A 221,764-nucleotide genomic window follows, 5' to 3' on the forward strand; every position below is an offset into this window, starting at 1 on the left:
CCATCTGCCGGGAGGCTTTCGGGCAGGAAGGCGATCAGCCGGTCCATGGCCTCGATCGTGTCGATCTCGGACGCCTGATACTGTTTGGTCCAGCGGCCGACCTGACGGGCGAAATAGTTGCCGGGCTTGCCATAGTCGGACAGGCCGATGGCGTCCGGGTCGAACCGGTGCAGGGCCGCAAGCGTATCCGTCTGGGCCCCATAGATGGCACGGCGCTCGGAGGGCGACAGACCGGGCAGTTTAAGGTCCCAGAACACCCGACCCTCGACCTTGTCCATGACATAGAACATCGAGCCGATGACGGCATCATCCGTACACAGAGTATAAGGTCGGGCGACGGGGAAGCCCTGTGCATGAAGCGCCGAAATCACCTGAAACTCGCGATCAACCGCATGGGCGCTGGGCAGCAGCACGCCCGGCGGCTTGCGCCGCAGCACATAGGTCTTGCCGGGGGTGGCCAGTTCATAGGTGGGGTTCGACTGCCCGCCCTTGAATTGGCGGATCGTCAGGGGCCCCTCATAGCCCTCGACGTTCTCAGCCAGCCAGGCCTCCAGCGTGGCCGCGTCCAGGGCATGGCGAGGATCGACCTCGCGCGTGCCGGAAAAGGCGGACTGGGGGTCGAGGGAAACGTCGGTCATGTGGGGTCCGTCTGTGAAGAAGTCGGTGCGGCGGCGGCGAGAGTGGCGCGGACGGCGGCCTTCCAGCCGGCCAGCAACCGGGTGCGGGTGGCGGCATCCATCCGGGGCGTCCGGACGGCGGGGGTCTCGGCCGGAGCGATGTCCAGCCGGTCGATCAACCCGACGCCCAGGGCGGCCAGCTTGGCGGCCCCCAGGGCGGTCATCTCCTGAAAGGCCGGGCGCTCGACCTCGACCTCGCAGATGTCGGCCACGAACTGCATGGCCAGCGCATTGGCCGTCACCCCGCCATCGACGCGCAGGCGCTTGAGCCGGGGCGCGCCGTCGGCGGCCAAAGCATCCAGCAGGTCGCGGGTCTGATAGGCCAGACTTTCCAGCGCGGCCCGCACCAGATGGGCCGGGCCACTGTCGCGCGTCAGGCCGGTGATGGTGCCGCGAGCCTCCGGCGACCACCAGGGCGCGCCCAGGCCGGTAAAACCCGGCACCAGATAGACCCCGCCATTGTCCGGCAGGCTCTGGGCCATGGCCTCGGACTGGCGAGACTGGCTGATCACCCCCAGCCCGTCGCGCAGCCACTGGATCGCCGACCCCGCCGAGAAGATCGAGCCCTCCAGGGCATAGGCAGTTTGTCCGTTCACGGAATAAGCCAGTGTCCCGAGTAACCGGTTGGTCGAAATCACGGGCTCCGCGCCCACATTGGCGACCAGAAAGGCCCCGGTGCCATAGGTGATCTTGGCCTCGCCCGGCTGGATCGCGCCATGGCCGACCAGCGCTGCCTGTTGATCGCCCGCCGCGCCATGGATCGGCACCGCCCGCCCGAACAGGGCCGGGTCGCAATCGCCCAGACGGTCGGCACAGCCCCGAATCTCGGGCAGGGCGGCCATCGGCACCCGGAACAGGTCGGCCAGATCCGGCTGCCAGTTCAGGCTCTTGAGGTCCATCAGACTGGTCCGCGCCGCATTGGTGGCGTCGGTGACGTGCACCCGTCCCCCCGTCAGCTTCCAGACAAGCCAGCTTTCGATGGTGCCCAGCTTCACCTCGCCCGCCTCGGCCCGCTCGCGGCTGCCGGGCACCGCATCCAGCAGCCAGGCGTATTTGGAGGCCGAGAAATAGGGATCGAGGATCAGGCCTGTGCGCGCCTGTACCTCCGGCTCATGCCCCTCCTTGACCAGCGCCGTGGTGACGTCGGCCGTGCGCCGGTCCTGCCAGACGATGGCGTGATGCAGTGGCTCGCCCGTTCCCGCATCCCACAGGACCGCTGTCTCGCGCTGATTGGTGATGCCGATGGCCGCAAAGCGGTCGATGCCTCCGGCCTTGCGGATCACCTCGCGACAGGTCTGCAGGGTCGCGGTCCAGATTTCGCCGGCATCATGCTCGACCCAGCCGGGCTTGGGGAAATGCTGCTGCAGTTCGATCTGGCTGACGGCCGCCGCCGAAAAGGCCCCGGCCTCCGACACCTCAAAGGCGATAGCCCGGGTCGAGGTCGTGCCCTGGTCGATGGAAAGGATCATCCGACTCATGGGGGATTAGTGACGACGGACGCCGGGCGAGGCAAGCGCAATGCCCCTCGCCACGCGCCCGCCGGCCGCGCTAAATGCGACCATGACCCACACAGCCTCCTTCTCCGGTGTCCTCGATGCCGCCCGCCAGATTGCCGGTGCCGCGGTCCGTACCCCCCTGATCGAAAGCCCCGCGCTGAACGACCGTCTGGGCGGCCGGGTGCTGATCAAGGCCGAAACCTTGCAGGTCGCGGGCGCCTTCAAATTCCGCGGGGCCTGGAATCGGATCAGTCGCCTGACCGAGGAAGAAAAGGCGCGCGGCGTGGTCGCCTATTCCTCCGGCAATCATGCCCAGGCCGTGGCCGCCGCCGCCCGCCGCATGGGCATCCCGGCCGTCATCGTCATGCCCGCCGACAGCCCCCGGGTGAAGGTCGAGGGCGTCATCGCCTTCGGCGGCGAGGTCCGCTCCTATGACCGCTGGACCGAATCGCGCGAGGCCATCGGCGAGGAGATCGCCCGCACACGCGGCAGCGTGCTGGTGCGCCCGTTCGACGACCCCTTCATCATCGAGGGCCAGGGCACAACCGGGCTGGAAATCCTCGAACAGGCCGATGCGCCCATCGACCAGCTGCTGTGCGGGGCCTCGGGCGGGGGGCTGATCGCCGGCATCAACCTGGCCTTCGCCGAGCGGTCGGCCGCAACCCGGGTCTTCGCGGTCGAGCCTGCTGCCTATGACGACACCCGCCGCTCGCTGGAGGCCGGCGAGCGCGTGACCTTCCCGCCGGGGGCCGCGCCCTCGATCTGCGATGCCCTGATGAGCGACCGGCCCGGCGAACTGACCTTCCCCATCAATCAGCGGCTGGCCGGCGCTCTGACCGTCACCGATGCGGAGGTGGCCGAGGCGGTCCGCTATGCCTTCCGCACCCTGAAACTGGTGGTCGAGCCGGGCGGGGCGGTGTCGCTGGCGGCGCTTCTGGCGGGCAAGGTCGAGGCGGCGGGCCGCACCACGGCGATCGTTCTCTCGGGCGGAAACATTGACCCCGCCCTGTTTGCCGCCATCATCGAGGATCATTTCACCCCCGGAGCCCCCGCATGACCAAGCCCGACGATCTGCAATCCCTGATCGGCACCGAAGTGGGGGTCTCCCGCTGGATCGAGGTCGACCAGGCCCGCATCGACGCCTTTGCGAAGATCACCGAGGACGAACAGTTCATCCACGTCGACCCCGAGGCGGCCAAGGCCACCCCGTTCGGCGGCACGATTGCGCATGGGTTTCTGACCCTCAGCCTCGCCTCGGCCATGAGCTATGACGCGGTCGCCCCGCTGGAGGGCGTGGTGATGGGCGTCAACTACGGCTTCGACAAGCTGCGCTTCCTCGCCCCCGTCCCTGCGGGCTCCAGGATCCGGGGCCGGTTCAAGCTGCTGTCGGCCGAGGACAAGGGCGGTGGCCGCTGGCTTCTGAAGCACGAGCTGACTGTCGAGATCGAGGGCGGCGATAAACCGGCCCTCATCGCCGAATGGCTGGGTATGCAGGTCGTTGGCTGAGATCAGGGCTCGCGGTGTCAAAAGGCTCCGGGTCCTTCTCCGATCCGTAGCGGCGGGCTCTGCCATCCTGTTCTCAAGCTCGCTCAATCCGCTGGGGGTGATCCCCGCGCCAGAGGTCCTCAACACCGCGGGTGTGATCGCCCTGATCGCCATTCCCTCAGCCCTGCTCTTCGATGTCGTGATGCCTCCTGCGGGGCGGCGGCTCGGGCCTGCGATCAGACTCCTGTTGGCAATCCCGGCTATCCTGGTCGCCTTTGTCTGGATCGCCTTGAGTTCCGGACTACCGGCCGTCGTCAATCGCGTTACCGCTCCGGGGGGGCAGCAGTATTTGCTGGGGATCGGACCCGCGCCGACGGACGTGGACTATCAGTTGTGGCGCAGCGTTGGATCCGCCGGACTGCTCTGGAAGCCTGCAGGGACGCTTACCTGGTCGGAAGATGGGCGCTTCACCGAGGCGCCTGCGCTCGTGCTGGTCCATGAGCGATGGCTCATGGTTCGCCGGGGCGGGATATGGACGGACTGCTACGAGATCCTGGCGGATTCGCTGACGTCTTGCGGGGGTGGCTCCAGCGTTCCGGACTGGCAGGACCCGGACGCCTGGCGTCAGGCTTCGGCGGAGATGGCCGCAAAAGTGGGAGCTACCCCTGAAGAGGCCCAGACCCTTGCCGAGTCTTCCTGAGCCCGACTGGCTGGCGCGCGATGCTGCCACGGTCGCCCGTGATCTGATCGGGGCGCGACTACTGGTCGGGGGTGTCGGCGGTCTCATCGTCGAGACCGAGGCCTATGATCCGGCCGATCCCGCGTCGCACAGCTTTGGGGGCCCCCGGCCCCGGAACGCCGCCATGTTCGGCCCCGTAGGCCGGGCCTATGTCTATCGCATCTACGGCGCCCACTGGTGCTTCAACATCGTCTGTGACCAGACAAAGCCGGGCAGCGCCGTGCTGATCCGGGCGCTGGAGCCGACCGACGGGCTGGACGTGATGGCCGTCCGTCGCGGCACGGACGACCCGCGAAACCTCTGCTCGGGTCCCGGCAAGCTGTGTCAGGCGCTGGCGATCGACAAGGCGCTCGATCATGCCCCGCTGGACGCCCCGCCCTTCGTGCTGGAACCGGGCCCGCCCCCCGCCGGTCTCGCCGTCGGCCCGCGCATCGGCATCACCAAGGGAGCAGAGACCCCCTGGCGTTTCGGCCTCAAGGGCTCGCCGTTCCTCAGCCGGCCGTTTCGGGGGTGACTTCGAAGACCGCCAGCCGCTCATCCAGCCGCGCCCGGACGTCCGGCCACTCCCCGGCTAGGATGGAAAAGACCACCGAACTGCGCACGTGCCCGGTCCAGGTGATCATGTCGTGGCGGAGCACGCCTTCACGCGTGGCGCCCAGCTTGACCATGGCGGCCTGGCTGCGCCTATTCCGGTCGTCGACCTTGAAGGCCACGCGATTGGCGCCACAGGCAAAGGCATGCTCCAGCAGCAGCCGCTTGGCCGCCGGATTGACCGAACCGCCCCGGGCCGAGGGCTCGTAGTAGGTGGTGCCGATCTCCACAGCCCGGTTGCCGCGCTGGATGTCGATATAGCTGCTCATGCCGACAAGGGTGCCGCCCGCCATCACCGCGAACGGAATACGGGTGCCGGCCGACTGACCGGCGACCAGATCCTCCCAGCCAGCGTCGAAATGCTGGCCACCATAGGACCGGTAGTAGAGGGCTGGCCACAAATCCGGGTCCGCATCACAGGCGATACGGAGCGGTTCCCGATGATGATCCGCCAGGGGCTCCAGCCGGACAAAGCGGTCTTCCAGAACCGCAGGCCGGAGGTTCATTCCCCCAGGCACCTCAGGGCGACCTCGAGGTTCCTCAGGCCGTCCTCGCCCGTCACCGCCGGGGTCTCGCCGGTGCGGATGGCGTGGACGAAGGCCTCCAGCTCCTTCTTGAGCGGCTCGTTGGGCCAGCTGTGCACGCCGCGCGTGGAATAGGTGCCGTCGGGCTGCTGGCCGAAATATTCGGTCACCTGACGCGTCATCAGGTCGGCGACGACGAATTTGGCCTTGGTCGCGACCTGCAGGGTGCGGGTCTTGTAGGGCGTCACCCAGTTGGTGGTGATGTGGGCGATGGTGCCGTTGGCCAGCCGGAACTGCAGCAGGGCCGTATCCTCGCGCTCGGCCTTGGTGCGGGCCAGCTGCGGCTGGACTTCGACGATTTCCGAATCCGTCAGATGACGGATGATGTCGATGTCGTGCACCGCCAGATCGATGACCACCCCGACTTCGCCCATGCGGGGCGGGAAGGGGCCGACCCGGGTGATCTGGATCGAGATGACGTCCTCGTCCTTGATCGCGCGCTTGACCGCCTCAACCGCCGGGTTGAACCGCTCGACCTGACCGACCATCAGCACCCGGTCATTGGCCTTCGCCGCATCGATCAGGCGCTGGGCGTCCTCGACGGTCGCCGCGATCGGCTTTTCGACCAGCACATGGACGCCGCGTTCCAACAGGGCCACGCCCAGATCGGCATGGGTGCGGTTGGGGGTGGCGATCACGGCCGCATCCAGACCGGCCTCAGCAAAGGCCTCAGCGCTGGTCACGGGAGAGGCGCCATAGGCCTCGGCCACGCCTTGGGCGACCACGGTATCGGGGTCGAACACATGGGTCAGGTTCACGTCACGGATATCGGTCAGAACCCGGGCATGGTTGCGGCCCATGACGCCGGCGCCGGCCACGCCGATCTTCAGAGTCTGCATCGGACTTATCCCTTGTAGCTGGCGACGGCGGCGATGATGCGGTCCTGGGTGGCCTCGTCCAGATCCGCATGCATGGGCAGGCTCAGCACCCGGTCCTTCAGGCGCTCGGTGACCGGCAGCCCCCCGGCCCCTTGCGGGAAGCGCTGATAGGCGGGCTGCATATGCATGGGCACCGGATAATAGACGGCGGTCGGCACGCCCTCGCCCTTCAGATGATCGATCAGGCCCGCGCGGTCGTCGTGCTCGATCGTGTACTGGGCCCAGACCGAAACGCCGCCCTCGATCACATGCGGCACGGCCGCGACGTGCGGGGCGAGGTGCTCGTTGTAGCGGGCGGCGATGCGGTTCCGCCATTCGATCTCCTCGGGGAAGACCTTCAGCTTCTCGATCAGGATGGCCGCCTGGAGGGTGTCGAGCCGCGAGTTCATGCCGATCCGCATGGCCAGATATTTGGGATCGTGATCGAAGGTCCGGCCCTGCATGTCCTTGGCCACGACCTTGCCGTGCACCCGCAGCGAATCCATTTCCTCGGCCAGATCGGCATCGTCGGTCAGCACCGCCCCGCCGTCGCCGTAACACCCCAGCGGCTTGGCCGGGAAGAAGCTGGTGGTGGTGATGTCGGCCCACTTCAGCGGATGGGCATCATTCAGCGTACAGCCGAACCCCTGCGCCGAATCCGAGATCAGCTTCATGTCGTGGCGGTCGCAAATGGCCCGGATCGCCGGATAGTCGGCGGGCTGGCCGAACAGGTCGACGGCGATCACCACGCGCGGTTTCAATTTGCCTTCGGCCTTCACCGCCTCAATGGCGGCCTCCAGCTTCTGCGGGTCCATATTGTAGGTCTTCGGATCGACGTCGACGAAGATCGGCGTGCAGCCCAGCCACGGCACCACCTCGGCCGTGGCGGTAAAGGTAAAGCTGGGCACGAACACCGCGTCGCCGGTGCGCAGGCCCCAGGCCATCAGCGGCAGGATCAGGGCGTCGGTCCCGTTGGCACAGCCCAGCGCATGTTTGGCCTGACCAAAGGCGGCCAGATCGTCCTCGAACTGGCGGACCGGCGGGCCCATGACCCAGGCGCCGCTCTCCACGGCGGCCATGACGGCGGCCTCGATCTTGCCGCCGAGACGACGGCGTTGGGCCTGCAGGTCGATGAAGGCAATGCTCATGGGTCTCAGTCTTCCTGTGCGACGGGTTGGCCCCGCGTCTGGTGGCGCGCCATAGCAAGCACGCGCCCTTCTGACCAAACGGGGGACGGTCACTTCGCGTTGCGACTTCTTACGATGCGCCCTAATCAGGGCGACCTCAATGTCCGTTCGCGGGCTCATGATCCTGACCCTGATCCGGGAGAAGATGTGATTTCAGTACCGGCGTCCGCCGGCCATGCGGCCGTGTTTCTGGATCGCGACGGCGTCCTCATCGACGATGTCGGCTATCCCCACCGCGAGGACCAACTGGCGTTTGTGCCCGGCGCCGCAGAAGCCGTGCGCCGCCTGAACACCCTGGGCTATCTGGTGGTGATCGTGACCAACCAGTCGGGCGTCGCGCGCGGCATGTTCAGCCACGGCCAGATGGAGGCCTTCAACGACCTGATCGTCCGTCGGCTGGCGGCAAAGGGCGCGCGCATCGGCGCGGTCTATGCCTGTCCCTACCATGCCGAGGCGGTCGATCCGGCCTGGCGCCACCCCGACCACCCGGACCGCAAGCCCAATCCCGGCATGATCCACCGCGCCATCGCCGACCATGGCATCGATCCGAAGCGCGCCTTCATGATTGGCGACCGTCCCAGCGACATGGAGGCCGCACAGAGAGCGGGTATCCCCGGCTTCCTGTTCGACGGTGGAAATCTCGACGATTTCGTTCGCGACCTGCTGGCGATCTGAGGCATAAATTCTACATGGGGTGAAATACCCCGCCCCTGATCGTCGGAGCCCTGATCATGACCGAGACCCGGACCTATGCCGAGCGCCGCTTCACCTCCGAGGACGGACTGGACCTCTATGCCCGCGACTATGCCGGGGCCGACGGTCAGGCGCGCCTGCCGGTCATCGCCATCCATGGCCTGACCCGCAACTCTGCCGACTTTCACGGCATCGCCACCCTGCTGGCCCAGAGCGGTCGTCGCGTTCTGGCGGTCGATGTGCGCGGGCGCGGCCGTTCGGACCGGGCCCCCGATCCCATGACCTACCAGCCCGCCACCTATGCGAAGGATGTGCTGGCCCTGCTGGCCCAGACGGGCATCGAGCGCGCCGTCTTTCTGGGCACCTCCATGGGCGGGCTGATCACCATGGCGGTCGCCGCCCTGCGGTCGCGGGTGATCGCGGCGGCCATCCTCAACGACATCGGGCCCGAGGTGGACAAGGCCGGTCTGGCCCGGATCGCCGCCTATACCGGCCAGCCGGTCGACACCCCGACGTGGGAGGCCGCCGCCGCCTATGTCGAGAAGACCAATGGCGTCGCCTTCCCCCACTATGGCCCCGACGACTGGGCGGCGTTTGCCAGGCGCGTGTTCCGCGAGGGCACCGAGGGCACGCCGGTGCTCGACTATGATCCCGACATCTCGGTGCCGATCCGGGCGGGCGGTGACAAGGCGCTGGTGCCCAACCTCTGGCCCATGTTCGGGCGTCTGGCCAAGGCAAGGCCGACCCTGCTGGTGCGCGGCGAGACCTCGGACCTGCTCAGCGCCGACATCGCCGCGAAGATGCGCAAGCGCGCGCCCAAGATGGACTATGTCGAGGTGCCGGGCATCGGCCACGCGCCCATGTTGGACGAACCCGCCGCCCGGGCCGCCATCTTCGAATTCCTGTCGGACGTGCCCTGAGCCAAGGGGGCTCAGGCCTTCTTGACGAACTCGGTGCGCAGCACCAGTCCCTTCACCTTGTCGACATTGGCCTCGATCTCGTCGGGGTCGCCGGTCAGGCGGATTTTCCGCACCATGGTGCCGCGCTTCAGCGTAACCCCGCCCGAACCCTTGACCTTCAGATCCTTGATCAGGGTGACGCTGTCGCCGTCCGCCAGCTCATTGCCGTTGGCGTCGCGGGTCGGGGTATCGCTCATGTCGGGTCTTTCGGTGTGGGCGCCTTGATCGGCACGTTTTCATCCAGTTCGTCCAGCCACACGCGGGCCGACACATCCGACGGCGCGCGCCAGTCGCCCCGCGGGCTCAGCGACCCGCCGGTCACCACCTTGGGCCCGTTCGGCAGGGCCGAGCGCTTGAACTGGCTGGTCTGGAAGAAGCGCACGATGAATTTCCGCAGCCAGAAGACGATGGTCTCGAGGTCGTATTCGACCTTCTCATCGTCGGGCGTACCCGACGGCCAGTGCCCCGTCGCGGCATCCTTCCACGCCTGCCAGGCCAGGAAGGCGACCTTGGACGGCGCCATGCCATAGCGGCTGAAGTGGAACAGGAAGAAGTCGTTCAGCGCATAGGGGCCGACGGTCGCCTCGGTCGACTGGATCTGTCCGTCCTTCGCCGGCACCAGTTCGGGCGAGATTTCGGTGTCGAGAATGGCCTGCAAAACCGGCGTCGCCTCGGCGCCGACCAGTTCGCGGTCGGCCACCCAGCGGATCAGGTGCCGGATCAGCGTCTTGGCCACGCCGGAGTTGACGCCATAGTGGCTCATGTGGTCGCCGACGCCATAGGTGGCCCAGCCCAGCGCCAGCTCGGACAGGTCGCCTGTGCCGATGACGAAGCCGTCGTGCTGATTGGCCAGCCGGAACAGATAATCGGTGCGCAGCCCCGCCTGCACATTCTCATAGGTGATGTCGTGGACCGGTTCGCCGTTCGCCGCCGGATGACCGATGTCGGCCAGCATCCGCTCCGCGGCCGGGCGGATATCCAGCTCGGCGGCCGTCACGCCCAGCGCCTTCATCAGGGCCCAGGCATTGGCCTTCGTGCCCTCCGAGGTCCCGAAGCCCGGCATGGTCCAGGCGCGAATGCCGGTGCGCGGCAGCTCCAGCCGGTCAAAGGCGCGACAGGCCACCAGCAGGGCGTGGGTCGAATCCAGCCCGCCCGAGATGCCGATGACCACGGTCTTCGACCCGGTGGCGGTCATCCGTTTCATCAGGCCCTGGACCTGGATATTGAACGCCTCATAGCAGTCGCGATCCAGTCGCGCGGGGTCATCCGGCACAAACGGGAAGCGGTCGAGGGGGCGGATCAGGTCGACCGCAGCGGACGCCTCGCGGGCCGGGAAAAGGTGGCGACTGAATGCGGAGCCATGGGTTTCCCTGTCAGAGCAATCGGCGAAGGTACCGTTCCTCAACCGGTCCTGGCCGATGCGGTCCACGTCGATGTCGCAGATTGTCAGCGCGCCGCCCATTCCGAACCGTTCGCCCTCGGCCAGCTTCGCGCCCAGTTCGTGGATCGTCGCCTGACCGTCCCAGGCGAGGTCGGTCGTGCTCTCGCCCCAGCCGGACGCCGTAAACACATAGGCGGCCATGGTCCGTGCCGACTGGCTGGCGCACAGCAGGGCGCGCTCCTCGGCCTTGCCGATGACGATGTTGGACGCCGAAAGGTTCAACAGGATCCGCGCCCCAGCCATCGCCTGTCGGGTCGACGGCGGCAGCGGCGCCCAGAAGTCCTCGCAGATTTCGACTCCGAAGACGAACCCGGCGCGGTTCTCCGCTTCGAACAGGACGCACGGATCGACTTCGACAATCTCGTCGCCCCATTGGAGGGGCTCACCAAAGCGTTGGCTGGCATTCGCCGATGAAAACCAGCGCTTCTCACAATATTCCCGATAATTGGGCAGATAGGTTTTCGGCACCACGCCGATCACACGGCCACCCGCCAGGACAATCGCGCCGTTGTAGAGCCGCTCCGCGTGTCTGACCGGGGCGCCGACGACGACCGTGATTGCCGTGCCCCCGGTCACCTCGGCCAGCCGCAGGGCCTGCCGCTCCACCTCGTCCAGCAGGGCGCCCTGCATATGCAGGTCATCCAGCGCATAGCCGCTCAGGCTCAGCTCGGGAAAGACGATCAGGTCGACGCCCTGTTCGGCCGCCTGTTCGATCAGGCGGATATGCTCGTCGGCATTGGCCCTGGGGTCGGCAGGATAGACGACAGGGGTGGCCGCTGCCACGCGCACAAAGCCGTGGGTCGCGGGGCTGAAGAAGGGATGTGTCTGGGCCATCAATCCATCCGGGCGCGCATCGGGGCGCCGACCGCCGCCTTGTCGCACATAGAGGGCGGATTTCCCAAGACAGGGTTTCTTCGTGTCACAGGTGACGCTGGCGACGGCGACCGCTAAAGCGGACTCCATGAATGACGCACCGAAAAAAGGCTGGTTGCAGCGGCTGAGCGACGGACTGTCCCGGTCCTCGCGCCAGATGACCGAACAGGTGGTCTCCACCTTCGTCAAGGAGCCGCTCAGCGAGACCGCGCTGGAACAGCTGGAAGAGCATCTTCTGGAAAGCGATCTGGGCCCGGCCGCGACCGACCGCATTGTCGAGCGCTTCCGCGCCCTGCGCTTCGGGGCCGGGGCGTCCGAGGTCGAGGTGAAAACAGCGCTGGCCGAGGCGGTGGCCGATGAGCTGCGCTCGCACGAGGCGCGCTATGAACCGCTGAACGGCCCGCGCCCCTTCGTCACCCTGTTCGTCGGCGTCAACGGCTCGGGCAAGACCACGACGCTGGGCAAGATCGCGTCCGACCTGACCGGTCAGGGGGCCAAGGTCATGGTCGTGGCCTGTGACACTTTCCGCGCCGCTGCCCGCGAGCAGCTGAAGGTCTGGGCCGAGCGGGCCGGGGCCACCTTCGAGAGCCGCCGCGACGGCGCCGATCCCGCCGGTCTGGCCTTCGACGCCCTGACCCGGGCCCGGGCCGAGGGCTATGACGTCGTGCTGATCGACACCGCCGGCCGGCTGCAGAACAAGTCGGCCCTGATGGACGAACTGCTCAAGATCGTGCGCGTCCTGAAAAAGGTCGATCCCGACGCCCCGCATGAAACCCTGCTGGTGCTCGACGCCACCGTCGGCCGCAATGCGCTGGAGCAGGAAAAGATCTTTGGCCGGACGGCCTATGTTTCGGGTCTGGTGATGACCAAGCTGGACGGCACGGCGCGCGGCGGGGTTCTGGTCCCGGTCGCCCAGGCCTCGGACGCCCCGATCAAGCTGATCGGTGTGGGCGAGGGGGTCGAGGATCTGCAGCCGTTCAACGCCGACGCCTTTGCCCGGTCTCTCGTTGGACTGGAGGTCACCTCATGAGTGAGCGCAAAGCGCCCCCCGCCTGGATCCGTCAGGCCGTCGACTTTGGTGCCCTGGTCGCCTTCGCCGGGGCATTCCTCGTCTATCGGCTGAACGGGCTTGAGGGCGACCAGGCCCTGGTTCAGGCCACATGGTTCCTGGTCGGCGGCGCGGCCATTGCCGTGGTCGTTGGCCTCGTCGTCGAGCGGCGGCTGGCGTTGATGCCACTGATCGTCGGCGGTTTCGCCCTCGTCTTCGGTCTTCTGACCCTCCTGACCCAGGACGATCTGTGGGTGAAGCTGAAGGTCTCCATCCTCAATCTCAGCCTGTCGGTCCTGCTGCTGGGGGGATTGAAGATGGGCAAGCAGCCGCTCAAGGCGCTGCTCGGGACCGTCATTCCGATCAACGACCGCGCGTGGAAGATCCTGACCCTGCGTTACGGCCTGTTCTTTGCCGCCGTGGCGCTGGTCAATGAGGCGGTGCGCAGCGAGGCCCTGGTCGGCTGGGCGACCGACCAGCTGGGCTATGAGGGCGTCGATCCGGCCGACGTCTGGGTCAGCTTCCGGGGGGTGCTGTGGATCGCCTCGTCCGTGTTCGGCCTCAGCAACATGCCGCTGATCTTGCGCAATCTGCAGTCCGAGGCCGGAGACGAGGCGGTCGTCCCGCCGCGCGGCCCCAACGCCGCCCCCTGAACAGCGCGGGTGCAGACGGAAGAAATGTCGCGCAGCCGTCGCGAAAGCGTAAAGCGGCCCTGATAGCCCTGTCGGCATTGAGGCGCGTCAGGGGAGTTGATCGGTCATGGTGAAGTCCGGCAAGAAGGCTCGCGAGGCTGGCTCCCTCGCGGAATCGCCCAGCCATCTGATCCATCGGGCCCTGCAGCTCGCCCTCGACATCTATGCGCGCGAAGTGGGGTCCGACGGCCTGACCCAGCGCCAGTTCGCCGTGCTCGAGGCCGTGTCCCTGCGGGCCGGCCTGACCCAGACCGATCTGGTCAAGGCCACCGGCATCGACCGTTCGACTCTCGCCGATCTGGTGGCGCGCATGGCCCAACGCGGACTGCTGTCGCGCGAACGTTCGACCCTGGACGCGCGCGCCATGGCCGTGCGCCTGACCCCGGAGGGCGAGGCGGCTCTGGCCGATGCCCGTCCGCGCGTCGTCGAGGCCGACCGTCAGATCATGGCCCTGCTGCCCAAGGGTCGTCGCGAGACCTTCCTCGAAATCCTGGCCGAGCTGGCCGGGGCTGCCGATGCGGCGCCCCAGGAAGCGTTGGCCGCGGTGCGCGCCGAGAAGAAGCGGCTGAAAGAGCTGCGCAAGGCGGAAAAGGCCGCCCTCAAGGCCGGCAAGGCCGCCTCGAAGAAGTCCGGCAAGAAGTCCGGCAAGGCCAAGGGCAAGGATACGCCCCCGGCAGAACCGGAAGCCGCCTAGGTCCGTGTGCCGCTGACGGCGCGGAAGCCGGCCGAGGCAAACCGCACCATATACTCGCAGGCACTGTCCAGATCGCCGGATTGGCACAGGCCGCCGGACAGTCGGTCCAGCCGCCCGGTCTCGCCGAGGGTCAGGGTCAGGGCCCCCGACAGATTGTGCCATCCCCAGTACAGATCGGCATCGCTGGCGTCCGGCAGCACGACCCGCAGCAGGTCGATCAACCGCCGGATCGACGGGTCGAAATAGCGGGCCATGGTTTCACCGCCGAACGTGGGGTTGGCATTGGTCTGGGCCACCAGGGCGGAATAGTGCTTCCACCCCGGCCCGCCCTTCAGCGACCACTGGAAGGGCGGTCTCAGAAAGGCCTCCAGCAGGCCCTCCAGGGTCATCGTGCCCTCGTTCTCGCGGGCATAGCGGTTGATCGCCTCGACCCGCTCGTTGTTCCAGACTTCGGCCCGCCGCAGGAAGACCGCATCGAACAGGTCGCGCTTGGCCCCGAAATAATAGTGAACCAGGGCCGTATCGACGCCCGCCTCGCGCGCGACCTCGCGGATCGTCACACCGTAAAAGCCGTGTTTGGAAAACAGGTCCTCGGCGGCGTCCAGGATTGAGTCGCGCGTTTCGCCGTTCCGGCCGCCCTGGCTCTTGGACGGCCGGCCCCGTTTAGCGGTGGTCTCCACCCGGCCCGGACGGACGCTCTCGACGGTCAGGGCCGGGGCCGGCGGCGCGGTGATCTTGCTCATGCCACCAAGGCTAGTCGGGCCATCTCCATCCGGCAATCACGCATCCGGCCTCCCGCCCGAGGTATGTATTCATGCCACAGCCCCGCTTGAATTCCGCGCCGCGACAGGCGTGGCCGTTTGACAGATGGGCAAAAACGGGGTCAGTCTGCGGAAAATCATTGAACGCTGAATAAAAGCGTCTTGGGCTGGAAACAGAGATTGGGGTTTCAAATGAACAGACTCGTAAAGACCGTCCTTCTGGCGGGGGCCGCCTGGAGCGCGCTGTCCGTCACCGCCATCGCCCAGGAGGCGCCGGCACAAGATCCGGCCGTCACCTCGCTGGATGAAATCATCGTCACCGCCCGTCGTCGCGACGAACAGCTGAAGGACGTGCCGGTCGCCGTCACCGCCCTGTCGTCCGAACGGCTGGAAGAGACCGGCGCCACCGACATCACGGCCCTGCAACAGCAGACGCCGAACGCGACCGTTCAGGTGGCCCGGGGCTCCAACTCGACCCTGATCTCCTTCATCCGCGGCGTCGGCCAGCAGGACCCGCTGTGGGGCTTCGAGCCCGGCGTCGGCCTGTACGTCGATGACGTCTATGTCGCCCGCCCGCAGGCGGCCGTTCTCGACATCTTCGATATCGAGCGCATCGAGGTTCTTCGTGGCCCGCAAGGCTCGCTGTACGGCCGCAACACGGTCGGCGGCGCCATCAAATATGTGACCTCGCGCCTGTCGCCGGACGCCGAGGCCACCATCCGCGGCGCCTATGGCAGCTACAACCAGATGGACCTGGTCGCGTCGGGCAGCATGCCGCTTAGCGACACCTTCCGCATCGGCGGCGCCTTCGCCCACCTGACGCGCGACGGCTACGGCTCGAACCTGAACACCGGCGCCGAGCACTACGACAAGGACGTCAACGCCTTCCGCGTGAGCGCCGAATTCACCCCGCGCGACGACGCCTTCTTCCGTCTGGCCTATGACCGGACGCAGGATGACTCCAGCCCCCGTCACGGCCACCGCGAAGTGGCGGGTGTCGGTCCGGGCGCGGGCGTGCCGGACAGCGTCTATGACACCTATGCCGGTGTCGGCGACGAGAACTCGGTCGAGAGCGAAGGCCTGTCCTTCACCGCCCAGGTCGACCTGAACGAGCGCTGGATCTTCAAGTCGATCACCGCCTGGCGCGAAGGCCGCACCGATACGGTCATCGACTTCGACAACACACCGGCCCCGACGTTGGACATCCCGGCCTATTATGCCGACGAGCAGTTCACCCAGGAATTCCAGTTCCAGTTCGACTATGACCGGGTCCAGGGCGTGTTCGGCGTCTTCTATCTGGACGCCTCGGCCGAAGGCGCATTCGACACCATTCTCGGCAACGCCGGAATCGTGATCGGCACCGGCGGTGTGGTCGAAACCGAAAGCATCGCCCTGTTCGCTGATGTGAACTATGACCTGACCGAGCGTCTGCACCTCGGCCTCGGCATTCGCTACACCGAGGACAGCAAGACCGGCACCGTGTTCCGCGCCAACTATCTCGGCGCCACCCGGTCTCCGCTGCTGGGCGGAACGCCGCGTGCGCCGCTGCTCCTGCGGACCGACTACACCAACGACCGCACCTTCGACGACGTCTCGCCGCGGATCGCCCTGTCGTATGACTTCTCGGACGACATCACGGGCTATGCCTCGTGGTCTTCGGGCTTCAAGTCCGGCGGCTTTGACATGCGCGGTGACGCCATCCTCACGCCGGACACGGTCGATGGCTATGAGCCGGAAACGGTCGACAGCTATGAGCTCGGCCTGAAGGGTCGCGCCGGTCCGCTGTCGTTCAGCTCGTCGATCTTCTACAACCAGTACGAAGACCAGCAGGTCACCACCCAGGTGCCGGCCGTCGGCGGGATTGCCAGCTTCGTCGACAACGTCGGCCAGTCGACCCTCTACGGGGCCGAGTTCGAAGGCTCCGTCTTCCTGAGCGAGAACCTGACGGCCAACTTCGCCGTCGGCTATCTGAACAGCGAGTTCGACGAGTTCCTGCGCTACAACCTCACGACCATGGTCTATGAGGACATCTCGGATCTGGTGGTGCTGCAGAATGCTCCGGAATGGACCGGCTATGTCGGCCTGACCTGGCGCAGCGATGTGGCGGGCGGCGAACTGATCGTGACCCCCTCGGTCAGCTATCGCGGCGACTTCAGCCAGTTCGAGTTCCCGAACCCGATCCTGGACCAGGACGCCTATGCCCTGGTTGACCTGTCGCTGATCTGGACCGCGCCCAGCGAGCGCTGGAGCCTCGGCCTGTTCGGCAAGAACCTGACGGACGAGGAATACCGCGTGGGCGGCTACAACTTCCCGGGCGCCCTCTTCAACGACTCGGTCATCGGCTACTACGGTCCGCCGCGGACCGTGACCGGCTCGATCCAGATCAAGTTCTGATCCGGCTTCGGCCATTGAACGTCTGATACCTATCCGGGCGGCGGTTCCAGGCGGACCGCCGCCCTTTTTCTTTTGCATGCAGGACCGGGGGCGCTACCGTTCCCCCGGCATCAAGACCACCAGGGGGAACCGTCATGACCGAAGCCACCACGCCCGGTACCGAGAAGGCTGGCGCTGAAAAGCCCGTCGCTCCGGGCTATCGCTTCTACGTTCTGGCGATCCTGATCTTCGTCTACATGCTGAACTTCCTGGACCGGCAGATCATCGGCATTCTGGCCGCGCCCCTTAAGGAAGAGTTCGGCCTTTCGGACAGCCAGTTCGGCCTGCTGGGCGGCATCGCCTTTGCCTCGGTCTATTCCACACTCGCCATTCCCCTGGCCTGGCTGGCGGATCGCTACAGCCGGGTCTGGATCATGACGGGTGCCCTGACGGTCTGGTCCGGGTTCACCGCACTGTGCGGCGTGGCCGGCTCCTATGGTCAGCTGTTCCTGTTCCGCATGGGCGTCGGCGTCGGTGAGGCCGGCGGCGTCGCCCCGGCCTATTCGCTCGTCGCGGACTATTTCCCGCCGCATCAGCGCGCGCGCGCCCTCGCGGGCTTTGCCTTTGGCATTCCTCTGGGCACGGCCGCAGGCACCCTCGTCGGCGGCCTGCTGGCGGCGGAATACGGGTGGCGGACGGCCTTTATCGTGGTCGGTCTGCTCGGTCTGCTGGTCGCACCGGTCCTGCGCCTGACGGTCAAGGACCCCAAGCGCGGCGCGACGGACGTCCCGCGTCCCGTTGACCCGGCCGCTCCGGCCGATGCCGCCGCCGTCGCCTCGCATCCGCCCGCAGCCTCGTCTGCGGTGGGCCGCACCGCCTCGCTCATCATGCTGGGCCTCGGCGCCGGTCTGATGGCGCTGGCGGCCCTCAATCATTTCGACCTGATCGCCCTCGGCAACGCCATGGTGCTGGGCTTTGCCGGCCTGCTGGCTCTGGTCATCGGCATCTCCCTGATGATTGCCCGGTCGACGGCCTCGGTGGTCATCAAGAAGAAGAGCTTCTGGCTGCTGGCGCTGGGCGCCGCCTCCTCCTCCGTCTGCGGATATGGCGTGGCCGGCTGGCTGCCCCTGTTCTTCATGCGCAGTTTCGACCTGACCCTGCGCGAAGTCAGCTGGTACTATTCGGGCATCGCCCTGATCGGCGGCACGCTCGGCATCTGGCTGGGCGGCATGATCGCCGACAAGCTGGCCCATCGGGGCAAGGGCGCCTATCCGCTGGTGCCCGCCATCGCCTTTCTGATCTCGGCTCCCTGCTTCATCCTGGCCATGAACTCCGACTGGCTGATCGCCCAGATCTTTGCCGACGGCGGCACGCGGGCCCAGTCGCTGATCGTGGCCTTCCTCATCTTCATCATCCCGACCGGCCTCAACCTCGCCTGGTTGGGGCCGATCACGGCATCGGTCCAGAATCTGGTGCCGGCGCCCATGCGCTCGACCGCGTCGGCCCTGTTCCTGCTGATCAACAACCTGCTCGGCATCGCCGTGGGCTTCTACTATTTCGGCTGGATGAGCGATCTGCTGGCGCCGCAGTTCGGCGAGGAAAGCCTCCGCTGGGCCATCTACACCGGCATGGGCTTCTATGTGCTGGCGGCCGTCCTGCTGATCGGCGCCTCGCGCACCCTCAAGAAGGACTGGATCGACTGATCCTTTGGCGTCAGACCCGGCTCCGCCTGTTGCGCCTGCGAACGGGCGGAGCCTATAAGCCTCGCACCCCTCCCCATCAGCGGACGCGACGGTTTCCATGAATATTCACGAGTATCAGGCCAAGCAGGTTCTGAAGGGCTTCGGCGCGCCGGTCGCGGCGGGCGTGGCCATCACCTCGGCGGACGAGGCCGAGGCCGCCGCCCGGTCCCTGCCCGGCCCGCTCTATGTCGTGAAGTCCCAGATCCATGCCGGCGGCCGCGGCAAGGGCAAGTTCAAGGAACTGGGCGCCGACGCCAAGGGCGGCGTGCGTCTGGCCAAATCGGTCGAGGAGGCCGTAGCCCACGCCCGCGAGATGCTGGGCAACACCCTGGTCACCGCCCAGACCGGCGACGCCGGCAAACAGGTCAACCGCCTCTATATCGAGGACGGCGCCGACATCGACCGCGAGCTCTACTGCTCCCTGCTGGTGGACCGCCAGCACGGCCGCGTTGCCTTCGTCGTCTCGACCGAGGGCGGCATGGACATCGAGGCCGTCGCCCACGACACGCCCGAGAAGATCCAGACTATCGTCATCGACCCCGAGGCGGGCGTCACCGATGCCGACGTCGCAAAGCTGAATTCGGCGCTGAGGCTGGACGGCGCGGCCGCCGAGGACGGCAAGACCCTGTTCCCGATTCTCTACAAGGCCTTCCTCGACACCGACATGTCGATGCTCGAAATCAACCCGCTGATCGTCATGGAAAACGGCCGTCTGCGCGTGCTGGACGCCAAGGTCAGCTTCGACGGCAACGCCCTGTTCCGCCACCCGGACATCCTCGCCCTGCGCGACGAGACCGAAGAGGACCCCAAGGAGATCGAGGCCTCGAAATGGGACCTCGCCTATGTGGCCCTGGACGGCAACATCGGCTGTATGGTCAACGGCGCCGGTCTGGCCATGGCGACCATGGACATCATCAAGCTGTACGGGAAGGAGCCCGCCAACTTCTGTGACGTCGGCGGCGGTGCCTCCAAGGAAAAGGTCGCGGCGGCCTTCAAGATCATCACCGCCGATCCGCGCGTCGAGGGTATTCTGGTCAACATCTTCGGCGGCATCATGCGCTGTGACGTGATCGCCGAGGGCGTGGTCGCGGCCGTCAAGGAAGTGGGCCTCAAGGTGCCGCTGGTCGTGCGTCTGGAAGGCACCAATGTTACCGAGGGCAAGAAGATCCTGAACGAATCCGGCCTGGCCATCACCGCCGCCGACGACCTCGACGACGCGGCCCAGAAGATCGTCGCGGCGGTCGGCTGATGCTGGCCGGGCTCGCATTGGCAACTGCCGCTATGGTGGCGGGGCCGGGGTCGGCGGATACCGTCACGCCGGCTGTCGCCGCGTTCAGCATGGCTTGCCTTGACGTCCGGGGTGATCGTGCCGCCTTCGAGGCTGTGGCCGATGCGCAGAGCTGGCGTCCGGTTGAAGCCGCGCCGCGAAATAACGACTGGATAGTCAGCTATCAGTCTGCCGGTCTGGTCATTCGGCTTTTCCAATATCAGGTCGCGATGGTCGGGGGCGAGGCGGTCCCGGGTCGGATCTGCGCGGTAGACCGGATCGAGGCGGGCCCCGATTGGGAGCAACAGGTTTCCGCCCTCAAGGTGGACGGTCGGGTCTTGGGAAAATCGACCCTGCCTGATCCCGATGTCTACCAGATTCCACCCGGCATGGAGGTCAGGGTCTGGGACCTTTCCGACGGCAGCCGCATCCACGCCTCCTACATTCCCGCCCGTTCCTATCTCGAACTTTCGATCAACTATCCAACAGGCATCTGACGCATGACCTTCCTCAAGTCCCTCGCCGCCACCGCCGTGGCATTTGCCCTCGTTCCCGCCGTGGCCCAGGCCCAGGCGGTTGATCCCCAGCTGGCCCTGTTCCAGTCGACCTGTGTCGAGACCGATGGTCAGGCGTCGGCCGCCATGGCCAAGCTGGACGCCGCCGGCTGGGACGTGCTGCCGCCTGAAATGATGGGCGCGGATGCCCCCTTTGATAATATGCAGGCCCGCCTGCTGTTCGCGGACGAAGGCATCCAGATCGCCATGACGGGCGACATGGCCGAAGGGCTGGGCACGCTCACCGACGGCGGCGAGATGTATCTGGCCGTGTGCGCCGTCGGCGTGATGCCCGGCGACTATGCCGCCATCGACGGGGCCGTCGCCGACTGGCTGGACATGACGCCGAACGCCGAGATGAGCGAGGCGGGCCTGAACGGCTACCCCTATACGATCGAGAACGGCCGCAAGGTCGCCGTCGCGGAAGATCTCGGCGAGGAGGCCATGCTCGAACTGGCGGCGGGCGATAAGATGCGCATCGTCATGACCGGCGATACCGATGGGGTCATCATGATCATGTATATGCGGCCGCAACCCCGCTAACGGACCGCGATCCCCCTCCCCGAATCCCTACTTGCCGCGCCGCGGCCACTGAACCCAGGTCAACCATGTCGATTCTCGTCAACAAAGACACCCGCGTCCTCGTCCAGGGCCTTACCGGCAAGACCGGCACCTTCCATACCGAGCAGGCGCTGCGCTATTTCGGCACGAAGATGGTGGGCGGCGTTCACCCGAAAAAGGGTGGCGAGATCTGGCACGGGTCCGAGGGCGAGAGCCTGCCGATCTATGCCTCGGTGGCCGAGGGGCGTGAGGCGACCGGTGCCGACGCCAGCGTCATCTACGTCCCGCCGGCCGGTGCGGCCGACGCCATCATCGAGGCCATTGAGGCCGAGGTGCCCTTCATCGTCTGCATCACCGAGGGCATCCCGGTCGCCGACATGGTGCGGGTCAAGGCGCGCCTCGACCGCTCCACCTCGCGCCTGCTGGGCCCGAACTGCCCCGGCGTTCTGACGCCCGAGGAATGCAAGATCGGCATCATGCCGGGCTCCATCTTCAAGAAGGGCTCGGTCGGCATTGTCTCGCGCTCGGGCACCCTGACCTATGAGGCCGTCTTCCAGACCACCAACGAAGGCCTGGGCCAGACCACGGCGGTTGGCATCGGCGGCGACCCGGTCAAGGGCACGGAGTTCATCGATGTGCTCGAGATGTTCCTGGCCGACGACGCCACCGAATCGATCGTCATGATCGGCGAAATCGGCGGCGCGGCCGAGGAAGACGCCGCCCAATTCCTGATCGACGAGGCGAAGAAGGGCCGCAAGAAGCCCATGGTCGGCTTCATCGCCGGCCGGACTGCGCCCAAGGGCCGCACCATGGGCCACGCGGGCGCCGTCGTCTCGGGCGGCAAGGGCGATGCGGAATCCAAGATCGCCGCCATGGAGGCCGCCGGCATTACGGTTTCGCCGTCTCCGGCCCGCCTCGGCACCACCCTGACCCAGGTCCTGAAGGGCTGAAGCGGGGCGGTATCGGAGAATTTCTGGTCCCCGGACCAATTTTCCGGCGCTTTTGCCCCCTTTCGGTCATGACCCGCCGCCGAACCGTGCGTATATGTCCCGTCACCGACAGAGCGTGCCGCTCTGCGGCCAAGGGATTGCGACGAACACGATGGCGGATGATGCCGGTCGGCTGAACCAGGTCTTTGCCGAGACCAGCTTTCTCTACGGGGCGAATGCCGCCTTTATCGAGGATCTCCACGCCCGCTGGGCCGATGACCCCGGCTCGGTGTCGGCCGAGTGGCGGTCGTTCTTCGATCAGCTGCGCGACAGTGCCGCGACCGTAAAGGCCTCGGCCGAAGCCGGTGCCTGGGGCCGCAAGGGCGCGGGCGACCCTTCGGAGGAGACCGGCGTGTTTGACGGCCGCTGGCCGGAGACCAAACCGGCCGGCAAGCCGGGCAAGGCCGCGTCGGCGGCTCCCGCTCCCGCCGCATCGGCGGCCACCCCCGAGGACGTGCGCGCCGCCGCCCACGATTCGATCCGGGCCCTGATGCTGATCCGCAGCTACCGCGTGCGCGGTCATCTGCAGGCCACGCTCGACCCGCTGGGCATGGAGCCGCCGGTCCAGAACCCCGAGTTGACCCCCGAATTCTACGGCTTCAGCGAGGCCGACCTCGACAAGCCGATCTTCCTCGACGGTGTGCTGGGTCTCGAGACCGGCACCCTGCGCGAGGTGCTGGCCATCCTCAAACGCACCTACTGCGGCCACATCGGCATCCAGTACATGCACATCGCCGAGCCCGAGGAGAAATCCTGGCTGCAGGCGCGCATCGAAGGGCCCGACAAGTACGAGGAAAACGCCTTCACCCGCGAGGGCAAGCTGGCGATCCTCAACAAGCTGATCGAGGCCGAGACCTTCGAGCGTTTCCTGCATAAACGCTTCCCCGGCACCAAGCGCTTCGGCCTGGACGGCGGCGAGGCCATGGTCCCGGCGCTGGAGCAGGTCATCAAGCGCGGCGGCAATCTGGGCGTCGACGAGATCGTGCTCGGCATGGCCCACCGGGGCCGCCTGAACGTCCTGTCGGCCGTGATGGGCAAGCCCTATCGCGCCATCTTCCACGAATTCCAGGGCGGCTCGTCCATGCCGTCGGACATCGAGGGCTCGGGCGACGTCAAATATCACATGGGCGCCAGTTCGGACCGGTCGTTCGACGACAACCGGGTCCACCTGTCGCTGACAGCCAACCCCAGCCACCTGGAAATCGTCAACCCGGTGGTGCTGGGCAAGGCCCGCGCCAAACAGGCGTTCGATATCCGCGAGGCCAATGCCGGCAAGCCCGAGGCCGAATGGGCGCTGGACCGCACCAAGGTCATGCCGTTGCTGATCCACGGCGACGCGGCCTTTGCCGGCCAGGGCGTGGTGGCCGAATGCTTCGCCCTGATGGGGCTGAAGGGCTATCGCACCGGCGGCACGATCCATTTCGTGATCAACAACCAGATCGGTTTCACGACCAGCCCGCGGAACTCGCGCTCCTCGCCCTATCCGTCGGACGTGGCCCTGATGGTCCAGGCGCCGATCTTTCACGTGAACGGCGACGATCCCGAAGCGGTCGTCTTCGCCGCCAAGGTGGCCACCGAATTCCGCCAGAAATTCCACAAGGATGTGGTGGTGGACATGTTCTGCTACCGCCGCTTCGGCCACAATGAAGGCGACGACCCGACCTTCACCCAGCCCCTGATGTACTCCAAGATCCGGGCCCAGAAGTCGGCCCGCGAACTGTATGCCGAACGCCTGGTCGGCGAGGGCGTCATCACCGCGGAAGAGGTCGAGGCCGAGATCACCCGCTTCGAGGATTTCCTCGATGCCGAGTTCGACGCCGGCAAAACCTTCAAGGCGGAAAAGGCCGACTGGCTGGACGGCCAGTGGCACGGCATCGGCAAGCCCGAGGGCGACGAGCTGCGCGGCGAAACCGCCGTCCCCGAGGCGCGCCTGCGCGAGATCGGCGCCCGTCTGACCACCGCCCCCAACAGCATCGATGTGCACAAGACGCTGCGTCGGGTGCTGGACGGTCGTCGCCAAATGATCGAGTCGGGTCAGGATCTGGACTGGGCCACGGCCGAGAGCCTCGCCTTCGGCACCCTGCTGGACGAGGGTTTCCCCGTCCGTCTGTCGGGTCAGGATTCCGTGCGCGGCACCTTCAGCCAGCGTCACTCCGGCATCATTGATCAGACCACGGAAGAACGCTTCGTCCCGCTCAACAATCTGCGTGACGGACAGGCCCATTTCGAGGTCATCGACTCGGCCCTGTCGGAAGAGGCGGTGCTGGGCTTTGAATACGGCTATGCCCTGTCCGACCCCAACACCCTGGTCATGTGGGAGGCCCAGTTCGGCGACTTCGTGAACGGCGCCCAGGTGGTCATCGACCAGTTCATCAGCTCGGGCGAACGCAAATGGCTGCGCATGTGCGGCCTCACGATGCTGCTGCCGCACGGTTATGAGGGTCAGGGGCCCGAGCACTCCTCGGCCCGTCTGGAGCGCTTCCTTCAGGCCTGCGCCGAAGAGAATATGCAGGTCGCCAACTGCACCACCCCGGCCAACTATTTCCACATCCTGCGTCGCCAGATGCACCGGCCGTTCCGCAAGCCGCTGATCCTGATGACGCCCAAGTCGCTGTTGCGTCACAAGAAGGCGGTCTCGACCCTGGCCGATCTGGCCGAGGGTTCCTCCTTCCACCGCGTGCTGCACGACGACGCCCAGACCCGGCCCGATGTGGCGGGCATGACGCTCAAGCCCGACGCCGACATCCGCCGCGTCGTCCTGTGTTCGGGCAAGGTCTATTACGACCTGCTGGAAGCGCGCGAGGCCGCCTTCAAGGACAGCAAGCCGGTCGACGACATCTACATCCTGCGTCTCGAGCAATTCTATCCCTGGCCGATGAAGTCGCTGATGACCGAACTGGCCCGCTTCCCGGGCGCCGAGCTGGTCTGGTGCCAGGAAGAGCCCAAGAATATGGGCGGCTGGACCTTCGTCGATCCGTGGCTTGAACTGACGCTCGATCGTCTCGATGTGAAGGCGAAGCGCGCCCGCTACGTCGGGCGGCCCGCCTCGGCCTCGACGGCGGCCGGCCTGATGAGCCGCCACAAGGCCGAGCTTGACGCCTTCCTCGCCGACGCCCTCGCCACCCCGAACTGACCCTTGCTTATCCGGAACCGGAACTGACATGGCTGATATCCTGACCCCCGCCCTTGGTGAATCCGTCGCCGAAGCCACCATTGCGAAGTGGACGAAAAAGGTCGGCGACGCGGTCAAGCGCGATGAGCTGCTGGTCGAGCTGGAAACCGACAAGGTCTCGCTCGAGGTGGTCTCGCCCGCCGACGGCACGCTCGGCGAAATCGCCTTTGCCGCGGGCGACACCGTCACGCCGGGCGCCATCCTCGGCAAGGTGACCGAGGGCGCCGCCGCCCCCGCCGGCGAGGCCGCCCCCAAGGCCGAGGCCAAGCCCGCCGCCGCTGCGGCCGCCAAGGGCGACAGCGAAGCCTCCGTGCCGGTTCAGGTGCCGACCATGGGCGAAAGCGTCGCCGAGGGCTCGGTCGGGACCTGGCAGAAAAAGGCCGGCGACCGGGTGGCCAAGGATGAGCTGCTGGTCGAGATCGAAACCGACAAGGTGGCCGTGGAAATCAGCGCCCCGGCCGATGGCGTCCTGACCATTTCGGCCGAGGCCGGCTCGACCGTCACCCCCGGTCAGGTGATCGGCCAGATCGCCGCCTCGGGCGAGGCTGCAGCCGCAGCCCCCAAGGCCGAGGCCGCGCCGGCCAAGGCCGCCTCGGGCTCGGACGAGCCGCACCTGTCGCCCGCCGTCCAGCGCGTGGTGGCCGAGAACAACCTTGATCCGAAATCCATTCAGGCCACCGGGCCCAAGGGCAACATCACCAAGGCCGACGCGCTGAAGGCCGCCGCGCAGCCCCAGCCGACCGCCGCGGCCGCCCCGGCCAAGGCCGCGCCGGCGGCTCCGCCCCGCGCCGACCAGCCGCGCGAGGAGCGGGTCAAGATGACCCGCCTGCGCCAGACCATCGCCCGTCGTCTGAAGGAATCGCAGAACACGGCCGCCCAGCTGACCACCTTCAACGAGGTGGACATGTCGGCGATCATGGCCCTGCGCAATCGCTACAAGGACGCCTTCGAAAAGCACCACGGCATCAAGCTGGGCTTCATGAGCTTCTTCGTGAAGGCGACGATCGCGGCGCTCAAGGAACTGCCCGCCGTCAATGCCGAGATCGACGGCACCGACATCATCTACAAGAACCACTATGACATCGGCGTCGCCGTGGGCACCGAAAAGGGCCTGGTCGTGCCGGTCCTGCGTGATGCCGACGTCCTGTCGCTGGCCGGGATCGAAAAGGGCATCGGCGATCTGGGCCGGGCCGCCCGCGACGGCGACCTGACGCTGGACCAGCTCCAGGGTGGCACCTTCACCATCACCAATGGCGGGGTCTATGGCTCGCTGATGTCGACGCCGATCCTGAACATGCCCCAGGCGGGCATCCTCGGCATGCACAACATCGTCCAGCGCCCGGTCGCGATCGACGGCAAGGTCGAAATCCGCCCGATGATGTATCTGGCCCTCAGCTACGATCACCGCATCGTCGACGGCAAGGAAGCCGTGACCTTCCTTGTGCGGATCAAGGAACACCTCGAGGACCCGCAGCGCTTCCTGCTGGACCTCTAGGCCGGGGGGCGGGCGATGGCTCTTCGCGAAATCGCCCGCTTCGTCGATGTCTATGAGGCCGATCTGGCGGCGGCCTTCCTTGAGTCGCACGGCATTCGCGTCACCGTCACCGAGCGGTTCCAGACGACCGTCGATCCGCTGATGCAGCGCGCCCTGGGCATCCGCTTGATGGCCCACGCCTCAGAGATCGAGGCCGCGCGGGACCTTCTGGCACGCGTGAAGGCGGGCGAGTTTGCCGAATCGAATGAGTTTGAACCCACCGCCGAAAGGGATATGCCTTCCGGCATCGGTGGTCGTGTGATCGCGGTGATGACCGCTGCCTCAGGGGGCTTTTCGGGGACCAGCATCCCGCGCCGCCTCAAGCCGGTCCACTGGATCGGCCTGCTGCTGATCCTGTCGATGTTTGTCGTGCCCTATGTCCTACTCCGCATGAGGGCCTTGTAGGGCTCAGGCGTCCGGCGACCCCAGCACCTCATCCGTATGTTCCCCCAGCGCGGGGGGCGGGCGATCATAGGCAACCGGGGTGGCCGACATGCGGATCGGGCTGGCCACGGTGCGGATGGGCTCCGACAGATCGGCGCGGGTCTGCTGGACCTCCAGCCCCCGGTGCTTCGCCTGCGGCTCCTCGAACACCTGATCGACCGTATTGACGGGGCCGCACGGCACGCCCGCCGCCTCCAGCGCCGCCATCAGCCCCTTCATCGATTGCCCGGCCGTCAGGGCCGACAGCTCGGCCGACAGGGTCGCGCGGTTCTCGATCCGCACCGCATTGGTGGCATAGCGGGGGTCGGTGCCCATGCCGGGGGCCCCCAGGGCCGAGCACAGGGCGCGGAACTGGCCATCATTGCCGACCGCGATCACGACCATTCCATCCGTGCACGGAAAGGGCTGATAGGGCGACAGGTTGGGGTGGGCATTGCCCATGCGCGTGGGCGCCTTGCCCGAGACGAACCAGTTGGTCGCCTGATTGGCCAGCATGGCCGCCTGCACATCGAACAGGGCGATGTCGATCTGCTGGCCCTCGCCCGTCGCCCGCGCATGCAGCAGGGCCGCCATGATGGCGTTCGACGCATAGAGGCCGGTGAACAGGTCGGCGACCGCCACCCCGACCTTCATCGGCTCGGCCCCCGGCGCCCCGTCGGGCTGGCCCGTCACGCTCATCAGCCCGCCCATGGCCTGGATCATATAGTCATAGCCCGCCCGGTGGGCGTCGGGCCCGTCCTGCCCGAAGCCGGTGATCGAACAATAGACCAGCCTGGGATTGATCGCCTTCACCGATGGCCAGTCCAGCCCGTACTTTTTCAGACCGCCCGTCTTGAAATTCTCGACCACCACGTCGCAGGTCGCGGCCAGTTTGCGGACCGCCTCGGCCCCCTCGGGCGAGGCGATGTCGACCGCCACCGACTTCTTGCCCCGGTTGGCGCACAGGAAATAGGCGGCGTCGCCCCGCGACCCGTCGGTCCTGGTGGTGAAAGGCGGGCCCCACAGGCGGGTGTCGTCCCCCGCCCCGGGCCGTTCGATCTTGATCACCTCGGCGCCCAGATCGGCCAGCGTCTGCGTTGCCCACGGCCCGGCCAGCACCCGGCTGAGATCAAGGACGCGAACGCCCGCCAGCGGTCCCTGCGTCAAAGGCCGGGATCCCACACGCCCGCCTCGCGCATGCGGCACTCGCGCGCCTCGCGGGCACGGCTGTCCATTTCGTCGGCCATGCAGCAGACCTCGCGCGAGACCGTTGCCTTGCACAGACCGGGCACCAGCGAATGCAGGAAGGCCGCCCCCGCCAGCCTCAGCAGGCGAAACCCGAACCGCGACGAGGCGGCCATATGTTCGAAATAGCCCTCGTCCACCTCCCGCGGGTGGGCGACGAACAGACGGTGAAGCAGGTGGCTCATGCTGCGGATCATAGCCGCAGTCTGCGCGGCCCTCTACCCGTCCGGCGCGTTCTGGCCTAAACCCGCGCGGCAGGGGCAGAAAAAGAGGTCCGATCAGCGACCCGCCCGCAGATTTCAGGAGCGCCTCCATGGCCGACGGCACCCCCCCGACCCGCACCTTCCGCTGGGATGACCCGCTGGATATGGACAGCCGCCTGACCGACGACGAGGGCATGATCCGCGACGCTGCCCGCTCCTATGCCCGCGACCAGCTGCTGCCGCGCGTGGTGGCCGCCTTCCGCGACGAGACCTTTGACCGGTCGATCATGACCGAGATGGGCGAAATGGGCTTTCTCGGCGCCATGCTGCCCGAGGAATACGGCGGCTCGAACGCCTCGCACGTGGCCTATGGCCTGATCGCCCGCGAGATCGAGGCGGTCGACAGCGGCTATCGGTCGGCCATGTCGGTCCAGTCGTCCCTGGCCATGTACCCGATCTATGCCTTTGGCTCCGACGAACAGAAGGCGAAATTCCTGCCGAAGATGGCGGCCGGGGAGTGGATCGGCTGTTTCGGCCTGACCGAGGCCGACGGTGGCTCGGACCCCGCCTCGATGAAGACGAAGGCGGAAAAGGTCGACGGCGGCTATCGCCTGAACGGCGCCAAATACTGGATCACCAACAGCCCGATCAGCGATCTGGCGATCGTCTGGGCCAAGCTGGATGACGTGATCCGCGGCTTCATCGTCGAGCGCGACTTCGATGGCTTCACCACCGACAAGATCGGCGACAAGCTGTCGCTGCGCGCCTCCATCACCGGCGACATCGGCCTGAACGACGTCTTCGTGCCCGAGGCCAATCTGCTGCCGGGCGTGAAGGGGCTGCGCGGCCCCTTCTCCTGCCTGAACAAGGCCCGCTACGGCATTGCCTGGGGCGCCATGGGCGCGGCCGAATTCTGCTTCCACGCCACCCGCGACTATGTGGGCGAGCGCATGCTGTTCGGCCGGCCCCTGTCCTCGCGCCAGCTGGTCCAGAAGAAGCTGGCCGACATGCAGACCGAAATTTTCCTCGGACTGGAGGGCGCCCTGGCCCTCGGCCGCCTGCTCGACACCGGCGCCTGGGTGCCCGAAGCCATCTCGATGATGAAGCGCAACAACTGCGGCAAGGCGCTGGCCATCGCCCGCGAGGCCCGCGACATGCACGGCGGCGCCGGCATCACCGGCGAAATGCACGTCATGCGCCACGCCATGAACCTCGAGACGGTCAACACCTATGAGGGGGCCCACGACGTCCACGCCCTGATCCTCGGCCGCGCCATCACGGGCCAGAGCGCCTTCTAGATCCCCGCACGTCAGGAAGTATCAGGCGCGCGGACCGGTTGATCGGCCGAACATTGTCTTTCCGGGACAGGGGCCTATCCTCTGCGCGCGTGGGGAGACGGGGCTATGGACGAGGTTAACCAGACGGACGGGGCGGCGGGCGAGGACCCCTTCGCCCAGCTGGCCGAGGTGTTCGGCGGCTGTACCGCCCTGTTGCTCGAGGACGAACCGGCCCTGTCCGAACACGTCGCCAGTCGCCTGACGCGCGCCGGCTTTGCGCGCGTCGATCGGGTCGAGTCGGGCGAGGCGGCGCTCGAGGCTGTGGCCGACACCCCCTATGACGTGCTGATCCTCGACCGGCTGACGGCGGGTCTGGACGGTCTCGAAACCCTGAAGCGCGTGCGGGCGGGCAAGAGCCCCTCGGCCGACTCGCCGGCCTTGATGCTGACCGCGCTCGGCGCCGAGCGGCAAAAGGTCGAGGGCCTGCTCGGCGGGGCCGACGACTATCTGGCCAAGCCCGTGGGCGACGAGGAACTGCTGGCGCGGATCGCGGCCCAGCTGCGCCGCTCGGGCCGCCGTGCCAGGGCCAACGGTGGCGACGTCACCAATGGTCCCTTCACCCTGTCGCCCGGCGCCCGCACCCTGCAGATCACCTCCGCCGACGGCAGCGCCCGCCCCATCGACCTGTCGCCGCTCGAATTCGCCATCGTCTGTGAACTGATGACCGCGCGCGGCCAGCCGGTGACCAAGACCATGCTGTGGGACCGCTGCTGGGTGGAGTGGAACTTCCTCCCCGACAATTTCGTCAACATCATCGACGCCCGGATCAGCGCCCTCAGGCGCCGGCTCAAGGACCAGTGCCCCGAGGTGCCGGACGCCATGCACCCGCTGATCGTCTCGGCACGCAGCCAGAGTCTGGTGTTCCGCGATCTCGACGGCGTGGGCTGAGACCGGATGACCGGCCCCCTGTCCGGCCTGCGCGGGTGGCTGTCCGGGCGCACCTCGGCCCAGCTGTCCGTGGCGGTGGCGGTGCTGGCGGCCCTGGCCCTGTCCGGCTCGGTGGTCATCACCGGCCAGGCCGTCCGCGCCGACCAGCGCCAGAAGGCAGCGCTCGTCGCGCTGGCGGACTATGCCGCCATGGTCGACAAACTGGGGGTCCAGGCCTGGCTCGGCGCCGATCAGGTGACCGAGGCCGACGCCGCCTATTTCTCCGCCTGGCTGACGGCGTTCCAGTCCGGCCCGGTCCAGGAAGACCGCACGCTGGAAGAGGTCTGCCGCACCGGGCGGGGCGGGGCAGGGGTGCGCTTCATCCGGGCCCCCAGCGGCAAGCCCGCCGGCCTCGCCGCGCTGGAGGACGCAAAGACCCGCCGCCTGAACGGTCTGGGCGACGACGTCTATGTCGCGGGCCTGCCCGCCGGCACCCTGTGCCCGCGCCGCGATGTCGAGGTCGTGGTCGTCAAGCGACAGGCCGGGGCGCTGGAGATCATCGTCGGCCGCGTCGTCGACCGTTCCGGCGAGGCCTGGGGCCGGGCCGTGCTGATCGTCGGCCTCAGCGGCCTGCTGATCCTGATCTCGGGCCTGATGGCGGCCGTCTTTGCCCGGCACCGTCTGGGACTGGCCCTCGGTGAGGTCAGCGCCTCGCTCGACCGGGCCGCCATGGGCGATTTCTCGCGCCGCCCGCCGGTCGATGACATCGCGCCCGAACTCCGCCCGCTCAGCGTCCGGGTCAACGCCACCCTCGACCGGCTGGAGGAGCTGCTGGGCTGGCTGCGCGATTCCTCGGACCAGCTGGCCCATGATTTCCGCACCCCTCTGGCCCGGGCCACCGCGCGGCTGGAACGGCTCGAGGAGGCCGACAGCGCCGAGGAACGCGCCCGTCTGGTCAAACTGGCCGGCGACGACCTTCGCCATCTGACCCGCGCCATGAACGAGACCCTGGCCCTTCGCGACGGCTCGGCCTGGGTGTTCGAACGGGTACAGATGGATGAGCTGGTGAAGGCGACGGCGGAGCTTTACGAGCCGCTGGCCGATACCCGGGGCGTGCGGCTGGTGGTCGAGGTCGAGCCGGTCTCGGTGCTGGGCGTCCGGACCCTCTTGCAGCGGGCCCTCACCAATCTGGTCGACAATGCCATCAAATTCTCGCCCGACGGGGGCGTGGTGACGCTCCGGGCGCGCCCCGCCGCCGCGGGGGTGGAGGTCTCCATCGCCGATCAGGGTCCGGGTATGGATCCGGCGCGGGCAAGGGGCGCGGTCGAAAGCGCGGCCGACGAAGACCTCGCCCGCAACGGCGTGGAAAGCCATGGCATGGGCCTGCCCTTCGTCCGCGCCGTGGTGCGTCGCCACGGCGGCGTCCTGACGATCGAGGATGCCGGGCCGGGGGCCATCGTCACGGCGCGTTTCTCACGCTAAGACGGAAGACGAATGGATAAGGGGAATGTGATGCGTCGGTCTGTCCTGCTGAAACTGTCGGTCGCGGCCGTGCTGGTCACTGGCATGGCGAGCGTCCCGGTGGACGTGGCCTGGGCCCAGTCCACGCCCTTGCCCTATGATGAGGCGCGCGGGGTCTTCAGCTTCGCCGAAGGACTCGAGCGCACCCTGCCGGCGGTCGTTCAGGTGACCACCCTGGGCCAGTCCAGCGGCCCCCGCTCGGCGGATACCGAGGCCCAGCCTGTCTCCACGGGATCGGGCGTGATCATCGATGCCGGTCAGGGCATCATCGTCACCAACAACCATGTGATCGAGGGCGGCTCGAAATTCACCGTCGATCTGGCCGACGGGAGGCTGTTCGACGCGGTCCTGATCGGCACGGACAAGGCCACCGACATCGCCGTCCTGCGCATCGAGGGCACCGGCCTTGCCCAGGTCGAGGTGGCCGATTCCGACACCCTCCGCACCGGCGATCTGGCCTTTGCCGTCGGCTATCCGCTGGGTCTCGACCAGACCCTGACCATGGGTGTCATCTCGGGCCTCAACCGCTCGGGCCTCGGTGATGCGGTCGAGGACTATATCCAGACCGATGCAGCCGTGAATTCCGGCAACTCGGGCGGGCCGCTGCTGGACAGCCGCGGACGGCTGATCGGCATCAACACCTCCATCCTGTCGGGCGGCGGCGGCGGCAATGACGGCATCGCCTTCGCCGTGCCGACCCGCATCATGCTCTACGTCGTCGGCCAGATCCGCGAAAATGGCGAGGTCCGGCGCGGCGGAACCGGGGCCCTGCTCAGCTCGCTGAACGCCACCTCGGCCCGCGACCTGGGCCTGAACATCGTGCGCGGCGCCGTGGTGCGCGACGTCGCCCCCGGCTCACCGGCCGAGGCGGCGGGCCTGCGTCCCGATGATGTGATCGTCCGGGTCCAGTCGCGCCCCGTGGCCAATGCCGGTTCGGTGCTGGCGACCGTCGGCGTGGCCGCGCCGGGCAGCCGCCTCGACGTCGTCTATCTGCGTGACGGGGTCGAGCAGCAGACGACGGTGGTCGTCGAAATGTCCGAGGCCGGAGGAATCGCCCTGGGGCGAGAGGCTCTGACGGCGTATGGCGCCGGCTTCCGCGAGGCCCGCAGCGGCGAACGCGGCGGACAGGATCACCGCCTTGTGGTCGAGGTGGTCGAGGGCGGCACACCGGCCGCTTCCGCCGGTCTGGTGGCGGGCGATCTGGTCGTCTCGGTCAATGGCCGCGATGTCTCCAGCCTGCAGGCCCTGGCCACGGCGCTCGGCACGGATCGCCGCCCGATCCGGCTGCGGGTGCATCGCGCCGGCGAGACCGTCGATCTGACGCTCAATCCCTGAGTTTCTGAGGGGCCCGGTTTTTGGAGGGGTAAGGCTGGCGGGGACCGGGTTACGGCCCCCGCCAACGCAAACGCCCGCTCCGGCCTGGGGGGGAGGGGGATGGCCGGAACGGGCGATGCTCGCTTGGAGGAAGCGTCGGCCCACTGAAACCCTTGGGGGGAGGAACCCGGGGGGCTGGGGGGGCTGTTCAGGATCCAGGATCGCTCCGGGCTCCAGCGGGCCGATGTGTCTTTCTCTCTCTGCAAGGCGGCGGACGAAGGACCAAATGGGGGCGTTTTCATGGCCCTGTCATTTTTTTCCCATAGCCATGGTTTTTCGGTCGCGCAGGGGTGATCCGGGCCCCTCTGGCCTTTGCCGCAGGGCGCGCTAGGATTCCCCCATGAGCAGCGCGTCACACGACAGTTCAGGGCCCCTCGCCGCAAAGGGGCCGGTCTTTTTCGAACGTCGTGAACTGGATCAGCTGCTGCGGGTCTATGGCCGTCTGGTCGCGGCCGGTGACTGGCGCGACTACAGCCTCGTGGGCGGGGCGGACGTGGCCGAGTTCGCCGTCTATGCCCGTTCGGGGGATGCGCCCCTCTACCGCGTCGAAAAGCGCCCGGCGCTGCAGACCCGACAGGGCCAGTGGGCCGTCATCGGCCAGGGCGGTCAGGTGCTCAAGCGGGGACGCGACCTGGCCCAGGTGCTACGCGTCTTCGACGCCCGCCGGTTTCAGGTGATCGACTGACCCCCAGGAAACAGACCCCATGAAAAAGGCCCCGGCGTTTCCACCGGGGCCTCGATTTTCGCCTGTGTGTAGGCCGTCTTTTATTCGCGGCCGCCCAGCAGGGCCAGCAGGAACTGGAACAGGTTCACGAAGTTAATGAACAGGCTCAGCGCGCCGAAGCCGGTGGCCACGGCCATCGCTGCCTGGTCACCGCCCAGGGCGTAATAGGTCATCTTCAGGCGCTGGGTGTCATAGGCGATCAGGGCCGAGAAGATCAGCACGCCGATCACGCTGATGATCAGCGCCAGCATGCCGTTGCCCAGGAACATATTGACCACCATGGCAATCACCAGGCCGATGACGCCCATGATCAGGAAGGTCCCCAGACCCGACAGATCCTTCTTCGTCGTATAGCCGAACAGGCTCAGCGCACCGAAGGCGGCGGCCGTGATGAAGAAGGTCGAGGCGATCGAGCCGCCCGTATAGATCAGGAACAGCACGCCCATGCCCGCGCCGATGGTCGAGACCACGGCCCAGTACAGCAGGTTCACCCCGCCGGCCGTCGGGTTCTTCATGAAGAACATCGAGCCGAACAGCATCACCAGCGGCGAGAACTGGACGATCATGCCCAGCATGGTCAGGCCGATACGGCCATCGGGTCCCACGGCGAACAGATATTGTCCGACCGCCGGCACATTGCCGGTGACATAGGCCAGCGCACCGGCCACAACGAGGCCGAGGGCCAGCTTGTTATAGACCCCCAGCATGAAGGCGCGCAGACCCGCGTCCATCGCCATGTCGGCGGTTCGCGGCAGGGGGCGCGCAGGGTTCCGGAATTCGTTCATTCGAGCGTGTCTCCCACGGGTCGTGCGGCACGATCGCCGCCTTTGCGTATGAATATCGTCAGCCGTGGCCGGTCACGCAAGGGAAACCGGACTTGGAGCGCGCGCCCGGGGCCGCTACCAAGGGTCGCATGGTCCGCCTGTTCACCGCCCTCGCCGTGCCGCCTGACATCGCCGAGACGCTGGTCCGGCGCCAGACCGGCCTGCCCGGTGCCGCCTGGCGCCCGCCCGAGGCCCTGCACATCACCCTCAGCTTCTACGGCGAAATGACGCTTCGTCAGGCTGATGATCTGGATGGCGAACTGGTCCGGGCCGCCGGGCGCGGCCCGCTCAGCCTGTCGCTGTCGGGCGTCGGCGCCTTCGGTGACGGGCACCGGGCGCGGACCCTGTGGGCGGGCGTTGCCCCGGACGAGCGGCTGACGGCGCTGGCGGCGCGCTGCGAGGCGGCCGGCCGTCGGGCGGGGCTCGATCCTCCGCGCCGGACCTACCACCCGCATGTCACCCTGGCCTATCTCAAGCCGACCGTGCGCGACGACCGGCTGGCGGCCTGGATTCAGGGCCACAACCTGCTGCAATCGCCCGCTTTCCGGCTGGACCATTTCGGTCTCTGGTCCAGCGTGACCGGCCCGCACGGCGGGACCTATGTGCTTGAGAAGGAATATCCGCTGTGACCCCTGCCGATACCGATGACGTCGCCCCCGGCCCGTGGATCGAGACCGCGCGCCTGATCCTGCGCCCGACCGCCCTGTCCGACTTTCCCCGCTGGGCCGAGATGATGGCCGATGAAGAGGCGGCCCGGTACATCGGCGGGGTGCAGCCGCGCGCCGTCGCCTGGCGCGGCATGATCAGCATGGCGGGGGCCTGGGCGTTGACAGGGGTGGCCATGTTCTCGGTGCTCGACCGGGAAACCGGACAGTGGCTGGGCCGGATCGGCCCCTGGCAGCCCGAGGGCTGGCCGGGTCCGGAGGTCGGCTGGTCGCTGCACCCGGATGCCCAGGGCAAGGGCTATGCGCTGGAGGCCGCCACCGCCACGATGGACTATGCCTTCGACATTCTGGGCTGGACCGAGGTCATTCACACGATCGACCCGGACAACCGGGCCTCCTGCATGCTGGCCGAGCGGCTGGGATCGTATAATCAGGGACGGACACGCCTGCCCGAGCCCTATCAGGATGCCATTGTCGACCGCTGGGGCCAGTCACGCGAACAGTGGACGGCCCGCGCTCGGGGGTGAGGAAGCAACCGAACCGCGATCCGGCGCGTAACTGCTCCGACCTTTTCACTGCACAAGGAACACCCGATGTCCCTGTCCCGCCTGATGGCCGCTCCGATCGCCGTCGCCGCCATGGCCCTGTCGACCCCCGTCCTGGCCCAGGCCTCGAACGTCAATCTCGACCGTTTCGACGGCCGCTGGTTCGAGGTCGTGCGCAATCCGAACAATGTGCAAAAGGACTGCAGCCGCGCCCAGATCGACTTCACGCCGCAGTCCCGCGCCGGGCGCTATTCCCTGTCGGTGGCCTGCACCCGCACCGCGGACGGCGAGGTCGAGACGCTCCGGGCCAACGCCCGCGTCACCGACACGGCCACCAACGCCAAATTCCGCTTCACCCTGACCGGCCTGCTCAGCTTCGGCGGTCTGGCGGGGCAGAACTACTGGGTCTGGGACCACGCCCCGGACTACAGCTGGGCCATCATGGGCCTGCCGGACAAGTCGAACTGGTGGATCTGGCACCGCAGCGCCAGCCCCTCGGCCGCCGAGCGCAGCCGCCTCGTCTCCCGCGCCGGTCAGTTGGGCTTTGACACCCGTCGCACGGTGCACACGGGCCGCTAAGGCCCCGCTTGAATGCAGAACATAGGCGGAACATAGTGGCGGCATGTCCGCCACCCCGCTGCTCACGCTCAGCCTGTCGCCCGTCGACGGCCCCCGGCCCGAGACCACGCGCCGCATCACCCGGGGCGTGGCCCGGCTGATGGTCGACCTGGGCCATGCGCCGCTCGTCGAGGTGGCCCTGCCCAACGGCCGGCGCGCCGACGTCATGGCGCTGGGCCCGCGCGGCGAAATCGTCATCTGCGAGGTCAAGTCCAGCCTCGAGGACTACCGCTGCGACCGGAAGTGGGGCGACTATGCCCCCTTCTGCGATCGGTTCTACTTCGCGGTCGCCACCAGTTTCCCGCAGACCGTCCTGCCCGAGGACGTGGGACTGATCGTTGCCGACGACTTCGGCGGGGCGATCCTGCGGGACTCGGGGCCCCAGCCGCTGGCGCCAGCGCGCCGCAAGGCCCTGACCATCGCCTTCGCTCGTCTGGCGGCCTTTCGCCGACCCGTCTAGCGCGGGGCGCGTTTGGCCAGGATGCGCTGCAGGGTCCGCCGGTGCATGCCCAGCCGCCGCGCCGTCTCCGAGACATTGTGGTCGCACAGCTCATAGACGCGCTGGATATGCTCCCAGCGCACCCGGTCGGCGCTCATCGGATTGTCCGGCGGCTCGGGCGCGTCGCCGGTGGCCAGCAGGGCCTTGACCACATCGTCCGCATCGGCGGGCTTTTGCAGATAGTCGACCGCTCCGGCCTTGACCGCCGCCACCGCCGTGGCGATGGCGCCATAGCCGGTCAGCATGATGATCCGGGCATCGTCGCGGCGCTCGCGGATGGCCTCGACGATCTTCAGGCCGTTGCCGTCCTCCAGCCGCATGTCCAGCACGGCAAAGGCCGGCACCCGTTCGCCCAGCGCCGCCTGCGCCTCGGCGATCGAGGCGGCCGTGGTCACCTCAAAGCCCCGCGACTCCAGGGCGCGGCCCAGCCGGGTCCGCAGCGCATTGTCGTCATCCAGCACCAGCAGCGAGCGATCGTCCAGCCGGGTGATACGGGGGTCGGTGTCTGTCATGATGTGTCTCCAGTGCCGATCACGTCGTTATGGGGCCGCTTCCGGTCAAGGTGTCCTGTCGGGCCTGCGACACTTGGACCGGGCTCAAGCACCTCGCGCGGCCAGCGCACGCTGACCCGGGCGCCCCGTGCCCTGCCACGGGTCGCCGGGCCGTTGCCGATCGACACCTTGCCGCCTGTCCGCTCCAGCAAGGTGCGGGCGATGAAGAAGCCCAGCCCCATGCCGCCCTGGCTGGGCGAGACGGTCTCCGGCGGCACGGCCTCCTTGCTGCGCCCGGTCCGGCGTGCAGCCTTCGGCATGGCGGCGGCGGCAATCTGGGCGGCCAGGGCGCGTCGCGCCTTGCCCTGCGGACGGCTGGTTACATAGGGCTCGCCCAGCCGGGGCAGGATGTCGGCGGCAAAGCCCGGCCCGTCATCGACGATCTCGATCTCGATCCAGCCCGCATCGACCGAGGCGGTCAGCTCCACCCCGGCGCTGGCGAAATCGGCCGCATTCTCGACCAGGGTCGACAGGCCGTGGATCACCTCCGGCATCCGGCGGATGCGCGGCGGCGGCGATCCGTCCGCCACCCTGACCGCAATCTCGAACTCCAGGTCAAAGCCCCTGTGCGGCGCCGCCACCTCTTCCAGCAGGGCCTTCAGCGCGATGTCGTCATACAGCGCATCCCCATCCTCGGGCCGCTGCGACAGGCGTTGCAGGATCAGCCGGCATCGCTCGGCCTGCTCCAGGATCAGGGCGGCGTCCTCAGCGGCGGGGGCATCGGCGGGAAAGGCCCGCTTCAGCTCCTTGGCCACGATCTGGATGGTCGCCAGCGGCGTGCCCAGTTCATGGGCGGCGGCAGCGGCCAGCCCGCCCAGCGCCGCCAGCCGCTGCTCGCGCTGCAGCACATCCTGGGTGGTGGTCAGCGCCAGCTCCAGTTTTTCGGCATCGGCCGCCACCCGCCAGGCATAGGCGGCCGTAAAGATCACCCCGGTGACCAGCGCCAGCCCGATCCCGAACCGGTAAAGCGCGGGCAGGGCCAGCTCGGTCCCTGCCTGCCACGGCAGGGGCATGGCCCAGAAGAACAGCCCCACCGTCGCCAGCAAGACCAGCAGGCCCAGCGCCAGCGCCTGACGCCCGGGCAGGGAGGCGGCCGCCACCGTCACCGGCGCCACCAGCAACAGGCAGAAGGGGTTCTGCAGCCCCCCGGTCAGGCCCAGCAACACCGTCAGCTGCAGGATGTCGAACCCCAGATGGGCCGCCGTCAGCCCCCCGTCCGCCAGCGGCGGGTCGGGCCGTTTCAGCCGCCGCGTCGCCTGCAGGTTCATGACCGCACTCGCGGCGATCACCGTCAGGCACGGCCACAGGGGCAGGTCGAAATGGAACCCGGCGGTGGCCACGGCAATGGTCGCGCTCTGTCCGGCGATGGCCATCCAGCGCAGGATGATCAGCGTCCTCAGCGACAGGCCACGGCTCCGCCGGGGCAGGTTGCGCCAGCCTTTCAGCCCCGGGCCCTGCGGCCCTTTATCCGCTTCAAACGTCTCCACATCCCCTCTATAGACCCGGGCCGACACCCGGGGCGAGACGTCCCGACGCCGCAACCCTTCAGGAGCACTCCATGCCCCGCAAGTCCGTCGTCGCGCTTGCCGCCGTCTGCCTCGGCATCGCCGCCGCTCTGGCGCTGGTGACCCTGATAGTCGTGCAGGGCCGGGGCGAGACGCGCGCGGGCACCGCCGGTCAGGCGATCGAGGCCGGCGTCGAGGGTCAGCCGACCGCCGGCGGCCCCTTCACCCTGGTCAACCAGGACGGCGAGACGGTCGACCAGACCCTGCTGGACGGCAAATGGAGCCTGGTCTTCTTCGGCTTCACCTACTGCCCCGACTATTGCCCGACCACCCTGGCCTTCCTTCAGGCGCTGAAGACCGAACTGGGTCCGGACGGCGAGGATCTGCAGATGATCTTCGTCTCGGTCGACCCCGCCCGCGACACGCCGCAGGCGCTCAAGGACTATCTGTCGTCCGACGGCTTTCCCGAGGGCGTCATCGGCCTGACCGGCACGCCGGAACAGGTGGCCGCCGCCGCCGATGCCTATGACGTCTTCTACAGCAAGTCCGGCGAGGGCGAGGCCTATACGATGAACCACTCGCTCGCCATCTGGCTGATGGGCCCGGACGGCAAGGCGCGCCAGACCCTCAACTATGAGCTCGGCCCCGAGACCGCGGCCGACATTTTCCGCCGCGTGAAAGCCCGGGGCTGATCCGGATCAGTCCTGCCGCCGCAGCGCCAACTGCAGCTCCAGACGCCGCAGCGCATGGATGGTCCGGTTGGCGTGGATGGCCGGCCAGATCGCCAGCTTCAGCATCAGCGAGGCCAGGATCAGCACCGCCGACGGCAGGCCCCAGCGCAGGGCCTCCAGCCCGTCGGTCGCCTGAAAGAACCGCCAGGCCGCCCAGACGCCGCCGATAAACAGCACCGTCTGGGTGACCAGCAGCACGACATTGACCCAGCCGGTCGGACCGCCAAAGGCCTCCCCCAGCTGATGAAAATATCCCGGTTCGGCCCCGGCCCGCTCCAGCAGGGCCCGGTCCTCCTCCTTGAGGGTATTGGCGATCAGGGTGTCGATATCGTCGGTCATGGGGTCACTCCTTGAAGGGTCAGGTGGTCGCGCAGCTTGCGCCGCGCATGCATCAGGCGCGTCTTGATCGTGCCTTCGGGGGCATCGAGGGCCAGCGCCGCCTCGGCGACGCTCAGTTCGTGCAGGCAGACAAGCGCCAGCGCCGCCCTCTGGTCCGGCGGCAGGGCATCGATGGCCCGCCGCATATGCTGCCGGACCAGCACATCGGGCCCGAACTCGCGATCAGTGGCCGCCATCTGGTCGTCCAGCCCGGTCTCCCGCGCCCGATCCCGGCCGCGCCGCCCGCCCAGGCGCCGGCACCGCCGGGTCACGATCCGCAGCGCCCAGGCCGGAAAGGCCAGCTCGTCGCGCAAGCCTCCCAGCCCGCGCAGGATCTCGACCCAGCCGTCCTGCACCGCCTCACGGGCCATCTCGCTATCGCCGGTCAGCCGCCAGGCATGGCCGATCAGCCGCGGCTGCCACGCCTCGACCAGCCGCCCCCGCGCCGCCGCATCCCCGGTTCGCGCGGCGGCGACCAGATAGGCTTCAAACAGCCGGGCCTTGTCGGATGGACGCGGCGACATGAAGGAAAACTCCCGCTCTCTGAAAGATAAGGTGCCGCGAGCCGCCCGTCCGGTTCAATCGGCCAGACGACGTCTCCTCCCCATCTTTGATGGGGAGGGGGACCACGGAGTGGTGGAGGGGTTCTTCACCCCGTTCAGAGCCTCAAAAGCCCCTCCGTCACGGCGCTTGCGCACCGTGCCACCTCCCCAACTTCGTCAGGGAGGAGACGGGTAGTGTGACAGCCGCCGCCCAAAACCCCCGCCCTTTCAACACCCCGGTCGTTTCTCGCACCGTTCTCCGCGACCTGCCCCTCGCCTCGCCCATACTGTCCGGTTGCCACGCGGCCCGACCGAAGGAGGTACGAAATCAGACGGTTCAGACGGTTCAGACGGTTTTCTTCTCCCCCTCTCCGTTGGGACCCGAAGGGCAGCGCGGAGCCTGAGAGGGGGCGGGGGGTGAGGGTCTCTCCGTGGCCTTCGGCGCGAGCCGTCGCACCGATCCTGCCACGGCTGTCGCCGAATGAAGCCGCCGACCCTCATCCGGCGCTCACGCGCCACCTTCTCCCATCCGCAGAAGGACTGCTAACCGAATGCCCCCAGCCATCACACCCGCCCCCGAATTCCCCCGCCCTTTCAACACCCCTCCCGTCTCCCGCCCCGACTTGCCCTCCCTACCCCACGCCTGTGCCACTCTTCCCCCGTCCCGTCGCACGGAGGGCTCGTAAGGCCTGCGACCTTGTGAGCGGCGGGAGCGGATGGAGCGGGGTTGGAGGGGCCTCAAGCAGCGAGCGACCGCGTCGCGAGCGTTAGGCCCACCTTCAAGCACCCCCGTCACCGCCTCCGGGTGCGTGATCGGGGCAAGGGTCGAGGGGGATACTCGGCCGTTCCGGGACGGGGTGCAGGCCCCGCCCGCCCGTCGGAGGCGCTGCGGTAAGGCCCGAACACGGCCACCCGACGCAAGCTTCCGGAAAACCACCGCGCGGAGCGTCTGTCTTCGTCGAAACGGTAAAACAGATCTTCTCCGGGCGAAGGCCCGGCGCTCCGCCTGCCCTCCAACCCGCCGCTCCTGCGGACGGGCGCCTCGGCGTGCGCGTTCCCCTCACGGGTGTGTGAACGCCCGGGAACCTCTGCGGCTGATAATCCTTTTGCAGTGCCTGGCGAACTATGCTGCGCTGCACTGTCAGGTCCGTCCTGACGCCCCGGCAGGCCCGGCGGGCCGCCTTTTGAAGAGACGCATGCTCTATTCCCTTCACGAATTCTCCTACTACTCCGCCGCGCCGTATCGACTGGGCGCCCAGCTGGCCCGGTCCTTCTGGTCCTCCCCGTTCAATCCGGCCGCCGAAACCGCCATCGGGCGCACCGCCTATGCCGCGGCCGAGGTGTTCGAGGGGCTGACCCGCCGCTATGGCAAGCCGGCGTGGAACCTGGATGTGGTCACCGTCGACAATCAGCCGGTACGGACCACCCAGCAGACCCTCTGGACCTCGCCCTGGTGCCGGTTGATCCGCTTTGCCCGGGATCTCGGCGACCTCAAGCGGGCGGGCAAGCCGGCCGATGGTCCCGCCGTGCTGATCGTGGCGCCCCTGTCGGGTCACTATGCCACCCTGCTGCGCGGGACGGTCGAGGGCTTCCTGCAGGACCACGACGTCTATGTCACCGACTGGGTCAACGCCCGTCAGGTGCCCATGCTGGAAGGCCGCTTCGACTTCTTCGACTATATCGACCACATCCGCGAGATGCTGACCGCCATCGGCCCGCGCGTGCACGTCGTGGGCGTCTGCCAGCCCGGGCCGCCGGTGCTGGCCGCCTGTGCCCTGATGGCCGAGGACCAGGACCCGCACCGGCCGCTCAGCATGACCTATATGGGCTCGCCCATCGATGCGCGGCTGTCGCCGACCGTGACCAACCGTCTGGCCGAGGCGCGGCCGTTCGCCTGGTTCAAGTCGAACATGATCCACACCGTGCCCCTGCCCTATCCGGGCGCCGGGCGGCGGGTCTATCCGGGCTTTGTCCAGCTCTACAGCTTCATGTCGATGAACGAGGATCGCCACCGCGACGCCCAGCACGACTATTTCCAGAACCTGGTGGCCGGCGACGGCGACGAGGTCCAGAAGCACGAGGAATTCTACGACGAATATCTGTCGGTGCTGGACCTGACCGAGGAATTCTATCTCCAGACCATCGACATCGTTTTCCAGAACCACCTGCTGGCCAGGAACGAACTGGAGCACCGGGGGCGCAAGGTCGATCTGTCCAAGATCACCGACATCGGCCTGATGACGGTCGAGGGCGAAAAGGACGACATCTCCGGCGTCGGCCAGACCCAGGCCGCGCACGGCCTGTGCCCCAATGTGCCCGAGGACCGGCGCGAACTGTATGTCCACCCCGAGGTGGGCCACTACGGCGTCTTCAACGGCCGGCGCTTCCGCGATGACATCTACCCCCGGGTGCGCGACTTCATCGCCCGCAACGAGGCCGCCGGTGGCGTATCGCGACGGGCAGCGGCTTAGCCTCGAGGCGGACGGCGCGCCGCTGCGCCTGTCGGTGAACCGGCGGGCCCGGCGGGTGTCGATCCGCATCGACGTCCGCGCGGGTGAGGCCGTTCTGGTGGCGCCCAGTGAGCGCAGGCTCGTGGATGCCATCGCCTTTGCCCGCACCCGCACGGACTGGATCCGCGAACGGCTGGCCGACCGGCCCGCCCCCGTCGGCCTCGCGCCCGGGCAGCGGCTGTCGGTGGAGGGCGAGGACGTGACCCTGGCGACCCTGCCCGGTGCAGGCGCGGCGCGGATGACCGACACCCCGGACGGCCCGGTTCTGGCGGCGGGGGGCGAGGGCGCGGCCTGGAGCCGGCGCATCCTGACCTTCCTCAAGCGGCGCGCGCGCGAGGTGCTGATGGCCCGGACCGAGGCTCACTGCCTCACGCTGGGCCTGCCCCTGCCGAAGGTGTCGATCAATGACCCCCGCTCGCGCTGGGGCTCCTGCACTCCGGGCCGGGGCACGATCCGCTACTCCTGGCGGGTGATCCTCGCCCCGCCCGCCGTGTTGGACTATCTGGCCGCGCACGAGGTCGCCCACCTTGTCCACGGCGACCACAGCCCCCGCTTCTGGGCGGTGGTGGCCCGGCTGGTCGGGGACCCGGCACCGCACCGCGCCTGGCTGAGACAGCACGGCGCGGGGCTTCACGCCCTCAGCGTCTAGAAGAAGAGGGGCCTAGAAGAAGAGAGGGTCGGCCTTCTTCTCGGGCGGCAGGGCCGGTTCGGGGCGCTGGACCTCTTCGTCCCGGCGTTCCGGCTGGGGCGTCGTGGGGCGGATCACCGGCTGGTCGGGCGAGGGCCGCTCGGGCTGACGCGGTTCCGGCGTCGGCTCGATGCCGCGCTCGATCTCGTCGGCATAGGGGTCGTCCATCGATCCGATCAGCTCACCGACCGGGTCCGGCGGCTGCCAGCCCTCGGGCAGGGGCGGACCGTCCGGGATGCGAGGCGCATCCAGCCGGGGCAGGGCCGCCGCCATGAAGGCGCGCCAGATCGCCGCCGGGGCCTGACCGCCGGTCACGCCGCGCATGGGGGTGTTGTCGTCCTTGCCGACCCAGACCGCCGTGACGAAGCCGCCGGTGTAGCCGACGAACCAGGCGTCCTTGTAGTCCGAGGTCGTCCCCGTCTTGCCCGCCAGATCCCGTCCGGAGATGGCTACCGACCGCGCCGTGCCCGAGCTGACCACCCCGCGCAGCATGTCGTTCATGTACAGCAGGGGCGGGTTGGCGATGGCCTGGATCGGCCGGCTCTCGCGGGCCGACCGCTGATAGATCACCCGGCCCTCGCGGGTGCGGATGCGGCTGATGCCATAGGCCGTGACCCGCTTGCCGCCGTTGGCAAAGGCGTCATAGGCCTGGGCCATCTCGACGGGCGAGACCTCGACCGCCCCCAGCGCCATGGCGGGCTCCAGGCCGATCCGGCTGGTGATGCCCAGCCGTCGCGCCGTGCGGGCGACATTGTCGCGGCCCAGGCTGTCGGCCAGCGACACCGCGACGGTGTTGGTCGACTGGGCCACCGCGTTCGACAGGGTCGTCCGCCCGATGAACCGGCCCGAGTAGTTGCGCGGCTCCCACGAGCCGATCCGGATCGGCTCGTCGATCACCGGGGTCTGCGGCGTATAGCCGGCCTCGACGGCCGTCAGATAGACGAAGGGCTTGAAGGCCGACCCCGCCTGACGCCGCGCATCGACGGCCCGGTTGAACTGGCTGTCGGCATAGGAGGCGCCGCCGATCATGGCGCGCACGCGTCCGTCGCCGTCCAGCGCCACCAGGGCGGCCTGCTCGACCCCGCGCGAGGCATTCTCGCGCAGCACGCCGGTCACGGCCCGCTCGGCGGCGGTCTGCAGCGTCAGGTCGAGCGTCGTCTCGACGATCAGGTCCTCGGTCGGTTCGCCGACCAGGCCACGGATCTCCTTGTCCAGCCAGTCGACGAAATACTGGGCGTGCTGGGTCGCCAGCGTCCGCGACACCCGAACCGGCTCCAGCACGGCGGCGGCCCGCTGTTCGGGCGTGATGACGCCGCTCTCTTCCATCTCGTCGAGCACGACAGTGGCGCGCGCCGCGGCCCGTTCGCTCTCAGACACCGGGGAATAACGCGACGGGGCCTTCAGCAGGCCGGCCAGCAGCGCCGCCTCACCGACTGTCAGATCCTTGGCCGACTTGTCGAAATAGCGCTGCGACGCGGCCTCAATGCCATAGGCCCCGGCGCCGAAGTAGACGCGGTTCAGATAGAGGGCGAGGATCTCATCCTTGGAGAATTTCATCTCCAGCCAGACCGCCAGCATCAGTTCCTGCCCCTTGCGGCGCAGGGTCTGGTCGGGCGTCAGGAACAGGTTCTTGGCCAGCTGCTGTGTGATGGTCGAGCCGCCCTGGACCACCCGGCCGGCGCGCATATTGGCGACCATGGCGCGGACCATGCCGACGGGGTCAAAGCCGGGGTGCCAGCGGAAGCGCTGGTCCTCGATGGCAATGAAGGCCGCCGGCACATAGTCGGGCAGGGCCTCAAGGTCAGCGGGCGGGGCCTGCTGGCTGCCGCGCACGGCGATCAGCGCCCCGTTGCGATCCAGATAGGTCACCGACGGCTGGCGGTCGATGTCATAGAGGGCCGAGGTGTCGGGCAATCCCCGGGCGAACACCGCGAAGAACACGACCAGGAAGATCAGGCCCCATATGCCTGCCACGACGCCCCAGTAGAGGAGGCGCTGCAGAAGGCTGCGTTCGCCGGGGCCGCCGGGGCCGCGCTTCATTCGATCCAGAAAGGCGTTGCCCGCCATCGTCACCCTCTCGGCCGCTCAGTGCCCCTCAACGCTTCTAGCGCCGAAAAGCGATAACGGAAATCACCCCGGACACCTTGTCAGGTCACCATCCGGGGGATTTCCGTCGAAAGCATGACGATACCGACGATCAGTCCAGGAAGTCGTTGATCGCCGCGGCCAGCGCATCCGGCTGGTCCAGCATGATGAAATGGGCGCTGTCGTCGATCCGCCTCAGGACCACCCCCTCCAGATTGGCAAAGGACGCGGCATAGATGCCGTCGGTGATCTCGGCCGTCATACCGGGATTGTTGAAGGCGACATAGATCACCTCGGTGGGCGCGGTGATGGCGGCCAGTTCCGGGCGCAGGTCGGTGACGATCAACTCACGCATGGCCCGCCCGGCCACGCCGGGGTCGCTTGTGACGCTGTGCTCGATCGGCCCGGCGCGCAGGCTCTCGGTCTGGACCATGCCGGTGATGCTGGCCGTCGCCGAGGCCCGCCACTGCTCGGGCGTCGAGGCCGCCATGCCTGCACCGATCTGGTCGGCGATCGGGGTGACGCTTTCCGGCGTGGCGGTGGCGCCGCCGAAGACATTGCCCATGAAGGGGATCATGTCGATGACGACCAGGCGGTCGACGAGGTCGGGGTGGCGGGCGGCGAGCATCATGGCGATGGTGCCGCCCATGGAATGGCCAACGACTACAGCGTCTTCCAGGCCCTGCTCCTCGATGTAGCGGGCGATCTCCTCGGCGACGGGGGCGGAAACGGGGCCGTCGATGTTGTCCATGGCCGGCGCGCCGGCGAAGCCCTGAATGTGGATCATATGGACCCGCCAGTCGCCCTCGAGACGCGCGACCAGCGGTTCCCAGACATCAGGATGCGAGGTCAGGCCGGGGATCAGGATGATGTCGCGCCCCTCACCCTCGACCCGCACATGAAAGCGGCCCGACTCAAAATCGGCGTGGGCGTGACCGTGACCGGCCGGGGCAGACGCCGGGGTCTGGGCACAGGCCGCGAGCGGCATCAGGGCGAGGGCGGCGGCGAGGAGAAGGCGTTTCATGCGGAGATCCTGCGAGCGGGTGATAATCACTTTATAACGCAAAGTGCTTTCGCTGCGCAACCCTTGTCGCGGCTATGGCACAGGCTGGCGTTGCGGCAGCTCTGGTCCTAACACTAGCCGACATGACGGCTGTTGAGACCCCCTCCCCGACAGAGACCCGCGCGAAGGTCGCCCCCCTGCCGTTCGGGCGCGGTTTCCTGAAAGACACCTGGTATTTCGTCGAGACCGCAGAGGCGCTGAAGCCCGGCCGCCAGGCGCGCTATATGCTGCAGGACGAACCGGTCCTGCTGGGCCGGACCCGGTCGGGTCAGGTCTATGCCCTGCGCGACATCTGCCCGCACCGGGCCGCGCCGCTGTCGGCCGGCCGACAGGTCGAGCACGCCGGCGAGGGCGAGACGATCGAATGCCCCTATCACGGCTGGCGGTTCCGCACGGACGGCCAGTGCGCGGCCATCCCGTCGCTGACGGACGATTCGGCGTTCGAGGTCGACCGCATCCGCGTGCGCGCCTATCCGGTCGCGGAAAGTCAGGGGATGGTGTTCGTCTGGATCGCCTCGGACCCGCGCCGCCCGGCCGAGCCCGACCATCCGCCGCCGGTCTTTCCGGGCGCCGACGGCCCCGCGCCGCGCCTGGTCGAGGCCATGGTGTTCGACAGCCATATCGACCATGCGGTGGTCGGCCTGATGGACCCGGCGCACGGCCCCTATGTCCATCAGCAATGGTGGTGGCGCTCGCGCCACTCCATGCACGACAAGAAAAAGGCGTTTGAGCCGCGCGAGCAGGGCTTTGCCATGGTCCGCCACCGGCCCTCGTCGAACAGCCGGGCCTACAGGCTGCTGGGCGGCACGCCCGAGACCGAGATCACCTTCCGCCTGCCCGGCTATCGCTGGGAGCACATCCAGGTCGGCGACAAACAGGTGCTGGGCCTGACGTGCCTGACGCCCGAGACCGCCGACCGCACCCGCATTACCCAGCTGTTCTGGTCCGATCACTGGATCTTTGCCCTGGCCCGGCCGATCCTGCGCCAAGGGGTGCGCGCCTTCCTGAAACAGGACGGCGGCATGGTGAACCTGCAGAACATGGGCCTGGCCTTCGACCCCGCCATGCTGTGGATCGACGACGCCGACCGACAGGCCAAATGGTACCAGCAGCTGAAACGCGAATGGGCGACCAGCCGCGCCGAGGGGCGGCCATTCCAGAACCCGGTCAAACCGGAGACGCTGAGGTGGAAGAGCTGAGGGGCAGGGGCCGATTGGGCTGAGACGGAGTCTTCCGCCGGGGACCGACCCTGCCATGCCATCCTTGGTCGGGAAATGGATCGCCTCGCCTACCTTGACCGCCGCTCCCCCCCACCCCCACGCAGCGAAAAGGCCGCGACGGGGGTCGCGGCCTTTCCGGGGAACGTCGGGGGGACGGTCCGGTTAGCGGGTGAGCTGGCCGGACAGGATGATGTCGATCTGGGTGTCGAGGTGCGATTTGAGCGTCTCGATCGTCCAGCTGTCATAGGCGGCGCGGCGGTAGTTCGAGAGGTAAGCGACCCACACCAGCTCGGTGATCAGGGCGGCGTCGGTGCCGGGCTTGAGCTCGCCGGCCTTGATGGCGTCGGCGACGAGGCTTTCGAGCCCTTCGATGACCGGGGCGATCAGGGCGCGGCCCTTTTGCGCGTCCTGCAGGGGCTGATGCCAGGCGCGGGCGACGACGGCCTGGACGAGGGGCAGTTGCTCCAGCGTCGCCTCATAGCCGGCGACAAAGCCGCCCAGCAGGCGCGACTTGAGATCGGTGCCGGCCTTGATGCCGCGCGTCAAGGCCTCGGCCAGGCGGGCCAGATCCTCGGCCAGCACGGTGTCGAACAGTTCCGACTTGTCCTGGAAATTGGCGAAGACGGCGCCGGTCGACATGCCCGCCTCGCGCGCGATGTCGCGAATGGTGGCGGCGTCATAACCGCGCTGGGCGAACAGGTTGCGGGCGGCCTCGATGACCTTGCCGCGCGTGCGCTGCTTGGCCACCTGGCGGCGGTTCAGCGGACGGGCGCCGGCTTCGGTGGGGTCGGCAGGCGGGTTCAGAACGATATCACGCATGAAAGGGGGGCACTCACAGGGGGCTTTGACGGTCGGGCCGGACCGAAGTGTTCGGGAACGACCGTGGGGGGCATAGGGTTGCTGTTGCCGGGGAGGGCAGAAACGGCGCTTTCAACACCGAACCATGACCAAAATGCGAACGGGCGGCATTAAGCCTTGCCCTGAGGCTCCGGATCGGTGCGGCTGGTGGTCGCAGCGGACAGGCCTCGCCGCAGGGCGCGGTTGGGCCGTTCGGAGGTTCCCGGCTGGGCGGCCTGGAACAGATCGCGGTAGCGGTCGCGGCGCTCGTGGATCGAGGCCAGCACCAGACCCATGGGCACGCCCAGATCGACCAGGGTGTTTTCGGCCAGTTGCAGACTGGCTTCGGTGGTCTCGGGCACAGCGTCGGTGACGCCGTAGCTGTAGAGGCGCACCGCGTGACGGTCGTCGCGGGCGCGGGCGATGATGATCAGATCCTTGCGGAGCGCCCGGGCGGCCTGGACAACCTCGTCCACCTTGCCGGGGGCATCCATGGTCACGACCAGGGCGCGGGCGGTGGCGACATTGCACAGCTCGAGCATCTCCCTGCGGCCGGCGTCGCCATAGTGGACATTCAGGCCTTCGCGTCGGGCGCCGGCGACGATGCCCGGCTCGGTGTCGAGGGCGACGAAGGACTGATTGTGCTCGACGAGCAATTCTCCGACCAGACGGCCGACCCGGCCGAAGCCGACCAGCAGCACCTGCCCGCTGGAGTCGGGGGGCTGAAGCGCGGCGGCCGGAAGATCGACCTGGGTCTCGATACGGCGGGTGGCCAGCTTCTGGCCAAGCAGGGCGAGGAAGGGGATGGTGAACAGGCTGATGGTCGCCGACAGCAGCACCGACTGGGTGATGCCGGGCGGGGCCACACCCTCGACCATGCCGGCGGTCAGGATGACAAAGGCGAACTCGCCCGCCGGACCCAGCACAAGGGCAGTTTCCAGCGCCGCCAGAGGGCCGAGGCCCCAGCGCCGGGCGAGGGTGAAGATCACGCCGATCTTGGCGACGGTTATGGCAATGGCGAGGGCGACCACGCCCCAGGGGTCGGCGGCCACCGCGTCCAGATCCAGTCCGCTGCCGACGCCGATGAAGAAGACGCCCAGCAGCAGGCCCTTGAACGGGTCGATCGAGATTTCGACCTCGCGCCGGAACTCGGTCTCGGCCAGCAGGACGCCGGCGACCAGGGCGCCCAGACTCATGGACAGGCCGACCGCCTGGGCGCCGAGGCCGGCGGCCACCACCACCAGCAGGCTGGCGGCGACGAACATCTCCTGCCCCTGACCGCGGGCGCGGGCCTTGGCGACCGAGCGGAACATGGGGCGCAGGACCACGCGCCCCAGCAGGATCAGGGCGGCGAGGCCGATGGCGGCCGGGGCGAGGGTCAGCAGGGCCGCGCCCAGCACCGCCGGGTTCAGGTCGCCGCCGCTCTGGGCCAGGGTGGCCAGCACGGTGACGGTGATCAGGATCGGCGCCACGGCCATGTCCTGGGCCAGCAGGATGGAAAAGGTCGCGCGCCCGGCCGTGCCGTGAAGGCGCTTGCGCTCGGCCAGCACCGGCATGACCACGGCGGTCGAGGACAGGGCGAGGCCCATGCCCAGCACCATGGCCGAAACGAAGGTCTGCCCGGTCAGCATGAAGCCGGCGGCGATGACGGCCGTGGCCAGGGCGATCTGGCTGAGGCCGAGGCCGAACACCAGCCGGCGCATGGACTTCAGCCGCTCCCACGACAGTTCCAGCCCGATCATGAACAGCAGGAAGGCGACGCCCAGCTCGGACAGCTGGGCGATCTGGTCGCGGTCGTCGAGCGTCAGCCAGCCCAGCCAGGCCAGCCACGGCGCGTCATTGGCAAACCGGCCCAGCCCGTCCGGCCCCAGCAATACGCCCGCGGCCAGAAAGCCCAGCACGGGGCTGATCTTGATGCGGTTGAACAGGGGCACGACCACGCCGGCCGCTGCGAGAAAGACCAGCAGGTCCTTGTATTCCGAGCCGTCGCCGTGGGGTGGAGCCATACGGTGTGCTTACTGCAGTGCAGGAGGGGATCAAAGCCAAAGGCCATGCCGGGGCGGTCCCGATCATGAACTTTTTTTAAGAGAATTGCGCGCCGTGCACGACTAGGGTCCGGAACTGGAGATTTCCGGGCGTGGCCGTGCTGCGCCAATCCACAAGAGGTTCAAGAATGAAACGCCTTCTGATCGGTGCCGCCGTTGGTGCCCTGATGCTGCCCGCCACGGCGACCTTCGCCCAGCAGATGCACACGTTTGACGATGGTCACTCGCACGAGTGCCTGAACGAGTCCTGCACTGTTTTCTCGCTGTTCCCGACCGCAGCCCAGGACCCGGCCGGCTCGGGCTGGAAGGGCACCGGGGCGCCTAGCTATGGGACCTGGGGTTTTGACCTTGCGGGACGCGACCTGAGCGTTGCGCCCGGCGATGACTTCTTCCGCTATGCGAACGGACTGGCCTTCGACCAGATCGAGATTCCGGGCGACCGGACCTCGTACGGTTCGTTCGCCCTGCTGCGCGAGCTGTCCGACAACCGCCTGAAGGTGATGATCGACACCCTGGTGAGCGATACCTCGCTGGCCGCCGGCACCGACGAGCGCAAGATCGCGGACCTCTATCGCTCCTACATGGACACCGACCGGATCGAGGCGCTGGATGCCCAGCCGGTGCAACCGTATCTGGACGCCATCCGCGCCGTCGACAGCCATGACGCCATGGCCGTCTATATGGGCGGCACCCAGGGCCGGTTCGGTGGTTCCTTCTTCGGGATCGGGATCGGTGACGACGCCAAGAACCCCGACCGCTACATCACCTATGCCAGCCAGTCGGGTCTGGGCCTGCCCAGCCGCGACTATTATCTGGACGAGCGCTACGCCGACAAGAAGGTGCTGTACCTGGCCTATGTCGAGCGCATGCTGACCATGATCGGCTGGGACAATCCCGCCGAAACGGCCCAGCAGATCGTCGACCTGGAGTCGCAGATCGCCGAGGCGCACTGGACCCCCGAGCAGAACCGCAACCGCGACGAGACCTACAACCCCTTCACCCCCGCCGAACTGGCCGCGCATGCGCCGGGCTTTGACTGGGCCGGCTATCTGGATGCCGCCGGTCTGGGCGGGATCGAGCGCCTGGTGGTCCGTCAGGACACGGCCCTGCCCAAGATCGCCCAGATCTTCGCCGACGCCCCGATGCCGGTGCTGCAGGCCTGGCAGGCCTTCCACACCGTCGACGACATGGCCCCCTTTCTGTCGCAGCGCTTCTCGGACGCCCAGTGGGAGTTCCGCGGCCGTGACCTGTCGGGCCAGCCGGAACAGCGCGCCCGCGACAAGCGCGCCGTCAGCTTCTCGGAAGGCGTGATGGGCGAGGCCTTCGGTCGCCTCTATGTGGCCGAATACTTCCCCGCAGAGTCCAAGGCGATGATGGAAGAGCTGGTCGCCAACCTGCGCGTGGCCCTGGCCGGGCGCATCCGCCAGCTGGACTGGATGGGTGAGGAAACCAAGGAGCAGGCGCTCTACAAGCTCGACAATTTCACCGTGAAGATCGGCTATCCGAACAAGTGGCGCGACTATTCCGCCATGGAGGTTCGCGCCGATGATCTGGTCGGCAATGTCGAGCGCGCCGGCGCCTTCCGCTGGCAGTACCTGCTGGGCCGCATGGACGGTCCGGTCGATCGCGACGAGTGGGGCATGACTCCGCAGACCGTGAACGCCTATTACAACTCGACCAAGAACGAGATCGTCTTCCCGGCCGCCATCCTGCAGCCGCCCTTCTTCGATCCGAACGCCGACCCGGCCGTCAACTATGGCGCCATCGGCGGGGTGATCGGTCACGAGATCGGCCACGGCTTCGACGATCAGGGCCGCAAGTCGGACGGCGACGGGGTGCTGCGCGACTGGTGGACCGCCGAGGATGCCGCCCGCTTCGACGAGCGGGCAGCCATGCTGGGCAGCCAGTACGGGACCTATGAGCCGCTGCCGGGCTATCCGGTGCGCCCGGCCCTGACCATGGGCGAGAACATCGGCGATCTGGCCGGCATCACCCTGGGGCTGGCGGCCTATGAGCTGTCGCTGGACGGCGAGGAAGCCCCGATCCTCGACGGCACGACGGGCACCCAGCGGGTGTTCCTGGGCTGGGCCCAGGTCTGGAACAGCAAATACCGCGAGGAAGCCCTGAAGAACCAGGTGGCGACCGACCCGCACTCGCCGGCCCAGTTCCGGGTGATCGGGCCTGTGCGTAACCTGGACGCCTGGTACGAGGCCTTCGGCATCCAGCCCGGTGACAAATACTATCTGACGCCGGAAGAACGCGTCCGCCTCTGGTAGGCCGGATCCGGATGAGGTGAGGGAGGGGCCATCCGCCGGGTGGCCCCTTTTTCATGGGTTCTGGATGAGGCGCAGCAAGGACCCGTTGGGGTCGACCAGATAGCCGATACGCAGACCGGAGGCCTCCATTGCGGGGGCCTTCAGGCGCGGCCAGCCGCAGCTCTGCTCGGGAATGCCGGCAGCCAGACACAGGTCATAGAAGGCCTGGAGATCATCCAGCCGCAGGCAGCACCCGAACGAACTTTCGGCGGGATCAAGGTCCGCGAAGGGGAAGAACTCGAGCGTCAGGCCGCCCCGTCGCAGGATCATCGAGCCGCCGTCCCGCCAGCCGGTCTCGAAGCCCAGGGCGGTATAGAACCGGTGGGTCGCCTCGAAATCGATAGATGGCAGATTTGGGGTCGCGTGATCGGCCATGGGGTGCCTCCCGGGTCAGGGCAGGGTTCAGGCGCAAAAAAGCCCGCCGCGGGGGATACATCGCGGCGGGCTTCTTTCGCTCGTCTAGGAGCGGACGTTTCCTCCCCGAAACGCCTACGAAGTTTGCGCGTCGCATCGCGTCGCGCGCTTCGAGAAGCCCATTCATACGATCCGGGACGGACAAGTCAATCAAAGCGAAGGCGAAATCCGGCGTTTTCTTGACTGATCGTCGATAAGTCAGCGCCGCGATCAGCCGGTTGTTGACGATCCTTCGAGAATCGCGCGGATTGCGCCCAGCATCTGGTCGCGAGGCAGGGTCTGCTGTCCCGGACGAGCCTGTTTCCACTCGGCATTATCAGACACCGCCTGCGACAGGCGGCGGCCGGCGTCGAGGTCCTTGAGCGTCACCGTACCGGCGGCGATTTCGTCGCCGCCCAGCATGACGGCGACCGGGGCGCCCCGGCGATCGGCGTATTTCATCTGGGCCTTCATGCCCGCCCGGCCAAGGTAGAGTTCGGCGGCGATGCCGGCGGCCCGCAGCTCGGCGACGGCGCCCAGATAGTGGGCCATGTCGGCGTCGGAAAAGGCGATCACCACCACCGGGCCCCGGACCTCGCCCGCCGGATCGCGACCGCTGGCCCTGAGGGCTGCCGCCAGACGCGATACACCGAAGGAAAAGCCGGTTGCAGGGACGCTCTGGCCGGTAAACCGGGCGACGAGATCGTCATAGCGGCCGCCGCCGCCGATCGAGCCGAACCGGACGGGTCGCCCCTTGTCATCCGTGGTCGGCAGCAGCAGTTCCGCCTCGAACACCACGCCGGTGTAATACTCCAGTCCGCGAACGACCGTCGGATCGAAGCGTACGGCGGCCTGGTCCACGCCCATGATGCCGAGGGCTGTGTCGATGGCCTGCAGCTCTTTCAGCGCCTCTTCGCCGACGGCACCCAGATCCCCGGCACCGGCCACAGCGGCCAACGTATCGGCGCGACTGAGGTCCGCCTGGCCCGCCGAGGCCAGAAAGCGCTCGACGGTCGAGATGACGGCGGTCGGCAATTGAGCGCCCTTCGTATAGTCGCCGGAGTCGTCCAGTCGACCCTCCCCCAGCAGGGCCGAGACCCCCTCCCAGCCCAGCCGGTCGAACTTGTCGATGGCGCGGAGCGCGGTCAGGCGCTGGGCCGGATCGTCGATGCCGCCCGCCCCGAACAGGCCATCGAACAGCTTGCGGTTCGAGACCTTGATCTGCGCCTGATCCCGGTCGAGGCCCGTAGCCGTCAGCCCCTCGACCGCCAGCGCCAGGATCTCGGCATCGGCTTCGGGCCGGTCAGAGCCGACGGTGTCGGCGTCGCACTGGATGAATTCGCGGAATCGGCCGGGCCCCGGCTTTTCATTGCGCCAGACGGGGCCGAAGGCGTAGCGCCGAAAGGGCTTGGGCAGGGTCTCCCAGCTCTGGGCGGCATAGCGGGCCAGCGGCGCCGTCAGGTCATAGCGCAGGGCCATCCACCGGTCGTCATCGTCCTGCAGGGCGAACACACCCTCGTTCGGGCGGTCGGCGTCGGGCAGGAATTTGCCGAGCGCATCGGCATATTCGAAGGCCGAGGTTTCCAGCGGCTCAAAGCCCCAGCGCTCGTAGACCGCCGAGACGCGCTCGACGATGCGGCGCTCGGCGATCAGATCCGCGCCGCGCCGGTCCTGAAAGCCCCGCGGCCCCCGGGCCTCAGGGCGGGGGGCGTCGGTGATCGGGGCGTCGGTGGGGGCTTCAGTGCTCATGGGGGGCGATTACGCCATCACCCCCCGTCCCGCAATGCGACCGGGGTTCAGTCGCCGCCCTTCGAGATGCGGACCATCCGGCCATAGGTCAGGCAGCGCCAGGCCCACTCCAGCGGCCCCATGCGGAACACCGACAGCCACAGCGGCGACCAGATCAGCTGGGCCAGCCAGACAGCACCCACCACCATCCACATCTGCGAGGTGCTGTGCGTCCCGTACCACAAGGGTCCCCAGGCCGCGTAATAGAGGGTGACCATGATCAGGGTCTGGGTCAGGTAGTTGGTGAAGGCCATGCGACCGACCGGCACCAGCACCTGGGTGATCACCCTGAGCCCGAACTTGGTCAGCAGGATCAGGGCAGTGACGTAAAAGAGGGTGACCAGCGGCGCCGCGCCGGTCGAGGCATGGGCCCAGCCGCCGGTGGGGTCGACTCCATCCGGCGCCATGGCGGCCTGCCAGCCCCAGATCGCCGACAGGGCCAGATTGGCGCCTCCGACCACCAGAACGGTCAGATAGACCCACATCGGCGACTGGCCGGTCAGGAAGCCGGATTTGAACAGGCCAAGGCCCACCATCATCAAAGGGACCGAGACCGGAATCATCATCAGCATGAAGACAGCAAAGGTCGCCCAGGTCGTCAGGTTCGCCGTGAACCCGGCGAACCCGCCCGACCGATAGGTATCGACGACGGCCTGGATCATCTCAGGCGTCGGGGCGGCCATGCCCTGTTCAAACTCTGCAGCCATTTCGGGCGGGATATTGCCCATGCCCCAGTAGAAGCCGACAGCCAGCAGGGCCCATACCAAGGTGATGGACCCTCCAACCCAGAGGAGGCGTCGGGCCGACCACGACCGGAACATCAGGAAAGCAAATCCGCTGATGGCGTAGAGCAGAAGGATGTCGCCAAACCAGAGCAGCGCTCCGTGCAGGGCACCGATCAGGGCCAGCCACCCCAGACGTCGCCGCAGCAGGGCGCCCCGATCCAGATCACTGCGTTCACCGCCGACGAGGAAGATCGACACACCGAAGAGCATGGTGAACAGGGTGCGCATCTTGTCGGCGAAAAAGACGTCGATGACCCAGACGCCGATCGTATCCGCCATGGTGCTGTCGACCGGTGGGGGCGTTTCTACGGGCGCAATCAGGATGTGCGGCCAGGCAAAGGCCAGGGCATTGACGGCCAGAATCCCCAGCACGGCCCAGCCGCGCAGCATGTCCAGATTGAAAATCCGGTCCTTGGGCGCCACGGGCGCGAGCCGGGCGGTGGCCGGTCCGGTATGCAGATCTGTGGATGTCATGGTGCGATGTCCCCCCGACGGTCACCCGATATCAGGCGGGGAGGGTCGCAGCGAGCGGCGCCGAAAGAAAGTAAATTTGCTGTAACGTCGTCCAGCGAGGTTAAAAGGTGTCGCGTCCACTGAGGCCGAGCCGGTCGCGCACCGGCGCCGGACGCGGCATGAAGGCAATGAAGGCCGCGCACACTCCGGCCCACAGGGCGTAGCTGATGCCCACCAGGATCGCCAGCGGCACCCCACCCACGCCAAAGATCAGCAGGGCGGTTTCGGCATAGCCCATGGCCTGGCCGATATCCGCCGAACGGGCGGCACCGATGCCGGAGAGGACGAGGGCGTTGAAGCCCTGCAGGGCGGCGGCCAGCAGACCTCCGTAGAACATGAAGCGCCAGACGATGCCGAGCCGGGTCGCAGGTCGCCCGGTGCGATCCCGCTCCTGCCGCAGCAGCCAGAGGCAGAGCGGCACCGCAAATATGCCGACCGCCAGAACCAGCACGCGCCAATCCGTACTCAGCCCGTCCAGCCAGCTCTGTGGCGGCCAGACGAAGAAGGTGATGATCAGGGGCGGCCAGGCAATGCCGAGTGCGGCCGCCAGGGCGATCCAGCCGCCGGACCGACGCCAGGTCACCTGACGCTGGCCGGGCAGATCCTCGAGGGTGTCGAAACGGGCCTTCATCGTGTCGGCACCGGAACGTCGCCGGAATAGTCGTAGAAGCCGCGCCCGGTCTTGCGACCCAGCCAGCCGGCCTCGACATATTTCACCAGCAGGGGACAGGGCCGGTATTTGCTGTCGGCCAGCCCGTCATACAGCACATTCATGATGGCCAGGACGACGTCCAGACCCATGAAGTCGGCCAGTTCCAGCGGGCCCATCGGGTGGTTGGCGCCCAGCTTCAGCGCCTTGTCGATCGAGGCGACATCGCCGACCCCTTCATAGAGGGTGAAGATGGCTTCATTGATCATCGGCACCAGAATACGGTTGACGATGAAGGCCGGAAAATCCTCGGCATTGGTGGTGGTCTTGCCCAGGCTCTGGGCGAACTCGACCGCAGTCTCATAGGTGGCAGGCGAGGTGGCGATGCCGCGGATGATCTCGACCAGCCGCATGGCCGGGGCCGGCTTCATGAAATGCAGGCCGATGAAGCGGTCGGGCCGGTCGGTAGCGGACGCCAGCCGGGTGATCGAGATGGACGAGGTGTTGGACGCCACCAGGGTGTCCGGCCCGAGGTGGGGCGTCAGGCTCTTGAGAATGTCGGTCTTGACGGCCTCGTCCTCGACCGCCGCCTCGATCACCAGATCCGCCGTGCCGACGGCGGCCAGATCGGCGGCATCGGTGATCCGGCCCAGAATGGCCTGGGCCTCGTCCGCCGCGAGGCTCTCGCGCTCGACGCGGCGGGCCAGGCTGTTGGCGATGGTGCCATGGGCCAGCGGCAGCCGCGTGGGGTCGGCGTCATACAGGCGCACCGCATAGCCGCCGGTCGCCACCGCCTGGGCGATACCCGATCCCATCTGTCCCGCGCCGATGATGGCGACCGTCCTGATCGTGGTCATGACCTTCGAAATTCAAGGGCGCCGGAGCGCCGGAGGACCCGCACCTTAGGCGTTCGGGCCGGGCGGCGAAAGCACCCAGACGTGACCCGGCTGCATCAGATTCCGCTCAGCAGCTGATACAGGGCCGCACAGCTGGCGGGCAGAATGTAGGAGCGGATGCCCGAGATGATCAGCAGGGCGATGATCGGCGTGATGTCGATGCCACCCAGCGACGGGATGATGCTGCGCAGGGGCGCGAGGATCGGGGCGGTGATGCTGTCCAGGAAATGGGCCAGCTGGGCCACGAAGCGGTTGCGATAGTTGATCACGTCAAAGGCGAATAACCAGCTCATGACGGCCGAGACGATGATCGCCAGCCACAACAGCAGGAAGATCGAGTCGACCAGAAAGCAGATGAAGCCGGCGATGGCGGGGCCCATGTCGATCCTTGTTGGCAGCGGAAATGCGTCAGATGTCCGCTTCTAGCCTGAGCCGGGGCTTTCGGCCAAGGCCGACGGTGTCGCGCTCCGGAACAGACATCGCGTGATCCCGCAAGACGCCATTGACACCACAAGCCCCGCCCGACTATGTCCCGCGCTCGCCTGTGCCCGAGCATGATCGGGGCCGTAGCTCAGTTGGTAGAGCGCGTCGTTCGCAATGACGAGGTCAGCGGTTCGATTCCGCTCGGCTCCACCAGGCGTCCACCCGGAAAGACCCTGACCGAGGGGCCGACATGACCGTCACCGTCTATCACAACCCCAAATGCGGCACGTCGCGCAATGTGCTGGAGATGGTCCGGGCCTCGGGTGTCGAGCCGGATGTGGTCGAGTATATGAAGACCGGCTGGACGGCCGATCAACTGACCGACCTGGCCACGCGCACGGGTGAGGGGCTGAAAGGCCTGCTGCGGGTGCGGGGCACCTCGGCCGAGGACCGCGGCCTGACCGCCGATGACGTCAGCGATGCGGCCCTGCTGGCGGCGATGGTCGAGGATCCGATCCTCGTCAACCGGCCGATCGTGGTGACCGACAAGGGCGCGGCCCTGTGCCGGCCGTCCGAGCGCGTCGAGGCCCTGCTCTAGTTTTCCTCGTCAAAGCGCCGGGCCACGAGGTCGCGGAGGGCGGCGACCGCGGCCTCTGCGTCTGCGCCCTCGGCCTCGATCGTCAGGCCGCAGCCATTGCCCGCCCCCAGGGTCAGCAGGCCCATGATCGACAGGGCATTCACGGTGACGCCGTCGCGGGTGACGCGGATATCGGCCTCATACTCCGAGGCCAGCTTGACGAATTTGGCCGAGGCCCGGGCATGCAGGCCGCGGGAGTTGCAGATGTCGACGACCGTCGAGGCGGTCGGAAGGCTATCGCCGCCGCTCATTTTTCCCCCGACAGCACCCACGAGGCGACCGAGATATATTTCCGGCCCGCGTCCTGCGCATGGGCGACGCAGGCCTCCATGGGCTCACGACCGCGCACGCTGGCCAGTTTGATCAGCATCGGCAGGTTGAGACCGGCGATCACCTCGGCGCGGGTTTCTTCCATGACGGAAATGGCGAGGTTGGACGGCGTGCCGCCGAACATGTCGGTCAGCAGGATGACGCCATCGCCGTCGTTGACCGCGCCTGCGGCATCGACGATGTCGCGGCGGCGGCGCTCCATGTCGTCGTCCGGGCCGATGCAGATGGCCGCGACGCCGCGCTGGGGGCCGACGACGTGTTCCATGGCCGCGAGGAATTCCGAGGCCAGGCCGCCGTGGGTTACGATCACCAGTCCGATCATGAAGGCTTCACCAAGACAGGACCCATCCCCGGCGTCATTCTGGCCACGGGGTCGTGGCCCGGGCCGTGAGCCGCGCTTGATAGGCCAATCTGACGCCGGTTTAAAGCGTCAAGGTGAGACCGGACGCCGCACGGCCTCGGCCAGCGCCAGCGCCACGATGGACGGAGCCGCCGCTGCGCGGGCCTGAACTGCGATGGTACGGAGCGGCAGGCCCAGCCAGATCTCATGAACCGGGTCGGGCATGCGCTCGGGCTCGTCGAGGCCAAGGCTTACCGCCAGCCCGAGCCGACAGACGTCCCGATGCGGGGTCGAGATCAGGCCGAGGCCACGCGCCTCGATCCGGCCGGCGGTCACGCGGGGTGCCCGGGCCCACAGATGTCCTCCACTGGCCCAGACCAGGGCCCCGTCATCGGCCACCAGCTGCCAGCCCTGCGCCATCAGCCTGAGCGCCAGACTGCTCTTTCCCACCCCTGAGGGGCCGGTCAGGGCGACGCCTGACCAGTCACCGCCCCGCCGCACAGCGACGACCGTGGCCTGAACCTGGGCCGGGCCGGTCATGCCCGGGCGTGAAGCGGAGTGAGCGTCATGACGAACCGGGCCCCCGTGATGCGTTCGGGATCGGCCGGATCGGTGATGTTCTCGGCCCAGACCTGACCGCCGTGGGCCTCGATGATCTGGCGCACGATCGACAGGCCCAGCCCCGAATTCGCGCCGAACTGGGTGCCCTTCGGCCGCGAGGTGTAGAAGCGCTGGAACACCGTTTCGAGATTTTCGACCGGGATGCCCGGGCCGTCGTCCTCGACCCGGATGCGGATGTCCTGCGACCCGTCGGGCGCGCGGTCGAGGATCAGCCGCACCGTCCCGTCCGGCGGGCTGAAGGAGCGGGCGTTGTCGATCAGGTTCCGGATCACCTGCCCCAACGGCCCGTCACGGCCGACGATACGGGTGGGCCCCGGGGTATCGATCGACAGATGCAGGGGCACATCCCCCGGCTTGGGCGAGCTCTGATAGACATCGACGATGTCGCTGAGCAGGGCGGCCAGATCCACGGTGCGGGGGCGATCCCGGGCCAATTCGGCATCCAGTCGCGACGCATTCGAAATGTCCGTGATCAGACGGTCGAGGCGACGGACATCCTGTTGCAACAAGGCGGTCAGCTTTTCGCGCTGGGCCTCGGCCTTGACCAGCGGCAGGGTTTCGAGCGCCGAGCGGATCGAGGTCAGGGGATTCTTGATCTCATGGGAGACGTCGGCCGCGAAGCGCTCGATCGCCTCCATCCGGTCGGACAGGGCGCGCGTCATGGTCTCCAGCGACCGGGCCAGGTCGCCGATCTCGTCACGACGCTCCTCAAGGTCAGGCATGGAGATGGCGCGGGTCTGCTGCAGGCGTACGCTGTCCGCGGCAGCCGACAGACGCATCACCGGTCGCGCCACAAACAGGTGCAGCAGCAACGACGAGAACAGAGACACCACCAGCGCCACGATGGCAAAGGGCATCAGGGCGGCGCGCTGGGCGGCCAGAATTTCATCGACGTCAGCGGCCTCGAGCGTCAGCACCCCCAGTTCCTGCCGGACATGGCGAATGGGCAGGGAGACAGAAATGACCCGATTGCCGGTCTCATCCCGCCGGACACCGGCCTGGGGGCCCTCGGTCAGGGCAGTTTCGATCTCGGTCGCCAATTCCAGACGGGCCTGTTCCAGCCGGCGATCTTCCTCGACCTCGGCCTCCAGATCAGGCTCGGCCACGGGTGTCGAGGCAGGCCGCGCGGGATCCAGCGGCGCGCCGGGAATGGCCTCGGTGACCATATAGCTGTCGGCCACCGGCAGGCCGTCGCGGTCGAACACCCGGGCCCGCTGTCCGACCGGCACGAAATTATCGCGCAGCCATTTAGCGGTTTCATATTCGTCGAGCGCGGGGGTCGGCACGCCCGTCGTGATGCCCAGCTCGCCGAGAACATTGGACATGAGCTCGGCCTGGGCCATCAGGGATTCCTGACGCGCCTCGATCAGGCCCCGTCGCCATTCGTTCAGGGCGAGCGCCCCGACGAACAGGATCAGCAGGCTGAGCAGGTTCAGCGCAAGAATCAGGGCGCCGAGACGCGATCCGACCGGCCGGAACCGCGAGCGCGGACGGGCCTCGCGGGCCTCTTCGGACTCAGCTTTCGCGGTATCTGTAGCCAACGCCGTACAGGGTCTCGATGGCGTCGAACTCCGGATCGACGACCCGGAATTTCTTGCGCATGCGTTTCACGTGGCTGTCGATGGTGCGGTCGTCGACATAGACCTGATCGTCGTAGGCGGCGTCCATCAGATTGTCGCGGCTCTTCACAAAGCCGGGGCGCTGGGCCAGGGCCTGCAGCAGCAGGAATTCGGTAACGGTCAGCTTGACCGGCTTGCCGTCCCAGGTGCTCTCGTGGCGCGCGGGGTCCATCGTCAGCTTGCCGCGACGGATGGCGCGGGCAGCGGCGTCGCCCTGGGCCTCACCCTCGCCCGTGCCGATGCCGACGCGCCGAAGCAGCGCCTTGACCCGCTCCAGCAGCAGCCGCTGGCTGAAGGGCTTGTGGATGTAGTCGTCGGCGCCGAGGTTGAAGCCGAGGATCTCGTCGATCTCCTCGTCCTTCGAAGTCAGCATGATGACCGGGATCTGCGAGGTCTGGCGCAGCTTGCGGAGCACCTCCATGCCGTCCATGCGCGGCATCTTCACGTCCAGAATGACCAGATCGGGCGGCGTCGCCAGCAGCGCTTCAAGACCCGAGGCGCCGTCATGATAGGCCGTGATCTTGTGCCCATGGCTTTCCAGCGCCAGCGACACGGAGGCAACAATGTTCTCGTCGTCGTCGACCAGGGTGATGTTGGCCAAGATTCACTCCTCAGAGGCTTCGACGCATTGCGCCGTCGTCCGGTCTAACGCGTCTGAAGCGTAACCGTTCGGATTCAATCAGGGTGACATTAGGGCGCGCCGGGGCGGGCGGCTAGAGCCTGAACGCTTCCGACGGAGGGTAAGAGCGAAACCCGGCCTTAAGCCCTCCTCCGGCAAGATTGGGGCTTGTAGCGTTTTCAGGTGTTTCATGGCCGGGCCCGTCCACTACGAAGTCTTCATCCGCAAGACCGCACCCGCACCGTGGGCCCTGCTTATGGCGACGGAGAGTCGTACCCACGCTGTCGAGACGGCCGAGGACATCCTGAAAGATAACCGCGCGGCAGCGGTCCGGGTGACCAAGGAGACCCTGGATGCCGAGACCATGGAGTTCTCGAGCTTCACCGTACTGACCAGGGGGGCCCCCGAAGTCCGGCAGAAGCGGGTTGTGCCCGATGACGAGGTCGGGCCGCGCTGTACCGGCATCCAGGACTTTTACGCGCCTCATGCCCGCGAGCTGATCGGTCGGGTGCTGGAGGACTGGCTGCTGCGGCGCGGAGTTACGGCCTTTGAACTTCTGCACCGGCCGGACCTGGCCGAGATTCTGGAGGCCTCGGGCTTTGAGCTGCAGCACGCCGTGCAAAAGGTCGCCGTGCCGGAAAGCCAGGCCGTGGGACAGCCGGTCCATGAGCTGATCCGCCACTATCAAAAGCTGGCCGATGCCGCGATCGAGCGTCTCGTCGCGGCCGGTCGCGCGCAGAAATTTCCGCCGCTTGAGGGCCGGTCCCTGGCGGATCTGGCTCACCGGCTGGCGGGAACATCGGATCGGGCCTTCATCATGGGAGGGGTGATTTCGGGCCAGCTGAAGAGGCTCAAGACCCCCCGGGCCCGGTTGGACCGGCTGATGGATCTGGCCGCGGCTGCGCCGTTGGACGGCCCGCCCCGCGCCCTCATCATGGTCGCCATCGAGCAGATTCTGTGTGAGATGATGGCCCAGAGGACCAGTCTGGCCGACATTCTTGGCCCGTCCCTGGATCAGGGCGCCAGCCTGGCGGCCGTGGTTCGCATGGTCGCCCCCGCCGAAATCGAGGCCCTGATCGCCCTGGATCACCGGCTTCGCCTGCTTGTTCCGACCATCGAGGGACCGGCCCGACGTCTGGGTGAGCGGCTTCAGGCGGGAGAGTATCCGCTGTTGTCTGCGGTTCTGGCTCGCATGGTCCTGCGCGAGCTGCGCTCGCCGCGCCGGTTGCGACCGGCTGACCCCGAAGGCGAGATTGATATCCTGAGGGCGCTGGCCATGACGCTGACGGCGACGGCCGGCCGGCTGCTGACCCTGGAAGAGGTGCAGGACGCCTTTACCGAGCGCTCCAAGAGTCTGATCACGGCCGATTTCGTCGCGACCTTCGTCAAGCCCTGCAGCACGGTGATGTGCGAGGCCGAGCATCTGATGCGGCTGTGCGAGAACGTCACGGGAACGGCCAACAAGCGGTCCGCGGCGCGCTGGCTTCATGCCTGTCTCAGCTCTCTCAGGTTCGAGACGGAAATGCGTCGGTCCGAACTGCCCCCGGGCCAGGTTCTGGCCACGCTGGCCGGTCTGCAACGCGCCGCCGGCAAGGTCGAATTGTCGGAGACGGACGAGGAGCAGATCTGCGAGGCCCTGGGCAAGGTCGGCTCGGCCGTCGAAACCTCGTCCCGGTTGATCGACCAGATGGTCCGTGCCCCGGTGCCGGTCCCGCAAAAGCTGCAGATCCTCCTGCGGCTGGCGGCCGGCGAGACCGGCCCGCGAGGGCCGGTCACGGAGCGGGCCCGGGCCGAGGCGCTGAAACTGCTCCGTCACCCCAAGGTGCGGGCCGAGCTGGGCTCTACACCCGCCGCCCTCGAGCCGATCCGCGCGCTGATGCGGACGGCCGGACTGGCGGCCTGACGCCGTTCAGTCGAACTCGAAGATGTCGAAAATGCTGTCGCGCTTCTTTTTGCGCGGGCGGCCCCGGTCGTCATGGCGCCGGTCGTCGCGGTGCCGCTCATCGCGCCAGGACTCCTCGCGCGGCGGCGCCGACCAGGCCTGGGGCTGCGGTTCCGGACGGCTGGGCGCAGCCGGGGGCGCCGCAGCGCGACCTTCGTCGACGGCAGCGGCCATCAGCTTTTCGAGCTCCCCGCGGTCCAGCCAGACTCCGCGACAGGTCGGGCACATGTCGAATTGAACGCCGGACCGTTCCAGCGTCTGCATGGCGGCATCATCATTGGGGCACATCAGAAGGGGCATCGTCTCTCCGGGCGTAAAGCCGCACGACCGGCGAGGCCTTGCGGTCGAGTGTAAGGTGAAATGCGCCCGGTACCGGCTTTTGTCCGAATTGGGCCCGGACCGACACCGGGCGCACCCGATGCGGTCCGACATCACACGGTCCGGGGCGGAGGACGAGGGGGGCCCCGGAGCGTGCCAGAGGGGCCCGTCCCGCAGCGCTAGTGTTGGCGGATAGCGGCCAGAGAGACAAGATGACAGGAGGTCACAGTTCCGTCAGAGCGCCGTTATCGCAGCTATGCGACCTGTCCGGCGGCCCAGCCCGAGCTCCACGCCCACTGGAAATTATAGCCGCCCAGCCAGCCGGTGATGTCAACCGCCTCGCCGATCACATACAGGCCGGGTACGCGCTTCGCTGCCATCGTCTGCTGGTCCAGCTGGTCGGTGGCCACGCCGCCGAGCGTAACCTCGGCCGTCCGATAGCCTTCGCTGCCGACCGGTTTGACGCTCCAGCCGTTGACCGCCTGATCCAGTCGTCGCAGGGCCTTGTCGGACAGGTCCGCCAGATTGCCGCTGGCCGCCTCCTGCTCGACCAGAACCTCGGCCAGCCGCTTCGGCACGATCTGTCCCAGTGCCGTATGCGCCGCCTGCCGTCCGTTGCCCGCCTTCATCGCCTTCAGCTGCGCGAACACCTCCACGTCCGGCGCCATCGCCACGGCGATCGCCTCACCCTCGCGCCAGTAGGAGCTTATCTGCAGCACGGACGGTCCGCTCAGCCCCCGGTGGGTGAAGAGCAGGCCTTCGGCGAATTTCGTCTTGCCGTGGCTGACGACCGCCTCGACCGACACCCCCGCCAGCGGCTTCAGCCGCTCCAGCAACCCCGGCTCGAAGGTCAGGGGTACGAGGGCCGGGCGCGTGTCGGTGACCCGCAGGCCGAGCGACCGCGCCGTCTCATAGGCCCAGCCGGTCGCGCCCATCTTCGGGATCGACTTGCCGCCGGTCGCCAGAATCAGGGAGGCGCAGCGCAGGCTGCTGCCGTCGGACAGTGCAGCCTCAAAGCCGTCCCCGGCGCGCGAGAGCCGGTCCACGGAAACGCCCAGCGACAGGGCGACACCCGCTTCACGCATCTGGTCCGTCAGCATTCGGATGATCAGCTTGGCGCTGTCGTCACAGAACAGTTGCCCGAGGGTCTTTTCGTGCCAGGCGATGCCGGCCTGATCGACCCGTTTGATGAAGTCGTGCTGGGTAAAGCGCTTCAATGCCGAGGTGGCAAAGCGCGGATTCTCGCCCAGAAAGGCATGCGGCCCGCAGCCCAGATTGGTGAAGTTGCAGCGGCCTCCGCCCGAGATGCGGATCTTTTCGCCCGGGGCCCGCGCATGGTCGATGATCCGCACCCGTCGGCCCCGGCGCCCCGCCTCGATGGCCGCCGTCATTCCCGCTGCCCCCGCGCCGACGATCAGCACATCGATGTCGGTCGAAGCCAAGATTCGCACCTTTTTCCGGCGACCGGCGTTGTCCGGCGGGCCTGTTTGTGAGAGGGCGGTTCTAGCGGGGGGGATCACCGATGACCATGACCTATGGCCTGCTGGCGCTCGGCCTTGTGCTGCTGGTCGCCGGTGGAGATACGCTGGTTCGGGGCGCGACGACGGCGGCGCGCAGCCTGGGTGTCTCGCCCCTGTTGATCGGTCTGACCCTGGTCGGAATGGGGACTTCAGCGCCGGAACTGGTGACCAGTCTGACGGCCGTGCTGGCGGGTTCGCCCGGCATCGCCATGGGCAATGTCGTCGGATCGAACACGGCCAATGTGCTGCTGATCCTCGGTCTCGCGGCCCTCATCTCGCCGATCGGCGTGGATCGGAACGCCTTTCGCCGGGACGGGTGGATGCTGGTCCTCTCGACCGCCGTCTGCGTCGCGGCAGTGGTCGCGGGGACGATCGACTATCGCTGGGGTCTGGCCATGCTGGCGGGGCTCGTTGTGTATCTGCTCTGGGCGTGGATGGGGGAGCGGCGCCATCGGGACCGCGAGGCCCGCAAGTACGAGCACCTGACCGAGGACGTCCCGGCGGCGCGCGGCGGGCTGTGGTCCGGTCTGGGACTGGCGATCATCGGTATTGCGCTGACGGTCGGCGGGGCCCGGTTGCTGGTCGATAACGCCGTGATCGTCGCGGAGCAGATGGGCGTATCGGACACCGTCATCGGTCTGACGGTGGTGGCGGTCGGGACCTCGCTTCCGGAACTGGTGACCTCGGCGGTCGCGGCCTTTCGGCGACATTCCGACGTGGCGCTGGGCAATATCATCGGCTCCAACATCTACAATGTGCTCGGTATTCTCGGGATCACGGCGCTGGTTGCGCCGATCCGTGTGCCGCCCGAGATCATCCGGCTGGACATCTGGGTGATGGTGGCGGCTACCGCCCTTGTGGTCCTGTTTGTGCGCACCGGGATGCGGATCGTGCGTCTGGAAGGTCTGGCCCTGCTGGTGGCCTATGGCTGTTACATCGCCTGGCTGGCGCGCGACCTCTACTGAGACCCTAGTGGGCGTCGTCCCAGTTCGAGGCCGCGCGGGCATCGACCACCAACGGCACACTCAGCGAGACCGCCGGCTCGGCGGCCCCTTCCATGACCCGGCGGATGACGGCAATGGCGCGATCCGCTTCAGCCTCCGGGGCCTCGAACACCAGTTCGTCGTGCACCTGCAGCAGCATCCGGGTCTCCAGGCCTTCAGCCTTCAACGCGTCCGGCATGCGGATCATGGCGCGCCGGATGATGTCGGCGGCCGTGCCCTGGATCGGCGCATTGATCGCCGCCCGCTCGCCGAACTGACGCTCGGCGCCGGATTTGGAGTGGATGGCCGGAATGTGAATCCTGCGCCCGAACAGGGTGGTGACGAAGCCCGCCTGCTTCACCTCGCCCTTGATGCGATCCATATAGGTGCGGATGCCGGGGAAGCGCTCGAAATAGGTCTTGATATAGGCCCCGGCCTCGCTGTTATCGATGCCGAGCTGGGCCGCCAGGCCAAAGGCCGAGATCCCGTAGATGATGCCGAAATTGATGGCCTTGGCGCGCCGCCGGGTCTCGGACGACATGCCTTCGACCGGCACCCCGAACATCTCCGACGCCGTCGCCGCGTGAATGTCGAGGCCGGCCTTGAACGCGGCCTTCAGCTCGGGGATGTCGCCGATGTGGGCCAGGATACGCAGCTCGATCTGGCTGTAGTCGGCGCTGATCAGCACCTGTCCCGGTGAGGCGATGAAGGCCTGGCGGATCTGGCGACCCGTCTCGGTACGGATCGGAATGTTCTGCAGATTGGGGTCGGAGCTGGCCAGTCGACCCGTCGAGGCGGCCGCCAGTTGATAAGACGTATGCACCCGGAAGCTGGTCTTGTCCGCCGCCTCGGTCAGGGCGTCTGTATAGGTGCCCTTCAGCTTGGCCAGCTGGCGCCAGTCCAGAATGACGCGCGGCAGCTCATGGGTCTCGGCCAGGGTCTCCAGCATGGCGGCATCCGTGCCCCACTGTCCGGAGGCGGTCTTCTTGCCGCCGGGCAGGTCCATCTCCCCGAACAGGATCTCGCCGATTTGGCGCGGGCTGGCGATGTTGAAGGGCCGGCCGGCCACCTCATGGGCGCGGGTTTCCAGCTCGGCCATCTTCAGTCCGAACTCGGACGAAAGTCGCTTCAGCCGGTCGGGATCGACGCGGATGCCGGCCAGCTCCATGTCGGCCAGCACGGCGGGCATGCCCCGCTCCAGCGTCTCATAGACGGTGACCAGCCGCTGCTCGGCCAGTTGCGGCTTCAGCAGCCGCCACAGGCGCAGGGTGACGTCGGCATCTTCGGCGGCATAGGCGGTGGCGGGCTCAAGCGCGACGTGGCGGAAGCTCTTCTGTGACTTGCCGCTTCCGCAGACGGATTTGAACGGGATGGGTTCGTGGCCCAGATGCAGGCGCGACAGCTCGTCCATGCCGTGGCCGTGGATGCCGCCCTCCAGCACATAGGAGATCAGCATGGTGTCATCGATCGGCCCGACCGCGATGCCATGCCGGGCCATGACGGCCAGGTCGTATTTGATGTTCTGGCCGACCTTCAACACGGCCGGGTTTTCCAGCAGGGGCTTCAGCAGGGCCAGCGCCTGATCCATCGGGATCTGGTCGATGGCCTCGGGCAGGGTCTCGCCGTCGAAATCCAGACCGCCGGACTGGGCCTTCGGTTCGGCTTCATGGGTGAGCGGCACATAGCAGGCCTCGCCGGGCGCCACCGCCAGTGACAGGCCGCACAGACCGGCGTGGCTGGAGGACAGGGCATCCGTTTCGGTGTCGAAGGCGACCACGCCCGCCGCGGTCGCGCGGGCGATCCAGTCCTGCAGGTCGGCAATCGTCCGCACACAGACATAGGTCGATGTATCGAAGGTTTCGGGGTTGGCCAGCTCGGTCGCCGGCCTGGGCGCATGCCGGGGCGCGGCGACCGGGGCGTTCAGCGCCTTGGGCCGGCCGTTGGGCGCGGGCTCGAGCGGGGTGGCCTTGCCGTCGCCGACCCGGCGGGCCAGCGAGCGGAACTCCATCTTCTCCAGAAAGGCCGACAGGGTTTCCGAATGGGGATCGCGGACGGCGAAGTCGGCAATCGGCTCGGGCGCGGGCGCGTCACAGCTCAGGGTCACGAGCTGGCGACTTAACCGGATCTGGTCGGCATGGGTCAGCAGCGTCTCGCGCCGTTTGGGCTGTTTGATTTCGCCCGCCCGGGCCAGAAGGGTATCGAGGTCGCCGAATTCGGCCAGCAGCTGGGCCGCGGTCTTGGGGCCGATGCCCGGGGCACCCGGAACATTGTCCGAGCTGTCACCGATCAGCGCCTGAACCTCGATCACCTTGTCCGGCATGACGCCGAACTTTTCCATGACGGCGTCCTCGGCCAGCACCCGGTCCTTCATCGGATCCCACATGACGACCCCGCCGCCGATCAGCTGCATCAGGTCCTTGTCGGACGAAACGATCACGGCCTCCCCGCCGGCGTCGCGGACCTTGCAGGCATAGGTGGCGATCAGGTCGTCCGCCTCATAGCCGGGCAGCTCGACACAGTGGACGCCAAACGCCGCCGTTGCCTCCCGCACCAGGGCGAACTGGGGTACCAGATCCTCGGGCGCCGGCGGGCGGTGCGCCTTGTAATCGGGGTAGAGATCATTGCGGAAGGTCTTTTCCGAATGGTCGAAAATGGCCGCCAGATGGGTCGGTCCGCCCTCACCCTTCATCTCGCGCAACAGCTTCCACAGCATATTGCAATAGCCCTGGACCGCGCCGACCGGCAGGCCGTCCGACTTGCGCGTCAGCGGCGGCAGGGCGTGATAGGCGCGAAAGATGTAGGCCGAGGCATCGATCAGCCACAGGCGTACGTCGCCGCTCGGGTCGGGGGTGCCAGATTCGGAGGGGGCGGAGTCGCTCATGGCGCGACCATAGAGGGGTCCGGCGCGTCCGTCAGCCGCCAAGCACCGCGCCGGTCGTCAGAACTGCAACCAGCTGTCGCCCGGCTCCCGATCGCCGGGATCCAGCCGCTGCTGTCCCCAGGCGAAGATCATCAGCATCTGGTGGCTGCGGATGCGGAATTGGCCGGTCATGGGCACGATGGCGCCCAGCGCCTGCCCCGTCTTCGCATCATAGACAAAGCCCGAGAACTCGGCGACGCCGACCCGGTCGCGGCGGCTGTAGACCGACAGCTCGGGCACCGAGACGACATTGAAGGTGTCGTTGATCGGCAGGCGCACGGCGGGAATGCCGAACACGCGTCGCATCTGTTCCAGCGACAGGGCCCCGGCGCGAATTTCGAAGATGGCGTCTGCCTCGTCCCGCGTGCGGGCGATGGGATAGCCGGCCTCCAGAACCGCGCCCCGAATGGCGCTGACGGCATAGGGGGCGCTTTCGGCGCGGAAATAGGTGTCGTCGACGAAGACGCGGGTTCCTGGCGGCACGGGCAGGCGCAGGCCGTCGACGGCGGCATCGGTCGCGCGCGCCACCAGCAGCTGTTCGGTGGCTGTGCGTCCGGGATTGGTCTCGGTGGTCGAGGCACAGGCCGTCAGCGACAGGGCTGCCAGACCGATGGCGAGCGCCGCCCTCACCAGCTGCCCTCGTTCGGCATGGAGATCCAGGGTTCGGCCGGGGTCAGGGCCTGTCCCTCCTGCAGCAGTTCGATGGAAATGCCGTCCGGCGAGCGGACGAAGGCCATGCGCCCGTCTCGCGGCGGCCGGTTGATGGTGATGCCCGCGTCCATCAGCTTCTGGCAGGTCGCATGGATGTCATCCACCTTGTAGGCGAGGTGGCCGAAATTGCGCCCGCCGCTGTAGGTCTCGGGGTCCCAGTTGTACGTCAGCTCCAGCTCGGGCGAGCGGTCGGCGGCGGACCGGTCCAGATCTTTGGGGGCGGCGAGGAACACCAGGGTGAACCGCCCGGCCTCATTGTCCATGCGGCGGACTTCGGTCAGGCCCAGATGATCGCACCAGAAGCGAAGCGAGGCGTCCAGGTCAGAGACCCGGACCATGGTGTGCAGATAGCGCATGCGGTCCAGCCGGTTCGGGGGAGGGAGCGGGATGGGGGTCTTCTAGCGCCTCTGGATCGTCCAGGGGGTCAAGTCGCGTAACGGGCGACGGGTCGCCGGTGCCTAGTGAGCGTCGTGGCGCGGGGCCGGGTCGCGATATTCATTGTCCAGAGCCAGATCGGCCACCAGCACGAAGCGTCGGTCACAATAGCCGCACTCGACCGCGCCGCCGTCGCCGATCTCCATATAGACCAGCGGATGGCCCAGCGCCCCGCCGCCGCCGTCGCAGGCGACCCGGTGCTGCACGACAGGGATCTCCTCGGGGGCCAATTCGGCGGAACCGGGGACGGGAACGGGATGACGCGGCGGCATTTCTGAACCCTGAGCTTGGCGCGGAGGCGAGCGAGGCATACCTATGCGGCGCGCCCATCGGCGTCAAACGCCTGATCCTGTATTCGGAACCTCATGACCGCTGCTTCTTCGCTGCCCGACTCCGCCATCCGCATCCGTGGCCTGACCAAGACCTATGCCGGCTCGAAGAAGGCCCCGCCCAAGGAGGCGCTGAAGGGCATCGATCTGGATATCCCTCGCGGCGCCATGTTCGGCCTGCTGGGGCCGAACGGTGCCGGAAAGTCGACCCTGATCAACATTCTGGCAGGGGTGGTCAAGAAGACCTCGGGCGAGGTGTCGATCTGGGGCCGGGACATCGATACCCAGCCGCGCGACGCCCGCGCAGCCCTTGGTGTCGTGCCGCAGGAGATCGTCGCCGACGTCTTTTTCACGCCGCGCGAGTCGCTGGAGGTCCAGGCGGGCTTCTATGGCGTGCCGGCCAATGAACGACGCTCGGATGCCCTGCTGGCCGCGCTCGGCCTGTCGGACAAGGCCAATGCCTATGTCCGGGCCCTGTCGGGTGGCATGAAGCGGCGGCTGATGGTGGCCAAGGCGCTGGTGCACGCTCCGCCGGTGCTGATCCTCGATGAGCCGACGGCCGGCGTCGACGTCGAGCTGCGTCGCCAGCTTTGGGAATACGTGCGCCGCCTGAACGCCGAGGGCGTCACCATCCTGTTGACCACCCACTATCTGGAAGAGGCGCAGGAGCTCTGTGACACCATCGCCATCGTCAACCGGGGGCAGGTGGTGGCCTGCGAGCCCACGCCGCAACTGCTGCGGCGGCTGGACACCCGCAATGTGGTGGTTTCGCCCGAGACGCCGATGGCGACTCCGCCGGTGCTGGACGGCTTTGAAGTCACCAAACGTCCGGGCGGCGCCTTTTCGGTCACCTATCGCAAGGGCCGCTCTTCGGTGGAGCAGGTGCTGGCTGCGGTTCGCGCAGCGGGCGTCACCATCGCCGACATCTCGACCGAGGATCCCGATCTGGAAGACGTCTTCCTGGCCCTGACCTATGGCGATGATGCCCAGGGCGATCCGACGAAGGACTGATCCGTCCTCAGAAGGCCATCACCGTGCCCAGCAGGAAACGGGCGCCGGGCCGGCCCAGCGTCTGGTCGGTGGCGGCCTGAAGCTCGCGGGCCAGCCGCTCGACATCCGGCGGAGCATCGCCCCGCAGGCTGGCGGCCACCCGAGCGATCACCTGGTTGTAGGCGGCCCTCAGCCGGGGCGCGGACTGGCCTGCCCGGGTATGCAGGGCGGCATCGGCCACATCCAGCCCGGTCTCGACCGTCAGCACACCGCGTCGCCCGCCCGCCCGGCTGAAGTTCGCCGTCGAGGTGCCGATCTGGATATAGGTCTGTCGCGCCGCACCGCCGCCACCGCCACCGCCACCGGTCATGGACCTCTCCCGAAACTGTCTCCCGGGTAGACCTAGCGCAGCGGGCTTAAGGGCCGGTTACGCGGCGCTCTCGACCGCCTGGGGACGGTCCGTAACCATGGGCCTCAGGTCCAGCTTGGCGAACAGGCGGGTGTCGGCATCGGCATCGGGATTGGCGGTGGTCAGCAGGCGGTCGCCGACGAAGATGGAGTTGGCTCCGGCGAGGAAACACAGGGCCTGCATTTCGGGGCTCATGGCCTCGCGGCCCGCGGACAGGCGCACCATCGACCGGGGGCAGACGATGCGGGCGACAGCGACCGTACGGACGAATTCGATGGGGTCGATTTCCCCCTCGCGCTTCACCCGATCACCCAGGGGCGTGCCGGTGACGGGCACCAGGGCATTGACCGGCAGGCTGTCCGGATGGGCGGGCAGGGTGGCCAGGGCGTGCAACAGGCCGGCCCGGTCGCGCCGCGCCTCGCCCATGCCGACGATCCCGCCACAGCAGGTGCTCATCCCCGCATCCCGCACATGCTTTAGCGTCTCCAGCCGGTCCTGATAGGTCCGGGTGGTGACGACATCATCGTAATAGTCGGGGCCGGTGTCGAGGTTGTGGTTGTAATAGTCGAGCCCGGCATCCTTCAGCTGGCGGGCCTGATCGGCGGTCAGCATGCCGAGCGTGGCGCAGGTCTCGAGCCCCAGAGCCTTCACGCCCGAGATCATGGCTGCCAGCTTCGGCGTGTCGCGGTCCTTAAGCTCACGCCAGGCCGCGCCCATGCAGAACCGGTCGGCGCCTCCGGCCTTGGCCGCCATGGCCTCGGCCAGCACGGCCTGGGTGTCCATCAGCTTCTCGGCCTTGAGGCCCGTGTCGAAGCTGGCCGACTGGGAGCAATAGCCGCAGTTCTCGGCGCAGCCGCCGGTCTTGATCGACAGCAGGCGGCTGAGCTGGACCTCGGACGGGTCAAAGGTCTGGCGGTGCACCTCGGCGGCCTGGAACACCAGCTCCATGAAGGGCTGTTCGAACAGGGCCTCCACCTCTTCAAGAGTCCAGTCGTGGCGGGGGGTGGCGAGGTCACGGGTCATGGGGCGCTTGATGCGACGGCGCGTGCGCCGGGGCAAGAGGCCGCTAGATTTCCATCAGCAGTTCGCCGTCGCGCAGGTCGATCACGACGCGACTGAAGACCCCCAGCACATCGACGCCGAGCAGCATGGCCGGGCGATCCGCCAGACCCAGATGCCGGAAGATGTAGAAGTCCCCCATCAGTACGCCCAGCCGATCCAGCACCATGTCGCCCAGCCGCACCGCATCCACCACCATCGGCCGCGCGGCCATGGCCCGTCCCGTGGGGGATTGCACTGCCCGTCCGGTGTCTGAGTTGCGCAGCACCAGATCGCGCGCGCCGGCCTCTGCGGCCAAAACCGGGTTGATCAGGCTGACCTCGGCCCCGGTGTCGATGACGGCGCGAACGGGGCGTCCCCGCACGCGGGCATCGACCACCATCAACTGCTCGGCCACGCCGTCCGGTTCGCGCACGACGGGCGGGGTGAAGCGCACGCGCGGGCGCTCCGCGGCGAGGAAGCCCTGCTCCTCGATGCGGGGGCGTCCGATTGTGGCCCTGTGGCGGCCCCGAAAGCGGAACACCAGTCGATGTCCGGCCAGAAGGTCCAGCCCCAGCAGACCGTCCAGCCCCAGCATGCCGCGCCGGTCGCCGAGGGCCAGCCGGGGATCCGTCCGGTTCAGGGCGCCACTGCGGATCTGTCCGGCCCGGACCCACGGCACCCGTTCGACGCCAACCACGGTGTGCATATCGATCTCGCCGCCGACCGTGAGACCCAGCCGGGGCATCAGGTCCGAGGCCAGAACCGAGGCACTGGCGGCGGTATCCAGCGCAAACCTGAGGCCGGCCTGTCCGTCGATCTCGACCTCGACCACGCCCCGCCCGGAGTGATCGGGGTCGGCCCCGACCGGGTCCTGGGCCCGGGACAATCCGGGCAGGACAAGGCCGGACGCGCCCGCCAGAACGAAGTCCCGTCGCGAAAAAGCGGCTGTTGCCATGCCCGGATCGCTCCTCCCAAAGCGCGTGCGGACCGGCAGGCTCGCACGAAAGCGGCACGGTGGCGAGCCGGGCATATAAGGATGTCCTTATGTGTTTGTTGCTCCCAGCGCCCGCGCGGTCTATAGCGGCGGCCACACCCGTGACCGGCCCCGATGGCCCCTGCCGCGAAAGAGCGCTCCCCCATGACCGACTACATCGTCCGCGACATCTCGCTTGCCCCCTACGGCAACAAGGAAATCGCCATCGCCGAAACCGAAATGCCCGGCCTGATGGCGCTGCGGGACGAGTTCGGCAAGGACAAGCCGCTGAAGGGTGCCCGGATCGCCGGCAGCCTGCACATGACCATCCAGACCGCCGTGCTGATCCAGACGCTGGAAGCGCTGGGGGCCGAAGTCCGCTGGGCCTCGTGCAACATCTATTCGACCCAGGACCACGCCGCGGCCGCCATCGCGGCCAACGGCACGCCGGTATTCGCCACCAAGGGCGAGACGCTGGAAGAGTACTGGGACTATGCCCACAAGATCTTCGAATGGGCCGACGGCGGCTATCCGAACCTGATCCTCGACGACGGCGGCGACGCCACCCTGCTGTGCGTGCTGGGGCCCAAGGCCGAGAAGGACGCCAGCGTTCTCGACAATCCCGAGAACGAGGAGGAAGAGGCCCTCTATGCCGTGATGAAGCGGTATCTGAAGGAAAAGCCGGGCTTCTATTCGGCCATTCGTGATGCCATCGGCGGCGTGTCGGAAGAGACCACCACGGGCGTCCACCGCCTGTACCAGATGGCCGAGCGCGGCGACCTGCCCTTCCCCGCCATCAACGTCAACGACAGCGTCACCAAGTCCAAGTTCGACAATCTGTACGGCTGCCGGGAGTCGCTGGTCGACGCCATCCGTCGCGGCACCGACGTCATGCTGTCGGGCAAGGTTGCGGTGGTCTGCGGCTATGGCGATGTGGGCAAGGGCTCGGCCGCCTCGCTGCGTCAGGGCGGCGCCCGCGTGATCGTGACCGAGATCGACCCGATCTGCGCCCTGCAGGCGGCCATGGAAGGCTATGAGGTCCAGACCCTCGACGACGTCGCCGGCTCGGCCGACATCTTCGTCACCGCCACGGGCAACAAGGACGTCATCACCGTCGATCACATGCGCGCGATGCGTCACAACGCCATCGTCTGCAACATCGGCCACTTCGACAGCGAGATTCAGGTCGCGGGCCTGAAGAACATGAAGTGGGATGAGATCAAGCCGCAGGTCGACCATGTCGAGTTCCCGGACGGCAAGAAGATCATCTTGCTGTCGAAGGGCCGTCTGGTGAACCTGGGCAATGCGACGGGCCACCCCTCGTTCGTCATGTCCGCCTCCTTCACCAACCAGGTGCTGGCCCAGATCGAACTGTGGACCAACAAGTCCAAGTACGAGAACCAGGTCTATGTCCTGCCCAAGCATCTGGACGAAAAGGTCGCCGCCCTGCACCTCGACAAGCTGGGCGCCAAGCTGACGACCCTGACCAAGGAACAGTCGGACTATATCTCGGTCCCGACCGCCGGGCCGTTCAAGCCGGACCACTACCGCTATTGATCGGCTGATTGCCGCACCCCGCCCGACCCTCTGGTCAGGCGGGGGCGCGCGGCCTAGTTTGCCCGCATGGGCAACATCGTCGACATCCTGATCCTGATCGCCATCGCCGCGGTCGCCATCACCCTCGGGTTCGGGCTGAAGGCCCTGTTCACCCCCGGGGACGCGGCGCGCAGCCAGTCCAACCATCTGATGCGCCTGCGCGTCGGCCTGCAGGCCGTGGCTGTGGTGCTGCTGGTCGCCGCCATGTGGTGGAAATCCACCCAGGGAGGCTAGGCCCATGGTCCTGCTCAACAAGATTTATACCCGCACCGGAGATGAGGGGCAGACCCGGCTGGCCAATGGCGCGCCGGTGTCCAAGACCGACCTGCGGGTCGAGGCCTATGGCGCGGTCGACGAGCTGAATGCCGTGATTGGCCTGGCCCGTCTGAACTCGGGCCAGAACGACCGGATCGACGCCATGCTGGCGCGCATCCAGAACGAGTTGTTCGATCTGGGCGCCGATCTGGCCACGCCGCTCGACCCACCCCCCGAGTGGGAGGCCCTGCGCATCATCGACAGCCAGGTCGAACGGCTGGAGCAGGAAATCGACTGGATGAACGAGAGCCAGAAGCCGCTCGACAGCTTCATCCTGCCGGGCGGATCGCCGCTTTCCACCCATCTGCATCTGGCCCGGACGGTCTGCCGTCGGGCGGAACGGTGCGCCGTCCGTCTGGTCGAGGCCGGCGTGGCGGTGACGCCTGCGGCGCTGCGCTATCTGAACCGGCTGTCAGACCATCTGTTCGTTGCCGGTCGCCGCGCCAATCACCACGGCGCTGATGACGTGAAATGGCGGCCCGGCGCCACCCGCTAGCTTTTCCGGATCACCGGCCCTGCTGGGCCCGCAGCCGGGCCCGCTCGGCGTCGACCGCGTCCTGCCGTGCCTTCTTCTGGGCGGCGGCCTGACGTTCCAGAACCAGCAGTTCGGCGTTCTTGGCCTCGGAGGCCTCCAGCCGGCTGACCCCGATCGGCCGCCCGGTGATGTCGGGAATAAAGATCGGCTGGGCACAGGTCCGGGTGGTCACATCGTACCAATTGCCCGCCGCCTCGCAGCGCTCGCCCGGGCTGACCCAGAACTGCTGATAGACCAGCAGGCCGGTGACGATCATGCCGAACAGGCCGAGAAAAAGTATGCCCAATCGCCGGAAGCTCAGAAAGCGATGCATGGTTGGTCCGGGGCTCCTTTGCCGGGGCGCGGTGTGGCTATGCCGCAGTTAGCTTGACCCGGCGTTACATTGACAGGCCGGTTTGGCCGTTCCATGTCCAACGCCACATATTCCAGCGCTTCAACGGATAGGCTCATGAAGGTTCTCGTCCCTGTCAAACGGGTGATCGACTATAACGTCAAGGCCAGGGTCAAGGCCGACCAGAGCGGGGTCGACCTCGCCAATGTCAAGATGAGCATGAACCCCTTCGACGAAATCGCCGTCGAGGAGGCTGTTCGGCTCAAGGAAGGCAAGGGGCACCATGCCGCCAATACGGCCGAGGAAATCGTCGCCGTCTCGGTCGGTGTGACCCAGGCCCAGGAGACCATCCGCAACGCCCTGGCCATCGGTGCCGACCGCGGCATTCTGGTGCAGTCCGACACGGATCTGGAGCCGCTGGCCGTGGCCAAGGTGCTCAAGGCCGTGGTCGATGAGGAAAAGCCCGATCTGGTGCTGATGGGCAAACAGGCCATCGACGGCGACAACAATGCGGTCGGCCAGATGCTGGCCGCCCTGCTGGACTGGCCGCAGGCGACCTTCGCCTCCAAGGTTGAGATCAAGGACGGCAAGGCCCAGGTCACGCGCGAGATCGACGGCGGCCTGCAGACGATCGAGGTCAGCCTGCCGGCGGTCATCACCGTCGACCTGCGCCTCAACACGCCGCGCTATGCCTCCCTGCCCAACATCATGAAGGCCAAGAAGAAAGAGATCGCCACCAAGGCGGTCGCCGACTACGGCACCGATACGGCGCCGCGCCTGAAGGTGGTCAAGGTCACCGAGCCGCCCAAGCGCGAGGCGGGTGAGAAGGTGGCTGACGCCGCCGAACTGGTTGCCAAGCTCAAGTCCAAGGGAGTCATCTGATGGCCGTTCTCGTCATTGCGGACCACGACGGCGCGACCGTCCGTGACACCACGCACAAGACCGTGACCGCTGCCGCGAAGATCGGCGGCGACATCGACATCCTGGTCGTGGGCGAAGGCGCCAAGGGCGCGGCCGACGCGGCCGCCAGGATCAAGGGTGTACGCAAGGTCCTGCTGGCTGAGAGCGCCGGTCTGGGCAAGGTTCTGGCCGAGGCCGTCGAGGCCACCGTCCTGCCGCTGGCCGACGGCTATGACGCCATCGTCGCTCCGGCCACCACGGACGGCAAGAATTTCGCCCCGCGTATTGCGGCCAAGCTCGACGTCGCCCCGATCTCGGACATCATCGAGGTCGTGTCGGCCGATACCTTCGTGCGCCCCATCTATGCGGGCAACGCGCTGGAAACCGTCCAGTCCTCCGATGCCAAGAAGGTCATCACCGTCCGTCCGACCGGCTTTGATGCGGCGGAAGAAGGCGGCTCGGCTCCGGTCGAGCCCGTGACCGGCGGCGATGCCCCGAAGACGACCTTCGTCTCCGAGGAAAAGGTCAAATCGGATCGCCCCGAACTGGGTGCAGCGAAGATCGTCGTGTCCGGCGGCCGGGCCCTCGGCTCGTCCGAGGAATTCCACGCCGTCATGGACCCGCTGGCGGACAAGCTTGGGGCCGCTGTCGGCGCCTCGCGCGCCGCGGTCGACGCCGGCTATGCGCCGAACGACTATCAGGTCGGTCAGACCGGCAAGGTCGTCGCCCCCGAGCTCTACATTGCCATCGGCATTTCGGGCGCCATCCAGCATCTGGCCGGCATGAAGGACTCCAAGATCATCGTTGCGATCAACAAGGATCCGGACGCTCCGATCTTCCAGGTCGCCGACTATGGTCTGGTCGCCGACTACAAGACCGCCGTGCCCGAGCTGATGACGGCACTGGGCTGATCCGGTCTGAAGACTGAAGGCAGGGGGCGCGGCGTCACGGACCCGCGCCCCTTTCTCGTTCAACCACAGGAGCGCCCGTGACCATCGAAAGCGAAGACCAGCTGGAAAAGCTGCGTGCGGTCGGCGGGCTGGTTGCGCGGACCCTGGCCGCCATGGGCAAGGCGCTGGAGCCCGGCATGACCACGCGCGAGCTGGACGCCCTCGCGCGGGCGATGCTGGAGACGGAAGGCGCCCGGTCCGCGCCCGAGCTGACCTATGGCTTTCCCGGCGCGACCTGCATCTCGGTCGGACCCGACTGCGCCCACGGCATCCCGGACGACACGCGGGTGAAGGCCGGCGACCTGATCAACATCGACGTCTCGGCCGAACTGGACGGCTATTTCGGCGATACCGGGGCCAGTTTCGCGGTGCCGCCGACCCGGCCGCGCGTCGAACGTCTTTGCCGTGACGGCCGGCGCGCCATGTGGGCGGGCATCCGGGCGGTAAAGCCCGGCGGGCGCCTCAATGCCATCGGTCGTGCCATCGAAACCTTCGCCGACCAGAACGGCTACAGCCTTGTCCGCAACCTCTCCAGCCATGGCGTCGGGCGGTCCCTGCATGACGATCCGGCCGAGATCGCGACCTGGTACGAGCCCGAGGACCGGCGCGTGATCCCCGAGGGCCTGGTCTTCACCATTGAGCCTTTCCTCTCGCTGGGCGCGGACTGGGTCGATGAACGCGACGACGGCTGGACGTTGTACCCGCCTCTGGAGGAGCCCACGGTCCAGTACGAGCACACCCTGGTGGCGACCCGGCGGGGACCTGTGATCCTGACGCTGGCCTGATGGCCCGTCTGTTCGTCAAGCTCACACCCGGGGCGGCGCAGGATCGGCTGGACGGCTGGGACAGCGATCCCGAGGGGCGGTCCGTGCTCAAGGTGCGCGTCCGCGCCCGCCCGATCGAGGGCAAGGCCAATGACGCCCTCGTCCGTCTGGTCGCCGATGCCCTGGGCGTGCCACGCAGTGCCGTCTCTCTCGTTCAGGGCGACCGGAGCCGGATCAAGCGGCTGGAGGTCGACGGCCTCGGCGACGATGAGGTCCGGCAGCGCCTTACAGCTTTGTAATGAATCCGTCTTTGACGGGACGGGCGGAACCCTCTTGTAATCCCCGCTTCGCGTGCTCTGCCGGAGCGGGCGCAGATCCGGTTGACTGGGGAGCTGACCACCATGTTCACAATACGTCTGCGGGGGTCCGCATCCGGGCCGCTCGCCCTCATCCTTGCCGCCACGCTCGGTCTGTCGGCCTGTGCCACCACGGGTGAAGGCGCCCCCTATGACGGGAATGGCGACGCCGCCCCGGCGCGCGAGGCCAAGGCCCTGCCGACCGGCATGGATGCGGCCGCCAATCCGGACCCCTATCCCTCGACCTATCGCGGTCTGCCGCGCGAGAACCTGGCCATCGTCGGGGCGACGGTCTTCACCGGCGACGGGCGCAAGATCGAGAACGGCGTGGTCATCCTGACGGACGGCAAGGTCGCCGCGGTCGGCGATGCCTCGACCGCCCTCCCGGCCGGTCACCGGGTGATCGATGCCGAGGGCCGCTATGTGACCCCCGGCATCATCGATGTGCACAGCCACCTCGGCGTCTATCCGTCCCCCGGTGTTCAGGGGATGAGCGACGGCAACGAGGCGACCAACCCCAACACCGCCGAGGTCTGGGCCGAGCATTCGGTCTGGCCGCAGGACCCGGGCTTCAACACCGCTCGCGCCGGCGGCGTCACCACCCTCCACATCCTGCCCGGCTCCGCCAATCTGTTCGGCGGGCGGGGTGTGACGCTCCGCAATGTGCCCTCGGTCACCATGCAGGGCATGAAGTTCCCGGACGCCCCCTACACGGTGAAGATGGCCTGCGGGGAGAACCCGAGCCGCGTCTATGGCGGTCGTGGCCGTTCGCCGGCCACCGGCATGGGCAATATGGCCGGCTATCGCGCCGCCTTCATCGCGGCCCAGGACTATCGCCAGAAGTGGGACAAGTGGCGCGAGACGGGCGAGGGCAACCCGCCCACCCGCAACCTGCAGCACGAGACGCTGGTGGGCGTGCTGGACGGCTCGATCCTGATCCAGAACCACTGCTATCGCGGCGACGAGATGGCCCTGATGATCGATATGTCGAAGGAGTTCGGCTATCGCATCACCACCTTCCACCACGCGACCGAGGCCTACAAGGTCGCCCCCATGCTGGCGCGCGAGGGCATCTGCGCGGCCATGTGGACCGGCTGGTGGGGCTTCAAGATGGAGAGCCTCGACGCGATCGAGGAGAACGTCGCCCTGGTCGATGCGCCGGAAGGCTCCTGCGCCGTGGTCCACTCGGATGACGCCGAACTGATCCAGCGCCTCAACCAGGAGGCCGCCGCGGCGCTGGCCGCCGGTCGTCGGGCGGGTCTGGACCTGACCGAAGAGCATGCCATCGGCTGGATCACCCTGAACGCCGCGCGCGCCATCGGCATCGATGCCCAGACGGGCTCTCTGACCCCCGGCAAGCGCGCTGATGTCGTCATCTGGAGCGCCAACCCCTTCTCCATCTATGCGCGGGCCGACCAGGTGTTCGTCGACGGGGGGCTGGCCTTCGACCGGTTCGACCCGACCTATCAGCCCGTGTCCGACTTTGAACTGGGCCAGCCCGGCTATGGCCAGTCGGCCGCCGGTGTCCGCCAGGGAGCCCGCTGATATGACCCATGATCGTCTCTCCTCCCTCAAGACCCTGTTTGTCGGTGCCGTCGCTGCGGTCGGCCTCGTGGCCACCCCGGCGCTCGCCCAGGACCGGCCTCAAGCAGCGCGAAGCGCGGTAGGCCCCGAAACCGTCGCCGTCACCGGCGGTCGCGTTCTGACCGGCACCTCGGTGATCGAGAACGGCACCGTCGTCATGCGCGGCGGCCGGATCGTCTCGGTCGGCACGGGCGCAGCCCCCGCCGGTGCCCGCGTCATCGACGCCACGGGCCAGGTCGTGGCCCCCGGCTTTGTCGCGGTCGACTCGGGCCTTGGCGGGTCCGAGGTCTCCTCGGTCGGCGGCACCAATGACCTCCGGAACGCCTCCAACACGCTCAGCGCCGCCTTTGACGTCTCCTACGGGCTCGACCCCTGGTCGATCACCCTGCCGGTCGCGCGTCTGGGCGGGGTGACCCGCGCCATCGTGGTGCCGAACCACCCCGGCTCATCCGGCGGCCACTATCACGAGGAAGACACCGCCGGCGCGGGCGAGGGCGGCTATCACTCACCCGGCCTGTTCGCGGGTCAGGCGGCGGTGATCCATCTGGCCGAGGGGGCGGACATCCTCGTCCGCCCGCGCGTTGCCATGGTCGCCCCGTTCGGTGAGGCCGGCGCCGGTGTGGCCGGCGGGTCGCGCGGCGGGGCCATGGTCCTGTTCCGCGAGACCCTGGACGAGGTGCGCCTCTATGCCCGCAACAAGGCCGCCTATCAGCGCGACGACCTGCGGCCCCTGTCGCTGTCACGCGCCGACCTCGAGGCCCTGATCCCGGTGGCCGAGGGGCGGATGCCGCTGATCATCACCGTGTCGCGCGCCGCCGACATCCTGCAGGTCCTGCGCCTCGCCGAGGAAGAGGGCCTGAAGGTCATCCTCGACGGGGCCGAGGAAGGCTGGCTGGTCGCCGACCAGATCGCTGCCGCCGGTGTGCCTGTGCTGCTCAACCCGATCACCAACCTGCCCGGCAATTTCGAGCGCCGGGCGGCGCGGATGCAGAATGCGGCAGCCCTCAATGCCGCAGGCGTCGTCATCGCCATCAAGGGCAATGAGGGCTCGATCCACCGGGCGCGCGAGACCCGCTACAACGCCGGCAACGCCGTCTCGCACGGCCTGCCCTATGAGGCGGCGATCGCGGCGATCACGGTCAATCCGGCACGCATCTTCGGCATGGACGGCCAGTTCGGGGAACTGCGCGCGGGCGCGGCCGCCGATGTGGTCATCTGGACCGGCGATCCGCTGGAGCCGCTGAGCCAGCCCGTGGCCATCTACATCGGCGGCGTCGAACAGCCGCTGGAGAGCCGGCCGTTCCTGCTGCGCGACCGCTATCTGGGCGGGGGCGAGGGGGCGCGTCCCCCCGCCTACTCCGCGCAGTAGGCGGCGTCAGGCGCCCGGCAGGAAGGGCGAGAAGGTGATGACGGTGAAGGTGTCGCGGATGTGGGGCCGGGTCTGGACCTCCTTCGTGACGAAGGTGCCGATGTCCATCTCCTTCGGCAGCTGGAACTTGGCCAGGAGGTCGTACTGGCCCGAGGTCGAATAGACCTCGGAGACGCGCTCGACGTTGTCGACGATGTCGGCGGCGACGTCGTTGGCGTGCCCCAGCTCGCATTTGATGAAGACGAAGATGGCGGTCATCATGGGCGGTCCCTCCGGTCGGTCGGAGGTCTGTAGCGGATGCGGACGGACGGAGTAAGGGCCTGGACCTCGAAGCCGAATACAACAACCGCCGGCGGGTGCCCGACCACGGGGCCGTCATGGCCAGGTGGGCCGAACGGGCCGAGGCGGCGCGCGCCGACCATCCGCATGAGCGGATCGCCTATGGCCCCGGCCCGCGCGAGGTGCTGGACCTGTTCACGCCCGAGGGTCAGCCGGAGGCGCCGGTCGCCGTCTTCCTGCACGGCGGCTACTGGCAGGCGCTGGACGGGGCGGCCTTCCGCGGCATTGCCCCGGCGCTGCTGAGCCACGGGGTCGCGGTCGCCCTCCCCACCTATGACCTCGCGCCGGCCGTCAGCCTGGGCCGGATCCTGCGGCAGGTGCGGACGGCCACCGACCTGATCCGCGCGCGCACCGGCACCCGCCCGCTGGTGTTCGGCCATTCGGCGGGCGGCCATATGGCGGCGGCCCTGCTGTCCGAGGGCCGGGCGGGGGCGGCGGTGGCGATCTCGGGCGTGTTCGACCTCGCCCCCCTGCTTGAGACCAGCCTGAACGCGGCGCTCCAGCTCGACCCCCTGATGGCCACCGCCCTGTCGCCGATCCACTGGCCGGCGCCGGACGGGTCCAGCCCCGGCGGCACGACGCTGGACTGCTGGGTCGGGGCCGAGGAGAGCGCCGAGTTCCGCCGTCAGTCGCACGCCATGGCCGGGCGCTGGGGCGCGGGCGGGGCCGACACCTCGGTCCGGGAGCTGGTCGGCCTCAACCACTTCACCGTGCTGGACCCGCTGTTTGACGCCGACAGCCCCGAGGTCGCCCGGCTGGTCGAACTGGCCAGAGAGGCATCAGGCGAAACCCACCGTGAAGCCGCCCCGGCTTGACGCGCGGCCCGGTTGGTCGCACCCCTGAACCCGACCCCTGCCGACCCGGAGCCTGCCTCATGCCCGCCTATCCCGCCGACCGCCTGACCGTCGTGGCCGCGCTGGAGGCGCAGGGCATCTGCCCGGTCTTCTACCACCCCCACCCCGAGGCCTGCCTCGGCATCATCCGCGCCTCGGCCCGCGCCGGGGCCCGGGTGATCGAGTTCACCGACCGGGGCGACCATGCCGCCGACCTGTTCGCCGAGCTGTCGAAGACGCTTTCCCGCACCGACCCGGAGGTCATCCTCGGCATCGGCTCGATCGTCGATCCGGGCACGGCGGCGCTCTATCTGTCGCGCGGCGCCCGGTTTGTGGTCAGCCCCTGCGGCGTCGAGGCCGTGGCCAGGCTCTGTAACCGCAAGCGCGTGGCCTATATGCCCGGCTGTGGCTCGGTCACCGAGATCAGCCAGGCCCAGGAGTGGGGCTGTGACGTCGTCAAACTGTTCCCCGGCGCACAGGTCGGCGGCCCGGCCTTCGTCAAGGCCGTCATGGGCCCCATGCCCTGGACGAAGATCATGCCGACCGGCGGGGTCGAGCCCGAGGAAGCCTCGCTCAAGGCCTGGTTCGACGCCGGCATCATCGCCGCCGGCATGGGCTCCCGCCTGATCCCCGACAAATTGGTCGACGAGGCCGACTGGGACGCCCTGGAAGCCCACATCGGCCGGGCGGTGGGGTTGGCCCGGTCCGTGCGCGGGTAAAAAAGACCGTCTGAATGGTCTGAGTTCCCATTCCTCCCCCCTCGGGGGAGGGGGACCCTCCGAAGGAGGGTGGAGGGGGCTACGGCCCGGGTTTCGGGCCTTCCGACAGACGGCGGCGCTGCTTCTGTCTCCTCCCTATCGAAGATGGGGAGGTGGCGCGGCGCGCCAGCGCCGTGACGGAGGGGCTCTTGAGGGCGAGTGCGCGGTGAAGAGCCCCTCCACCACTTCGTGGTCCCCCTCCCCATCTGCGATGGGGAGGAGACAAAAATACCGTCTGAATAGTCTGAACCGTCTCGATTGCGTCTCCGTGCCGTGAGGGGAGCGGGTAACCGGACAGTCTACGCCGCCCCGCGACCCGGTCGGTCAGAAGGGTTCGGGAACGGGCGGGGATGTTGAAAGGACTACGAAAACGGCGGGCGGCTGTGCGAGGGACGGGCGGGGGTTCATCACAGAGAACACAGAGGACGGCACAGAGGGCACGGCGGGGGCGGTGCGGGTCTGAGGTCACTGTGTGTCTCTGTGTGCTCTCTGTGCTCTCTGTGATGAACCGGCTTCGCGGGCGGGCGCGTGACGGCTGACCTTTTGCGCAGCCCGTCAGCCCCCATCTACAGCCAAAGGAGCCCCCCATGACCGCATCGCCCAAACCCCTGCAGATCGATTTTGTCTCGGACGTCGTCTGTCCCTGGTGTGTGGTGGGGCTGGGCGGGCTGGAGACGGCGCTTCGGCGGCTTACGGCCGAGGGGATCACGGCCGAGATCCGCTTTCAGCCGTTCGAGCTGAACCCCGACATGGCGCCCGAGGGCGAGAACATCACCGAGCACATCGGCCGGAAATACGGTGCCACCCCCGACCAGTCGGCGAACAACCGCACGATGATCCGCGACCGGGCGGCGGAAGCCTGGCCCGACGACGGCAAGGGCTTTGAGATGCGGATGGGGCCGGACAGCCGCATCTGGAACACCTTTGACGCCCACCGGCTGCTGCACTGGGCGGGCACGGTGGGGCTGGCCGAGCAGAGGGCGCTGAAAGAGGCCCTGTTCCGCGCCCACTTTACCGACAATCGCCCCCTGCCCGACGCCGAAGTGCTGGCCGATGCCGCAGAGGCGGCCGGGCTGGACCGGGCGGAGGCCGAGGCCGTGCTGGCCGACGGCCTCTATGCCGCCGAGGTCCGCGACGCCGAGGCCCTGTGGCGCGCGCGCGGCATCACCGGCGTGCCCGCCGTGGTGGTGGAGGGGAAGTGGTTGATCTCGGGCGGGCAGCCGGCGGCGGTGTTCGAAGAGGCGCTGCGGAAGATCGCGGGGGAGGGGGCCTGAAGAGGTTCATCACAGCGACCACAGAGGAAGGCACAGAGGGCACAGCGGGGGCGGTGCGGGGGGCTGACGGCGGGGGTGACGGGGACATGGGGCCGCTGCTAGGCTCGGTTCGGGAGGCCCGCCATGTTCAAGTTTCTGACCCGACTGTTTGGCCGTGGATCGCCGAAGGCGCCGAAGCCCGACGTTGCGGCGCCACCGCCGCCGGGAGCCCGGTACGAGCCGACCGAGGCGGATATTCTCGGGGATCTGCAGCGCTATATCGAGGTCGATGTGGCTGGCGGCTTTGTGCCTGCCGGTGAGATTGCCGAGCGGGCCGTTGAGGTGCTGGAGGGGGAGGCCGATGCCGCCCTTCTGCGGCGAGAGGCGCGGCGTCTGACCGCCGAGGCCCTGGCCGCGCACGAGGCCGCAAAGGCGCAGTGGCCCGAGGTCACCGACTGCGACCGGCTCGACGCGGCCTTTGCGGCTCTCGAGGCATCGGGCGTGATCGCTCGCCAGAACTTCACCTGCTGCGGCACGTGTGGCGCCTACGAGATCGGGGGCGAGCTGGAAGACGCCCGCTCACAGGGTCGGCCCGCGCGCGGCTATGCCTTCTATCACCAGCAGGACACCGAGCGCGGAATCGAGGGCGAAGGCCTCTACCTCAATTACGGCGCGTGCGAAGAGGGCGAGGATGCCGCCGTCGCCATCGGTCACGAAATCGTCGCGGCCCTCAAGGCCAAGGGCCTCAGCCCCGACTGGGACGGGCGCATAGAACAGCGCATCGGCGTGCCCCTGGACTGGAAGCGCCGGGGCCCGGCGCCTGCAGGCATGGCCTGATCGTTCGTGTCATCCCGGCCCGGCTGTGCAGCGGGGCACAGCCCTCTCTTTCGTCATCCTCCGGCGAGCGTAGCGAGACCGGGGGACCCAGCGGCGCCGAAGGCGAAAGGGTGGACTCGGACAGCCCGTGACAGGGTGGATGCCGCGCGCCGACCTCCGGGTCGCGCTCGCGCGCGCCGCTGGGTCCCCCGGTCTGCGCCGCGCAGGCGCGGCTTGCCGGAGGATGACGACAGAGAAGGGGGCCCCTAAGTGAGCTTCACGGGAGGTTCTGGAGGAGTGGATGACGCCTCTGGCTTCGGGCCCGGCTTCGATATTCCGAAATGAAGCAGGATTGCCTCGGTCATCTTCTCTGTACGAATGTTGTCGCGGTCGAGGTTCCCTTGCGCAACAGCCCGAACGGTCTCTGCAGCCTTTAACAAGATGCCATCTGCATCCTTCCAAAGTTCTGTAAGAATTACTTTAGATCGACGCTCGGTATCGTTGGAGTTCAATGGCCTAAGAGTCTTAGGATCAAGCAGAAGTATTGCTGTCATTAGGATATGGTAGCGTGCCGACTTAAATTCACCACCTAAACGTTTGGACCGGAAAAGTCCCTCCAGCTTATACAGAGCATAGGCAGCCATATAGTAGGGCTCTAACTTGTGCCCTTCGACAAAAATATCCTTCCCTACGCGCATTGATAAGGATCGGTAATTTCTGGCTGTCCGATGAGGCTCCCGGAGCACTATAGCGCCCATAGAACGCACAAGATTTTGGTGAGTTACTATCCTGACCTTCTCGATTGGCTGGCTATCGTACTGATGAGAACGGCGTTCGTAGTAGATAGCTTTCTCATCATTGAATGTGCTAAAGAAAGCCTCCACCTTCTTTGCGAAGCCCTTCAGCGCGAAAAATTGATCCTGCTTGACTTCAGTTTGCCTGTTAGTAGCAGTTATGATCGCTTGGAATACAGCTTCATCTTGAGTGGATATTAGGCGAACGGGAATTCTAACGGATTCGTCGATCAATTCTTTATTGTCAAACAGTATGTGACTGGTTTGGCAACCGTTCACGATCTGAAAATCGGTTATAGTGAACCTATGAGCTGTAACGAACATTGTTTTAGCTATAATTGTAACGCCGTTATTCATTATAACGAACTTGTCTTTAAAATCAGATGCGAGTGTGGCCCTTATTTCCGAGTTTATTTGATTGTAACCGTGCCAACCGCGGACATTTTCGTAGAATAAACTTTCAATGATGGAACCTGTCTCGTCACACACTAAATTCAGAAAATCGCTTGCAGACATAAATCCCAGATGGGCTTCTTTGACATCCGATATTCCGGCTATGACGGTTCGATTTTCGAAATCAAACTCCCGAGAGATCGCGTTCTTGCTTTGATTATAAAGGCGCTGGATATCGTCAGCGCCCATTGGCCGAAACTCTACTCTACTAAACAGACCGGTGGCGCGGATATCATCAACTTCTGCGCTGGATCTGCCGTTTAGGTTGCCGTCCTCTGAATTCCATTTTCCAGTAGTTGCGTAGTAGAGAAAGCAGGATGGGTTCCCCTTAGAAAACTTGCCGCTACGACGGTAAATCTCTTCCATAATCTCTACTGCGTTCGAAACGGCATCGTTCCGTGGCAGTCTTCCTGCGCCAAAGAAATCCTTTACGCCAAATGCGAACTGACCAATCTTTGATGTATCAAAGCCAGACGAAGTCTCAGATTGTATAAATATAAACGATACATCTAGATACCCGTTTACATTGACGAGGTCTTCTATAGTGCCAACATCTGTGACTAAATTGTTATTTACAACTATGGCTATGCCATCGATCCCGGTATCGCCGCCCGACCCCGTCGCAATATTAGATGGGTCGAAGGCGGCTTCACTATAGTGTCTTCGAGTGGCTAAATAAGATGAGAAGCGTTCGAACTGATCAGGCTCTTCTAGCTGCTCGATCCCGAAGCTCGCGGCAAATTCATTCAAAAGCGCTGATGTAATTCGGTCCAATGTCGCCCCTCCGAGACTGAATTATCGAGACTGTCGCTGGGACTTCGCTTTGTCCAGCGCATAGCGATCGCCGATCACACCTTCACCTCAATCGCACTCCCGCCCGCCCGGAATTTCGCGCTCATTTCCGCCATGCCGGCTTCCGCTTCGGCTGAGGTCAGGGCGGCGTTGGCGGTGTTGGTCGGGTTGGTGTCCTTGACCGTTTCGGCCCCCGATTCATGGGTCAGTTTGGCATCCCGCCGGATGTCCTGGCTGATCTTCATGCTGCAGAATTTCGGCCCGCACATGGAGCAGAAGTGGGCGGTCTTGTGGGCTTCCTTGGGCAGGGTTTCGTCGTGGTATTTGCGGGCGGTTTCGGGGTCGAGGCCGAGGTTGAACTGGTCTTCCCAGCGGAACTCGAACCTCGCGCGTGACAAGGCATCATCATGCAGTCTCGCAGCGGGGTGGCCCTTGGCCAGGTCGGCGGCGTGGGCGGCGATCTTGTAGGTGATGACGCCGTCCTTGACGTCCTGACGGTCGGGCAGGCCCAGGTGCTCCTTGGGCGTGACGTAGCAGAGCATGGCCGTACCGAACCAGCCGATCATGGCCGCACCGATGGCGCTGGTGATGTGGTCATAGCCGGGGGCGATGTCGGTGGTCAGGGGCCCGAGCGTATAGAAGGGCGCCTCGTGGCAGTGTTTCAGCTGCTCATCCATATTGGCCTTGATCTTGTGCATGGGCACATGGCCGGGGCCCTCGATCATGACCTGACAGCCGTGGTCCCAGGCGATTTTGGTCAGCTCGCCGAGGGTGCGGAGCTCGGCGAACTGGGCCTCGTCATTGGCGTCGGCGATGGAGCCGGGGCGCAGGCCGTCGCCGAGGCTGAAGCTGACGTCATAGGCGCGCATGATCTCGCAGATCTCGGCGAAATTCTCGTACAGGAAGGACTCGCGGTGGTGGCTGAGGCACCATTTGGCCATGATCGAGCCGCCGCGTGAGACGATGCCCGTGACGCGGTTGGCGGTCATGGGCACGAAGGGCAGGCGGACGCCCGCGTGGATGGTGAAATAGTCCACGCCCTGTTCGGCCTGTTCGATCAGGGTGTCGCGATAGACCTCCCACGTCAGGTCTTCGGCGATGCCGTTCACCTTCTCCAGCGCCTGATAGATGGGGACGGTGCCGATGGGGACGCTGGAGTTGCGGATGATCCAGTCGCGGATGTTGTGGATGTTGCGGCCGGTCGACAGGTCCATGACGTTGTCGGCGCCCCAGCGGGTGGCCCACACCAGCTTGTCGACCTCGTCGTCGACGGAGCTGAGGACGGCGGAGTTTCCGATGTTCGCATTGATCTTCACCAGGAAGTTGCGGCCGATGATCATCGGCTCGACCTCGGGGTGGTTGATGTTGTGCGGGATGATGGCCCGGCCGCGGGCGATTTCGTCCCTGACGAATTCGGGAGTCACATAGTCGGGGATGCTCGCCCCGAAGCTCTCGCCATCCCTAAGTGACGAGTGGCGAGTGGCGAGTGGCGAGGAGTCAGGCGACATCGCCGGGATGGTCGTGCCGTCGTGCAGGGTGATGGTGGCGGACCGGGCTTCACTCGCCACTCGCCACTCGTCTCTCGCCACGTCTCTCCGCAGGTTCTCGCGGATGGCGACGTATTCCATCTCGGGCGTGATGATGCCGGCGCGGGCGTATTCCAGCTGGGTGACCGGGCGGCCCTCGACGCCCTTGAAGACGCGGTGGCGGCTGGTGTCGAAGCGGGGGGCGAGGTGGCGGCCCGACGCGTGGCCGTTGTCCTCGGGCTTGACCTCGCGCGGGTTGGCCACGGGGGCGATGTCGCCGCGATCCTGCTGCCACGACGATTTCACCAGCGGCAGGCCGCGCTTGATGTCGATGGTGACCGCCTGGTCGGTATAGGGGCCCGAGGAGTCATAGATGGTCACCGGCGGCTCATTGGCCGAGGGGTGGACGGCCACCTCGCGGAACGGGACGCGGATGTCGGGATAGAGCTCTCCCGCCACATAGACCTTGCGGCTGCCCGCCCGCTCGCCCGTGGGGATGGTGCCGGTCTCCTTCATCACCGCTTCCCGCGCGTCTTTCAGCGCCAGATCGACGTTCGGCCCCTCGGGGGTGGCAGGCGGGGGGACGGAGATGTTCATGGCGGCCTCTGGCTATGAGGGCGCCGACGTCAGGCAGATTGCGGGCGTGAGGTCCGCCCGTTCCCATCCCTTCGCCGGCATGACCCGGATCAGGTTCGACGGGTCAGGGGACTACCCCTATCTCAGCCGCTCAGGCGCGGCCCCCCGGAGAACGGGTCGACCCTAGGCCGAAGGGCGGCGGGGTTCAACTGGTCAGGGTCGAGTCCAGCCCGGGACGCTGAGCGCGACCGTGCCGCGCGGGTCCGTGGGGAAGGCGAGGGTGACCGTGCCCTGCCCATGGGCGGGCACATAGTCGAGGGTGGCCCCGGCGGTGCGGTCGCCGACCCGGCCCTCGACCTCGACGGCGGCGGCGGTCTGGCCGCCCCTGTTGCGGACCTCGACCTCGGCCAGCCAGACGGTGCCGGCGGGACGAACCTCGAGCAGCCGGGGCTCCAGCCGGGCGGGCGCAGTCTCTCCGAAGGCGTCGATGACGATCACGGCAAGGGCTGCCAGGACCAGCAGCAGGCCGAGGCCACCCATGGCCCACTCCAGCAGGGCGGGGGCCGGCAGGGGCGCGGGCTGCTTGCGGGCGGCCATCAGACCAGCAACCGCGCGGCGGCCGCGCCGATGGCGCCGGGGAAGGCCAGCACCACTGCGGCATCGACGATCTCGGCCAGGCCGTGGCCGTCGGTTCGCCCGAACACCCACAGGACGTAGAGGCTGGTCAGCAGCACCAGGCCGTAGCCCGCGAGCGTGTAGTGGACGAAGGCGGCGAGAGGACGGTCGTGCGCCTCCTGCCCCGCAAATCCGACCTTGAAGACGAAGGCGTGCATGATCACCAGCGACAGGACCAGCAGGGCCGCAACGTGAAAGGCGCTCATCCGGTAGGCGATCAGGATCATCTCTTCGGTCGGCGCCATATTGAGCCCGAGGAACAGGGCGCCGGCGACCATCAGGAACAGCTCGCCGGGATAGGAGGCCTGGTCCTCGTCGCCCGTGTCGTCCTTGCCGGCGCTGAGCTGACGGCCGGCGAGCAGGGCGCCCATGGCCCCCGCAATGGCCTGCAGGCTCAGTTGGCCGACGATCTGGCCGGGCGGCGCGCCGGGCTCAAGGACGCCGAACAGGGTCAGCACCACGGCGGCGGTCAGATAGCCGACGGCGAGGGCGGCCAGGGTGTCCAGCAGGGCGTGGCCAAGGCCGCCATGCTGTTTGCTGAAGCCGGCGTAGAGCGCCAGCCCCAGCAGCAGCGGCAGGCCCACCAGCAGGAAGATCGCCAGCCGCAGGGGCGACAGGATGAAGCCGAACCACCACAGCTCCATCGTCATCAGCAGGGGCAGGCTGAACAGCAAGGCCCCGCCGAAGGCACGGGCCAGATCGCGGGCATAGTCGCGTTCGCGGGAGGGGTCAAAGGCGAGGCTCAGGTCCATCATGGCGGCAACGCCCGAACGCGGCCAACGGCTCCCTGTCGTCAGGCGAACTCGGCTTCAAGGTCGGCGAGGCGGGCGGCCTGGTCCTCGGCGATCAGGGCGTCCAGCAGGGGGTCGAGGTCGCCCTCCAGGATCTGCGGCAGGCTATGGAGGGTCAGGTTGATGCGGTGGTCGCTGACCCGGCCCTGCGGGAAGTTGTAAGTGCGGATGCGCTCGGAGCGGTCGCCGGAGCCGACCTGCGACTTGCGGCTGTCGGACCGGGCCAGATCCTTGGCCTGACGCTGCTGGTCATACAGGCGCACGCGCAGGTTCTTCATGGCCTTGTCGCGGTTCACATGCTGCGACTTTTCCGAGCTGGTCACGACGATGCCGGTCGGCAGGTGGGTGATGCGCACGGCCGAGTCGGTCTTGTTGACGTGCTGGCCGCCGGAGCCGGAGGCGCGGAAGGTGTCGATGCGGATGTCCTTGTCGTGGATCTCGATCTCGACGTCCTCGACCTCGGGCAGGACGGCAACGGTCGCGGCCGAGGTGTGGATGCGACCCCCCGCCTCGGTGACCGGCACGCGCTGCACGCGGTGGACGCCGGATTCGAACTTCAGCCGGCCGAACACGCCCTCGCCCGAGACGGTTGCGATAATTTCCTTATAGCCGCCGGCCTCGCCCTCGGTCGCCGAATCCAGCTCGACCTTCCAGCCACGGTTGGCGGCATAGCGGGAGTACATGCGAAACAGGTCACCGGCGAACAGGGCGGCCTCGTCGCCGCCGGTGCCGGCGCGCACTTCGAGCACGGCCGAGGCCTGTTCATCGGCGTCGCGCGGGGCCAGCAGCAGGGCGACGCCCCGCTCCATCTCGGGCAGGGATTCCTTGAGGGTCTGCAGTTCGTCGGCGGCCATTTCGGCCATCTCTGGATCCGAGGCCATCGCCTCCAGATCCGCCATCTCCGCCCGGGTCTTCGCCAGCGCCATGACGGCATCGGCGATCGGCTTCATCTCCGCATGCTCTTTCGACAGACGCACGATCTCCTGACCGTCGGTGGCCGCGCCCATGCGCGCCTCGACCTGCTGAAAGCGGTCAATCACCTGATCAAGACGGGCCTGGGGAAGTCGCAAGGGAAGCTCCTGTTGGACGAAGCCGGTGGTTTAGCGCGACGGGGCCGCGGATACCAAGGGCGAGGCGGCTCGCGGCAAAAATGAGAGCGGCCCGGGTTCTGACAAGGGACGGCCGACGGGGCCGCAGCTATAATCGACATTGACCGTTGTGCGGATGGTGGTCACGCGGCCGGTTGGGAGCTCTCTTGGAAACCTTCCTGATGTTCCTGCTGGTCGGGCTGCTGGCCCAATCCGTGGATGGTGCGCTGGGCATGGCCTATGGCGTGGTGTCGAATACGGTGCTGCTGGCCGTAGGGGTTCCGCCCGCCGCCGCTTCCGCCAGTGTTCATGCGGCCGAGGTATTTACCACCGGCGCCTCGGCCACCTCGCATGTGATGCACCGCAATGTGGCCTGGCGGCTGTGGATTCCGCTGACGATCGCGGGCGTGATCGGCGGGGTGCTGGGGGCCTATGTGCTGTCGGGGCTGGAGGGCAATGTGATCAAGCCCTTCATCCTGGTCTATCTGGCCGTGATCGGGGTGTGGATCATCCTGAGGGGACTGAAGGACCGCCAACCTCGCCATGTGCACAGCTATTGGGGCTTCCCGCTGGGACTGGCCGGTGGGTTCATGGACGCCATCGGTGGCGGCGGCTGGGGACCGACGGGCACCACAGCGCTGGTCGGCGCCGGAAAGGAACCGCGCATGGCGATCGGCACGGTCAATACGGCGGAGTTTTTTGTCACCATGGCAATCTCGGCGACCTTTGTCTGGGCGCTCGTGACCGGCCACTGGGAAGACGCCGGAGCCATCCGGGATCATGCGACCGCGATCGCGGGCCTCATCGTCGGGGGGCTGATTGCCGCCCCCTTCGCCGGCTGGATCGCCAAGACGGTACCGACCCGCATCCTGACCCTGATCGTGGGCGGGCTGATCCTGGTGCTGGCCTTCTATCAGGGCCTGCAGCTGGCGGGCTGGGTGCCCTAGGCGGGCCGGGTGTCGGAGAAGCTCGGTCGCGCTTCCAGCCGGTCGGTAAGCGCGACCAGACGCGGATGGCCGGAACGCCAGTCGATGTCCGGGTGACGAAAGCCGGTCCAGGTAGCGGCGACGCCGGTGGCGATAACGCCGAGATCGAGCGTGTCGTCGTCGGGCAGCGCCTGTTCAAGAGCATCGAACGAGCGGTGCATGTTGCGGGTCCAGCGGTCGATCCATGACGGGGACTGCTCGCCCTCCGGGCGGCGGCGTTCCAGCACGCGCTTGACGCCCATTTCCAGCGCCCCGTGGGCCAGGGTCTGGAGGCGGCGCACCCGCCAGCGCTCCGGTCCCTCGGGCGGCAGCAGGCGCGGGCCTGTGGTTCCGTGCGCATCCAGCCATTCGCAGATGATCGGGCTGTCGGTCAGCGGCAGGCCGTCGTCGGCGATCAGGGCCGGGACCTGGACCAGCGGATTGGACGCCATCAGGCCCGGGTCGTCCGCATAGGGATCGGCCACAACCTCCTCGATCCGGTCCGCCAGGCCGCGCTCGCGCGCCACGATCCGGCACAGGCGGGCATAGGGGGAGGGGGTGGAGATATAGAGTTTCATGCTCACTCGGCCGGCTCAAGCACAGTTCCGGCCTCGGCGGTGCGTCGCGCCGCATCCAGCTCGGCAGCCTTGGCTTCGACGCGGGCAACGATTTCGTCGATCATGCCGTCATTGGCCTGTTTGTGGGCGATCTTGCCGTTCAGATAGACCATGCCCGCGCCCTTGCCGCCGCCGGTGAAGCCGACGTCGGTATAGAGGGCCTCGCCCGGGCCGTTGACCACACAGCCTATGATCGACAGCGACATGGGGGTGGTGATGTGGGCCAGCTTTTCCTCGAGGATGCCGACGGTCTCGATGACGTTGAACCCCTGACGGGCGCAGGACGGGCAGGCGATGATGTTGACGCCCCGGTGGCGCAGGCCCAGCGACTTCAGAATGTCGAACCCGACCTTGATCTCCTCGACCGGATCGGCGGCAAGGCTGACGCGGATGGTGTCGCCGATGCCGGACCACAGCATGTTGCCCAGACCGATCGACGACTTGATCGTGCCCGAGCGCAGCGGCCCGGCCTCGGTCACGCCCAGGTGCAGCGGGCAGTCGATGGCGTCGGCCAGCTGCTGGTAGGCGGCCACCGTCAGGAAGGGGTCGGAGGCCTTCACCGAGATCTTGAACTCGTGGAAGTCGTGGTCCTGCAGGATGCGGGCATGGTTGAGGGCGGACTCGACCATCGCCTCGGGGCAGGGCTCGCCATATTTTTCCAGCAGGTCGCGCTCCAGCGATCCGGCGTTGACGCCGATGCGCATCGAGCATCCGTGGTCGCGGGCGGCCTGGACGACCTCGCGCACGCGGTCGGGCGAGCCGATATTGCCGGGGTTGATGCGCAGGCAGGCGGCACCCGCCTGGGCCGCCTCGATGCCCCGTTTGTAGTGAAAATGGATATCGGCCACGAGCGGGACGCGGGCCTCGCGCGCGATCGTTTTGAAGGCGGCGGTCGACTCTTCATCGGGGCAGGAGACGCGGACGATGTCGGCCCCGGCGGCCTCCAGCTGACGAATCTGGTCGATGGTGGCGGCCGCGTCCAAGGTCGGCGTATTGGTCATCGACTGGACAGTGATCGGGGCGCCGCCGCCGACGGGGACGTTGCCGACCATGATCTGGCGGCTGGGACGGCGCTCGATATGGCGCCAGGGGCGGACGTGGGAGAGCTCGGACATGGCGAGGTTCAGATAGTCCTTATCGACGCCGATTGCCACGGCGCACGATGTCGCCGACGCGCCGGGGCGATCAGCCGTCCGTGGTCATCGCCTGGGCTGCGCGGACGGCAGCTTCGGTGCGACGGGTCAGCGCCTCGCTGGCCTGCCGGGCGAGGGTCTCGGCGCGACGATTGAGCTGCGACAGGGGGGTGAGGGCCTGCTCCAGACGGCCGCCATGCTCGCCGTTCAGATAGACGTCAAAGGCCGACGGGTCGGCGACGTCGATGACGGCCTGGACCCCGACCGGCGCGCGCCAGGCCTCACCGGCGGCGAGCTGACGGGCGAACAGAACGCGGCCGTCGGACATGCGGACGACCAGAATGGTGGCCTTGCGGGCCTGAATGACCACCTGGGAGGCGGTGGCGGCGGCGCCATAGACGGCGCCGCGCGGGTTGAAGGCCTTTTGCACCGGGGCGGTCTCGGCATCGGCGGCAGCGGCCGCTTCGGTGTCGGCAGCGGTCAGGCCGGTCAGCTCGGTCTCGAGCCCGCGGGTGACGTAAAGGGGCGGCACGGTCTGATCGGGGGGCGCGGGCCGGGGCGTGTCGAGGGTGACGGCGCCGGGGGTTGAGCCGACCGACCAGCTTTCGGGCACGGCGACCAGATCCGACGGCTGGGTCGGCGACATGAGGCTGACGCGCTGGAAGATGTTCCAGCCGAGGACGGCCAGGCCGATGATGGCCAGCACACCGATGATGCGCGGCGAATAGCGGCGGACTTCTTCAAAGGCGATGCCGACCGGGGCCTGCAACGGCACGGAGGGATCGGGCACGTCGCGCTTGAAGCGCTCGACCGCCAGCTGCTCGTCGACGCCCAGTGCACCGGCATAGGCGCGGACATAGCCGATCGAGAAGACCCGCGAGGGCAGGATGGAGGTGTCGTTCTGCTCCAGCGCCCGCAGATAGCGGACATGGACGCGGGTGATGGCCGACATGTCCTCGAGCGAACGGTTGGACGCCTTGCGCGCGGCGCGGAGCCCGTCACCCAGAGTCGCGGCATCCGTGATGGGGGGCACAGGGTCCCTCCAGTCGGGATGTGCCCGAAACTCGTCGGGGATGTTCCCCGTATCCAGTGCCATGAGGCCCGACCCAACTATCGGCATCGATGATGCCGCACTCAACCACGACGCAGTGCCTAACAAACCCGGGTGACGGTTCTCGCCTCCCCCCGGAGGACTTTTGCGATCCTCTTGTGGATAACCCATCGTAGCCCCGCGATCAACGTCCCGTTAAGCATCCGGGCCGTTTCAGGACGGGACGCTCAGAGTACGACGTTCAACTTCCGGGCCAGAGACTCGATCTCGTTGCGGATCGAGCCGGCGGACAGGCCGAGAAGACTGGTCATGGCGCGCTGGGCCTGACCCAGGTCGGTCGACAGGCACATGCGCTTGACCGGGCCGACGCCGGCGGCGGGGGCCGACAGGCGGGTGTAGCCCAGCGTCAGCAGGGCAAAGGCCTCCAGCGGGCGACCGGCCAGTTCTCCGCATACGGACACGGGTGTTCCGGTCTCGGCGCATTTCTTCTGGATCTCGGCCAGGGCGCGGAGGGCGGGGGGCGACAGGGGGTCGTAGCGGTCCGAGACCAGCGGATTGGTCCGGTCGGCGGCAAACATATATTGCAGCAGGTCATTGGTGCCGACCGAGACGAAATCGGTCAGGGGCAGCAGGGCATCGAGGTGCCACAGCAGGGACGGGCATTCGATCATGGCCCCGACCCGCAGCAGGCTGGGCAGGCTACGGCCCCGACGGCGGGCCCAGGCGCATTCGACATCGACCAGCTCGCGGGCGGCGCGGAATTCGTCGACCGTGGCGATCATCGGGAACATGACGCGCAGCTCGCGACCCTCGGCGGCGGACAGAAGTGCCCGCAGCTGCAGCCGCAACAGGCCGGGCCGGTCGAGGCCCAGACGGATGGCGCGACGGCCCAGGGCGGGGTTCTCCTCGCGCTCGGCCTCGAGATAGGGCAGCACCTTGTCGCCGCCGATGTCGAGGGTGCGGAAGACCACGGGCCGGTCCCCGGCGGTGTCCAGCACCTTGCGATAGAGGTTGGTCTGGGCGTCCAGCCGGGGCAGTTCCTCGGACACCATGAATTGGAACTCGGTGCGGAACAGGCCGATGCCCTCGGCGCCGGTCTGGTCCAGATTGTCGAGATCGACGGCGAGCCCGGCATTGGTCAGCAGCTGGATGCGTTTGCCGTCGAGGGTGATGGCCGGGGTGTCGCGCAGCCGCGCGAACTCGGCCTGGCGCTTGCTGCGCAGGTCGAGGCGGGCCTGGACGGCCTCCAGCACATCGGGGCGGGGGCGAAGGTAAGCCTCACCCGTCTCGCCGTCGGCGATGACCAGATCGCCCTCGCTGAGGCGGTCGCGGATGCCGGCCATGCGTCCCACACAGGGAATCTGCAGGGCGCGGGCGACGATGGCGGCGTGGCTGGCGGCCGAGCCTTCTTCCAGCAGCAGGCCCTTCAGCCGCTCGCGCGGATATTCCAGCAGGTCGGCGGGCCCGAGGTTGCGGGCGACGAGGATGGTGTCCTCGGGCAGGTCGCGTTCGCCCGGGCGGTCGCCGGCCAGCACGCGCAGCAGGCGGTTGGCGAGGTCTTCGAGGTCGTGCAGCCGCTCGCGGATATAGGGGTCGCGGGCCTTGGCGAAGCGGGCGCGGTGTTCGTTGCGGACCCGGTCGACGGCGGCCTCGGCGGTCAGGCCCGAGCGGACGGCCTCTTCCAGCGAGCGGTTCCAGCCCCGGTCGACGGCGAACATGCGATAGGTTTCCAGCACCTCGAACGAGGGGCCGGACAGGCCCTGGCTGCCGTCCAGCATGGCGTCGATATTGGCCTTGAGCGCTTCCAGCCCGGCCTTCAGCCGCTCTTCCTCGAGCGGGGTGTCGTCGGCCAGCAGCTTTTCGGGCGGCAGGGGCGGCTCGTGCAGGACGACGTGGCCATAGGCGAGGCCGTCCGAGAATTTCTGCCCCTTGAAGCGCTCGGGGCGATGGGGCGCCACCTCGACGTCGCGCAGTTCGTCGAGGCCCATCAGCTCGCCGGACGCGACCGTTTCGGCCAGCACCATGGCGATGGTCTGGATGTCCTCGATCTCGTCCTCGTCGTAGCGACGCGCGGACTGGTTCTGGACGACAAGGACGCCGATCGCGCGGCCGCCCCGCAGCAGGGGCGCACCGAGGAAAGCGTGATAGGGATCTTCGCCCGTTTCCGGCCGGTAGGAGAAGTTGGGGTGCGAGGGCGCGTGCGACAGGCTGATCGGCTCGGCCACGCGGGCGACCTCGCCGACCAGACCCTCGCCGGGGCTGAGGCGGGTGTTGTGCACGGCCTCGCGGTTCAGGCCCTGGGTGGCGAACAGCTCCAGCTCGCCCGAAGCGCGCCGGAGATAGATGGAACAGACCTCGGCCACCATGGTCTGGGCGATGATCCGGACGACCAGATCCAGCCGCTCCTGGGCCGGGCCGCCCCCGGCCATAGCCTCACGGATCTGGCGCAGGAGGTTCCTGGGTCCTCGTGTCGTCAATCCGCTTGCAGTCGGCATGGCCCCTCCGTCAGACCCGATAGATAGGGGGCCCGGGCGATATTCCCATGTCTATACGGTTTCGAGGCCGTAGGCGGAATGGAGCGCCCGCACAGCCAGTTCCGCATAGGCGGCGTCGATCAGGACGCTGATCTTGATTTCCGAGGTCGAGATGGCCTGGAATTTGATGCCCTTGTCGGCCAGGGCCCGGAACATGGTCTGGGCGACGCCGGCGTGGCTGCGCATGCCGACCCCGACGACCGAGACCTTGGCCACATCCTCGTCGAGGCGGATTTCCTGGAAGCCGATGTCGGCCTGGGCCGCGCGCATCAGCTCGGCAGCGCGGGTGGCATCCCGGCGTCCGGTGGTGAAGGTGAGGTTGACCGCGCCCTCGGTGCGCGACTGGCTCTGGACGATCATGTCGACATTGACCCCGGCCTCGGCCAGGCGGGTGAAGACGTCGGCCGGGGCGTCGGTGCGGTCATCCAGCCCCAGAAGGGTGATGCGGGCCTCGTCGCGGCTCATGGTGACGCCGGACACGATACGTTTTTCCACGATCTCTTCCTCGTCGCAGATCAGGGTGCCGCCCTTGTCGGGAAGCACGCCATGATCGTCGGGTTCAATGAAGCTGGACAGCACCCGGAGGGGCACTTTTTTCGCCATGGCCAGTTCGACCGAGCGGGTCTGGAGCACCTTGGCCCCCAGCGAGGCCATTTCCAGCATTTCCTCGTAGGAAATCCGCTCCAGCCGCCGGGCCCGGCTCTCGATGCGGGGGTCGGTCGTATAGACGCCGTCCACATCGGTGTAGATGTCGCACGGACAGTTGAGCGCTGCGGCTACCGCCACCGCCGAGGTGTCGGAGCCCCCGCGGCCGAGGGTGGTGATCCGTCCGGCAGGACTGATGCCCTGAAAGCCCGGCACCACGGCGATCTCGCCGCCGTCGACGGCCAGACCCAAGGCCTCGCCCGGAATGTCGATGATGCGGGCCTTGCCATGCTGGTCGTCGGTCAGGATGGGAATCTGCCAGCCCATCCAGCTGCGGGCGCGCAGGCCCATATTGCGAAGGGTCAGGGCCAGCAGGCCGGCCGTCACCTGTTCGCCCGAGGCGACCACGGCATCATATTCGTCGTCCGTGGGGTCGATGCCCTGGGCCGGGCGGCCCGCGCCGTCGGTCCAGGCGACCAGCTCATTGGTCTTGCCCGCCATGGCCGAGACAACCACGGCCACGCGCCGTCCGGCATTGTATTCGGCGGCCACGATCCGCGCTGCACGCCGGATCCGGTCAAGGTCGCCCATGGAGGTCCCGCCGAACTTCAGCACAAGGCGCGTCATTCTGACCGGGATCCTCTCTTGAAACTGATGTCGGGGGCGTTCATGCCATGCCCATGGGCGCTTCTAACGACACGGCCGGGCCGCGCAAACCGAAAACCGATCCGGGCCAGGCCTCGGGTCCGGCGTACAGCGTCGACCCGGCGGATGTGGCGCGCTTTTCGGCGCTGGCCGAGACCTGGTGGGATCCGAAGGGGCCGTTTGCGCCGCTGCACCGGTTCAATCCCGTCCGGCTGGGCTTCATCCGGCGCGAGGCGCTGGCGCGGTTCGGGCGCGACGGCACGGCCCGGCGCCCGTTCGAGGGGCTAAGGCTGCTGGACATCGGTTGTGGCGGCGGGCTGTTGTCCGAGCCGATGGCGCGGCTGGGCTTTGACGTGACGGCGGTCGATGCCTCGGAGCAGAACATCGGTACGGCCCGGATGCACGCCGAGGCCCAGGGGCTGACGATCGATTTTCGCCACGGCACGGCCGAGGGGCTGATGGCCGCCGGCGAGCCGCCGTTCGATTTGATCCTGAACATGGAGGTGGTCGAGCACGTCGCCGACCCCGCAGCCTATCTGGGCGACACCGCCGCCATGATCGCCCCCGGCGGAATGATGATTGTCGCGACCCTGAACAAGACGCTGAAGTCGCTGGCGCTGGGCAAGGTGGCCGCTGAATATATCCTGCGCTGGGTGCGTGCGGGCACCCATGACTGGAACCAGTTCATCAAGCCCGACACGCTGAAGGATTGGCTGGAGGCTGCGCCCGGGGTCGAGGTGCGCGGACCGTTCGGCGTGACCTATGACCCGCTGTCCGGCCGGTTCTCCGAAAGCGATGATGTCGGCATCAACTATATGATGATCGCCGAGCGGCCCTGAAGCTTACCGCGAATTCATCCAGATTTCAGACTTGTAACGGGAATGCGCCGGGCGCGGGGAGTAGAGGTGAAGTCCAAGCTTCACCGGAGATACACCCATGAAACGCCTGATCCTGACCGCTACCCTGATCGCTGCGGGCCTCGCCACCTCGGCCTGTGTGACCATCATCGACGCGACTCATGAAGACGGCTGGCGCGCCAAGGCCGCCACCCCGTTCGATGAGGCGCGCGACCAGTGCCGCCAGACCGCCGATGTGAACAGCCGGGCCTTCGAGACCTGCATGGCGGAGCAGGGCTGGACCCGCGACTAAGTCGCCGGGCAGCGCGTATTGAGCGCGGCCGCCGCAAAGCGCCATTCGACGCTGCGGGGCGTGCCCGAAATCTCGCCGTCGATCCGGGCCCTGAGCCCGTCGCCGTCGCGCTCGTAGCGAATATGGGTGGGGAAGTCGTTGTCCGGATTCGAGAAGACGACGAAGTCCTCACCCTGTTCGGTCAGGGTGAACCGCACCTCGTCCTGACCCGAGGGCTTGACCACATAGACGGCGGCGCCATCCGGCAGGGCGGCGATAAAAGCTAGTTCAAAGCCGACGCGCCCCTGCGCCGAAACGGTGACGGCATGACCGGCCATCAGGCCCTCGCGCGGATCGCTCCAGGTCTCGGACGCCTCGCGCCCTTCCGAACAGTCGAGCCAGTAGCCACTCATCCAGCCGAGGCCGGCGACGGGATCCTGGGCCGGGGGGGTGGTCGTGAGAAGGGCGGCGGCGAATACAGGCAGCAGGGACATCGAGGTGCTCCGGTTGACGTGTCCGACCTCTAGGACGGCTCGGGCCCGCCCGGCTTGTAGGTTTGCGACGCGATAGCCCGCGCCAGCTCGACCTGTTCCCGTGCCCATTCGGTCGCCGTGCAGCCGAGGAAGCGGCGGAATTCGCGTGCCAGCTGGGGCTGGTCGAAATAGCCGGCGTCCAGCCCGGCCGAGAGCCAGCCTTCGGCCTCGTCGGACATGGCGTGGTCGAAGACACGCCGGAAGCGGATCACCGAACGCAGGGTGCGCGGTGCGATGCCGACCCGGTCGAGAAAGCGACGCTGCAGGGCGCGGCGGGCCGAGCCGTCGCGGGGCAGAGAGGGCTGATCCCCGTGAATGGCCTCGACCTCGGCCCGGACCAGCACGTCAACGGACCAGTCGTCCCGGCGCTGGCCGGCCATCCAGTCGATCATCTGACGGGCCTGCGCTTCGGGACCCCCGGCGGGCGGCGAGAGGTCTCGCAGACGGTCGGTCATGTCCAGCCGTTGGTCGGTAGCCGTGCGCAGGGACCGCCCCAGCCAGTCGCGGGCGCCATCGGGCTGGAAGCGCAGACCGACCATCTCGACCGGTCCGGTCGGCCGAATGGCGATGGGCCGGGTCATCTGGCCCGCCAACAGGGCGGGCGGCTGAAGGTGGAAGACGCCGTCGGCATCGGCCTCCTCATAGGGGTCGCCGAGATCGAGGATCAGTTCGGGACAGCCGTCGGGCGCGATCCGCTGGACGGTGCGGCTGGGGTTCGGACAGGCATAGGTCCAGACCTTGCGCACCCATGGCCTGAGCGCCTCGGGCGGGTCGAACTCGTGATAGCGCTCCCCCCCGTCCATGGCCTAGTGCGCCTTTGACGGATCGGGGGGCGAGGCCGGAAGGGGCGCGCAGGGGATGCCGTCCTCCTTGAGCGCCCGGACCTCCTGCGGTGTGGCCTCGCCATAGATTTCGCGCTGCTCGGACGTGCCCTCGTGGATGGCGCGGGCCTCGCGTGCAAAGGTATCGCCGACATAGTCGAAATTGGCCTCGACATGGGCGCGGACCTTGCGGGCCATGTCGGACATCAGGGTCTGGAGGGGGGCGCCGGTCGTGTCGCGCTTCTTGGTGCCGGCGACGGCGGGCGCCATGATCTGCTTTGCCACCTCACGCGACCCGCAGAAGGGGCATTCCACGAGGCCACGGGCGGCCTGATCGTCATAGTCCGAGGAACTCGAGAACCAGGCCTCGAACGGATGGTCGGCCGCACAGGTCAGGGCGTAGCGGATCATGTGTCGGAGGCGGAACGGAAGGGGCGATCGTGGGTCAGGGACGGGATGGCGCGCCTTGCCCGATCCACGGCGTCGAGGTCAAGCCGGGCATGCAGCACCCCGGGCTGGTCATGATCAAGGGTGGCGACGATCTTGCCCCAGGGGTCGACGACGGTGGACCGGCCCCAGGTGGCGCGACCGTCCTCATGGGTGCCGCCCTGGGCTGCGGCCAGGACGAAGGCGCCGGTCTCGATGGCGCGGGCGCGCAGCAGGACCTGCCAGTGGGCCTCGCCGGTCGGCACGGTGAAGGCGGCGGGAATGGCGATCAGGCCGACGACGGGCCGCGCTTTCGCGAGGTCGCGATAGAGCTGGGGAAAGCGCACATCGTAGCAGATGGAGAGGCCCAGCCCGCCCCAGGGGGTGTCGGCGACCACGGCGCGCTCTCCCGGGCGCACGACCTTGCTTTCGCGCCAGCTCTCGCCGGTGTCGAGATCGACGTCAAAGACGTGCAGCTTGTCGTAGCGGGCGGTGATGCGGCCGTCGGGGTCGATCAGCAGGGCGCGGTTGGCGGCGCGACCGGCCGGATCGTCCTCGCCCTTCACCATGACCGAGCCGACCTGCAGCCAGATGCCGAGGTCACGGGCGAGGGCCGCGAGGCCCTGCACGGCAGGATCGTCCGCCTCGGGCAGAAGGGTGGCGCGGCCTTCGCTGCGCCGCTCGAGGCGGTTGGTCGCCTCGGGCGTCAGGACCAGTCTGGCGCCTTCGCCTGCCGCCTGACGGATCAGGGGCGCGACGTGATCCAGACCGGTCGCACTGGTGGCCGGCGTGCGGGTCTGGATCAGGGCGATGTCGAGCGGCTCGGCCATGGCGGGGTGTCAGGCCTCCAGCAGGGGGTCCAGTCCGCCGCGGGCGTCGAGGGCGTGCAGGTCGTCGGAGCCACCGATATGGCGGTCACCGATGAAGATTTGCGGGAAGGTGGCCCGGCCGCCCGACTTTGCGGTCATTTCGGCCTTGAGTTGGGGGTCGTTGGAGGCGACGATCTCCTGATAGTCCACGCCCTTCTTCTTGAGCAGCATCATGGCCGAGATGCAGTAGGGGCAGCCCGGTTTGGTATAGAGGACGACGTCGGACACTGGCGGTTACTCCGTTGGTTGCAGATGGGGGATGAGCCCCCGGACGGGCGGATTGTTCCCCTATCTAGGCATTGTGCGGGCGGTCTGCACCCGGGCAACGACGGCGAGGTCCACGGCGCGGGCCCCGGCGTCCAGCAGGGCGCGGGCGCAGGCCTCGGCCGTGGCGCCGGTGGTCAGCACATCATCGACCAGCAGGAGGCGTCGCCCGCGCAGGCGACCGCGGCGCGCTTCGGGGACGAAGAAGACGCCCTTCACATTCAGCTTTCTGCCCCGGGCGCCCAGCCCGCCCTGGGATGCCGTAGCGGCCCTTCGGATCAGGCTGTCGGGGAGATAGTCGAGACGTTCGGCGCGGGCGAGGGGTCGGGCGATCTCGGCGGCCTGGTTGAAGCGGCGGGACAGCAGGCGCGAGGGGTGGAGCGGCACCGGCACCACGGCGTCGGCCTGCTCCAGCAGGGGGCGGGCCGAGCGCGACAGCCAGCGCGCGAACAGCGGGGCCAGAGGCTGATCGTCGGCGTGCTTGAACCGCAGGATCAGCGGGCGTGATCCGTCGTCATAGAGACAGGCCGCGCGGGCGCGCCCGAAGGCCAGCGGATGGGCGAGGCAGGGCGCGCAGCGGCCTTCGGCAAAATCGCCGGAGTCGACGGTGAAGGGCGCGCCGCAGCCGTCGCAGACCGGATCCTCCAGAAAGGTGATGCGCGACCATTCCGCCGAGGTCAGGGCCGCCCCGATGCGGCCGGCGGGGCCCGGAGCTTCGGGCGGCGGCAGGATCAGATCGGCCAGTCCACGCCCGAAGGCGCGTGCGAAAGACTGGACACGCGCGCCCGGACCGGCTTTCCAGAAGTCGCCCTCAGCCCCCATATCGATCCGCATGACCTCATCCGCACCGCCCCGACTGTTCGACCCTGCCCGCAGGATGGCGCGCGTGCAACGGGCGGAGGGCGCGGGGACGCCGGTCGACTTCCTGCACCGCCGCGCCGCCGAGGGACTGGCCGACAGTCTGGATGCCATCCCTCGCGACTTCTCCGTCGTGGTCGATCTGTCGCCCCGTGCCGGGATTTTCGGGGCTGTGGTGGCCGACCATGATGCGGCAGCGCGGCTGGGGCCGGTAACCACGCCTGTGTCCCTCACCGACCGGGCGGTGCCGGGCGAGGGTGCGCTGGGGATCGAGGACGGATCGGTTGATCTGATTGTCTCGGTGCTGGGCCTGCACTGGGCCAATGACCTGCCGGGGGCACTGGCCCAGATCCGGCGGGCGCTGAAGCCGGACGGCCTGTTTCTGGGGGCGATGTTCGGGGCGGGCACGCTGATCGAGTTGCGCGATGTTCTGACCCGGGCGGAGCTGGAGGTGACCGGCGGCGCCGCGCCGCGCGTGTCGCCGTTCGCCGATGCCTATGATGCGGCGGGCCTGATGCAGCGGGCCGGCTTCGCCCTGCCGGTCGTGGACGGGGATACGGTGGCGGTGCGTTATGCCGGGATGATGGCGCTGGTGAACGACCTGCGCGGCATGGGCGAGGCGGGTGCGCCCGAGGGGCCAAAGCCGCCCCTGTCGCGCCGGACGTTGGCCCGGGCAGCGGCGCTTTATGATGAGCGGCATTCGGTGACGGGCGACGATGCGCGTCCGCGGGTGCAGGCGACCTTCGAGACCCTGTTCCTGACCGGCTGGGCCCCCTCTCCGGATCAGCCGAAGCCGCTGAAGCCGGGCTCGGTCGCCCCAGGGTTCCGGGTGGCGCCCCGCAACACCTAGCCGCCCATGGCGGTCTTCAGCGTGTTCATCGCGCTGTTGAAGATGCCCGAACCGGTCCCGCCGAAAGCCGTCAGGGCCGACAGGATCACCAGAAAGATCAGGGAGATGATCAGGCCGTACTCCAGGGAGGTGGCTCCGGACTCATCGAAGAGGAAGCGGCGGAGTGTCGTCACGGCCGCCTCCCTCGGTGGCTAGAGCAGGTCGCGCAGCCAGGCGACCAGAGGTTCATCTGCCGGCGGCATGGGCCAGTCCGACAGCTGGTTCGGGAGGACCCATTTGAGCGCGGTATGTTCATGCGCCACGACCGTGCCCGACCAGCGTCGGCACAGATACAGTGGCATCAACAGGTGAAAGCTTTCGTAAGCGTGACTGGCGAAGACGAACGGGGCCAGGCAGCTCTGGCTGACCTCAATGCCCAGTTCCTCACGCAGTTCGCGGATCAGGGCCGCCTCGGGCCGCTCGCCCGGCTCGACCTTGCCGCCGGGGAATTCCCACAGGCCGGCCATCTGCTTGCCCTCGGGCCGCTGCGCGATCAGCACCCGCCCGTCCGTATCGATCAGGGCCACGGCAACAACGAGGACGGTAGGCACGGTCACGAGCGGTAGTCGCCGTTGATCTCGATGTAGCGTTTGGTCAGGTCGCAGGTCCAGACGGTGGCAGAGGCGCGGCCGGCGCCGACGTCGACGGTGATGTCGATCTCGGCGTTCTTCATATAGGCGCTCATCTTCGCCTCGTCGTAGCTGGACGAGGGGGCGCCGTCGACGGCGGCGACGTTGGGCCCGAAGCGGATCGCCAGCCGGTCGCGGTCGACGGGCTCCTCGGTCTTGCCGACGGCCATGACCACCCGGCCCCAGTTGGCGTCCTCACCGGCAAGGGCGGTCTTGACCAGCGGACTGTCGGCGATCGACTTGGCCAGTTTGCGGGCCGAGGCGGGGCTGGCGGCGCCGTCCACGGTGACCTTGACGAATTTGGTCGCCCCCTCACCGTCGCGGACCAGCTGGTGGGCGAGGTCGAGCATCACGCCATCAAGGGCGCGCGAGAAGTCCTTGAGCCGGCGATCACCCACCCGGCCGATGCGCGGCGCGCCCGAGGCCCCGGTCGCGAACAACAGGCAGGTGTCATTGGTCGAGGTGTCCCCGTCGACCGTCACCGAGTTGAAGGTGGTGCGCACATGCAGGCCCAGCATGGCGCGCAGCACGTTCGGGTGGATGTCAGCGTCCGTGACGATGAAGGCCAGCATGGTCGCCATGTCGGGCGCGATCATGCCCGAGCCCTTGGCGATCCCGGCGATGCGGACGGTGTGGCCCTCGATCTTGCATTCCGCGTACGACCCCTTGGGGAAGGTGTCGGTGGTCATGATGCCCGCAGCCGCAGCCGTCCACTGGTCGGCGGCGGGGGTGTCGGCGTCGAGGCGGGTCTCGATCTCGCCCAGGCGGGTGGCGATCTTGCGGTCGTCGAGGGTGACACCGATCACCCCGGTCGAGGCCAGCATGACGTCGCGCTGGCGACAGCCGAAGCGTTTGGCGACCTCCGAGGCGGTGCGGCGGGCCGCATCCGCGCCGGGCTTCCCGGTAAAGGCATTGGCGCAGCCGGCATTGACGACCAGGGCGCGGACGTCCTTGCCGCCCTCGTCACCATCCAGATGGCGGCGGCACCAGTCGACCGGGGCCGAGCCGATCTTGTGCCGCGTGAAGACCCCCGCGCAGCTGGTGCCACGGGCAAAGCGGAACACCACCAGATCGTCGCGCTGGTGCTTGTAGAAGCCGGCCCGGGCGGTGGCGATCTCGACCCCGCCGACGGTGCCGATGGTCGGGAAGGGAACGGCCAGCGGCGAGATGTCCAGCCCCGGCTTGCCCGGCGCGGCGGGCGCAGGGGTCGGCGTGGCGGGCTTGCCGCCGCGCTTCAGAGCGGCGGTGAAGGGATCAAAGGCCTTTTCCAGAGAGGTACGGCCGGTGGACTTTGGCTTGGGCGGCTTCATTCACCGGTTCCTGCGGACGGAGGGGCCGAGGCGGGCTCCTCGAGGGTGGACTCGGGCTCGGCCGCCAGCAGGAATTCGACATCGGCCCGGCCGCGCAGTCCTTCCAGAAGCTGGCGCACGCCCTCATAGGTCAAATAGCGGACGATCTGGGGACGGGCCTGTTCGAGCGTGGGCGGGGTCTCGCGGCGGCGATCCTCGACCCGCACCACGGCCCAGCCGCCCTCGGTCTGGAAGGGGCCGACGGTCGAGCCTGCGGGCTTGTCGCGCAGGGCGTTTCGGAAGGCCTCCGGAAGCACATCGAGCGTGCGATACCCGAGGTCCCCTCCCGAGAAGCGCGTCGCCTCGTCGATCGAGCTTTCGGCGGCCACGGCCTCGAAGGCGGCGCCGGTGCCGAGCACGCCCATGACGGTCTCGGCCTCTTCGCGGGTACGCGACAGGATCAGGCGAATGCGGAGCTCGTCGGTGTCCCGGGCCAGCGTGACCTGCTCCTGATAGAGCGCCTCGACGGCCTGATCGGTAATGGTGCCGTTTACGACCGCTTCGACCAGCACATCGCCGAGGATACGGTCGCGGGTGACCTCAAGCCTGCGCTGGACCAGCGGCGACTTGTCCAGCCCCCGGCGTTCGGCCTCGCGGGCCAGCAGTTTCTGGTCGATGACCTCGTCCAGAACGCGGCGGAACAGGCTGGAGGTGACGTCCAGCGGCTCACCCTCGCCGATCAGGCCCTGGGCCACCGCCTCGCGCTTGACGTCCGAGGCCCAGATGGTCTCGCCCGCGACCCGGGCCACGGCCTGATCGCCTGGTTCCGGCGGCCGGTCGCTGCCCCGATCCCCGGTACAGGCCGACAGGGTCAGCGCCAGCATCAGGGCGGTCAAAAGAAAGACAAGCGGGTTGGACGACAGTCGCATGCGGCGCTCCTCGGCCCGGGCGAAGGGAATACGGCCTTTGGGGCGTGTCCGGGAGGGCCCGGCTGAATGCCCCTCGCGTTGACAGGGATAAGGCCGGTGCTTAAGTCCCGCCTGCGCCCAAGTCGAGGGGTTTCCACCGTTCGCGTGGCCGGGTTTCAGGGTTTTTGCCCTTCCGGCGCCGGATGATGCGAAGGCCTCCGCCGGGATGGCGTGTATCGCTGCTCGCCCAAGCCCCCCTAGACAGGGCCCCACAGACTGAGCCTGTCCGCTCACCGTAGTTTTCCGGATCCTCCATGCTCGGCTTCGCCAAGAAATTTATCGGTTCCTCGAACGACCGCAAGGTCAAGGGCTTCATGGCCCAGGTCCAGAAGATCAACGCCCTGGAGGACAAGTTCGCCGCCCTGTCCGACGGCGAGCTCCGGATGATGACCGACGCCTTCCGGGACCGGCTGGCCAAGGGCGAGTCGCTGGACAAGCTGCTTAACGAAGCCTTTGCCGTCGTGCGCGAGGCCTCCAAGCGGGTGCTGGGCCAGCGCCAGTATGATGTGCAGCTGGCCGGCGGCATGATCCTGCACGAAGGCGGCATCGCCGAGATGCGGACCGGCGAGGGCAAGACGCTGGTGGCCGTGGCGCCCGTCTATCTGAATGCGCTGGCGGGCAAGGGCGTGCACGTCATCACCGTCAACGACTATCTGGCCAAACGCGACGCCGAATGGATGGGCCGGGTCTATCGCTTCCTCGGCATGGAAGTGGGCGTGATCGTCAACGGCCTGTCGGGCGGACAGCGCCAGGCCGCCTATGCCGCCGACATCACCTACGGCACCAACAATGAGTTCGGCTTCGACTATCTGCGCGACAACCTGGTCTATGACCGGCGCGAGATGGTGCAGCGCGGCCACCACTTCGTCATCGTCGATGAGGTCGACTCCATCCTGATCGATGAGGCGCGCACGCCGCTGATCATCTCGGGCCCGACGGAGGACCGCTCTGACCTGTATGTGACGCTGGACGGCATCATCAAGGAGCTGATCCAGGACCCTGCCAATTTCGAGGTCGACGAGAAACAGCGCCAGGTGCTGCTGACCGAAGAGGGCTCTGAGGCCATCGAGGCCGTTCTGGAAGAGCGCGGCCTGTTCGCCGAGGACACGACCGGCCTTTACGACGCGGCCAACATCAGCCTGGTGCACCACGCCAATCAGGCCCTGCGCGCCAACACGCTTTACCAGCGCGACAAGGACTACATCATCCGCGCCGACGAGGTGATGCTGATCGACGAATTCACCGGCCGGATGATGCAGGGACGTCGTCTGTCCGAGGGCCTGCACCAGGCGCTGGAGGCCAAGGAAGGCGTCAAGATCCAGCCCGAGAACCAGACCCTGGCCTCGGTGACCATCCAGAACTATTTCCGCCTGTATTCCAAGCTGTCCGGCATGACCGGTACGGCCGCGACCGAGGCCCAGGAGTTCCTCGACATCTACAAGATGGATGTCATGGAGATCCCGACCAACCGGCCGATCAAGCGCATCGACTATGACGACGAGGTCTATCGCACCTCGCGCGAGAAGAATGAGGCGATCGCCAGGCTGATCGCCGAGCGCCATCTGGCGGGGCAGCCGATCCTCGTCGGCACGGTCTCGATCGAGAAGTCAGAGACCCTGTCGAAGCTGCTGCAGACCTATGAGTACAAGGTCGAGGTGGATCGCACCCTGAAGTCCGAGTTCAAGGGCCGTGAGAAGGAGGCCCAGAAGGCCGGCGATGCGGCGTATGACATCCGCTATGAGACCCGTCTGCGGGGCATTCCCCACAGTGTTCTGAACGCGCGCCAGCACGAGCAGGAAGCCTTCATCGTCGCCGAAGCGGGCCTGCCCGGCGCGGTGACCATCGCCACCAACATGGCCGGCCGCGGCACCGACATCCAGCTGGGCGGCAACCTGGAGATGCGCCTGCAGCGCTGGCGCCAGGACCAGCGCAACATGGGCATCGAAGTCACGCCCGAGGCCGAGGCGGCCCAGGAAGCGCAGTTCAAGACCGAGATCGCCGAACAGCGCGCCATTGCGCTGGAGGCCGGGGGTCTGTTCGTGCTGGGCACCGAGCGCCACGAAAGCCGCCGGATCGACAACCAGCTGCGCGGCCGGACCGGCCGTCAGGGCGACCCGGGCACGTCGAAATTCTATCTGTCGTGCGAAGACGATCTGCTGCGCATCTTTGCCGGTGACCGGCTGGATTCGATCATGAAGACCTTCGGCGTGGCCGAGGGCGAGGCCATCACCCACCCGTGGCTGAACAAGGCCATCGAGCAGGCCCAGAAGAAGGTCGAACAGCGCAACTACGACATCCGCAAGAACCTTCTGAAGTACGACGACGTCGTCAATGACCAGCGGAAGGCCGTGTTCGAACAGCGTCAGGAGTTCATGGACGCGACCGACATGTCCGAGCTGGTCGGTGAATTCCGCCACGATGTGATCAACGATCTGGTCGAACGCTATATGCCGCCCAAGGCCTATGCCGAGCAGTGGGACATCGACGGTCTGGACGAGAAGGTCCGCTCGACCCTGGGTCTGGAGCTGCCGCTCAAGGACTGGGCCGCCGAGGAAGGCGTGTCGAACGAGGAGTTCGAGGAGCGCCTGCTGGCCGCGTCGGACGCGCGCGCCGAGGAGCGGCTGAAGCTGATCGGCGATGACCGGATGCGGGGGCTGGAGAAGCAGTTCCTGATGCAGATGATCGACATGCAGTGGCGCGAGCACCTGGTGCATCTGGACCATCTGCGCGGTGTCATCGGCCTGCGTGGCTATGGCCAGCGCGACCCGCTGAACGAGTACAAGACCGAGGCCTTCGCCCTGTTCGAAAGCCTGCTGTACGACCTGCGGCACAATGTGACCCGCTGGCTGATGACGGTCGAGTTCCGCTTTGAGCCGCCGCCCCAGATGCCCGAGTTCGAGGAAATCCACCTCAATCCCGGCACCGGCGAAAACGAGATGGCCAACCCCAATGCCCAGCTGCCGGAAGGCCGTCTGGACGGGGACGACCGGTCGCGCATGCCGGTCGAGATGCTGCCGGAAGGCTGGCAGCGCACGGGCCGCAACTCGCTGTGCCCCTGTGGCTCGGGCCGCAAGTTCAAGCACTGCCACGGCGCGCTCGTTTAAGGCGCTGACGCTCGCGACGCGGTCGCTCGCTGCTTGAGCGCATATCAAGAGCGCTACGCCTGGCTCGCGGAGCCTCGCGGCTTGAGCGCGAAGGAGACGGACGATGACCACGGCGCGCAAGGATCTGTTCAAACGGGCGCTGGCGGCGGCGCCGGGTCGGCTGCATTTCGCGGCGCACAGCCACCATCTGTGGCCGGATGCCAGCTTCGATGGCCAGGTCGAGGCCTGGAATGACGGCGTGCGGCTGGCTGACAAGAAGTGGGACCGCGTGTTCGGCGAGGTCGTGCCCGAGGCGCAGGGCCATGTGGCGAGCGAGCTGTCGCTGCCCGATCCGGAGACGGTGGTCTTTGCCCTGAACACCCACGACTTCCTGATCCGTATCGTCTCGGGCATGCAGCAGCGACCCGTGCGCATCCTGACCACGGGCGGCGAATTCCATGCCTTCCGGCGACAGGCCGAGCGCTGGGAGGAGTCCGGCCAGGCGGTGGTGACCCGGGTGTCGCCCGATCCGGTCGAGACGCTGGGCGAGCGCTATCTGGAGGCAGCGCGGTCGGGGGATTTCGACCTGTTCGTCATCAGCCAGGTCTTCTTCCGGACCGGCCAGGTGTTTGACGGGCTGGAGGCGCTGGCCGACCTGTGCCGTCCCGAAGGGCCGTGGGGTATCGTTGACGGCTATCACGGCTTCATGGCCACCCCGACCGATCTGTCGGCGGTGGCGGACCGGCTGTTCTATGTCACCGGCGGCTATAAATACGTCATGGCGGGTGAGGGGGCGGGGATCCTGCACGCGCCGCACGGCTATTGCGAACGGCCCGAGATCACCGGCTGGTTCGCGGAATTCGGCAATCTGATGGGGCCGCCCGAAGGCGTGCGCTATCGCGGGGATGCGGGCCGTTTCTGGGGCGCGACCTTCGACCCGACGCCGCTCTACCGGTTCAATGCGGTGCGCCGGATGCTGGCGGCCGAGGGGCTGGCCACGCCGGTGATCACCCACCATGCGCTCAGCCGGCTGGCGCAATTCCAGGCCGCGGTGCAGGACGGTCGATGCGGTCTGCTGGGCACGGCAGAGCTCGTCAATCCGATCGCGGGGGCACCCGGCAATGACCTGCCGACCCGGGCCCGGTTCCTGGCCATCCGCCACCCGGAGGCCCAGGCCTGGCGCGCGCGCCTGCTGGAGGCCGACATCGTCACCGATGTGCGCGACGACATCATCCGCTTCGGCTTCGGCCTGTACCAGGACGAGGACGACGTCGAGCAGCTGATCGCCGGCTGCGCCCGGGTGCTGGCCGCCTGATCTAGTAGAAGGTGGTGTCGTCCTGACGCTGGGCCTTCGGCGCCGGGGGCGGCGTCGTGGGCCGTTTGGGCGCCGGGGGATTGGCGGACGGAGGTGAGGCGTCGTCGCCCGCCTCCGGGGCGGTCTCGCCCTCGGGAATGGGTGGCAGGTCGGGATAGTCGAGCGGCGGGGCGCCGTCGGGCTGCGGCTCGGGCTCCAGACCCAGTTCGACCGGCACATCGGCATCGATCCGGTCCGGTGCGCCCAGATCGTCGCGGATAAACACCCAGGAGCGCGGATCGGAACAGGCGCAGGCCTTGAGATAGCCCTGCTGGTCGCGCCACAGGATCAGCGGATAGCGCGGCTGCAGGCCGGAGTTCCGCAGATAACCGGTCAGGTCGATGACGAATTTCTGCCCGGCATCGACCACGGCGCTGCGGGCGAGATTGTCGTCGGCGGCGGGTATGCCGGCGGCAGTCCAGCTGGCAGTCGGGGTGGCGGTCCAGCGCTCATAGAGAGACCAGTCGCGCGTCAGCCACAGCTCGGCGACCGTGGCGCGCTCGGCGGCGGTCGATTGCTGCGCGCCCTCGCGGTCGGGGCGGGCGAACAGAATGATGCGCACTTCCGCCCCGGCGGCCTTGAGCTTGGGCACTTCCTCGCGCTCATAGCGCTGCATGGCGGCGCTGTCGCGATAGCCGACGATATAGACGGGCGAGCCGCCGCCACCGGCCGAGATCCAGCCCGCCTCGTCCAGCAGGGTCTGGATGGACTCCTGGTCGCGCGAGACGGTGACCGGCTGGAACCGGGCGTAATAGGTCCAGTAGGCCCAGTAGCCGCCACCGGCGATCAACAGGCCCACAAGGGCGGCCAAGGCTGACCAGACAAAGAAACGACGCATGCGGGGGAGCGCTCCGTGGACGTTGAGGATCGTACCCTAGCACCGTTCTGTCGGCATTTCGAAGACGGTCAAGCCGTTTCCCCCGTCAGCGGCCCTGGGTCTGGTTCACCTCGAGTATCCGCCGCTGAAGCGGCTGAAGGCCAAGTTGGAACTCGAGAACGCGGGGGTTGTAGACCTCGAACAGTCTTTCCTGGCTCCAACCCGCCATAATCGAGATGCGGGCGTCCGCCATGAGGTCTGCGGCGCTGACCAAGTGGTCGAGGAATGCTCCCATCACCTGAGTGATCTGGCTGTGCATCGGCCGGAGCGTCGGGTGGGGCGGCGGGGTTGCCGCCTCGATCGCAAGATTCCGTCGCCCGGTCTCGATCTGATCTTCGATACATTGCTGCGCCGCCGAACGCTGTGTCGCGGCCTCCGCAGGACTGACCATGCCGTAGGCGCCGCGCTGGAATGCGGCGGCACCCTCATAAAAGCAGGCCATCCCGGAGAGGATTGCGTACTGGGAGGAGTCGGATCCCGTGAGAGGCAACTGGCCCCTCATCGACACGGCCTGGGACTCCATGATGACGATGGAGGCCTTTACGAGCGACTGGACCAGAACCTCGACCCGTTCGTAGTCCCGCTTGCGCAGGGCGTCGGCCAACTCTGCGTGGTCTGCGAGGACCCCGTCGGCCAGGCTGGCCACGCGAATCATGTTCGCCACGGCATTGTCGACCATCGCGATCTCGGGATGGACACCCGGCCCCGCGAGTGTGGGAAGGGCCGACAACTCCTGCCCTATGGCCCGGAGTTCCTGCCTGCCTGCAGCGAGTTGGGGGAGCATGCGGGTGAGGACGTCAAGAAGCTGCTCCGGCGTTCGGGCCGCAGCCATTTCAGGGTTTTCCATCAGCGGCATGAGGATGGCGGTGATCCGCTGACCTGCCGCCACTGCCGCTCCGGCGTGGGCTATCGCAGCGCGTTGCTGGTCCGGTGGCACGACTGTGATCTGCGCGGAGGCTGGCGCGGCGAGGCTCAAGGCCAGCGCGAAAAAGGCCAATGCAGCAATTCGGATCATGATGTCTCCCCCAACGCCCATGCCACCGAAGCGGCATGGGGCGGGGTCGTCAAGTCCGTTCGTCTATCCCATCGTCGGGATGACGAAGGAGCTGTCGGCGTGTTCCAGGTCGCTGTCGGGCCAGCGGGCGGTGACGGTCTTGACCTTGGTCCAGAACTTCACGCCTTCCATGCCGTGCTGGTTGGTGTCACCGAAGGCCGAGCGCTTCCAGCCGCCGAAGGTGTGATAGGCGACCGGCACCGGGATGGGCACATTGATGCCGACCATGCCGACATTGACCCGGGCGGCAAAGTCACGCGCCGCGCGACCGTTCTGGGTGAAGATGGCGACGCCGTTGCCGTACTGGTGCTTCGACGGCAGGGCCAGGGCCTCTTCGAAGTTCGCGGCGCGGACGATCTGCAGCACGGGGCCGAAGATCTCTTCCTTGTAGGACTTCATGTCCGGCTTGACGTGGTCAAACAGCGACGGGCCGACGAAATAGCCGTCCTCGTGACCCTGCAGGGAGAAGCCACGACCGTCGACGACCAGTTCGGCGCCGTCCTTGACGCCCTGGTCGATCCAGCCCTCGACGCGGGCCTTGTGGGCGCCCGTGACGACCGGGCCATAGTGGGCGCCGGCGTCGGTCGAGATGCCGACCCGCAGGCTTTCGATCTCGGCGACCATGCGTTCGCGCAGGATGTCAGCGGTCTTCTCGCCGACCGGGACGACGACCGGCAGGGCCATGCAGCGTTCCCCGGCCGAGCCGAAGGCGGCCCCGGACAGGTCCTTGACCACCTGGTCCATGTCGGCGTCGGGCAGGACGATGCCGTGGTTCTTGGCGCCGCCCATGGCCTGGACGCGCTTGCCGTGGCGCGCGCCGGTTTCATAGACATAGTTGGCGATGTCGGAGCTGCCGACAAAGCTGATGGCGTGCACCTGGGGATGGGTCAGGATGGCGTCCACCGCCGTCTTGTCGCCGTGCACCACGTTCAGGACCCCTGCCGGGGCGCCCGCCTCCATCATCAGCTCGGCCAGACGGACCGGGACGGACGGATCGCGTTCGGACGGCTTGAGGATGAAGGTGTTGCCGACGGCGATGGCCACGCCGAACATCCACATCGGGATCATGGCCGGGAAGTTGAACGGGGTGATGCCCGCGACCACGCCCAGCGGCTGGCGCATCGAATAGACGTCGATGCCGGGTCCGGCGCCCCAGGTGTATTCACCCTTGACCGCATGGGGGATGCCGCAGGCGAATTCGATGACCTCAAGCCCGCGCTGAACGTCGCCCTTCGAGTCGGCGATCACCTTGCCGTGCTCGGCGCTGAGCATCTCGGCCAGCTGGTCCATATTGGCCTCGACCAGCCGTTTGAACTCGAACATCACCCGCGCGCGGCGCTGGGGATTGACCGTCGACCAGCTCTCGAAGGCGGTCTGGGCGGCCTGGACGGCGCGGTCCAGTTCGGCCTCGGTGGCCAGCTGGACGCGGGCCTGTACCTCACCGGTGTTCGGATTGAAGACGTCACCGTAGCGGCCCGAGGCGCCGGTGAAGCTCTGGCCGTCGATGAAGTGGTGGATGTCGCGCATGGGCGTCTCTCTCCTGGAAGGGGCAGTCTTTTGTGATTGGGGGCGGTTTACCGTGCGGAACCGGGCGAGGCCACCCCATCGGTGTCGAGCGCAGCGACCAGCGCCTCGCGGACGGCGTCAGGGCTGAGCATCGGCAGGAAATGGGTCGCGCCCGGCACCCTGCGGCTGCGGATGTGGGCCAGGCCCGGCGGACGGTCGGGGACGTGGCAGGTGGAACTGGCCTCGGCCCTGAGAATCCGGACCGGGCCGCGGAAGCGGGTCATGGCGCCCCATGGATTGTGCGCCTGGGCGGCATAGCCGGACGCCTCCCAATCCGGGCGGCAGGCGAGGGTCAGGCCGTCGCCGGACGGCTTCAGCCCGGTTTCAAGAAAGGCGTCGAGCACCTCATCGGGCCAGCCGGCAAAGGCGCCGCGTCCGCGATAGGCCTTTCGCGCGGCCTCGATATCGGGAAAGTCGGCGCGGCGCTTTCGGGCATTGCGGACCAGGGGGATCCGCTCGGCCATCCGCGACATGCCCGGCAGGTCGAAGGCGAGGGTGGTGAGGGGCAGCCAGAGAACCGGATCCAGCAGCACCAGACTGCCCACCCGGTCCGGCCGTCTGGCGGCGGCCAGTAGGCTGACCGTGCCCCCCATGGAATGACCGGCCAGCACGGGGCGGCCCTCCAGCGTGTCGATGACGGCCAGCAGGTCGCGACGCAGATCCTGCCAGCCGCGCCGGCCCTCGGGATCGGCCGGCAGGTCGGTCAGGCCGTGGCCGCGCTGGTCGATGGCCCAGATGCGCCGGCCCTCGGCCAGGGGAGCCAGCAGCGGGCGGTAGGTGGTGGCGTTGAAACCGTTGGCGTGCAGGAAGACGAGGTCGACCGGGCCATCCGCCCGACCCAGTTCAAGCACGGACAGGGAGCCGTCCGGCCCGACCGGCACGGAAAGGCGGCGTTCGGGGGGTGTCACGCGGGGCAGGCGGGGCAGCGGCCGTGGGCCTCGATGGTGGTGTGGCTGATGACATAGCCGGCGGCGGTCGCGGCGCGCGTCAGGCTGATCGCCTGTTCACCCGTCACCTCCTGCGTCGCCCCACAGCAGTCGCAGATCAGAAAGGCAGCGGCGTGCAGGGGATTACCGTCAGCCTCGGGCTCGGCACAGGCAACATAGGCGCTGATCGAGGCGATGCGGTGGGCCAGGCCCCGGCGTTCAAGGAACTCGAGGGCGCGGTAGACGGTCGGTGGCTTGGCGGCCTGTCCGTCCTCGCCGAAGCGGGCGATCAGATCATAGGCCTTCATCGGCTCGCCGGCCCCGATCAGCAGCTCCAGCACGCGGCGACGCGGGGCGGTCAGCCGCTCACCATCGGCCTGGCAGCGCGCCTCGGCCTCGGTGACGCGCTGGTGCACAGAGGCGGCGTCGAGCGCGGCCGTATCGTGATCGTGATCGCAACTGTGTCCCATGGTCCTCAACAGCTAGCGATGCGGGCCGCCCGCCGCAACTGCACTTGACGTCTTGTGATGTTATCTCATAACACTTCGACCAGTTCCGCGTCAGTCCTGCTCCCCGAGGTGCCCATGTCCGTTCGTTCGTCCCGTCTTCGCAGCACCGCCCGCGCGGCCTTGCTGAGCGCCCTGATCCTGCCGGTGGCGACGCCGGTGCTGGCGCAGTCGGCGGGCCAGGACCCGGAGCCCGAGGCCCGCACGACGCAACTGGACGACATCATCGTCACGGGCGCGCCGTTCGGCATCAGTGCCGAGGCCAGTCTGATCGCCGTCGATGTGCTGGACCAGGAAGCCCTGTCGACCGCGCCCTCGGGCACGCTGGGCGATGTGCTGAGCGGTCTGCCGGGCGTACGCTCGACCGCCTTCTCGCCGGGGGCCAGCCGGCCCGTGATCCGCGGTCTGGCCGGGCCGCGGGTGCAGGTGCTGACCAATGGCATGGGGCTGATCGATGCCAGTTCGCTGTCGCCCGACCACCAGGTCGCGGCCGATCCGGGCGAGGCCGTGCGCATCGAGGTGCTGCGCGGGCCCCAGACCCTGGCCTATGGCGGCTCGGCCATCGGCGGGGTGGTCAATGTGATCGACGGCCGCATCCCGGAAGAGGCGCCGTATGACGGCTTTGACGGCCGGGTGACGGCCCAGGCCTCCAGCGTCGACAACGGCCGTTCGATCGGCGCCGGCGTGACCCTCGGTCAGGGGCCGTGGGTTCTGACGCTGGACGGGCTGGATCGCCGCAGCGACGACTATGACATTCCGGTGCCCGCCGAATCGCGCCGCCAGGTCGAGGATGAGGGCGAGGTCTACGAGGACACGGGGAGCACGACGGTCGAGAACAGCGCCTCGCGCGTCCGGGCCTTCGGAAGCGGGCTCAGCTATATCGGCGAGCAAGGCTTTATCGGTGTGTCGGTGAAGCGGACCGAGAGCGACTATGGCGTGCCCGGCCACGCGCACGAGGACCATGGCGGCGGCGCCACCCCTCCGGATGAGGAGGAAGACGTCACCATCGGACTGGAGCAGACCCGCTATGACCTGCGCGGCGAATGGCGGTTTGTCGATGCGCCGATCGACCGGATTCGCCTGTCGGCGGGTTATGCCGACTACACCCATACCGAGTTCGAGGGGGACGAGATCGGAACCGTCTTCACCTCTGAAGGCCTGGAAGGGCGGCTGGAGCTCGTCATGCCCCGCCGGGGTGGCTGGAACGCGGCCTATGGCCTGCAGGGGCTGAGCCGCGACTTCGACGCCGCCGGCGACGAGGCCTATGTGCCGCCCGTCGAGATCACCGAACTGGGGGTCTATACGCTCCACCGCTACGACATGGACAGCTGGGGTCTGGAAGGCGGCCTGCGCTTCGACACCCGTGATCTGGACAGCCCCATCGGTGGGCAGCGCGATTTCTCGAACGTCTCGGCGTCTGCGGGCGTCTATTTCAAGCCGGTCGAGGCCCTGTTCCTGGGGCTGTCGCTGTCGCGCAACGGGCGCGCCCCGACCGAAGCGGAACTGTTCGCCGAGGGGCCGCACATCGCCACGCGCGCCTTCGAGGTCGGCAATGCCGATCTCGACTCCGAAAAGGTGACCTCGATCGAGGCGACCGTGCACTGGGAGCAGGGCCCCTGGACCGCCGATATGCACCTGTTCCGGGCCGACTATGACGGCTTCATCGACCTGCGCCCGACCGGCGCCGAGGCGGACGAACTGCCGGTGTTCGCCTATGTGCAGACGGACGCAGAGTTCCACGGCATGGAAGCCCGCCTGGACTATCAGGCCTGGCAGTCCGGCGAGGACGGCCTGACCCTCGGTCTGGGCTATGACTATGTGCGCGGCGAGACGGATCTGGGTGCGCCCGCCCGCATCCCGCCGTGGTCGCTGAACGGCAAGGCCGAACTGGACCTCGGCCCCTGGACGACCCGCCTGACCGTGCGACGGGTGGGTGAACAGGACCGGGTCACCGACTTTGAACTGCCGACCGACGCCTATACGACGGCCGACCTCTATCTGGGGTGGAGCCCCGACCGCGAGCAGGGGCTGACCCTCTATGTCGAAGGCCGCAATCTGGGCGATGCCGAGGTGCGCGAGCACACGTCGTTCCTCAAGGATCTGACGCCGCTGCCCGGCCGAAACCTGCGCGCGGGCATGGCCTGGCGGTTCTGAATTCCCGTGCGGGGCGGGCCGGTTTGCCGCCCGCCCCGGCATGGGCTAGAAGGCGCGACCTTCCTTCACTCCATGAGTCCCGAGCCTTCATGACCGACACCACCTCCATGCAAACCGGCGACATGTCCGGCCAACTCGCCGGTAACGTGCTGTTCTACGGCAAGCCCGAACCCCTTTCGGTCGAGAACCACGGCAAGCTGGGCATCAACCCGTCGGACAAGCCCTATGCGTTTGTCGCCCAGTCGAACATCGTGCCGCTGACGGTCACCGAGTTCGCGCCGGCGGCCCTGTCGTTCCCGGTCATCTTCATCGGTGACACTCGCCAGCCCGTCGCGGTGCTGGGCCTGCGTCAGGGTGAAAACCTGTACATCGATGACGGCGCGTTCCGCTCGGACGCCTATATCCCGGCCTATGTGCGCCGCTATCCGTTCGTGTTCGCCAATGACGAGGCGCAAAAGCGTCTGATCCTGTGCGTGGACCGTCAGGCGCCCTTCCTGGCCGAAGGCGGCCAGCAGCCGCTGTTCAAGGACGGCCAGCCCAGCGAGTTCACCCAGCAGGCCATGGAGTTCTGCAATAATTTCGAGCAGGAGCGCCTGCGCACGGAATCGTTCGTCAAGCTGATCCAGGACCTGGACCTGCTGGACGTGCGCGAGGCCGTCTTCACCCCGCGCGGCCCGAACGGTGAAGCCGGCGAGCCGCAAAAGATCGCCGAATACTATGCCGTGTCGGAAGACAAGCTGAAGGCCCTGCCGGCCGACAAGCTGGTCGAGCTGCGCGACAACGGCGCTCTGGGCCAGATCTACAGCCACCTGACGTCGCTGCTGGGCTGGGATCGTCTGATCGCCCTGACCTTCCAGCGTGCTGCCGCCCAGCCGGCCGCCGCCAACGCCTGATCCTTTCAGGACGAACCGGATCGACGCCCGTCCCGCGAAAAGCGGGGCGGGCGTTTGTCTGTCTGCGACGAAAATCCCGCGGGGGATGACGCAGCGTCATGCCTTGAAGCCTGCTAGGATTCGGCCAGACAAAGCGAAACGGGGAGCCCATGCGCGATCTGGAAGATTTTCGGGCCGAGGTCCGGGCCTGGCTTGAGACCCATTGTCCGCCCGAGGTCCGGGGACCGGCGGCCAGCGAGGACGCCTCCATCTGGGGCGGTCGCAAGGCGGTCTTTGCCACACCGGCACACAAGGCGTGGATGGAGGCCATGGGGGCCAAGGGCTGGACCGCGCCCGAATGGCCGAGCGAATACGGCGGCGGGGGGCTGACGCGCGAGGAGGCCAAGGTGCTGGCCTCCGAACTGCGCCGCATCAAGGCCCAGCCCGCGCTGCTGAGCTTCGGCATCTGGATGCTGGGCCCGGCGCTGCTGAAATTCGGCACCGAGGAACAGAAGAAGCGCTTCCTGCCCGAGATCGTCCGCGGCGAGATCCGCTGGTGCCAGGGCTATTCCGAGCCGGGCGCGGGGTCTGACCTCGCCGGCCTGCAGACCCGGGCGGTCGATCAGGGCGACCACTGGATCGTCAATGGCCAGAAGGTCTGGACCTCCTATGCCGACAAGGCCGACTGGATATTCTGTCTGGTGCGGACAGATGCCGAGGCGCCCAAGCATCTGGGCATTTCCTTCGTGCTGTTCGATATGGAGACGCCCGGTGTCTCGACCCGGCCGATCACCCTGATCTCGGGCAAGAGCCCGTTCTGCGAGACCTTCTTCGACGATGTGCGGGTCGAGAAGGCCAATCTGGTCGGGACACTCAATCGCGGCTGGGACGTCGCCAAATATCTGTTGGCCCACGAACGGACGATGATCGGTGCGATGGGCGAGATTGGCGGGGGACGTCCTCTGGGCCAGGTCGCGACGGGATCGATCGGCAGCGACGACGAGGGCCGACTGGACGACACCATGCTGCGCGCCCGCATCGCCGAGCTGGAGGTCGATGCGGCGGCGTTCCGCCTCGCGCTGGAGCGGACGGGTGATCAGATGAAGGCCGGACAGGCCCATCCCGCCATCGCTTCCATGCTGAAATACTATGGGTCCGAGCTGAACAAGCGCCGTCACGAACTGCTGATGGCGGCGGGCGGTATCGATGCGCTGGAGTGGGAAGGCGAGCGGTCGCACGAGGGGGCTGCTGCCCGCGACTGGCTGCGCACCAAGGCCAATTCCATCGAGGGCGGGACCAGCGAAATCCAGCTGAACATCATCGCCAAACACCTGCTCCAGCTGCCGGGAGCCTGAGCCATGCCCCTGATCCTGACCGAAGAACAAACCATGTTGAAGGAGGCCGCCGACGGCTTCCTGAATGAGAACGCTCCGCTGGCGCACCTGCGCAAGCTGCGCGACAGCCGCGACGCCGACGGTGTCTCGCGCGACCTGTGGCGGGCGTTCGGGGAAATGGGGCTGGCCGGGGTGATCATCCCGGAGGCGCACGGCGGCGCGGGCCTCGGCGCCGTCGAGGCCGGCGTCGTGGCCGAAAGCCTGGGCCGTACCCTGACGCCTTCGCCCTTCATGGGTTCGGCCGTGCTGTCGGCGCGGGTGCTGGTCGACGGCGGCTCGGAAGCGCAGCAGGCGGCCTGGCTGCCGAAGATCGCGGCGGGCGAGGCCATAGTGTCTCTGGCCGTGGATGAAGGCGCCAAACATGCGCCCGGCAAGATCACCACCACGGCCGAGCGTTCTGGCAATGGCTTCCGGCTGAACGGATCCAAGGCCATGGTGCTGGACGGCCATGTGGCCGATGCGGTGATCGTCGCCGCCCTGACCGAGGGCGGGCTCACCCTGTTCCTGGTCGATCCGAAGACGGCCGGGATGGAGGTCGAGCGGACCATCATGGTCGACGCCCACAATGCCGCGCGCATCACCCTGAACGATGTCCAGGTCGATGCGGATGCGGTGATCGGCACGGTCGACGGCGGCGAGACCCTGCTGGAGGGCGCGCTGAACCTGGGCCGGGCCTGCGCGGCGGCCAGCCTGACCGGGGCAGGGGATCAGGCGTTCCAGCTGACGATGGAGTATCTGAAGACCCGCAAACAGTTCGGCCGGGCCATCGGCGAATTCCAGGCCCTCCAGCACCGCGCGGCCCATCTGTTCAGCGAGATCGAGATCGCCCGGGCGGCCACGCTGGGCGCCCTGCAGAAACTGGATGCAGGCGACGACGACGCCGCGCCGCTGGCGGTCGCCGTCGCCAAGGCCAAGGCCGGGCGGGTCGCCGAACTGGCGGTTCAGGAAGCGGTGCAGATGCACGGCGGCGTCGGCATGACCGATGAGTACGACGTCGGCCTGTTCATGAAACGGGTGCGGGTGCTGAACGAACTGCTGGGCGACGTCGGCTTCCATCAGGATGCGGTGGCGAAAAGCCAGGGCTTCTGAACCGATCGCCGTGGGGGTGGTTTGCACTGGCGGGGGGCGCTAAATCTCCCGGCACAGGGAGACACGCACCATGACGCGATCCAACGCGCCCGCCTATATGCCCGGCTTTGGCAACCACTTCTCGACCGAGGCGGTGCCGGGCGCCCTGCCGGTCGGGCAGAACTCGCCGCAGAAGACGCCGCTGGGCCTGTATGCCGAACAGCTGTCGGGCACGGCCTTTACCGCCCCGCGCACCGAGAACCGCCGCAGCTGGCTGTACCGCCTGCGGCCGTCGGCCCAGCACCCCGCCTATCAGACGATCGACCGGGGCCTGATCCGGTCCGGTCCGTTCGATGAGGTGCCGCCCAATCCCAACCGCATGCGCTGGAACCGGCTTCCGGTCCCGGAAACGCCGACCGACTGGGTCGAGGGGCTGGTAACCTACGCCGGCAATGGGGATCCCGACGCCGACGCCGGCATCGGCATCCATCTGTATGCCGCCAACCGGTCGATGACCGATCGGGTCTTCTATTCCGCCGATGGCGAGCTTCTGATCGTGCCCCAGCAGGGGGCGCACCGGTTCGTGACCGAGTTCGGCATTGTCGAGGCCGAGCCGGGCCATGTCGTGCTGATCCCGCGCGGAGTGCGGTTCCGGGTCGAGCTGTTCGGCCCGTCGCGCGGCTATATCTGCGAGAACTACGGCGCAGCCTTCCGCATTCCGGACCTGGGCCCGATCGGCGCCAACGGCCTGGCCAATCCGCGCGATTTCGAAGTGCCGGTGGCCGCCTTTGAGGATGTGGATCGCCCGACCGAGTGTATCCAGAAATATGGCGGCGAGCTGTGGACCACGACCTTTGACCACAGCCCGCTGGATGTGGTGGCCTGGCACGGCAACTATGCCCCCTGCCGCTATGACACGGCGCGGTTCAACACCATCAATACGGTCAGCTATGACCACCCGGACCCGTCGATCTTTACGGTGCTGACCAGTCCCTCGGACACGCCGGGTGTGGCCAACTGTGACTTTGTCATCTTCCCGCCGCGCTGGATGGTGGCCGAGGACACCTTCCGCCCGCCGTGGTTCCACCGGAATGTGATGAGCGAGTTTATGGGTCTGGTCACGGGTGCCTATGACGCCAAGGCCGATGGCTTTGCACCGGGCGGGGCGTCGTTGCACAACCGGATGAGTGGCCATGGCCCGGATCAGGCCACCTATGACGCGGCGATCAAGGCCGAACTGAAACCCCACAAGATCGAGGGCACCCTGGCCTTCATGTTCGAGACCCGCGCGCCCATTCGGGTCACGAAATGGGCTCAAACCACGCCTTTGATGCAGCTGGACTATGATGATTGCTGGTCCGGCTTCGACAAGGGCCGGTCTGCCGCCGAAGGAGAATGACCATGATCCGTGTGGCTTCGATGATGGGGGCGCTGGTGCTGGGGTTGGGGCTTTCGTCCTGCTTCGGGGGCGGGGTCACTCCCGAACAGCGGGCGGAGGCGGACTGCGCCGCCCAGGGCGGCAAGATGCAGCGCGTCGGGCGGATGCAGAGCCTGCAGTGCGTCTTGCAGTATTCCGACGCCGGCAAGACCTGCACCGATGCCGCCCAGTGTCAGGGCGAGTGCCGGGTGCCCGGCAGTGTGATCGTCGAGGACGGCCGCGCCGTCGAAGGACAGTGCACCGCTGATTCAAACCAGTTCGGCTGCTACACCCGGGTTGAGAACGGTCGGGCGACAGCGGCGATCTGCATCGACTGATTGGTCCGACATGCACGCATAAGAAAACCGGCCGGAGATCGCTCTCCGGCCGGTTCTTTATTGGAGCCCGCGAAGGACCGTCGGGGGCCTCCGAAGAGGCCCCGTCAGATCAATAGCGGACGCGCAGGGTCAGACCGTAGGTGCGCGGGGCACCGAGGTAGGCGTCGATCGACTGGGTGTCCAGGGCGGGATTGTAGAAGGTCCCGTTGGGCTGGACGGTCGACTGGAACGCCGAGCCTTGCAGCGGGGCGTTGTAGGCGACCTGGACGTACTCCTCGTCGGTGAGGTTCTGGGCCCAGATGTCCAGCATCCAGCGCTCGTCTTCCGTGCCGATCGAAATCCGGCCGTTCACCATGGTGAAGGCGTCCTGCTGCTTGGAGGGCAGCAGGTCAGAACCGGTGTTGTAGTCGCTCATGTACTTGGCCGACAGCGAGAAGCCGCCGCGCAGACCATTGCCGATGCTGCGATCATAGTTCAGCGAGGCCGAACCCGACCATTCCGGAGCGAATGAGGCCGTGGCGCCCGGCAGCAGGGACAGCTGCGGGAAGTTCGCGGGGTTGGCGAGGTCAGCGGCGACGAAGTTACCATACTGGGCGTCGGTGTAGGTCACGCCGCCCGACAGGCTGAGGCCCTCGACCGGGGTGAACCACAGGAAGTCGGCATCGACACCACGCGACGTCAGCTCGGGGATGGATTCCACCACGAAGGCGGTACCAAGGAAGGTGTTGAGCTGGAAGTCCTCGAACGTCTGGTCGAAGTAGGTCGCATTCAGCAGCAGCGAGCGGTTCAGCAGGGTCATTTTGACACCCGCTTCATAGCTGTCGACCACTTCCGAGGGGAACAGCAGGCTGGCGGTCGGGGTGATGCCCGACTGCACGCGGTCGAGGTTGTAGCCGAAGCTCTTGTAGCCGCGGGCATACGACACATAGGTCATGACCGAGTCGTTCAGGCGGTACGAGGCCTTGATCGTGCCGCTCAGCTCGCTGTCGTCGAAGGATTCCGACACCGACCGGTTGTTGAAGGCGGAGTTCGACCAGGGCAGGCAGAAGTTGCCAAGGATGGTCGGCGCACTGGCGCCGAGCAAGCCGCCGATGGCCCCGGCGTTCGCCAGCGCAGCGTTACAGGTGTTGCCATTGCCGTTGACGTTCATCTGCTGACCGTCGACGGACTTTTCGTCCATCGTGTAGCGCAGGCCCAGGGTGATATCGAACTGTTCGGTCACCTTGAAGGTGTTGTTGGTGAACAGGGCGATCGAGGTCGATTCCTGGTCATAGGTATCGGCATAGCCGGGGCCGGCCGCAAAGCCGATACCGCCGCCGTTGGCTGCGCCGCCCGTGGTCAGGCAGTTGTTCAGGCCGGGGACTGTCTGCCCCACAGCGGTGAAGCAGCCGATGCTTCCGGGGCTGATAGCCCAGGCGGGGTTGGCGCCGTTCAAACGGGCGGTGAGCAGGAACGACAGGAACGGCGTATAGTCAGCGCCATAGTTCCAGGCGTCGGTGCGGCCGATATCTTCCTTCGTGATGAAGGCACCGACCAGCCAGTCGAGGCGGTCGGTCGCGCCGGCCAGGCGAACTTCCTGGGTCAGGTTCTCAACCGTGTAGCCATATTCACCGTCGTCAAAGCGATAGGCGATGTCGGCGCCGGTATAGTCGATGTCCTGGCCCTGATCGCCGGACCAGCTCCGCCACGACGTCAGCGACGTCAGGGTGGCGTTCATCGAGGGCATGTCGAAGTTGGCTTCCAGCGAGACGCCGCGATCTTCGATTTTCTGGCCCGTGCCGCGGTTGGCATAGGCGAGGCGCGAGAATGGCACCGGGCCAAAGCCTGCGGACGGCGGGGTCTGGCCCGTGCCGGTCGAGAGGCCGTCGACGAAGGGATAGGTCGGACCAACGCGAGTCTGGACGCCGACGCAGCAGTATTCGTCGCGCTTGGAATAGTCGGCGATGAAGCGGAACGAGGCGGTGTCGCTGGGCAGCCACAACAGCTGGCCGCGGACGGTCCAGAAGTCCTTGTTGGCGTCGTCGGTCTCGGTGCGCGGGCCATCGCCTGTGTCGACGTCGTAGAAGCCGTCTCGTTGGCTGATGCCGGCATACAGGCGCATCGCCATGGTGTCGCTCAGCGGGCCGGTGACCGAGCCGTTCAGCGAGCGGGCGCCGTAGTTGCCCACGGTCAATTCGGCATTATAGCCGGGGGTGAACGACGGTTGCTCGGTGATGATGTTGATGACGCCGGCCGAGGTGTTCTTGCCGAACAGGGTGCCCTGCGGGCCCTTCAGCACTTCGATGCGCTGCAGTTCACCCAGGTCGCCGAAGCCGACCGAGTTACGCGAGCGATAGACGCCGTCGATCACGACGCCGACCGAGCTTTCGAGGCCGGGGTTGTCACCCACGGTACCAACGCCGCGGATGCGCGCAGTGGTCGAGGCCTCGGACTGGGTCGAGGTGACCGTCATGCCGGGGGTCAGGATCTGCAGATCCTTGATGTCACGAACGCCCGCGTCCTGCAGGGTTTCCTGGGACAGGGACGTGACCACGATCGGCACGTCCTGCAGGTTCTGCTCGCGCTTCTGGGCGGTGACGATGATGTCGTCGACCGTCGTTTCCTGGGCCGAGGCGATTCCGGCAAAGCCGAAAGTCACGGCACCGACGACAGCGGCGGACGCGGTGGTACGAAGAAGGGTAGTGAGGCGCATGATGGCTCCCGGCTTGATGCTCGACAGCACTGATTGGCCGCCGAGCCGTTTCCTGATCCCTGGATCTGCCCTTCTGTCGGGGCGAGGATCCTCCAGTCCTTGGGGTAATCCAAGCGCGGGCCAGTCACAAGCAGTGGGCTCCCCCGTGGCTTGAATTCAGCCCTGTCGTGGACTGAACTGTGACGCAAAAGCGACAGAAAGAGATGACCTTACGTCAATATTCATCCAATCCGCGACAGTATCCATGGCGGAACGCGGCAAAATCCTGCGCCGACGACCGCCCCCGGCCCGGAGGGGCTCTGCCGGAAGTGCGGCGCCGGTGCGGCCCGACTGCGACATTTTTTTGCAGCGGGGGAGAAATTCGGGTCATCAACCTCTACAAGGGCGGCCCGCGCCCCGCCTGACTCCTGCTTCCGAGGCCGTTTCTTGCTGTTTCTGCTTGCTCTCCTACCCCTGCTGGGGGCCCTGGCTCCTGCGCTGGCCATCCGGTTCGGCCGGAATGCCTCCGCTCTTGCCGCCGGGGCGGTGACCCTGTCGGCCCTGGTCGTGCTGGCCAGTATGGTGCCCGGGGTCATGAGGGGCGAGGTCTTCACGGCAAGCGTGCCCTGGATTCCCGCCCTCGGCCTGAACGCCAGCCTGTTCCTTGATCCGCTGGGATTGATGTTCGCGGGGATGATCCTCGGCATCGGTCTGCTGATCATCATCTATGCGCGCTTCTATCTGGCGGCGGCCGACCCGATGGGGCGGTTCTTCACCTATCTGCTGCTGTTCCAGGGGGCGATGCTGGGCATTGTTCTGTCGGACAATGTGCTGCTGCTGCTGATCTTCTGGGAACTGACCAGCCTCTCGTCTTTCCTGCTGATCGGCTTCTGGCGGCATTCACCCGAAGCGCGTCAGGGGGCGCGGATGGCGCTGTTCGTCACGGGGGGCGGCGGTCTGGCCCTGATCGGGGGCCTTTTGATCCTCGGGAACATCGCCGGTTCCTACGACCTGACCGTGATCCTGCAGCAAAAGGAGGTGATCCAGGCCTCGCCGCTGTATCTGCCGGCCCTGCTGCTGATCCTCGGCGGCTGTTTCACCAAGTCGGCGCAGTTCCCGTTCCACTTCTGGCTGCCGCACGCCATGGCTGCGCCGACGCCGGTCAGCGCCTATCTGCACTCGGCCACCATGGTGAAGGCCGGGGTCTTCATGCTGGCGCGGCTGTGGCCGGTGCTGGCCGGGACCGATGCCTGGTTCCTGATCGTGGCGACCACCGGTCTGGTGACCATGGTGTTCGCCGCCTGCGTGGCCCTGTTCAAGGACGACCTGAAGGGGCTGCTGGCCTATTCCACCATCAGCCATCTGGGCTTTCTGACCATGCTGTTCGGGATCGGCACCCCGATGGCGGCGCTGGTCGGGGTGTTCCACATCATCAATCACGCGACGTTCAAGGCTGCCCTGTTCATGAACGCGGGCATCGTCGACCATGAGGCCGGGACGCGCGACATCAAGCGGCTGGGCGGGCTGTTCGGCCTGATGCCGATCGCCGGGACGCTCGCAGTGGTTGCCGGGCTGTCGATGGCGGGTGTGCCGCCGCTCAACGGCTTCATCTCCAAGGAAATGATGCTGTACGAGGCCGCAGATACCGTCTGGCTGGGCCAGGCCTGGGTCTTCCCGGTGCTGGCGACGCTGGGGGCGACGCTCTCGGTCGCCTATTCGCTGCGCTACATCGTCCATGTCTATTTCGGCAAGCGGCGCGAAAGCTATCCGAAGACGCCGCACGATCCGGGCATAGGCCTGTGGGGACCGCCCGCCGTACTGGTGGCGCTGGTGGTGGCCATCGGTCTGGCCCCGGCCCTGGTCGCCGGGCCGCTGGTCAATCTGGTCGCCGGGGCAGTGACGAACGGTGCCGCCGAGCCCGAGCATCTGGCCCTGTGGCACGGGGTGACCCCCGCGCTGTTCATGAGCGCGATCGCGCTGGCGCTCGGGGCCGCCCTGCTCGCGGGGCATCGGCGGCTGGACCGACTGTGGCAGGGCGCGCGGCTGCCGGAGGCCAAGCCCCTGTTCGATGCCGGAGTGCTCGGTGCAGTCAGGATGGCCCGCACGGGCATGGACCTGCTGCAGAACGGCTCGCTGCAGCGGGGCATGGTGGCCCTGATCGGCACCGCCGTGGTAGTGGGCTTTGCCGGGTTTTTCTCGGCCGGCTACGTCGCGGGCGACCGGCCCGGGGTCGAGGCTTCGCCGGCTGCAGTCGTCGGATGGATCGCCCTGATTGCGGCCACCGCCATGGTCATTCTGACCCACAAGGCGCGCTACATCTCGCTGATCTACATCGGCATCGTCGGGCTGATCATCTCGCTGGCCTTCGTCCACCTGTCAGCCCCCGACCTGGCCCTGACCCAGATCTCGGTCGAGGTGGTGACCATCCTGTTGATGCTGCTGGCCCTGAACCTGCTGCCCAAACAGACGCCGGTCGAAAGCCGGCCGTGGCGCAAGGCCCGGGATGGCGCAGTGGCGGTGGCCGCCGGTCTGGGCGTCGGCGGGGCGGCCTGGGCCATCATGACCCGGCCCCTCGACAGTATCTCCGGCTATTTCTGGGAGAATGCCAAATCAGAAGGCGGCGGCACCAATGTCGTCAACGTCATTCTGGTCGACTTCCGCGGCTTCGACACCTTCGGCGAGATCATCGTGCTGGGCATCGCGGCCCTGGGCATCTTCGCCCTGCTGGAGCGGGTCGAGACCGGGGCCAGTGGCAAGCGTCTGGCGGCCTGGAGGCCCGACACGGTGCGCTCGCCCGAACACCACCCGATGATGCTGGTCGTCGCCACGCGGCTGGTCCTGCCGCTGGCGGTGATGGTGGCGCTCTACATCTTCCTGCGCGGGCACAACCAGCCGGGCGGAGGCTTCATCGCCGGCCTGGTGGTCGCCGTCGCCATACTGATGCAGTACATGGCCTCAGGCTTTGCCTTTGCCGATCAGCGCCTGCACGCAGACCACCACTCCCTGATCGGCGCCGGGGTGCTGGTCGCGGCCCTGACCGGGCTGGGGGCGTTGCTGTTCGGCGCGCCCTTCCTGACCAGCGCCTTTGACTATTTCAGCCTGCCCCTGATCGGTGAGTTCGAGTTGGCCACCGCCATACTTTTCGACATCGGCGTGGCGCTGACGGTGATCGGGGCGGTCATGCTGGCGCTGGCCCAGCTGTCGCAGGTCGCCGAGCGGGCGGAAAAAGAGCCGCAGCCCGAGACCGAGACCGCCATGGACATCAACCCCGGCCGCGACGAAGCGGCCGCTGCGGCGGAGGTCGACCAATGACAATGGAGCTGCTCATCGCCTCGGCCATCGCCGTGCTGACCGCTGCCGGAGTCTATCTGGTGCTGCGGGGGCGGACCTTCCCGGTCGTTCTGGGCCTGGCCTTCCTGTCCTATGCGATCAACCTGTTCCTGTTCGCCATGGGCCGGCTGGTGATCGACCAGCCGCCCATCTACGACAAGGCGACCGAGAGCTATACCGACCCCCTGCCCCAGGCGCTGGTGCTGACGGCCATCGTCATCGCCTTTGGCATGACCGCCTTTGTCGTCATCCTGGCGCTGCGGACCTTCCTCGAGACCGGCACCGATCAGGTCGATGGTCGTGAAGACGGGGAGGCGCAGCCGTGAGCGCCCACGTCCCCAATCTGATCGTCGCCGCCCTGATCCTGCCTGCGGTGCTCGGGGCGCTGACCCTGCTGTTGCTCCGGCACCGGCTGGGGGCCTCGCGGCTGGTGTCGCTGATGTCGTGTCTGGCTCTGGTCGGCATCGCGGCCAGTCTGACGGTGCACGCTTCGAGCGGCGCGGTGGAAAGCTATGCGCTGGGCAATTGGCGGGCGCCGTTCGGGATTGTCCTGGTGCTGGACCGGCTGTCGGCCATGATGCTGCTGCTGACGTCGGTGCTGGCGCTGGCGGTGATGGGCTATGCCGTGGTGACCGGCGCGGACCGCAAGGGCTGGCATTTCCACCCGCTGTTCCAGTTCCAGCTGCTGGGTCTGAACGGGGCCTTTCTGACGGGCGACCTGTTCAACCTGTTCGTCTTCTTCGAGGTGCTGTTGATCGCCTCCTATGGCCTGTTGCTGCACGGGCAGGGCGCGGCGCGCCTCAGGGCCGGTGTACAGTATGTGGTCATCAATCTGGTCGGCTCGACCCTGTTCCTGGTCGGCGTCGGCCTGCTGTACGGGGTCACGGGCACGCTCAACATGGCCGATATGGCGGTCCGCGTGGCGGAGGCGTCGCCGGGTGATCAGGGGCTGATCGCGGCCGCAGCGCTGGTGCTGACCGTGGTGTTCGCCCTCAAGGCAGCACTGGTTCCCCTGCATTTCTGGCTGCCCGGGGCCTATGCGGCGACGACCGCCACGGTGGCCGCCCTGTTCGCCATCATGACCAAGGTCGGGGCCTATGCCCTGATCCGCACCGGCACGCTCATCTTTGGAGAGGACGCCGGCACCCTGGCCTGGCTGACCGCAGACTGGATGCTGCCGGCGGCCATCATCACCACCGTCATCGGCTTCGTCGGCCTGTTTGCGGCCCGTACGCTTCGTGAGATGGCCGCCTGGTCGGTGGTCGGCTCGATGGGGGTGCTCTTGAGCGCCGTTTCGGTCTTCCGGGTCGAGGCCATGGGCGCAGCCCTCTATTATGCGGTGCATTCGACGCTTGCCGGGGCGGCCCTGTTCCTCGTGGTCGACATGATTGCCAAGCGACGCGGCGCGCACGGCGATGCCCTGACGCTCGCCCCACGGTTCTGTCAGTCGGAGTTGCTGTCGGGGCTGTTCTTCCTGTCGGCCATCGGCATTGTCGGCCTGCCGCCGCTGTCGGGCTTCATCGGCAAGCTGTTGGTCCTCGACGGGGTGCGGGCCGCGCCGGAAGCCGGTTGGATCTGGGCCACCATCCTGATCACCACCCTGATCGGTGTGCTGGCCTTTGCTCGCGCCGGCAGCCGCCTCTTCTGGAAGAGCGCCTCGGTTGAGGGGGCTATCCCCCTGCGCGCCCTCAGGGGCCGGTGGGGCGGCGTCGGCGTGGCCGCTGGTTTGCTGGCCCTGCTGGGGGTGCTGACGGTGCTCGGCGGGCCGGTAACGGCCTATACGGGGGCGACCGCCGCCCAGCTGTTCGATCCGCAACAGTATATTGACGCCGTGCTCGGCCCCACGGCGGGAGGTCGCCGATGATCCGTCGTCTGTTGCCTCACCCGGCGCTGAGCGTGCTGCTGGTGGTCGTCTGGATGCTGCTGGTGAATGAGTTCACCTTCGGCGCCCTGTTCCTCGCCCTGGTGTTCGGCGTCGTGGTGCCGCTGGTGACCAGCCGCTTCTGGCCGGACCGGCCCAGGATGCGTTTCGGCCGCGACGCCCTGGCCTATCTTCTGATCGTGATCTTCGATGTCATCGTCGCCAATTTCGAGATCGCCTGGATCATCCTGACGCGCCGCAACCGCGATCTTCGCTCGTGCTGGCTGGTGATCCCGACCGAGCTGCGCTCGGCCGAGGCCATCACCGTTCTGGCGGGCACCATCAGCCTGACGCCGGGGACGGTCAGCAGTGATATCTCGTCGGATGGCCGGGCCCTGCTGGTGCATGCGCTCGACGTGGCCGATCCGGTCGCCGAGGTCGCCCGCATCAAGCAACGCTATGAGACCCGTCTGATGAAGGTGTTCCGATGACCGGTTCGATCCTGCCCTGGGCCCTGGGGTTCGCCCTCGCCTGCGTCAGCCTGGCGATGCTGCTCAGCCTGTTCCGGCTGCTGCGCGGCCCGACGCTGGGCGATCGCATCCTGTCGGTTGACACCCTGACCATCAATGTCATCGCCCTGATCGTCGTGTTCGGCGTGGCCGAGGCTACCCAGACCTATTTCGAGGCCGCCCTGCTGCTGGCCATGGTCGCCTTCGTCGGCACGGTCGCCTACTGCAAATTCCTGCTGCGGGGAGACATCGTCGAATGAACCCGATTGCGGAAGTCGCTATCTCCGTCCTGCTGGTCATGGGCGGGATCTTCATTCTGGTGGGGTCGTGGGGACTGGCGCGCCTGCCGTCGCTGATGACCCGCCTGCACGGGCCGACCAAGGCCAGTACGCTGGGCGTCGGGGCCTGCCTGATCGCCTCGATGATCTATTTCCCGGCGTCGGGCCAACCGTGGTCGGCGCATGAGATGCTGATCACCATCTTCCTGCTGCTGACCGCCCCGATCTCGGCCAATATGATCGCCAAGGCCCATCTGCATCGTCAGGGGCATTCCATCGATCCCAATCCCGCGGACGGCATTCCCGAGAGCCTGCCGCCCCCGCCGACCGGTGACGACTGGGCGACCTTCCGCGGCGCCGAGTCCGCGCGGGACGATTAGACCTTCGCCATTGCGGGCACGGCCCGCAGTGCGCATCTGTCGCCGATGCCGACCTCTCCCGCCTACCGCCCCGAACCGCGCTTCTTCGATCTCGGGGAGGACTATGGTGACGCCGTCCGCCCGGCCGATTTTCCCGAGACCCGGCTGAGGTTCCGCAATGACCGGGCGGCCGCAACCGTGGGCCTCGAGTCTCTGACCGACGCCGAATGGCTCGCTCATTTCGGCCGGTTCGAGCCCCTGCCGGGGCAGCCCGGGCCGGTGGCCATGCGCTATCACGGGCACCAGTTCCGAACCTACAACCCCGATCTCGGCGACGGGCGGGGGTTTCTGGCGGCGCAATTGCGCGACGAACAGGGTCGCCTTCTCGACCTGGGCACCAAGGGCTCGGGCACCACGCCCTGGTCGCGGGGGGCGGACGGGCGGCTGACCCTGAAAGGCGGCGTGCGCGAGGTGCTGGCCGCCGAAATGCTGGAGGCCCAGGGTGCGCCGACCAGCCGCGCCCTGTCGCTGGTCGAGACCGGCGAGGCGCTGCAGCGGGGCGACGAGCCGTCGCCGACGCGTTCGGCGGTGCTGGTGCGCCTGTCGCACAGCCACATCCGGTTCGGTACCTTCCAGCGGACGGCTTATCTGGAGCGCCCGGACCTGACGGCGGTGCTGGCCGAGCACGCGCGGGCCCTCTATCACCCCTCGGTCGCGGAAGGCGATGTGCCGGGGCTGATGGCGACGATCGTTGCAGCCTCGGCGCGGTTGACGGCCCGCTGGGTGGCGGCGGGCTTTGTCCACGGGGTGCTGAACACCGACAATCTGAACGTCACGGGCGAGAGCTTCGACTATGGCCCCTGGCGGTTCCTGCCCCACTATGAGCCGGGATTCACGGCCGCCTATTTCGACCAGTTCGGCCTCTATGCCTTTGCCCGCCAGCCTGAGGCGGTGTTCTGGGCCCTGACGCAACTGGGCGGGGCGTTGAAGCCGATTGCCGACGTCGGCGCCCTGACCGAGGCCCTCAACGGGTTCGGCCCCCGCTATATCTCCGAGCTACGGGCGGCCTTTCTGGAGCGGCTGGGGGTGAAGTCCCTAGGCGAAGCGGCCGATCAGCGGCTGGTCGATACCACCCTGGCCCTTCTGCGGGAGGGTGGCGAGGCCCTGCGGTGGGAGCCACTGTTCCACGACTGGTTCGGCGGGTTCTCTTCGTCCGAGCGGGCGCTCCGGGGGCCGCGGGCGCGGCTCTATCAGGGCGAGGCCTTCGACGCCTTCCGCTTTGCCCTGTTCGAGCACGAGCCGGACCGGCCCGAACGGCTGGAGCATCCGGCCTTTGCCGCTCCGGAACCCGAGGAAATGTTGATCGATGAGGTCGAGGCCATCTGGGCCGCGATCGATCGCGAGGACGACTGGGGCCCCTTCCACGCCAAGCTGGAACGACTGGCCGCCGTCCGGGCGGCGCGCCAACAGGTTTAACGGACATAAAGCCTGTCGGGGTTACACATCCGTATGGATACGGCCACGCTTTGGCCGTGGACCTGGCGCAGAAGGCGATCACGGATGGTTACGCTCACGCTTCGCACCCTTGCGGGACAGGCTCGCCGTTCCGACATCGCCACTGTTACCAATAGAACGAAGCCCCTCCCCGGGTCCACGACCATGCACAGCCAAACCTATCCTTCCGTCCGCGCGCGCCTGAATGCCAGCTATCTGAACCTGACCCTGTGGACGCTGCAGGGCTGGGTGGCGATGTTCTACATCGCCGCCGGCTATGCCAAGCTGACCGAGCCCCTTTCGACCCTGACGGCCCTGATGAACTGGCCCCAGCATGTGCCGGCCGATCTGGTGCGGGGAGTGGGCCTGGCCGAGATCGTGCTGGCCATCATGCTGCTGACCCCGCTGATCAGCTGGAAGATCGGTCGTCCGCTGCTGATCGTGGCGGCGGCCGGCCTGCTGGTGCTGCAGACCGTCATGCTGGGCGTTCATGCGGTGAGCGGCGACATCGGCCATTCGATCGTCAATCTGGCGCTGCTGGCGGCCACCGCCCCGGTGCTGTGGTTCCGCCTGCGCGAGGCCTGCCCGCTCCGCTAGACGCCTTTGGCCCGGCATTTATCCGAGCAGTATTTCACCTGATCCCAGTCGCGCGCCCATTTGCGCCGCCAGCTGAAGGGACGCGCACAGGCGGGGCAGACCTTCTGTGGAAGGTCGCCCTTCGCCGTGCCCCGGTCGTTGACGTGACGTCGCGTCATCAAAAAGCTTCCCTTTACGTGCGCGTCAAGTTATGACGGATGCATGGCCAGTGCTGACGATCATCGCACCTATTCCATCCGCCAGCTGTGCCGCGAATTCGGGGCGACGGCGCGGGCCCTGCGCTTCTATGAAGACAAGGGCCTGCTGACCCCCGCGCGCAAGGGCCAGACCCGCGTCTATTCGGCGCGCGACCGGGCGCGGCTGAAGCTGATCCTGCGGGGGCGCCGCATCGGCTTCTCGCTGCAGGAGATCCAGGAGATGCTGGATCTGTACGACCACAATGATCACAACGTTCACCAGATGGCCGTGGCCCTGCGCCGCCATCGGGCCCAGATCGAGGCGCTGAAGCTGCAGCGACAGGATCTGGACGACGCCATCGCCACGGCGGAAGAAGCCTGTCGTGTCATGGAGCAGCGGCTGGGCCAGCACCGGCCGGACCTGCTGCCCGGTGCCGACGAATATGCCGACCTGCTTAAGGCGCGGCTCAATCCGGAACATGGACATGCGCCGCTGGCTCATGCCCTGCATTCCCCCCTGTCCCATTCCCAGAAGTCGAGAGTCTGACCCATGGCCTACAAGGCACCTGTCCGCGACCTGACCTTTGTTCTGAACGAAGTGCTGGAGATCGACCGCTATTCGAACCAGCCCGGCTTTGCCGAGGTCAGCTCCGACCTGGTGCAGCAGATTCTGGAAGAAGGCGCAAAATTCGCCGAGGAAGTCATCGCACCCCTGAACAAGGTCGGCGATCAGGAAGGCTGCAAGTGGGACAACGGCAAGGTCACCGGCCCGACCGGCTGGAAGGAAGCCTATCAGCAGATGGTCGAGGCCGGCTGGCCGGGGCTCAGCTCTGACCCCGCGCACGGCGGTCAGGGCATGCCTGCCATCGTCGGCATGGCATTCGGCCAGTTCACGGCGGCGGCCTCGGCGGCCTTCTCCATGTATCCGGGTCTGACCCACGGCTGCTACGAGGCGCTGCACGCCAATGCCTCGGATGAGCTGAAGGACATCTATTGTCCCAAGCTGGCGACCGGCGAATGGGGCGGCACCATGAACCTGACCGAGCCGCAGTGCGGCACGGATCTGGGCCTGATCCGCACCAAGGCGGTGCCGAACGGCGACGGCAGCTACAACATCACCGGCCAGAAGATCTGGATCTCGTCGGGCGAGCATGACTTCACCGACAACATCATCCATCTGGTGCTGGCCCGCATCGAGGGCGCCCCGGCGGGCATCAAGGGCATCAGCCTGTTCGTCGTGCCCAAGGTGTTCGTCAACGAAGACGGGTCGCTGGGGGACCGCAACGAGGGCGCCCAGTGCGCGGGCCTCGAGCACAAGATGGGCATCCACGGCAATGCCACCTGCGTCATGTCCTATGAGAACGCCAAGGGCTGGCTGGTCGGCACCGAGAACAAGGGCATGGCGGCCATGTTCGTCATGATGAACGAGGCGCGTCTGGGCACCGGCCTGCAGGGCCATTCGATCGGCACTGCCGCCTATCAGGCCGCCGTCGAGTTCGCCAAGGACCGCCTTCAGGGCCGCTCGCTGACCGGGCCGAAGAATGCCGACGGTCCGGCCGATCCGATCATCGTTCACCCCGATGTGCGGCGTATGCTGCTGGAGTCCAAGGCCTATGTCGAAGGCGGCCAGGCCTTCATCCTGTGGACCGCGCTGCAGGCCGATCTCCAGAAGTCGGACGATGAGGCGACGGCGCAAAAGGCCCGCGACTACATGGGTCTGATCACCCCGGTGGTGAAGGCCTTCCTGACCGACCGCGGCTTCCACGTGGCCTCGCTGGCCATGCAGGTGCACGGCGGCTCGGGCTATACCGAACACTTCCCCGCCAGCCAGTATCTGCGCGATGCGCGCATCACCCTGATCTATGAGGGCACCAACGGCGTCCAGGCGCTCGACCTCGTGGGCCGCAAGCTGCCGGCCAACGGCGGCCGGGCCATCATGAGCTGGTTCGCCGACATCGACGCCTTCGTCTCGGAGAACGGCGACGCCGGCGAGACGGTGAAGCCCTTCATCGACGGCCTGTCGGATTCCAAGAAGAAGCTGCAGGAGGCCACCATGTGGCTGATGCAGAACGGCATGCAGAACCCGGACAATGCCGGTGCGGCCTCGACCGACTATCTTCACATCTTCGGCTTGACGGCCATGGCCTATGTCTGGGCCCAGATGGCAATCGCTGCGCAAAAGGCCATCGACGGGGGATCGGACGATCCCTTCTATGCCACCAAGCTGCAGACCGGCCGCTATTTCGTCGAGCGCATCCTGCCCGACGCCGGCGCGCACCTGGCCAAGCTGAAGACGGGCGCCGATGTGCTCATGGCCATGCCGGCGGAGGCGTTCTGATCCATAATCTCCCTCCCCTTCATGGGGAGGGATGTCCGGCATTCATGCCGGGCAGGGTGGGGTCTAGCGCCACACCCCCGTTCCCCACCCGGTCGCTTCGCGACCACCCTCCCCATGAGGGGGAGGGAGACAGGTAAGTGGCCATGAACATCCTCAACAGCCCCGACCCCGATTTCATGCAGGAAGAAGAGATCACCCTCTTCTCCGACTCCGTCGGCAAGTGGATCGACGAACATGCGCCGCCCGAAAAGGTCCAGGAGTGGATCGCCAACTCCTCGGTCCCGCGTGAGCTGTGGACCCAGGCGGGTGAGGCGGGCCTACTGGGCCTGTCGATGCCGGAAGAAGACGGCGGCATGGGCGGCGACTATCGCCACGAGGTCGTGCTGATGCGCCAGCTGGGCTGGAAGGGTGCAGACCATTTCGGCATCTCGCTGCACAACGCCATCGTCGCCCCCTACATCTGGCACTATGGCACCGAGGAACAGAAGGCCCGCTGGCTGCCCAAGCTGCAGTCCGGTGAACTGGTCGGCGCCATCGCCATGACCGAGCCGGGGGCAGGCTCGGACCTGCAGGGGATCAAGACCACCGCCATAAAGCAGGGCAACCAGTATGTGGTGAACGGCTCCAAGACCTTCATCACCAACGGCCAGCTGGCGAACTTCATCATCGTGGTGGCCAAGACGGACCCGTCCGAAGGGGCCAAGGGCACCAGCCTGATCATTGTCGAGACCGACGGGGCCGAGGGCTTTGAGCGCGGCCGGAACCTCCACAAGATCGGCATGGAGGGCAATGACACCTCCGAGCTGTTCTTCAACGATGTGAAGGTGCCCGGCGAGAACATCATCGGCGGCGTCGAGGGCCAGGGCTTTGTCCAGCTGATGCAGCAACTGCCGCAGGAGCGCCTGAACATCGCCGTCCAGGGCGTGGCCGCCGCCGAGCGGGGCCTGTCCGAGACCATCGACTACGTCAAGGAACGCAAGGCCTTCGGCAAGCGGGTCATCGAGTTCCAGAACACCCAGTTCAAACTGGCCGAGGTCAAGACCAAGCTGACGGTCGCCAAGGTGTTCGTCGACCACTGTATGGGCCTGCACCTCAAGGGGAAACTGGATGCGGCGACCGCCTCCATGGCCAAATACTGGGTCACCGACATCCAGGGCGAGACCATCGACGAGATGCTCCAGCTGCACGGCGGCTACGGCTATATGAACGAATATCCGATCGCCCAGCTGTACAAGGACGCCCGCGTCCAGCGCATCTATGGCGGGACGAACGAAATCATGAAGCTGCTGATCGCCCGGACGCTTTAGGCGTCAGCCCTACCGCGCCATGCGGCCGTCGATCAGGGCCTCGGGCTCGAACATGAAGGCGATGGCCGGATCGACTGACTTGGGATTGACGCTGAGGCCGTGCACGCCGAGGCGCTCGACCAGATGACGCATGACGTTCAGGCGAGCCTGCTTCTTGTCGTCGGTGGCGACGATCAGCCAGGGCGCGTGCGTGCTGTGGCTGCGCAGCAGCATGGTGTCGCGGGCCTCGGAATAGGCATGCCAGCGCTTCTGGGCCTGGGCGTCCAGCGGTGAGGTCTTGAAGTGTTTGAGCGGGTCCTCGACCCGGGCCTCAAGCCGGCGGGCCTGTTCGGCCTTGGTGATGTCCAGCCAGATCTTGATCGGGACGATATTGGCCTCGGTCAGCATGGCCTCGAAGGCCGGGACGTCGCGGATGAAGTCGGACTGTTCCTCGGCCGTCGAGAACCCCATCACCACCTCGACCCCGGCGCGGTTGTACCAGGACCGGTTGAAGATCACGATCTCACCGGCGGCCGGCAGGTGGGCGACATAGCGCTGGAAATACCACTGGGTCCGCTCGCGATCGCTGGGCTTGGGCAGGGAGATAACCCGCGTCTGGCGCGGGGCCATGAACTCGGTCACGCGCTTGATGGCGCCGTCCTTGCCGGCGGTGTCGCGACCCTCGAACAGGATCAGCACCTTGCGGCCCTCGGCGATCAGCCGGGCCTGACTTTCGACCAGGGCAATCTGGAGGGTGTGAAGCTCTGCCTTGTAGGCTTTTTTGGATATTCCCATGCATCCAGTGGACCCAGGTGGCAGGGGGATGCAAGTCAAAGCCGCTTCTGTCATCGTTCGTCCCCATGATCCGCCTCCATATCCCCCAGCCCCTGTCGACCGGTGCCGCCCTGGCGCCGACGCTGGACCAGTCGCGCTATCTGACCCAGGTCATGCGGCTGAAGGCGGGCGACGACCTTGTGGTGTTCAACGGCCGGGACGGGGAGTGGCGCTGCACGGTCGCCGAGGTGCTGAAGCGGGGCTGTCTGTTGAAGGCGGAGGAGCGGATTCGCGATCAGATCCTGCCGCCCGATGTCGAACTGATCCTGGCGGTGGTGAAGAAGAGCCCGCTCGAGTTCGCGGTCGAAAAGGCCACCGAACTGGGGGTGCGGCGCATCCGGTTGGTCCGCACGGCGCGCACCCAGCCCCAGACGATCCGGCTGGACCGGCTGGACACGATCGCGGTCGAATCGGCCGAGCAGACCGGGCGGATGGATGTGCCGGAGATCGTCGCGTCCGAGCCGCTCGAGGCCATGCTGGACGCCTGGGATCCGGTTCGCCGCCTGATGTTCTGCGACGAGACGGGCGGCCCGCCGGCGCTGACGGCCTTGCCCGAAGCGGGCGGAGGGGGCTGGGGCATTCTGATCGGGCCGGAAGGCGGGTTTTCGCCGGACGAGCGCGAGCGCCTGCGGGCCCTGCCCTGTGCGACCGCAGTGTCGCTGGGCCCCCGGGTGCTGCGGGCCGACACCGCGGCGGTGACGGCGCTGACCCTGTGGCAGGCAACGCTGGGGGACTGGGAGCGGTGAGGCCACTTGTGCCCGTGCTCCGGACTGCCCAATTGGCCAGACGAACGAGGGACCCCTTTCATGCCTGACGCCGAACCGCTGACCCGCGAGGCCCTGATCGGGACCTTGTCGAAAGGGATCAAGCCGAAGGACCAATGGCGGATCGGGGCCGAGCACGAGAAATTCGGCTTCGACAAGGAGACGCTGCGTCGCCCGGCCTATGACGGGCCCGCCGGCATTCGCGCCATGCTGGAGGGCCTGCAGCGCTTCGGCTGGAGCCCGGTCGAGGAGGCCGGCCACGTCATTGCGCTCGAGCGCAAGAATGCAGAGGGCTTTACCGCCTCCATCAGCCTGGAGCCGGGCGGACAGTTCGAACTGTCGGGTGCGCCGCTGAAGGACATTCACGACATCTGTTCCGAGACCGGCCAGCATCTGGTCGAGGTCAAGATGGTGGCCGATGAGCTGGGACTGGGCTTCCTCGGCTCAGGTTTCGATCCGCTGTGGTCACGCGAGGATGTGCCGGTCATGCCCAAGGGGCGCTATGACATCATGCGCGCCTATATGCCGAAGAAGGGGGCGCTGGGCCTCGACATGATGCTGCGCACCTGCACCATCCAGGCCAATCTGGACTTCGACTCCGAAGCCGACATGGTGATGAAGTTCCGCACCTCGCTGGCGTTGCAGCCGGTGGCCACGGCCCTGTTCGCCAATTCTCCGTTTACGGAAGGTCGCCCCAACGGCTTTCTGACGGCGCGGGCCAATGTCTGGACAGCCACCGATCCCGATCGCACCGGCATGCTGGATTTCGTCTTCGCCGACGGCTTCGGCTTCGAGACCTATGTCGATTATGCGCTGGACGTGCCCATGTACTTCGCCAAGCGGGGCGAGCGCTATGTCGACCTGTCAGGCCGGTCGTTCCGGACCTTTGTCGACGGCAAGCTGGATGCCCTGCCGGGAGATCGCGCGACGGGCAAGGACTGGGCCGATCACCTGACCACCCTGTTCCCCGAGGTTCGGCTGAAACAGTATCTGGAGATGCGCGGCGCCGACGGCGGTCCCTGGAGTCGAATCTGCGCCCTGCCGGCGCTATGGGCGGGCATCTTCTATGACGCGCCGTCGCTGGCCGCGGCCTGGGACCTCTGCAAGGACTGGCAGATCGAGGATCACGAGCGGCTGCGGCGCGAGGTCACCCGACTGGGCCTGCGCGCCGAGATCGGCGGGCGGTCGCTGCGCGACGTCGCCGTCGACCTGGTGGCCATCGCGCGTCAGGGGCTGAAGAACCGGGCGCGCTTCTCCGGCGGCTTGGTCGATGAGCGCGGCTATCTGTCGGAACTGGAAGACACGGCCGACAGCGGCATCACCCCGGCCGAGCGCCTGCTGGACCTGTACCACGGGCCCTGGGCAGGCGATGTGCGGCGGCTCTATTCGGACTACGCCTACTGAGGCTGCGGCGCGCGGTCGCGTGGCGGAACAACGGTGGCGCTTGCGGGTTCCTCTGGCATGAACACCGAAAACCGCCCCCCCGAAGAGCCCACTGATGTCCGCCCCGGCGAAGAGCCCTCTGACGCCGACGCCCGCGAATCCGACGGCCCGGTCGTCGACGCGCAGCGGACCAAACAGGGCCGGAGCGGGCTGAGGATCGTCGTCGTGCTGGTGGTGTCGATCGCCCTGATCCTGATCATCTACGCGATCATGGTCATGGCCAGCCAGCCGGGCCTGGACGCCGTCTCCGATAACTCCGAAGCCCCGATGCCCGCTGAGCTTCAGCCCGTCCCCGAAGCGTCCCCCGCCGGGTCGCCGGCGGCGGTCCCTGAGACGACGCAACCCCCTGCCGAATAGGACATCCGGGTTTCGACTTGCTCCCGGGCCGCTGCGGATGTCTGATCGCCATCAGACAGAACGGAGCAGGGCGTGAGCGGCAAAATCCACATCGGCATCGGCGGCTGGACCTATGAGCCGTGGCGCGGGGTCTTCTATCCCGAGGGCCTCGTGCAGAAGCGCGAGCTGGAATATGCGGCCGGCAAGCTGACCTCGATCGAGATCAACGGCACCTATTATTCGACCTTCAAGCCCGACAGCTGGATGAAGTGGCGCGACGAGACGCCGGACGGTTTCGTCTTTGCCGTCAAGGCCAGCCGCTATTGCACCAACCGCAAGGTGCTGTCCGAGGGCAAGGAGAGCTTTGACCGGTTCCTGGATCAGGGGCTGACGGCTCTGGGCGACAAGCTGGGGCCGATTAACTGGCAGTTCATGGCCACCAAAAAGTTCGATCCCGTCGATTTCGAGGGCTTCCTGAAGCTGTTGCTGAAGGAGAAGGATGGTGTGCGCCTGCGCCATGCGCTGGAGGTCCGGCACCCCAGTTTCGACACCCAGGAATTCTACGATCTGGCGGCGAAATACGGCTGTGCCATCGTCTATGCCGAGGACGATGAGGCGCCGGAATGGCCGCGCATCGACCAGCCGACCGCCGACTTTTCCTATGCCCGCCTCATGTCCAGTCGAGAGGACGAGCCGACCGGCATGTCATCCGATGAACTGGACGCAGCCGCCGACCGCCTGCGCGGCTGGGCGAAGAAGGGCGACGTGTTCGCCTATATGATCGCGGGTGCCAAGGTGCGGAATCCGGCGGCCGCCATGGCCCTGATCGAGCGGGTCGGATGACGGCCAAGGCCTTGCAGGGCCGCTGCCATTGCGGAGCGCACCGGTTCACGGCGACGGCCCCGGAAATCGTCACCGACTGCACATGCACGACCTGCACCAAGCGGGGGACGCTGGCGGCCTATTATGCACCCGGCACAGTCCAGCTGGACCTCACGTCCAATGCCCTGACGCCCTACGAATGGGGCGACCGGATGATGACCTTCTTCCACTGCGCGACCTGTGGCTGCGCCCTGTATGCCGAGGCCCCGGCCTGGACGACCGAGACGGGCGAGGCCCGGCCCGCCCGGATCGCCCTGAACGCCCGCCTGTTCGAGGGGCTGGATCTGACCGCTGTACCGGTCCGTCATGTCGACGGGCGAAACGACTGGTAGGCTTGCGCTTGCGGCGGGTCGTCCGCACCTGCATCCGATACTCTTTGAAGGATACGCCCCATGCCCATCGCCACCCGCGCCTTTGCCGCCGTCGCTGCTGACAAACCGCTGGAGCCGTATGGCTTTGACCGGCGCGATCCGGGTCCGGACGATGTAGCCATCGAGATCAAATTCTGCGGCGTCTGCCACTCCGACCTGCATGTGGCGAAGAATGATCTGGGCAATACCCGCTATCCGATCGTGCCGGGACATGAGATCGCCGGGGTGGTGACCGCGGTCGGGTCGAATGTGTCGCGCTTCAAGGAAGGCGACCGGGTCGGCGTCGGCTGCATGGTCGACAGCTGCCGCCAGTGCCAACCCTGCCTTGACGGCGAGGAACAGTATTGCGTCCCCGGCATGACCCAGACCTATGGCTCGCCCGATCCGAAGGGCGCCGAGGTGGGGCAAAAGGTCACCCAGGGCGGCTATTCCGACCGGATCACGGTCGACCAGAACTATGTCGTGACCATCCCGGACAGCATCCCCCTGGACGCGGCGGCTCCGCTGCTGTGCGCCGGCATCACGACCTACAGCCCGCTGAAACACTGGAAGGTCGGGCCGGGCTCGAAGGTGGCGGTGATCGGCCTTGGCGGCCTTGGCCATATGGCGGTCAAACAGGCGGCGGCCATGGGGGCGGACGTTACCGTCCTGTCGACCTCGGACCGCAAGAAGGCCGATGCCGAGCGCATGGGGGCCAAACATTTCCTGATCAATTCCGACAAGGCGGCGATGACAGCCGCGGCGGAAAAGTTCGACCTGATCATCAACACCGTCTCGGCCACGCATGAGATCGCCAGCCACGTCCAGTTGCTGGCCAAGGACGGCACCATGGTCATGCTGGGCCTGACCACCGAGGGCCTGCCGGTCTATGCCATGGGGCTGCTGTGGCGCCGTCGCTCCGTTGCCGGATCGTTGATCGGCGGCATCCGCGAGACGCAGGAGATGCTGGACTTCTGCGCCGAGCACGGCCTCGCCTGCGACATCGAAGTGATCGCCCCGGACCAGATCAACGAAGCCTACGCCCGGATGGAGAAGTCGGATGTTCGGTACCGCTTCGTCATCGATGTGAGCCGGTTCGCCGACGCGGCTTGAGCCTTGTCAGCCGAAGCCGGCGCGACTAGAGCCGGATGGTGCAGGAGCCGGGGGGGGGGTGATTTGCGTGGATGGAAACTGGGTCGCGCGATCGCGATCATCATCGCGGTGTTGGTCGCTCCATCGACGGCCGACGCGCAGCAGGGGCCCGGCCTGCTGCCTCTCACGCCCCCGATTTCCGCTGAAGCATCCGCCTTTGGATCCGCGCCGGCATTTCACAACATCGCGGTGTCTCCGGACGGTGAACGCATCGCACGCATCACCCAGCGGGAGGACCGCTATCGCATCGAAGTCTGGGACGTCGACGACCTTTCCGCTCCGACGGCCGGTTATACGCTCAGCCGGTACAACATCGCCAACTGGCTGGTCTGGAAATCCGACGACCGCCTGATCGTCAGCACGAGCGAGCCGGGAGACCGTTTCGGCTTCCTGATGTTCGAGACCCGACTGTCGGCCTTCGACGCGGACCTGAAAAACCGCGTCAAACTCGCGGACCCCGGGCGTAGACGGACGACAGCCTATCCGGCCTTTCAGGATCAGTTGATCGACCTCCTGCCCGGAGATCCCGACGGCATCCTGATCGCCTTCAACTGGACTACCCCCCACGAGCCCGCCGTGCAGCGGGCTGACCTCACCACCGGCCGTCTCTCGGTGGTCCGGAACGGGGGCCGCGACATCAAGCGTTGGCTGTTCGACCCTGCCACTGGTGTGTTCGTCGGGATTGGCAACGTTGCGGCCGTGCCTTCTGTCAGTCGGTCCACAGGGGGCTCGGACCTGGAATCCGTTCCCCTGCCCGGAGTGGGTTCCACCTTCCAGCCGCTCGCGCTGGACGGTTCGCCGGATCGTCTTGTCGTGGCCTCGAACCACGAGCCCGGTCCGGTGGGGATCTACGTCTATGACCTCGCCCAGGGCGCCTTTGTCGATACTCTGTTCAAATCCCCGCACTTTGACGCTGATGGGATCGTTCCGTCCGCAGACGGGCGCCGCGTCGACGGCGTGGTGTGGGTCGATCACAGGAGGCGGGTGTTCTGGCTGAATGACGCCGCCCGGGCCGAGCATGCGCGTCTGCAGGCCTTGACCGGAGAGGACGAACTGGTCGTTGTCTCGCGCAGCCCGGACGGTCGGCACGCCCTGGTCGTCACGGGAGACGGCGGCAGGCAGGTCGGCAGCTTCCTCGTCGATCTGGTCTCGGACACGGTCAAGCCGCTCTGGCGGATGTCTCCCGCGCTGGACGCCTACGCAGCGGCAAGCACGTCGCCGGTGACCTACGGCGCGCCCGACGGCGTCGAAATTCCCGCCTACCTCACCCTGCCGGCGGACGTCGAGCGAGAGGCGGCGCGGGGCCTGCCCTTCATCGTCATGCCTCACGGAGGGCCGAGCGCTCGAGACAGCGAGGAGTTCGACTTTCTGGCGCAGTTCCTGGCCTCGCTGGGATATGGCGTTCTCCAGCCGAACTACCGGGGCTCAAGCGGATACGGCGAAGCCTTCCGTCGCGCGGGCGATCGGCAGTGGAGCGAGGCTGTCCTTCAGGACGTGTCGGCCGGAGCGCAGTGGCTGGTCTCCGAAGGCCTCGCCGACCCCGAACGCGTTTGCGTGGTCGGTTGGTCTTTCGGGGGGTATCTGGCTCTGATGTCGGCGGTGGAGGAGGGCGAGCTCTACAACTGCGCCGCGGCCATCGCGCCGGTCACCGACATTCCACAGATCATCGACTACAGCCGGTTGTTCCGGGGCGGCCGCGACGCGATGGCCCGCATGTTCGGCGTCGGCTGGGGCGATCACGGACGCAACGTCCGCGCCTCGCCCATCAATCGCGTTCGGGAGATGAGGATTCCGGTCTTTATGGCTTATGGGACGGGCGATGACGTCGTGCCGGTCGCTCAGGGCTTCGAAATGTACCGAGCGATGCGGGGGGCCGGGGTCAACATGTGGGTTCTGGAGGTTCCCGGTGCCGACCACTCAATGACCCGTCAGCCGGACCGAACCCTGCTTCTGGCCTCGCTTGAGGGCTTTCTGGCCACCCATCTGGGATCGCGCTCGCAACCGCCCCGCTGACGGAGACCGGTTCCCACGCTCCCCGGGGCGCGCTATGCCTGTATCGGAAGGCCCCGCAACAGACGCGGCCGAAGGGACAGGGAAGCGCATATGGCACGTGTGGCACTGGTCACCGGGGGAACCCGGGGCATTGGCAAGGCGATCGTTCAGCGCCTGAAGGAAGACGGCATGGCCGTCGCCGCCGGCTATTCCGGCAATGCCGAGGCGGCCGAAGCCACGGCGAAAGAGCTGGGCGTCATGGTGGTCAAGGGCAATGTCGGCTCGTTCGACGACTGCGCCCGCGCCGTTCAGGAAGTCGAGGCCGAACTGGGGCCGATCGAGGTGCTGATCAACAATGCCGGCATCACCCGGGACGGCTTCTTTCACAAGATGACCGCCGACCAGTGGTCCGATGTGATCCGCGTCAACATGGATTCGGTGTTCAACATGACCCGCCAGGTCATCACCGGCATGCGCGACCGGGGTTTTGGCCGGATCGTCAACATCAGCTCGATCAACGGCCAGAAGGGTCAGATCGGCCAGACCAACTATTCCGCCGCCAAGGCGGGTATGATCGGCTTCACCAAGGCGCTGGCACTCGAAAACGCCCGGAAGGGCGTGACCGTCAACTGTATCGCGCCCGGCTATATCGACACCGAAATGGTCGGGGCGATGGACCAGAAGGTGCTGGACGCCATCATCGCCCAGATCCCGGTCGGACGACTGGGCAAGGGCGAGGAGATCGCCGACATGGTGTCCTGGCTGGCCGGTGAACGTGCCGGATATGTCACAGGGTGCACCCTATCCCTGAACGGCGGTCAGTATCTGGTCGGCTGAGCAGGGCCTTGCCTAAAATCTGCCGGGGTGGGGAGTCATCCCTCAATCCATGAAGAGCGGGAGACAGGTCGGAGCGATACGGCGACCGGCACCCCTTGCCGTGCTGGCGGGGGTGATCGCGTTCGGCTGGCTATGCCTTGCCCTGCCCGGTCACGCCCAGGTCACCGCAAATTTCCAGAGCGAGGCCTCGCGAGCCCAGCGGGACAGGGGCCCCGCCACCAGCCTGCCCGACAGCGGCCGCTATGTGTCCGAGACCGGACAGGGATTCATCCTCGACCGCTCCAACACCGGCACCCTGATGCGGTTCGACCGCTCAACCGAAGTCTGGGTGCTGCGCCCATCGCCCGCACCGCGCGGCGATGTGATCTTTCGCAATGACGCCGGGGACCAGGTTCTGAGGGTCACCCCCAACGGCGGCATGACCCTTTACACGACCGCGGCCCCGCAGGGGGCGCCTGTGTCGATGGCTGGACCGGCGCCGGAACTTCTGGCCCCGACGCTGACGGCGTTTCAATTGATGGACTTCATCCTGCGCCAGAGCGACCGGGCCACCCGCGCCGTCGGTGAACTGGTCGTGGTTGACATGGATATCCAGCCGGGGTCGGAGTCCGTCGCGACCGATGCCCTGTCGACGGCGGTCGACGCCATTGTGCGCATGGCCCGCTCGCCCAGCCTGCGGGGGGACGTCGCCCGGGTGCGGCGGATCATCATCACCGACGTCGGGTCTCGTCAGGTCAGTTTCTCGCGGGGCACGCTGCGTATCGTGATCGATCCCGATGCCGGGTTTGCCGGGCGTCCGTCCTCGGCGCGGATCGTGCGGGTCATCTCGGAAACCCAATAGGTCAGCCGCGAAAGCTGTCCTTGGCCGCGCGCCGTTCGGCAAAGGTCGTGGCATTGCCTGCCGTCAGGAAGGGATTGAACCGCCGCTCGGCCCCCAGCGTCGTGGGAACCGTGGGGCGCCCCGCCTCAATCTCACGCATCAGTTGCTCAACGTGGGCGCGCAGTTCGGGCCGGTCATCGACGCTCAGGGCAAACCGGGCATTCGACGCGGTGTATTCATGGGCACACCAGATGACGGTCTCGTCCGGCCAGTCCATCAGGGCGGACAGACTGGCCCACATCTGATCGGGCGTGCCCTCGAACAGACGCCCGCAGCCGAGGGTGAACAGCACATCGCCGACAAAGGCCGTCCGCCCTTCCCCGTCGTGCAGGACCACATGGCCGAGAGTGTGACCCGGGGCGGCCATCACCCGCAGCCGGGTCTGGCCTACGGACACGGTATCGCCGTCGGCGATCACATGGTCGAGGGGCGCGGCGCGGCGCACTTCCTCCGGTCCGTGGATAATGCAGCCGGTGGCCGCTTTCAGCGCGGCATTGCCGCCCGTGTGGTCCGGATGCCAGTGAGTGTTCAGGATCAGATCCAGCCGGCCCCAGCCCAGACCCTCCAGTTCCTCAAGGATGCGGTCGGCGTCGGGCGTATCGACGGCGGCGACGGTGCCGGTGGCCGGGTCGCGGATCAGCAGGCCGTAGTTGTCCGACAGGCAGGGGAACAGGTGCACGTCCAGGGTCATGTCGCGGACTCTAGCAGGCGGGCCCCGTCCGGGGCTATCCTGTGGTCATGCGGATGGCGATCGAGGACCTCAGGCTGTTCTATGGCGAGCCGTCGGGGCGGCTGGTCCGGCGGCTGCTGGCCGAGCGGCTGGAGACCGCCTGGGGCGAAGCCGACGGTTGTGACGTGCTTGGCCTGGGCTATGCCACGCCGTGGCTGGGGGCGTTCGTCGGCGCCCGCCGTCTGATCGCTGCCATGCCGTCAGGGCAGGGGGTTGAGGCCTGGCCACGCGGCGCCCGCAACCGTTCCGTGCTGGTCGATGACCGGGCGCTGCCCTTTGCCGCAGGCAGCTTTGACCGGGTTCTGGTGGTGCACGCCCTGGAGGAAGCCGACGATGTGGCGGCGCTGATGGCCGAGGCGATCCGGGTGCTGACCCCCGCCGGTCGGATCATCCTTGTCGCCGCGGCGCGCGGCGGCCTTTGGGCCCGGGCCGAGAGCACCCCGTTTGGTCATGGTCGGCCCTTCACGCGGCGCCAGCTGGAGAAGCTGGTGCGCGAGGTGGGGCTTGAGCCTGCCGCCTGGTCACAGACGCTCTATGTACCGCCCTGGCCAGCGCTCTACGGCATGGCGGACGGGTTCGAACAGGTCGGCCGCCGTGTGGTGCCCGGGGCGGCGGGGCTGATCCTGCTTGAGGCGACCCGGCATGCCTATGCGCGGGTCCAGCCCGTCGGTGCGGCCGAGCGCGTGCCCTTGCGTGGCGCGGCGCTCCAGCCCTCCCCGGCAGGACGAGGCGCAAGCCGGGCTCTGGCCCAGCCGGACGAACACGCTTAGATCGTGGCCATGCACCGACTGATCCTGATGCGCCACGCCAAGGCCGAACGCGGCTCTCCCTCCGGCCGGGACAAGGACCGGCCCCTCGCGGCCCGGGGGCGCGAAGATGCGGCCCGCGTCGGCAAGGCCCTTGCCAGCCGCGGATTGAAGCCGGACCGGGCGCTGGTGTCGGGCGCTGTGCGCACGCGCCAGACCTGGGATATCGTCCATGACAGTCTCGGGGATGTCGAGGTTGCGATCGTCGACGACCTCTACGAAGCGGACGCCGAGATTCTGCGTGCCTCTATCGAGGCAGAGATGGACACAGCGGGCTGTCTGATCCTGATCGGGCATAATCCCGGCATCCATCAGCTGGCCGTCGAATTGCTGATGGAGGGCGCGGCCGCCCCGTCGGTACTCGACCGGCTGAGCAGTGGCTTCCCGACCGGCATGGCGGCGATCTTTTCGATCGATGCGGCCGAGCGCCATACGCTGGAGGGGCTGATCCGTCCCGACGACGCCGAGGCGGCGGCGTGACCGGGCCAGAGGTGATCTACAAGCTGGTGGATGCGGAAGACTGGCAGGTCGCGACCGTGGACGGGGCCTATCCGGGTTCGGCCGTCGATCTGCGCGACGGCTATATCCACATGTCGGCCGCCGATCAGTTGGGCGAGACGGCGCGGCGGCATTTCAGCGGCCTGCCCGACCTTCTGAAGGTGACGATCGACACCGCCGCTCTTGCCGCTCTGCCGGACGAGGCGCTGCGGTGGGAGCCGTCGCGGGGCGGCGCCTTGTTCCCGCATCTGTATGTGCCGCTGCCCCTGTCCGCCGTGCGGTCGGTTGAGGCCTGTCATGTGGATGGAGAGGGCCGGCTGGTCATGGAGGCCGGCGCGTGAGCCTGCTGGACGCCGGCACCGCCGTTCTGCGGCGACTGGATGCGGAGCGGGCGCATGAGCTGGCCATCGCGGGCCTGAAATATCTTCCCCTGCCACCGGGCCAGGACGACCCGCTACTGAAGACCGAGCTGGCCGGCCTGAGCCTTCCGAACCCTGTCGGTCTTGCGGCCGGTCTGGACAAGAATGCGGTGGCGATCCGGGGTCTGGCCGGGCTGGGGTTCGGCTTTGTCGAATGCGGCTCGGTGACGCCCCGCCCGCAGGCCGGTAACCCCCGTCCGCGCCTGTTCCGGCTGGAGGAAGACCGGGCCATCATCAACCGGATGGGCTTCAACAACGACGGGCTGGACGCCTTTGCTGCGCGGCTGGACCGGCGTCCGCCCGGCGTGGTGGTCGGGGCCAATCTGGGCGCCAACAAGGAGGCCGAAGACCGCATCGCGGACTATGAGACAGGGCTGCGGCGTCTGGGCGGGCTGGCCGACTATCTCACGGTCAATGTGTCCTCGCCGAATACGCCCGGCCTGCGGGGCCTGCAGACGGTCGAGGCGCTGGAGCCTTTGCTGGCGCGCATCAAGGCGGCGCGGCCGGTGGACCGACCGGTGTTCCTGAAGATCGCGCCGGACCTGTCGGGCGAGGACATCGGCCGGATCGTCGAGGCCAGCCTGGCGTACGGGCTGAACGGACTGATCGTGTCGAATACGACGCTCGACCGGCCCGCCTCCCTGACGTCCGCCCATGCCGGTGAGGCCGGCGGCCTGTCGGGTGCACCGCTTCAGGCCCGCGCCGCCATGGCGCTGGCGGCGGCGGTCGAGGCATCGGCCGGACGGTTGCCCCTGATCGCGGTCGGCGGAATTTCGGACGGCGCCGAGGCCTATGCCCGCATTCGGGCGGGGGCCAGTGCGATACAGCTGTATTCCGCCCTGATCTTTGAGGGCCCCGGTCTGGTCCGCCGGATCAAGCGGGATCTGGCCGCCCGCCTGCGCGCCGATGGTTTTTCCACAGTCGCCGAGGCCGTAGGCACGGGGCGTTGACGGAGCGTTAGGGCTGCCGAGTCACTATGGTGCAAAGGGCGATATGCCTGCACTCGGGGATGCGAATGTCCATGACAGCGGCCGACTTGTCGTCAGGCTGGGTCGAAGCGATCCGGCAGCGTCGAAAAGCGTTGCTGCAGCGTCTGGGCATGGGCGCGGCCAGCGCGCTTGTCTTCAGCCCGATTCTGGGCTGGGATTTTTCGGCCCTGTGGGTGGCGGGCTATTTCCTCGTCCAGGTGCTGGACCTGTGGGTGTTCGGGCCGGTCAACGGCGGGCGCGCGAACTCTTTCGGCCCTATGCGGTTCGCGGCAGCGTCGGTGATGCTGGTGCTGAACGCGGCCTATTTCGGCAGCCTGTCCGTGCCGCTATGGCTGGTCGGCGGGCCCATGGGCGGGGTGTGCGCCGCCATCCTCCTTTCGTCGGGGGCCATCTATGCCGTGGTCAATGCCCCGCGGTCCCGGACGGTGCTGGCGCTGAGCATCGCCCCGCAATTCCTCTATCTGGCCGCGACCCCGATTTTCATGGTGATCTTCGGAGCGTCCGCCGCATTCGCCACGGCGGTCGCCATCGCCATCGCCGTCTTCATGACCTACTGCCTCAGCACCTGGCAGCGGATGGATAGCTCGCGCCGGTCCGAAGAGGCCGCGCGCCTGGACGCCGAACGCCGCCGGGTCGAGGCGGAACGCGTCATGGAAAGCCGGCAGGCGTTTCTGGCCGCCGTCGGACACGATCTTCGCACGCCCATCAGCGCCATTCTGGCCGGTGCGGGGGTTCTCCAGGACGGTGCCGTTGACCGGACCGCGCGCAATCAGGCCCAGTTGATCACCGACGCCGGGCTGATGATGAAGTCCCTGCTGGACGACCTGCTGGATCACGCCAAGATCGAGGGCGGGGGCATGACGATCGAGGTCAATGACTTCAACCTGCGCTCCCTGATCGCCCAGACGGCACGTCTGTGGCAGCGGCCGATTGCCTCCAAGGGGCTGAGACTGCGGATCGAGGGTGCCGCCCAGGTCCCGGCGCATGTGCGCGGCGATGCCATGCGGCTGCGGCAGATTCTGAACAATCTGATCTCGAATGCCGTAAAGTTCACGGAGAGCGGCAGCATCACCGTGAAGCTGACGGTGTGGGACGAGGAACCGTCCGGCCACGCCATACTGATCGAGGTGCGCGACACGGGGCCCGGCATGACCGCGGCGCAGATCGCGCGTCTGTTCCAGCCCTTTGACCAGACGACCGAGGGCGTCAGCGCCCGCCACGGCGGCACGGGGCTGGGGCTGGCGATCAGTCGCCACCTGACGGAACTGATGGGCGGCCGCCTGACCGCGCGCAGTCGCCCGGGCGAGGGCTCCAGCTTTACCGTGGCGGTCAGCTTCCCGCGCGCCCTGTCGAACAGCGCGGACCTGCCGACCCTGGATCGCGCCGGTCGCGAGGTTGTGGCCCGCGCGCTCGGAGGCTTGCCCATGCCGGCTCCGGTGGCGCCGAGGCCGCAAGAGGACACACGGGTCGAGCCGTCAACCGTTCAAGCTGAGGCGGCCGAGCCCCCTCCTGTGTCCGACATTGATCCGGTCGAACCCGTTGACGAGACCGCGGACGATGACGCCCCCATGCGGGTGCTGGTCGTCGACGACCACGACATCAACCGGCGCGCCATCCAGTTGATCCTGCAGCCGCTGGGCTGCGAGGTGACTACGGCGGCGGACGGCATGTTGGCGCTCAAGGCCTGCGACGCCCAGACGTTCGACCTGATCTTCATGGACGTGCGCATGCCCGAACTGGACGGCCGCGAAACGACCCGCCGCCTGCGCGCGTCGGACAACGTCAATGCAGAGGTCCCGGTCATCGCGGTCACCGCCGACACCAGCCCCGACGACATCACGGCCTGTGCCGACGCCGGCATGACCTATTTCGTGCCCAAGCCGATTACGCCGGCCACCCTTCTGGGCGCGGTCAACCATGTCATGAATGGCGAAACGATCCAGGGCTCGGGTCAGGCGTCCGGCCCGGATCGCGCACAGGCAGTGGCTTAAAGCTGGCCCAGCAGGTGTTCGGCCGACGACACCTTGAACTCACCGCCCTGCTCGATGTTGAGCTGCTCGACCACGCCGTCCTTGACCAGCATGGAATAGCGCTGTGAGCGCTCGCCCATGCCAAAGCCCTTGGCGTCCATGGTCAGGCCCACCGCGCGGGTGAACTCGCCATTGCCGTCGGCCAGCATGAGGATCTTGTCGGCCCCTTCCTGCGACTGGGCCCAGGCGCCCATGACGAAGGCGTCATTGACCGAGACGCAGGCGACGGTGTCGACGCCCTTGGCCTTCAGCGTTTCCAGATTCTCGGCAAAGCCCGGCAGGTGGCGGGCGGAACAGGTCGGGGTGAAGGCCCCCGGCACGGCGAACAGGGCCACGGTCTTGCCGTTGAAGATTTCCGAGACATTGACCGGCTTCGGGCCCTCGGAGGTGGCCTTCATCAGGGTGGCTTCGGGCAGGCGGTCACCGGTGTTGATCGTCATGGGAAAGTCTCCGCTGGAGGTTGGGGCCGGTCGGGCCGTTCCTGACCAGATAGACACGCGACCGGCCCGGGCCAAGGGTCGATCGGGGAAGATGCGCGAAACTGTGCCCTTGCGCCGGGCGGGGGCAGGCCCGATGATCGGTAAATGGACGGCTTTTCCTCCCTCGCCGGTCGCCTGCTGATCGCCATGCCCGGCATTGATGACGACCGCTTTCGACAGGCGGTGATCCTTGTCTGCGCCCACGGCCCCGACCATGCGATGGGCGTGCGGATCGACCAGCCGCTGGTCGGCGTCGACCTGTCGACCGTCCTGGAAAAGCTGGACCTGCCGCCCCCGACCGAAGGCTATGAAGCGCCGGTGCTGTCCGGCGGGCCGGTTGAGCGGGAACGCGGCTTTGTCCTGCATACGGATGACTGGATCTCCGACGGGACCAGTCTGGCTTTCGGCGACGGTCTGGCGCTGACGGGTACGCGCGACGTGCTGATCGCCATGTCCGACCCGGTGACCGGGCCGCGCCACTCGCGCCTGATGCTGGGTTACGCGGGCTGGGACGAAGGACAGCTCGAGGCCGAGCTGACCGAGAACATCTGGCTGACGGCCGAGGCCGATACCGAGATGGTGTTCGACGACGACCACGAGACCAAATGGACCCGCGCCCTCGCCGGTATCGGGGTCGACGCCGCCCGCTTGTCCGGCACCGGCGGCCGCGCCTGAATCCTGTTTCCTTCGGAGTGATCCCCTATGCATCTGGCCCGCTTTCCCCGTGTGCGGCTGGCGCACCTGCCGACCCCGCTCGAGCCCCTGCCGCGCCTGTCCGAGGAACTGGGCATCGAGCTGTGGATCAAGCGCGACGACTGCACGGGGCTGGCCGGCGGCGGCAACAAGACCCGCAAGCTGGAGTTCCTGCTGGGCGATGCCATGGCCCAGGGCGCCGAAACCCTGGTGACCCAGGGTGCGGTGCAGTCAAACCATGTGCGCCAGACGGCGGCCGCAGCCGCAGCCCACGGCATGGGATGCCGCATCATTCTTGAGGAGCGGACCGGCTCGAAGGCCCACGACTATATGGCCAACGGCAATGTGTTGCTGGACCGGTTGCTGGGCGCCGACGTGCGCTTCGTGCCGGGCGGCGCGCCCATGCCGGCCGAACTCGAGATCGAGGCCGAGCGGGTCAAGGCGGCGGGCGGGCGCCCCTATGTCATCCCGGGCGGCGGCTCCAATCCCATCGGCGCGCTCGGCTATGTCGATTGCGCCCGCGAGATCGTGGTTCAGGCCGATGAGCTGGACCTGAAGGTCGATGCCATCGTCACCGCCACCGGCAGTGCTGGCACCCAGGCCGGTCTGGCGGCGGGTCTGGCGCTGATGAACCTGCACTGGGAGGTTCGCCTGTTCGGGATCGGCGTGCGCGCGCCAAAGGAGCGCCAGGAAGAGATGGTCTTCAAACTGGCCTGCGACACGGCCCGCCAGTTCGACCGCGACGGCATCGTCTACCGCGAATGCATCCACGCCAACTGCGACTATGTCGGCGAGGGCTATGGCCTGGTCGATCAGGGGGTCATCGATGCCCTGAAACTGGCGGCGCGGACCGAAGGCCTGCTGCTGGACCCGGTCTATTCGGGCAAGGCGATGAAGGGGCTGATCGACCTGTGCCGCAAGGGCTTCTTCGAGGCCGGCGACACCGTCGTCTTCCTGCATACCGGCGGCGCCCAGGGCCTGGCCGGATACGAGAGCGTGGGCGCAGGACTCTAGGCGCGGCTACGCCGACCCTCGCAGGATCTTTTCCATCGCCTTGCCGCGGGCCAGCTCATCGATGAGTTTGTCGAGATAGCGGATCTCGCGCATCAGGGGCTGGGCGACCTCTTCAACGCGGATACCGCAGATGACACCGGTGATCGTCTGGCGCGCCGGGTTCATGGCGGGGGCATCGGCGAAGAAGGTCTCGAAGTCGGTCTTCGCCGCGATCTGCGCCTCGATTCCCGCCTGATCGTAGCCGGTCAGCCAGCCGATGATCCGGTCGACCTCAGCCTTGGTGCGCCCCTTCTTCTTCGCCTTCGCGACATAGTGGGGGTACACGCTGGCGAAGCTGGTTCGATAGATGCGGTGGCCGGTCATGGCGATCAGCCCACGCCTGCGGCGACCTGCATCATGACAAGGCCGGTGAACCAGGCGGCGGCGGTGCCGATGATGTAGCCGACCACAGCCAGCAGCACCCCGACCGGGGCCAGTGACGGGTGGAAGGCGGCGGCCGCGACCGGGGCCGAGGCGGCGCCGCCGATATTGGCCATGGAGCCGACGCCCAGGAAGAAGCTGGGCGAGCGGATCAGGAACGCCATGGTGAACATCAGGGCCACATGGATCAGCATCCAGACGCCGCCGATCAGGAAATAGACCGGGCTGTCGAGGATGGCGCCGATGTTCATGTTCAGCCCGACGGTGGCCACCAGCACATAGACGAACACGGAGCCGACCTTGGCCGCGCCCGGCCCCTGCAGCTTGCGCGCCGGGGTAAAGGACAGCAGCACGCCGATCACGGTGGCGGTCAGCACCAGCCAGAAGAAGCTGGAATCCAGCGACAGTCGCTGTGCCAGCGGCCAGGTCTCGCCGAACCAGGTAGACAGCGGATCGGCGATGGCGTGCGACAGGCCGACGGCGCCAAAGCCGACCGCCAGGATGAAGATCAGATCCTTGAGCAGGGGGATGCGGGCGTGCTCGGCCTCATAGGCCTCGGCCTTGTTGCGGACGCGATCGACGGCGGTGGTGTCGGCCCGGAACAGCCGGTCCATCCGGACCTGATTGGCGGCCATCCACAGTACCACGGCCATCCAGATGTTGGCGACGATCACATCGACCGCGATCCAGATGGAGAAGGTGTCGGGACCCGCGCCGTAGATCTCATAGAGGGCCGTCTGGTTGGCGGAGCCGCCGATCCAGCTGCCCGCGACGGTGGCCATGCCGCGCCAGATGGCCTCGGGTCCGGCGCCCATCAGCTCGGGTGCGACCCAGCTGGTCAGCAGCAGGGCGACCGGTCCGCCGATCATCACGCCCACTGTGCCCGTCAGGAACATGATCAGCGCCTTGGGCCCCAGACCGAACACGGCGGGCAGGTCGGCCGAGACCGTCAGCAGCACCAGCGCCGCCGGCAGAAGGTAGCGCGAGGCGATGTAGTAGAGGCGCGACTCTTCGGGATCGACGACGCCAAAGGTCGTCAGCAGCGACGGCAGGAAATAGCAGAGCAGCAGGGCCGGGATGACGGTGAAGAAGCGCTGGACCCAGACATTCTGGCGGCTGGAGGCCCAGAAGACCGCACCGAGGATGACGGCCAGCAGGCCGAGCACGACGGCGTCATCGGTGATCAGCGCAGTGCTGGCGGCCTCTTCGATCGGCATGGTCATCTCCCTCGTCGCCGGGGCATAAGGGCGAGGTCGGAGCGATTTGGCAAGCGGCGAGCGGGAGCAACGGATGAAGGTGTTGGGGGTTCTGGGCGGGATGGGGCCGGCGGCGACGGTCGCCTTTCTGGCGCGACTGCAGGCCCTGACGCCCGCCACCTGTGACGAGGATCACATCCGTGTGCTGATGGACATGAACCCGCAGGTGCCCAATCGTCACCGCGACGAGCCGGGCGCAAAACGGGTCCTGGGCGAAATGGCCGCGCGGCTTCGCGATGCGGGGGCTGACCTGCTGGCCATGCCCTGCAACACCGCCCACGGGCACGCCGATGCCATCCGGGCCAGCGGCCTGCCCTTCATCGATATGGTCGCCGAGACCGCAGCCGAGGCAGCGCGCGGCGGGGCGACACGGATCGGCGTGCTGGCCACGCCGGGCGGGGATGCTCTCTATGGGACGGCGCTGGCGGCGCTCGGGGTTGAGACCGTGCGGCTGGACACCGCCGGGCGGCGGACGTTTCTGGAGGCGGTGTTTCAGGTCAAGGCGGGTGACGTCGGCGCGGGCCCGCAGGGTCTGATGCGGGGTCTGGCCGCCCATCTTGTCGAGGCGGGGGCGGAGGTGGTGATCGGCGGCTGCACGGAGGTGCCCTTGCTGATCGGGGCCGGCGATGTCGCCGTGCCGCTGGTCGACTCGGCCGAGGTTCTGGCGCAGGCCTGTGTCCGGATATGCCTCGCGGACATTGCCACGGATGCCGATGCGCGGCAGGGGTAGGCGGATGAGCTCGACTCCCCTGATTATTGATTGCGACCCCGGCGTCGACGATGCCGTGGCCCTGTTGACCGCCTTTGGAACACCCGCGCTGGCGGTGCTGGCCATCACCACGGTCGGCGGCAATGTGTCGGTCGACAAGACCGCGCGGAACGCCCGCATCCTGCGCCAGATTGCCGGGCGGGAAGACGTTCCGGTGTTCAGGGGGGCCGAGCGTCCCCTGCGGCGTGAGCCCATGGGCGCGGGCGAGTTTCACGGGGCCGAGGGGCTGGGCGACATGCCTCCCTTCGAGCCGGAGGCCGGCTGTGCGCCGGGCGGGGCGGTCGAGGCGATCGTTGAGATCGTCATGGCACGGCCGGCGAAGACCGTGTCGCTGGCGGTCCTCGGCCCGCTGACCAATCTGGCGCTGGCGCTTCGGGCGGAGCCACGGCTGGCGGAGCGCCTGGGGCCGGTGGCGGTCATGGGGGGGGCGCGCGCCGAGGGCGGCAACATCACCGCCTCGGCCGAGTTCAACATCTGGGCCGATCCGGAGGCAGCGGCCGAGGTGCTGGCCAGCGCCTGTGACGTCATCCTGTTCGGGCTGGATGCAACCCATCAGGTGCGGGCGACCGAGGCGCGGATCGTGGCGCTTGAGGCGCTGGGCACGGAGCCGGCGCGGGCAGCCGCCTCCATGATGCGGTTCTCGCAGCGGATCGAGCGCGAGATCGTCGGCTGGGAGGCCCCGCCGGTCCACGACCTGTGTCCGGTCGCCTGGTCGATCCGGCCGGAGCTGTTCAGCTTGCGGCCCTGCCATATTGCGGTCGAGACCGGCAGCGACCTGACACGAGGGCACACTGCGGTCGAATTTCGCGAGGGCGTCGCCGGACCGCTGCGCCATCGCTGGGCGGCCACGGTGGATGCGGACGGAGTGTTCGCCCTGCTTACGGAGGCGGTGCGATGAGAATCACGGTGGTCGGGTCGATCAACGTCGACATGGTGGCGACGGCGCCGTCGCTGCCGCGTGCGGGCGAGACGGTGACGGGGGCTGTGCTGGCGCGGCATCCGGGGGGCAAGGGCGCCAACCAGGCGCTGGCCGCACGGCGGCTGGGGGCAGAGGTCGCCCTGATCGGCGCGGTTGGCGAAGGCCCGCTCTCGGACGAGGCGCTGGTCCTGCTGGAAGAGGCCGGCGTGGACCTGAAGGGCGTCGGGAGCGCCGAAGGCACGCCGACGGGGGTCGCCCTGATCGCCGTCGACCCGTCGGGCGAAAACCAGATCGTGGTGGCCTCGGGTGCCAATGGCCAGGTCCGCCCTGAGCATCTTCCGGCGCGGATCGAGGACCCGCTGATCGTGCAACTGGAACTGCCGGTCGACACCGTCGAGGCCGCCGTCGGTCGCGCGACGGGCTTCGTCTGCGCCAATCTGGCGCCCGCCGCGCCGGTGTCCGAGGCCCTGTTGCGGCGCTGCGACCTGATAGTGGTCAATGAGACCGAGGCCGCCTTCTACGGCGACGTTCTGCATTCCGGGGGCGGACAGGTGGTGATCACCCGGGGCGCAGCGGGAGCCAGCCTTTATCGGCTCGGCGCCCTGGTGGCCGAGGTCGCCGCGCCGAGCGTCGAGGCGGTGGACGCAACCGGGGCGGGGGACGCCTTTGTCGGCGCCATTACCGTGGCCTTGCTGGAAGGTCAGCCTGTGGATGACGCCCTGCGTTTTGCCTGTGCTGCGGGGGGGCTTGCGGCCACGGGCGCGGGCGCCCAGCCCTCGCTGCCGACCCGCGAGGCGGTCAAGGCCCTGCTGAAGTTGCAGACGGTCTGGTGAACGCCCGCGTCTTTGGGGGGTTGTACTCCTGACAGGGGTGGCATGGCGCCGTCCCGCTCACCCAGGAGGTCCCCATGACCGATGCCGCCCAGAAGGCCGAGGCCGAAAAGGCCATGAAACTCAAATCCGAGGCGACCCCGCCTGAACACCCCGATCCCGGCCAGACCGCAGACAAGGGCATGCAGCCCACCAAGGAGCGTGAGGTCGCCCCGTCCGGCGCACTGAATGCGGAAGGCCACCGACCGGTGCTGGAGCGCTCGCACAAGGTGCGATGATCGCCTTCGCCGGCCACCCCTCCACAATTCAGGAAGAGATATGCAAATTCAGATCAATACGACCAACGATATTGACGGCAGCGCGGCCTTGATCAGCCACGCCGAGAGCCAGGTGCGTGATCGTCTGTCGCGCTATGAATCCCGGCTGTCGCGTATCGAAATGCATCTCGGGGACGAGAATGGGTCCCGTGACTCGGCCCAGGACAAGCGCTGCGTCATCGAGGCGCGCCCTACCGGACTGGCGCCCGTCACCGTCACCGATCACGGCAACACGCTGGAATCGGCCATGGGCGGCGCCCTGAAGAAGATGGGCTCGCACCTGGACAGCGTGTTCGGCAAGCTGGACGCCCGCTGAGCCCAGGCGGTCATAGGGTCACGACCAGTCGGGCGACAGAGCCTTCGACCAGCCGGTCGAAGCCTTCGTTGATCCGGTCCAGCGGCAGGCTGCCGCTCATCAGACGGTCGACCGGCAGGCGACCCTCGCGGAACAGCGCCACATAGCGGGGCACGTCGCGAGAGGGCACGCAGGTGCCGATGTAGCTGCCCTTCAGTGTCCGTTCCTCGGCGACCAGCCCCACGATATTGACCGGCAGGACCGCGTCGGGCGGGGGGAGACCTGCGGTGACCGTGGTGCCGCCGCGCCGCGTCATCTTCCACGCGGCCTCGAGCGCGCGGGCAGAGCCGGCCATCTCGACCACGACCTCGGCCCCGCCACCGGTCAGGGCGCGCACCTGCTCAATGGCATCCGGATCGCCGGCATTGACGGTGTGGACCGGGCCGAGGGTCCGGGCCAGGGCGAGCTTGTCCTCACTGAGATCGACGGCGACGACCGGCGAGGCGCCGCACGCCAGGGCGCCGAGCACCGAGGCCAGACCCACGCCGCCCAGGCCGACGACCGCGACCGACTGGCCGGGCCGGACACCTGCGGTATTCACCACCGCCCCGACGCCGGTCAGCACGGCACAGCCGAACAGCGCCGCCTGATCGAACGGCAGGGCCGGGTCGATACGGATCAGTGACCGTCGTGAGACCACGGCCCGCTCGGCAAAGGCGGAACAGCCCAGATGGTGGTGCAGGATCTCGTCGCCGGCATGCAGCCTTTGCCCGCCGGTCAGCAGTTCGCCCCGGCCATTGGCGGCGGCGCCCGGCTCGCACAGGGCGGGGCGGCCTTCGGCGCAGGGAGAGCAATGGCCGCACGAAGGCATGAAGACCATGACCACATGGTCGCCGACCGCCAGATCCTGGACGCCTTCGCCCAGCACCTCGACCTCGCCCGCCGCCTCATGGCCCAGGGCCATGGGCAGGGGCCGGGGCCGGTCGCCGTTGATGACGCTGAGATCGGAGTGGCAGAGGCCCGCAGCGCGGATGCGGACCTGAACCTCGCCGGGGCCGGGCGGGTCGAGCGTCACGGTCTCGATCGAGAGCGGGCGGCTGTCGGCATAGGGGCGGGAGGCCCCCATGCTGCGGAGAATGGCGGCGCGGGTTTTCATGTCCGCATGCGAGACGCCTTGACGCGGCGTCCGTCAAGCCCGAGCGTTCTCCCAACAAGAAACGGGAGGCTATGCGTGACAGGTACGATCGAACGGACTCGGCGCGAGGACTACAAGCGGTTCCAGGCCATCTCCACGCGGTGGATGGACAATGACGTCTACGGCCATGTGAACAATGTCGTCTATTATTCGTGGTTCGACACGGCGGTGAACCGGCTGCTGGTGGTCAATGGCCTGCTGGACATCCACGAGGGGGAGGTCATCGGTCTGGTGGCCGAGACGGGCTGTCGCTATTTTTCGCCGACGGCCTTCCCGGACGAGATCCAGGCGGGGGTGCGCGTGGCCCATGTCGGGACCAGTTCGGTGCGCTATGAAATCGGCCTGTTCCGCAACAAGGAAGACGAGGCGGCGGCCGTCGGCCATTTCGTCCACGTCTATGTCGACCGCGAAACCAAGCGTCCGGTCCCGGTGGATGACAAGATGCGCGGGTTCCTGGAAAGCCTGCGTGGCTAGCCCATCACGCTCTGACGGGTGACAAGCCGGTCGCGCCGGGCTATGCGGCGCGCCTCACATTTTCCCTTGAGACTGCCGAGACGACGACCATGGCCGGCCATTCCAAATTCAAGAACATCATGCACCGCAAAGGCCGCGCCGATGCGCAGCGGTCCAAGCTGTTCTCCAAGCTGTCGCGCGACATCACCGTGGCGGCCAAGTCGGGCCTGCCGGATCCGGCCATGAACCCGCGCCTGCGCCTGGCGGTCAACAACGCCAAGGCCGAGAGCCTGCCCAAGGACGTGATCCAGCGCGCCATCAACAAGGCGGCCTCGGGCGACGTCGATACGATGGAGGAGGTCCGTTACGAGGGCCGCGGCCCCGGCGGTGTCGGCATCATCGTCGAGGCCCTGACGGATAACCGCAACCGCGCGGCCTCGAACATCGGCACGGCCTTCAAGAAGAACGGCGGAGCGCTGGGCGAAATGAACTCGGTCGCCTTCATGTGGGACCGGGTCGGCAAGATCACCTATCCGGCCGAGGCAGGCAGCGAGGACGCCATCATGGAAGCCGCCATCGAGGCCGGCGCCCAGGACGTCGAGAGCGATCTGGAAAAGCCCGACATCTATGAGGACGCGCCCGGCCACACCATCTGGACCGCCTTTGAGGACTTGAACGAAGTGGCCGAGGCCCTGTCGAAAATCCTGGGTGATCCCAAGTCGACCGCCATCGTCTGGAAGCCGCAGTCCGAGGTGCCGGTCACCGGCGACGCAGTCGGCACGCTGATGAAGCTGCTGGACGCGCTGGACGCCGAGGATGACGTCTCGAGCGTCTATTCCAACGAGGACATCTCGGACGAGGACGCGGCGAAGTACGCGGGCTGACCGGAACATCCGGGCGACCTCAAGGGTTGGTCAGGGCGAACCGCAACGCTTTGACCCGAGGGCCCCATGGATATCTGCCAGCTGATTCTGGATGACCACGCCGAACAACGCCGCCTGTTCGGCCTGATCGAACAGATCGACCCGAACAATACTGATGCGCTGTCGGCAGTCTGGACGCGGCTGGCCGCATTTCTGGACGCCCATGCCGAGGCCGAGGAGCGCCACTTCTATCCCGACCTGCTGAAGAAGGGCGAGGGCGCCAACGACGCCGACGACGGCACGGTCGAGGGCGAGACCGAGGACGCCATCGAGGACCACAACAAGCTGCGCGATGCGGTCAAGGCCGTCGAGCAGCACAAGGTCGGCAGCCGCGAATGGATCGATGCCGTGGGCGAGGCCAATGTCGTCAACTCGAAGCATATGGGCGAGGAGGAACGTCAGGGCCTGACCGACTTCCGCCGGAATGTGTCGCTGAAGGACCGCCACGATCTGGGCGTGAAATATGCCGCCTTCCAGGCCCGGCACATCACCGGGGTCAAGCCGGTCAACAAGGACGTCGACGACTATATCGACCAGCACAGCTAGGGCCGGCCTCGCCCGATGACGACCTTGCTGTTCACCTATGGCCTGCCGCTCCTCAGCGCCCTTGTCGCGGGCGCCCTGATCGGTCTTGAGCGGGAATGGCGCGGGCGGGCCGCCGGCTTTCGCACCCACATTCTGGTCTGCCTCTCCTCGACCCTGCTGATGCTGGCGTCGACATCGCAGGGGGCCTGGATGTTCTCGGTGCTGCCCGACCAGCAGGTGATTGCCGACCCGACGCGCATGGCCCACGGCGTGCTGACCGGCATCGGCTTCCTCTGCGCCGGGGTCATCTTCCGGGCCGGATTTTCCATCCATGGACTGACGACGGCGGCCTCGCTCTGGACGGTGTCGGCGCTGGGTATCCTGTTCGGGGCGGGCCTGTTCTGGCTGGGCTGGGCCGGTGCGCTTGCGACGCTGGCGGTGCTGGCCGCGCTGAAGCTGATCAGCCGCAGGGTGCCCGAGCGCACCGTGGTGGATGTGGAGGTCCGCTGGCCCGGTACGGCTGCGGACACGGCGCAGGCGGTCGAGGCGGCCCTCACGGCCGGGGATGCCGGACTGAAGCGGGTCCGGCTGGAGCTGATCGAGAATGGACAGCTGTGCCGCCAGAGCTGGCGTCTGACGGTCCGTTCGCGCGATCTCGCGGCGCTGGCGGGACGCATCCAGTCGGTGCCGGGGGTGACCGGCTACGATCTGGCGCCCCGGGACGACTGAGCGCTCCTTCAGCGGGAACGAGAATAACCTCTTGCGGACCATGTCCGGCGAGGGGGAAGGTGGCGCCATCCTTTGGGAGGGCCTCCGGTGAACAGACCGGCTGCATTCATCTTCGCCCTCTTTCTGGCGGGCTGTACGGCAAGCGTGGACCGGGCGTTTCCCCCTGAGGCTCGAGGCGCCGTCGCGGCCATGATCGGACCTCTGCAGGTGCGCGGGGTGTCAGCCACACCGGACCTGCAAACGCTTTACGTTTCGCTGTGTCGGGAGGACCGTTGCAGCCTTTACGAGGCGGGGGAGGGGAATTCCCTCCGCCCCATCCTCGATGACCCGGAGTGGGATTATCGGTGGGTCGCCGCTGAAGGCGACACGCTGCTCGCCGTTCGAAGCCGCCCCGGGGCCGAGTATCGGGCAGCGGAGCGCTACGACATCGTTCGATACCGGCCGGGCGACAGGAGCGTGCGCGTTCTTCGGTCCGAAGATCAGCGCATCACCAGCTTGCAGGCACTGGGCAGGGGCGCGTTCGCCTATTTCGCGTCGACGGCCCTGAAACCTGTCGCCGGGTGCGCGACGGACTGCCGCCACGTGCCGGTCGCCCAGCGCCTCGTCGTCGTGGATGCCGAGGGGCGCACGGTGGGGACGATGGACGGCGTTGTCGATGGCCTGTCCGGAGAGGCCTTCCACCCTTGGGCGGAGGATCTGTGGCTCGTGATGCCTTTTGACGCTGCCCGCACACAGCAACTTCCGGCCACCGTCACGCGAGGTCCCCACCCGGAGCTTCGACTGTTTGCCGACATGACGGAACTGTCGGCGGCGCTGCCCGCCGGCGGGTGGCCGGACAGCTTCAACGGCTTCAACATGATCGCCCAGCCCTTTCGACCGCTGGACCGGGTGGTGACGGCCGAAACCGTGGACCTCACGGGGCCGGGGATTGCGATTGTCGCCCAGCCGGTATGGGGACCTGACCCGGACGCCATGACGATAGACGTCATGGCTCGATCCGGCGCCGAATGGACCCGCCAGAGCCACAGGACCTTCACCCTGCCCTGACCGCTCAATGCATCGGTTCATTGCCCGCTAACCCTCTTTCGGGCACATAGAACGGATGGCGAACGAACCGACTCGCATTCTGGGGCTGGACCCGGGCCTGCGGCGCACCGGATGGGGCGTCGTGGTGGCCGAGGGGTCGCGCCTGCGCTGGATCGCGCACGGGGTGGTCACGCCGCCCGAGCGGGCCCCGTTCAGCGAGCGCCTGCTGCATCTGTTGGAGGCCGTGGGCGAAATCTGCGCCGCCCACGCCTGTGACGAGGCGGCCATCGAGGAGGTGTTCGTCAATATGAACCCGGCCTCGACGCTGAAGCTGGGCCATGCGCGGGCGGCGGTCATGCTGGCGCCTGCCCGGTGCGGGCTGAGCGTCGCCGAATATGCGCCGAACCTGATAAAGAAGGCGGTGGTTGGCGCTGGTCATGCCGACAAGAGCCAGATCGCCTTCATGGTCAAACGGCTCTTGCCGGCGGCGGGCGATGTGACGGCCGATGCCGCCGACGCCCTGGCGGTCGCCATCACCCACGCCCAGCTGCGCAAGCGGGCCCTGCTGGCGGGGGCGGCATGATCGGCAGACTGCGTGGCGTGCTGGCCGAGGTCGAGCTCGACCATTGCCTGATCGACTGTATGGGCGTGGGCTATGTCGTGGCGTGCGGATCGCGGACGCTGGGCCGGATGCCGGCGCCGGGCGACGAGGTGACCCTGCATATCGAGAGCAGCTGGTCCGCCGAGAACGGGCCGCGCCTGTACGGATTTCTGAGCCGGGATGACCGAGGGGCCTTTACCACCCTGACCGGAATCCAGGGCGTAGGGCCCAAGGCAGCCCTGTCGGTGCTGGATGTGTTGCCGCCCGGCGACCTGGCGGCCGCCGTGGCCCGCGAGGACAAGGCCGCTGTGGCGCGTGCCAATGGGGTGGGGCCGAAACTGGCCCTGCGGATCGTCACCGAGCTGAAGGGCAAGCCGCTGGGCGCCGGGGGCCTGACAGTCGGCGCTGGCGCCGGACCCGTTCCAGCGACGCCGGCAGTGCCCTCCCTGACCGGTGAGGCCGTGGCGGCCCTGCTGGGTCTGGGCGTGGTCGAGGTCAATGCCCGCCGGGCCGTGGATCAGGCCCTGATCCGACTGGGTGAGGGAGCGGACCTGTCCGCCGTCATCCGCGCGGCGCTGCAGGAGCTGGGCCGATGACCGACGAGCGCATCCTGTCGGGCGATGCCGCGCCGGGTGAGGTCTACGACCGCGCGCTGCGACCGCAGACGCTGGACGAATTCGTCGGCCAGCCGCAGGCCAAGGGCAATCTGAAGGTCTTCATCGACGCCGCCCGGGGGCGGGGCGAGTCGCTGGACCATGTGCTGCTGTTCGGACCGCCGGGCCTGGGCAAGACGACGCTGGCGCAGATCGTGGCGCGCGAACTGGGCGTGGGCTTCCGGGCGACCTCGGGGCCGATCCTGGCCAAGGCGGGGGATCTGGCGGCCATATTGACCAATCTGGAACCGCGCGACGTCCTGTTCATCGACGAGATCCACCGGCTGGCGCCCACGGTCGAGGAGATCCTGTACCCGGCCATGGAGGACCATGTGCTGGACCTGATCATCGGCGAGGGGCCGTCGGCGCGCTCGGTGCGGATCGATCTGGCGCCCTTCACCCTGGTGGGGGCGACGACGCGGGCGGGCCTGCTGGCCACGCCGCTGCGCGACCGGTTCGGCATTCCGCTCAGGCTCGAGTTCTACAGCCCCGAGGAGCTGGTCAAGGTGATCCTGGGGGCGGCGCGCAAGATGGGCGCGGCCGTGGCCGAGGATGGCGCGCGCGAGATCGCCACCCGGTCGCGGGGCACACCGCGTGTAGCCGGACGGCTGCTGCGCCGGGTGCGCGACTTTGCCGATGCCGAGGGAGCCAAATCCATCGACCGGCTGGTGGCGGCGCGGGCGCTGGCGCGGCTGGAAGTCGACGAGGCGGGTCTGGACAGTCTGGACCGGCGGTTCCTGAAGGCCCTGATCGAGAACTATGGCGGCGGGCCGGTCGGCATGGACACCCTGGCGGCCGCCATCGCCGAGGCCCGCGATGCGGTCGAGGATGTGATCGAGCCCTATCTGCTGCAGCAGGGCTTCATCCAGCGCACCCCGCGCGGACGCATGGCCTGTGCCCGGGCCTATGCCCACCTAGGTCTGGCGGAACCGCCCAGGGCGCCGGAGCAGGGTGGGCTGTTCGGCGGGAAATAGGCCGACGCCCTTCACCCCGGGGACGAACGCCTTCATGCTGGTCGCAAGGAGGCGGCATGGCACGGCGCATCAGTGTGAACAGGGTTCTTGCGGTGCTCGGCGGTGCGGTGCTGCTGCTGGCGGCGGTGGTTCTGTGGCGCGTGGTCGACACGGGGGGCCTTGCGCGAGAGCCGGTGGTCGAGCGGGTCCGGGGACAACTGGCGGACTATGACGCGTCGCTTGAGTTGTTCGACATGACTGACGGGCGCACCCCCGGTGTGGTGTGCGGCTATGCCGGCACACCCGGCGACCGCGCCAGCGCGGTGCGGTTTGTGGCCCGGCCCAACCGGTTGCTGACCAGTGCCGACCCGCTGCCGGGTGAGTTCCGCGACCAGATCGAGTCGGAATGCCCCGGCTATTTCGCGACTGTCCCTCGTGCGGGAGGCGCAGGATGAGCGACCATCCCACCGCAGGCCGTTTTGACGGACGCGAGCACATCCTGCCGGTGCGCATCTATTACGAGGACACGGACTTCACCGGTCTGGTCTATCACGGCGCCTATGTGCGGTTCTTCGAGCGAGGGCGGTCGGACTTTCTGAGGGCGGCGGGCATCGGCCATGCGGACCTGCTGGACGGGGCGCGGCCGCTGGCCTTTGCCGTGTCGAAGATGTCGCTGGAGTTCGTGCGGCCCGCCCGGATCGACGACGCCCTTCAGGTCATCACCACCTATGACACGATGCGGGGGCCGCGCATGCAGATCGCCCAGCGGATCGAGCGGGCCGGAGAGGTGCTGTGCCGGGCGGAGGTCGAGGCCGTCTGTATCCGTCCGGATGGCCGCCCCACGCGCCCGACGCCCGCCCTGATTGCCGCCGTCCAGCCCTGGCTTTCGCCCTTGCCGGTTGCAGGGGGATGACGCCGGGCGCCCGGCCCGCTAATCCGCCATCAAATGGTCACGCCTTGACGCTGCAAAGGGCGTGACGCTGTTCCCAGGATCGATCCATGACCGTGCCCGCCGAAGCCTCCCTGCTGAACCCCGTGGAATTGTTCATGGCCGCCGACTGGGTGGTCAAGGCCGTGATGATCGGCCTGGCCGTGGCCTCGATCTGGTCGTGGGCGATCATCATCGACAAGCTGTTCCGCTTTGCCGCGCTGAAGCGTCAGGCGGACCAGTTTGAGAAGGCCATTTCGTCCGGGCGGTCGCTTGAGGAGATCGCGCATCAGGCCGGGCCCAACCCCGATCCCATCCTGCCGCGTATGCTGGTGGCTGCGGTCACCGACTGGCGCGAGGCCCGCGCCCGCCAGACGATGAGCGAGGCCCAGAGCCACCTGTTGATCTCGCGGATCGACCGCGCGCTGGACAGCCTGATCGCGCGCGAGAGCCAGCGGATCGAGACGGGCCTGGGCGTGCTGTCGGTGGTGGCGACTTCCAGCCCCTTCATCGGCCTGTTCGGCACGGTCTGGGGGATCATGAACGCCTTTGACGCCATCGCCTCGGCCGGCAACACCAATCTGACGACGGTGGCGCCGGCCATTGCCGAAGCCCTGTTCGCCACGGCCATCGGTCTGGCGGCGGCCATTCCCGCCTATATCGCCTACAACGCCTTTTCGATCGAGGCGGGCAAGTTCGCCGGTCGACTGGAGAGCTTTGCCGACGACCTGCAGGCCGCCATCGCCCGGCGGCTGGGCACCGGTCCGGCTACGCCGCCCTCGTCCTCCACGCCGCGGGAGCTCTGAACCATGGCCATGGGAGGACCCGGCGGAGGCGGCCATGTGCGGGGTCGCAGACGCCCTCGCAAACGCCCGCTGAGCGAGATCAACGTCACACCGCTGGTCGATGTGATGCTGGTGCTGCTGATCATCTTCATGATCTCGGCGCCGCTGCTGACCGTGGCGGTTCCGGTCGACCTGCCCGAAACCGAGGCCAGTGCCGTCGAGTCGACGCAGGAGCCGGTGACGGTCTCCATCAACTCCGCCGGAACGATCTTCGTGGGTGAGCGCGAGGTGGCGTTCGACAGCCTGATCGGCGCGGTGCTGGATGACGGTGGGGCCGATGCCCGCGACCGTCCCCTGTTCCTGCGGGCTGATGCCCAAGTGCCCTATCAGGCCGTCGCCCGGGTAATGGCGCGCCTGTCGACCAATGGCTTCGTCAAGCTGAACCTGATCACCGATACGGCCGGGAACACAGCCAGCGCCGAGCCCGTCGAGGGCGACCTCTGAGCCATGGCGAACGGCGCTCCTTCCTTTCTCGGATCGCTCCTGCTGCATGCAGGGGTGATCGGCCTGGCCCTGATCGCCTGGCCGAAGGAGGCGGATGCGCCGCGCGAGATGATGGGCTCGGTGCCGGTCTCGATCGTATCCGAAACCACTGTGCTGGCGGCCGCGCCCGATAATCCCGCCGATGAGCTGATCACCGAGGACGGATCGAGCTCGCCGGAACTGCCGGCCGAAGTGCTGCCCGAGGCCGAGCCGACACCGACGCCGCCCCTGCAGCGGCCGGAACCGGTGCCCAAGACAACGCCCAGGTCCCAGCCGGAGCAACCCCGCACGCCCCCCCGTCAACCGCCGCCGCAAAGGCCCACGCAGCCGCGCGAGGAGCCGGGACTGAACCTCGGAGAACTGTCCGAGCGGCCGCAACGAGGCACGACATCGGGCCGTCCCTCGACGGGCGACAGCGGGACGGGACAGGCTCCCCGCGCCATGGGACGGGCGGATCTGAACTCAATTGGCACCCAGGTGACGCCCAACTGGAACCCGCCGTGCCATCTGCCCGGGATTGAAGAAGTGACGCTGCGCGTTCAGGTCCGCATGTCGGAAGACGGGCGCCTCATTGGCTCGCCGCGCGTCCTGAATCCTCGCAGTGACGCGACGGGACGGGCGGCGTCCGACAGCATTCTTCGCGCCATCCGCATCCCTCCTCGCTACCGCATGCCGGTCGGCTATGAGGAACAGGACTTCGTCCTGAACTTCCCCTTGGCCCAGGCCTGCAACCGCTGACCCTGTGGTCCGTTGGCCTAGGGACGTTCAACCTTCGTCAGGACGTCATGATCAAAGATGACAATCGCGTGCGCGGCGCGAGGGCGGCCTGAAAGTCGCCTCAATCGCGCACATGGTGGCGATAAGACATATGGTGGCGCTAGGGTCGCGCCGCCCCGGTATTGAGTTCGGAGGAACGCATGGGTTTCAAGCGGCGGATGCAATCGGCAACAGGGGTCGGGGCTACGCTTGGCCTTGGACTGGCGCTGGCTATGGGCGCGCCCCAGGCTGCGCTGGCGCAGGAACCGGCTCCGCTTCAGGAAGTGATCGTCAGCGAGGGTGTGCTGCGTCCCCTGCCGATCGCCGTTGTCGGTTTCAGCGGCCAGTACGGCACCGAGATTTCCAGCGTCATCAGCGGCAATCTGCGTCGCTCGGGCTTCTTTGACCCGCTCAACCCGGCCAGCTTCATCGAGACCGACCTGTCGCTGGCCAACCAGCCGACCTTTCCGCAATGGACCTCGATCGGCGCCGAAGTGGTGCTGTACGGCTCGGTGACGCCGCGCCCGGATGGCCGAAATGACGTGGGCTTTCGCCTTTACGACACCTACCGGGAGTGCCAGCTGGTCAGCTACCAGTTCACGGCCACGCCCGAGCAGTGGCGCCGCATCGCCCACAAGATTTCCGACGTCGTCTATCAACGCATGACGGGCGAGAGCGGCTTCTTTGACACCCGCGTGATCTATGTGGCCGAAAGCGGCACCCAGCTGAACCGGCTCAGCCGCCTCGCGATTGTGGATCAGGACGGCTACAACCCGGTCTTCCTGACCCAGGGCGACGAAGTGATCATGTCGCCGCGCTTTTCGACCTCGGACCCCAATGAGGTCACCTATGTCGCGCTCGGCCAGGACTACAGCCGCATCTATCTGAAGAATCTGTCGACCGGCCGGCAGGAGTCGCTGGGTGAATTCGACGGTCAGGTTCTGGCGCCGCGCTATTCGAACGACGGCTCCAAGATCGCCTTCTCAATCATCCGGGCGGGCAACACCGACGTCTATACGATGGACCTGCGCTCGCGCGAGCTGCGCCGCCTGACCAGCGATCCGGGCATCGATACCTCGCCCAGCTTCTCTCCGGACAACCGCCGGCTGGTGTTCACCTCGGACCGGTCGGGGTCGGCGCGCCTGTATGTGATGAATGCGGACGGATCGGGCCAGCGGCCGATCTCGCGCGGCGGCGGGTCCTACACCGCGCCGTCCTGGAGCCCGCGCGGCGACCTGATCGCCTTTACCAAGCAGCAGGGCGGACAGTTCCACATCGGCGTCATGGACACCGACGGCACCGGTGAACGCATCCTGTCATCCAGCTATTTCGAGGAAGGCCCGTCGTGGGCGCCGAACGGCCGCTACATCATGTTCGCCCGTCAGACGCGCGGCGGGGATACACGCCTGTGGACCGTTGATCTGTCGGGCCGGGTCATCGCCCAGGCCGGCTATGACGGACGCGGATCCAGCCCCGCCTGGTCGCCCCTGCTGGACGCGCCTCCGGCCAACCTCGGCTATGGCCAGGCGCCCGACAGCTGCCCCAGCTGACCGGCGAAATAGCCTCACAGGAGAATCCGCGAACCCAATGGATCAACAGTGCGTTACCGTTGCTATGACGCGGTTATCTGTTCGGCTAGCGCTTTGAAATCGTCACGCTTGCCCGCCATTGTGGCGGACCCCCCTAGGAGAGCCTCATGATCAAGTCCCGTATCCTCCGCCTGGCCCTGGTGGGCGTGGCTGTGTCGGCCATGGCCGCCTGCGCCCGTCCGGCCGCGGACCCCGGCCCCATGGCCGATAACGGCGGCACCCAGCAGCCCGGCACCAACACCACCTATCCGGACCGTCCGGTCACGGGTGGCGACATGGGCGCCGCGCGCCCCGGTTCGGCCGAGGAATTCGCCAACACCATCGGCGACCGCGTCTATTTCGACCTCGACAGCTATACGATCCGTCCCGAGGCCTATCCGCGTCTGAACCAGCAAGCCGCCTGGCTGCGCCAGTATCCGGCCGTCACGGTCCGCATCGAAGGCAATGCCGATGAGCGCGGCACGGCCGAATACAACCTGGCCCTGGGCGCCCGCCGCGCCGAGGCCGTCCGCACCTATCTGGTCCAGCAGGGCGTGCCGGCCTCGCGTATCGACACCATTAGCTTCGGCAAGGAGCGTCCGATCGCGCAGGGCTCGAACGAGGAATCGTGGGCTCGCAACCGCAACGCCCACACCGCCATCGTCTCGGGCGCCCGCTGATCCGGGCTGCCTGACGATCGGGCAAGCGAGGGGGCGTGTCCGCCGGGCATGCCCCCTTTCGCTGAGAGTTTAGGCCTGACCGGGTCAGGCTGTGTCAGGGTGGCGTGCCTTGTCGAGGCCGCAAATCCGTGGAACGAGACGCGTCATGTTCAAGTTTTTCTCTCGTCTGAAGATCGTCCGGTCGGCCCCGGGCAAATCGGCTGCAGGCCTTGCCGTGCTGGCCTTTGTCGGCGCGACCATGCTGGCCAGCCCGACCGTCGCCCAGTCCAATGAGGGTGAGCCGATTGTCTGGGATGCGCGCCGCCTGAGCACGCTGGAGCGCAATGTCCGCCGGATCGAGCGGGCCCTGTTCCAGCGCAACTCTTCGGGCCAGCCCTTCATCATGGAGCCCGACCCCGAGGTCGTGGCCCTGCAGGGGCAGATGGTCAGCGTTGACACCCGACTGGCCGATGTCGAGCGGACCCTGCAGCGCATGAACGGCGATATCGAGCGCCTGACCTTTGCGCTGGACGAGACCGAGCGCGAGAACACCCTGCTGCGGCAGCAGTTGACCGATGCCGAGGCGCGCATCGAGGAACTGGAGTCCGCCGCCCGCCTGGAGGCGGAGCTGACTGCTCCGATCGAGCCCAACTCCCCCAGCGGGACGGCCGGGGGCGATCTGCGTGCTGCGGATCGACTGATGGCTGAGGACAGCCGCCGAGGGGCGCGGGCCTATGAGGTCCTGCTGGTCACCTGGCCGGACGAGCCCGAGGCGCGTCTGGCGGCCGTGCGTCTGGCTGACCTCTATCTCGCCAATGATGCCGCCGCGGCGGTGCCCCTCTATGCCCAGGCTCTGAGCGGCTGGCCTGCCGAGCCGTGGGCGGCCAAGGCCACGGTCGATCTGGCCCAGGCGCTGGTTGCGACGGATCGCAACACCCAGGCCTGTGCGGCCCTGACGGACTTCAACCGACGCTATGCCGAGACCGCCCCGGCGGCGCTGAAGACCCGTGCCACCTCGGTCCGGACCGAGGCCGGCTGCCGCTGAGCGAGGCCCTGACCGGGCTGGTGGGGCGCGCACGGGCGGCGCTCGATGCACGCCTTCTGTCTGGTGATCCTGCACCGGTTGCGGTGGCCGTGTCTGGCGGTGGCGACTCGATCGCCCTGTTGCATCTGGCGCATGAGTGGGCCGCCGCGCATGGCCGGTCGCTGGCCGTCCTTCATGTCGATCATTGTCTGAACCCCCACAGTCGCGTCTGGCATGACCGGGTTCGGGATATGGCCAGGCGGCTTGGGGCGACTTTTCACAGCGCGCGCTGGGAGGGGCCCTGGCCTGACACAGGCCTGCCCGCCGCCGCCCGGGCAGCCCGTCATGCGCGGCTGGCGGAGATGGCGCGAGCGGTCGGGGCGCGCGTCATCCTTACCGGCCACACCGCCGATGATGTGGCCGAGGGCCGGTGGATGCAGGCCCAAGGCTCGACGCTTGGGCAGTTGCGGGACTGGAGCCCGTCGCCGGCCTGGCCCGAGGGGCGCGGCCTGATGCTGCTGCGGCCCTTGCTGGGCGAGCGGCGGACTGACTTGCGAGACTGGTTGAAGGCGCGGGGGATCGACTGGATCGAGGACTCTACCAATGTCGACCTTCGCTATGGCCGTAGCCGGGCCCGGCTAGCTCTGGCGGAGGGTGAGCAGGCCCCTGTTCCGCAACAGGACAGGCCGGCCCCGTCCACGGGCATGACCGCGGACGAATGGGGTGTTGTCCGCGCCCGCCGCGAGACGGACCCGAGGACGCTGGCCTTCGGACTGGTCGTGGCCGGCGGCGGCGTGCGCCCCCCGCGCGGCGACCGGCTGGCGAGGTTGGCAGCGCGGATCGCGGCGGGCGGGAACTTTACGGCGGGCCTTGCCGGGGCACGGCTGATCGCGGCGACGGACGGTCTGATGCTGGTTCGCGAGGCGGGCGACTACCGCCGGCGGGGTGAGCCGGTCAGGGATCTGATTCCCGGCGCCGAGGTGGTATGGGACGGTCGCTTTGCACTGACGGTAGATGAGCCCGGATGGCGCGTGACACCGCTTTCGGGCCGCGCGGCAAGACTGGGGCGGGCGGATCGGGCGATTGTGGCCGGTCTGCCGGCGGCGGCGCGGCCGAGCCTGCCTGTGCTCATTCGGGACGATGAAGCCGGGCCGGTTCTTGCACAGTCGAGGGCCCGGGTTGAGGCTCTGGCCGCGTGTCGGCTGGCGCTCGGCCTGGGGCAGGTTAAGCACGAGGCCGATTTGAAGTGTCGCAGGGAATGGCGCACGGATGGACGAGCCCCTATTTTGTGACGATACACAGTTCCGGGCGACCGGACCGGGCGGCTCCTGACGGGGGTCGCGCCACACACTGAGGAACACATGAACCTTCGCAGATTCGCCGTCGTCGGCATGATCATCCTGGGGATGCTGGCCATCTATGCCGCCATGAGTCAGGGTGGGGGCGCCCTGTCCGGCAAGGACGGCGAGGCTGGCAGCAATGCCCCGCCGGAGGAGATCACCTATTCGCAGCTTCTGAGCGCGATTGAGGAAAACCGCATCAAGGCCGTGGAGGTCCAGGGCGAAAGCCTGACCGGCGTGTTCAGCGACGACACCCGGTTTGAGTCGGTCACCCCCATGCCGAATGCCGATCTGATTGCCCAGATCCAGGCGACGGGCGCCGAGGTGCAGGTCAAGTCCATGCGCCAGCCGCTGTGGATGAGCATCCTGCTGGGCCTGCTGCCGATCTTTGTGCTGGTCGGCCTGTTCCTGCTGATCACCCGCCAGATGCAGGGCGGGGCGCGCGGGGCCATGGGCTTTGGCAAGTCCAAGGCCAAGCTGCTGACCGAGCACAAGGGTCGCAAGACCTTTGCCGATGTCGCCGGCGTCGATGAAGCCAAGGATGAGCTGCAGGAGGTGGTCGACTTCCTGAAGGACCCGGCCAAGTTCCAGCGTCTGGGCGGCAAGATTCCCAAGGGGGCGCTGCTCGTTGGCCCTCCGGGTACCGGCAAGACGCTGCTGGCGCGTGCGGTGGCGGGTGAGGCGGGCGTGCCCTTCTTCTCCATCTCGGGCTCGGACTTCGTCGAGATGTTCGTCGGCGTCGGCGCCAGCCGCGTGCGCGACATGTTCGAACAGGCCAAGAAGAACGCCCCCTGCATCATCTTCATCGATGAAATCGACGCCGTGGGCCGTCACCGGGGCGCGGGTCTCGGCGGCGGCAATGACGAGCGCGAGCAGACGCTGAACCAGCTGCTGGTCGAGATGGACGGTTTTGAATCGAACGAAGGCATCATCCTGATCGCGGCGACCAACCGGCCCGACGTGCTGGATCCCGCCCTGCTGCGTCCCGGCCGTTTCGACCGCCAGGTGGTGGTGCCCAACCCCGATGTCTCGGGTCGCGAAAAGATCCTGCGTGTCCACATGAAGGATGTGCCGCTGGCCGCTGACGTCAATGTCAAGACTCTGGCGCGCGGCACGCCCGGTTTCTCGGGTGCCGACCTGGCCAATCTGGTCAATGAGGCGGCCCTGCTGGCGGCGCGCAAGGACCGCAAGATGGTCACCCATCGCGACTTCGAGGACGCCAAGGACAAGGTCATGATGGGCGCCGAGCGCAAATCCATGGCCATGAACGAGGAAGAGAAGCGCCTGACCGCCTATCACGAAGCGGGACACGCCATCGTCGCCATCAACGTCAAGATGGCCGATCCGGTGCACAAGGCCACCATCGTGCCGCGCGGGCGTGCGTTGGGCATGGTGATGCAGCTGCCGGAAGGCGATCGCTATTCGATGAAGCATCAGCAGATGATCGACCGCATCGCCATCATGGCCGGCGGCCGGGTCGCCGAGGAGCTGATCTTCGGCAAGGAGAACATCACCTCGGGTGCGTCATCCGATATCGAGCAGGCGACCAAACTGGCCCGCGCCATGGTCACCCGTTGGGGCTTTTCGGACAAGCTGGGCACGGTGGCCTATGGCGAGAACCAGGAAGAGGTCTTCCTCGGTCATTCGGTGGCGCGCAGCCAGAATGTCTCGGAAGAGACGGCCCGCATCATCGATGAAGAGGTCAAGCGGATCGTCACCGAGGGCTGGAATGCCGCCCGCAAGATTCTGAAGGCCAAGGCCAAGGACCATGAAATCCTGTCGCAGGCCCTGCTGGAGTTCGAGACCCTGTCGGGCGACGAGATCCTGGCCCTGCTGAAGGAAGGCAAGCGCCCGGATCGCGACGGCGAGAATGATCCGACGCCGGGGCCTTCGGTCTCGGTGCCGGTGACGCCGGTCACCGAGGTGCCGGTACCCGAGGCCAAGCCCGAACAGCCGACAACGGTCCACTAGGGCGGTGCAGACCCGCCGGATCGCCACCGACGGCCTGACGCAGTCCGTGCTGGAAGCGGGCGAGGGGCCGCTGGTGCTGCTGATCCACGGCTTTCCCGAGCTGGGGATCAGCTGGCGGGCGCAAGTGCAGGCGCTGGCGGCGGCCGGCTGGCATGCCGTCGCGCCCGACATGCGGGGCTATGGCGGCACGGACAAGCCTGAGGGCGTGGACCGGCACACCATCCTGCATCTGGTCGGCGACATGGTCGATCTGGTGCGCGCGCTGGGTCATCAGACCTGTGTCGTGATCGGGCATGACTGGGGCGCGCCGGTCGCCTGGCACTGCGCCCTGATGCGGCCCGATATTTTCCGGGCGGTGGCGGGGCTGAGCGTGCCGTTCCAGCCGAGGCGGCCGAGCGGCCCGCCGATCCCGGCGATGAAGGCGATCACGAAGCGGGCGGGGCTGGGCGATCTCTATATCGTCCGCTTTCAAGATGCGGACGCCCATACGCCACTGGACGCCGATCCGGAGACCGCGCTTCGCAAGATGTTCTGGGCCTATGACGGGGCGACTGCGGTCGGGGACCGCCACACCGGATTTCTGCAGCCCGGCGTGAGCATGACCGACAGCATCGCAGACCACGCTGTTCTGCCCCCGTGGATGTCGGACGCCCACTTTGCGGAATATGTCGCCGCCTTCTCTGCCGGCGGGTTTGCCGGGCCGCTGAACTGGTACCGGGCCATGGACCTGAACTGGTCGCTGACCGCCTGGCTGCAGGACCGCCGCATCACCGTGCCGTCGCTGTTCGTCGTCGGCCAGAGTGATCCGGTCAGGCATTATGCCGGACCGGCAGAAGCCGCACTCAAGGACTGGCTGACCGACCTGCGCGGCCAGCACGAGATCGAGGGGGCCGGCCACTGGATCCAGCAGGAACGGCCCGAGGTCGTGAACCAGCTGTTGCTAGACTTCCTCAGCGAGCTTTAGGCGGCGGCCTCGGCGGTGATTTCCAGGCTGCGGAGCCGGGCGTCCAGATCGTGGATCATGCCGGTGACCATGATTTCATCGACATTTGTCAGGGCCCGGAAGTCCGCGAGCGACTTGCGCACAGCCTCACCGTCGCCGATGGCGGCATAGGTCAGGCGGCTGTCGACCGCGGCGCGTTCCTGATCCGTCAGGACGGTGGTGATGTCGTCGACCGGGGGCTTGAGCCGCCCGGGCGTGCCGCGCACCACATTGGCAAAGGCCATCTGCATCGAGGTCGCCAGCCGCTGCGCCTCGGCCGTCGTGTCGGCGGCAAAGACATTGATGACGGCCATCGCGTGAGGGCCGTCCAGCGCCTTGGACGGGCGGAACCCCTCGCGATAGATCTTGAGCGCGGGCAGCAACAGTTCCGGCGCGAAATGGCTGGCAAAGGCGAACGGCAGGCCCAGCTGCGCGGCCAGTTCGGCGCTGAACAGGCTGGAGCCCAGCAGCCACAGCGGCACATTCGAGCCCTGACCGGGCCAGGCCGAGACCCGCTGGTCCTCGACTGCCGGGGCCAGATAGGATTGCAGCTCCAGAACATCCTGCGGGAAGCGGTCGGCCCCGTCGAAATAGCGGCGCAGCGCCCGCGCGGTCGGCCCATCCGTGCCCGGAGCGCGTCCGAGGCCCAGATCGATCCGGCCGGGATAAAGGGCGTCCAGCGTGCCGAACGCCTCAGCCACCATCAACGGCGCATGGTTGGGCAGCATGATGCCCCCGGCCCCCACGCGGATCGTCGTCGTCTGGCCTGCGACATGGCCGATGGCCACGGCGGTCGCGGCCGAAGCGATGCCCGGCATATTGTGATGCTCGGCCAGCCAGAAGCGGGTGTAGCCCAGCCGCTCGGCCGTGCGGGCCAGCTGGGCGGACTCGGCGAGGGCGCGACCGGCGTCGCCGCCTTCGACGACAGGTGACAGATCAAGAACAGACAGGGATGACATGCCCTTCAGATCGTCATCCCGGCGCGGCGTTCAAGACGGCGCGCCGGATTCAGCGGCAAGCGCTGCTGCAACGTCCCGCTAACCCTGAAAATTCAGGGTGATCGTAAAGCAGTGGGCAAGGCGGGGCTGTCAGGATGGGCGCCCATTCTTGGAGGTATGCAGAGCCGCCGTGCCCAGTACCGTTCCCCTGACCCACCTCGCGTCCTCGCGTCGGGACCAGCTGGACCGCGTGATCGAGGCGGGACTGGCGGCGCAGGGTCGCGTGTTCGCCCTGTCGCTGGAGCCGGTCAGGCAGTCCCTGGGGGACCGATGGGAGGTCAAGCGCGACCATATCTGGGACGTGGCCGAGCGCACGCTGGAGAGACGCCTGCCCCCGCCCGATGTCTTAATGCGGGTGGACGACACCACCTTTGTCGCCGCCGTGGCGTCGCAGGATGCTTATGACGGTCAGGTTCTGTGCGCCGATATTCTGAGGGGCCTGCTGTCCTTCTTCCTGGGACGGAATGCTGACGACGATGTGGTGCTGAAGCGCGTGGCGTCGCTGGACGGCGGCGGCCTGCAATGCGTGCAGATCGACCCGTTTGCGCCCCGACCCTTGAAGCCCTCGCAGGACTCGCCGCCCGCGCCCGCGCGCGGGCCCGAAGACTGGACACCGCCGTTGGCCGGGCGGCGACACACGGCATCCATCCAGACCGCGAGCCATGCGCCGGTCGAAGTGGCGTTCGAGATCGTCCCCGTCTGGCGCCTCGACACGGACTCTATCGGGGCGTTTCGCATCGCGCGCCACGTGGCCGATGCCGAGGCCCTGACCTCGGCCCAGGTGGAGGCGGTCGACCGGGCGACCATCGAATTTCTGCTTCCCCTGCTGGACGAGTATCGGCAGGAAGGCGGGGTCTTCGCCCTGATCGCCCCCCTGTCCTTTTCGACCCTGGCGCTGGTGCGACCGCGTTTGGCGCTGATCCATCAATGGGCATCCGTCGCGGATCTGATGCGTCAGGCGGTCATCCTTGAGATGCAGGATGTCGATGCCGGGGTACCGACCGGTCGCACGGGCGAGACCGCGGCGATGATGGCGCCCTTCTTCCGGGGGCTGATGGTCGGCATCGACGATATCGGCGCGGTGGCCAAGGCCCTGTCCGAACATCCGTTCAGCGGAGTCGTGATCGACGGGGATCGGCTGTCAGTGACCGCGCTTCTGGGGCGGCTGATCCGCGCCGCGCGAAAGGCGACCCGGAACATCCTGCTGGTCAACGGGCCGTCAGGCCTGGACGAGGACTCCCTCAGGGGTGCGGGCGTCACCCATGTCGCCGCCCGCGAGGCGTCCTGCACACCTGTGCCGGAAGCGGATCCGGTCAGACCGGATGCGTTGGCCCCGGCTTGACGCCGGCGTCTGTCTCGGAGATCGACGGCGTGTCGGGCAGGGGGATGAACTCGCGATCGTCGTCCTTGGGCAGGTTCATGCGCCCGGCCTTCCAGTCGGCCTTGGCCTGATCCAGACGGGCTTGGCTGGAGGCCACGAAATTCCACCAGATCAGGCGCTGGCCGACGGGCTCGCCGCCCATGACCATGACGGTCGACGGGCGGATGGCCTTGATGGTCGGCTCGGCGCCGGGCTCCAGAACCACCAGCTGGCCTTCACCAAAGGTGCGGTCGCCGACCTCGATCTCGCCATGCACGACATAGAGGGCCCGTTCGCTCATGCCGCCGGCACCCTTGCCGGGGGGCGGGGCGGTGCGCACGCCCTCGGCCAGCTCCCAGTGAACATAAAAGAGCGGCGACGACACCGGCACGGCAGCCTTGGCCCCATAGGCCTCGCCCGCGACCAATCGGGCATAGAGACCGGCATTGTCATAGGTGGGCTGGTCGTCCTCCCCATGGTGATGGAAGGCGGGGTCGGTCTCTTCCAGGTCGTCGGGCAGGGCGATCCAGGCCTGCATGCCGTGCATGGGGCCGCCGGTCGAGCGTTTCAGCGGGTCGGTGCGCTCGGAGTGGACGATGCCCTTGCCGGCCGTCATCCAGTTGACCTCACCCGGGCGGATCGGCTGGCTGTAGCCCAGATTGTCCCGGTGATGGATCTCGCCCTCGAACAGATAGGTCAGGGTCGACAGGCCGATATGGGGGTGGGGCCGCACATTGACGCCCTCGGCACCGGGCGCGAACTCGGCCGGGCCCATATGGTCCAGAAAGATGAAGGGGCCGACCATGCGCCGCGCGTGGAAAGGCAGGATGCGACCGACCTCGAACCCACCGAGGTCCTTCTTGCGGGCCTCAATCACCATTTCGATCATCGTCAGGGCTCCGGGGTCAGGGGCAGTCGGGAAATCTGGGCGGGCGGAAGATCTGGCTGGCGCGGGGCGCCGTCAGCGTCAAAGCCATTCCACTGCGAACGCGAGACGAAGACAAGCTGTCCGTCGACGACGATCGCGGTCGTCGGCTCTTCCATCTCCGGCAGGTTGGCGGCCAGCACGGTGAAGAGGGCCACCCACTCGTGGTTCGGATAGAGCACCAATCGCACCACGCGCTGCGGGTTCACGCCATTCTGTATGGCGAACAGCCGCGTGCCGTCGGTAGCCAGTCCGTCGATACCGACGAGGGTGTCATCGGGGGGCAGGGCGACCGGCACGGGCGCGCCGCCGTCGAGGGGCATGCGCCACAGGCCCGAGCTGTAATCGGCCACGAACAGGGTATTTCGCACCACGGCCAGTCCCTGGGGAGAGCCGAAGACGCCGGTGACAAAGGGGCTCAGCGCCTGATCGGGAGCGGCCAGTCGGTAGAGGTCGCCGGACTGGCCATCCGCGACGACCACGGAGCCGTCCGGCAGGAGGACGAGATCGCCCAGACCATGGTCGCGGCCATCGGCGGGCGCGGGCCAGGCGCGCACCACCCGGCCGGTGTCCAGATCGATCTGCAGCAGGGCGGTGGCGGGCGCCGGACCCGACCGTCCGTGCACGGCCGGGGGCAGGGGCGCGGTCGTGGCCCACAGGATGCCGCGCACCTCATCGAGCGCCAGGCCGACCACGCCGGAAACCGCCGGATGGGGCTGGAGCCAGGGGCTGACGGTGCCGTCGTCCGCCACGGCGACAATGGTGCGTCCGGCGATCTGGGAGACCAGCCAGCGACCGTGGCGGATATCGCGCACCACGCTTTCGGCCAGAACGGTGCCGTCCAGCTGGAACAGGGGCTCAAGCGCCCCCGCCCCGACCGGCGCCCGGTTGTCCGTGATCAGGTCGGCGATGATCTGTGCTGCCGCAGCGTGGTCCGGCTGTGTCCGCAGTTCCGTGATGGCCTCTTCGGCGTCCACGTCGAACACCAGACCGGCCCCGCCGTAGCGCCCGTAATGGATCAGGGCTTCCAGCGGATCGCCCATGGCCATGGCCACACGCGCCCGCAGGATCATCAGACCGGGATGGTTGGAAATACGTTCGTCGGCCTCGGCCAGCCGGGCGGAGGCCGTGACCAGATCATCCGCCCGGGCTGCGGCCAGACCCTCGGCGCGCAGGCGCCGGAAAGCTGCGACATCGCCCTCGGGCTCCTGGGCCACCGCCATGGACGACCCGAACACCATCAGGGCCGACACCAAGCCCGCAATCATCCCCCGCATCGTGTCGCCCCCCAAGGCTGAGCCTAGTTCACATGCGCGCTGACGATGCCGAGCGGCAGGGCGGTGACGTTCTTGACCCCGCGCGTGACGATGTGGCTTTCGCAGTCCGAGACGATGCCCAGGGCCAGCAGTTTCTCGCGCAGGAATTTGTCAAACGCATGCATGTCGGAGGTGACGATCCGCAGCACATAGTCCTCGCGACCGGTGATGGTGGCGCACTGCACCACTTCCGGCCACTCGCCGACCGCCGCTTCGAAAATCTCGAGATTCTGGGTCGACGGCAAGTTCAGTTTGACGATGGCATAGACCTCGAAGTCCAGGCCCAGCTTCTCCGCATCCAGCAGGGTGACCCGCTTGCGGATATAGCCGGTATCCTCCAGTCTCTTGATGCGCCGCCAGCAGGGCGAGGCCGACAGGCCCACCTTTTCGGCCACGTCGGCAACCGAAAGCCCGGCATCGTGTTGCAGGATGTCGAGGATGCGGGCGTCGATCGCGTCCAGTTCGTCGGCCAATGCGTTTCTCCTGATCTCGTTTCGACGCAATAAAATACCTTGATTAGGCGGAATGCAAGGTCGGATTTGAGCGAGCAATGAAAGATCGCCCGTGCTAGATCGCTGGGTGAGGAAACGCTGACGGATCAACTGACGGCAATCGCAATGAAAAAGAACACCAAAGCCCTGTCCCTGCGGGTTCCCGAGCCTTCGGGCCGCCCCGGTGACACCCCGGATTTCAGCCATCTGAAGCTGGACGCCCCCGGCTCGGTCGCCCGCCCCGATGCGCTTGGCGACCATCATGACATGCGCGACCTGGCCTTCCGGCTGGTCCGCGTGCTGGACGACGAGGGCAAGGCCGTCGGGCCGTGGGATCCGAAGCTGGACCCCGAGACGCTGCGCAATGGCCTCAAGGCCATGATCCTGACGCGCGCCTTCGACGACCGGATGCACCGCGCCCACCGTCAGGGCAAGACCAGCTTCTACATGAAGTGCACGGGCGAGGAGGCCATCGCCGTCGCCCAGGGCATGATCCTGCCGCGCGAGGATATGGGCTTTCCAACCTACCGCCAGCAGGGCCTGTTGATCGCGCGGGGCTATCCGCTGGTCGACATGATGAACCAGATCTATTCGAACGCCTCGGACCCCATCAAGGGCCGCCAGCTGCCGATCATGTACTCCAGCCGGGACTATGGCTTCTTCACCATCAGCGGCAATCTGGGCACCCAGGTACCGCAGGCCGTCGGCTGGGCCATGGCCTCGGCCTACAAGGGTGACGACAGGCTGGCGATCAGCTGGATCGGCGACGGCGCCACGGCCGAGGGCGACTTCCACAACGCCCTGACGTTTGCCGCTGTTTACCGGGCGCCGGTGATCCTCAACATCGTCAACAATCAGTGGGCCATCAGCTCCTTCCAGGGCATTGCCGGGGGGCTCGAAACCACCTTTGCCTCAAAGGCGATCGGCTATGGGCTGCCGGCGCTGCGCGTGGACGGCAATGACTTCCTCGCCGTCTGGGCCGCGACCCAGTGGGCCGAGGAGCGCGCCCGCGCCAACAAGGGCGCCACCGTCATCGAGCTGTTCACCTATCGCGGCGCGCCGCACTCGACCTCGGATGACCCCAGCCGCTATCGCCCCGGCGACGAGCGCGAGAAATGGCCGCTCGGTGACCCGATCGCCCGCCTGAAGCAGCACCTGATCGCGCTCGGCGAATGGTCGGACGCGCAACAGGAAGCCGCCGAGAAGGACGCCGTCGAACAGGTCCGTGCGGCGGGCAAGGAGTCCGAGGCCATCGGCACGCTCGGCCAGTCGCGGCCCAGCGTGAAGACGATGTTCGAGGATGTGTTCGCCACCGAAGACTGGCGTCTGGTCGAACAGCGCCGCGAAGTGGGGGTCTGAGAATGAGCGAGCAAACCTTCACCGACGCCGACCGCAACGACGGCATCGAGCCCGACATGGTCGATCAGGACAGCGCGCCGAAATCGACCGCCGCCGGCAGCGGCACCGTGCCGATGAACATGATCCAGGCGCTGAACTCGGCGCTCGACGCCAAGATGGCCGAGGACCCGAATGTGCTCTCGTTCGGCGAGGATGCGGGCTATTTCGGCGGTGTCTTCCGCGTCACCGACAAGCTGCAGGAAAAGCACGGCCTGACCCGCAGTTTCGATGCCCCGATCAGCGAGTGCGGCATCGTCGCCGCCGCCATCGGCATGGGCGCCTACGGCCTGCGCCCGGTCGTCGAGATCCAGTTCGCCGACTACATCTATCCGGCCTATGACCAGATCGTCTCGGAGGCGGCCAAGCTGCGCTACCGCTCGGCCGGCATGTTCACCAGCCCGATCACGGTGCGCTCGCCCTACGGCGGCGGCATCTTCGGCGGCCAGACGCACAGCCAGAGCCCCGAGAGCCTGTTCACCCACATCGCCGGCCTGAAGGTCGTCGTGCCCAGCAACCCCTATGACGCCAAGGGCCTGCTGACCGCCTGTATCGAGGACGACGATCCGACCATCTTCTTCGAGCCCAAGCGCCTCTACAACGGCCCCTTCGACGGCTGGCACGAAAAGCCCGTCAGCCCGTGGAAGGCCCAGGAGCTGGCCCAGGTGCCGGCCGAGAAATACACGGTGCCGCTGGGCAAGGCGCGCATCATGAAGGAAGGCGCCGACGTCACCATCCTGGCCTGGGGCACCATGGTCTGGGTGTCGCTGGCCGGGGCCGAGCATGCCGGTGTGGATGCCGAGGTGATCGACCTGCGCTCGCTGGTGCCGCTCGACATCGAGGCCATCGAGGCCTCGGTCAAGAAGACCGGCCGCTGCGTCATTGTGCACGAGGCGCCGAAAACCTCCGGGTACGGAGCAGAACTGTCGGCGCTGGTGCAGGAGCGCTGCTTCTACCACCTCGAGGCGCCGATCGCGCGGGTCTGCGGCTGGGACACCCCCTATCCGCACGCCTTTGAGTGGGAATATTTCCCCGGCCCCGAACGGGTGGCCGAGGCCCTGAAATCGACCATGAACGGAGGGCGCTGAGCATGGGACGCTATGTGTTCAAACTGCCCGACGTGGGCGAAGGCACCGCCGAGGCGGAACTGGTCGGCTGGCACGTCAAGGTCGGCGACCGGGTCGAGGAGGACCAGATCCTCGCCGACATCATGACCGACAAGGCGACCGTCGAGCTGACCTCGCCGGTGGCCGGCACGGTGACCGCAGCCCACGGCGAGCCCGGCCAGCAACTGGCGGTGGGCTCGCCCCTCGTGGAGTTCGAGGTCGAGGGTGCGGGGAATGCTGCGGCTGAGGCAGAGGCCGCTCCCGCACCCGCCAAGGCCCCGCCGGCCCCTGAGCCCAAGGCCGAAGCGCCGCAGGTGGAGGCGGCGCCCGTCGCAACTTCGGCGAGCGGCGCCAACTATGTCTTCAAACTGCCGGACGTCGGCGAGGGCACGGCCGAGGCTGAGCTGGCCGGCTGGCACATCAAGGTCGGCGACGCGGTCGAGGAAGACCAGATCATCGCCGACATCATGACCGACAAGGCGACCGTCGAGCTGACCAGCCCGGTCGCCGGCACGGTTGTGGCCCTGCACGGCGAGCCCGGCCAGCAGCTGGCCGTCGGCGGGCCGCTGGTGTCCTTCAAGGTCGAGGGCAAGGGCAATGTGTCGGCGGCGGTGCCTGCGTCTGCTCCGGCCCCCTCCACCGCGCAGGCGCGGTCCCCCTCCCCCGACGGGGGAGGAATGAAAGCGCCGTCGCCGTCTCCCAAATCTCCCCCCGCCGGGGGGAGTACCGGCGCAGCCGGGGAGGGGGGCAAGACCCGCACCCTGTCCGCCCGGGGTGAACGCCCGCTGGCCTCGCCTGCGGTGCGCCAGCGTGCCCGCGACCTCGGCGTCGAACTGCAGTTCGTGCCCGGCTCCGGGCCGGCCGGCCGCATCGAGCACGGCGATCTCGACGCCTACGTCGCCTCGGGCAGCCACGGATCGTCCGCCTCCGGATCATCGGCCTCGACCTATGCCCGGGCCGAGGGCACGACCGAGACCCGCATCATCGGCCTGCGCCGCAAGATCGCGGAGAAGATGGCCGAGAGCGTGCGCCGCATCCCGCACATCACCTATGTCGAGGAAATCGACATGACGGCGGTCGAGGAGCTGCGCGCCCATCTGAACGCGACGCGGGCCAAGGACCAGCCCAAGCTGAACGTCCTGCCCTTCATCGCCCGCGCCATCGTGGTGGCTCTGCGCGACCAGCCGACCATCAACAGCCACTATGACGACGAGGGCGGGGTGCTGACGACGCACAACGCCGTCCACCTGGGCATCGCCGCCCAGACGCCGAATGGCCTGATGGTGCCGGTGGTCCGCCACGCCGAGGCGCGCGATCCGTATGATACGGCGCTGGAGATCGCCCGCGTCTCGGGCGCGGCCAAGGACGGCACGGCCAAGCGCGACGAACTGTCGGGCTCGACCATCACCATCACCTCTCTGGGCACCCTGGGCGGGGTGGTCCACACGCCGATCATCAACCACCCCGAGGTCGCCATCGTCGGCCCCAACAAGATCGCCGAGCGCGTGGTGGTCAAGGACGGCCAGATGGTCGTCCGCAAGATGATGAACCTGTCCTCCAGCTTCGACCATCGCATCGTCGACGGCCATGACGCGGCGGTGTTCGTGCAGCGCATCAAGGGCCTGCTGGAGCACCCCGCGACGCTGTGGATGACCTGAGACAATGACCCAGACCCTCTCCACCAAAGTCCTCATCATCGGTGCCGGTACCGGCGGCTATGTGGCCGGAATCCGCTGTGGCCAGCTGGGCCTCGATACCATTCTCGTCGACGGCGGTGACGGGCTGGGCGGGACCTGCCTGAATGTCGGCTGCATTCCGTCCAAGGCGATCATCCATGCGGCCTCGAAATTCGAGACGGTGGCCAAGGCGGCGGACGGTGGCACTCTGGGCATTACGGCCTCGAAGCCGGCCATCGATCTGAAGGCGACCGTCGCCTGGAAGGACGGCATTGTCCGTAAGCTGAACGGTGGGGTCGCGGCCCTGCTCAAGAAGGCCAAGGTCAAGGTCATCAACGGCTGGGCCGAGTTCTCGGACGCCAAGACCTGCACCGTCAAAACCGATGACGGCGACATCATCATTTCCGCCGAACATGTGATCCTGGCCACGGGCTCCGAGCCGGTCGAATTGCCGTTCCTGCCCTTCGGCGGGGATGTGATTTCCTCGACCGAGGCGCTGGCGCTGGATGCGGTGCCCGGCAAGCTGGTCGTGGTCGGCGGCGGCTATATCGGGCTGGAGCTGGGCATCGCCTATCGCAAGCTGGGGGCCGAGGTCGCCATCGTCGAAATGGCCGACCGGCTGCTGCCGCTCTATGACAAGGCGCTGACCGATCCGGTCGCCAAATGGCTGGAGAAGCATGGCGTCGAACTGCATCTGGGCGCGAAGGCCCGGTCGTTCGAGAAGGGCCAGCTGAATGTCACTGCGAAGGACGGCGCCGCCCTGAAGCTCAAGGCCGACAAGGTGCTGGTCACCGTTGGTCGCCGCCCCCGCACCAGGGGCTGGGGCCTCGAGAATATGGGCGTGGCCATGGCCGGTGCGTTCGTGAAGATCGACGACCGCTGCGCCACCTCGATGCGCAATGTCTGGGCCGTCGGCGATCTGACCGGTGAACCCATGCTGGCCCACAAGGGCTCGGCCCAGGGCGAGGTCGTGGCGGAAATCATCGCCGGCCATGACAAGCGCTTCGACCCCGTCACCATCGCGGCGGTGTGCTTCACCGAGCCGGAAATCGTCTCGGCCGGGCTGGGCCCGCAGGACGTCGAGGGCCGCGACGATGTGATCACCGCCATGTTCCCCTTCATGGCCATCGGCCGCGCGTTGGCGCTGGAAGCCGGTGACGACGGCGGGTTCGTGCGGGTGCTGGCGTCAAAGACGGATCACCGGATTCTGGGAATCCAGGCCGTAGGCCAGCATGTGTCAGAGCTGTCGAACAGCTTTGCCCAGATGATGGAGATGGGCGCGGTGCTGGAGGATGTGGCCGGGACCATTCACGTCCATCCGACCATGGGCGAGGCCTTCCACGAGGCGTCCTTGCGCGCGCTGGGACACGCGATCCACATCTAGGTCAGGCGGCGGCTCGACTTTCGAGTCGCACCGGTGCCTGGTCAAAGACGGCTTCGAAGGTAAAGACCGAGCCCTCGCCCGGGATGGAGCGAACGGTGATGTCGCCGTCCATCAACCGGGCCAGTCGCTGGCAGATGCTAAGTCCGAGGCCCGTCCCGCTGAAGCTGCGGGTCGAGGATTCATCGACTTGGGCAAAGGGCTGGAACAGGCGGTCCACATCCTGGGCGTCGATGCCTATGCCCGTATCGCTGATGGCCACATCCAGTCGCGTGCGGCCCTGGCCAAGATCGGTGCCGGTGACGGCCAGGTCGACCGTGCCCCGCTCGGTGAACTTCACGGCATTGCCGAGCAGATTATGGGTGATCTGGCACAGACGGAGCGGATCCAGCGCCAGGGCGGCGGGCAGGTCGCCCCGCGTCTTGACCGTGAACGTCAGGCCCCGAGCTTCGGCGTGCGCCTGAAACGGGCCGATCATCTGCTGGACCAGGGCGTCGGTCGACACGGTCTGCGGACGCAACTCCATCTTGCCCGCCTCGATCTTGGTCATATCGAGGATGTCGTTCAGCAGTCCCATCAGCGAGTCGCCCGACGAGCGGATGATGTTGACCATTTCCGACTGCTTGTCGCTCAGCCCGGACATCTGCAGGATCTGGGCGGCGCCGAGCACACCGTTCATGGGGGTGCGCAGTTCGTGAGACACCACCCCGAGGAAGTTTGATTTGGCGGTGCTGGCGGCGTTCGCCCTGTCCCGTGCCTCCGCCAGCTCATCGATCAGTCTGGCCTGGGCCGCGTTGATCGCCGCCAGTTCACGATCCTTGATCTGGGTGATGACCACCTTGATGACCAGGGCCAGGCTGACCACCGGAATGAGGGTTGCGGCCACCCAGAAGGCCGAGGTGCCCCACAGGCCAGCCACGAGCCCGGCCACCACAGCGGTGTAGGGCAGGGACACGATCAGGGCCTCGCGCGGCTCTGCGCGCATCTGGGTAAAGACGAGTGTGTAGCCGCAGATCAGCAGGGCCGTGGCCACTGTGAAGCCCAGAGCCCCCCCTGTGGTCGCCGCCAGAAGCGGCGCCGCTGCCCAGGCGATGCAGGATGCGGTCGCCGTGAGCAGCTTCAGGCGGGCATGCTGGCCCGCGTTCGAGAGACGGATGCGGGTCTCGACAATGGTACGGGCGACGCCGGAAAGCGTGGCCACCAGAAACCAGGCCAGAGCCAGTTGCCAGGACGTCACCGCTGCAAGCACCAGGGCCCAGCTGGAGATGAGCCAATATCTCAGATGACCGGCCGCAATCAGCCGATGAAGCAAAGGCGGGGGCGAACCGGGCTCTGTCATAGGGACGGTCATGAGATAACTCCGTACCCCTAGTTTGTGCGGGCTTCTTCCTAAGCGAGAATGAACAAGCTTGGCAGCTATCGCGTGTGCATTACCGCGCTTTCACTTGAGTGGCTCGCCAGCCTGCCCCATCGTGGGGGTCACCCCAGATGGAGGATACCCCATGCGACTTTCCCTGATGATAGCGACCGTGGTTGCCGGTGTGGCCCTTGCCGGTGCCGCGAACGCCCAGGACCCCCATGCCGGCCATGAGGCCGCGCCGGCCCCAGAAGGCCAGTACAGCGCCTCTCTTACGCGGATGATCACCTCGACCGCCAACGGCGAATGCCCCGCCGATCTGATGGCGGCGGAACTGCTGACCGCCTGCAACGAACAGGTCGCCCAGATCGGACCGGCCCTGCAGTCCCTCGGGCCGATCAGCGACATGGCCTTTGTCAGCGCCGAGGGCGAGGGCGAGGCTCGCGTCGAGACCTATGAAGTCTTCTTCGAAGGCGGCCAGATGCTGACCTGGGGCATCGGCGGCTATACCGACGGCAAATTCATCGTCGCCTTCGTCACCGGCTGACAGCAGACATGGAAACGGGGCCGGTCCTGACGACCGGCCCCGTCTCTTTCTTCAAGCCGGACGTTACGCCGCGTCTTTCAGCGCCGCGTCATTGATGCGGGCGTCCGCAAGCTTCGTCAGATCCTCGTCGGTCTGCGACTCTTCCTGCAGGGTCTCGTCCAGCAGCTTGACCGCCTCGTCGAGACCGAGCACCTGGGCCCAGCGCTTCAGCGTGCCATAGCGCGTGATCTCATAGTGTTCGACGGCCTGGGCGGCGGCCAGCAGGCCGGCGTCGAGAGCGGGGTTGTCCTTGTACTCCTCGGCGATTTCGTCGCCCTCGGCGAGGATGCCGTTGATGGCATCGCAGGTCTTGCCGCGCGGGGTCTTGTCGATGATCTCGAACACGCGCTCCAGACGCTCGATCTGGCCCTCGGTCTGGGTCTCGTGCTTTTCGAAGGCCGCCTTCAGCTCTTCCGACTGTGCTGCACGCTTCATCTTGGGCAGGGATTTCAGGATCTTGCGTTCGGCATAATAGATGTCGCGCAGGGTGTCGTGGAACAGGGTGTTCAGGGTCTTCTCGGCCATGGTGTCCTCCTTGGGTGAGGCTTGGAAAAGCCACCATGCCCTCGGGGAGTTCCTATGTCGGTTGGCCGACTCAGGACGCGCCGTTTCGGCGTCCCAGATTGGCCAGGCGCGGGCGCAGCATGCGGTAGCAATCGCAGGCGGTGGCCTCGAGCCCCTCACGGTCGAGGATGCGGATTGTTCCACGTCCATAACTGATCAGCTTGCGCCGCCTGAGTTGGGTGGCGGCTTCGCTGATGGTCGAGCGACGGACGGCGATCAGCCGTGCCAGTTCCTCCTGCCGGAAGTGCAGCGTGTCGTGCGGTGACAGGTCGCGCGCCGTCAGGATCCAGCGCGCGATCCGGTCGGGCACACGGTGCAGCGAACTGCAGGCTGCCGTCTGGGCCGCCTGGGCCTGATAGAGATCGGTCAGCACCAAGAGACGCGTCATCAGTTTCGGACGATCTGCCGCCAGTTTGCGCAGGGCGGCGGCGCTCGCGGCCCAGGCCTCGCCCGAGGCTCGGCAGACGATTTCCCAGGCGCTGGAGCGATCGGCCATAAAGGGCGCGAGGCCCGTCAGACCCTCGCTGCCCACAACAGCGGTTTCCACCGTGCTGCCGTCGGGAAAGCGGATCACGTTGGCGAACTGGGCGTCGATCGGAAAATGCACATGCTCGACCAGTGTGCCCTGATCCACGACAATCTGGTCCAGGGTGACCGACACACGGCGCAGCAACGGGCGAAGCGCGGCCGCATCATCGGCGTCCAGCGAGGTGATGAACCAGTTCTCGATGGGGTCTCGGGGGTCGGACATGAAACAGCAACGCTCAAGGCCCCGCCCGGGTGCCCGTGCCGATGAATTCACTGTGTCGCCCGGCGAACATTGTCGACCCGGGCCGCGTGATAGGACATCCCCTGATTGGGGACATCCGTGAAAACCTATTTCTGTTTCATCGAAAGCGATGTGCTCAGCACGCCGCATGTCGAGCCGCTGATGGCCCTGACAGACGCCGAGGCCCTCAAGGAGGCCTCCGCCCTGCTGCGGACCCACGCCAGCGGCATCGCCGCCCACGTCTTGTGCGGCGATGAGCGAATCGGCACCGTTCGCCCGGCATCGAGCCGGGCCGGTACGGATCCGGACGAAACTATCCCCGCTTGAGGTCCGGCGGGGTTGCCTCTTCCGTCAGTATACGGATGGCCTCCTCAACGGAGACGATATCCTGACCCTGTGACCCGAGGCGGCGGATGGCGACCTTGCCTTCCTCTGCCTCGTTCTTGCCCACCACGGCGATCACCGGAACCTTGGCGACCGAGTGCTCGCGCACCTTGTAGCCGACCTTCTCGTTGCGCAGGTCGGTCTCGACGCGCAGGCCCGCCGCCTTGAACTTCGCCGCGACCTCCCTCGCATAGTCATCGGCGTCCGAGACGATGGTGGCGACCACGGCCTGGACCGGCGCCAACCACAGCGGGAAGGCCCCGGCATAGTTCTCGATCATGATGCCGATGAAGCGCTCGAACGAGCCCAGGATGGCCCTGTGCAGCATGACCGGGCGGTGCTTGGCGCCGTCTTCGCCCACATATTCCGCACCCAGACGTTCCGGCAGGACATAGTCCAGCTGGATGGTGCCGCAGGTCCATTCGCGACCGATGGCGTCCTTGACGACAAAGTCCAGCTTGGGCGCGTAGAAGGCGCCGTCGCCTTCGGTCACGACCGGCTCGGTGCCCGCCGCACGGGCGGCCTCGGCCATCTGGGCCTCGGCCTTGTCCCAGAATTCGTCCGTGCCCGCACGGACCTCAGGGCGGGTGCCCAGGCTGATATAGGCGGTCTCCATGCCGAGATCCGCGTGGACGCTGCGCGCCAGGTCGATGAAGCGCGAGGTCTCCTCGACGATCTGGTCCTCCCGGCAGAAGATGTGGGCGTCGTCCTGGACGAAGCCGCGCACCCGCATCAGGCCGTGCAGGGCGCCCGACGGCTCATAGCGGTGGCAGGCGCCGAATTCGGCCATACGCAGCGGCAGTTCGCGATAGGACCGAAGTCCCTGATCGAAGATCTGCACGTGGCCGGGGCAGTTCATGGGCTTGAGGCTGAGCTCTTCGCCCTCGACCGTCTCGCAGACGAACATGTTCGGCCGGTACTTGTCCCAGTGGCCCGAGGCCTCCCAGAATTTGCGGTCCAGCACCTGGGGCGTCTTGACCTCGACATAGCCGGCGGCGTTCAGGCGGCGGCGCATATAGGCCTCGATCACCTGCCACAGCACCCAGCCCTTGGGGTGCCAGAAGACCATGCCGCGGCCCTCTTCCTGCATGTGGAAGAGCTCCATGGCGCGGCCCAGCTTGCGGTGGTCACGCTTCTCGGCCTCCTCCAGACGCTTGAGGTGGGCGTCCAGGTCCTCTTTCGAGGCCCAGGCCGTCGCGTAGATGCGCTGCAGCTGCGGATTGCGATGATCGCCGCGCCAGTAGGCCCCCGCCAGCTTGGTCAGCTTGAAGGCCTTGCCGACGAATTTGGTCGAGGGGAAGTGCGGCCCCCGGCACAGGTCCAGCCACTTGCCCGTGCGATAGACGGTGATGACCTCATTCTCGGGCAGGTCGCGGATCAGTTCGGCCTTGAAGCGCTCGCCGATGCTGTCGAAATAGATGATGGCCTCGTCGCGATCCCAGACTTCGCGGACCAGCTTTTCATCCCGGTCGACGATCTCGCCCATGCGCTTTTCGATGGCCGCGAAGTCGTCGGTCGAGAACGGCTCTTCCCGGTGGAAATCATAATAGAAGCCGTCGTCGATGGCCGGGCCGATGGTCACCTGGGTGCCGGGGAACAGCTCCTGCACTGCCTGGGCCAGCACATGGGCGGCGTCGTGGCGGATGGTTTCCAGAGCCGCCGGATCGTCACGCATGATCAGGCGGAAATCGCCGCCGGAGTCGATCGGTCGGTCGAGGTCGCGCTGCTCGCCATTGATCTCGACCAGGGCGGCCTTCTTGGCCAGCGAGGGCGAGATGGAGGCCGCCACCTGCCGCCCTGTCGTCGAGGACGGGAACTGGCGGACGGCACCATCGGGAAATTTCAGGTCGATCATCTGTCTGTCTTCGTTGTCTGGATCGCGGGAGGGGAGGGCTCCCGCGCCGGAACCGGGTCATAGCCCGAACTTCCGAAAGGGTGGCATTTGCACAGGCGCCGGACGGTCAGCCAGCCGCCCCGCACCGGCCCGTGAGTGATCAGGGCGTCGCGGGCATAGTCCGAACAGGTCGGGAGGAACCGGCACGACTGCCCGATCAGGGGCGACAGGGTCAGCTTGTAGCCACGATGGGCCGCGCGGACGCCGCGTTCATAGAGGGTTTCGCCGGATGCCATGTCGCCGCGCTTATCCCCCGCATCGCCCGCCCGGGCAAGCACCGCAGGCAAGGTCAGGGAAAGCCGGGCGGATCAGGCCGCTCCGGCGCGGCGAGTTCGCTCGGCCTCGGGGGTGTCGCGCTTTGCCAAGGCCATGTCGACGGCATCGAGCAAGGCGCCCATGGCCACCTGGGTCGAGGCATGGCGCTGGGGATAGTCGGCGACCGGCTTGAGCACCCGCAGGCCCTCGAACCGGCCCTCCGGACCCTCGCCGCCTGCCTTCAGCATGGCGGTCAGGGCAGAGGCGGCGGCGGTAATCTCGTGGGTTGAGGCGCCGATCACCGCTTCGCCGATCACACCGGCGGCGGCTTGACCGAGGGCGCAGGCCTTGATGTCCTGGGCGAAGTCGGCGACCCGACCCTCGTCATCCAGAACGACATCGACGATGGCGCGCGAGCCGCACAGTCGGGCGACGCGCTCACCGGTGCCGTCGGCACGGGCCAGCCGGCCGGCATGGGGCAGATTGGCCGCCAGACCCAGAATACGGGCGCTATAGAGGTCGTCGATCATGGCCGAAACATAGGCGCGCCAGTCGAGAGGCGAAAGACGCTATTGCAGGGACTGCCAGGTGCGGCCGCTGTCGGCGGTGACCGGCCCGGCCGCGCGCTCGCGGATCCAGGCCAGGTTCTGGTCGGCGACCTGGGGCGGCAGCTCGCGGCGAAGGATGGTTTCGGCCTCACCCAGATTGCCGGACAGGCCCAGCACCAACGCCAGATTCTGCTTCACCTGAAGGCCGGCCTGGGGCTGGGCGGCGGCGCGTCGCAGCAGGGCTTCGGCCCCGGGCAGGTCGCCGGAGGTCAGGCGTACCATGGCCATGTTCGACAGGATGGACGGATTGTCGGGCGACAGGCGCAGCCCCTCGGCCCAGGCGAGCTGGGCGTCGGCCTCGCGCCGCACCTGCTGATAGGCGACCCCCAGCAACGACCACGGGCGCCAGTCGCCGGGCAACAGGTCGCGGGCCCGTTCCAGAGCGGCGATGCCGTAGAAGGCCTGACCCCGGGCGATGTGGGCGCGGCCCAGCTCGATCATGGCCTCGGCATTGTCAGGCTGGACGACCAGCACCTTGTCTGCGGCCTGAACCGCCTGATCGAACTGGCCCAGTTCGCGCAGGGCCTGGGCCAGCCGCACGCCGGCCACCGGATCGGTGGGGTTGATCTCGGACTCCTGCTGCCAGAACAGCGAGCGGCTGAGCGGGTCCATGCGGTCATAGGTGGCCCGCGTCTCGGCCGAGGCCGGCTGGCGGTCCTGCGACAGGGCTGCGGACGGCAGGGCAAGGGCCGCGAGCGTGGCGATCAACAGAAGTGGGCGCGACATGGGGCGATCCCGGGGATAGAGTTTCGGTCACCGTCAGGGTGGGCCGCTTCGGTCAATCCTTCGTTAACCCCAGAGATGCCGTGGAGAGCCCATGTCCCGCCGCCTGCCCGTTCTGGTCGCCGCCGATACCGAAGATGCAAAGTCGGCCCGGCCCGTCCGCCTGATTGCCGCGGACGAAGCTCTGGAGGGGCGGGTCGGAGCCTGGGCCGCCGCCAACGGCTTCAAGGGGCAGCAGGGACGTCTGCTGCTCTGTCCGGACGAGGAGGGCCAGATCGCCGGGGCGCTGTTCGGCATGGGCAAGGACTTTTCGCCCATGGGGCTCCGTGCCCTGGCGGACCGCCTGCCGGGTGGGGTCTGGCGGCTGGACGGGGTTCTGGGCGATCAGGCCGAGCTGGCGGCGCTGGCCTTCTGCCTCGGCAGCTATGCGTTTGACCGGTACACCAAGCCCGAGGTCGAGCCGGCCGCGCGGCTGGTCGTGCCCGATGGCGTGGACCGCGCGCGGGTGCTGGATCTGGCGCGCAGCTGTGATCTGGTCCGCGAGATGGTGGATACCCCCGCCGCCGACATGGGTCCGCTGCAGATCGAGACGATGGGGCGCGAGATCGCCGAGGAGTCCGGCGCGACGATCAGCGTCATCACCGGCGACGCCCTGCTTGAGGCCAACTATCCGGCGGTCCATGCCGTGGGCCGGGCGGCCGTCCCGGCGCGGGCCCCGCGCATGGTCGAGATTCACTGGAATGCGACCCGGACCGACCTGCCGCTGCTGGCGCTGGTGGGCAAGGGGGTGGTGTTCGACACCGGCGGACTGAACCTCAAGGCCGGCGCCGGCATGCGCAACATGAAGAAGGACATGGGCGGGGCCGCCCACGCGCTGGGGCTGGCGCGACAGGTGATGCGCGCAGGGCTGGCGGTACGGCTCGTGGTGCTGGTGCCGGCGGTCGAGAACGCCGTCTCGGGCGATGCCTTCCGCCCGGGCGACATCCTGTCCAGCCGCAAGGGGCTGACGATCGAGATCGGCAATACCGATGCCGAGGGGCGGCTGATCCTCGCCGATGCGCTGGCCCGGGCGGGCGAGCTCAAGCCGGATCTCACGCTCGACTTCGCCACCCTGACCGGCGCGGCACGGGTGGCGCTGGGGCCGGACCTGCCGCCGCTCTATACAGATGACGACGCGCTGGCGGCTGATCTGCTGGCGGCCTCGGCCCGGGTGCAGGACCCCGTGTGGCGGATGCCCCTGTGGGCGCCCTACGCCGATGCGCTGGACAGCGACATAGCGGACCTGCGGAATGACTCCGCCGCCTGGGCCCAGGCGGGATCGGTGACAGCGGCCCTGTTCCTCAAGAATTTTGCACCGGAGACCGGGGCCTGGGCGCATATGGACATCTTCGCCTGGAACCCGCGCGGGCGTGCCGGCTGGCCACAGGGCGGCGAGGTGCAGGCCATCCGCGCCTGCTTTGACATGCTTAGAACGCGGTATCCCGGCTAAATCACGCCGGCGTTAACGCGACCTTCGGCCTTGTGCGTGCAGGGTGGCGGAATCCGGACCCACCGCCGCCGCATGTGATGATCGACGCTGATACCCGCGCCCTGCTGATGCGACCCGACCTTGCCGAAGCGGCACTGGAAGGGCTTGTGTCTGCGCGCGCCTATCGTCCGACAGAAGCCATGCAGGCAGCCGTCCCCCTCGCCGATGTGCGGGATGATGACGGCAACCGCATCTCCCAGCTGCTGTTCGGCGAGGCGTTTGATGTCCTGACCCGCGAGGGCGACCGTCAGTGGGGCCGCTGTCGTCGGGACGGCGTCGTGGGCTGGGTGGCGGTCGCCGCCCTCCAGTCCGGCGTATGCGTGCCGACCCTCCGCGTGTCTGCCCCCGGCGGGGTTTTGCCGTTTAACGCCCTTGTCGACCCCTCGCGGGATGCCGTGGGCGATGTAGCCTTGATGCCTGTGGGGCAGTTTGCGCCCGATCTGGCGACGGTCGCCGAGACCTTGATTGGATTGCCCCATGCCCTGGGCGGTCGAACGGAAACGGGCATGGACTGCGCCGCCATGGTTCAGGCCTGCTTGATGGCCTGTGGTCGGCCGGCGCCCCGCTACGCCGACGGTCAGGCCGAGTTGGGCCAGGCTGTCGCCGCCGAAGACCTGCAGCGCGGCGATCTGGTCCTGTGGCCGCATCCCGCCGGAGGGCCCGGCTGGACCGGTCATTCCGCGATCGCGATGGATGCTGACATGGTGATCCACGCCTCGGGCCGGGCCGGCGAAGTATGTCGCCAGCCGTTGGCCGAGGCCGATGCGAATCAGCGCGCCGAGGGCTTCGGCGCGCCGATCTTCAGACGACTCTAGAGAACCGGTATCAGCCGCCGACGGGCGCGCTGTCCGAGGCGGGCGGCGCGGCGGGCGTCTCAATGTTGGGCTGGCCAGCAGCACCGTCGATGGGAGCGGCAGTGACGCCTTCGCCGGCTTCGCCCGCTTCCCCGGCGGCAGCGCCGGGCTGGCGCGCGGGATCCGGCGCGGGAACCGCATAACCGCCCGAGCCCTGGCTCATCAGCCAGGCGATCAGGTTCACACGGGTTTCGGTGTCGCGCAGACCGGCGAACGACATCTTGGTGCCCGAGACGTAGCGCGCGGGAGCGGTGATGAAGTGATCCAGGGCGTCCAGCGTCCAGGTCGGATCCTCGGCCTTGTGGGCGATCATGGCGTCGGAGTAGGCAAAGCCCGCATGGCCCGCGACGGCGCGTCCGACCACGCCATACAGGTTCGGGCCGATGCCGTTGGCCCCCCCGGCATTGATGGTGTGACAGGCCTGGCAGCGGGCAAAGGCGGCTTCACCGGCGGCCAGATCGGCCACGGGGATCAGGGTGCCCCAATCCGGCGGCAGTGCCGCCTCGGCCCCACCCTCGGCCCCGCCTTCGGGGATTTCGACCGCATAGCCCATCTTCTCGGGGGCCTTCGTCTCATAGACGAAGCCCGAGGCCTGCTGGACAACCAGGATCGTGAAGACCGTCGCCAGTCCCGCACCGAAAATCTTGTTCCACTCGAGGTTGCCGCTCATCCGGTCGTCAGTCCCGTATCTGAAGGGCCCGCGTCGTCAGCCGGTGGCAGGGTCGCAGGCATTGTTTCGCGGACGCGTCTCTGACACGGTAATGCGGCCTTCGCAACTGTCCGGTTGGGTTTGACACCCGGCTGCGACCAAAGACCCCGCTGATCGAGCCCCGATGAACCCCCTGATCCTGATTCCGGCCCGCATGGCCGCGACCCGCCTGCCCGGAAAGCCGCTGGCCGACATCGGCGGCCTGCCCATGATCGTCCGGGCCAGTCGTCAGGCCCGGGCCTCGGGTCTGGCGGTTGCCGTGGCGGCGGGCGACCCCGAAATCGTTGAGGCCGTCGAGGCCGACGGCGGCCGGGCCGTGCTGACGGATCCGGACCTCCCCTCCGGCTCGGATCGCATCCGCGCCGCGCTCCGGGCGCTGGATCCCGAGGCGCAGCACGATGTGATCGTCAATCTGCAGGGCGACATGCCGTTCGCTGAACCGGGCCTCTCGGCGCTTTGTATCGATCTCCTGGCGCGGCATCCCGACTGCGACATCGCCACCCTGATGGCACCCGAGGCGGGGCCTGACGACCGGACCAGTCCCGATGTCGTCAAGGCGGTTCTGGCCATGGCCCCGGAAGGGACCGAGGGCCGCGCCCTCTATTTCACCCGGTCGACCCTGTATGGCGACGGCCCGGTCTGGCGGCACGTAGGCCTGTACGGCTATCGGCGGGCCGCGCTGGAGGCCTTCTGCGCCGCCCCGCCCTCGCCGCTGGAGCGCCGCGAGAAGCTGGAACAGCTGCGGGCGCTCGAAATGGGCCTGCAGATCCACGCCGCGGTAATCGCCGATGCGCCCCTGTCGGTGGACAATCCGGATGACCTGGCCGCGGCCCGGGCCCAAGCCGCGATCGCGGGCTGACCCGGAAGGGTTTCGTCATTTGTCGGCGGAGCGGGACAGTGGCACAAAGACGGATCATTTATGGAGAACCCCATGCTGAAGTCCCTTGCCGCCGCGGCGGCCCTCTCTTTTGCCGTTATGGCGCCGGGCGCCTCGGCCCAGGCCCAGGACCCCTCCGGCGCGGCCCTGGTCGATCTCCTGCTCGACATGGTCTCCAGCGAGGCCGACCTGACGATGCAGAGCAAGGTGTCAGGCCGCCTCGCCCAGGGGGCTTCGAACACCGCGACCATCCAGGTCCCGTCCGGCCCGGTCGCCTTCATCGGCGTCTGCGATGAAAACTGCAGCGACGTCGACATGATCGTGCGCGATCCGTCGGGTCGCGAGATGGGCCGCGACTTTGAGGACGACGATGTGCCGATGGTCGTATTCGAGGCGGCGACCGCGGGTCGCTACACCGTCGAGGTCCAGATGCCGGCCTGCAACGGCACCTGCAACTGGGGCGTCGGCGTCTTTAACTGACGCCGGGCGACTTCAGCTATCGTCCACCCACGCCTTGAGCAGGCTGTGGGCGATCGCAAAGGGATAGGGCGCCACAACATCGGGGTGGCGCCCTTCCAGTACCTGCCGGGCCTCCTCGCGGGTCAGCCAGCGCACCGCTTCCAGTTCGGTCAGGTCGGGCTGGGCCTTGTCGTCCGTGACCTCGGCAATCAGCCCCAGCATCAGCTGGTGCGGGAACGGCCAGGGTTGGCTGGCCAGATAGCGGACGCTTGTGACCGTCAGGCCCGCTTCTTCCTTCACCTCGCGGGCACAGGCTTCCTCAAGGCTTTCGCCCGGCTCCATGAAGCCGGCCAGGGCGGACATACGCCCGGCGGGCCAGGCGGCCTGTCGGCCCAGCAGGCAGATGGGCTCGGCACCCCCCTTATAGACCGGCAGCATGATGCAGACCGGGTCGACGCGCGGATAATGCTCGACCGCGCAGGGGGCGCAGGTCCGCCGCCATCCGCCCGAAGCGACCTGAGTCTCCTGTCCGCAGCCGGGACAGAAGCCATTGCGGCCATGCCAGTCGAACAGGCCCTTGGCGGCGCCGGCCATGGCCAGATCGCCCATTGGCAGACGGGCAGCAGCCGCCCGCATATCCGGTTGGTCGCCGGGCCCCATCAGCGTCTCAAGCTCGGCGGTCCGGGCTTCGGGCACCGAACAGGCAAAGACTGGCGCCTCTTTCCAGAATCCCAGAAACGCCGGCTGGGCGTCCGACAGCGGCAGCAGGCGTGACAGGGGCGCCCAGGCCAGCCGTTCCCGACCGTCAACGGTCTCCAGCCGGGGTCGTCCCTCGATCATCGCCAGCGACAGGGCGGCGGGATCGGCCGTGCGCGCGGCCATCCAGTCGGGGTCATTGCGGCTGTCGCCGCCCCGGTCGAGGGGCGAGGCGGAAAAGGCAGTGACGACGGGCGCGGTCATGGCGCTCTCCATAGCGCTCGGCGCCGCGATCCGTAAGGCATCTTGATCTCGCGAAGCTGAACGCGCATATCGGGGGTGGAGATCGCGGGCGAAGGCTTCGCCAACCTGGTCAGGGCCGGAAGGCAGCAGCCACAACGAATTCCCCTTCGGGTCGCGGTCTCCACCTTCTCCCCTCAGCAAAACCGTCATCCGGCCTCGCCCGGGATCGCGTCACGGGCTATGACAGGCCCATGAGCGATATGGACCCGATTCCGCCGTGGGACGACGATGACACGCCCGACGTGGAGTCGGTCGAGCGCGACCCCGACACCGATGACATGTTCGGTGCGCCGGCCGCGCCTGAGCCTGAGCCCGCCCTCGCGCCTCTCCCCGAGCCTGCGCCGCTGAAGGAGGCCCCCTCGGCCGCCTATCAGGTGCTGGCCCGCAAATACCGGCCGACGACCTTCGAGGATCTGATCGGCCAGGAGGCCATGGTCCGCACCCTGACCCATGCCTTCGAGACCGGCCGGATCGCCCACGCCTTCATGCTGACCGGTGTGCGGGGGGTCGGAAAGACGACCACTGCCCGGCTGCTGGCGCGCGCGCTGAACAATGACGCCCCCGGGATTGACCGGCCGTCCCTGGCCCTGACACCCACCGGGCGGCACGATGCGGCGATCATGGCGGGCCAGCACATGGACGTCATGGAGATGGACGCCGCCAGCCACACCGGCGTGGGCGACATCCGCGAGATCCTGGACAGTGTCCGCTATGCCCCGGTCGAGGCGCGCTACAAGGTCTATGTGCTCGACGAAGTGCACATGCTCTCCAACCAGGCCTTCAACGCCCTGTTGAAGACGCTGGAAGAGCCGCCGCCCCACGCCAAATTCATCTTTGCCACCACCGAGATCCGCAAGGTTCCGGTGACGATCCTGAGCCGCTGCCAGCGGTTCGATCTCAGGCGCGTAGAGCCTGAAATCCTGATCGAACACCTGGGCCGCGTCGCCCAGCAGGAGGGCATGGCGATCGAGCGCGACGCCCTGGCGCTGATCTCGCGCGCGGCCGAGGGCTCGGTGCGCGACGGCCTGTCGCTGCTTGACCAGGCGCTGGTCCAAGGTGGGGAGGGTGAGGCGGTCAAGGCCGAGGTTGTGCGGGACATGCTGGGCCTCGCGGACCGCACCCGGACCATCGCCCTGTTCGAGACCCTCATGGGCGGTCGCACGCCCGAGGCGCTGGAGATGTTCCGCGACCTCTATGGCTATGGCGCCGATCCGGTGCAGATCATGGGCGACCTGCTGGAACATTGCCACGCAGCCTCGGTCGCCAAGATGCTGGGGCCCGAGGCGACCCGCCTGCCCGGTGATCAGGCGCGGGTGCTGGCGGCGCTGGGTGCGGGCATTTCGGCCGGAACGCTGGCCCGGGTGTGGCAGATGCTGCTGCGCGCGCTGGAGGAAACCCGCCGGGCGCCCAACCCCGCCGACGCTGTCGAAATGGCGCTGATCCGTCTGGCCTATGCCGCCGACCTGCCGGGCCCCGAAGAGGCACTGAAGGCCCTGAAGTCGGGCGAGGGCATGGGTGGCGGTGGCCCGGCCCCGCGCGGCGGCGGGTCGTCAGGGGGCGGCGGCGCCCAGGCGACGATGGCCCAGCCGCGCCCTGCGGCCCCGGCCGCCCTGCCGGATCCCCAGACCTTTGAGGCCATGGTGGCGCTGATCGACGAGAAGCGCGAGATCGCGCTCAAGCTGGACGTCGAACGCTATGTCCGTCCGGTCGCCTTCCGGCCCGGGGCCCTGACGTTTGAGCCCGCCCAGGGCACGCCGCCCGATCTGGCGCGCAAGCTGGCCAGCCGGCTGAAGGACTGGACCGGCCGCACCTGGCTGGTCGCCGCCAACGGTCAGGGCGGGGGCGAGACCCTGATCGAGCAGGAACGCAAGGCCCGCGAACAGACCCGGGCCGAGGTCGAGGCGGATCCGTTTATCCGCTCGGTGCTGGAGGCCTTCCCCGGTGCGAAGCTGGGAGAAATCCGTGACATGGCCCCGGCAGTCTCCCTGCCCGCCATCCCGGACGATCCAGACGATGACGGCGAGGCCGACGCCGATACCTGACGGAACCTGTCAGGAGGGGCCCCGGCCATGGGCGAACCCTGATCGCTGATCTAGTTTCACCGGACATTCAATCCGGGAGGCGGATATGCGGGACTGGCTGTTGGGAGGGCTTTCGGCCCTGATGCTGATGGGCGCGGCGGGGGCTGTGTCCGCCCAGGAGGCCCGCGACCCTTCGGCGTCGGTGATCACCGACGAGGATCGGGCGGGCATCGCCAATATGGCCCAACAGCTGGACGACGGCATGAAGGCGCTGGGTGTCGAGATGGGCGTCGATGTGCCCTCGTTCAAACCGATGTTCGAGGCCCTTCTGGGCGATGTTTTCAAGGACCTGCCGTCCGAAGGGGTTTTCGACTACACCGTCGACTTCGACATGTACGGCGTGACCGACGAAGCGGGTCTGAATGCCGGGCCGCCTGCTGAAGGCGAGCGACGTCGCCGTCCCGTCTATGCCGATGCCCAGGCCTGCGCCGAAGCCTATCAGAACCTTCCGGTGATCCATTTCGAACGGGTCGAGATCAAGGGTCTTGAGGGGCACCGTTGCACCGTCTCAGGCCAGTCTGCGACGGACCAGGACATCTGGATCTATCTGTCCTGGCTCGTGATCGAGGGGCCGAACGCCTATCTCGAAGTCAGTGTCGGGGCCGCAGCGGCCAGTGAAGAAGAAGGCTATGCCTTCACCAGCCAGATCGGCCTCGGACGGCTGGATGCGTTGGACGCGCTGGCAGGCCGTATCCAGACACTTGCCATTGAAACCTACCTCGCTTCAGTGGAGTAGGAGGAGACGGAATAGGACCCTCTACCCCCTGTCGGAACGGCCCGCTTCGTCCTAGATAGGGGTCATGAAAGATCTGACCCAATTGATGCAACAGGCCCAGGCGATGCAGCAAAAACTGCAGGACGCCCAGGCGAAGATGGCCGAAACCACCGCTGAGGGCACCTCGGGCGGCGGACTGGTGACCGTCAGCCTGAAGGGCCCCGGCGAAGTCACCCGCGTGCAGATCGACGAGAGCCTGATGGTGGCCGGTGAACAGGACATCCTGGCCGACCTGATCGTCGCCGCCCATGCGGATGCCAAGCGCAAGCTGGACGAGGCCAATTCCGTGCTGATGCGCGAGGCCGCGGGCCCCATGGCCGGGATGAACATCCCCGGCATGCCCAAACTGTTCTGATCCGCCGGTGGCCGCGTCTGCCGGACCCGAGATCGAGCGGCTGATCGGTCTGCTGTCGAAACTGCCCGGGCTGGGGCCGCGCTCGGCCCGGCGCGCGGCGCTGGCCCTGTTGAAGCGGCGCGAGCAGCTGTTGCTGCCGCTGGCGGCCTCGCTGGCCGAGACGGCGGACAAGGTGAAGTCCTGTTCGATCTGCGGCGCCCCCGATACCCGCGACCCCTGCACCCTGTGTTCCGATCCCGCGCGAGACGCCGGCCTGATCTGCGTGGTCGAAGAGGCCGGCGCCCTGTGGGCCATGGAACGGTCCGGCGCCTTTCGCGGTCGCTATCATGTGCTGGGCGGCCTGTTGTCGGCGCTGGACGGGGTGGGCCCCGAGTCGCTGCGGCTGGGGGAACTGGTGGCCCGTGTCGGCGAGGGCGGTGTGCGTGAAGTGGTGCTGGCCCTGCCGGCCACGGTCGATGGCCAGACGACTGCCCATTATATCGCCGAGCGACTGGCCGATGCCGGGGTCAGCGTGACCTCTCTGGCGCGCGGCGTACCGGTCGGTGGCGACCTCGACTGGCTGGACGACGGCACCATCATCCAGGCCATGCGCGCAAGGCGGCCGACGTAGGGGTGGTGCTCTGACTGGAGGCGGCCTCTTTAGGTGTCCGCTAGAGGGTGGGTAGCGGACGTTTCAATGGACGGTGGGAAGCGGTGTGACCCGCTTTTCTGCCAAGGCCGCGTCAGGTTCCCGGAAAACCTCTGCCATCAACCGGAATAGATGCGCGAGTCCCTCTAAGCGGCCCCTGACTCCTCCGTAGCCATGAATAAGCGCCTTGGCTAAGGCGATCTTGGCTCGCTGATGCCCCTGAGAAGCGCCCGTTCTCCAAAGAGCCAGCGCTTTTTGTCGATCAAGCGCGACGCCTTCGCCGCGCGCGTACAGGTACGCGAGCGCGTCGTAGGCCGGGCTATAATCTCTGGACGCCGCCTTTTGAAACTCAACCGACGCTTCCGAGAAGCGGCCCATGTGGTGATAGGTGACTCCCAGCCCGAAGTGGCCTGCGGAATAGCCCGCTTCAGCTGCAACCCGGTACCAGGCTTCGGCCCCTGCAAGATCTTGGTGGTCGTACCAGCCCTTCCACATACAGCTGGCGACGCAAATAGTGCTGAGCATTGAACCTGCGTATGCGAGCGTCTCGAGCTCTTCGAGACCACGCTCCCACTCTGGCCCGTCGAGCAGCGCGCGAGCACGCTCGAAATCCTCACGAAAAGGATCGTCCAGTGCTTCCAACCCATAGAGCTCGACGGCGTCGATCATCACGCTGTCAGATCACAGTCGGTTGGGATTTCCAAGGGACGGGCATCCCGTGGGGCCGACCCTTGCCCCCCTCCCTCCGTTTCCCCGGCGCAGGCCGGGGCCCAGAGCAGCAGGCGGGCGGCTTGCATGCCCTTCTGGACCCCGACCTGCGTAGGGGAAACGGATGTCCGCAGAGTCGCCCCCTCCGTCACGCCGCTTTGCGGCGCGCCACCTCCCCCATGAGGGGGAGGAGATGAAAGAGGCGCCCCCGCCGATACCCGCACCCCCTCGCCGTGCCCTCCGTGGTTTTTCTTCGCTGTGTTCGCTGTGATGAACCTTGGACCGTCGGCTCCATCACGCCCCACGTGCCTTTCCCCCCTTCCTGACTCAGGCTAGGAACGGAGCATGAACGCTTACCTCATTGCCTTCGTCGCCGCTTCGGTGGTCGCCGTCATCGCCCTGGCCTGGGCCCTGATGGAGCGTCGGCGAGCCTCTGCCGCCGAAACCCGGAACTGGGAGCTGCGCGAACGGCATGCCGAGACCGAGGCGCGCATGCGGCTGTTCGAGGATCAGGCGGCGGCCAATGCCGAATATCTGCGCGCCCAGGCCGCCCAATCGGCCGGGGCCGTGGCCGAGGAGCTGCTGAAGCGCACCGACGAGACCTTCCGCAACCGCGAGCTGCTGGCCCGCGAGCGGATGGAGGCCCAGCTGAAGCCGGTGGCCGACACCCTGGCCAAATTCCAGGAGCATGTGACGGCGCTGGAGAAGACGCGGTCGGAGGAGACCGGCGGGCTGAAGGAACAGCTGGCGGCGCTGATGACGGCGTCGTCGGCCACGCGGGATGAGGCGCGCAAGCTGACCGAGGCCCTGCGCGGCAACACCGGACGGCGCGGGCGCTGGGGCGAGCAGACCTGTCGCAATGTGCTGGAGGCCGCCGGCATGGCCGGCCGGTTCGATTTCGAGGAGCAGACCTCGAATGCCGACGAGGCGGGCCGCCAGCAGCGGCCGGATTTTGTCGTGCGCCTGCCCGGCGGCGGGATGTTCGTGATCGACGCCAAGGTGCCGCTGGCCTTTGCCGATCAGGGCGAGGGCGATGAGGAACAGCGCCAGCAGGCCGCCTCGCTGCGGACCGCCGCCAGTATGAAGACCCATATGCGCCAGCTGGCCTCCAAGGCCTATCAGGACCAGTTCCAGCCCAGCCCCGACTTCGTCGCCATGTTCGTGCCGGGCGATGCCTTTCTGGCCGCGGCGCTGGATCATGAGCCCGAGCTGATGACCCAGGCCATGGCCTCGCGCGTGGTCATCGTCACGCCCACCACTCTGTTCGCCCTGTGCAAGGCGGTCGCCTATGGCTGGCGCGCCGAGGAGCAGACCAAGAACGCCGAGGACGTCGCCCGGCTGGGCAAGGAGCTGTACAAGCGACTGTCGGTCATGGGCGGGCACGCGGCCTCGGTCGGCAAGGCGCTGGACGCCGCGGTCGGGCGCTACAACCAGTTCGTCGGCTCGCTGGAAAGCCAGGTCATGGTGTCGGCCCGGCGGTTCGAGGATCTGCACGTCGACCATGAGGGCAAGGAGCTGCCGGACCTTGCGCCGGTCGAGGCCTCGCCCCGCGCCCTGAGCCGTCCGGAACTGCTGAAAGCCCCGGACTCCGGCGTTTCACAGGGCTAAGACAAGGCTTGCAGACTTTTTGACAAGGTCGCTTGACATGACAGCGCACTGATGTAAAACACCCTTGTCAGATCGATGAGGGGTTTCCGCATGAACGACCAACCAATCCGAAAACGCCGCCGCCTGGGCTACCTCGGCATGCTGGGGGTCTGCGCCCTTCTGGGGCTGGTTGTCGGATTCGCCTCCGCGCTGATCGACGCCTTCGGCGGAGCGGCCACGGAGCTTCTGCAGACCGGCATGTTGATCGCGAGTATGGCGGTCGTCTTCTGGATTTGCGTGGTCTGGTGGCGCGGGGCGGACGAGGCGGTGCGCGAGGCCCACAAATGGGCGTGGTACTGGGGCGGATCGGCCGGCATTGTGGTGATCATCGTTGTCCTCGGTCTCGGCACATGGGACGTGATCGACCTCGTGCCTGCGGACTATTCGGGGGACCCCTCGGATCTGGTTCTGACCGGCGCAGGCCTGACGCTGGGCGTCCAGATGACCGGCTATCTGATCGCCTGGGCCGCCTGGTGGCTCCGGCACCGGTGATCGCATCATGAACAATCGTCTCAAGGTACTGCGCGCCGAGCGCAACTGGAGCCAGGCCGAGCTGGCCGACCGGCTGGGGGTCTCCCGCCAGACCGTCAATGCGCTGGAAACCGGCCGTTACGACCCCTCGCTGCCGCTGGCCTTCAAGATCGCCCGCGTCTTTGAACAACCCATTGAATCCATCTTTCTGGAGGACTGAGCCATGATCTCCGAAGAGCGCACTCTCCATCCCGCCCTGAAGATCGGCGGACTGGTGTTGCTGGCCCTGATCGGGGCCGCCGTGGGCGCGACGACCGCCCGCTTCATCGACGCCTCGGCCCTGCCCGCCGACGACGCCCTGAACCTGTTCGTCGGGGTGGTGCTGATCGGCATGGGCGTCGTGATGGGGGGCATTATGGCCCTGCGTCCCGCCAATGTGCCCAAGGGCTGCGGCATGCTGCAGATTCTGGTGATGGCGCTGGCCGGCGTCATGCTGGTGATCCCGATCTACGGTCCCAACTGGGTCTCCGCCGAGGTGGCCATGGCCATCGTGCTGGGCCTGCTGGCCATCCAGACCGTCGCCAATGTGATGATGTTCCGCCAGGCCGACGAAATGCTGCGCCGGGTGATGGTCGAGACGGGCTCGCTGGCCTTCTGGACCCTGCAACTGGCCCTGTTCGTCTACGCCGCCTCCGAGCGACTGGGTCTTGTCGAGGGCATCACCGCCTGGGGCATGATCGGCATCATGATGGCCGTCTACATGGTCGCCTCGGCCGTCGCCGGCGCCCGGCGTGGACTGAAATAGCCCTTCTCTTCAACCCGCTTTTTTGACTTCCCCTCCGATCATGAAAGGATCGACCTATGACCATGCTTGATACCCTGAAGACCTCGACCCTCGCCTTTGGCCGCCGCCTGATGGGCACGGCCGCCGCTGCCGCCCTCGGCCTTGGCCTCGGCCTCGCCGTCATCGCCGGTGCACCCGCTCCGGTCATGGCCCAGGACGCCGCGGCCGAGACGAGCAAGCCCGCCCTGTGGGTGCTGCGCGACGCGGACTCGACCATCTATCTGTTCGGCACTGTCCACATCCTGCGGCCCGAAACCGCCTGGCATTCCGATACGGTGGACGAGGCCTTTGCCAGCGCGGACCGTGTCGTTTTCGAGATCACCAATCCGGACGACCAGGCCGCCGCCATACCGCTGATCCAGCGCTACGGCATCGATGTGGAGACCCCCTTGTCCAGCCGCCTGACGGCCCAGGAGCAGGCCAAACTGAACACCGCTGCGGGCGATATGGGCATGACCGGCGCCATGCTGGAGCCGATGCGCCCCTGGCTGGCGGGCCTGACGCTGTCGATGGCCCCGCTGGCCAAGGCCGGCTACGACCCGCAATCCGGTGTGGAACTGGTGCTGCGTGCCCGCGCCCTCGAAGCCGGCAAGCCGGTCGATGGCCTTGAGACCATGGAAGAGCAGATCCAGATGCTGGCGGGCATGTCCGAGGAGGGCCAGATGGGCTTCCTGCGCTCGGTCCTGGAAGACTATGAAAACGCGACGGTTGAGCTGGACCGCCTCGTCGCGGCCTGGGCCGCCGGCGATGTGGAGGCCCTCGAGGAAATCGGCGTGACCCCCCTGCGCGAGGAGAGCGAGCCGTTCTACCAGACCCTGCTGGTCAAGCGGAACGCCAACTGGGCGGGCCAGATCGACACCATGATGGACGGTGAAGGCGTGATCTTCATCGCCGTCGGCTCGGCCCACCTGGCCGGTGACGACAGCGTCCAGGTCCTGCTGGAGCAGCGCGGCTTTACGGTCGAACGCGTCCAGTAGTCCTGATGCGGCTGCGATAAACGAGCGCCCGATCCGGTCTTCCGGGTCGGGCGTTTTCGTATCAGGCGCGGCGTGTGAACAGGGCGCGGGTCAGGCAGGAAAAGACCAGCCGCCCGCCTTCGTCCAGCAGGTCATGCTGGGCGATGACAATGCCCTTGTCGTCGCCGACCGGGTCCTTGCCCATGACGGTCATTCGCCCACGCAGCAACTCACCCGCCGGCGGGTCACGCATATAGCGCAGCCCGTCGACGGCCAGCACCTTGGTCTGGGCCCAGTGGCTGGACTTCTCGGTGAACAGCCGCGTCCACAGGGCATAGACCATGGCCGGCGGCGCCCCCGCCTCGACCGGCCAGCGGGGCGCGAAGGTGGTGGCGAAACCGGTCAGGGCCTCTGCGTCCACCGTGCAGGCGCCCAGCGGTATGACCTGCCCGACCGACAGGTCCTCGAAACAGACCCGGAAGGGATCGGACGCCTCGGCTTCGTTCATCAGGGACCCTGCCTTTTCTGACGCCGGGAGCTACGGCTCTTCGGAGACGCGCACCAGCAGTTTGCCGTCATGGTCGCCGGTGAACAAGCGGTTGAGCGACTGGACCGCGCCTTCCAGTCCGTGATCGACATGGACCTTCCACTTCACCCGGCCGTCGGCCAGCCACGGTCCGACCTCGGCCACCATCTCACGCGCGCGCGGGGCATAGTCGAGCACGAGGAAGCCCCGCACCTCCAGCCGGTGGGTGATGATCCGCGAGAAGTTGGGCGAGGGCGGCATCCGGGTGGCGTTATAGGCCGAGATCAGACCACACACGGCCATGCGGGCGTGGGTGTTCAGCCGGTTCCAGACGGCAATCATGATGTCGCCGCCCACGTTCTCGAAATTCAGGTCGATGCCGTCGGGGGCGAGGCGGTCCAGAGCCTCGCCGACGTCCTCGTTCTTGTAGTCGATGGCCGCATCAAACCCGAGCTCCTCGGTCAGCCAGCGGCCCTTGTCGGCGCCCCCGGCGATGCCGATCACGCGGGCGCCCTTCTGTTTGGCGATCTGGCCGGCGATCGAGCCCACGGCCCCGGCGGCGGCCGAAATCACCATGGTCTGGCCCGGCTCGGGCCGCAGGACATCCGTCACGCCGGCCCAGGCGGTCAGCCCGGTCATGCCCAGCACCGACAGATTGGCCGTCAGCGGAAGGCCCGGGAAGCGGTGGACGGGCCGAAGCTGGCTGTCCGGCACAATGGCATAGTCGGCCCAGCCGCCCGACATGGGCATGACCAGATCGCCTTCCTTGAAGCGGTCCGAGCGGGTCGCCTCAACCACGCCCAGAGTCAGGCCGCGCATGATATCGCCCAGGCCGACGGGCGGCAGATAACCCTCGGAGTCGTTCATCCAGGTGCGATTGGTCGGATCCAGCGACAGATAGATGGTGCGGACCAGAACCTCGCCCTCACCCGGCTCGGCGACCGGGCTTTCGACCAGTTCAAGGTCACCGTCCTGGATCAGACCCTGGGGCCGGCGGCGAAGTACCCATTGGCGATTGGTGCGCGTCATGATCGACCTCCTGATGTCTCTCTATGCGTTTTCTTTATGAACCGACATCATGGCCGAGGGGCCCGGCTTGTCGAGGGGCAAGGCCGCAATCAGGCACAAAAAATGAAGGCGGACCGGTGAGGGTCCGCCTTCAAGGGTATCATCGAGATGAGGCGCGGAGGCAGCAGACCGGAGTGAACCGGTCATTGTCGGGGGGGCGTCGCTGCCTCCGCATATCCAGAATGCGGAGCGAAGACCCCGGTTCCCGTGCCGGGTGAAAAATTCGTCAGGCGATCTCGCGGCGCCCCGGATGGAAGAACAGCGCCTGGCTGATGGCGGCCTTCACGGTTTCGGGCTGGAACGGCTTGGTGATCAGGAAGGTCGGCTCGGGCCGCTCGCCGGTCAGCAGGCGCTCGGGGAAGGCCGTGATGAAGATCACCGGCACGTCGATGGCCTTGAGGATATCCTTGACCGCATCAATGCCGGACGATCCGTCCGCCAGCTGGATATCGGCCAGCACCAGACCCGGCTTGTGCCGCGAGACGGCATCGACAGCTTCGTCGTGGGTGGTGGCCGTGGCCGTGACGCGATGGCCGAGGTCCTTGACCAGATTTTCGATGTCGGCCGAAATGATGGCCTCGTCCTCAATGATCAGCACATCCGTGGCCAGCTCGGCATCGATGTCGGACTGGGCTTCACTGATCAGGGATTCGACCGAGGGCACATCCGAGCCGAGAATTTGCGCAGTCTCCGAAGGCGTGAAGCCCTCCAGCGCGGTCAGCAGGAAGGCCTGGCGTGAGCGGGGCGAGATGCGCATCAGCCGGCGGGAGGCCTCGTCGCCGTTGTCGGAGCCGGGGCGACCCTCGAGCTGCGCGCCTGTCGAGGCCCAGATGGTGTGGAATACGTGATAGAGCGCCACCCGCGGCGTCATCTCCTGCGACAGCTGTTGCTCGCCCGCGGCGAGGGCCTCCAGCGCAACGCGTACATAGTTGTCCCCGGTTGTCTGGTCGCCGGTCAGGGCGCGGGCGTAACGGCGAACATACGGAAGGTGGGGGGCCAACCTGGCGAGCAGACTCATGGAGCTATCATTCCCGACTAATGATTCTGCGGCCGGGAAAGACCGGTCCGCAGGGTGGTGACAAGCAGGCAGAACGTCGCTTAACAGCCAAGGTTCCACCGCGCGCCGCAGTCCATCAGGAAAATCCTGAAAAGGAAGGGAACCCTACGGCAAAGGTGACGTTAATGACGACCGGCATTCAAGGGGCACACAGCCGTTCATGACTGAAAAATCCAAACCCGGCCAGCCAATCGAGGACCTCGGGTCCGAAGATCTGGAAGAGGCACGGCTTCGCCAGCAGGCCATCGGGGTCAAGCTGAGGCACATTTTCGACGAGGTGGTCAACGAACCGGTCCCCGACGAATTCCTCGACATCCTGCGCCGCGCGGACAGCCGCGCGTCAGGCCAAGGTGGCGAATGAGTAGTGCTGCCCCCAAGCCCCCCTCGACCGATGACAAGGCGTTCAAGACCGAGCTGGTCGCGCTGATTCCGCATCTGCGCGCCTTTGCCCGGACGCTGACCGGCGATGCCACGGCGGCCGACGACCTGGCCCAGGACGCCATGGTCAAGGCGTGGGATGCGCGCGCCAGCTTCCAGATGGGTACCAATATGAAGGCCTGGACCTTCATGATCCTGCGCAACCAGTTCTATTCCGACAAACGCCGGTCCTGGCGCCAGTCGCAACTGGATCAGGAAGCGGCCGAGCGCACCCTGGTCGCCGTCGACAATCCCGAGGCCCCGGTCGCGCTGGATGAACTCCGACTGGCGCTGGCCTCCCTGCCCGAGGAGCAGCGCGAGGCGCTGATCCTCGTCGGCGCGGGGGGCTTTGCCTATGAAGAAGCGGCCGCTATCTGCGACTGCGCCGTCGGTACGGTCAAAAGCCGCGTCAGCCGCGCCCGCAAGGCCCTGCTCGCTGTTCTGGAGAGCGGCGGTTACGACCGCGATGGCAAGTCCGCAGGCGACGCCATGGCCTCGATCCTCGGGGCTGCGGATCGTCTGAGCGGCGGCTACAGCACCTAGGATGGGACGGCTGGGCCGCGCGCTTGGCCGTCACCTGGGCCGTTCCTTCGGGCGCCCGGGCGGGCGTGGCCTGAAACGTGCCAAGTTCCAGGGAATCCGGTTCCGTCTGGGCATGGCCATGGCCCTGGCCCTGGCGCCCTTTCTGGTGCTTATCGCCCTGCAGGTCGATGCGGACTTCCGCGAACAGGCCGAGGAGCGCCGCGTCGATCTTCAGCTCGCCGCCGAGCGCAGTTCGATGGCCGCCCGCACCCGCCTTGAGGGGGCCTCCACCCTTTTGCAGGCCCTCCGCTTTGAGGGCAGCTCGCCCTTCTGTGAGGAACGGCTTGGTGCGCTTCTGGAGCGGCTGGACGGCTATTCAACCATCGTGCGCTACACAGCGACCGGTCAGGTGGTCTGCAGCGCGGGGGAATTGCGGGGCGTGGACGTCACGGAACGCGCCTGGTTCATGCGCCTGCGCGCCGGCAGCGACTGGGTTGTGTCGCGGGCCCAGCGTGACTTTCCCGCCTTGGTGACGGGCCTGCGGATCGAACGCCCGATGGGACGCTTCGACGGGGCCATGGCGGCTGTCATTCCGCTCGAATCCCTCCAGCCCGATACGCGCGACCCTGCCCTGCCGGAAGGGTCAGAGGCGGCGCTGGTAGACGGGGAAGGCCAGATTCTGGTGGCCACCGATCCGGCGGCCTTCGACATGGAGCCGGGGGGCACGCTGGCCGCGTGGTTTCAGGAGATGCGGGCCGGCGACGACCGCGTGCTTGAGGCCCGCGACAGTGAGGGCGAGCGCCGGGCCTATGCGGGCTCAGCCATGTCAGGTCAGGATGTCTATGTACTGCTGGCCGCGCCCTCGCCCGGTCTGCTGTCCTGGGCGCGCCTGAATCCGATCGGGTCGATCCTGCTGCCGCTCGCCGCCTGGATGACGGCCTTTGTCGCCGTGATCCTTGTCACCGAGCGCGTGGTGGTCCGCTGGCTGGACTATCTGGAGCGTATCGCCGCCCTCTATGCCCGGGGCCGTTTCACGGTTCGCCCCGTTCAGGCCGTCAATGCCCCGACCGAAATCCGGGTGCTGGCCGAGACGCTGGACGGACTGGCCGAGGCGGTCTCGATTCGCGACCAGTCCCTCCTGGACAGTCTGGCGGAAAAAGACGTGCTGATGCGCGAGATCCACCACCGGGTGAAGAACAACCTTCAGATCATTTCCTCCCTGCTCAGCCTGCAGCAGCGGGCGCTGAGCGACGATGCGGCCAAGATGGCGCTGGGCGATACGCGCCAGCGGATTTCGGCGCTCGCCCTGATCTATCGCACCCTCTACCAGAGCGACGACATCCGCCACGCCGATGCAGCGGTCTTCCTGCACGACCTGGTCGGTCAGCTGGTCGCCAGCGAGGCCGGACGCGGGCCCGCCGTCAGCAGTCGCGTCGAGGCCGACAGTCTGGTCATGGACCCTGACAAGCTGGCGCCCATGGCGCTGTGGCTGGTCGAGGCCATCTCGAACGCGCTCAAGCATGCGCTGGCGGACAAGGGCGGCACCCTGATCGTCCGGTTTACGGTCGAAGGCGAGACGAGCGTGCTGGAGGTCGAGGACGACGGCCCCGGTCTGTCGGAAACCGATCCGGTCGGGGTCGGGCGTACCCTGATGACCGCCTTTGCCAAACAGCTGCGCGGCACGACCGAGGTGCTGGCCGCGTCTCCCCGGGGTAGCCGCGTCCGGATGACCTTCCTCACGCCGCGCGCCTGACGCTCCCACGTCGGGAACCCGCGCGACCGTGCGGAGTTATTGAGGTCGTAACCGCCCGCGCCCTGCGGCGCCCCGAACAAAGGACCAATTCCATGCGCAAGATTTTCATTCTGGTCGCCGCCGCTGCCGCCCTGACCACCGCCGCCTGCAACACCATCGCCGGTGCCGGTCGTGACACCCAGGCCGTCGGCGGTGCCGTCGAAGAAGCGGCTGAAGACGCCGCCAACTAAACCACTCAGAACAGCCACGCCGCGTAGAGCCCTCACGGGCTTGGCGTGAAGGTCGGACCCCACCGGTATCCCCCCCACCGGTGGGGTCTGGCACATCCGGACCCTGAATGCCCGGCGCAGGACTGTGTCGGGCATTCTTGCGTCTGGCCACAACCCCATTAAGCATGACCGCAGGGGAGGGCCTCGCCAGAAGGCCCCGGACATCAGGGGAGGACGGCATGGGGGCCGACCAGACAAGGATCGACGCACAGGCGGACAGCGGCCCGGGCCTCCGGACCGTGGTAACGGCGTCCGCCGCAGGCACCGCTTTCGAGTGGTACGACTTCTTCATCTTCGCCTCGCTGACGGCGGTGATCGCCAGTAAATTCTATGCGAATGTGGGCGAGGCGACGGCCTATATCCTGACCCTGCTGCTGTTCGGGGTCGGCTTTGTCGTCCGGCCGCTGGGCGCACTGGTGTTCGGCTGGTTTGGTGACCGGACCGGCCGCAAGACCACCTTCCTCGTCACCATCACCCTGATGGGGGTGGCGACCGTCTCCATCGGCCTGCTGCCCACCTATGACCAGATCGGCATCGCCGCGCCGCTTCTGCTCCTGGTGCTGCGTATCGCCCAGGGGTTTGCGCTGGGGGGTGAGTATGGCGGGGCCGCCATCTTCGTTGCCGAACATGCCCCGAACGAGAAGCGCGGCTATCTGACCGGCTGGATCCAGACGACGGCGGCCTTCGGCCTGATCGGCGCCCTGGGCGTCATCATCCTGACCCGCATGATTGTCGGGGTTGAGGCCTTCAACGACTGGGGCTGGCGGATCCCGTTCCTGTTGTCCTTCTTCCTGCTGGTGATCTCGCTGTGGATCCGGCTGAAGCTGAACGAAAGCCCGGCCTTCAAGCGGATGGAGGCCGAGGGCGGCGCGCGGCGTGCCCCCTATCGTGAGGCGTTCGGCACCTGGAAGAACGGCAAATTCGTCCTGCTGGCCCTGTTCGGCATCATGATCGCCCAGGGCGCGGTCTGGTACTGCGGCTATTTCTACAGCCGCTTCTTCATGGAGCGGGTGCTGAAGGTCGAGGTCGGCACGGTCGATCAGATCCTGCTGATCATCACCCTGGCCTCGGCCTTCCTCTATGTCTTCTTCGGCTGGCTGTCGGACCGCATCGGCAGGAAGCCCGTCATGCTGTTCGGCATGATCCTGGCGCTGATCGCCTTCTTTCCCGGCTTCCATGCCCTGACGCGGGCTGCCAATCCGGCGCTGGCCGAGGCCCAGGCCTCTGCCCCGGTGACGGTTGTGGCGGATCGCAGCGAGTGCGCCATCCAGTTCGACCCCGTCGGCAAGGC

228 protein-coding genes, 1 tRNA gene, 1 other RNA gene and 1 riboswitch (2 of these 231 only partly in view) are annotated in these 221,764 nt (G+C 67.4%); of the genes, 139 read left to right on the forward strand and 91 right to left on the reverse strand.

What is annotated here, in order from left to right:
* Positions 1-638, reverse strand: the 5' portion of a protein-coding gene (locus V7672_RS08065) for a phosphotransferase (protein WP_335624082.1). The gene continues 439 nt to the left of window position 1, outside the view; 638 of the gene's 1,077 nt are visible here — the first part of the coding sequence; it begins with the start codon at positions 636-638; its stop codon lies beyond the left edge, outside the window.
* On the reverse strand, positions 635-2,146 hold the full coding sequence (gene glpK, locus V7672_RS08070; RefSeq protein ID WP_335624083.1) for a glycerol kinase GlpK: 1,512 nt from the start codon (positions 2,144-2,146) through the stop codon (positions 635-637). The genes V7672_RS08065 and glpK overlap by 4 nt, the downstream gene beginning before the upstream one ends.
* Before the next feature lie 91 nt (positions 2,147-2,237).
* On the opposite strand from glpK, the gene V7672_RS08075 reads away from it, so the two are divergent.
* The 4 genes from V7672_RS08075 to V7672_RS08090 all read left to right on the forward strand — a co-directional run bounded on the left by V7672_RS08075 (position 2,238) and on the right by V7672_RS08090 (position 4,911).
* Positions 2,238-3,230 carry a threonine ammonia-lyase gene (locus tag V7672_RS08075; protein ID WP_335624084.1) on the forward strand — a complete coding sequence of 331 codons (993 nt, stop codon included), beginning with the start codon at positions 2,238-2,240 and terminating at the stop codon, positions 3,228-3,230.
* Positions 3,227-3,679: a MaoC family dehydratase gene (locus V7672_RS08080; protein ID WP_335624085.1), complete on the forward strand. Its 453-nt coding sequence runs from the start codon at positions 3,227-3,229 to the stop codon at positions 3,677-3,679. Before V7672_RS08075 ends, V7672_RS08080 begins: the two co-directional genes overlap by 4 nt.
* A 133-nt stretch (positions 3,680-3,812) precedes the next feature.
* Entirely contained in the window at positions 3,813-4,358 is a 546-nt protein-coding gene (locus V7672_RS08085; RefSeq protein ID WP_335624086.1) for a hypothetical protein, read from the forward strand.
* On the forward strand, positions 4,342-4,911 hold the full coding sequence (locus tag V7672_RS08090; protein ID WP_335624087.1) for a DNA-3-methyladenine glycosylase: 570 nt from the start codon (positions 4,342-4,344) through the stop codon (positions 4,909-4,911). Before V7672_RS08085 ends, V7672_RS08090 begins: the two co-directional genes overlap by 17 nt.
* On the opposite strand, the gene V7672_RS08095 is transcribed toward V7672_RS08090, so the two are convergent.
* The 3 genes from V7672_RS08095 to V7672_RS08105 are packed head-to-tail and all read right to left on the reverse strand — an operon-like array spanning position 4,889 to position 7,577.
* Positions 4,889-5,494 carry a GNAT family N-acetyltransferase gene (locus V7672_RS08095; protein ID WP_335624088.1) on the reverse strand — a complete coding sequence of 202 codons (606 nt, stop codon included), beginning with the start codon at positions 5,492-5,494 and terminating at the stop codon, positions 4,889-4,891. The genes V7672_RS08090 and V7672_RS08095 overlap by 23 nt on opposite strands.
* Complete coding sequence (locus V7672_RS08100) at positions 5,491-6,411, reverse strand: Gfo/Idh/MocA family protein (RefSeq protein ID WP_335624089.1); 921 nt, start codon at positions 6,409-6,411, stop codon at positions 5,491-5,493. Before V7672_RS08100 ends, V7672_RS08095 begins: the two co-directional genes overlap by 4 nt.
* A gap of 5 nt (positions 6,412-6,416) precedes the next feature.
* A complete protein-coding gene (locus V7672_RS08105) occupies positions 6,417-7,577 on the reverse strand; it encodes a DegT/DnrJ/EryC1/StrS family aminotransferase (RefSeq protein ID WP_335624090.1) in 1,161 nt (386 codons plus the stop codon).
* A gap of 186 nt (positions 7,578-7,763) precedes the next feature.
* Between V7672_RS08105 and V7672_RS08110 the strand changes: the two genes are divergently transcribed.
* Both V7672_RS08110 and V7672_RS08115 read left to right on the forward strand, forming a co-directional pair.
* Positions 7,764-8,291, forward strand: coding sequence for a D-glycero-alpha-D-manno-heptose-1,7-bisphosphate 7-phosphatase (locus tag V7672_RS08110; RefSeq protein ID WP_335624091.1), 528 nt, complete (start codon positions 7,764-7,766; stop codon positions 8,289-8,291).
* Positions 8,292-8,347: 56 nt separating this feature from the next.
* Positions 8,348-9,229: an alpha/beta fold hydrolase gene (locus V7672_RS08115; protein ID WP_335624092.1), complete on the forward strand. Its 882-nt coding sequence runs from the start codon at positions 8,348-8,350 to the stop codon at positions 9,227-9,229.
* Positions 9,230-9,240: 11 nt separating this feature from the next.
* Here V7672_RS08115 and V7672_RS08120 read toward each other — a convergent pair whose 3' ends face one another.
* Both V7672_RS08120 and V7672_RS08125 read right to left on the reverse strand, forming a co-directional pair.
* Entirely contained in the window at positions 9,241-9,465 is a 225-nt protein-coding gene (locus tag V7672_RS08120; RefSeq protein WP_123288190.1) for an alkylphosphonate utilization protein, read from the reverse strand.
* Positions 9,462-11,543: an NAD(+) synthase gene (locus V7672_RS08125; protein ID WP_335624093.1), complete on the reverse strand. Its 2,082-nt coding sequence runs from the start codon at positions 11,541-11,543 to the stop codon at positions 9,462-9,464. The genes V7672_RS08120 and V7672_RS08125 overlap by 4 nt, the downstream gene beginning before the upstream one ends.
* Before the next feature lie 127 nt (positions 11,544-11,670).
* On the opposite strand from V7672_RS08125, the gene ftsY reads away from it, so the two are divergent.
* The 3 genes from ftsY (at position 11,671) to V7672_RS08140 (ending at position 14,016) form a co-directional block, all read left to right on the forward strand.
* On the forward strand, positions 11,671-12,612 hold the full coding sequence (gene ftsY, locus V7672_RS08130) for a signal recognition particle-docking protein FtsY (RefSeq protein WP_335624094.1): 942 nt from the start codon (positions 11,671-11,673) through the stop codon (positions 12,610-12,612).
* Positions 12,609-13,283: an inner membrane-spanning protein YciB gene (locus tag V7672_RS08135; protein WP_335624095.1), complete on the forward strand. Its 675-nt coding sequence runs from the start codon at positions 12,609-12,611 to the stop codon at positions 13,281-13,283. The genes ftsY and V7672_RS08135 overlap by 4 nt, the downstream gene beginning before the upstream one ends.
* 106 nt (positions 13,284-13,389) lie before the next feature.
* Entirely contained in the window at positions 13,390-14,016 is a 627-nt protein-coding gene (locus tag V7672_RS08140; RefSeq protein WP_335624096.1) for a MarR family winged helix-turn-helix transcriptional regulator, read from the forward strand.
* On the opposite strand, the gene V7672_RS08145 is transcribed toward V7672_RS08140, so the two are convergent.
* Positions 14,013-14,759, reverse strand: a complete 747-nt coding sequence (locus V7672_RS08145; RefSeq protein ID WP_335624097.1) for a TetR/AcrR family transcriptional regulator — start codon at positions 14,757-14,759, stop codon at positions 14,013-14,015. The two genes, V7672_RS08140 and V7672_RS08145, sit on opposite strands and share 4 nt — an antisense overlap.
* A 210-nt stretch (positions 14,760-14,969) precedes the next feature.
* Between V7672_RS08145 and V7672_RS08150 the strand changes: the two genes are divergently transcribed.
* The 9 genes from V7672_RS08150 (at position 14,970) to V7672_RS08190 (ending at position 27,374) form a co-directional block, all read left to right on the forward strand.
* Complete coding sequence (locus V7672_RS08150; protein ID WP_335624098.1) at positions 14,970-17,171, forward strand: TonB-dependent receptor; 2,202 nt, start codon at positions 14,970-14,972, stop codon at positions 17,169-17,171.
* A gap of 134 nt (positions 17,172-17,305) precedes the next feature.
* On the forward strand, positions 17,306-18,853 hold the full coding sequence (locus V7672_RS08155; protein ID WP_335624099.1) for a spinster family MFS transporter: 1,548 nt from the start codon (positions 17,306-17,308) through the stop codon (positions 18,851-18,853).
* 97 nt (positions 18,854-18,950) lie between these two features.
* Complete coding sequence (gene sucC, locus V7672_RS08160; RefSeq protein WP_335624100.1) at positions 18,951-20,141, forward strand: ADP-forming succinate--CoA ligase subunit beta; 1,191 nt, start codon at positions 18,951-18,953, stop codon at positions 20,139-20,141.
* Positions 20,141-20,656 (forward strand): hypothetical protein, encoded by a 516-nt coding sequence (locus V7672_RS08165; RefSeq protein WP_335624101.1) that lies wholly within the window; start codon positions 20,141-20,143, stop codon positions 20,654-20,656. The genes sucC and V7672_RS08165 overlap by 1 nt, the downstream gene beginning before the upstream one ends.
* A gap of 3 nt (positions 20,657-20,659) precedes the next feature.
* Positions 20,660-21,256, forward strand: a complete 597-nt coding sequence (locus V7672_RS08170; RefSeq protein WP_335624102.1) for a hypothetical protein — start codon at positions 20,660-20,662, stop codon at positions 21,254-21,256.
* Between the two features lie 65 nt (positions 21,257-21,321).
* A complete protein-coding gene (gene sucD / locus V7672_RS08175; protein WP_335624103.1) occupies positions 21,322-22,224 on the forward strand; it encodes a succinate--CoA ligase subunit alpha in 903 nt (300 codons plus the stop codon).
* Positions 22,225-22,375: 151 nt separating this feature from the next.
* On the forward strand, positions 22,376-25,396 hold the full coding sequence (locus V7672_RS08180; RefSeq protein ID WP_335624104.1) for a 2-oxoglutarate dehydrogenase E1 component: 3,021 nt from the start codon (positions 22,376-22,378) through the stop codon (positions 25,394-25,396).
* A 28-nt stretch (positions 25,397-25,424) separates the two neighbouring features.
* Complete coding sequence (gene odhB / locus V7672_RS08185) at positions 25,425-26,930, forward strand: 2-oxoglutarate dehydrogenase complex dihydrolipoyllysine-residue succinyltransferase (RefSeq protein WP_335624105.1); 1,506 nt, start codon at positions 25,425-25,427, stop codon at positions 26,928-26,930.
* A 15-nt stretch (positions 26,931-26,945) separates the two neighbouring features.
* Positions 26,946-27,374 carry a putative signal transducing protein gene (locus tag V7672_RS08190; protein WP_335624106.1) on the forward strand — a complete coding sequence of 143 codons (429 nt, stop codon included), beginning with the start codon at positions 26,946-26,948 and terminating at the stop codon, positions 27,372-27,374.
* 3 nt (positions 27,375-27,377) lie between these two features.
* Here the strand turns inward: V7672_RS08190 and V7672_RS08195 are convergent, their stop codons facing one another.
* Positions 27,378-28,559: a CaiB/BaiF CoA transferase family protein gene (locus V7672_RS08195; RefSeq protein WP_335624107.1), complete on the reverse strand. Its 1,182-nt coding sequence runs from the start codon at positions 28,557-28,559 to the stop codon at positions 27,378-27,380.
* The gene (locus tag V7672_RS08200; RefSeq protein ID WP_335624108.1) at positions 28,556-28,822 is read right to left on the reverse strand and encodes a DUF6356 family protein; all 267 of its coding nucleotides are present in this window, start codon (positions 28,820-28,822) and stop codon (positions 28,556-28,558) included. The genes V7672_RS08195 and V7672_RS08200 overlap by 4 nt, the downstream gene beginning before the upstream one ends.
* A 128-nt stretch (positions 28,823-28,950) precedes the next feature.
* Between V7672_RS08200 and V7672_RS08205 the strand changes: the two genes are divergently transcribed.
* The 5 genes from V7672_RS08205 (at position 28,951) to V7672_RS08225 (ending at position 34,624) form a co-directional block, all read left to right on the forward strand.
* A complete protein-coding gene (locus V7672_RS08205) occupies positions 28,951-30,138 on the forward strand; it encodes an acyl-CoA dehydrogenase (protein WP_335624109.1) in 1,188 nt (395 codons plus the stop codon).
* A 105-nt stretch (positions 30,139-30,243) separates the two neighbouring features.
* Positions 30,244-31,065 carry a response regulator transcription factor gene (locus tag V7672_RS08210; protein WP_335624110.1) on the forward strand — a complete coding sequence of 274 codons (822 nt, stop codon included), beginning with the start codon at positions 30,244-30,246 and terminating at the stop codon, positions 31,063-31,065.
* A gap of 6 nt (positions 31,066-31,071) precedes the next feature.
* Positions 31,072-32,526, forward strand: coding sequence for a HAMP domain-containing sensor histidine kinase (locus V7672_RS08215; protein WP_335624111.1), 1,455 nt, complete (start codon positions 31,072-31,074; stop codon positions 32,524-32,526).
* A 30-nt stretch (positions 32,527-32,556) separates the two neighbouring features.
* Positions 32,557-33,900, forward strand: coding sequence for a trypsin-like peptidase domain-containing protein (locus V7672_RS08220; protein WP_335624112.1), 1,344 nt, complete (start codon positions 32,557-32,559; stop codon positions 33,898-33,900).
* A 379-nt stretch (positions 33,901-34,279) separates the two neighbouring features.
* Positions 34,280-34,624: a DUF2794 domain-containing protein gene (locus V7672_RS08225; protein ID WP_335624113.1), complete on the forward strand. Its 345-nt coding sequence runs from the start codon at positions 34,280-34,282 to the stop codon at positions 34,622-34,624.
* Between the two features lie 80 nt (positions 34,625-34,704).
* Here the strand turns inward: V7672_RS08225 and V7672_RS08230 are convergent, their stop codons facing one another.
* Positions 34,705-35,448 carry a Bax inhibitor-1/YccA family protein gene (locus V7672_RS08230; RefSeq protein WP_335624114.1) on the reverse strand — a complete coding sequence of 248 codons (744 nt, stop codon included), beginning with the start codon at positions 35,446-35,448 and terminating at the stop codon, positions 34,705-34,707.
* A gap of 128 nt (positions 35,449-35,576) precedes the next feature.
* Here V7672_RS08230 and thpR point away from each other — a divergent pair, with 128 nt between their 5' ends.
* From thpR to mmcB, 4 genes are all read left to right on the forward strand, one after another.
* On the forward strand, positions 35,577-36,116 hold the full coding sequence (thpR, locus tag V7672_RS08235; RefSeq protein WP_335624412.1) for an RNA 2',3'-cyclic phosphodiesterase: 540 nt from the start codon (positions 35,577-35,579) through the stop codon (positions 36,114-36,116).
* A complete protein-coding gene (locus V7672_RS08240) occupies positions 36,113-36,679 on the forward strand; it encodes a GNAT family N-acetyltransferase (protein WP_335624115.1) in 567 nt (188 codons plus the stop codon). The genes thpR and V7672_RS08240 overlap by 4 nt, the downstream gene beginning before the upstream one ends.
* A gap of 66 nt (positions 36,680-36,745) precedes the next feature.
* Positions 36,746-37,276 carry a lipocalin family protein gene (locus tag V7672_RS08245; RefSeq protein ID WP_335624116.1) on the forward strand — a complete coding sequence of 177 codons (531 nt, stop codon included), beginning with the start codon at positions 36,746-36,748 and terminating at the stop codon, positions 37,274-37,276.
* A 43-nt stretch (positions 37,277-37,319) separates the two neighbouring features.
* Positions 37,320-37,775 (forward strand): DNA repair putative endonuclease MmcB, encoded by a 456-nt coding sequence (mmcB, locus tag V7672_RS08250; RefSeq protein ID WP_335624117.1) that lies wholly within the window; start codon positions 37,320-37,322, stop codon positions 37,773-37,775.
* Here mmcB and V7672_RS08255 read toward each other — a convergent pair.
* Together V7672_RS08255 and V7672_RS08260 are read right to left on the reverse strand one after the other, a co-directional pair.
* The gene (locus V7672_RS08255) at positions 37,772-38,326 is read right to left on the reverse strand and encodes an ActR/PrrA/RegA family redox response regulator transcription factor (protein WP_305484563.1); all 555 of its coding nucleotides are present in this window, start codon (positions 38,324-38,326) and stop codon (positions 37,772-37,774) included. The genes mmcB and V7672_RS08255 overlap by 4 nt on opposite strands.
* A complete protein-coding gene (locus V7672_RS08260) occupies positions 38,323-39,852 on the reverse strand; it encodes an ActS/PrrB/RegB family redox-sensitive histidine kinase (protein ID WP_335624118.1) in 1,530 nt (509 codons plus the stop codon). The genes V7672_RS08255 and V7672_RS08260 overlap by 4 nt, the downstream gene beginning before the upstream one ends.
* Positions 39,853-39,923: 71 nt before the next feature.
* Between V7672_RS08260 and V7672_RS08265 the strand changes: the two genes are divergently transcribed.
* Positions 39,924-40,562: an SCO family protein gene (locus V7672_RS08265; protein ID WP_335624119.1), complete on the forward strand. Its 639-nt coding sequence runs from the start codon at positions 39,924-39,926 to the stop codon at positions 40,560-40,562.
* A gap of 6 nt (positions 40,563-40,568) precedes the next feature.
* Here the strand turns inward: V7672_RS08265 and V7672_RS08270 are convergent, their stop codons facing one another.
* Complete coding sequence (locus V7672_RS08270; RefSeq protein WP_335624120.1) at positions 40,569-40,940, reverse strand: DUF6768 family protein; 372 nt, start codon at positions 40,938-40,940, stop codon at positions 40,569-40,571.
* A complete protein-coding gene (locus V7672_RS08275; RefSeq protein ID WP_335624121.1) occupies positions 40,937-41,503 on the reverse strand; it encodes an RNA polymerase sigma factor in 567 nt (188 codons plus the stop codon). The genes V7672_RS08270 and V7672_RS08275 overlap by 4 nt, the downstream gene beginning before the upstream one ends.
* Before the next feature lie 1,214 nt (positions 41,504-42,717).
* On the opposite strand from V7672_RS08275, the gene V7672_RS08280 reads away from it, so the two are divergent.
* Both V7672_RS08280 and V7672_RS08285 read left to right on the forward strand, forming a co-directional pair.
* Positions 42,718-43,992: a polyhydroxyalkanoate depolymerase gene (locus V7672_RS08280; RefSeq protein ID WP_335624122.1), complete on the forward strand. Its 1,275-nt coding sequence runs from the start codon at positions 42,718-42,720 to the stop codon at positions 43,990-43,992.
* Complete coding sequence (locus tag V7672_RS08285) at positions 43,964-44,680, forward strand: M48 family metallopeptidase (protein ID WP_335624123.1); 717 nt, start codon at positions 43,964-43,966, stop codon at positions 44,678-44,680. Before V7672_RS08280 ends, V7672_RS08285 begins: the two co-directional genes overlap by 29 nt.
* Before the next feature lie 12 nt (positions 44,681-44,692).
* On the opposite strand, the gene V7672_RS08290 is transcribed toward V7672_RS08285, so the two are convergent.
* Together V7672_RS08290 and V7672_RS08295 are read right to left on the reverse strand one after the other, a co-directional pair.
* Positions 44,693-46,786 (reverse strand): transglycosylase domain-containing protein, encoded by a 2,094-nt coding sequence (locus V7672_RS08290; RefSeq protein WP_335624124.1) that lies wholly within the window; start codon positions 46,784-46,786, stop codon positions 44,693-44,695.
* A gap of 130 nt (positions 46,787-46,916) precedes the next feature.
* On the reverse strand, positions 46,917-47,828 hold the full coding sequence (locus V7672_RS08295) for an alpha/beta fold hydrolase (RefSeq protein ID WP_335624125.1): 912 nt from the start codon (positions 47,826-47,828) through the stop codon (positions 46,917-46,919).
* 122 nt (positions 47,829-47,950) lie between these two features.
* Between V7672_RS08295 and V7672_RS08300 the strand changes: the two genes are divergently transcribed.
* On the forward strand, positions 47,951-49,066 hold the full coding sequence (locus V7672_RS08300; protein WP_335624126.1) for an aromatic ring-hydroxylating dioxygenase subunit alpha: 1,116 nt from the start codon (positions 47,951-47,953) through the stop codon (positions 49,064-49,066).
* Positions 49,067-49,249: 183 nt separating this feature from the next.
* Here V7672_RS08300 and V7672_RS08305 read toward each other — a convergent pair whose 3' ends face one another.
* Entirely contained in the window at positions 49,250-49,906 is a 657-nt protein-coding gene (locus tag V7672_RS08305) for a TetR/AcrR family transcriptional regulator (protein WP_335624127.1), read from the reverse strand.
* 149 nt (positions 49,907-50,055) lie between these two features.
* Positions 50,056-51,930, reverse strand: a complete 1,875-nt coding sequence (locus V7672_RS08310) for a cation:proton antiporter domain-containing protein (RefSeq protein WP_335624128.1) — start codon at positions 51,928-51,930, stop codon at positions 50,056-50,058.
* A 167-nt stretch (positions 51,931-52,097) separates the two neighbouring features.
* On the opposite strand from V7672_RS08310, the gene V7672_RS08315 reads away from it, so the two are divergent.
* The gene (locus V7672_RS08315; protein WP_335624129.1) at positions 52,098-54,245 is read left to right on the forward strand and encodes a M13 family metallopeptidase; all 2,148 of its coding nucleotides are present in this window, start codon (positions 52,098-52,100) and stop codon (positions 54,243-54,245) included.
* 51 nt (positions 54,246-54,296) lie between these two features.
* On the opposite strand, the gene V7672_RS08320 is transcribed toward V7672_RS08315, so the two are convergent.
* The 6 genes from V7672_RS08320 to V7672_RS08345 all read right to left on the reverse strand — a co-directional run bounded on the left by V7672_RS08320 (position 54,297) and on the right by V7672_RS08345 (position 59,688).
* Positions 54,297-54,659 (reverse strand): bleomycin resistance protein, encoded by a 363-nt coding sequence (locus V7672_RS08320; RefSeq protein WP_335624130.1) that lies wholly within the window; start codon positions 54,657-54,659, stop codon positions 54,297-54,299.
* Between the two features lie 249 nt (positions 54,660-54,908).
* A complete protein-coding gene (hisS, locus tag V7672_RS08325; RefSeq protein ID WP_335624131.1) occupies positions 54,909-56,426 on the reverse strand; it encodes a histidine--tRNA ligase in 1,518 nt (505 codons plus the stop codon).
* A gap of 47 nt (positions 56,427-56,473) precedes the next feature.
* Positions 56,474-57,724 carry a DUF418 domain-containing protein gene (locus V7672_RS08330; protein WP_335624132.1) on the reverse strand — a complete coding sequence of 417 codons (1,251 nt, stop codon included), beginning with the start codon at positions 57,722-57,724 and terminating at the stop codon, positions 56,474-56,476.
* Positions 57,725-57,824: 100 nt separating this feature from the next.
* Complete coding sequence (locus tag V7672_RS08335) at positions 57,825-58,394, reverse strand: phthalate transporter (RefSeq protein ID WP_335624133.1); 570 nt, start codon at positions 58,392-58,394, stop codon at positions 57,825-57,827.
* Positions 58,391-59,269, reverse strand: coding sequence for a 3-hydroxybutyryl-CoA dehydrogenase (locus V7672_RS08340; RefSeq protein WP_335624134.1), 879 nt, complete (start codon positions 59,267-59,269; stop codon positions 58,391-58,393). Before V7672_RS08340 ends, V7672_RS08335 begins: the two co-directional genes overlap by 4 nt.
* A 95-nt stretch (positions 59,270-59,364) precedes the next feature.
* A complete protein-coding gene (locus V7672_RS08345; protein WP_335624135.1) occupies positions 59,365-59,688 on the reverse strand; it encodes a YggT family protein in 324 nt (107 codons plus the stop codon).
* A 180-nt stretch (positions 59,689-59,868) separates the two neighbouring features.
* On the opposite strand from V7672_RS08345, the gene V7672_RS08350 reads away from it, so the two are divergent.
* Both V7672_RS08350 and arsC read left to right on the forward strand, forming a co-directional pair.
* Positions 59,869-59,944, forward strand: a tRNA-Ala gene (locus tag V7672_RS08350).
* 37 nt (positions 59,945-59,981) lie between these two features.
* The gene (gene arsC, locus V7672_RS08355; RefSeq protein WP_335624136.1) at positions 59,982-60,329 is read left to right on the forward strand and encodes an arsenate reductase (glutaredoxin); all 348 of its coding nucleotides are present in this window, start codon (positions 59,982-59,984) and stop codon (positions 60,327-60,329) included.
* Here the strand turns inward: arsC and V7672_RS08360 are convergent.
* The 5 genes from V7672_RS08360 to V7672_RS08380 form a co-directional block, all read right to left on the reverse strand.
* Complete coding sequence (locus V7672_RS08360) at positions 60,326-60,619, reverse strand: HPr family phosphocarrier protein (protein WP_335624137.1); 294 nt, start codon at positions 60,617-60,619, stop codon at positions 60,326-60,328. The genes arsC and V7672_RS08360 overlap by 4 nt on opposite strands.
* Complete coding sequence (locus V7672_RS08365; protein WP_335624138.1) at positions 60,616-61,020, reverse strand: PTS sugar transporter subunit IIA; 405 nt, start codon at positions 61,018-61,020, stop codon at positions 60,616-60,618. The genes V7672_RS08360 and V7672_RS08365 overlap by 4 nt, the downstream gene beginning before the upstream one ends.
* A 108-nt stretch (positions 61,021-61,128) precedes the next feature.
* The gene (locus V7672_RS08370; RefSeq protein WP_335624139.1) at positions 61,129-61,578 is read right to left on the reverse strand and encodes an HPr kinase/phosphorylase; all 450 of its coding nucleotides are present in this window, start codon (positions 61,576-61,578) and stop codon (positions 61,129-61,131) included.
* A complete protein-coding gene (locus V7672_RS08375) occupies positions 61,575-63,200 on the reverse strand; it encodes a sensor histidine kinase (protein ID WP_335624140.1) in 1,626 nt (541 codons plus the stop codon). The genes V7672_RS08370 and V7672_RS08375 overlap by 4 nt, the downstream gene beginning before the upstream one ends.
* On the reverse strand, positions 63,175-63,879 hold the full coding sequence (locus tag V7672_RS08380) for a response regulator transcription factor (protein ID WP_123285986.1): 705 nt from the start codon (positions 63,877-63,879) through the stop codon (positions 63,175-63,177). The genes V7672_RS08375 and V7672_RS08380 overlap by 26 nt, the downstream gene beginning before the upstream one ends.
* A gap of 208 nt (positions 63,880-64,087) precedes the next feature.
* Between V7672_RS08380 and V7672_RS08385 the strand changes: the two genes are divergently transcribed.
* Positions 64,088-65,800, forward strand: a complete 1,713-nt coding sequence (locus V7672_RS08385) for a hypothetical protein (protein WP_335624141.1) — start codon at positions 64,088-64,090, stop codon at positions 65,798-65,800.
* 6 nt (positions 65,801-65,806) lie between these two features.
* Here V7672_RS08385 and V7672_RS08390 read toward each other — a convergent pair whose 3' ends face one another.
* Together V7672_RS08390 and V7672_RS08395 are read right to left on the reverse strand one after the other, a co-directional pair.
* Positions 65,807-66,139 (reverse strand): TFIIB-type zinc ribbon-containing protein, encoded by a 333-nt coding sequence (locus tag V7672_RS08390; RefSeq protein ID WP_335624142.1) that lies wholly within the window; start codon positions 66,137-66,139, stop codon positions 65,807-65,809.
* A gap of 272 nt (positions 66,140-66,411) precedes the next feature.
* Positions 66,412-67,599, reverse strand: a complete 1,188-nt coding sequence (locus V7672_RS08395) for an NAD(P)/FAD-dependent oxidoreductase (protein ID WP_335624143.1) — start codon at positions 67,597-67,599, stop codon at positions 66,412-66,414.
* 80 nt (positions 67,600-67,679) lie between these two features.
* On the opposite strand from V7672_RS08395, the gene V7672_RS08400 reads away from it, so the two are divergent.
* Complete coding sequence (locus tag V7672_RS08400; RefSeq protein ID WP_335624144.1) at positions 67,680-68,642, forward strand: calcium/sodium antiporter; 963 nt, start codon at positions 67,680-67,682, stop codon at positions 68,640-68,642.
* A gap of 4 nt (positions 68,643-68,646) precedes the next feature.
* Here the strand turns inward: V7672_RS08400 and polA are convergent, their stop codons facing one another.
* The 4 genes from polA to V7672_RS08420 form a co-directional block, all read right to left on the reverse strand.
* On the reverse strand, positions 68,647-71,541 hold the full coding sequence (polA, locus tag V7672_RS08405; protein WP_335624145.1) for a DNA polymerase I: 2,895 nt from the start codon (positions 71,539-71,541) through the stop codon (positions 68,647-68,649).
* 57 nt (positions 71,542-71,598) lie between these two features.
* A complete protein-coding gene (locus tag V7672_RS08410; RefSeq protein WP_335624146.1) occupies positions 71,599-72,210 on the reverse strand; it encodes a DUF6655 family protein in 612 nt (203 codons plus the stop codon).
* The gene (locus tag V7672_RS08415; RefSeq protein WP_335624147.1) at positions 72,207-72,647 is read right to left on the reverse strand and encodes a VOC family protein; all 441 of its coding nucleotides are present in this window, start codon (positions 72,645-72,647) and stop codon (positions 72,207-72,209) included. The genes V7672_RS08410 and V7672_RS08415 overlap by 4 nt, the downstream gene beginning before the upstream one ends.
* A gap of 102 nt (positions 72,648-72,749) precedes the next feature.
* Positions 72,750-72,998 (reverse strand): zinc-finger domain-containing protein, encoded by a 249-nt coding sequence (locus tag V7672_RS08420; protein WP_335624148.1) that lies wholly within the window; start codon positions 72,996-72,998, stop codon positions 72,750-72,752.
* Positions 72,999-73,091: 93 nt separating this feature from the next.
* Between V7672_RS08420 and V7672_RS08425 the strand changes: the two genes are divergently transcribed.
* A complete protein-coding gene (locus V7672_RS08425; protein WP_335624149.1) occupies positions 73,092-74,066 on the forward strand; it encodes an ABC transporter ATP-binding protein in 975 nt (324 codons plus the stop codon).
* Between the two features lie 7 nt (positions 74,067-74,073).
* On the opposite strand, the gene V7672_RS08430 is transcribed toward V7672_RS08425, so the two are convergent.
* The 3 genes from V7672_RS08430 to V7672_RS08440 are packed head-to-tail and all read right to left on the reverse strand — an operon-like array spanning position 74,074 to position 76,450.
* Positions 74,074-74,415 (reverse strand): Tat pathway signal protein, encoded by a 342-nt coding sequence (locus tag V7672_RS08430; RefSeq protein WP_335624150.1) that lies wholly within the window; start codon positions 74,413-74,415, stop codon positions 74,074-74,076.
* A 57-nt stretch (positions 74,416-74,472) separates the two neighbouring features.
* Positions 74,473-75,477, reverse strand: a complete 1,005-nt coding sequence (gene bioB / locus V7672_RS08435; RefSeq protein WP_335624151.1) for a biotin synthase BioB — start codon at positions 75,475-75,477, stop codon at positions 74,473-74,475.
* Positions 75,478-75,520: 43 nt separating this feature from the next.
* Complete coding sequence (locus V7672_RS08440; protein ID WP_335624152.1) at positions 75,521-76,450, reverse strand: aspartyl protease family protein; 930 nt, start codon at positions 76,448-76,450, stop codon at positions 75,521-75,523.
* A gap of 183 nt (positions 76,451-76,633) precedes the next feature.
* Between V7672_RS08440 and ahcY the strand changes: the two genes are divergently transcribed.
* From ahcY to V7672_RS08455, 3 genes are all read left to right on the forward strand, one after another.
* Positions 76,634-78,025 carry an adenosylhomocysteinase gene (ahcY, locus tag V7672_RS08445; RefSeq protein WP_335624153.1) on the forward strand — a complete coding sequence of 464 codons (1,392 nt, stop codon included), beginning with the start codon at positions 76,634-76,636 and terminating at the stop codon, positions 78,023-78,025.
* 66 nt (positions 78,026-78,091) lie between these two features.
* Positions 78,092-78,298 carry a twin transmembrane helix small protein gene (locus tag V7672_RS08450; RefSeq protein ID WP_322257466.1) on the forward strand — a complete coding sequence of 69 codons (207 nt, stop codon included), beginning with the start codon at positions 78,092-78,094 and terminating at the stop codon, positions 78,296-78,298.
* Positions 78,299-78,302: 4 nt separating this feature from the next.
* On the forward strand, positions 78,303-78,875 hold the full coding sequence (locus tag V7672_RS08455; RefSeq protein ID WP_335624154.1) for a cob(I)yrinic acid a,c-diamide adenosyltransferase: 573 nt from the start codon (positions 78,303-78,305) through the stop codon (positions 78,873-78,875).
* Between the two features lie 10 nt (positions 78,876-78,885).
* Here V7672_RS08455 and V7672_RS08460 read toward each other — a convergent pair whose 3' ends face one another.
* Complete coding sequence (locus V7672_RS08460) at positions 78,886-79,227, reverse strand: hypothetical protein (protein WP_335624155.1); 342 nt, start codon at positions 79,225-79,227, stop codon at positions 78,886-78,888.
* 135 nt (positions 79,228-79,362) lie between these two features.
* Between V7672_RS08460 and V7672_RS08465 the strand changes: the two genes are divergently transcribed.
* From V7672_RS08465 to V7672_RS08490, 6 genes are all read left to right on the forward strand, one after another.
* Entirely contained in the window at positions 79,363-80,127 is a 765-nt protein-coding gene (locus V7672_RS08465; protein ID WP_335624156.1) for an electron transfer flavoprotein subunit beta/FixA family protein, read from the forward strand.
* On the forward strand, positions 80,127-81,056 hold the full coding sequence (locus V7672_RS08470; RefSeq protein ID WP_335624157.1) for an electron transfer flavoprotein subunit alpha/FixB family protein: 930 nt from the start codon (positions 80,127-80,129) through the stop codon (positions 81,054-81,056). The genes V7672_RS08465 and V7672_RS08470 overlap by 1 nt, the downstream gene beginning before the upstream one ends.
* A gap of 77 nt (positions 81,057-81,133) precedes the next feature.
* Complete coding sequence (map, locus tag V7672_RS08475; protein ID WP_335624158.1) at positions 81,134-81,880, forward strand: type I methionyl aminopeptidase; 747 nt, start codon at positions 81,134-81,136, stop codon at positions 81,878-81,880.
* A complete protein-coding gene (locus tag V7672_RS08480; RefSeq protein ID WP_335624159.1) occupies positions 81,880-82,158 on the forward strand; it encodes a DUF167 domain-containing protein in 279 nt (92 codons plus the stop codon). Before map ends, V7672_RS08480 begins: the two co-directional genes overlap by 1 nt.
* 102 nt (positions 82,159-82,260) lie before the next feature.
* Positions 82,261-83,760, forward strand: a complete 1,500-nt coding sequence (locus V7672_RS08485; RefSeq protein WP_335624160.1) for an amidohydrolase — start codon at positions 82,261-82,263, stop codon at positions 83,758-83,760.
* 1 nt (position 83,761) lies between these two features.
* A complete protein-coding gene (locus V7672_RS08490) occupies positions 83,762-85,168 on the forward strand; it encodes an amidohydrolase family protein (protein ID WP_335624161.1) in 1,407 nt (468 codons plus the stop codon).
* Between the two features lie 6 nt (positions 85,169-85,174).
* Here V7672_RS08490 and V7672_RS08495 read toward each other — a convergent pair whose 3' ends face one another.
* On the reverse strand, positions 85,175-85,429 hold the full coding sequence (locus tag V7672_RS08495; protein WP_209119734.1) for an Lrp/AsnC family transcriptional regulator: 255 nt from the start codon (positions 85,427-85,429) through the stop codon (positions 85,175-85,177).
* A gap of 116 nt (positions 85,430-85,545) precedes the next feature.
* On the opposite strand from V7672_RS08495, the gene V7672_RS08500 reads away from it, so the two are divergent.
* The 4 genes from V7672_RS08500 (at position 85,546) to V7672_RS08515 (ending at position 89,188) form a co-directional block, all read left to right on the forward strand.
* A complete protein-coding gene (locus V7672_RS08500) occupies positions 85,546-86,322 on the forward strand; it encodes an alpha/beta hydrolase (RefSeq protein WP_335624162.1) in 777 nt (258 codons plus the stop codon).
* Between the two features lie 59 nt (positions 86,323-86,381).
* Positions 86,382-87,059, forward strand: a complete 678-nt coding sequence (locus tag V7672_RS08505; RefSeq protein WP_335624163.1) for a bifunctional 4-hydroxy-2-oxoglutarate aldolase/2-dehydro-3-deoxy-phosphogluconate aldolase — start codon at positions 86,382-86,384, stop codon at positions 87,057-87,059.
* Between the two features lie 626 nt (positions 87,060-87,685).
* Positions 87,686-88,372, forward strand: coding sequence for a DsbA family oxidoreductase (locus V7672_RS08510; protein WP_335624164.1), 687 nt, complete (start codon positions 87,686-87,688; stop codon positions 88,370-88,372).
* A 123-nt stretch (positions 88,373-88,495) separates the two neighbouring features.
* Positions 88,496-89,188, forward strand: a complete 693-nt coding sequence (locus V7672_RS08515; RefSeq protein WP_335624165.1) for a DUF6891 domain-containing protein — start codon at positions 88,496-88,498, stop codon at positions 89,186-89,188.
* A 245-nt stretch (positions 89,189-89,433) separates the two neighbouring features.
* Here the strand turns inward: V7672_RS08515 and V7672_RS08520 are convergent, their stop codons facing one another.
* The 5 genes from V7672_RS08520 to prfA all read right to left on the reverse strand — a co-directional run bounded on the left by V7672_RS08520 (position 89,434) and on the right by prfA (position 95,844).
* Positions 89,434-91,188, reverse strand: coding sequence for an AIPR family protein (locus V7672_RS08520; RefSeq protein WP_335624166.1), 1,755 nt, complete (start codon positions 91,186-91,188; stop codon positions 89,434-89,436).
* A 74-nt stretch (positions 91,189-91,262) separates the two neighbouring features.
* Positions 91,263-93,329 carry a phosphomethylpyrimidine synthase ThiC gene (gene thiC, locus V7672_RS08525; protein WP_442889130.1) on the reverse strand — a complete coding sequence of 689 codons (2,067 nt, stop codon included), beginning with the start codon at positions 93,327-93,329 and terminating at the stop codon, positions 91,263-91,265.
* 48 nt (positions 93,330-93,377) lie between these two features.
* Positions 93,378-93,486, reverse strand: a riboswitch (TPP riboswitch).
* A 35-nt stretch (positions 93,487-93,521) separates the two neighbouring features.
* On the reverse strand, positions 93,522-93,905 hold the full coding sequence (locus tag V7672_RS08530; RefSeq protein ID WP_335624167.1) for a hypothetical protein: 384 nt from the start codon (positions 93,903-93,905) through the stop codon (positions 93,522-93,524).
* Positions 93,905-94,738: a TIGR02587 family membrane protein gene (locus V7672_RS08535; protein WP_335624168.1), complete on the reverse strand. Its 834-nt coding sequence runs from the start codon at positions 94,736-94,738 to the stop codon at positions 93,905-93,907. Before V7672_RS08535 ends, V7672_RS08530 begins: the two co-directional genes overlap by 1 nt.
* A 38-nt stretch (positions 94,739-94,776) precedes the next feature.
* A complete protein-coding gene (prfA, locus tag V7672_RS08540; RefSeq protein WP_335624169.1) occupies positions 94,777-95,844 on the reverse strand; it encodes a peptide chain release factor 1 in 1,068 nt (355 codons plus the stop codon).
* A gap of 185 nt (positions 95,845-96,029) precedes the next feature.
* Here prfA and V7672_RS08545 point away from each other — a divergent pair, with 185 nt between their 5' ends.
* Entirely contained in the window at positions 96,030-96,809 is a 780-nt protein-coding gene (locus tag V7672_RS08545; protein ID WP_335624170.1) for a sulfite exporter TauE/SafE family protein, read from the forward strand.
* Here the strand turns inward: V7672_RS08545 and V7672_RS08550 are convergent.
* The 5 genes from V7672_RS08550 to V7672_RS08570 all read right to left on the reverse strand — a co-directional run bounded on the left by V7672_RS08550 (position 96,806) and on the right by V7672_RS08570 (position 103,434).
* Positions 96,806-97,405 carry a glutathione S-transferase N-terminal domain-containing protein gene (locus tag V7672_RS08550; protein WP_335624171.1) on the reverse strand — a complete coding sequence of 200 codons (600 nt, stop codon included), beginning with the start codon at positions 97,403-97,405 and terminating at the stop codon, positions 96,806-96,808. The two genes, V7672_RS08545 and V7672_RS08550, sit on opposite strands and share 4 nt — an antisense overlap.
* A 2-nt stretch (positions 97,406-97,407) precedes the next feature.
* The gene (ispG, locus tag V7672_RS08555; protein ID WP_335624172.1) at positions 97,408-98,559 is read right to left on the reverse strand and encodes a flavodoxin-dependent (E)-4-hydroxy-3-methylbut-2-enyl-diphosphate synthase; all 1,152 of its coding nucleotides are present in this window, start codon (positions 98,557-98,559) and stop codon (positions 97,408-97,410) included.
* 70 nt (positions 98,560-98,629) lie between these two features.
* Entirely contained in the window at positions 98,630-99,610 is a 981-nt protein-coding gene (locus V7672_RS08560) for a helix-turn-helix domain-containing protein (RefSeq protein ID WP_335624173.1), read from the reverse strand.
* 245 nt (positions 99,611-99,855) lie between these two features.
* Positions 99,856-102,123, reverse strand: coding sequence for a phosphoenolpyruvate--protein phosphotransferase (ptsP, locus tag V7672_RS08565; protein WP_335624174.1), 2,268 nt, complete (start codon positions 102,121-102,123; stop codon positions 99,856-99,858).
* Between the two features lie 51 nt (positions 102,124-102,174).
* Positions 102,175-103,434 (reverse strand): aspartate kinase, encoded by a 1,260-nt coding sequence (locus tag V7672_RS08570; protein ID WP_335624175.1) that lies wholly within the window; start codon positions 103,432-103,434, stop codon positions 102,175-102,177.
* Positions 103,435-103,487: 53 nt separating this feature from the next.
* On the opposite strand from V7672_RS08570, the gene ubiG reads away from it, so the two are divergent.
* Both ubiG and V7672_RS08580 read left to right on the forward strand, forming a co-directional pair.
* Positions 103,488-104,291 carry a bifunctional 2-polyprenyl-6-hydroxyphenol methylase/3-demethylubiquinol 3-O-methyltransferase UbiG gene (ubiG, locus tag V7672_RS08575; RefSeq protein WP_335624176.1) on the forward strand — a complete coding sequence of 268 codons (804 nt, stop codon included), beginning with the start codon at positions 103,488-103,490 and terminating at the stop codon, positions 104,289-104,291.
* 97 nt (positions 104,292-104,388) lie between these two features.
* On the forward strand, positions 104,389-104,601 hold the full coding sequence (locus V7672_RS08580; protein WP_335624177.1) for a hypothetical protein: 213 nt from the start codon (positions 104,389-104,391) through the stop codon (positions 104,599-104,601).
* On the opposite strand, the gene V7672_RS08585 is transcribed toward V7672_RS08580, so the two are convergent.
* Genes V7672_RS08585 through V7672_RS08610 form a run of 6 tightly spaced genes read right to left on the reverse strand, consistent with a single transcriptional unit; the run spans position 104,598 to position 108,327 of the window.
* A complete protein-coding gene (locus V7672_RS08585) occupies positions 104,598-105,074 on the reverse strand; it encodes a DUF6265 family protein (RefSeq protein ID WP_335624178.1) in 477 nt (158 codons plus the stop codon). The genes V7672_RS08580 and V7672_RS08585 overlap by 4 nt on opposite strands.
* Positions 105,075-105,103: 29 nt before the next feature.
* Entirely contained in the window at positions 105,104-105,916 is an 813-nt protein-coding gene (locus V7672_RS08590) for an AraC family transcriptional regulator (protein WP_335624179.1), read from the reverse strand.
* 3 nt (positions 105,917-105,919) lie between these two features.
* Positions 105,920-106,345, reverse strand: coding sequence for a DUF1178 family protein (locus tag V7672_RS08595; protein WP_335624180.1), 426 nt, complete (start codon positions 106,343-106,345; stop codon positions 105,920-105,922).
* Positions 106,342-107,190, reverse strand: a complete 849-nt coding sequence (locus V7672_RS08600; protein ID WP_335624181.1) for a carbon-nitrogen hydrolase family protein — start codon at positions 107,188-107,190, stop codon at positions 106,342-106,344. The genes V7672_RS08595 and V7672_RS08600 overlap by 4 nt, the downstream gene beginning before the upstream one ends.
* A gap of 9 nt (positions 107,191-107,199) precedes the next feature.
* Complete coding sequence (grxC, locus tag V7672_RS08605; RefSeq protein WP_335624182.1) at positions 107,200-107,457, reverse strand: glutaredoxin 3; 258 nt, start codon at positions 107,455-107,457, stop codon at positions 107,200-107,202.
* Between the two features lie 60 nt (positions 107,458-107,517).
* A complete protein-coding gene (locus tag V7672_RS08610; protein ID WP_335624183.1) occupies positions 107,518-108,327 on the reverse strand; it encodes a ComF family protein in 810 nt (269 codons plus the stop codon).
* Between V7672_RS08610 and V7672_RS08615 the strand changes: the two genes are divergently transcribed.
* The gene (locus V7672_RS08615; RefSeq protein WP_335624184.1) at positions 108,326-109,201 is read left to right on the forward strand and encodes a methyltransferase domain-containing protein; all 876 of its coding nucleotides are present in this window, start codon (positions 108,326-108,328) and stop codon (positions 109,199-109,201) included. The genes V7672_RS08610 and V7672_RS08615 overlap by 2 nt on opposite strands.
* Here the strand turns inward: V7672_RS08615 and V7672_RS08620 are convergent.
* From V7672_RS08620 to V7672_RS08635, 4 genes are read right to left on the reverse strand one after another with little or no spacing between them, the layout of a single operon-like run.
* Positions 109,198-109,374, reverse strand: coding sequence for a Flp family type IVb pilin (locus V7672_RS08620; RefSeq protein ID WP_335624185.1), 177 nt, complete (start codon positions 109,372-109,374; stop codon positions 109,198-109,200). The two genes, V7672_RS08615 and V7672_RS08620, sit on opposite strands and share 4 nt — an antisense overlap.
* An 18-nt stretch (positions 109,375-109,392) precedes the next feature.
* Entirely contained in the window at positions 109,393-109,797 is a 405-nt protein-coding gene (locus tag V7672_RS08625) for a (deoxy)nucleoside triphosphate pyrophosphohydrolase (protein WP_335624186.1), read from the reverse strand.
* On the reverse strand, positions 109,794-111,179 hold the full coding sequence (gene argJ, locus V7672_RS08630; RefSeq protein ID WP_335624187.1) for a bifunctional glutamate N-acetyltransferase/amino-acid acetyltransferase ArgJ: 1,386 nt from the start codon (positions 111,177-111,179) through the stop codon (positions 109,794-109,796). The genes V7672_RS08625 and argJ overlap by 4 nt, the downstream gene beginning before the upstream one ends.
* On the reverse strand, positions 111,176-112,087 hold the full coding sequence (locus V7672_RS08635) for a peptidylprolyl isomerase (protein WP_335624188.1): 912 nt from the start codon (positions 112,085-112,087) through the stop codon (positions 111,176-111,178). The genes argJ and V7672_RS08635 overlap by 4 nt, the downstream gene beginning before the upstream one ends.
* 293 nt (positions 112,088-112,380) lie before the next feature.
* On the opposite strand from V7672_RS08635, the gene secA reads away from it, so the two are divergent.
* The gene (secA, locus tag V7672_RS08640) at positions 112,381-115,230 is read left to right on the forward strand and encodes a preprotein translocase subunit SecA (protein ID WP_335624189.1); all 2,850 of its coding nucleotides are present in this window, start codon (positions 112,381-112,383) and stop codon (positions 115,228-115,230) included.
* 103 nt (positions 115,231-115,333) lie between these two features.
* Positions 115,334-116,524 carry an aminotransferase class V-fold PLP-dependent enzyme gene (locus V7672_RS08645; RefSeq protein WP_335624190.1) on the forward strand — a complete coding sequence of 397 codons (1,191 nt, stop codon included), beginning with the start codon at positions 115,334-115,336 and terminating at the stop codon, positions 116,522-116,524.
* Position 116,525: 1 nt separating this feature from the next.
* Here the strand turns inward: V7672_RS08645 and V7672_RS08650 are convergent, their stop codons facing one another.
* The 5 genes from V7672_RS08650 to V7672_RS08670 all read right to left on the reverse strand — a co-directional run bounded on the left by V7672_RS08650 (position 116,526) and on the right by V7672_RS08670 (position 121,456).
* On the reverse strand, positions 116,526-117,401 hold the full coding sequence (locus V7672_RS08650; protein WP_335624191.1) for a hypothetical protein: 876 nt from the start codon (positions 117,399-117,401) through the stop codon (positions 116,526-116,528).
* Positions 117,402-117,486: 85 nt separating this feature from the next.
* Positions 117,487-118,455, reverse strand: coding sequence for a hypothetical protein (locus V7672_RS08655; protein WP_335624192.1), 969 nt, complete (start codon positions 118,453-118,455; stop codon positions 117,487-117,489).
* 63 nt (positions 118,456-118,518) lie between these two features.
* Positions 118,519-120,021 carry a CoA-acylating methylmalonate-semialdehyde dehydrogenase gene (locus tag V7672_RS08660; RefSeq protein WP_335624193.1) on the reverse strand — a complete coding sequence of 501 codons (1,503 nt, stop codon included), beginning with the start codon at positions 120,019-120,021 and terminating at the stop codon, positions 118,519-118,521.
* Between the two features lie 47 nt (positions 120,022-120,068).
* A complete protein-coding gene (locus V7672_RS08665) occupies positions 120,069-120,911 on the reverse strand; it encodes an alpha/beta fold hydrolase (protein WP_335624194.1) in 843 nt (280 codons plus the stop codon).
* Between the two features lie 53 nt (positions 120,912-120,964).
* A complete protein-coding gene (locus V7672_RS08670) occupies positions 120,965-121,456 on the reverse strand; it encodes a Fur family transcriptional regulator (protein ID WP_335624195.1) in 492 nt (163 codons plus the stop codon).
* 114 nt (positions 121,457-121,570) lie between these two features.
* On the opposite strand from V7672_RS08670, the gene V7672_RS08675 reads away from it, so the two are divergent.
* From V7672_RS08675 to V7672_RS08700, 6 genes are all read left to right on the forward strand, one after another.
* Entirely contained in the window at positions 121,571-123,646 is a 2,076-nt protein-coding gene (locus tag V7672_RS08675) for a TonB-dependent receptor (RefSeq protein WP_335624196.1), read from the forward strand.
* Between the two features lie 89 nt (positions 123,647-123,735).
* On the forward strand, positions 123,736-124,539 hold the full coding sequence (locus V7672_RS08680; protein WP_335624197.1) for a SapC family protein: 804 nt from the start codon (positions 123,736-123,738) through the stop codon (positions 124,537-124,539).
* Between the two features lie 149 nt (positions 124,540-124,688).
* A complete protein-coding gene (locus V7672_RS08685; protein WP_335624198.1) occupies positions 124,689-125,873 on the forward strand; it encodes an acyl-CoA dehydrogenase family protein in 1,185 nt (394 codons plus the stop codon).
* 3 nt (positions 125,874-125,876) lie between these two features.
* On the forward strand, positions 125,877-127,001 hold the full coding sequence (locus V7672_RS08690; RefSeq protein WP_335624199.1) for an acyl-CoA dehydrogenase family protein: 1,125 nt from the start codon (positions 125,877-125,879) through the stop codon (positions 126,999-127,001).
* Between the two features lie 70 nt (positions 127,002-127,071).
* Positions 127,072-128,379, forward strand: a complete 1,308-nt coding sequence (gene hmgA / locus V7672_RS08695; protein WP_335624200.1) for a homogentisate 1,2-dioxygenase — start codon at positions 127,072-127,074, stop codon at positions 128,377-128,379.
* A 2-nt stretch (positions 128,380-128,381) separates the two neighbouring features.
* Positions 128,382-128,735, forward strand: coding sequence for a hypothetical protein (locus V7672_RS08700; RefSeq protein ID WP_335624201.1), 354 nt, complete (start codon positions 128,382-128,384; stop codon positions 128,733-128,735).
* A 109-nt stretch (positions 128,736-128,844) separates the two neighbouring features.
* On the opposite strand, the gene V7672_RS08705 is transcribed toward V7672_RS08700, so the two are convergent.
* Entirely contained in the window at positions 128,845-131,427 is a 2,583-nt protein-coding gene (locus V7672_RS08705; RefSeq protein ID WP_335624202.1) for a TonB-dependent receptor, read from the reverse strand.
* Positions 131,428-131,853: 426 nt separating this feature from the next.
* On the opposite strand from V7672_RS08705, the gene V7672_RS08710 reads away from it, so the two are divergent.
* The 8 genes from V7672_RS08710 (at position 131,854) to V7672_RS08745 (ending at position 139,834) form a co-directional block, all read left to right on the forward strand.
* Positions 131,854-134,718, forward strand: coding sequence for a monovalent cation/H+ antiporter subunit A (locus V7672_RS08710; protein WP_335624203.1), 2,865 nt, complete (start codon positions 131,854-131,856; stop codon positions 134,716-134,718).
* On the forward strand, positions 134,715-135,062 hold the full coding sequence (locus V7672_RS08715; RefSeq protein ID WP_335624204.1) for a Na+/H+ antiporter subunit C: 348 nt from the start codon (positions 134,715-134,717) through the stop codon (positions 135,060-135,062). Before V7672_RS08710 ends, V7672_RS08715 begins: the two co-directional genes overlap by 4 nt.
* Positions 135,059-136,600 (forward strand): monovalent cation/H+ antiporter subunit D, encoded by a 1,542-nt coding sequence (locus tag V7672_RS08720; RefSeq protein ID WP_335624205.1) that lies wholly within the window; start codon positions 135,059-135,061, stop codon positions 136,598-136,600. Before V7672_RS08715 ends, V7672_RS08720 begins: the two co-directional genes overlap by 4 nt.
* On the forward strand, positions 136,597-137,088 hold the full coding sequence (locus V7672_RS08725) for a Na+/H+ antiporter subunit E (protein WP_335624206.1): 492 nt from the start codon (positions 136,597-136,599) through the stop codon (positions 137,086-137,088). The genes V7672_RS08720 and V7672_RS08725 overlap by 4 nt, the downstream gene beginning before the upstream one ends.
* Positions 137,085-137,366 carry a K+/H+ antiporter subunit F gene (locus V7672_RS08730; RefSeq protein ID WP_123286251.1) on the forward strand — a complete coding sequence of 94 codons (282 nt, stop codon included), beginning with the start codon at positions 137,085-137,087 and terminating at the stop codon, positions 137,364-137,366. Before V7672_RS08725 ends, V7672_RS08730 begins: the two co-directional genes overlap by 4 nt.
* Complete coding sequence (locus V7672_RS08735) at positions 137,363-137,764, forward strand: Na+/H+ antiporter subunit G (RefSeq protein WP_335624207.1); 402 nt, start codon at positions 137,363-137,365, stop codon at positions 137,762-137,764. The genes V7672_RS08730 and V7672_RS08735 overlap by 4 nt, the downstream gene beginning before the upstream one ends.
* Positions 137,765-137,809: 45 nt before the next feature.
* On the forward strand, positions 137,810-139,219 hold the full coding sequence (locus V7672_RS08740) for a protein adenylyltransferase SelO (RefSeq protein WP_335624208.1): 1,410 nt from the start codon (positions 137,810-137,812) through the stop codon (positions 139,217-139,219).
* Positions 139,220-139,402: 183 nt separating this feature from the next.
* Positions 139,403-139,834: a DoxX family protein gene (locus tag V7672_RS08745; RefSeq protein WP_335624209.1), complete on the forward strand. Its 432-nt coding sequence runs from the start codon at positions 139,403-139,405 to the stop codon at positions 139,832-139,834.
* Here the strand turns inward: V7672_RS08745 and V7672_RS08750 are convergent.
* Positions 139,831-139,992, reverse strand: coding sequence for a DUF2256 domain-containing protein (locus V7672_RS08750; protein ID WP_335624210.1), 162 nt, complete (start codon positions 139,990-139,992; stop codon positions 139,831-139,833). The genes V7672_RS08745 and V7672_RS08750 overlap by 4 nt on opposite strands.
* 43 nt (positions 139,993-140,035) lie before the next feature.
* Between V7672_RS08750 and V7672_RS08755 the strand changes: the two genes are divergently transcribed.
* The 3 genes from V7672_RS08755 to V7672_RS08765 all read left to right on the forward strand — a co-directional run bounded on the left by V7672_RS08755 (position 140,036) and on the right by V7672_RS08765 (position 143,655).
* A complete protein-coding gene (locus V7672_RS08755; RefSeq protein ID WP_335624211.1) occupies positions 140,036-140,557 on the forward strand; it encodes a MerR family transcriptional regulator in 522 nt (173 codons plus the stop codon).
* A gap of 3 nt (positions 140,558-140,560) precedes the next feature.
* Positions 140,561-142,348 carry an acyl-CoA dehydrogenase C-terminal domain-containing protein gene (locus V7672_RS08760; protein ID WP_335624212.1) on the forward strand — a complete coding sequence of 596 codons (1,788 nt, stop codon included), beginning with the start codon at positions 140,561-140,563 and terminating at the stop codon, positions 142,346-142,348.
* A gap of 143 nt (positions 142,349-142,491) precedes the next feature.
* The gene (locus V7672_RS08765; protein ID WP_335624414.1) at positions 142,492-143,655 is read left to right on the forward strand and encodes an acyl-CoA dehydrogenase family protein; all 1,164 of its coding nucleotides are present in this window, start codon (positions 142,492-142,494) and stop codon (positions 143,653-143,655) included.
* Positions 143,656-143,664: 9 nt separating this feature from the next.
* On the opposite strand, the gene ppk2 is transcribed toward V7672_RS08765, so the two are convergent.
* Positions 143,665-144,429 (reverse strand): polyphosphate kinase 2, encoded by a 765-nt coding sequence (gene ppk2 / locus V7672_RS08770; protein ID WP_335624213.1) that lies wholly within the window; start codon positions 144,427-144,429, stop codon positions 143,665-143,667.
* A 65-nt stretch (positions 144,430-144,494) separates the two neighbouring features.
* Here ppk2 and V7672_RS08775 point away from each other — a divergent pair, with 65 nt between their 5' ends.
* The 9 genes from V7672_RS08775 to V7672_RS08815 all read left to right on the forward strand — a co-directional run bounded on the left by V7672_RS08775 (position 144,495) and on the right by V7672_RS08815 (position 153,065).
* The gene (locus V7672_RS08775) at positions 144,495-145,214 is read left to right on the forward strand and encodes a 16S rRNA (uracil(1498)-N(3))-methyltransferase (RefSeq protein WP_335624214.1); all 720 of its coding nucleotides are present in this window, start codon (positions 144,495-144,497) and stop codon (positions 145,212-145,214) included.
* Between the two features lie 60 nt (positions 145,215-145,274).
* The gene (locus V7672_RS08780; protein WP_335624215.1) at positions 145,275-146,636 is read left to right on the forward strand and encodes a glutamate--cysteine ligase; all 1,362 of its coding nucleotides are present in this window, start codon (positions 145,275-145,277) and stop codon (positions 146,634-146,636) included.
* 57 nt (positions 146,637-146,693) lie between these two features.
* Positions 146,694-147,032 (forward strand): hypothetical protein, encoded by a 339-nt coding sequence (locus tag V7672_RS08785; RefSeq protein WP_335624216.1) that lies wholly within the window; start codon positions 146,694-146,696, stop codon positions 147,030-147,032.
* 72 nt (positions 147,033-147,104) lie between these two features.
* Complete coding sequence (locus V7672_RS08790) at positions 147,105-147,854, forward strand: DUF72 domain-containing protein (RefSeq protein ID WP_335624217.1); 750 nt, start codon at positions 147,105-147,107, stop codon at positions 147,852-147,854.
* Positions 147,851-148,225: a GFA family protein gene (locus V7672_RS08795; RefSeq protein ID WP_335624218.1), complete on the forward strand. Its 375-nt coding sequence runs from the start codon at positions 147,851-147,853 to the stop codon at positions 148,223-148,225. Before V7672_RS08790 ends, V7672_RS08795 begins: the two co-directional genes overlap by 4 nt.
* Positions 148,226-148,285: 60 nt before the next feature.
* A complete protein-coding gene (locus tag V7672_RS08800; protein WP_335624219.1) occupies positions 148,286-149,356 on the forward strand; it encodes an NAD(P)-dependent alcohol dehydrogenase in 1,071 nt (356 codons plus the stop codon).
* 63 nt (positions 149,357-149,419) lie between these two features.
* Entirely contained in the window at positions 149,420-151,408 is a 1,989-nt protein-coding gene (locus V7672_RS08805) for an alpha/beta hydrolase family protein (RefSeq protein WP_335624220.1), read from the forward strand.
* Between the two features lie 90 nt (positions 151,409-151,498).
* Complete coding sequence (gene phbB / locus V7672_RS08810; RefSeq protein WP_123288561.1) at positions 151,499-152,224, forward strand: acetoacetyl-CoA reductase; 726 nt, start codon at positions 151,499-151,501, stop codon at positions 152,222-152,224.
* Positions 152,225-152,273: 49 nt separating this feature from the next.
* On the forward strand, positions 152,274-153,065 hold the full coding sequence (locus V7672_RS08815; RefSeq protein ID WP_335624221.1) for a DUF4908 domain-containing protein: 792 nt from the start codon (positions 152,274-152,276) through the stop codon (positions 153,063-153,065).
* A 1-nt stretch (position 153,066) separates the two neighbouring features.
* On the opposite strand, the gene gloB is transcribed toward V7672_RS08815, so the two are convergent.
* Positions 153,067-153,795: a hydroxyacylglutathione hydrolase gene (gene gloB / locus V7672_RS08820; protein ID WP_335624222.1), complete on the reverse strand. Its 729-nt coding sequence runs from the start codon at positions 153,793-153,795 to the stop codon at positions 153,067-153,069.
* A 53-nt stretch (positions 153,796-153,848) separates the two neighbouring features.
* On the opposite strand from gloB, the gene V7672_RS08825 reads away from it, so the two are divergent.
* From V7672_RS08825 to V7672_RS08845, 5 genes are all read left to right on the forward strand, one after another.
* Entirely contained in the window at positions 153,849-154,604 is a 756-nt protein-coding gene (locus tag V7672_RS08825) for a methyltransferase domain-containing protein (protein ID WP_335624223.1), read from the forward strand.
* 9 nt (positions 154,605-154,613) lie between these two features.
* A complete protein-coding gene (locus tag V7672_RS08830) occupies positions 154,614-155,120 on the forward strand; it encodes a SixA phosphatase family protein (protein WP_335624224.1) in 507 nt (168 codons plus the stop codon).
* Positions 155,117-155,479, forward strand: coding sequence for a DUF952 domain-containing protein (locus V7672_RS08835; protein ID WP_335624225.1), 363 nt, complete (start codon positions 155,117-155,119; stop codon positions 155,477-155,479). The genes V7672_RS08830 and V7672_RS08835 overlap by 4 nt, the downstream gene beginning before the upstream one ends.
* Positions 155,476-156,507, forward strand: a complete 1,032-nt coding sequence (locus V7672_RS08840) for a quinone-dependent dihydroorotate dehydrogenase (protein ID WP_335624226.1) — start codon at positions 155,476-155,478, stop codon at positions 156,505-156,507. Before V7672_RS08835 ends, V7672_RS08840 begins: the two co-directional genes overlap by 4 nt.
* 71 nt (positions 156,508-156,578) lie before the next feature.
* Complete coding sequence (locus V7672_RS08845; RefSeq protein WP_335624227.1) at positions 156,579-158,537, forward strand: ATP-binding protein; 1,959 nt, start codon at positions 156,579-156,581, stop codon at positions 158,535-158,537.
* On the opposite strand, the gene V7672_RS08850 is transcribed toward V7672_RS08845, so the two are convergent.
* Positions 158,534-159,016: a peroxiredoxin gene (locus tag V7672_RS08850; protein ID WP_335624228.1), complete on the reverse strand. Its 483-nt coding sequence runs from the start codon at positions 159,014-159,016 to the stop codon at positions 158,534-158,536. The two genes, V7672_RS08845 and V7672_RS08850, sit on opposite strands and share 4 nt — an antisense overlap.
* Positions 159,017-159,160: 144 nt before the next feature.
* Here V7672_RS08850 and V7672_RS08855 point away from each other — a divergent pair, with 144 nt between their 5' ends.
* Together V7672_RS08855 and V7672_RS08860 are read left to right on the forward strand one after the other, a co-directional pair.
* Positions 159,161-159,730, forward strand: coding sequence for a YqgE/AlgH family protein (locus V7672_RS08855; RefSeq protein ID WP_335624229.1), 570 nt, complete (start codon positions 159,161-159,163; stop codon positions 159,728-159,730).
* A 27-nt stretch (positions 159,731-159,757) separates the two neighbouring features.
* A complete protein-coding gene (locus V7672_RS08860) occupies positions 159,758-160,762 on the forward strand; it encodes a D-cysteine desulfhydrase (RefSeq protein WP_335624230.1) in 1,005 nt (334 codons plus the stop codon).
* Positions 160,763-160,768: 6 nt separating this feature from the next.
* Here V7672_RS08860 and V7672_RS08865 read toward each other — a convergent pair whose 3' ends face one another.
* Both V7672_RS08865 and V7672_RS08870 read right to left on the reverse strand, forming a co-directional pair.
* A complete protein-coding gene (locus V7672_RS08865; protein WP_335624231.1) occupies positions 160,769-161,125 on the reverse strand; it encodes a DUF2200 domain-containing protein in 357 nt (118 codons plus the stop codon).
* 5 nt (positions 161,126-161,130) lie between these two features.
* A complete protein-coding gene (locus V7672_RS08870; RefSeq protein WP_335624232.1) occupies positions 161,131-162,399 on the reverse strand; it encodes a DUF819 family protein in 1,269 nt (422 codons plus the stop codon).
* 73 nt (positions 162,400-162,472) lie between these two features.
* On the opposite strand from V7672_RS08870, the gene V7672_RS08875 reads away from it, so the two are divergent.
* The 5 genes from V7672_RS08875 to V7672_RS08895 all read left to right on the forward strand — a co-directional run bounded on the left by V7672_RS08875 (position 162,473) and on the right by V7672_RS08895 (position 165,589).
* The gene (locus tag V7672_RS08875; RefSeq protein ID WP_335624233.1) at positions 162,473-163,168 is read left to right on the forward strand and encodes an aspartate/glutamate racemase family protein; all 696 of its coding nucleotides are present in this window, start codon (positions 162,473-162,475) and stop codon (positions 163,166-163,168) included.
* A gap of 4 nt (positions 163,169-163,172) precedes the next feature.
* The gene (locus tag V7672_RS08880) at positions 163,173-164,105 is read left to right on the forward strand and encodes a nucleoside hydrolase (protein ID WP_335624234.1); all 933 of its coding nucleotides are present in this window, start codon (positions 163,173-163,175) and stop codon (positions 164,103-164,105) included.
* Entirely contained in the window at positions 164,102-164,959 is an 858-nt protein-coding gene (locus tag V7672_RS08885) for a ribokinase (RefSeq protein ID WP_335624235.1), read from the forward strand. The genes V7672_RS08880 and V7672_RS08885 overlap by 4 nt, the downstream gene beginning before the upstream one ends.
* A 74-nt stretch (positions 164,960-165,033) precedes the next feature.
* Positions 165,034-165,234: a hypothetical protein gene (locus tag V7672_RS08890; protein ID WP_335624236.1), complete on the forward strand. Its 201-nt coding sequence runs from the start codon at positions 165,034-165,036 to the stop codon at positions 165,232-165,234.
* 40 nt (positions 165,235-165,274) lie between these two features.
* Entirely contained in the window at positions 165,275-165,589 is a 315-nt protein-coding gene (locus tag V7672_RS08895; protein ID WP_335624237.1) for an HPF/RaiA family ribosome-associated protein, read from the forward strand.
* A 10-nt stretch (positions 165,590-165,599) separates the two neighbouring features.
* On the opposite strand, the gene V7672_RS08900 is transcribed toward V7672_RS08895, so the two are convergent.
* Positions 165,600-166,724, reverse strand: coding sequence for a zinc-dependent alcohol dehydrogenase family protein (locus V7672_RS08900; protein WP_335624238.1), 1,125 nt, complete (start codon positions 166,722-166,724; stop codon positions 165,600-165,602).
* Positions 166,725-166,799: 75 nt separating this feature from the next.
* Here V7672_RS08900 and V7672_RS08905 point away from each other — a divergent pair, with 75 nt between their 5' ends.
* From V7672_RS08905 to V7672_RS08995, 19 genes are all read left to right on the forward strand, one after another.
* Positions 166,800-167,237, forward strand: a complete 438-nt coding sequence (locus V7672_RS08905) for an acyl-CoA thioesterase (protein WP_241153286.1) — start codon at positions 166,800-166,802, stop codon at positions 167,235-167,237.
* Positions 167,238-167,326: 89 nt separating this feature from the next.
* Positions 167,327-168,100 (forward strand): YebC/PmpR family DNA-binding transcriptional regulator, encoded by a 774-nt coding sequence (locus tag V7672_RS08910; RefSeq protein WP_123288542.1) that lies wholly within the window; start codon positions 167,327-167,329, stop codon positions 168,098-168,100.
* A 66-nt stretch (positions 168,101-168,166) separates the two neighbouring features.
* The gene (locus tag V7672_RS08915) at positions 168,167-168,685 is read left to right on the forward strand and encodes a hemerythrin domain-containing protein (protein WP_335624239.1); all 519 of its coding nucleotides are present in this window, start codon (positions 168,167-168,169) and stop codon (positions 168,683-168,685) included.
* Positions 168,686-168,700: 15 nt separating this feature from the next.
* Positions 168,701-169,393 carry an MgtC/SapB family protein gene (locus tag V7672_RS08920; RefSeq protein WP_335624240.1) on the forward strand — a complete coding sequence of 231 codons (693 nt, stop codon included), beginning with the start codon at positions 168,701-168,703 and terminating at the stop codon, positions 169,391-169,393.
* Positions 169,394-169,582: 189 nt separating this feature from the next.
* Complete coding sequence (locus V7672_RS08925; RefSeq protein WP_335624241.1) at positions 169,583-170,440, forward strand: hypothetical protein; 858 nt, start codon at positions 169,583-169,585, stop codon at positions 170,438-170,440.
* Positions 170,441-170,495: 55 nt separating this feature from the next.
* Positions 170,496-171,002, forward strand: a complete 507-nt coding sequence (ruvC, locus tag V7672_RS08930) for a crossover junction endodeoxyribonuclease RuvC (protein WP_335624242.1) — start codon at positions 170,496-170,498, stop codon at positions 171,000-171,002.
* A complete protein-coding gene (gene ruvA, locus V7672_RS08935; protein WP_335624243.1) occupies positions 170,999-171,616 on the forward strand; it encodes a Holliday junction branch migration protein RuvA in 618 nt (205 codons plus the stop codon). Before ruvC ends, ruvA begins: the two co-directional genes overlap by 4 nt.
* The gene (gene ruvB / locus V7672_RS08940) at positions 171,613-172,647 is read left to right on the forward strand and encodes a Holliday junction branch migration DNA helicase RuvB (protein ID WP_335624244.1); all 1,035 of its coding nucleotides are present in this window, start codon (positions 171,613-171,615) and stop codon (positions 172,645-172,647) included. The genes ruvA and ruvB overlap by 4 nt, the downstream gene beginning before the upstream one ends.
* A 56-nt stretch (positions 172,648-172,703) precedes the next feature.
* The gene (locus tag V7672_RS08945) at positions 172,704-173,081 is read left to right on the forward strand and encodes a hypothetical protein (RefSeq protein WP_335624245.1); all 378 of its coding nucleotides are present in this window, start codon (positions 172,704-172,706) and stop codon (positions 173,079-173,081) included.
* Positions 173,078-173,539: a YbgC/FadM family acyl-CoA thioesterase gene (locus V7672_RS08950; RefSeq protein WP_335624246.1), complete on the forward strand. Its 462-nt coding sequence runs from the start codon at positions 173,078-173,080 to the stop codon at positions 173,537-173,539. Before V7672_RS08945 ends, V7672_RS08950 begins: the two co-directional genes overlap by 4 nt.
* Positions 173,540-173,625: 86 nt before the next feature.
* On the forward strand, positions 173,626-174,360 hold the full coding sequence (gene tolQ, locus V7672_RS08955) for a protein TolQ (protein ID WP_335624247.1): 735 nt from the start codon (positions 173,626-173,628) through the stop codon (positions 174,358-174,360).
* A gap of 3 nt (positions 174,361-174,363) precedes the next feature.
* Positions 174,364-174,843, forward strand: coding sequence for an ExbD/TolR family protein (locus tag V7672_RS08960; protein WP_335624248.1), 480 nt, complete (start codon positions 174,364-174,366; stop codon positions 174,841-174,843).
* Positions 174,844-174,846: 3 nt separating this feature from the next.
* Positions 174,847-175,620: a hypothetical protein gene (locus tag V7672_RS08965; RefSeq protein WP_335624249.1), complete on the forward strand. Its 774-nt coding sequence runs from the start codon at positions 174,847-174,849 to the stop codon at positions 175,618-175,620.
* Between the two features lie 251 nt (positions 175,621-175,871).
* A complete protein-coding gene (tolB, locus tag V7672_RS08970) occupies positions 175,872-177,188 on the forward strand; it encodes a Tol-Pal system beta propeller repeat protein TolB (RefSeq protein WP_442889216.1) in 1,317 nt (438 codons plus the stop codon).
* 146 nt (positions 177,189-177,334) lie between these two features.
* A complete protein-coding gene (gene pal / locus V7672_RS08975) occupies positions 177,335-177,886 on the forward strand; it encodes a peptidoglycan-associated lipoprotein Pal (protein WP_335624251.1) in 552 nt (183 codons plus the stop codon).
* A gap of 145 nt (positions 177,887-178,031) precedes the next feature.
* Positions 178,032-178,910, forward strand: coding sequence for a tol-pal system protein (locus tag V7672_RS08980; RefSeq protein WP_335624252.1), 879 nt, complete (start codon positions 178,032-178,034; stop codon positions 178,908-178,910).
* Between the two features lie 83 nt (positions 178,911-178,993).
* The gene (gene tilS / locus V7672_RS08985; protein ID WP_335624253.1) at positions 178,994-180,181 is read left to right on the forward strand and encodes a tRNA lysidine(34) synthetase TilS; all 1,188 of its coding nucleotides are present in this window, start codon (positions 178,994-178,996) and stop codon (positions 180,179-180,181) included.
* A 69-nt stretch (positions 180,182-180,250) separates the two neighbouring features.
* Complete coding sequence (ftsH, locus tag V7672_RS08990; RefSeq protein WP_335624254.1) at positions 180,251-182,200, forward strand: ATP-dependent zinc metalloprotease FtsH; 1,950 nt, start codon at positions 180,251-180,253, stop codon at positions 182,198-182,200.
* A 4-nt stretch (positions 182,201-182,204) separates the two neighbouring features.
* On the forward strand, positions 182,205-183,164 hold the full coding sequence (locus V7672_RS08995; RefSeq protein ID WP_335624255.1) for an alpha/beta fold hydrolase: 960 nt from the start codon (positions 182,205-182,207) through the stop codon (positions 183,162-183,164).
* Here V7672_RS08995 and V7672_RS09000 read toward each other — a convergent pair.
* Positions 183,161-184,141, reverse strand: a complete 981-nt coding sequence (locus V7672_RS09000; RefSeq protein ID WP_335624256.1) for an LLM class flavin-dependent oxidoreductase — start codon at positions 184,139-184,141, stop codon at positions 183,161-183,163. The genes V7672_RS08995 and V7672_RS09000 overlap by 4 nt on opposite strands.
* A gap of 169 nt (positions 184,142-184,310) precedes the next feature.
* Between V7672_RS09000 and V7672_RS09005 the strand changes: the two genes are divergently transcribed.
* Positions 184,311-185,522 carry a hypothetical protein gene (locus V7672_RS09005; protein WP_335624257.1) on the forward strand — a complete coding sequence of 404 codons (1,212 nt, stop codon included), beginning with the start codon at positions 184,311-184,313 and terminating at the stop codon, positions 185,520-185,522.
* Here V7672_RS09005 and V7672_RS09010 read toward each other — a convergent pair.
* The 3 genes from V7672_RS09010 to V7672_RS09020 are packed head-to-tail and all read right to left on the reverse strand — an operon-like array spanning position 185,494 to position 188,254.
* Entirely contained in the window at positions 185,494-186,429 is a 936-nt protein-coding gene (locus V7672_RS09010) for a pirin family protein (protein ID WP_335624258.1), read from the reverse strand. The two genes, V7672_RS09005 and V7672_RS09010, sit on opposite strands and share 29 nt — an antisense overlap.
* Before the next feature lie 2 nt (positions 186,430-186,431).
* Positions 186,432-187,733 carry an SMP-30/gluconolactonase/LRE family protein gene (locus V7672_RS09015; protein WP_335624259.1) on the reverse strand — a complete coding sequence of 434 codons (1,302 nt, stop codon included), beginning with the start codon at positions 187,731-187,733 and terminating at the stop codon, positions 186,432-186,434.
* Between the two features lie 32 nt (positions 187,734-187,765).
* The gene (locus tag V7672_RS09020; protein WP_335624260.1) at positions 187,766-188,254 is read right to left on the reverse strand and encodes an Lrp/AsnC family transcriptional regulator; all 489 of its coding nucleotides are present in this window, start codon (positions 188,252-188,254) and stop codon (positions 187,766-187,768) included.
* Between the two features lie 144 nt (positions 188,255-188,398).
* On the opposite strand from V7672_RS09020, the gene V7672_RS09025 reads away from it, so the two are divergent.
* From V7672_RS09025 to lpdA, 4 genes are read left to right on the forward strand one after another with little or no spacing between them, the layout of a single operon-like run.
* A complete protein-coding gene (locus tag V7672_RS09025; protein ID WP_335624261.1) occupies positions 188,399-189,631 on the forward strand; it encodes a thiamine pyrophosphate-dependent enzyme in 1,233 nt (410 codons plus the stop codon).
* A gap of 2 nt (positions 189,632-189,633) precedes the next feature.
* Positions 189,634-190,755, forward strand: a complete 1,122-nt coding sequence (locus V7672_RS09030; RefSeq protein ID WP_335624262.1) for an alpha-ketoacid dehydrogenase subunit beta — start codon at positions 189,634-189,636, stop codon at positions 190,753-190,755.
* 2 nt (positions 190,756-190,757) lie between these two features.
* Positions 190,758-192,431: a 2-oxo acid dehydrogenase subunit E2 gene (locus V7672_RS09035; RefSeq protein ID WP_335624263.1), complete on the forward strand. Its 1,674-nt coding sequence runs from the start codon at positions 190,758-190,760 to the stop codon at positions 192,429-192,431.
* Positions 192,432-192,435: 4 nt separating this feature from the next.
* Entirely contained in the window at positions 192,436-193,833 is a 1,398-nt protein-coding gene (gene lpdA / locus V7672_RS09040; protein ID WP_335624264.1) for a dihydrolipoyl dehydrogenase, read from the forward strand.
* A 1-nt stretch (position 193,834) separates the two neighbouring features.
* On the opposite strand, the gene V7672_RS09045 is transcribed toward lpdA, so the two are convergent.
* Entirely contained in the window at positions 193,835-195,181 is a 1,347-nt protein-coding gene (locus V7672_RS09045) for a sensor histidine kinase (protein WP_335624265.1), read from the reverse strand.
* Positions 195,182-195,332: 151 nt separating this feature from the next.
* Between V7672_RS09045 and V7672_RS09050 the strand changes: the two genes are divergently transcribed.
* Positions 195,333-195,734: a hypothetical protein gene (locus V7672_RS09050; RefSeq protein ID WP_335624266.1), complete on the forward strand. Its 402-nt coding sequence runs from the start codon at positions 195,333-195,335 to the stop codon at positions 195,732-195,734.
* Between the two features lie 63 nt (positions 195,735-195,797).
* On the opposite strand, the gene V7672_RS09055 is transcribed toward V7672_RS09050, so the two are convergent.
* Together V7672_RS09055 and V7672_RS09060 are read right to left on the reverse strand one after the other, a co-directional pair.
* Complete coding sequence (locus V7672_RS09055; protein ID WP_335624267.1) at positions 195,798-196,298, reverse strand: YciE/YciF ferroxidase family protein; 501 nt, start codon at positions 196,296-196,298, stop codon at positions 195,798-195,800.
* Between the two features lie 70 nt (positions 196,299-196,368).
* Positions 196,369-197,088 carry a Crp/Fnr family transcriptional regulator gene (locus V7672_RS09060; RefSeq protein WP_335624268.1) on the reverse strand — a complete coding sequence of 240 codons (720 nt, stop codon included), beginning with the start codon at positions 197,086-197,088 and terminating at the stop codon, positions 196,369-196,371.
* A 117-nt stretch (positions 197,089-197,205) separates the two neighbouring features.
* Here V7672_RS09060 and V7672_RS09065 point away from each other — a divergent pair, with 117 nt between their 5' ends.
* Positions 197,206-197,433, forward strand: coding sequence for a hypothetical protein (locus V7672_RS09065; protein WP_335624269.1), 228 nt, complete (start codon positions 197,206-197,208; stop codon positions 197,431-197,433).
* Here the strand turns inward: V7672_RS09065 and thrS are convergent.
* The 4 genes from thrS to V7672_RS09085 all read right to left on the reverse strand — a co-directional run bounded on the left by thrS (position 197,420) and on the right by V7672_RS09085 (position 200,973).
* Positions 197,420-199,345, reverse strand: coding sequence for a threonine--tRNA ligase (gene thrS / locus V7672_RS09070; RefSeq protein WP_335624270.1), 1,926 nt, complete (start codon positions 199,343-199,345; stop codon positions 197,420-197,422). The two genes, V7672_RS09065 and thrS, sit on opposite strands and share 14 nt — an antisense overlap.
* Complete coding sequence (gene yidD, locus V7672_RS09075; RefSeq protein ID WP_335624271.1) at positions 199,342-199,620, reverse strand: membrane protein insertion efficiency factor YidD; 279 nt, start codon at positions 199,618-199,620, stop codon at positions 199,342-199,344. The genes thrS and yidD overlap by 4 nt, the downstream gene beginning before the upstream one ends.
* 72 nt (positions 199,621-199,692) lie before the next feature.
* Entirely contained in the window at positions 199,693-200,169 is a 477-nt protein-coding gene (locus V7672_RS09080; RefSeq protein ID WP_335624272.1) for an iron-sulfur cluster assembly scaffold protein, read from the reverse strand.
* Positions 200,170-200,208: 39 nt separating this feature from the next.
* The gene (locus tag V7672_RS09085) at positions 200,209-200,973 is read right to left on the reverse strand and encodes a tetratricopeptide repeat protein (protein ID WP_335624273.1); all 765 of its coding nucleotides are present in this window, start codon (positions 200,971-200,973) and stop codon (positions 200,209-200,211) included.
* Between the two features lie 91 nt (positions 200,974-201,064).
* Between V7672_RS09085 and V7672_RS09090 the strand changes: the two genes are divergently transcribed.
* Entirely contained in the window at positions 201,065-202,459 is a 1,395-nt protein-coding gene (locus V7672_RS09090; protein ID WP_335624274.1) for a leucyl aminopeptidase family protein, read from the forward strand.
* A gap of 77 nt (positions 202,460-202,536) precedes the next feature.
* Entirely contained in the window at positions 202,537-203,313 is a 777-nt protein-coding gene (locus tag V7672_RS09095; RefSeq protein WP_335624275.1) for a C40 family peptidase, read from the forward strand.
* A gap of 10 nt (positions 203,314-203,323) precedes the next feature.
* On the opposite strand, the gene V7672_RS09100 is transcribed toward V7672_RS09095, so the two are convergent.
* On the reverse strand, positions 203,324-204,022 hold the full coding sequence (locus V7672_RS09100) for a c-type cytochrome (protein ID WP_335624276.1): 699 nt from the start codon (positions 204,020-204,022) through the stop codon (positions 203,324-203,326).
* Positions 204,023-204,185: 163 nt separating this feature from the next.
* On the opposite strand from V7672_RS09100, the gene V7672_RS09105 reads away from it, so the two are divergent.
* The gene (locus V7672_RS09105) at positions 204,186-204,920 is read left to right on the forward strand and encodes a 3-deoxy-manno-octulosonate cytidylyltransferase (RefSeq protein WP_335624277.1); all 735 of its coding nucleotides are present in this window, start codon (positions 204,186-204,188) and stop codon (positions 204,918-204,920) included.
* A gap of 72 nt (positions 204,921-204,992) precedes the next feature.
* Entirely contained in the window at positions 204,993-205,418 is a 426-nt protein-coding gene (locus tag V7672_RS09110) for a hypothetical protein (RefSeq protein ID WP_335624278.1), read from the forward strand.
* 12 nt (positions 205,419-205,430) lie between these two features.
* Here V7672_RS09110 and nudC read toward each other — a convergent pair whose 3' ends face one another.
* On the reverse strand, positions 205,431-206,357 hold the full coding sequence (gene nudC / locus V7672_RS09115) for an NAD(+) diphosphatase (RefSeq protein ID WP_335624279.1): 927 nt from the start codon (positions 206,355-206,357) through the stop codon (positions 205,431-205,433).
* Positions 206,358-206,430: 73 nt separating this feature from the next.
* On the opposite strand from nudC, the gene ffs reads away from it, so the two are divergent.
* The 5 genes from ffs to recR all read left to right on the forward strand — a co-directional run bounded on the left by ffs (position 206,431) and on the right by recR (position 210,217).
* Positions 206,431-206,526, forward strand: an RNA gene (ffs, locus tag V7672_RS09120) — signal recognition particle sRNA small type.
* Positions 206,527-206,587: 61 nt separating this feature from the next.
* Positions 206,588-208,438 carry a DNA polymerase III subunit gamma/tau gene (locus tag V7672_RS09125; RefSeq protein ID WP_335624280.1) on the forward strand — a complete coding sequence of 617 codons (1,851 nt, stop codon included), beginning with the start codon at positions 206,588-206,590 and terminating at the stop codon, positions 208,436-208,438.
* A gap of 85 nt (positions 208,439-208,523) precedes the next feature.
* On the forward strand, positions 208,524-209,213 hold the full coding sequence (locus V7672_RS09130; RefSeq protein ID WP_335624281.1) for a hypothetical protein: 690 nt from the start codon (positions 208,524-208,526) through the stop codon (positions 209,211-209,213).
* Positions 209,214-209,277: 64 nt separating this feature from the next.
* The gene (locus V7672_RS09135) at positions 209,278-209,607 is read left to right on the forward strand and encodes a YbaB/EbfC family nucleoid-associated protein (RefSeq protein ID WP_335624282.1); all 330 of its coding nucleotides are present in this window, start codon (positions 209,278-209,280) and stop codon (positions 209,605-209,607) included.
* Between the two features lie 7 nt (positions 209,608-209,614).
* Positions 209,615-210,217, forward strand: coding sequence for a recombination mediator RecR (recR, locus tag V7672_RS09140; RefSeq protein ID WP_335624283.1), 603 nt, complete (start codon positions 209,615-209,617; stop codon positions 210,215-210,217).
* Between the two features lie 63 nt (positions 210,218-210,280).
* Here recR and V7672_RS09145 read toward each other — a convergent pair whose 3' ends face one another.
* On the reverse strand, positions 210,281-210,904 hold the full coding sequence (locus V7672_RS09145) for a tetratricopeptide repeat protein (RefSeq protein ID WP_335624284.1): 624 nt from the start codon (positions 210,902-210,904) through the stop codon (positions 210,281-210,283).
* 384 nt (positions 210,905-211,288) lie between these two features.
* On the opposite strand from V7672_RS09145, the gene rmuC reads away from it, so the two are divergent.
* The 5 genes from rmuC (at position 211,289) to V7672_RS09170 (ending at position 214,882) form a co-directional block, all read left to right on the forward strand.
* Positions 211,289-212,551 (forward strand): DNA recombination protein RmuC, encoded by a 1,263-nt coding sequence (gene rmuC, locus V7672_RS09150; RefSeq protein ID WP_335624285.1) that lies wholly within the window; start codon positions 211,289-211,291, stop codon positions 212,549-212,551.
* Positions 212,552-212,641: 90 nt separating this feature from the next.
* Positions 212,642-213,082 carry a hypothetical protein gene (locus V7672_RS09155; RefSeq protein ID WP_335624286.1) on the forward strand — a complete coding sequence of 147 codons (441 nt, stop codon included), beginning with the start codon at positions 212,642-212,644 and terminating at the stop codon, positions 213,080-213,082.
* 7 nt (positions 213,083-213,089) lie between these two features.
* A complete protein-coding gene (locus V7672_RS09160; RefSeq protein WP_209119112.1) occupies positions 213,090-213,281 on the forward strand; it encodes a helix-turn-helix transcriptional regulator in 192 nt (63 codons plus the stop codon).
* A 3-nt stretch (positions 213,282-213,284) separates the two neighbouring features.
* On the forward strand, positions 213,285-213,866 hold the full coding sequence (locus V7672_RS09165; protein ID WP_335624287.1) for a hypothetical protein: 582 nt from the start codon (positions 213,285-213,287) through the stop codon (positions 213,864-213,866).
* Positions 213,867-213,922: 56 nt separating this feature from the next.
* Positions 213,923-214,882, forward strand: coding sequence for a TraB/GumN family protein (locus V7672_RS09170; RefSeq protein ID WP_335624288.1), 960 nt, complete (start codon positions 213,923-213,925; stop codon positions 214,880-214,882).
* Between the two features lie 61 nt (positions 214,883-214,943).
* On the opposite strand, the gene V7672_RS09175 is transcribed toward V7672_RS09170, so the two are convergent.
* The 3 genes from V7672_RS09175 to phyR form a co-directional block, all read right to left on the reverse strand.
* Positions 214,944-215,369, reverse strand: coding sequence for an acyl dehydratase (locus tag V7672_RS09175; protein ID WP_335624289.1), 426 nt, complete (start codon positions 215,367-215,369; stop codon positions 214,944-214,946).
* A 30-nt stretch (positions 215,370-215,399) separates the two neighbouring features.
* Positions 215,400-216,416: an NADP-dependent oxidoreductase gene (locus tag V7672_RS09180; protein ID WP_335624290.1), complete on the reverse strand. Its 1,017-nt coding sequence runs from the start codon at positions 216,414-216,416 to the stop codon at positions 215,400-215,402.
* A 265-nt stretch (positions 216,417-216,681) separates the two neighbouring features.
* Positions 216,682-217,473 carry an anti-anti sigma factor/receiver protein PhyR gene (gene phyR, locus V7672_RS09185; RefSeq protein ID WP_335624291.1) on the reverse strand — a complete coding sequence of 264 codons (792 nt, stop codon included), beginning with the start codon at positions 217,471-217,473 and terminating at the stop codon, positions 216,682-216,684.
* Between the two features lie 199 nt (positions 217,474-217,672).
* Between phyR and nepR the strand changes: the two genes are divergently transcribed.
* The 5 genes from nepR to V7672_RS09210 form a co-directional block, all read left to right on the forward strand.
* Entirely contained in the window at positions 217,673-217,873 is a 201-nt protein-coding gene (nepR, locus tag V7672_RS09190; RefSeq protein WP_335624292.1) for an anti-sigma T factor NepR, read from the forward strand.
* On the forward strand, positions 217,870-218,472 hold the full coding sequence (locus V7672_RS09195) for a sigma-70 family RNA polymerase sigma factor (protein WP_335624293.1): 603 nt from the start codon (positions 217,870-217,872) through the stop codon (positions 218,470-218,472). Before nepR ends, V7672_RS09195 begins: the two co-directional genes overlap by 4 nt.
* Before the next feature lies 1 nt (position 218,473).
* Positions 218,474-220,204: a sensor histidine kinase PhyK gene (phyK, locus tag V7672_RS09200; RefSeq protein ID WP_335624294.1), complete on the forward strand. Its 1,731-nt coding sequence runs from the start codon at positions 218,474-218,476 to the stop codon at positions 220,202-220,204.
* A 92-nt stretch (positions 220,205-220,296) separates the two neighbouring features.
* Positions 220,297-220,434, forward strand: coding sequence for an entericidin A/B family lipoprotein (locus V7672_RS09205; protein WP_209119128.1), 138 nt, complete (start codon positions 220,297-220,299; stop codon positions 220,432-220,434).
* A 218-nt stretch (positions 220,435-220,652) separates the two neighbouring features.
* Positions 220,653-221,764, forward strand: the 5' portion of a protein-coding gene (locus tag V7672_RS09210; RefSeq protein ID WP_335624295.1) for an MFS transporter. The gene runs 562 nt beyond the window's last position; the window shows 1,112 of its 1,674 coding nt (coding positions 1-1,112); it begins with the start codon at positions 220,653-220,655; its stop codon lies off the right edge, out of view.

The organism is Brevundimonas sp. (assembly GCF_036963785.1).
Lineage (GTDB): Bacteria > Pseudomonadota > Alphaproteobacteria > Caulobacterales > Caulobacteraceae > Brevundimonas.

Excerpts from the sequence above, each read along its gene's own strand:
- glpK (WP_335624083.1), bottom strand. The coding sequence starts at position 2,146 with ATGATCCTTTCCATCGACCAGGGCACGACCTCGACCCGGGCTATCGCC.
- V7672_RS08075 (WP_335624084.1), top strand. The coding sequence starts at position 2,238 with ATGACCCACACAGCCTCCTTCTCCGGTGTCCTCGATGCCGCCCGCCAG.
- V7672_RS08080 (WP_335624085.1), top strand. The coding sequence starts at position 3,227 with ATGACCAAGCCCGACGATCTGCAATCCCTGATCGGCACCGAAGTGGGG.
- V7672_RS08095 (WP_335624088.1), bottom strand. The coding sequence starts at position 5,494 with ATGAACCTCCGGCCTGCGGTTCTGGAAGACCGCTTTGTCCGGCTGGAG.
- V7672_RS08100 (WP_335624089.1), bottom strand. The coding sequence starts at position 6,411 with ATGCAGACTCTGAAGATCGGCGTGGCCGGCGCCGGCGTCATGGGCCGC.
- V7672_RS08105 (WP_335624090.1), bottom strand. The coding sequence starts at position 7,577 with ATGAGCATTGCCTTCATCGACCTGCAGGCCCAACGCCGTCGTCTCGGC.
- V7672_RS08115 (WP_335624092.1), top strand. The coding sequence starts at position 8,348 with ATGACCGAGACCCGGACCTATGCCGAGCGCCGCTTCACCTCCGAGGAC.
- V7672_RS08120 (WP_123288190.1), bottom strand. The coding sequence starts at position 9,465 with ATGAGCGATACCCCGACCCGCGACGCCAACGGCAATGAGCTGGCGGAC.
- V7672_RS08125 (WP_335624093.1), bottom strand. The coding sequence starts at position 11,543 with ATGGCCCAGACACATCCCTTCTTCAGCCCCGCGACCCACGGCTTTGTG.
- ftsY (WP_335624094.1), top strand. The coding sequence starts at position 11,671 with ATGAATGACGCACCGAAAAAAGGCTGGTTGCAGCGGCTGAGCGACGGA.
- V7672_RS08135 (WP_335624095.1), top strand. The coding sequence starts at position 12,609 with ATGAGTGAGCGCAAAGCGCCCCCCGCCTGGATCCGTCAGGCCGTCGAC.
- V7672_RS08140 (WP_335624096.1), top strand. The coding sequence starts at position 13,390 with ATGGTGAAGTCCGGCAAGAAGGCTCGCGAGGCTGGCTCCCTCGCGGAA.
- V7672_RS08145 (WP_335624097.1), bottom strand. The coding sequence starts at position 14,759 with ATGAGCAAGATCACCGCGCCGCCGGCCCCGGCCCTGACCGTCGAGAGC.
- V7672_RS08150 (WP_335624098.1), top strand. The coding sequence starts at position 14,970 with ATGAACAGACTCGTAAAGACCGTCCTTCTGGCGGGGGCCGCCTGGAGC.
- V7672_RS08155 (WP_335624099.1), top strand. The coding sequence starts at position 17,306 with ATGACCGAAGCCACCACGCCCGGTACCGAGAAGGCTGGCGCTGAAAAG.
- sucC (WP_335624100.1), top strand. The coding sequence starts at position 18,951 with ATGAATATTCACGAGTATCAGGCCAAGCAGGTTCTGAAGGGCTTCGGC.
- V7672_RS08165 (WP_335624101.1), top strand. The coding sequence starts at position 20,141 with ATGCTGGCCGGGCTCGCATTGGCAACTGCCGCTATGGTGGCGGGGCCG.
- V7672_RS08170 (WP_335624102.1), top strand. The coding sequence starts at position 20,660 with ATGACCTTCCTCAAGTCCCTCGCCGCCACCGCCGTGGCATTTGCCCTC.
- sucD (WP_335624103.1), top strand. The coding sequence starts at position 21,322 with ATGTCGATTCTCGTCAACAAAGACACCCGCGTCCTCGTCCAGGGCCTT.
- V7672_RS08180 (WP_335624104.1), top strand. The coding sequence starts at position 22,376 with ATGGCGGATGATGCCGGTCGGCTGAACCAGGTCTTTGCCGAGACCAGC.
- odhB (WP_335624105.1), top strand. The coding sequence starts at position 25,425 with ATGGCTGATATCCTGACCCCCGCCCTTGGTGAATCCGTCGCCGAAGCC.
- V7672_RS08190 (WP_335624106.1), top strand. The coding sequence starts at position 26,946 with ATGGCTCTTCGCGAAATCGCCCGCTTCGTCGATGTCTATGAGGCCGAT.
- V7672_RS08200 (WP_335624108.1), bottom strand. The coding sequence starts at position 28,822 with ATGAGCCACCTGCTTCACCGTCTGTTCGTCGCCCACCCGCGGGAGGTG.
- V7672_RS08205 (WP_335624109.1), top strand. The coding sequence starts at position 28,951 with ATGGCCGACGGCACCCCCCCGACCCGCACCTTCCGCTGGGATGACCCG.
- V7672_RS08210 (WP_335624110.1), top strand. The coding sequence starts at position 30,244 with ATGGACGAGGTTAACCAGACGGACGGGGCGGCGGGCGAGGACCCCTTC.
- V7672_RS08215 (WP_335624111.1), top strand. The coding sequence starts at position 31,072 with ATGACCGGCCCCCTGTCCGGCCTGCGCGGGTGGCTGTCCGGGCGCACC.
- V7672_RS08220 (WP_335624112.1), top strand. The coding sequence starts at position 32,557 with ATGCGTCGGTCTGTCCTGCTGAAACTGTCGGTCGCGGCCGTGCTGGTC.
- V7672_RS08225 (WP_335624113.1), top strand. The coding sequence starts at position 34,280 with ATGAGCAGCGCGTCACACGACAGTTCAGGGCCCCTCGCCGCAAAGGGG.
- V7672_RS08230 (WP_335624114.1), bottom strand. The coding sequence starts at position 35,448 with ATGAACGAATTCCGGAACCCTGCGCGCCCCCTGCCGCGAACCGCCGAC.
- thpR (WP_335624412.1), top strand. The coding sequence starts at position 35,577 with ATGGTCCGCCTGTTCACCGCCCTCGCCGTGCCGCCTGACATCGCCGAG.
- V7672_RS08245 (WP_335624116.1), top strand. The coding sequence starts at position 36,746 with ATGTCCCTGTCCCGCCTGATGGCCGCTCCGATCGCCGTCGCCGCCATG.
- mmcB (WP_335624117.1), top strand. The coding sequence starts at position 37,320 with ATGTCCGCCACCCCGCTGCTCACGCTCAGCCTGTCGCCCGTCGACGGC.
- V7672_RS08255 (WP_305484563.1), bottom strand. The coding sequence starts at position 38,326 with ATGACAGACACCGACCCCCGTATCACCCGGCTGGACGATCGCTCGCTG.
- V7672_RS08265 (WP_335624119.1), top strand. The coding sequence starts at position 39,924 with ATGCCCCGCAAGTCCGTCGTCGCGCTTGCCGCCGTCTGCCTCGGCATC.
- V7672_RS08270 (WP_335624120.1), bottom strand. The coding sequence starts at position 40,940 with ATGACCGACGATATCGACACCCTGATCGCCAATACCCTCAAGGAGGAG.
- V7672_RS08275 (WP_335624121.1), bottom strand. The coding sequence starts at position 41,503 with ATGTCGCCGCGTCCATCCGACAAGGCCCGGCTGTTTGAAGCCTATCTG.
- V7672_RS08280 (WP_335624122.1), top strand. The coding sequence starts at position 42,718 with ATGCTCTATTCCCTTCACGAATTCTCCTACTACTCCGCCGCGCCGTAT.
- V7672_RS08290 (WP_335624124.1), bottom strand. The coding sequence starts at position 46,786 with ATGGCGGGCAACGCCTTTCTGGATCGAATGAAGCGCGGCCCCGGCGGC.
- V7672_RS08295 (WP_335624125.1), bottom strand. The coding sequence starts at position 47,828 with ATGAAACGCCTTCTCCTCGCCGCCGCCCTCGCCCTGATGCCGCTCGCG.
- V7672_RS08300 (WP_335624126.1), top strand. The coding sequence starts at position 47,951 with ATGACGGCTGTTGAGACCCCCTCCCCGACAGAGACCCGCGCGAAGGTC.
- V7672_RS08305 (WP_335624127.1), bottom strand. The coding sequence starts at position 49,906 with ATGCGTGATATCGTTCTGAACCCGCCTGCCGACCCCACCGAAGCCGGC.
- V7672_RS08310 (WP_335624128.1), bottom strand. The coding sequence starts at position 51,930 with ATGGCTCCACCCCACGGCGACGGCTCGGAATACAAGGACCTGCTGGTC.
- V7672_RS08315 (WP_335624129.1), top strand. The coding sequence starts at position 52,098 with ATGAAACGCCTTCTGATCGGTGCCGCCGTTGGTGCCCTGATGCTGCCC.
- V7672_RS08320 (WP_335624130.1), bottom strand. The coding sequence starts at position 54,659 with ATGGCCGATCACGCGACCCCAAATCTGCCATCTATCGATTTCGAGGCG.
- hisS (WP_335624131.1), bottom strand. The coding sequence starts at position 56,426 with ATGAGCACTGAAGCCCCCACCGACGCCCCGATCACCGACGCCCCCCGC.
- V7672_RS08330 (WP_335624132.1), bottom strand. The coding sequence starts at position 57,724 with ATGACATCCACAGATCTGCATACCGGACCGGCCACCGCCCGGCTCGCG.
- V7672_RS08335 (WP_335624133.1), bottom strand. The coding sequence starts at position 58,394 with ATGAAGGCCCGTTTCGACACCCTCGAGGATCTGCCCGGCCAGCGTCAG.
- V7672_RS08340 (WP_335624134.1), bottom strand. The coding sequence starts at position 59,269 with ATGACCACGATCAGGACGGTCGCCATCATCGGCGCGGGACAGATGGGA.
- V7672_RS08345 (WP_335624135.1), bottom strand. The coding sequence starts at position 59,688 with ATGGGCCCCGCCATCGCCGGCTTCATCTGCTTTCTGGTCGACTCGATC.
- arsC (WP_335624136.1), top strand. The coding sequence starts at position 59,982 with ATGACCGTCACCGTCTATCACAACCCCAAATGCGGCACGTCGCGCAAT.
- V7672_RS08360 (WP_335624137.1), bottom strand. The coding sequence starts at position 60,619 with ATGAGCGGCGGCGATAGCCTTCCGACCGCCTCGACGGTCGTCGACATC.
- V7672_RS08365 (WP_335624138.1), bottom strand. The coding sequence starts at position 61,020 with ATGATCGGACTGGTGATCGTAACCCACGGCGGCCTGGCCTCGGAATTC.
- V7672_RS08370 (WP_335624139.1), bottom strand. The coding sequence starts at position 61,578 with ATGACCGGCCCGGCCCAGGTTCAGGCCACGGTCGTCGCTGTGCGGCGG.
- V7672_RS08385 (WP_335624141.1), top strand. The coding sequence starts at position 64,088 with ATGGCCGGGCCCGTCCACTACGAAGTCTTCATCCGCAAGACCGCACCC.
- V7672_RS08390 (WP_335624142.1), bottom strand. The coding sequence starts at position 66,139 with ATGCCCCTTCTGATGTGCCCCAATGATGATGCCGCCATGCAGACGCTG.
- V7672_RS08400 (WP_335624144.1), top strand. The coding sequence starts at position 67,680 with ATGACCATGACCTATGGCCTGCTGGCGCTCGGCCTTGTGCTGCTGGTC.
- polA (WP_335624145.1), bottom strand. The coding sequence starts at position 71,541 with ATGAGCGACTCCGCCCCCTCCGAATCTGGCACCCCCGACCCGAGCGGC.
- V7672_RS08415 (WP_335624147.1), bottom strand. The coding sequence starts at position 72,647 with ATGCGCTATCTGCACACCATGGTCCGGGTCTCTGACCTGGACGCCTCG.
- V7672_RS08420 (WP_335624148.1), bottom strand. The coding sequence starts at position 72,998 with ATGCCGCCGCGTCATCCCGTTCCCGTCCCCGGTTCCGCCGAATTGGCC.
- V7672_RS08425 (WP_335624149.1), top strand. The coding sequence starts at position 73,092 with ATGACCGCTGCTTCTTCGCTGCCCGACTCCGCCATCCGCATCCGTGGC.
- V7672_RS08430 (WP_335624150.1), bottom strand. The coding sequence starts at position 74,415 with ATGACCGGTGGCGGTGGCGGTGGCGGCGGTGCGGCGCGACAGACCTAT.
- bioB (WP_335624151.1), bottom strand. The coding sequence starts at position 75,477 with ATGACCCGTGACCTCGCCACCCCCCGCCACGACTGGACTCTTGAAGAG.
- V7672_RS08440 (WP_335624152.1), bottom strand. The coding sequence starts at position 76,450 with ATGGCAACAGCCGCTTTTTCGCGACGGGACTTCGTTCTGGCGGGCGCG.
- ahcY (WP_335624153.1), top strand. The coding sequence starts at position 76,634 with ATGACCGACTACATCGTCCGCGACATCTCGCTTGCCCCCTACGGCAAC.
- V7672_RS08450 (WP_322257466.1), top strand. The coding sequence starts at position 78,092 with ATGGGCAACATCGTCGACATCCTGATCCTGATCGCCATCGCCGCGGTC.
- V7672_RS08455 (WP_335624154.1), top strand. The coding sequence starts at position 78,303 with ATGGTCCTGCTCAACAAGATTTATACCCGCACCGGAGATGAGGGGCAG.
- V7672_RS08460 (WP_335624155.1), bottom strand. The coding sequence starts at position 79,227 with ATGCATCGCTTTCTGAGCTTCCGGCGATTGGGCATACTTTTTCTCGGC.
- V7672_RS08465 (WP_335624156.1), top strand. The coding sequence starts at position 79,363 with ATGAAGGTTCTCGTCCCTGTCAAACGGGTGATCGACTATAACGTCAAG.
- V7672_RS08470 (WP_335624157.1), top strand. The coding sequence starts at position 80,127 with ATGGCCGTTCTCGTCATTGCGGACCACGACGGCGCGACCGTCCGTGAC.
- V7672_RS08480 (WP_335624159.1), top strand. The coding sequence starts at position 81,880 with ATGGCCCGTCTGTTCGTCAAGCTCACACCCGGGGCGGCGCAGGATCGG.
- V7672_RS08485 (WP_335624160.1), top strand. The coding sequence starts at position 82,261 with ATGTTCACAATACGTCTGCGGGGGTCCGCATCCGGGCCGCTCGCCCTC.
- V7672_RS08490 (WP_335624161.1), top strand. The coding sequence starts at position 83,762 with ATGACCCATGATCGTCTCTCCTCCCTCAAGACCCTGTTTGTCGGTGCC.
- V7672_RS08495 (WP_209119734.1), bottom strand. The coding sequence starts at position 85,429 with ATGATGACCGCCATCTTCGTCTTCATCAAATGCGAGCTGGGGCACGCC.
- V7672_RS08500 (WP_335624162.1), top strand. The coding sequence starts at position 85,546 with ATGGCCAGGTGGGCCGAACGGGCCGAGGCGGCGCGCGCCGACCATCCG.
- V7672_RS08505 (WP_335624163.1), top strand. The coding sequence starts at position 86,382 with ATGCCCGCCTATCCCGCCGACCGCCTGACCGTCGTGGCCGCGCTGGAG.
- V7672_RS08510 (WP_335624164.1), top strand. The coding sequence starts at position 87,686 with ATGACCGCATCGCCCAAACCCCTGCAGATCGATTTTGTCTCGGACGTC.
- V7672_RS08515 (WP_335624165.1), top strand. The coding sequence starts at position 88,496 with ATGTTCAAGTTTCTGACCCGACTGTTTGGCCGTGGATCGCCGAAGGCG.
- thiC (WP_442889130.1), bottom strand. The coding sequence starts at position 93,329 with ATGAACATCTCCGTCCCCCCGCCTGCCACCCCCGAGGGGCCGAACGTC.
- V7672_RS08530 (WP_335624167.1), bottom strand. The coding sequence starts at position 93,905 with ATGGCCGCCCGCAAGCAGCCCGCGCCCCTGCCGGCCCCCGCCCTGCTG.
- V7672_RS08535 (WP_335624168.1), bottom strand. The coding sequence starts at position 94,738 with ATGATGGACCTGAGCCTCGCCTTTGACCCCTCCCGCGAACGCGACTAT.
- V7672_RS08550 (WP_335624171.1), bottom strand. The coding sequence starts at position 97,405 with ATGAAACTCTATATCTCCACCCCCTCCCCCTATGCCCGCCTGTGCCGG.
- ispG (WP_335624172.1), bottom strand. The coding sequence starts at position 98,559 with ATGTCCGAGCTCTCCCACGTCCGCCCCTGGCGCCATATCGAGCGCCGT.
- ptsP (WP_335624174.1), bottom strand. The coding sequence starts at position 102,123 with ATGCCGACTGCAAGCGGATTGACGACACGAGGACCCAGGAACCTCCTG.
- V7672_RS08570 (WP_335624175.1), bottom strand. The coding sequence starts at position 103,434 with ATGACGCGCCTTGTGCTGAAGTTCGGCGGGACCTCCATGGGCGACCTT.
- ubiG (WP_335624176.1), top strand. The coding sequence starts at position 103,488 with ATGGGCGCTTCTAACGACACGGCCGGGCCGCGCAAACCGAAAACCGAT.
- V7672_RS08580 (WP_335624177.1), top strand. The coding sequence starts at position 104,389 with ATGAAACGCCTGATCCTGACCGCTACCCTGATCGCTGCGGGCCTCGCC.
- V7672_RS08585 (WP_335624178.1), bottom strand. The coding sequence starts at position 105,074 with ATGTCCCTGCTGCCTGTATTCGCCGCCGCCCTTCTCACGACCACCCCC.
- V7672_RS08590 (WP_335624179.1), bottom strand. The coding sequence starts at position 105,916 with ATGGACGGGGGGGAGCGCTATCACGAGTTCGACCCGCCCGAGGCGCTC.
- V7672_RS08595 (WP_335624180.1), bottom strand. The coding sequence starts at position 106,345 with ATGATCCGCTACGCCCTGACCTGTGCGGCCGACCATCCGTTCGAGGCC.
- V7672_RS08600 (WP_335624181.1), bottom strand. The coding sequence starts at position 107,190 with ATGGCCGAGCCGCTCGACATCGCCCTGATCCAGACCCGCACGCCGGCC.
- V7672_RS08615 (WP_335624184.1), top strand. The coding sequence starts at position 108,326 with ATGACCTCATCCGCACCGCCCCGACTGTTCGACCCTGCCCGCAGGATG.
- V7672_RS08610 (WP_335624183.1), bottom strand. The coding sequence starts at position 108,327 with ATGCGGATCGATATGGGGGCTGAGGGCGACTTCTGGAAAGCCGGTCCG.
- argJ (WP_335624187.1), bottom strand. The coding sequence starts at position 111,179 with ATGAAGCCGCCCAAGCCAAAGTCCACCGGCCGTACCTCTCTGGAAAAG.
- V7672_RS08635 (WP_335624188.1), bottom strand. The coding sequence starts at position 112,087 with ATGCGACTGTCGTCCAACCCGCTTGTCTTTCTTTTGACCGCCCTGATG.
- secA (WP_335624189.1), top strand. The coding sequence starts at position 112,381 with ATGCTCGGCTTCGCCAAGAAATTTATCGGTTCCTCGAACGACCGCAAG.
- V7672_RS08645 (WP_335624190.1), top strand. The coding sequence starts at position 115,334 with ATGACCACGGCGCGCAAGGATCTGTTCAAACGGGCGCTGGCGGCGGCG.
- V7672_RS08650 (WP_335624191.1), bottom strand. The coding sequence starts at position 117,401 with ATGCGTCGTTTCTTTGTCTGGTCAGCCTTGGCCGCCCTTGTGGGCCTG.
- V7672_RS08655 (WP_335624192.1), bottom strand. The coding sequence starts at position 118,455 with ATGATCCGAATTGCTGCATTGGCCTTTTTCGCGCTGGCCTTGAGCCTC.
- V7672_RS08660 (WP_335624193.1), bottom strand. The coding sequence starts at position 120,021 with ATGCGCGACATCCACCACTTCATCGACGGCCAGAGCTTCACCGGCGCC.
- V7672_RS08670 (WP_335624195.1), bottom strand. The coding sequence starts at position 121,456 with ATGGGACACAGTTGCGATCACGATCACGATACGGCCGCGCTCGACGCC.
- V7672_RS08675 (WP_335624196.1), top strand. The coding sequence starts at position 121,571 with ATGTCCGTTCGTTCGTCCCGTCTTCGCAGCACCGCCCGCGCGGCCTTG.
- V7672_RS08680 (WP_335624197.1), top strand. The coding sequence starts at position 123,736 with ATGACCGACACCACCTCCATGCAAACCGGCGACATGTCCGGCCAACTC.
- V7672_RS08685 (WP_335624198.1), top strand. The coding sequence starts at position 124,689 with ATGCGCGATCTGGAAGATTTTCGGGCCGAGGTCCGGGCCTGGCTTGAG.
- V7672_RS08690 (WP_335624199.1), top strand. The coding sequence starts at position 125,877 with ATGCCCCTGATCCTGACCGAAGAACAAACCATGTTGAAGGAGGCCGCC.
- hmgA (WP_335624200.1), top strand. The coding sequence starts at position 127,072 with ATGACGCGATCCAACGCGCCCGCCTATATGCCCGGCTTTGGCAACCAC.
- V7672_RS08700 (WP_335624201.1), top strand. The coding sequence starts at position 128,382 with ATGATCCGTGTGGCTTCGATGATGGGGGCGCTGGTGCTGGGGTTGGGG.
- V7672_RS08705 (WP_335624202.1), bottom strand. The coding sequence starts at position 131,427 with ATGCGCCTCACTACCCTTCTTCGTACCACCGCGTCCGCCGCTGTCGTC.
- V7672_RS08715 (WP_335624204.1), top strand. The coding sequence starts at position 134,715 with ATGACAATGGAGCTGCTCATCGCCTCGGCCATCGCCGTGCTGACCGCT.
- V7672_RS08725 (WP_335624206.1), top strand. The coding sequence starts at position 136,597 with ATGATCCGTCGTCTGTTGCCTCACCCGGCGCTGAGCGTGCTGCTGGTG.
- V7672_RS08730 (WP_123286251.1), top strand. The coding sequence starts at position 137,085 with ATGACCGGTTCGATCCTGCCCTGGGCCCTGGGGTTCGCCCTCGCCTGC.
- V7672_RS08735 (WP_335624207.1), top strand. The coding sequence starts at position 137,363 with ATGAACCCGATTGCGGAAGTCGCTATCTCCGTCCTGCTGGTCATGGGC.
- V7672_RS08740 (WP_335624208.1), top strand. The coding sequence starts at position 137,810 with ATGCCGACCTCTCCCGCCTACCGCCCCGAACCGCGCTTCTTCGATCTC.
- V7672_RS08745 (WP_335624209.1), top strand. The coding sequence starts at position 139,403 with ATGCACAGCCAAACCTATCCTTCCGTCCGCGCGCGCCTGAATGCCAGC.
- V7672_RS08750 (WP_335624210.1), bottom strand. The coding sequence starts at position 139,992 with ATGACGCGACGTCACGTCAACGACCGGGGCACGGCGAAGGGCGACCTT.
- V7672_RS08755 (WP_335624211.1), top strand. The coding sequence starts at position 140,036 with ATGGCCAGTGCTGACGATCATCGCACCTATTCCATCCGCCAGCTGTGC.
- V7672_RS08760 (WP_335624212.1), top strand. The coding sequence starts at position 140,561 with ATGGCCTACAAGGCACCTGTCCGCGACCTGACCTTTGTTCTGAACGAA.
- V7672_RS08765 (WP_335624414.1), top strand. The coding sequence starts at position 142,492 with ATGAACATCCTCAACAGCCCCGACCCCGATTTCATGCAGGAAGAAGAG.
- ppk2 (WP_335624213.1), bottom strand. The coding sequence starts at position 144,429 with ATGGGAATATCCAAAAAAGCCTACAAGGCAGAGCTTCACACCCTCCAG.
- V7672_RS08775 (WP_335624214.1), top strand. The coding sequence starts at position 144,495 with ATGATCCGCCTCCATATCCCCCAGCCCCTGTCGACCGGTGCCGCCCTG.
- V7672_RS08780 (WP_335624215.1), top strand. The coding sequence starts at position 145,275 with ATGCCTGACGCCGAACCGCTGACCCGCGAGGCCCTGATCGGGACCTTG.
- V7672_RS08785 (WP_335624216.1), top strand. The coding sequence starts at position 146,694 with ATGAACACCGAAAACCGCCCCCCCGAAGAGCCCACTGATGTCCGCCCC.
- V7672_RS08795 (WP_335624218.1), top strand. The coding sequence starts at position 147,851 with ATGACGGCCAAGGCCTTGCAGGGCCGCTGCCATTGCGGAGCGCACCGG.
- V7672_RS08800 (WP_335624219.1), top strand. The coding sequence starts at position 148,286 with ATGCCCATCGCCACCCGCGCCTTTGCCGCCGTCGCTGCTGACAAACCG.
- phbB (WP_123288561.1), top strand. The coding sequence starts at position 151,499 with ATGGCACGTGTGGCACTGGTCACCGGGGGAACCCGGGGCATTGGCAAG.
- V7672_RS08815 (WP_335624221.1), top strand. The coding sequence starts at position 152,274 with ATGAAGAGCGGGAGACAGGTCGGAGCGATACGGCGACCGGCACCCCTT.
- gloB (WP_335624222.1), bottom strand. The coding sequence starts at position 153,795 with ATGACCCTGGACGTGCACCTGTTCCCCTGCCTGTCGGACAACTACGGC.
- V7672_RS08825 (WP_335624223.1), top strand. The coding sequence starts at position 153,849 with ATGGCGATCGAGGACCTCAGGCTGTTCTATGGCGAGCCGTCGGGGCGG.
- V7672_RS08830 (WP_335624224.1), top strand. The coding sequence starts at position 154,614 with ATGCACCGACTGATCCTGATGCGCCACGCCAAGGCCGAACGCGGCTCT.
- V7672_RS08845 (WP_335624227.1), top strand. The coding sequence starts at position 156,579 with ATGACAGCGGCCGACTTGTCGTCAGGCTGGGTCGAAGCGATCCGGCAG.
- V7672_RS08850 (WP_335624228.1), bottom strand. The coding sequence starts at position 159,016 with ATGACGATCAACACCGGTGACCGCCTGCCCGAAGCCACCCTGATGAAG.
- V7672_RS08855 (WP_335624229.1), top strand. The coding sequence starts at position 159,161 with ATGGACGGCTTTTCCTCCCTCGCCGGTCGCCTGCTGATCGCCATGCCC.
- V7672_RS08860 (WP_335624230.1), top strand. The coding sequence starts at position 159,758 with ATGCATCTGGCCCGCTTTCCCCGTGTGCGGCTGGCGCACCTGCCGACC.
- V7672_RS08865 (WP_335624231.1), bottom strand. The coding sequence starts at position 161,125 with ATGACCGGCCACCGCATCTATCGAACCAGCTTCGCCAGCGTGTACCCC.
- V7672_RS08870 (WP_335624232.1), bottom strand. The coding sequence starts at position 162,399 with ATGCCGATCGAAGAGGCCGCCAGCACTGCGCTGATCACCGATGACGCC.
- V7672_RS08875 (WP_335624233.1), top strand. The coding sequence starts at position 162,473 with ATGAAGGTGTTGGGGGTTCTGGGCGGGATGGGGCCGGCGGCGACGGTC.
- V7672_RS08880 (WP_335624234.1), top strand. The coding sequence starts at position 163,173 with ATGAGCTCGACTCCCCTGATTATTGATTGCGACCCCGGCGTCGACGAT.
- V7672_RS08885 (WP_335624235.1), top strand. The coding sequence starts at position 164,102 with ATGAGAATCACGGTGGTCGGGTCGATCAACGTCGACATGGTGGCGACG.
- V7672_RS08890 (WP_335624236.1), top strand. The coding sequence starts at position 165,034 with ATGACCGATGCCGCCCAGAAGGCCGAGGCCGAAAAGGCCATGAAACTC.
- V7672_RS08895 (WP_335624237.1), top strand. The coding sequence starts at position 165,275 with ATGCAAATTCAGATCAATACGACCAACGATATTGACGGCAGCGCGGCC.
- V7672_RS08900 (WP_335624238.1), bottom strand. The coding sequence starts at position 166,724 with ATGAAAACCCGCGCCGCCATTCTCCGCAGCATGGGGGCCTCCCGCCCC.
- V7672_RS08910 (WP_123288542.1), top strand. The coding sequence starts at position 167,327 with ATGGCCGGCCATTCCAAATTCAAGAACATCATGCACCGCAAAGGCCGC.
- V7672_RS08915 (WP_335624239.1), top strand. The coding sequence starts at position 168,167 with ATGGATATCTGCCAGCTGATTCTGGATGACCACGCCGAACAACGCCGC.
- V7672_RS08920 (WP_335624240.1), top strand. The coding sequence starts at position 168,701 with ATGACGACCTTGCTGTTCACCTATGGCCTGCCGCTCCTCAGCGCCCTT.
- V7672_RS08925 (WP_335624241.1), top strand. The coding sequence starts at position 169,583 with ATGATCGGACCTCTGCAGGTGCGCGGGGTGTCAGCCACACCGGACCTG.
- ruvC (WP_335624242.1), top strand. The coding sequence starts at position 170,496 with ATGGCGAACGAACCGACTCGCATTCTGGGGCTGGACCCGGGCCTGCGG.
- ruvA (WP_335624243.1), top strand. The coding sequence starts at position 170,999 with ATGATCGGCAGACTGCGTGGCGTGCTGGCCGAGGTCGAGCTCGACCAT.
- ruvB (WP_335624244.1), top strand. The coding sequence starts at position 171,613 with ATGACCGACGAGCGCATCCTGTCGGGCGATGCCGCGCCGGGTGAGGTC.
- V7672_RS08945 (WP_335624245.1), top strand. The coding sequence starts at position 172,704 with ATGGCACGGCGCATCAGTGTGAACAGGGTTCTTGCGGTGCTCGGCGGT.
- V7672_RS08950 (WP_335624246.1), top strand. The coding sequence starts at position 173,078 with ATGAGCGACCATCCCACCGCAGGCCGTTTTGACGGACGCGAGCACATC.
- tolQ (WP_335624247.1), top strand. The coding sequence starts at position 173,626 with ATGACCGTGCCCGCCGAAGCCTCCCTGCTGAACCCCGTGGAATTGTTC.
- V7672_RS08960 (WP_335624248.1), top strand. The coding sequence starts at position 174,364 with ATGGCCATGGGAGGACCCGGCGGAGGCGGCCATGTGCGGGGTCGCAGA.
- V7672_RS08965 (WP_335624249.1), top strand. The coding sequence starts at position 174,847 with ATGGCGAACGGCGCTCCTTCCTTTCTCGGATCGCTCCTGCTGCATGCA.
- tolB (WP_442889216.1), top strand. The coding sequence starts at position 175,872 with ATGGGCGCGCCCCAGGCTGCGCTGGCGCAGGAACCGGCTCCGCTTCAG.
- pal (WP_335624251.1), top strand. The coding sequence starts at position 177,335 with ATGATCAAGTCCCGTATCCTCCGCCTGGCCCTGGTGGGCGTGGCTGTG.
- V7672_RS08980 (WP_335624252.1), top strand. The coding sequence starts at position 178,032 with ATGTTCAAGTTTTTCTCTCGTCTGAAGATCGTCCGGTCGGCCCCGGGC.
- ftsH (WP_335624254.1), top strand. The coding sequence starts at position 180,251 with ATGAACCTTCGCAGATTCGCCGTCGTCGGCATGATCATCCTGGGGATG.
- V7672_RS09000 (WP_335624256.1), bottom strand. The coding sequence starts at position 184,141 with ATGTCATCCCTGTCTGTTCTTGATCTGTCACCTGTCGTCGAAGGCGGC.
- V7672_RS09010 (WP_335624258.1), bottom strand. The coding sequence starts at position 186,429 with ATGATCGAAATGGTGATTGAGGCCCGCAAGAAGGACCTCGGTGGGTTC.
- V7672_RS09015 (WP_335624259.1), bottom strand. The coding sequence starts at position 187,733 with ATGATTGCGGGCTTGGTGTCGGCCCTGATGGTGTTCGGGTCGTCCATG.
- V7672_RS09025 (WP_335624261.1), top strand. The coding sequence starts at position 188,399 with ATGAAAAAGAACACCAAAGCCCTGTCCCTGCGGGTTCCCGAGCCTTCG.
- V7672_RS09030 (WP_335624262.1), top strand. The coding sequence starts at position 189,634 with ATGAGCGAGCAAACCTTCACCGACGCCGACCGCAACGACGGCATCGAG.
- V7672_RS09035 (WP_335624263.1), top strand. The coding sequence starts at position 190,758 with ATGGGACGCTATGTGTTCAAACTGCCCGACGTGGGCGAAGGCACCGCC.
- lpdA (WP_335624264.1), top strand. The coding sequence starts at position 192,436 with ATGACCCAGACCCTCTCCACCAAAGTCCTCATCATCGGTGCCGGTACC.
- V7672_RS09045 (WP_335624265.1), bottom strand. The coding sequence starts at position 195,181 with ATGACCGTCCCTATGACAGAGCCCGGTTCGCCCCCGCCTTTGCTTCAT.
- V7672_RS09050 (WP_335624266.1), top strand. The coding sequence starts at position 195,333 with ATGCGACTTTCCCTGATGATAGCGACCGTGGTTGCCGGTGTGGCCCTT.
- V7672_RS09055 (WP_335624267.1), bottom strand. The coding sequence starts at position 196,298 with ATGGCCGAGAAGACCCTGAACACCCTGTTCCACGACACCCTGCGCGAC.
- V7672_RS09060 (WP_335624268.1), bottom strand. The coding sequence starts at position 197,088 with ATGTCCGACCCCCGAGACCCCATCGAGAACTGGTTCATCACCTCGCTG.
- thrS (WP_335624270.1), bottom strand. The coding sequence starts at position 199,345 with ATGATCGACCTGAAATTTCCCGATGGTGCCGTCCGCCAGTTCCCGTCC.
- yidD (WP_335624271.1), bottom strand. The coding sequence starts at position 199,620 with ATGGCATCCGGCGAAACCCTCTATGAACGCGGCGTCCGCGCGGCCCAT.
- V7672_RS09080 (WP_335624272.1), bottom strand. The coding sequence starts at position 200,169 with ATGATCGACGACCTCTATAGCGCCCGTATTCTGGGTCTGGCGGCCAAT.
- V7672_RS09085 (WP_335624273.1), bottom strand. The coding sequence starts at position 200,973 with ATGTCGCGCCCACTTCTGTTGATCGCCACGCTCGCGGCCCTTGCCCTG.
- V7672_RS09090 (WP_335624274.1), top strand. The coding sequence starts at position 201,065 with ATGTCCCGCCGCCTGCCCGTTCTGGTCGCCGCCGATACCGAAGATGCA.
- V7672_RS09095 (WP_335624275.1), top strand. The coding sequence starts at position 202,537 with ATGATCGACGCTGATACCCGCGCCCTGCTGATGCGACCCGACCTTGCC.
- V7672_RS09100 (WP_335624276.1), bottom strand. The coding sequence starts at position 204,022 with ATGAGCGGCAACCTCGAGTGGAACAAGATTTTCGGTGCGGGACTGGCG.
- V7672_RS09105 (WP_335624277.1), top strand. The coding sequence starts at position 204,186 with ATGAACCCCCTGATCCTGATTCCGGCCCGCATGGCCGCGACCCGCCTG.
- V7672_RS09110 (WP_335624278.1), top strand. The coding sequence starts at position 204,993 with ATGCTGAAGTCCCTTGCCGCCGCGGCGGCCCTCTCTTTTGCCGTTATG.
- nudC (WP_335624279.1), bottom strand. The coding sequence starts at position 206,357 with ATGACCGCGCCCGTCGTCACTGCCTTTTCCGCCTCGCCCCTCGACCGG.
- V7672_RS09125 (WP_335624280.1), top strand. The coding sequence starts at position 206,588 with ATGAGCGATATGGACCCGATTCCGCCGTGGGACGACGATGACACGCCC.
- V7672_RS09130 (WP_335624281.1), top strand. The coding sequence starts at position 208,524 with ATGCGGGACTGGCTGTTGGGAGGGCTTTCGGCCCTGATGCTGATGGGC.
- V7672_RS09135 (WP_335624282.1), top strand. The coding sequence starts at position 209,278 with ATGAAAGATCTGACCCAATTGATGCAACAGGCCCAGGCGATGCAGCAA.
- V7672_RS09145 (WP_335624284.1), bottom strand. The coding sequence starts at position 210,904 with ATGATCGACGCCGTCGAGCTCTATGGGTTGGAAGCACTGGACGATCCT.
- rmuC (WP_335624285.1), top strand. The coding sequence starts at position 211,289 with ATGAACGCTTACCTCATTGCCTTCGTCGCCGCTTCGGTGGTCGCCGTC.
- V7672_RS09155 (WP_335624286.1), top strand. The coding sequence starts at position 212,642 with ATGAACGACCAACCAATCCGAAAACGCCGCCGCCTGGGCTACCTCGGC.
- V7672_RS09160 (WP_209119112.1), top strand. The coding sequence starts at position 213,090 with ATGAACAATCGTCTCAAGGTACTGCGCGCCGAGCGCAACTGGAGCCAG.
- V7672_RS09165 (WP_335624287.1), top strand. The coding sequence starts at position 213,285 with ATGATCTCCGAAGAGCGCACTCTCCATCCCGCCCTGAAGATCGGCGGA.
- V7672_RS09170 (WP_335624288.1), top strand. The coding sequence starts at position 213,923 with ATGACCATGCTTGATACCCTGAAGACCTCGACCCTCGCCTTTGGCCGC.
- V7672_RS09175 (WP_335624289.1), bottom strand. The coding sequence starts at position 215,369 with ATGAACGAAGCCGAGGCGTCCGATCCCTTCCGGGTCTGTTTCGAGGAC.
- V7672_RS09180 (WP_335624290.1), bottom strand. The coding sequence starts at position 216,416 with ATGACGCGCACCAATCGCCAATGGGTACTTCGCCGCCGGCCCCAGGGT.
- phyR (WP_335624291.1), bottom strand. The coding sequence starts at position 217,473 with ATGAGTCTGCTCGCCAGGTTGGCCCCCCACCTTCCGTATGTTCGCCGT.
- nepR (WP_335624292.1), top strand. The coding sequence starts at position 217,673 with ATGACTGAAAAATCCAAACCCGGCCAGCCAATCGAGGACCTCGGGTCC.
- V7672_RS09195 (WP_335624293.1), top strand. The coding sequence starts at position 217,870 with ATGAGTAGTGCTGCCCCCAAGCCCCCCTCGACCGATGACAAGGCGTTC.
- phyK (WP_335624294.1), top strand. The coding sequence starts at position 218,474 with ATGGGACGGCTGGGCCGCGCGCTTGGCCGTCACCTGGGCCGTTCCTTC.
- V7672_RS09205 (WP_209119128.1), top strand. The coding sequence starts at position 220,297 with ATGCGCAAGATTTTCATTCTGGTCGCCGCCGCTGCCGCCCTGACCACC.